This is a genomic window from Roseibium aggregatum IAM 12614, assembly GCF_000168975.1.
Taxonomy (GTDB): Bacteria; Pseudomonadota; Alphaproteobacteria; order Rhizobiales; family Stappiaceae; genus Roseibium; species Roseibium aggregatum.
Genome location: NZ_AAUW01000012.1, coordinates 1 through 211392, shown reverse-complemented (window position 1 = coordinate 211392; position 211392 = coordinate 1). Strand labels below are relative to the sequence as shown.

204 protein-coding genes, 5 tRNA genes, 1 pseudogene and 1 riboswitch are annotated in these 211392 nt (G+C 58.6%); of the genes and pseudogenes, 139 read left to right on the top strand and 71 right to left on the bottom strand.

Going from position 1 to position 211392, the window contains the following annotated elements; all coding sequences use genetic code 11:
- Positions 1-525: hypothetical protein (locus SIAM614_RS17635; RefSeq protein ID WP_006936587.1), on the bottom strand; the 525-nt coding region annotated here is incomplete at its 3' end.
- A 282-nt stretch (positions 526-807) separates the two neighbouring features.
- Here SIAM614_RS17635 and SIAM614_RS17630 point away from each other — a divergent pair.
- Together SIAM614_RS17630 and SIAM614_RS17625 are read left to right on the top strand one after the other, a co-directional pair.
- Positions 808-1134, top strand: a complete 327-nt coding sequence (locus tag SIAM614_RS17630; protein ID WP_006936586.1) for a DUF6949 family protein — start codon at positions 808-810, stop codon at positions 1132-1134.
- Between the two features lie 6 nt (positions 1135-1140).
- Positions 1141-1668, top strand: coding sequence for a gamma carbonic anhydrase family protein (locus tag SIAM614_RS17625; protein ID WP_006936584.1), 528 nt, complete (start codon positions 1141-1143; stop codon positions 1666-1668).
- Between the two features lie 185 nt (positions 1669-1853).
- On the opposite strand, the gene SIAM614_RS17620 is transcribed toward SIAM614_RS17625, so the two are convergent.
- The 3 genes from SIAM614_RS17620 to SIAM614_RS17605 form a co-directional block, all read right to left on the bottom strand.
- Positions 1854-2375 (bottom strand): transglutaminase-like cysteine peptidase, encoded by a 522-nt coding sequence (locus SIAM614_RS17620; RefSeq protein WP_006936583.1) that lies wholly within the window; start codon positions 2373-2375, stop codon positions 1854-1856.
- 533 nt (positions 2376-2908) lie between these two features.
- The gene (locus tag SIAM614_RS17615) at positions 2909-3544 is read right to left on the bottom strand and encodes a PilZ domain-containing protein (RefSeq protein ID WP_040440541.1); all 636 of its coding nucleotides are present in this window, start codon (positions 3542-3544) and stop codon (positions 2909-2911) included.
- A gap of 365 nt (positions 3545-3909) precedes the next feature.
- Positions 3910-4557 (bottom strand): PAS domain-containing protein, encoded by a 648-nt coding sequence (locus tag SIAM614_RS17605; RefSeq protein ID WP_040440502.1) that lies wholly within the window; start codon positions 4555-4557, stop codon positions 3910-3912.
- 556 nt (positions 4558-5113) lie between these two features.
- Here SIAM614_RS17605 and SIAM614_RS17600 point away from each other — a divergent pair.
- Together SIAM614_RS17600 and SIAM614_RS17595 are read left to right on the top strand one after the other, a co-directional pair.
- On the top strand, positions 5114-5902 hold the full coding sequence (locus SIAM614_RS17600) for a rhomboid family intramembrane serine protease (RefSeq protein WP_006936577.1): 789 nt from the start codon (positions 5114-5116) through the stop codon (positions 5900-5902).
- 281 nt (positions 5903-6183) lie between these two features.
- Positions 6184-6615 (top strand): CBS domain-containing protein, encoded by a 432-nt coding sequence (locus tag SIAM614_RS17595; RefSeq protein ID WP_040440501.1) that lies wholly within the window; start codon positions 6184-6186, stop codon positions 6613-6615.
- Positions 6616-6717: 102 nt separating this feature from the next.
- On the opposite strand, the gene hisI is transcribed toward SIAM614_RS17595, so the two are convergent.
- Together hisI and folE are read right to left on the bottom strand one after the other, a co-directional pair.
- Positions 6718-7173, bottom strand: coding sequence for a phosphoribosyl-AMP cyclohydrolase (hisI, locus tag SIAM614_RS17590; protein WP_006936575.1), 456 nt, complete (start codon positions 7171-7173; stop codon positions 6718-6720).
- Between the two features lie 46 nt (positions 7174-7219).
- On the bottom strand, positions 7220-7855 hold the full coding sequence (gene folE / locus SIAM614_RS17585) for a GTP cyclohydrolase I FolE (RefSeq protein WP_006936574.1): 636 nt from the start codon (positions 7853-7855) through the stop codon (positions 7220-7222).
- 288 nt (positions 7856-8143) lie between these two features.
- On the opposite strand from folE, the gene SIAM614_RS17580 reads away from it, so the two are divergent.
- From SIAM614_RS17580 to SIAM614_RS17550, 7 genes are all read left to right on the top strand, one after another.
- Positions 8144-8596, top strand: a complete 453-nt coding sequence (locus SIAM614_RS17580; RefSeq protein ID WP_006936573.1) for an iron-sulfur cluster assembly scaffold protein — start codon at positions 8144-8146, stop codon at positions 8594-8596.
- A gap of 59 nt (positions 8597-8655) precedes the next feature.
- A complete protein-coding gene (gene yidD, locus SIAM614_RS17575; RefSeq protein WP_006936572.1) occupies positions 8656-8964 on the top strand; it encodes a membrane protein insertion efficiency factor YidD in 309 nt (102 codons plus the stop codon).
- 78 nt (positions 8965-9042) lie between these two features.
- Entirely contained in the window at positions 9043-10833 is a 1791-nt protein-coding gene (locus SIAM614_RS17570; RefSeq protein ID WP_006936571.1) for a B12-binding domain-containing radical SAM protein, read from the top strand.
- A gap of 244 nt (positions 10834-11077) precedes the next feature.
- Positions 11078-12262 carry a GNAT family N-acetyltransferase/peptidase C39 family protein gene (locus tag SIAM614_RS17565; protein WP_198137344.1) on the top strand — a complete coding sequence of 395 codons (1185 nt, stop codon included), beginning with the start codon at positions 11078-11080 and terminating at the stop codon, positions 12260-12262.
- A 4-nt stretch (positions 12263-12266) separates the two neighbouring features.
- Complete coding sequence (locus SIAM614_RS17560) at positions 12267-13733, top strand: RimK family alpha-L-glutamate ligase (RefSeq protein WP_006936569.1); 1467 nt, start codon at positions 12267-12269, stop codon at positions 13731-13733.
- A gap of 138 nt (positions 13734-13871) precedes the next feature.
- The gene (gene thrS / locus SIAM614_RS17555) at positions 13872-15842 is read left to right on the top strand and encodes a threonine--tRNA ligase (RefSeq protein ID WP_006936568.1); all 1971 of its coding nucleotides are present in this window, start codon (positions 13872-13874) and stop codon (positions 15840-15842) included.
- Positions 15843-15928: 86 nt separating this feature from the next.
- Positions 15929-16834: a lysophospholipid acyltransferase family protein gene (locus SIAM614_RS17550; RefSeq protein WP_006936567.1), complete on the top strand. Its 906-nt coding sequence runs from the start codon at positions 15929-15931 to the stop codon at positions 16832-16834.
- A 48-nt stretch (positions 16835-16882) separates the two neighbouring features.
- Here SIAM614_RS17550 and SIAM614_RS17545 read toward each other — a convergent pair whose 3' ends face one another.
- Positions 16883-17983, bottom strand: coding sequence for a hypothetical protein (locus SIAM614_RS17545; RefSeq protein WP_208984020.1), 1101 nt, complete (start codon positions 17981-17983; stop codon positions 16883-16885).
- 341 nt (positions 17984-18324) lie between these two features.
- Here SIAM614_RS17545 and SIAM614_RS17540 point away from each other — a divergent pair, with 341 nt between their 5' ends.
- The 4 genes from SIAM614_RS17540 (at position 18325) to SIAM614_RS17525 (ending at position 22417) form a co-directional block, all read left to right on the top strand.
- Positions 18325-18921: a nitroreductase family protein gene (locus SIAM614_RS17540; protein WP_040440537.1), complete on the top strand. Its 597-nt coding sequence runs from the start codon at positions 18325-18327 to the stop codon at positions 18919-18921.
- A gap of 3 nt (positions 18922-18924) precedes the next feature.
- Positions 18925-19527 (top strand): flavin reductase family protein, encoded by a 603-nt coding sequence (locus SIAM614_RS17535; RefSeq protein WP_006936564.1) that lies wholly within the window; start codon positions 18925-18927, stop codon positions 19525-19527.
- A gap of 335 nt (positions 19528-19862) precedes the next feature.
- Positions 19863-21170: a transglycosylase SLT domain-containing protein gene (locus SIAM614_RS17530; protein ID WP_040440499.1), complete on the top strand. Its 1308-nt coding sequence runs from the start codon at positions 19863-19865 to the stop codon at positions 21168-21170.
- 179 nt (positions 21171-21349) lie between these two features.
- A complete protein-coding gene (locus tag SIAM614_RS17525; protein ID WP_208984019.1) occupies positions 21350-22417 on the top strand; it encodes a DUF2336 domain-containing protein in 1068 nt (355 codons plus the stop codon).
- Positions 22418-22440: 23 nt separating this feature from the next.
- Here SIAM614_RS17525 and SIAM614_RS30670 read toward each other — a convergent pair whose 3' ends face one another.
- The 16 genes from SIAM614_RS30670 to SIAM614_RS31255 all read right to left on the bottom strand — a co-directional run bounded on the left by SIAM614_RS30670 (position 22441) and on the right by SIAM614_RS31255 (position 41357).
- Positions 22441-24192: a caspase family protein gene (locus SIAM614_RS30670; RefSeq protein ID WP_006936561.1), complete on the bottom strand. Its 1752-nt coding sequence runs from the start codon at positions 24190-24192 to the stop codon at positions 22441-22443.
- Positions 24193-24354: 162 nt separating this feature from the next.
- On the bottom strand, positions 24355-26037 hold the full coding sequence (locus tag SIAM614_RS17515; protein ID WP_006936560.1) for a caspase family protein: 1683 nt from the start codon (positions 26035-26037) through the stop codon (positions 24355-24357).
- A 176-nt stretch (positions 26038-26213) separates the two neighbouring features.
- Entirely contained in the window at positions 26214-26738 is a 525-nt protein-coding gene (locus tag SIAM614_RS17510; protein ID WP_006936558.1) for an Hpt domain-containing protein, read from the bottom strand.
- 144 nt (positions 26739-26882) lie between these two features.
- Entirely contained in the window at positions 26883-27692 is an 810-nt protein-coding gene (locus SIAM614_RS17505; protein WP_006936556.1) for an NAD kinase, read from the bottom strand.
- 167 nt (positions 27693-27859) lie between these two features.
- The gene (locus SIAM614_RS17500; RefSeq protein ID WP_006936554.1) at positions 27860-28687 is read right to left on the bottom strand and encodes a trypsin-like serine peptidase; all 828 of its coding nucleotides are present in this window, start codon (positions 28685-28687) and stop codon (positions 27860-27862) included.
- A gap of 78 nt (positions 28688-28765) precedes the next feature.
- Complete coding sequence (locus tag SIAM614_RS17495) at positions 28766-30262, bottom strand: sulfatase-like hydrolase/transferase (RefSeq protein ID WP_006936552.1); 1497 nt, start codon at positions 30260-30262, stop codon at positions 28766-28768.
- The gene (gene phnX, locus SIAM614_RS17490) at positions 30259-31041 is read right to left on the bottom strand and encodes a phosphonoacetaldehyde hydrolase (protein WP_040440498.1); all 783 of its coding nucleotides are present in this window, start codon (positions 31039-31041) and stop codon (positions 30259-30261) included. Before phnX ends, SIAM614_RS17495 begins: the two co-directional genes overlap by 4 nt.
- Before the next feature lie 9 nt (positions 31042-31050).
- Positions 31051-32178, bottom strand: a complete 1128-nt coding sequence (locus tag SIAM614_RS17485) for a TIGR03364 family FAD-dependent oxidoreductase (protein ID WP_006936548.1) — start codon at positions 32176-32178, stop codon at positions 31051-31053.
- A gap of 12 nt (positions 32179-32190) precedes the next feature.
- Positions 32191-33300 (bottom strand): ABC transporter ATP-binding protein, encoded by a 1110-nt coding sequence (locus SIAM614_RS17480; RefSeq protein WP_006936547.1) that lies wholly within the window; start codon positions 33298-33300, stop codon positions 32191-32193.
- Positions 33297-34304, bottom strand: coding sequence for an ABC transporter ATP-binding protein (locus tag SIAM614_RS17475; RefSeq protein WP_006936544.1), 1008 nt, complete (start codon positions 34302-34304; stop codon positions 33297-33299). Before SIAM614_RS17475 ends, SIAM614_RS17480 begins: the two co-directional genes overlap by 4 nt.
- 10 nt (positions 34305-34314) lie before the next feature.
- Entirely contained in the window at positions 34315-35466 is a 1152-nt protein-coding gene (locus SIAM614_RS17470; protein WP_006936542.1) for an ABC transporter permease, read from the bottom strand.
- A gap of 3 nt (positions 35467-35469) precedes the next feature.
- Positions 35470-36462 carry an ABC transporter permease gene (locus tag SIAM614_RS17465; protein ID WP_040440497.1) on the bottom strand — a complete coding sequence of 331 codons (993 nt, stop codon included), beginning with the start codon at positions 36460-36462 and terminating at the stop codon, positions 35470-35472.
- 231 nt (positions 36463-36693) lie between these two features.
- Positions 36694-38748 (bottom strand): ABC transporter substrate-binding protein, encoded by a 2055-nt coding sequence (locus SIAM614_RS17460; protein ID WP_006936538.1) that lies wholly within the window; start codon positions 38746-38748, stop codon positions 36694-36696.
- A gap of 117 nt (positions 38749-38865) precedes the next feature.
- Positions 38866-39759, bottom strand: coding sequence for a LysR family transcriptional regulator (locus SIAM614_RS17455; protein WP_006936536.1), 894 nt, complete (start codon positions 39757-39759; stop codon positions 38866-38868).
- Between the two features lie 6 nt (positions 39760-39765).
- A complete protein-coding gene (locus tag SIAM614_RS17450; RefSeq protein WP_006936534.1) occupies positions 39766-41175 on the bottom strand; it encodes an AtzE family amidohydrolase in 1410 nt (469 codons plus the stop codon).
- On the bottom strand, positions 41172-41357 hold the full coding sequence (locus SIAM614_RS31255; protein WP_198137343.1) for a DUF4089 domain-containing protein: 186 nt from the start codon (positions 41355-41357) through the stop codon (positions 41172-41174). The genes SIAM614_RS17450 and SIAM614_RS31255 overlap by 4 nt, the downstream gene beginning before the upstream one ends.
- Positions 41358-41562: 205 nt before the next feature.
- Here SIAM614_RS31255 and SIAM614_RS17445 point away from each other — a divergent pair, with 205 nt between their 5' ends.
- From SIAM614_RS17445 to SIAM614_RS17385, 13 genes are all read left to right on the top strand, one after another.
- Positions 41563-42150 (top strand): ANTAR domain-containing response regulator, encoded by a 588-nt coding sequence (locus SIAM614_RS17445; RefSeq protein WP_040440534.1) that lies wholly within the window; start codon positions 41563-41565, stop codon positions 42148-42150.
- 60 nt (positions 42151-42210) lie between these two features.
- Positions 42211-43320, top strand: a complete 1110-nt coding sequence (locus SIAM614_RS17440) for a CmpA/NrtA family ABC transporter substrate-binding protein (RefSeq protein ID WP_006936528.1) — start codon at positions 42211-42213, stop codon at positions 43318-43320.
- A 364-nt stretch (positions 43321-43684) separates the two neighbouring features.
- Positions 43685-45085, top strand: coding sequence for a CmpA/NrtA family ABC transporter substrate-binding protein (locus tag SIAM614_RS17435; protein ID WP_006936526.1), 1401 nt, complete (start codon positions 43685-43687; stop codon positions 45083-45085).
- Positions 45086-45176: 91 nt separating this feature from the next.
- Complete coding sequence (locus SIAM614_RS17430) at positions 45177-46259, top strand: ABC transporter permease (RefSeq protein WP_006936524.1); 1083 nt, start codon at positions 45177-45179, stop codon at positions 46257-46259.
- A 10-nt stretch (positions 46260-46269) separates the two neighbouring features.
- A complete protein-coding gene (locus tag SIAM614_RS17425; protein ID WP_006936522.1) occupies positions 46270-48045 on the top strand; it encodes an ABC transporter ATP-binding protein in 1776 nt (591 codons plus the stop codon).
- A 17-nt stretch (positions 48046-48062) separates the two neighbouring features.
- Positions 48063-50516: a nitrite reductase large subunit NirB gene (gene nirB, locus SIAM614_RS17420; protein WP_040440496.1), complete on the top strand. Its 2454-nt coding sequence runs from the start codon at positions 48063-48065 to the stop codon at positions 50514-50516.
- Positions 50513-50854, top strand: a complete 342-nt coding sequence (gene nirD / locus SIAM614_RS17415) for a nitrite reductase small subunit NirD (RefSeq protein ID WP_006936518.1) — start codon at positions 50513-50515, stop codon at positions 50852-50854. Before nirB ends, nirD begins: the two co-directional genes overlap by 4 nt.
- Positions 50855-50885: 31 nt before the next feature.
- Complete coding sequence (locus tag SIAM614_RS17410; RefSeq protein WP_040440495.1) at positions 50886-51731, top strand: formate/nitrite transporter family protein; 846 nt, start codon at positions 50886-50888, stop codon at positions 51729-51731.
- A gap of 63 nt (positions 51732-51794) precedes the next feature.
- The gene (locus SIAM614_RS17405) at positions 51795-53528 is read left to right on the top strand and encodes a bifunctional protein-serine/threonine kinase/phosphatase (protein WP_040440531.1); all 1734 of its coding nucleotides are present in this window, start codon (positions 51795-51797) and stop codon (positions 53526-53528) included.
- A 9-nt stretch (positions 53529-53537) separates the two neighbouring features.
- Positions 53538-53987 carry a cyanase gene (cynS, locus tag SIAM614_RS17400; protein WP_006936512.1) on the top strand — a complete coding sequence of 150 codons (450 nt, stop codon included), beginning with the start codon at positions 53538-53540 and terminating at the stop codon, positions 53985-53987.
- A 22-nt stretch (positions 53988-54009) separates the two neighbouring features.
- On the top strand, positions 54010-56694 hold the full coding sequence (locus SIAM614_RS17395; protein WP_006936510.1) for a nitrate reductase: 2685 nt from the start codon (positions 54010-54012) through the stop codon (positions 56692-56694).
- On the top strand, positions 56666-58210 hold the full coding sequence (cysG, locus tag SIAM614_RS17390; protein WP_157139921.1) for a siroheme synthase CysG: 1545 nt from the start codon (positions 56666-56668) through the stop codon (positions 58208-58210). The genes SIAM614_RS17395 and cysG overlap by 29 nt, the downstream gene beginning before the upstream one ends.
- Before the next feature lie 102 nt (positions 58211-58312).
- The gene (locus tag SIAM614_RS17385) at positions 58313-59581 is read left to right on the top strand and encodes an amidohydrolase family protein (protein ID WP_006936504.1); all 1269 of its coding nucleotides are present in this window, start codon (positions 58313-58315) and stop codon (positions 59579-59581) included.
- On the opposite strand, the gene SIAM614_RS17380 is transcribed toward SIAM614_RS17385, so the two are convergent.
- The 5 genes from SIAM614_RS17380 to SIAM614_RS17360 form a co-directional block, all read right to left on the bottom strand.
- A complete protein-coding gene (locus tag SIAM614_RS17380) occupies positions 59578-60372 on the bottom strand; it encodes a FadR/GntR family transcriptional regulator (protein WP_006936502.1) in 795 nt (264 codons plus the stop codon). The genes SIAM614_RS17385 and SIAM614_RS17380 overlap by 4 nt on opposite strands.
- A gap of 37 nt (positions 60373-60409) precedes the next feature.
- Positions 60410-61417 (bottom strand): ABC transporter ATP-binding protein, encoded by a 1008-nt coding sequence (locus SIAM614_RS17375; RefSeq protein WP_006936500.1) that lies wholly within the window; start codon positions 61415-61417, stop codon positions 60410-60412.
- Positions 61414-63351, bottom strand: coding sequence for a dipeptide/oligopeptide/nickel ABC transporter permease/ATP-binding protein (locus SIAM614_RS17370; protein WP_006936498.1), 1938 nt, complete (start codon positions 63349-63351; stop codon positions 61414-61416). The genes SIAM614_RS17375 and SIAM614_RS17370 overlap by 4 nt, the downstream gene beginning before the upstream one ends.
- On the bottom strand, positions 63351-64295 hold the full coding sequence (locus tag SIAM614_RS17365) for an ABC transporter permease (RefSeq protein WP_006936496.1): 945 nt from the start codon (positions 64293-64295) through the stop codon (positions 63351-63353). Before SIAM614_RS17365 ends, SIAM614_RS17370 begins: the two co-directional genes overlap by 1 nt.
- A gap of 292 nt (positions 64296-64587) precedes the next feature.
- The gene (locus tag SIAM614_RS17360) at positions 64588-66147 is read right to left on the bottom strand and encodes an ABC transporter substrate-binding protein (protein WP_040440528.1); all 1560 of its coding nucleotides are present in this window, start codon (positions 66145-66147) and stop codon (positions 64588-64590) included.
- Positions 66148-66293: 146 nt separating this feature from the next.
- Between SIAM614_RS17360 and SIAM614_RS17355 the strand changes: the two genes are divergently transcribed.
- The 8 genes from SIAM614_RS17355 (at position 66294) to SIAM614_RS17320 (ending at position 74234) form a co-directional block, all read left to right on the top strand.
- Positions 66294-67535 (top strand): Zn-dependent hydrolase, encoded by a 1242-nt coding sequence (locus tag SIAM614_RS17355; RefSeq protein ID WP_006936492.1) that lies wholly within the window; start codon positions 66294-66296, stop codon positions 67533-67535.
- A gap of 157 nt (positions 67536-67692) precedes the next feature.
- Entirely contained in the window at positions 67693-68625 is a 933-nt protein-coding gene (gene cyoA, locus SIAM614_RS17350) for a ubiquinol oxidase subunit II (RefSeq protein ID WP_006936491.1), read from the top strand.
- Positions 68625-70664 carry a cytochrome o ubiquinol oxidase subunit I gene (cyoB, locus tag SIAM614_RS17345; RefSeq protein ID WP_006936488.1) on the top strand — a complete coding sequence of 680 codons (2040 nt, stop codon included), beginning with the start codon at positions 68625-68627 and terminating at the stop codon, positions 70662-70664. Before cyoA ends, cyoB begins: the two co-directional genes overlap by 1 nt.
- 11 nt (positions 70665-70675) lie before the next feature.
- Positions 70676-71269, top strand: coding sequence for a cytochrome o ubiquinol oxidase subunit III (cyoC, locus tag SIAM614_RS17340; RefSeq protein WP_006936486.1), 594 nt, complete (start codon positions 70676-70678; stop codon positions 71267-71269).
- A gap of 9 nt (positions 71270-71278) precedes the next feature.
- Positions 71279-71584 carry a cytochrome o ubiquinol oxidase subunit IV gene (gene cyoD / locus SIAM614_RS17335; protein WP_006936484.1) on the top strand — a complete coding sequence of 102 codons (306 nt, stop codon included), beginning with the start codon at positions 71279-71281 and terminating at the stop codon, positions 71582-71584.
- A 65-nt stretch (positions 71585-71649) separates the two neighbouring features.
- Complete coding sequence (locus SIAM614_RS17330) at positions 71650-71919, top strand: hypothetical protein (protein WP_040440494.1); 270 nt, start codon at positions 71650-71652, stop codon at positions 71917-71919.
- 102 nt (positions 71920-72021) lie between these two features.
- A complete protein-coding gene (locus SIAM614_RS17325; protein ID WP_006936478.1) occupies positions 72022-73257 on the top strand; it encodes an FAD-dependent oxidoreductase in 1236 nt (411 codons plus the stop codon).
- A 32-nt stretch (positions 73258-73289) separates the two neighbouring features.
- Positions 73290-74234, top strand: a complete 945-nt coding sequence (locus SIAM614_RS17320) for a glycosyltransferase family 2 protein (RefSeq protein WP_006936477.1) — start codon at positions 73290-73292, stop codon at positions 74232-74234.
- A 63-nt stretch (positions 74235-74297) separates the two neighbouring features.
- Here SIAM614_RS17320 and SIAM614_RS17315 read toward each other — a convergent pair.
- From SIAM614_RS17315 to SIAM614_RS17300, 4 genes are all read right to left on the bottom strand, one after another.
- Positions 74298-74373, bottom strand: a tRNA-Thr gene (locus tag SIAM614_RS17315).
- Between the two features lie 568 nt (positions 74374-74941).
- Positions 74942-75757: a TrmH family RNA methyltransferase gene (locus SIAM614_RS17310; RefSeq protein WP_006936474.1), complete on the bottom strand. Its 816-nt coding sequence runs from the start codon at positions 75755-75757 to the stop codon at positions 74942-74944.
- A gap of 72 nt (positions 75758-75829) precedes the next feature.
- A complete protein-coding gene (locus tag SIAM614_RS17305) occupies positions 75830-76333 on the bottom strand; it encodes a PaaI family thioesterase (RefSeq protein ID WP_006936473.1) in 504 nt (167 codons plus the stop codon).
- Between the two features lie 22 nt (positions 76334-76355).
- Positions 76356-76874 carry a MarR family winged helix-turn-helix transcriptional regulator gene (locus tag SIAM614_RS17300; RefSeq protein ID WP_208984018.1) on the bottom strand — a complete coding sequence of 173 codons (519 nt, stop codon included), beginning with the start codon at positions 76872-76874 and terminating at the stop codon, positions 76356-76358.
- Between the two features lie 402 nt (positions 76875-77276).
- Between SIAM614_RS17300 and SIAM614_RS17295 the strand changes: the two genes are divergently transcribed.
- The 48 genes from SIAM614_RS17295 to SIAM614_RS17060 all read left to right on the top strand — a co-directional run bounded on the left by SIAM614_RS17295 (position 77277) and on the right by SIAM614_RS17060 (position 115848).
- A tRNA-Tyr gene (locus SIAM614_RS17295) sits at positions 77277-77361 on the top strand.
- Between the two features lie 22 nt (positions 77362-77383).
- Positions 77384-77457: transfer RNA gene (locus SIAM614_RS17290), tRNA-Gly, on the top strand.
- 170 nt (positions 77458-77627) lie between these two features.
- Positions 77628-78818, top strand: a complete 1191-nt coding sequence (gene tuf, locus SIAM614_RS17285; RefSeq protein WP_006936456.1) for an elongation factor Tu — start codon at positions 77628-77630, stop codon at positions 78816-78818.
- A gap of 108 nt (positions 78819-78926) precedes the next feature.
- Positions 78927-79002 (top strand) — tRNA-Trp (locus tag SIAM614_RS17280).
- Between the two features lie 103 nt (positions 79003-79105).
- Positions 79106-79303: a preprotein translocase subunit SecE gene (gene secE, locus SIAM614_RS17275; RefSeq protein WP_006936470.1), complete on the top strand. Its 198-nt coding sequence runs from the start codon at positions 79106-79108 to the stop codon at positions 79301-79303.
- A gap of 66 nt (positions 79304-79369) precedes the next feature.
- On the top strand, positions 79370-79900 hold the full coding sequence (gene nusG, locus SIAM614_RS17270; protein ID WP_006936469.1) for a transcription termination/antitermination protein NusG: 531 nt from the start codon (positions 79370-79372) through the stop codon (positions 79898-79900).
- Between the two features lie 177 nt (positions 79901-80077).
- Positions 80078-80506 carry a 50S ribosomal protein L11 gene (rplK, locus tag SIAM614_RS17265; protein WP_006936468.1) on the top strand — a complete coding sequence of 143 codons (429 nt, stop codon included), beginning with the start codon at positions 80078-80080 and terminating at the stop codon, positions 80504-80506.
- 4 nt (positions 80507-80510) lie between these two features.
- Positions 80511-81209: a 50S ribosomal protein L1 gene (rplA, locus tag SIAM614_RS17260; RefSeq protein ID WP_006936467.1), complete on the top strand. Its 699-nt coding sequence runs from the start codon at positions 80511-80513 to the stop codon at positions 81207-81209.
- 324 nt (positions 81210-81533) lie between these two features.
- The gene (gene rplJ / locus SIAM614_RS17255) at positions 81534-82052 is read left to right on the top strand and encodes a 50S ribosomal protein L10 (protein WP_006936466.1); all 519 of its coding nucleotides are present in this window, start codon (positions 81534-81536) and stop codon (positions 82050-82052) included.
- A 60-nt stretch (positions 82053-82112) separates the two neighbouring features.
- Positions 82113-82490 (top strand): 50S ribosomal protein L7/L12, encoded by a 378-nt coding sequence (gene rplL, locus SIAM614_RS17250; protein WP_006936464.1) that lies wholly within the window; start codon positions 82113-82115, stop codon positions 82488-82490.
- A 289-nt stretch (positions 82491-82779) separates the two neighbouring features.
- Positions 82780-86919 (top strand): DNA-directed RNA polymerase subunit beta, encoded by a 4140-nt coding sequence (gene rpoB, locus SIAM614_RS17245; protein ID WP_006936463.1) that lies wholly within the window; start codon positions 82780-82782, stop codon positions 86917-86919.
- A gap of 92 nt (positions 86920-87011) precedes the next feature.
- A complete protein-coding gene (gene rpoC, locus SIAM614_RS17240) occupies positions 87012-91211 on the top strand; it encodes a DNA-directed RNA polymerase subunit beta' (RefSeq protein WP_006936462.1) in 4200 nt (1399 codons plus the stop codon).
- A gap of 78 nt (positions 91212-91289) precedes the next feature.
- Positions 91290-91583 (top strand): hypothetical protein, encoded by a 294-nt coding sequence (locus SIAM614_RS17235; RefSeq protein WP_006936461.1) that lies wholly within the window; start codon positions 91290-91292, stop codon positions 91581-91583.
- 687 nt (positions 91584-92270) lie between these two features.
- A complete protein-coding gene (gene rpsL / locus SIAM614_RS17230; protein WP_006936459.1) occupies positions 92271-92642 on the top strand; it encodes a 30S ribosomal protein S12 in 372 nt (123 codons plus the stop codon).
- Positions 92643-92654: 12 nt separating this feature from the next.
- Entirely contained in the window at positions 92655-93125 is a 471-nt protein-coding gene (gene rpsG, locus SIAM614_RS17225) for a 30S ribosomal protein S7 (protein ID WP_006936458.1), read from the top strand.
- A 25-nt stretch (positions 93126-93150) separates the two neighbouring features.
- Positions 93151-95226: an elongation factor G gene (fusA, locus tag SIAM614_RS17220; protein WP_006936457.1), complete on the top strand. Its 2076-nt coding sequence runs from the start codon at positions 93151-93153 to the stop codon at positions 95224-95226.
- Between the two features lie 47 nt (positions 95227-95273).
- Positions 95274-96464, top strand: a complete 1191-nt coding sequence (gene tuf / locus SIAM614_RS17215) for an elongation factor Tu (RefSeq protein WP_006936456.1) — start codon at positions 95274-95276, stop codon at positions 96462-96464.
- Between the two features lie 73 nt (positions 96465-96537).
- On the top strand, positions 96538-96846 hold the full coding sequence (gene rpsJ / locus SIAM614_RS17210) for a 30S ribosomal protein S10 (RefSeq protein ID WP_006936455.1): 309 nt from the start codon (positions 96538-96540) through the stop codon (positions 96844-96846).
- 23 nt (positions 96847-96869) lie between these two features.
- On the top strand, positions 96870-97580 hold the full coding sequence (gene rplC / locus SIAM614_RS17205; RefSeq protein WP_040440492.1) for a 50S ribosomal protein L3: 711 nt from the start codon (positions 96870-96872) through the stop codon (positions 97578-97580).
- Positions 97580-98200: a 50S ribosomal protein L4 gene (gene rplD / locus SIAM614_RS17200; protein ID WP_006936453.1), complete on the top strand. Its 621-nt coding sequence runs from the start codon at positions 97580-97582 to the stop codon at positions 98198-98200. The genes rplC and rplD overlap by 1 nt, the downstream gene beginning before the upstream one ends.
- On the top strand, positions 98197-98490 hold the full coding sequence (locus tag SIAM614_RS17195; RefSeq protein WP_006936452.1) for a 50S ribosomal protein L23: 294 nt from the start codon (positions 98197-98199) through the stop codon (positions 98488-98490). The genes rplD and SIAM614_RS17195 overlap by 4 nt, the downstream gene beginning before the upstream one ends.
- 18 nt (positions 98491-98508) lie before the next feature.
- Entirely contained in the window at positions 98509-99339 is an 831-nt protein-coding gene (gene rplB / locus SIAM614_RS17190; RefSeq protein WP_006936451.1) for a 50S ribosomal protein L2, read from the top strand.
- 12 nt (positions 99340-99351) lie between these two features.
- Positions 99352-99630 (top strand): 30S ribosomal protein S19, encoded by a 279-nt coding sequence (gene rpsS, locus SIAM614_RS17185; protein WP_006936450.1) that lies wholly within the window; start codon positions 99352-99354, stop codon positions 99628-99630.
- A 2-nt stretch (positions 99631-99632) separates the two neighbouring features.
- Positions 99633-100013 carry a 50S ribosomal protein L22 gene (rplV, locus tag SIAM614_RS17180; RefSeq protein ID WP_006936449.1) on the top strand — a complete coding sequence of 127 codons (381 nt, stop codon included), beginning with the start codon at positions 99633-99635 and terminating at the stop codon, positions 100011-100013.
- Positions 100013-100741, top strand: a complete 729-nt coding sequence (rpsC, locus tag SIAM614_RS17175) for a 30S ribosomal protein S3 (RefSeq protein WP_006936448.1) — start codon at positions 100013-100015, stop codon at positions 100739-100741. Before rplV ends, rpsC begins: the two co-directional genes overlap by 1 nt.
- Positions 100742-100788: 47 nt before the next feature.
- Positions 100789-101202, top strand: a complete 414-nt coding sequence (gene rplP / locus SIAM614_RS17170) for a 50S ribosomal protein L16 (protein WP_006936446.1) — start codon at positions 100789-100791, stop codon at positions 101200-101202.
- A gap of 21 nt (positions 101203-101223) precedes the next feature.
- Positions 101224-101424 carry a 50S ribosomal protein L29 gene (gene rpmC / locus SIAM614_RS17165; protein ID WP_006936445.1) on the top strand — a complete coding sequence of 67 codons (201 nt, stop codon included), beginning with the start codon at positions 101224-101226 and terminating at the stop codon, positions 101422-101424.
- A gap of 10 nt (positions 101425-101434) precedes the next feature.
- Positions 101435-101665 (top strand): 30S ribosomal protein S17, encoded by a 231-nt coding sequence (rpsQ, locus tag SIAM614_RS17160; RefSeq protein ID WP_006936444.1) that lies wholly within the window; start codon positions 101435-101437, stop codon positions 101663-101665.
- Between the two features lie 69 nt (positions 101666-101734).
- Entirely contained in the window at positions 101735-102103 is a 369-nt protein-coding gene (rplN, locus tag SIAM614_RS17155) for a 50S ribosomal protein L14 (protein ID WP_006936443.1), read from the top strand.
- Positions 102103-102420: a 50S ribosomal protein L24 gene (gene rplX, locus SIAM614_RS17150; protein WP_006936441.1), complete on the top strand. Its 318-nt coding sequence runs from the start codon at positions 102103-102105 to the stop codon at positions 102418-102420. The genes rplN and rplX overlap by 1 nt, the downstream gene beginning before the upstream one ends.
- Positions 102413-102970: a 50S ribosomal protein L5 gene (rplE, locus tag SIAM614_RS17145; RefSeq protein ID WP_006936440.1), complete on the top strand. Its 558-nt coding sequence runs from the start codon at positions 102413-102415 to the stop codon at positions 102968-102970. Before rplX ends, rplE begins: the two co-directional genes overlap by 8 nt.
- Positions 102971-102991: 21 nt before the next feature.
- Positions 102992-103297 (top strand): 30S ribosomal protein S14, encoded by a 306-nt coding sequence (gene rpsN, locus SIAM614_RS17140; protein ID WP_006936439.1) that lies wholly within the window; start codon positions 102992-102994, stop codon positions 103295-103297.
- Between the two features lie 12 nt (positions 103298-103309).
- Positions 103310-103708, top strand: coding sequence for a 30S ribosomal protein S8 (gene rpsH / locus SIAM614_RS17135; protein ID WP_006936438.1), 399 nt, complete (start codon positions 103310-103312; stop codon positions 103706-103708).
- Between the two features lie 41 nt (positions 103709-103749).
- Positions 103750-104283, top strand: a complete 534-nt coding sequence (gene rplF, locus SIAM614_RS17130) for a 50S ribosomal protein L6 (RefSeq protein ID WP_006936437.1) — start codon at positions 103750-103752, stop codon at positions 104281-104283.
- A 12-nt stretch (positions 104284-104295) separates the two neighbouring features.
- The gene (gene rplR / locus SIAM614_RS17125) at positions 104296-104658 is read left to right on the top strand and encodes a 50S ribosomal protein L18 (RefSeq protein ID WP_006936435.1); all 363 of its coding nucleotides are present in this window, start codon (positions 104296-104298) and stop codon (positions 104656-104658) included.
- 41 nt (positions 104659-104699) lie between these two features.
- Positions 104700-105266, top strand: a complete 567-nt coding sequence (gene rpsE, locus SIAM614_RS17120) for a 30S ribosomal protein S5 (RefSeq protein ID WP_006936434.1) — start codon at positions 104700-104702, stop codon at positions 105264-105266.
- A 41-nt stretch (positions 105267-105307) separates the two neighbouring features.
- Complete coding sequence (gene rpmD, locus SIAM614_RS17115; RefSeq protein ID WP_006936433.1) at positions 105308-105505, top strand: 50S ribosomal protein L30; 198 nt, start codon at positions 105308-105310, stop codon at positions 105503-105505.
- 21 nt (positions 105506-105526) lie between these two features.
- Positions 105527-105994, top strand: a complete 468-nt coding sequence (gene rplO / locus SIAM614_RS17110; protein WP_006936432.1) for a 50S ribosomal protein L15 — start codon at positions 105527-105529, stop codon at positions 105992-105994.
- A gap of 47 nt (positions 105995-106041) precedes the next feature.
- A complete protein-coding gene (secY, locus tag SIAM614_RS17105; protein ID WP_006936431.1) occupies positions 106042-107373 on the top strand; it encodes a preprotein translocase subunit SecY in 1332 nt (443 codons plus the stop codon).
- A complete protein-coding gene (locus SIAM614_RS17100; protein WP_040440491.1) occupies positions 107370-107966 on the top strand; it encodes an adenylate kinase in 597 nt (198 codons plus the stop codon). Before secY ends, SIAM614_RS17100 begins: the two co-directional genes overlap by 4 nt.
- Before the next feature lie 179 nt (positions 107967-108145).
- Positions 108146-108514 (top strand): 30S ribosomal protein S13, encoded by a 369-nt coding sequence (gene rpsM / locus SIAM614_RS17095; RefSeq protein WP_031268319.1) that lies wholly within the window; start codon positions 108146-108148, stop codon positions 108512-108514.
- Positions 108515-108585: 71 nt separating this feature from the next.
- Entirely contained in the window at positions 108586-108975 is a 390-nt protein-coding gene (gene rpsK, locus SIAM614_RS17090) for a 30S ribosomal protein S11 (protein WP_006936427.1), read from the top strand.
- Between the two features lie 90 nt (positions 108976-109065).
- Complete coding sequence (locus SIAM614_RS17085; RefSeq protein ID WP_006936426.1) at positions 109066-110088, top strand: DNA-directed RNA polymerase subunit alpha; 1023 nt, start codon at positions 109066-109068, stop codon at positions 110086-110088.
- 81 nt (positions 110089-110169) lie between these two features.
- Positions 110170-110595, top strand: a complete 426-nt coding sequence (gene rplQ, locus SIAM614_RS17080) for a 50S ribosomal protein L17 (RefSeq protein ID WP_055654713.1) — start codon at positions 110170-110172, stop codon at positions 110593-110595.
- 312 nt (positions 110596-110907) lie between these two features.
- Positions 110908-111645: a cache domain-containing protein gene (locus SIAM614_RS32765; protein WP_006936424.1), complete on the top strand. Its 738-nt coding sequence runs from the start codon at positions 110908-110910 to the stop codon at positions 111643-111645.
- Positions 111646-111795: 150 nt separating this feature from the next.
- Positions 111796-112956, top strand: a complete 1161-nt coding sequence (locus tag SIAM614_RS32760) for a methyl-accepting chemotaxis protein (protein ID WP_006936423.1) — start codon at positions 111796-111798, stop codon at positions 112954-112956.
- 127 nt (positions 112957-113083) lie between these two features.
- Entirely contained in the window at positions 113084-114535 is a 1452-nt protein-coding gene (locus SIAM614_RS17065) for a DegQ family serine endoprotease (protein WP_040440490.1), read from the top strand.
- An 8-nt stretch (positions 114536-114543) separates the two neighbouring features.
- A complete protein-coding gene (locus SIAM614_RS17060) occupies positions 114544-115848 on the top strand; it encodes a replication-associated recombination protein A (protein ID WP_006936421.1) in 1305 nt (434 codons plus the stop codon).
- A 186-nt stretch (positions 115849-116034) separates the two neighbouring features.
- Here SIAM614_RS17060 and SIAM614_RS17055 read toward each other — a convergent pair.
- Positions 116035-116695, bottom strand: a pseudogene (locus SIAM614_RS17055) (adenylate/guanylate cyclase domain-containing protein); the annotation flags it as partial.
- Positions 116696-117184: 489 nt separating this feature from the next.
- Between SIAM614_RS17055 and SIAM614_RS17050 the strand changes: the two are divergent.
- The 6 genes from SIAM614_RS17050 (at position 117185) to SIAM614_RS17025 (ending at position 123760) form a co-directional block, all read left to right on the top strand.
- Entirely contained in the window at positions 117185-119575 is a 2391-nt protein-coding gene (locus SIAM614_RS17050; RefSeq protein ID WP_006936419.1) for a patatin-like protein, read from the top strand.
- Positions 119576-119677: 102 nt separating this feature from the next.
- Positions 119678-120463: a sterol desaturase family protein gene (locus SIAM614_RS17045; RefSeq protein WP_006936418.1), complete on the top strand. Its 786-nt coding sequence runs from the start codon at positions 119678-119680 to the stop codon at positions 120461-120463.
- On the top strand, positions 120460-121242 hold the full coding sequence (locus SIAM614_RS17040) for a sterol desaturase family protein (protein ID WP_157139920.1): 783 nt from the start codon (positions 120460-120462) through the stop codon (positions 121240-121242). The genes SIAM614_RS17045 and SIAM614_RS17040 overlap by 4 nt, the downstream gene beginning before the upstream one ends.
- A 56-nt stretch (positions 121243-121298) precedes the next feature.
- Positions 121299-122087, top strand: a complete 789-nt coding sequence (locus tag SIAM614_RS17035; protein ID WP_006936416.1) for a sterol desaturase family protein — start codon at positions 121299-121301, stop codon at positions 122085-122087.
- Between the two features lie 147 nt (positions 122088-122234).
- A complete protein-coding gene (gene crcB, locus SIAM614_RS17030) occupies positions 122235-122618 on the top strand; it encodes a fluoride efflux transporter CrcB (RefSeq protein WP_006936415.1) in 384 nt (127 codons plus the stop codon).
- A 122-nt stretch (positions 122619-122740) separates the two neighbouring features.
- Complete coding sequence (locus SIAM614_RS17025) at positions 122741-123760, top strand: RluA family pseudouridine synthase (RefSeq protein ID WP_040440524.1); 1020 nt, start codon at positions 122741-122743, stop codon at positions 123758-123760.
- Here SIAM614_RS17025 and SIAM614_RS17020 read toward each other — a convergent pair.
- The 3 genes from SIAM614_RS17020 to SIAM614_RS30660 form a co-directional block, all read right to left on the bottom strand.
- Positions 123757-124290 carry an AAA family ATPase gene (locus SIAM614_RS17020; protein WP_040440489.1) on the bottom strand — a complete coding sequence of 178 codons (534 nt, stop codon included), beginning with the start codon at positions 124288-124290 and terminating at the stop codon, positions 123757-123759. The genes SIAM614_RS17025 and SIAM614_RS17020 overlap by 4 nt on opposite strands.
- Before the next feature lie 47 nt (positions 124291-124337).
- Complete coding sequence (locus tag SIAM614_RS32490) at positions 124338-124508, bottom strand: hypothetical protein (RefSeq protein WP_006936412.1); 171 nt, start codon at positions 124506-124508, stop codon at positions 124338-124340.
- 164 nt (positions 124509-124672) lie between these two features.
- Entirely contained in the window at positions 124673-125965 is a 1293-nt protein-coding gene (locus SIAM614_RS30660; protein WP_006936401.1) for a DUF2778 domain-containing protein, read from the bottom strand.
- A 401-nt stretch (positions 125966-126366) separates the two neighbouring features.
- Between SIAM614_RS30660 and SIAM614_RS17005 the strand changes: the two genes are divergently transcribed.
- Complete coding sequence (locus SIAM614_RS17005) at positions 126367-127047, top strand: HAD-IA family hydrolase (RefSeq protein WP_006936395.1); 681 nt, start codon at positions 126367-126369, stop codon at positions 127045-127047.
- Positions 127047-127820, top strand: a complete 774-nt coding sequence (locus SIAM614_RS17000) for an ATP12 family chaperone protein (RefSeq protein ID WP_006936394.1) — start codon at positions 127047-127049, stop codon at positions 127818-127820. Before SIAM614_RS17005 ends, SIAM614_RS17000 begins: the two co-directional genes overlap by 1 nt.
- A gap of 76 nt (positions 127821-127896) precedes the next feature.
- Here SIAM614_RS17000 and SIAM614_RS16995 read toward each other — a convergent pair whose 3' ends face one another.
- The 7 genes from SIAM614_RS16995 to SIAM614_RS16965 form a co-directional block, all read right to left on the bottom strand.
- Positions 127897-128208, bottom strand: a complete 312-nt coding sequence (locus tag SIAM614_RS16995; protein ID WP_040440488.1) for a GIY-YIG nuclease family protein — start codon at positions 128206-128208, stop codon at positions 127897-127899.
- A 103-nt stretch (positions 128209-128311) separates the two neighbouring features.
- Positions 128312-129736: a magnesium transporter gene (mgtE, locus tag SIAM614_RS16990; RefSeq protein ID WP_006936389.1), complete on the bottom strand. Its 1425-nt coding sequence runs from the start codon at positions 129734-129736 to the stop codon at positions 128312-128314.
- A 77-nt stretch (positions 129737-129813) separates the two neighbouring features.
- Positions 129814-130545 (bottom strand): proteasome-type protease, encoded by a 732-nt coding sequence (locus SIAM614_RS16985; protein ID WP_040440487.1) that lies wholly within the window; start codon positions 130543-130545, stop codon positions 129814-129816.
- A gap of 130 nt (positions 130546-130675) precedes the next feature.
- Positions 130676-131500: a transglutaminase family protein gene (locus tag SIAM614_RS16980; RefSeq protein ID WP_006936386.1), complete on the bottom strand. Its 825-nt coding sequence runs from the start codon at positions 131498-131500 to the stop codon at positions 130676-130678.
- Positions 131501-131528: 28 nt separating this feature from the next.
- Positions 131529-132479: an alpha-E domain-containing protein gene (locus SIAM614_RS16975; RefSeq protein ID WP_006936383.1), complete on the bottom strand. Its 951-nt coding sequence runs from the start codon at positions 132477-132479 to the stop codon at positions 131529-131531.
- Between the two features lie 9 nt (positions 132480-132488).
- Positions 132489-133913 (bottom strand): circularly permuted type 2 ATP-grasp protein, encoded by a 1425-nt coding sequence (locus SIAM614_RS16970; protein ID WP_006936382.1) that lies wholly within the window; start codon positions 133911-133913, stop codon positions 132489-132491.
- Between the two features lie 465 nt (positions 133914-134378).
- Positions 134379-135329, bottom strand: coding sequence for an OmpA family protein (locus SIAM614_RS16965; RefSeq protein WP_006936376.1), 951 nt, complete (start codon positions 135327-135329; stop codon positions 134379-134381).
- A gap of 314 nt (positions 135330-135643) precedes the next feature.
- On the opposite strand from SIAM614_RS16965, the gene SIAM614_RS16960 reads away from it, so the two are divergent.
- Complete coding sequence (locus SIAM614_RS16960) at positions 135644-137176, top strand: acyl-CoA carboxylase subunit beta (protein ID WP_006936374.1); 1533 nt, start codon at positions 135644-135646, stop codon at positions 137174-137176.
- 119 nt (positions 137177-137295) lie between these two features.
- Here SIAM614_RS16960 and SIAM614_RS16955 read toward each other — a convergent pair whose 3' ends face one another.
- From SIAM614_RS16955 to SIAM614_RS16945, 3 genes are all read right to left on the bottom strand, one after another.
- On the bottom strand, positions 137296-137607 hold the full coding sequence (locus tag SIAM614_RS16955) for a hypothetical protein (protein WP_040440522.1): 312 nt from the start codon (positions 137605-137607) through the stop codon (positions 137296-137298).
- A 163-nt stretch (positions 137608-137770) separates the two neighbouring features.
- Positions 137771-138241 carry a hypothetical protein gene (locus SIAM614_RS16950; RefSeq protein ID WP_006936369.1) on the bottom strand — a complete coding sequence of 157 codons (471 nt, stop codon included), beginning with the start codon at positions 138239-138241 and terminating at the stop codon, positions 137771-137773.
- A 122-nt stretch (positions 138242-138363) separates the two neighbouring features.
- Positions 138364-138840, bottom strand: coding sequence for a hypothetical protein (locus SIAM614_RS16945; RefSeq protein WP_006936367.1), 477 nt, complete (start codon positions 138838-138840; stop codon positions 138364-138366).
- Positions 138841-139065: 225 nt separating this feature from the next.
- Between SIAM614_RS16945 and SIAM614_RS16940 the strand changes: the two genes are divergently transcribed.
- The 8 genes from SIAM614_RS16940 to SIAM614_RS16905 all read left to right on the top strand — a co-directional run bounded on the left by SIAM614_RS16940 (position 139066) and on the right by SIAM614_RS16905 (position 147957).
- The gene (locus tag SIAM614_RS16940) at positions 139066-141078 is read left to right on the top strand and encodes an acetyl-CoA carboxylase biotin carboxylase subunit (protein WP_006936365.1); all 2013 of its coding nucleotides are present in this window, start codon (positions 139066-139068) and stop codon (positions 141076-141078) included.
- Between the two features lie 104 nt (positions 141079-141182).
- Positions 141183-141836, top strand: a complete 654-nt coding sequence (locus SIAM614_RS16935; protein WP_006936363.1) for an HAD family hydrolase — start codon at positions 141183-141185, stop codon at positions 141834-141836.
- A gap of 399 nt (positions 141837-142235) precedes the next feature.
- Entirely contained in the window at positions 142236-143243 is a 1008-nt protein-coding gene (locus SIAM614_RS16930) for a sensor domain-containing diguanylate cyclase (protein ID WP_157139919.1), read from the top strand.
- A gap of 76 nt (positions 143244-143319) precedes the next feature.
- Positions 143320-143493, top strand: a riboswitch (FMN riboswitch).
- An 86-nt stretch (positions 143494-143579) separates the two neighbouring features.
- Entirely contained in the window at positions 143580-144470 is an 891-nt protein-coding gene (locus SIAM614_RS16925; protein ID WP_006936361.1) for a DMT family transporter, read from the top strand.
- A gap of 74 nt (positions 144471-144544) precedes the next feature.
- Positions 144545-144832 carry an acylphosphatase gene (locus SIAM614_RS16920; RefSeq protein WP_006936360.1) on the top strand — a complete coding sequence of 96 codons (288 nt, stop codon included), beginning with the start codon at positions 144545-144547 and terminating at the stop codon, positions 144830-144832.
- Positions 144833-144977: 145 nt separating this feature from the next.
- Positions 144978-146198: an NAD-dependent epimerase/dehydratase family protein gene (locus SIAM614_RS16915; protein ID WP_006936356.1), complete on the top strand. Its 1221-nt coding sequence runs from the start codon at positions 144978-144980 to the stop codon at positions 146196-146198.
- A gap of 8 nt (positions 146199-146206) precedes the next feature.
- On the top strand, positions 146207-147073 hold the full coding sequence (locus SIAM614_RS16910) for a glycosyltransferase (protein ID WP_006936352.1): 867 nt from the start codon (positions 146207-146209) through the stop codon (positions 147071-147073).
- On the top strand, positions 147073-147957 hold the full coding sequence (locus SIAM614_RS16905; protein ID WP_040440521.1) for an NAD-dependent epimerase/dehydratase family protein: 885 nt from the start codon (positions 147073-147075) through the stop codon (positions 147955-147957). The genes SIAM614_RS16910 and SIAM614_RS16905 overlap by 1 nt, the downstream gene beginning before the upstream one ends.
- Positions 147958-148079: 122 nt before the next feature.
- Here SIAM614_RS16905 and lipB read toward each other — a convergent pair whose 3' ends face one another.
- Positions 148080-148787 (bottom strand): lipoyl(octanoyl) transferase LipB, encoded by a 708-nt coding sequence (lipB, locus tag SIAM614_RS16900; protein ID WP_040440486.1) that lies wholly within the window; start codon positions 148785-148787, stop codon positions 148080-148082.
- A gap of 98 nt (positions 148788-148885) precedes the next feature.
- Between lipB and SIAM614_RS16895 the strand changes: the two genes are divergently transcribed.
- The 5 genes from SIAM614_RS16895 to mgtE (SIAM614_RS16875) all read left to right on the top strand — a co-directional run bounded on the left by SIAM614_RS16895 (position 148886) and on the right by mgtE (SIAM614_RS16875) (position 152406).
- Positions 148886-149152, top strand: coding sequence for a FliM/FliN family flagellar motor switch protein (locus SIAM614_RS16895; RefSeq protein ID WP_006936349.1), 267 nt, complete (start codon positions 148886-148888; stop codon positions 149150-149152).
- Between the two features lie 132 nt (positions 149153-149284).
- A tRNA-Leu gene (locus SIAM614_RS16890) sits at positions 149285-149371 on the top strand.
- 219 nt (positions 149372-149590) lie between these two features.
- Positions 149591-150193 carry a hypothetical protein gene (locus SIAM614_RS16885; protein WP_050789417.1) on the top strand — a complete coding sequence of 201 codons (603 nt, stop codon included), beginning with the start codon at positions 149591-149593 and terminating at the stop codon, positions 150191-150193.
- Positions 150194-150447: 254 nt separating this feature from the next.
- Complete coding sequence (locus tag SIAM614_RS30655; protein WP_006936347.1) at positions 150448-150816, top strand: hypothetical protein; 369 nt, start codon at positions 150448-150450, stop codon at positions 150814-150816.
- Positions 150817-150990: 174 nt separating this feature from the next.
- A complete protein-coding gene (gene mgtE / locus SIAM614_RS16875; RefSeq protein WP_006936346.1) occupies positions 150991-152406 on the top strand; it encodes a magnesium transporter in 1416 nt (471 codons plus the stop codon).
- Between the two features lie 234 nt (positions 152407-152640).
- Here mgtE (SIAM614_RS16875) and SIAM614_RS32980 read toward each other — a convergent pair whose 3' ends face one another.
- A complete protein-coding gene (locus tag SIAM614_RS32980; protein ID WP_006936343.1) occupies positions 152641-153444 on the bottom strand; it encodes a MarR family winged helix-turn-helix transcriptional regulator in 804 nt (267 codons plus the stop codon).
- 149 nt (positions 153445-153593) lie between these two features.
- On the opposite strand from SIAM614_RS32980, the gene SIAM614_RS16865 reads away from it, so the two are divergent.
- From SIAM614_RS16865 to SIAM614_RS16785, 15 genes are all read left to right on the top strand, one after another.
- Entirely contained in the window at positions 153594-154019 is a 426-nt protein-coding gene (locus SIAM614_RS16865) for an organic hydroperoxide resistance protein (protein WP_006936341.1), read from the top strand.
- A 304-nt stretch (positions 154020-154323) separates the two neighbouring features.
- Positions 154324-154746 (top strand): VOC family protein, encoded by a 423-nt coding sequence (locus SIAM614_RS16855; RefSeq protein ID WP_006936336.1) that lies wholly within the window; start codon positions 154324-154326, stop codon positions 154744-154746.
- Between the two features lie 56 nt (positions 154747-154802).
- Complete coding sequence (locus tag SIAM614_RS16850; RefSeq protein WP_006936334.1) at positions 154803-155513, top strand: glycoside hydrolase family 25 protein; 711 nt, start codon at positions 154803-154805, stop codon at positions 155511-155513.
- A gap of 90 nt (positions 155514-155603) precedes the next feature.
- A complete protein-coding gene (locus SIAM614_RS16845; RefSeq protein WP_006936332.1) occupies positions 155604-156029 on the top strand; it encodes a MerR family transcriptional regulator in 426 nt (141 codons plus the stop codon).
- Positions 156029-156472 (top strand): PaaI family thioesterase, encoded by a 444-nt coding sequence (locus SIAM614_RS16840; protein WP_006936330.1) that lies wholly within the window; start codon positions 156029-156031, stop codon positions 156470-156472. The genes SIAM614_RS16845 and SIAM614_RS16840 overlap by 1 nt, the downstream gene beginning before the upstream one ends.
- A 3-nt stretch (positions 156473-156475) precedes the next feature.
- Positions 156476-156922: a GNAT family N-acetyltransferase gene (locus tag SIAM614_RS16835; RefSeq protein WP_006936328.1), complete on the top strand. Its 447-nt coding sequence runs from the start codon at positions 156476-156478 to the stop codon at positions 156920-156922.
- Between the two features lie 21 nt (positions 156923-156943).
- Positions 156944-158119 (top strand): isovaleryl-CoA dehydrogenase, encoded by a 1176-nt coding sequence (locus SIAM614_RS16830; protein WP_006936326.1) that lies wholly within the window; start codon positions 156944-156946, stop codon positions 158117-158119.
- An 18-nt stretch (positions 158120-158137) separates the two neighbouring features.
- Entirely contained in the window at positions 158138-158530 is a 393-nt protein-coding gene (locus SIAM614_RS16825; RefSeq protein ID WP_006936324.1) for a cupin domain-containing protein, read from the top strand.
- Between the two features lie 70 nt (positions 158531-158600).
- Positions 158601-159290, top strand: a complete 690-nt coding sequence (locus SIAM614_RS16820) for an SDR family oxidoreductase (RefSeq protein ID WP_006936322.1) — start codon at positions 158601-158603, stop codon at positions 159288-159290.
- A 231-nt stretch (positions 159291-159521) separates the two neighbouring features.
- Entirely contained in the window at positions 159522-160139 is a 618-nt protein-coding gene (locus SIAM614_RS16815) for a TetR/AcrR family transcriptional regulator (protein ID WP_006936320.1), read from the top strand.
- 14 nt (positions 160140-160153) lie between these two features.
- Positions 160154-161116, top strand: coding sequence for a VOC family protein (locus SIAM614_RS33450; RefSeq protein ID WP_006936318.1), 963 nt, complete (start codon positions 160154-160156; stop codon positions 161114-161116).
- A gap of 171 nt (positions 161117-161287) precedes the next feature.
- Positions 161288-161878 (top strand): GNAT family N-acetyltransferase, encoded by a 591-nt coding sequence (locus tag SIAM614_RS16800; protein WP_006936316.1) that lies wholly within the window; start codon positions 161288-161290, stop codon positions 161876-161878.
- Between the two features lie 13 nt (positions 161879-161891).
- On the top strand, positions 161892-162296 hold the full coding sequence (locus SIAM614_RS16795) for an ACT domain-containing protein (RefSeq protein ID WP_006936314.1): 405 nt from the start codon (positions 161892-161894) through the stop codon (positions 162294-162296).
- A gap of 115 nt (positions 162297-162411) precedes the next feature.
- Positions 162412-163269: an adenylate/guanylate cyclase domain-containing protein gene (locus SIAM614_RS16790; RefSeq protein ID WP_006936313.1), complete on the top strand. Its 858-nt coding sequence runs from the start codon at positions 162412-162414 to the stop codon at positions 163267-163269.
- A 183-nt stretch (positions 163270-163452) separates the two neighbouring features.
- Positions 163453-164067: an ATP-dependent Clp protease proteolytic subunit gene (locus tag SIAM614_RS16785; RefSeq protein WP_006936312.1), complete on the top strand. Its 615-nt coding sequence runs from the start codon at positions 163453-163455 to the stop codon at positions 164065-164067.
- Positions 164068-164131: 64 nt separating this feature from the next.
- Here SIAM614_RS16785 and SIAM614_RS16780 read toward each other — a convergent pair whose 3' ends face one another.
- Positions 164132-164536, bottom strand: coding sequence for a globin family protein (locus SIAM614_RS16780; protein ID WP_006936311.1), 405 nt, complete (start codon positions 164534-164536; stop codon positions 164132-164134).
- Positions 164537-165086: 550 nt separating this feature from the next.
- On the opposite strand from SIAM614_RS16780, the gene SIAM614_RS16775 reads away from it, so the two are divergent.
- Positions 165087-165884 (top strand): YdcF family protein, encoded by a 798-nt coding sequence (locus SIAM614_RS16775; RefSeq protein WP_006936309.1) that lies wholly within the window; start codon positions 165087-165089, stop codon positions 165882-165884.
- A gap of 112 nt (positions 165885-165996) precedes the next feature.
- Positions 165997-167244, top strand: a complete 1248-nt coding sequence (locus SIAM614_RS16770; RefSeq protein WP_040440515.1) for an adenylate/guanylate cyclase domain-containing protein — start codon at positions 165997-165999, stop codon at positions 167242-167244.
- Here the strand turns inward: SIAM614_RS16770 and SIAM614_RS31240 are convergent.
- The 3 genes from SIAM614_RS31240 to SIAM614_RS16760 all read right to left on the bottom strand — a co-directional run bounded on the left by SIAM614_RS31240 (position 167130) and on the right by SIAM614_RS16760 (position 169945).
- On the bottom strand, positions 167130-167885 hold the full coding sequence (locus SIAM614_RS31240) for a DUF599 domain-containing protein (protein WP_006936305.1): 756 nt from the start codon (positions 167883-167885) through the stop codon (positions 167130-167132). The genes SIAM614_RS16770 and SIAM614_RS31240 overlap by 115 nt on opposite strands.
- 515 nt (positions 167886-168400) lie before the next feature.
- Positions 168401-168949, bottom strand: coding sequence for a hypothetical protein (locus tag SIAM614_RS16765; protein WP_006936297.1), 549 nt, complete (start codon positions 168947-168949; stop codon positions 168401-168403).
- A 111-nt stretch (positions 168950-169060) separates the two neighbouring features.
- Positions 169061-169945, bottom strand: a complete 885-nt coding sequence (locus SIAM614_RS16760; protein ID WP_040440514.1) for an SDR family oxidoreductase — start codon at positions 169943-169945, stop codon at positions 169061-169063.
- Positions 169946-170066: 121 nt separating this feature from the next.
- Between SIAM614_RS16760 and SIAM614_RS16755 the strand changes: the two genes are divergently transcribed.
- Positions 170067-170501 carry a DUF1489 family protein gene (locus SIAM614_RS16755; RefSeq protein ID WP_006936292.1) on the top strand — a complete coding sequence of 145 codons (435 nt, stop codon included), beginning with the start codon at positions 170067-170069 and terminating at the stop codon, positions 170499-170501.
- Positions 170502-170511: 10 nt separating this feature from the next.
- On the opposite strand, the gene SIAM614_RS16750 is transcribed toward SIAM614_RS16755, so the two are convergent.
- Positions 170512-171117, bottom strand: a complete 606-nt coding sequence (locus SIAM614_RS16750; protein ID WP_006936290.1) for a TetR/AcrR family transcriptional regulator — start codon at positions 171115-171117, stop codon at positions 170512-170514.
- 80 nt (positions 171118-171197) lie between these two features.
- Between SIAM614_RS16750 and SIAM614_RS16745 the strand changes: the two genes are divergently transcribed.
- The 3 genes from SIAM614_RS16745 to SIAM614_RS16735 all read left to right on the top strand — a co-directional run bounded on the left by SIAM614_RS16745 (position 171198) and on the right by SIAM614_RS16735 (position 173533).
- Entirely contained in the window at positions 171198-171836 is a 639-nt protein-coding gene (locus tag SIAM614_RS16745; RefSeq protein ID WP_040440484.1) for a DUF2306 domain-containing protein, read from the top strand.
- Positions 171837-171939: 103 nt separating this feature from the next.
- On the top strand, positions 171940-172680 hold the full coding sequence (locus SIAM614_RS16740) for a vWA domain-containing protein (protein WP_006936286.1): 741 nt from the start codon (positions 171940-171942) through the stop codon (positions 172678-172680).
- Positions 172681-172825: 145 nt separating this feature from the next.
- The gene (locus SIAM614_RS16735; protein WP_006936284.1) at positions 172826-173533 is read left to right on the top strand and encodes a DnaJ domain-containing protein; all 708 of its coding nucleotides are present in this window, start codon (positions 172826-172828) and stop codon (positions 173531-173533) included.
- A 17-nt stretch (positions 173534-173550) separates the two neighbouring features.
- Here the strand turns inward: SIAM614_RS16735 and SIAM614_RS16730 are convergent, their stop codons facing one another.
- The gene (locus SIAM614_RS16730; protein WP_006936283.1) at positions 173551-175236 is read right to left on the bottom strand and encodes a D-alanyl-D-alanine carboxypeptidase; all 1686 of its coding nucleotides are present in this window, start codon (positions 175234-175236) and stop codon (positions 173551-173553) included.
- A gap of 606 nt (positions 175237-175842) precedes the next feature.
- Between SIAM614_RS16730 and SIAM614_RS16725 the strand changes: the two genes are divergently transcribed.
- The 4 genes from SIAM614_RS16725 to SIAM614_RS16710 all read left to right on the top strand — a co-directional run bounded on the left by SIAM614_RS16725 (position 175843) and on the right by SIAM614_RS16710 (position 180313).
- Positions 175843-176175, top strand: coding sequence for a phasin family protein (locus SIAM614_RS16725; protein WP_040440483.1), 333 nt, complete (start codon positions 175843-175845; stop codon positions 176173-176175).
- Positions 176176-176573: 398 nt separating this feature from the next.
- Positions 176574-176906 carry an ATP-dependent Clp protease adapter ClpS gene (gene clpS / locus SIAM614_RS16720; protein ID WP_031268357.1) on the top strand — a complete coding sequence of 111 codons (333 nt, stop codon included), beginning with the start codon at positions 176574-176576 and terminating at the stop codon, positions 176904-176906.
- 12 nt (positions 176907-176918) lie between these two features.
- Entirely contained in the window at positions 176919-179366 is a 2448-nt protein-coding gene (gene clpA, locus SIAM614_RS16715) for an ATP-dependent Clp protease ATP-binding subunit ClpA (RefSeq protein ID WP_006936277.1), read from the top strand.
- Positions 179367-179608: 242 nt separating this feature from the next.
- Positions 179609-180313, top strand: coding sequence for an SDR family oxidoreductase (locus tag SIAM614_RS16710; RefSeq protein ID WP_006936275.1), 705 nt, complete (start codon positions 179609-179611; stop codon positions 180311-180313).
- Between the two features lie 13 nt (positions 180314-180326).
- Here the strand turns inward: SIAM614_RS16710 and SIAM614_RS16705 are convergent, their stop codons facing one another.
- Positions 180327-182210, bottom strand: coding sequence for a WG repeat-containing protein (locus SIAM614_RS16705; RefSeq protein ID WP_006936273.1), 1884 nt, complete (start codon positions 182208-182210; stop codon positions 180327-180329).
- 226 nt (positions 182211-182436) lie between these two features.
- Between SIAM614_RS16705 and SIAM614_RS16700 the strand changes: the two genes are divergently transcribed.
- The 4 genes from SIAM614_RS16700 (at position 182437) to SIAM614_RS16685 (ending at position 186258) form a co-directional block, all read left to right on the top strand.
- Positions 182437-183198, top strand: a complete 762-nt coding sequence (locus SIAM614_RS16700; protein ID WP_040440482.1) for an AzlC family ABC transporter permease — start codon at positions 182437-182439, stop codon at positions 183196-183198.
- Entirely contained in the window at positions 183198-183572 is a 375-nt protein-coding gene (locus SIAM614_RS16695; protein ID WP_006936266.1) for an AzlD domain-containing protein, read from the top strand. Before SIAM614_RS16700 ends, SIAM614_RS16695 begins: the two co-directional genes overlap by 1 nt.
- A gap of 85 nt (positions 183573-183657) precedes the next feature.
- Positions 183658-184308 (top strand): glutathione S-transferase family protein, encoded by a 651-nt coding sequence (locus tag SIAM614_RS16690; RefSeq protein ID WP_006936265.1) that lies wholly within the window; start codon positions 183658-183660, stop codon positions 184306-184308.
- A 336-nt stretch (positions 184309-184644) separates the two neighbouring features.
- Positions 184645-186258: an ABC transporter substrate-binding protein gene (locus SIAM614_RS16685; RefSeq protein ID WP_006936264.1), complete on the top strand. Its 1614-nt coding sequence runs from the start codon at positions 184645-184647 to the stop codon at positions 186256-186258.
- Positions 186259-186346: 88 nt separating this feature from the next.
- On the opposite strand, the gene SIAM614_RS16680 is transcribed toward SIAM614_RS16685, so the two are convergent.
- The 6 genes from SIAM614_RS16680 to SIAM614_RS16655 form a co-directional block, all read right to left on the bottom strand.
- Entirely contained in the window at positions 186347-186775 is a 429-nt protein-coding gene (locus tag SIAM614_RS16680; protein WP_006936261.1) for an HIT family protein, read from the bottom strand.
- Between the two features lie 206 nt (positions 186776-186981).
- The gene (locus SIAM614_RS16675) at positions 186982-187737 is read right to left on the bottom strand and encodes a hypothetical protein (protein WP_006936255.1); all 756 of its coding nucleotides are present in this window, start codon (positions 187735-187737) and stop codon (positions 186982-186984) included.
- Between the two features lie 19 nt (positions 187738-187756).
- Positions 187757-188818 (bottom strand): hypothetical protein, encoded by a 1062-nt coding sequence (locus SIAM614_RS16670; RefSeq protein ID WP_040440481.1) that lies wholly within the window; start codon positions 188816-188818, stop codon positions 187757-187759.
- A 229-nt stretch (positions 188819-189047) separates the two neighbouring features.
- Complete coding sequence (locus SIAM614_RS16665; RefSeq protein ID WP_040440480.1) at positions 189048-192467, bottom strand: acyl-[ACP]--phospholipid O-acyltransferase; 3420 nt, start codon at positions 192465-192467, stop codon at positions 189048-189050.
- 101 nt (positions 192468-192568) lie between these two features.
- Complete coding sequence (locus tag SIAM614_RS16660; protein ID WP_006936250.1) at positions 192569-192850, bottom strand: YiaA/YiaB family inner membrane protein; 282 nt, start codon at positions 192848-192850, stop codon at positions 192569-192571.
- Between the two features lie 15 nt (positions 192851-192865).
- On the bottom strand, positions 192866-193549 hold the full coding sequence (locus SIAM614_RS16655) for a PspA/IM30 family protein (RefSeq protein WP_157139918.1): 684 nt from the start codon (positions 193547-193549) through the stop codon (positions 192866-192868).
- Positions 193550-193675: 126 nt separating this feature from the next.
- Here SIAM614_RS16655 and SIAM614_RS16650 point away from each other — a divergent pair, with 126 nt between their 5' ends.
- The gene (locus SIAM614_RS16650; protein WP_006936247.1) at positions 193676-194263 is read left to right on the top strand and encodes a TetR/AcrR family transcriptional regulator; all 588 of its coding nucleotides are present in this window, start codon (positions 193676-193678) and stop codon (positions 194261-194263) included.
- An 80-nt stretch (positions 194264-194343) separates the two neighbouring features.
- Here SIAM614_RS16650 and SIAM614_RS16645 read toward each other — a convergent pair whose 3' ends face one another.
- Positions 194344-195825, bottom strand: coding sequence for a protein adenylyltransferase SelO (locus SIAM614_RS16645; RefSeq protein WP_006936245.1), 1482 nt, complete (start codon positions 195823-195825; stop codon positions 194344-194346).
- Between the two features lie 125 nt (positions 195826-195950).
- Positions 195951-196598 (bottom strand): TetR/AcrR family transcriptional regulator, encoded by a 648-nt coding sequence (locus tag SIAM614_RS16640; RefSeq protein WP_006936243.1) that lies wholly within the window; start codon positions 196596-196598, stop codon positions 195951-195953.
- A 439-nt stretch (positions 196599-197037) separates the two neighbouring features.
- Here SIAM614_RS16640 and SIAM614_RS16635 point away from each other — a divergent pair, with 439 nt between their 5' ends.
- Complete coding sequence (locus SIAM614_RS16635) at positions 197038-198333, top strand: HlyD family secretion protein (protein ID WP_208984017.1); 1296 nt, start codon at positions 197038-197040, stop codon at positions 198331-198333.
- A gap of 215 nt (positions 198334-198548) precedes the next feature.
- Positions 198549-200108, top strand: coding sequence for a DHA2 family efflux MFS transporter permease subunit (locus tag SIAM614_RS16630; RefSeq protein ID WP_006936240.1), 1560 nt, complete (start codon positions 198549-198551; stop codon positions 200106-200108).
- Between the two features lie 61 nt (positions 200109-200169).
- On the opposite strand, the gene SIAM614_RS16625 is transcribed toward SIAM614_RS16630, so the two are convergent.
- Both SIAM614_RS16625 and SIAM614_RS16620 read right to left on the bottom strand, forming a co-directional pair.
- Positions 200170-201030 (bottom strand): hypothetical protein, encoded by an 861-nt coding sequence (locus SIAM614_RS16625; protein WP_006936238.1) that lies wholly within the window; start codon positions 201028-201030, stop codon positions 200170-200172.
- The gene (locus SIAM614_RS16620; protein WP_198137341.1) at positions 201030-202787 is read right to left on the bottom strand and encodes a caspase family protein; all 1758 of its coding nucleotides are present in this window, start codon (positions 202785-202787) and stop codon (positions 201030-201032) included. Before SIAM614_RS16620 ends, SIAM614_RS16625 begins: the two co-directional genes overlap by 1 nt.
- Positions 202788-202827: 40 nt before the next feature.
- Here SIAM614_RS16620 and SIAM614_RS32050 point away from each other — a divergent pair, with 40 nt between their 5' ends.
- Positions 202828-203499, top strand: coding sequence for a hypothetical protein (locus tag SIAM614_RS32050; RefSeq protein ID WP_157139916.1), 672 nt, complete (start codon positions 202828-202830; stop codon positions 203497-203499).
- 373 nt (positions 203500-203872) lie between these two features.
- Here SIAM614_RS32050 and SIAM614_RS16610 read toward each other — a convergent pair whose 3' ends face one another.
- The 6 genes from SIAM614_RS16610 to SIAM614_RS16585 form a co-directional block, all read right to left on the bottom strand.
- Positions 203873-205732, bottom strand: a complete 1860-nt coding sequence (locus SIAM614_RS16610; protein WP_157139915.1) for a TniQ family protein — start codon at positions 205730-205732, stop codon at positions 203873-203875.
- A gap of 2 nt (positions 205733-205734) precedes the next feature.
- Positions 205735-206829: an ATP-binding protein gene (locus SIAM614_RS16605; protein ID WP_006936228.1), complete on the bottom strand. Its 1095-nt coding sequence runs from the start codon at positions 206827-206829 to the stop codon at positions 205735-205737.
- Between the two features lies 1 nt (position 206830).
- Complete coding sequence (locus SIAM614_RS16600) at positions 206831-209014, bottom strand: Mu transposase C-terminal domain-containing protein (protein ID WP_006936227.1); 2184 nt, start codon at positions 209012-209014, stop codon at positions 206831-206833.
- Positions 209015-209079: 65 nt separating this feature from the next.
- On the bottom strand, positions 209080-209676 hold the full coding sequence (locus SIAM614_RS16595) for a hypothetical protein (RefSeq protein WP_006936226.1): 597 nt from the start codon (positions 209674-209676) through the stop codon (positions 209080-209082).
- Positions 209677-209694: 18 nt separating this feature from the next.
- Complete coding sequence (locus SIAM614_RS30650) at positions 209695-210369, bottom strand: hypothetical protein (RefSeq protein ID WP_157139914.1); 675 nt, start codon at positions 210367-210369, stop codon at positions 209695-209697.
- 591 nt (positions 210370-210960) lie between these two features.
- Positions 210961-211392: M41 family metallopeptidase (locus SIAM614_RS16585; protein ID WP_208984016.1), on the bottom strand; the 432-nt coding region annotated here is incomplete at its 5' end.

Sequence of the window (211392 nt, the reverse complement as noted above, 5' to 3'; positions counted from 1 at the left end):
AGCGAAGACGATGGCGCGATGGCAGCGGGCCGTGCCGGAAGAAGGCTCTTTCCGGCAGCGTGCGATAAAGCCGTTCTGAACGGCCGGGTCGTAGACGATGAGATCTGTCGCGGTCGCGCGGCGTGCCGACAGCGTCAGCACCTTCAGGCCTGCGGGGCCTCTCTTCTCGCCACCGCGGGCCAGGCGTCTGTAGAACGGATCGAGCCTTGCCCGCAGGCTTTCCCGGCCGGGGTTGCTCTCAAGTTCGACCTGAATTTCCGCCGGAGTTGTCCAGCCAGTGTCGCCGCCATCGGTTGCACTGGAGGACCATTGCAGGTTCAGCCGAAGGGTTTCGAATTCAGCGTCGCTACCGAGGGCCTGCCGTTTCTGAAAGGCAGTCGCGATCAGGTTGAGCGGCAATTCAAAGCGGGTCGGTCCGATGGCAAAGCGCACTGGCTGATCTTGCCTGACGCCCGCCTCAGCGGGCCAGCCGAACGACCAGGTGTAGACCTTTCCGGCAATATGAGCCGTGCCCAGTACACACATCGCCAAAGCCAGCCAGGTGAAGTGGCGGGGGTCTGTCCTGATCGGCCCTGGCAAGGAGACGGGTATCACGACTTCGGTCTCTTGGTTTGGTGTGCACTGTTCTGGGACAGGCTGTCCTGAAACGGCACAGGTGTCCCGCTGGGGGAAGGTGTCAATGCCGCTCCTGGTGGCTCAAATGAAGGGATTTGGCGCATTTGCCGATCCGGCACAGTCTTTGCTCTTGACCCTTTATGAATTCTTAATCACTTTCTGCGGGAAAGAGTTAACAAGGGGTTAACGGGCGTGCTGTTCAATCTTCTAATCGTTGGATATATCGCATGCGCCGGATTTGTAGCGTCGGGTGTGCTGGGTAGCCTCTATCAGTTGATCACGAAACAACCGCCGAAGTTCGCCTTCGACGGGGAGGGAATCCTGTCTTTCCTCGCAGGCATGTTCCTGTGTGTGTTCGCCGGACCCTTCATCATCATGCGCAATGCCATTCGTGGACGCAGGATCGAAAAGCGGCCGTTGGGCTGGCTGGTCGCATCGTCCACCATTGCCGGTATGTGGAGCATGTGTTCCGGTGTTATGGTGATCAACGTCGCCCTGATCATGGTTGGTTACACCTGAGGTCTCATGCCGGTCTTCGCTCTTGATGGACGTTCACCCGTTTTCCCTGAAAACGGTGAATACTGGATCGCGCCGAATGCAACGCTGATCGGCGATATCATTCTTCACGAAGCTGCAAGTGTCTGGTTCAACGCGGTGCTGCGCGGTGACAACGAGCCGATTACCGTCGGCATGCGTTCGAATGTGCAGGACGGCTGTGTCTTCCACACGGATATGGGTTTTCCGCTGACCATCGGCGCCAATTGCACGATCGGCCACAACGCCATCTTGCACGGCTGCACAATCAAGGACAATTCGCTGGTGGGCATGGGGGCGACGATCCTGAACGGCGCTGTCATCGGCTCCAACTGCATCATCGGGGCAAATGCACTGATCGCCGAAGGCAAGGAAATTCCGGACAATTCACTCGTTGTCGGTGTGCCTGGCAAGGTGGTGAAGACACTGCCGCTGGAAGCGGCGAACGGAATCGCGAATTCCGCTGACGGCTACGTGCGCAACTGGCGCCGTTTCAAGTCAGGATTGCGGGAGCTCTGATCCCTTCTGACCTGTTCCCTTCAACCAACCCCTATGAGCACCCCTTCTGACTGGGTCTGAAAAGGCGGGAACCGGCCTGCGGGGGGCGGGCCGGTTCCCTGGATCCGGTCGTGGTAGGGATGGGGAGGGTGGGGACGCGACCGGATCGTCCTAGAGGCCGGCTTGATGCCGGACCAATCCCAATTCTAGTTGGACACGCTACTGACGGTGGTCACACGCGTGTCGGCGATGCCTGTCCACTGCACGGGCGAGCTGGCGGACTGGCGTTTGATGTAGCGGTAGGGTGTCGAGTACCAGGGCAAGACTGCCTCGATCTGGTTGTCGAGGATCATGTCGCCGTGGTCGGTACGGACCGTCAGAACCGCGTGGCCCGAATTCTGGGTGTCCTTGGCGACTGTGATGAGCAGGGCGCTTTTGGGCCAGCCGGCTTCAATCAGCACTCGCTGTTTCTCAAGGACGTATTCCTCGCAGTCGCCATAACCGTTTACCGGATATGTCCAGTACTCTTCCTTGCCGAAGAGATCCTGATCGGTCATCGGGTGGATCCGGCGGTTGACTTCCTTGTTGATGGCAATGAGTTCGTTCCAGCGGGTTTCATCCAGCTTCACGACAACCGGCTCGTACTTTTCGTTCTGACAAGCCCAGGTGTTGTCGCGACAGAATTGTTCATAGCCGACCGGTGGTTTGACAACCGTTCTCATGTCCATGAAACGACCGGGATCTGCTTGTGCAACCGATCCCAAGACGGTGCACGAAAGCAACATTGCAGATGCGAGTACAGTTCTTTGAAGTAATTTCATCGTAACGCCCTCCCCAAGGCTGACGTAACGATGACGGAATGATTTTTACTTGGAGAAAATCTCCAAAGTAAAACTCTATTTGTATTTTATATGTGTTTGAGTTTGTTTTTATTGTTATTTGAATTTACTTTAATTCAAGTTGGAGGAAAATTTTCATAAAATTTGATCTATCCTTCAGAAGCCCTTGTAATATCGAGATTTTAGCGTTGGTCAGGTGGCTGAAAACAGGCTTTCAATTGCGCGTTGCGGGGCTAAAACAGGCCCTTTTTCAAGCTTCGAGGGCGGGAAAAGAACGCAAAAGTTTTTTGATTTTTTTTGAAAGGCAGCTGCCGGGAAAGGAAAACTTCGGCCTGCATCACCGTCTGAAAACGAAAAGACCCGGCAAAGCCGGGTCCGTCAAAATCTTATACGAGCACTTGCAGCAGGCAGGAAAGGTTCTGTCAACTATCCTTGGGTGCCGAAATATGGTGTTCCAGCAATTCGCGACTCTGTACGGCTGCAAATTCGACGGCGATACCGCCTTCGATGCGGCGAATGACACGCGCATGCATCTTTCCGAGCGTGATAGGGTCGCCCATTTCCGGCAAGATGTCCGTTGCTATAGCGGCACCGGACAGGGACACATCTATGATCCGGCAGACATGCTCCGAGCCATCTGGCAAGATCATCTTTGTCATCGGGTTCTTGGGCACGAAGCGGTCGTGGCGCCGGTCTTCGGGAAGATTGAGTTCGTCCCGGTTTGCGAGCCAGGTGAGAACATTGGCGATCTTGTCGCGTTTGCGCACCGTGTTCCGCAGTTCCACCGCAAAGCCACCATCGATCAGGCGGGAAATCGTGCCTTCAACGCGGCTCAGGTGGTCGAGATAGGCAATCACGCGCTCACCGACCCTGCCGGTGACCGGTGTGATCATGGCCATGCCGCCTGGCGACATGTCGATAACCTGACAGGGATATTCGCGCCGGTCTTCCAGCATGAAGCGGCCCAGAATGTTGACCTGGACACGTTGATGGCGCCGCCGGTCAGTGACTTGAAGCGATCTGCTTCCCTCGGTTGCTGTTGCCACTCCGGCGCTCATGCCCATTCTATCCAAAACGATGCGCAAATCGCATTTTCCCCGGCTGAGATGCGATTCAAAAGACGTCTGCCAAATCACTTTAGGTAGCTGGGGTTAACGATGTGTAAGAGTGTAGCTCAGAAGGGGCTCAGGTCCAGACTTGGGATCGATAAAAATGCGGGCGTCGCCGCTATGCCGGTGTTTCAGGATGTTTCCGGCCTCAATCGAAAAGAAATCGGGAGTAAAAATCCGGAAGGGCCTACTTATTTCAGGCTGAGAGGACCGCAATTTGACTGGGAGCAAAAGATATCGGGCCAGCTGATTCTCAGCCGGCCCGATATCTTTGTGCAAACAGGGAAACCACTGAACCGGATATGTGGTCCGGATCAGGACTTTCCGCCGGAATAGACAGTCAGATGCCCGACCTTGCGCTCCGCACCGTTCGGCAGGGGCGGGGTCGGCATGGCGAGACCCTCGGCCGTGAAGCGCGGCAGGATCGGATTGAGCGTCGCTGCCGGGGAATCCATGAAGTAGGGGCGCTCGTCAGGCCAGACCAGACGAAGGCTGCTGATGGACTGGCTCAAAATGGGATGCAGGCCGATCCAGTAAGGCTTTTCCATCGGGGTGCAACTGCCCAGCACCCGGATCCTGCCTTCGCCGGGAACGTTCAGCGGAACCAGCAACATTTCCATTTGCAGGATCTGTCCCCGTTCCGTGTGGCCATTGATGCCGATCACGGCGGCGGCTGCATCTTCTGTGATGGCGGCCAGCAGGCTTTCCAGCGCCTCACGGTCTTTCACGCTCCAGCCGCGCAGGAAGTTGCGGCCCTTGAGTTCCCGGCAATGGGCGGAACACAGACGCGTGCCGGCAAGACGGTAGCGCACGTCCCTGGGGCCGTTCGTTTCAAGAATGAAGGTGTCACCGAGAAGGCCACGGATTTCACCCGGATCGACTTCGCTGCGGTTCGGCGCGGGGCGTGCGCCGCGAAGATTGTCCCAGTAGTTGTAAAGAGTTTGCGTTACGCCGTGTTTCATCTGGTTCGCCTCTTTGCCATTCTTGCGCCCGGTGTTTCGTCTCAAGACACTGCCTGTTCCAAAACGGGACGAAATTGCTTCCCTGTTGGTTTTTGACCTCTACAAAGCAGGGGGCGTGCCAAGTGTCCGGAGGCTCGAAAGTCCGTAGGTGGCCAGGAATTAAGGTTAATTTTCAGTAAAGCTTGTTTTGCTGCATTTAGGCTGGCAGCTTAATAATCAGTTCACATAGACAGCGGGTGGGAGGAACCTGATGTTGCGGGCCAGGCCGCGGGCCGATAGGTACAGCCGCCAAGAGCTGCCTCGGTAAAACAAGCGCCGGCCGAAGTGAGCAACTGTCCTGAACGGGCGTCGTGGGGACGCGACCGGTTTTCGGGGGGCATCGCAAAGCGCTGGTCACCTTTTCGGGTGGCCGGCGCTTTGTATTTTCAGGTTTCTGGTGGAGGGGAACTGGCAAATCAAATTCACCAAAACCCGGTTTCTCGGCATCGGGCGGTCGAACCGCTCTTGTTTTGTCTTCGATCTGGCTTAGAAGAAAGACACGAAAGGCAGAGGGTCCATGAACGTTTACCGCATCGATGAAGAACGCGCCCGGCGTGAGAAAGCCCAGAAGGAACAACGTCCCCAACGGCCATCCGGTCCTCCTGTCTTCAATCTGCCCAATATCATTGTCTGGCTTGGCGGTATCCTGATTGCAATCCATGTTCTGCGGGAAATGATCCTGCCGGTGAATATTTCCAATCTGATCATCGAACTGTTCGCGTTCTGGCCGGTGAAATACGCCTATTTCAGCAGTCTGCAGCCGCTGGATCTCGTCTCCAGTCTCTGGGCCTTTGTCACTTACAGCCTGCTGCATGGCGGGGCCATGCATATTATTTTCAACCTGCTCTGGATGGCGATTTTCGGCAGTGCTGTCGCCAGACGGTTCGGCGTTGGGCGCTTTCTGGTGTTTTCGGCCGCCTGTTCGGTTGGCGGGGCCCTCGCACACCTGGCCACCCATTGGGGCGAGGGGGCACCCATGATTGGTGCTTCGGCTGCCATATCCGGCCAGATGGCGGCCGCCATCCGCTTCGTGTTCGAGCGCGGGGGACCGCTGGGGGCAATCCGCAGCAACGATCCGACCGCCTATTTCGTTTCCGCTCAGCCCCTGGCGGAATGCCTGCGTAATCAGCAGGTTCTTGTCTTCGTCGCGGTGTGGTTCGGGCTCAACCTGTTCTTCGGCCTGATGAGCGGTCCCGTCGCGGGGCAACCGGCCAGTGTTGCCTGGCAAGCCCATATCGGCGGGTTCGTCGCCGGCCTTGCCCTGTTTCCCTTCTTTGACCCGGTGCCGCAGCGGCGGAATTCCTGAGGTCAGGCGCAACTGGCTTCAAGACGTAACGTCAACAGTTTGCGCGGACTGATTTTTTTGCCATGATACCTTCGAGACTGGAGAGCGACCCGCCGGATTCGGATGGACGTTCAGCCCCAGTCGGTGCGAAAGTGGTCGAGCAGCCGGAACAACGCTTTGCGGAGATCGGCTGGAAGACTGCATTCAGGTCGATCAACTGTAGACGTTTGATCGCTTCCGATTGAGCGTCGGTTGATCTGGTCCGGTAAAACGGACCGATTGATGCCATGGGAGGTGATTGAATGACCGTAGCCGCAATCCTAAGTGGGAAAGGCCACGATATTATCACAGCGCGCAGCGACGCGTTGCTCAGCGAAATTTGTGAAACCCTGGCAAAACACAAGATCGGTGCCGTGGTTGTCTCCGACGATGAAGGTGCCGTGAACGGCATTGTCTCAGAGCGGGACATCGTTCGTGTCATCGGAACACAAGGCGTGTCTGCACTGAAAACGCCGGTCTCCAGTGTCATGACCAAGACCGTTGTCACCTGCACCGAAGAGAACAACATCAACGAAGTGATGGCCCAGATGACGCAGGGCAGATTCCGCCACATGCCCGTTTTGAAAGACGGCAAACTGACCGGCGTGATCTCCATCGGTGATGTCGTGAAATTCAAGATAGCGCAGGTTGAGCTCGAAGCAGAGCAGATGCGCAGCTACATCACGATGGCTTGAGCAAAGCAGCCTGCGAACAATGACATCCCGGCGCGCACGAGACGCCGCCGGGATGATCGCCTGAGAATTTGTTTATGATCACTGGCAGGGGCGGGACCTGTCTCAACTCTTGCCGTAAACCTCGTCGGGATCATAAACCCGTTCGGTTTCAACGCGCTCCAGATGCACGGCGCCGTCGTCACTTTTGACGGTTTTTCTGTAAAAACAGGACCGGTAGCCCACGTGGCAGGTGGCGCCATTTCCGGCAACCGAGACCTTCAGCACAAGGGCATCCTGATCGCAATCGGTCAGGATCTCGTGCACGGTCTGGATCTGGCCGGAGGTCTCGCCCTTTTTCCAGTAACTTTGCCGCGAGCGGCTCCAGTACCAGGCTTCTCCGGTTTCGATTGTGCGCTTCAGGGCTTCGGCGTTCATGTAGCCCACCATCAGCACTTCGCCTGACGCCACATCGGTGACGACAGCCACGATCAGGCCATCCCGGTCGAATTTCGGCATCATCAGATCGCCGTTTTCGACCGTTTCCTTGTCGCCGCGTTCAGTCAGGTGAGTGTTGCACATGGGAGGTAAGCCCTTGCCGTCTTTCGTAAACGCAAGGGCTGGAACGTCAGAGGCCCTTGCCGCGCACCAGAGACATGAATTTCGCCTGCTCGGCAGGATCGTCCTGGAAAACGCCGGTGAACTGGGTGGTGATCGTCGAGACACCTGGTTTCTGAACACCGCGCATGGTCATGCACTGGTGTTCGGCTTCCAGCATCACGGCCAGGCCACGCGGGGCCAGCGCATCGTCAATGACCGATGCGATCTGCGCAGTCAAGTTTTCCTGCGTTTGCAGACGCTTGGCATAGATGTCGACAACGCGTGCCAGTTTGGAAAGACCAACGACGCCTTCTGCCGGATAATAGGCGATATGCGCCTCGCCGATGAAAGGCAACATGTGGTGTTCGCAATGGGAATGGAACGGGATGCCGCGCACAAGGACGATATCCTTGTAGCCGCCAACATCTTCGAACGTCCTTGCAAGATGCTCGGCCGGATCTTCGTAGTAACCGCTGTAAAGCTGGCTCAGTGCCTTGACCACGCGCTTCGGTGTTTCCACCAGACCTTCGCGGTCCGGGTCATCGCCGGTCCAGGCCAGAAGCGTGCGCACGGCAGCTTCAGCTTCTTCACGGCTTGGCCGATGCAACTGATCCGGTGACTTTCTTTCGAAGGTTTTTTCTACCGGCTTGAGGACAGCGTCCATGGGAATCCTCGCAATTTTACCCTTGTCACTCGTCATACGGCGCCCGCTGGTGCACAGATCAGATGGTTCGGGCTTTTCAAGCCGCGGACCCTTATCATACTCCAGGCAAAAAGCGAACGCACAGTTTCTGAGCGGGAGGAGCCGGTTTCTAGCTTGCATACGTCATGCGGAAGACCAACTGCGACCACTCTGCCCCTTGCGAATTTGCCGTGGCGTCTGATGTATATATATGAAAGCAGTGCGCCATCAATGTGTCGCGCATCACAGGCATTCACGAAGAGGCGAGTTATGCTCGACGACATTTATAACGCGAAGATCCTTGAATTCGCCGGAAATATCCCGCGGATCGGCCGTCTCGAGCATCCGGACGCAAGCGCAAAAGCCCATTCCAAACTTTGCGGATCGACCGTTGTTGTCGATCTTTGCATGAAGGACGGCGTCGTCACTGATTTCGCTCATGACGTCAAAGCCTGCGCTCTCGGACAGGCATCCTCCTCGATCATGGCCCGGAATATCATCGGCGCGAGCGCGGACGAATTGCGCGACGTGCAAAAGACCATGCGCGCCATGCTGAAGGAAGGCGGAGAGGCCCCCACGGGCCGCTTCGAAGATCTGAAGTTTCTGGAGCCGGTCCGTGAGTATAAGGCACGCCACGCCTCGACGCTCTTGACTTTTGATGCCGTTGTCGATGCGCTCGACCAGATCGAGGCGAAAGCCAAGGAAGACAGTGCGGTCGCGTGACCGCGGTTCGGCGTTCCATGTGTTCTCTCCATAACGAACCGCGAAAGCCGGATGGCCGCTTGTCACCAATCGGATATGCAGCGATTGGGCTTATCTGGCTTTACCGCCACTCCCTGTCGCTTTTCATGGGGCGGACTTGCCGTTATGCGCCGACCTGCTCGGACTATACCGAGCAGTCCATCCGCCGCTTCGGCTTCTGGGCGGGGGGGTGGATCGGCCTGTCTCGGGTTCTCAGATGCAATCCCTGGGGGGCTTCCGGTTTCGATCCGGTTCCGGACACCTTGCCGCCGGATGCGCGCTGGTTCTTGCCCTGGCGTTACGGTCATTGGACCGGCAGGCACATCCCGCCGGAACATCGTCTGGACTGAGCGGCGGATTAACCAGATGTTGACCTAACGTCAGGTCAATGCGACGCTTGCTTCTCATGCCAGAAGGCGGAGGGAAGAATGAGCGGACGCGACTTCCATTTCGTAATGATCAAGCCAACTCATTACGACGACGATGGTTACCCGATCCAGTGGCTTCGTTCTGCAATCCCCTCAAACACTCTTGCCAGTTTGAATGGACTGGCAGAAGCCGCGCGGAACCGTCAGGTGCTTGGAAAGGATGTCCGCATCCATCTTCACACCTACGATGAAACCAACAATCGGGTTCGTCCGGCAAAGATCGCCCGGGATATCCGAAAAGCAGGAGGATCTGCGCTAATTGCGCTGGTCGGGGTTCAGTCAAACCAGTTTCCGCGTGCCGGCGACCTTGCCCGTATTTTCCTGAAGAAAGGCCTTCCGGTTGCCATCGGCGGGTTTCATGTCTCCGGCTGCATCTCCATGCTCGATGAAATGCCGGATGAGATGGTTCGGTTGCAAAAGGAAGGTGTCGTCTATTTTGCCGGAGAGGCCGAGGATGGGCGATTGGACGATGTTTTCCGCGATGCCTTTTCCGGTGATTTGAAGCCGCTCTACAACTTCATGGCGGACTTGCCCTCGCTTGAGGGAGAGCCGACACCGATCCTTCCTTCCCAGCACATCCGCTTCACGGCCGGATCGCATTCCAGCTTCGATCTCGGCCGTGGCTGCCCCTTCCAGTGTTCCTTCTGCACGATCATCAACGTGCAGGGCCGTAAAAGCCGGTTTCGATCAGCAGACGATCTGGAGCAGATCATTCGCGACAACGTCGCGCAGGGCATCGACCGCTTCTTCATCACCGACGACAATTTTGCCCGAAATCGAGAATGGGAACCGCTGTTCGACCGGCTGATCCAGTTGAGGGAGCAGGAGAACTTCGACATCAAGTTCATCATCCAGGTGGACACGCTCTGCCACCGGATTGACGGTTTCATCGAGAAGGCGACGCGGGCCGGGGTCAACCGGGTCTTCATCGGTCTGGAAAACATCAATCCGGACAACCTGCTGGCCGCAAAGAAACGGCAGAACAAGATTACTGAATACCGGGAGATGCTGCAGAAGTGGCGGGCCCACGGGGCAACCACCTATGCCGGTTACATCATCGGTTTTCCGGCTGATACCAAAGAGTCGGTCCTGCACGATGTCGAGATCATCAAGAAGGAACTTCCGCTCGATCTGCTCGAGTTCTTCTATCTGACGCCGCTTCCCGGGTCTGAAGATCACAAGGTGCTTTTGAGCAAAGGCATCTGGATGGATCCCGATCTCAACAAATACGATCTCAATCACCGTGTGAGCCATCATCCGAAAATGAGCGATGAGGATTGGGAGGAGGCCTACCGGCAAGCCTGGGCAAGTTACTATTCCGATGGTCACATCGAAACGGTACTGCGCCGGGCCGCCGCGCACCGCAAGGGAAGACCGGGCAACAAATTGTTCCTGATGATGTGGTTCAAGCTGATGGTCGAATGCGAGGGCGTTCATCCGCTGGAAGGCGGTTACTTCCGCCTGAAATTCCGCACGGACCGACGCGGGGGCATGCCGCTTGAAAATCCGCTGGTGTTCTATCCGCGCTATCTTGCGGAAATCGTCTCCAAACATTGGGCCTATCTGTCGGCCGTCTGGCGGGTTTACCGGATCTACCGGAAGGTCAAGGCATCGCCCGACAGGCGGACTTATTCCGATCTTGCCATCGCGCCGATGAACAGGAGCGAAGAGGAAGATCTGGCAATGATCCGGGAAACGCGCGGTGGCGCGGAAGCAGTTGCCAAACAGCTCCGCGATGCTGCGCTTTCAAAGGCCGGAAAAGACCGGGCGAAGGCAGCCTCGGCCTTATGATGGGGAGGCGGGGATCTTGCGCCGAAGCAACCGCCAGCCGAAGGTCATGCCCATTGCCGCAAGGATGATTTCTGCAGCGGCCCGCAAGGCGGGCCGAGGCCTGCATTTTCAAGCCGTTATGGCCTGAACGCAAAATGTGTTGCCGCGACGAAAATTCTCAAAGACAGCACCTGCAAATCGGTGTATTCCGCAAAGGCCGCCGACCGGTCCGCGCAGCCTTCAAACTGCCTCAGGACCGTCGCCAATGTTGGATGGAGACCGGGCGCGGCACACCGGCCTTTGGGTCTTTACAGGCGCCATGGACAAGGCTTCGCCCCAGGCCGAAACCGGGGATCTTTTCATTCGCATTGCCGAGCCTGGCGATCTAGCCGAGCTGTTCCGCATTGAAAACGCCGCCTTTGCCGGGGATCGCATTTCCCGGCGAAGCTTCAAACGCTTTCTGGAGAGCACGCGCGCACGCCTTCTGGTGGCAACTGGGCCTAACGGTCTGGTCGGTTACGCCTTGTTGCTCTTGCGACAGGGCACCGCCTTGGCCAGGCTTTATTCGCTTGCTGTCGATCCCGCCTGCCGGGGGCAGGGGCTAGGAGCAAAGCTGCTGGAAGCCTCCGAGGTTGCCGCCTTCGATAGCGAGCGCATTGTGCTGCGGCTTGAAGTGCGCGCGGACAATGAGGCTGCCATCGCGCTTTACCGGCGCAGCGGCTACCGCCTGCTGGGCAGGGTCGAGGCCTACTACGAGGACGGCTGCGCGGCGCTGCGGATGGAAAAGCTGCTGCATGGCCCAGTGCTGGGCACTGGTAACGCGCCTTATTACTCGCAGACGACAGAATTCACCTGCGGTCCGGCCTGTGCGCTGATGGCGGCCCGGCATTTCGATCGATCGGTTCCGGCAGAACCCTTGACCGAGCTTACACTTTGGCGGGAGGCAACGACGATCTATCTCGCCTCGGGTCATGGCGGCTGCGGCCCGTTCGGCCTGGCCAATGCGCTTGCACGGCGCGGGCTTTCGGTCGAGGTCCGGCTGTTTCCCGACGAACTCCTATTTCTCAACTCCGTTCGTAACCCGGAAAAGCGGAAGGTGCTGACGCTGGTTCAGGAAGGATACCGGTCGGAAGCCGAGCAGCTTGGTGTTGCCCGGTCGGAACATCCCCTGGAAGCAACCGCTCTTGCAGCCGAGATTGCTCAGGGAACGCTCGCGATCGTGCTCATCTCCGGCTACCGCATGTTCGGCCAGAAAGTTCCCCACTGGGTGCTTGTACATGACGCGGACGACCGCCACCTGATCATCCATGATCCCTGGCTGGAGCGTGAGCGCCATGAAAGTCCGGCGGATGCCGCCAATCTTCCCATTCCCTTTGCCGAATTCGACCGTATGGCCCGCTGGGGCCGCAGCGCGGTACGTGCCCAAATCCTTATACGAAAGGACGCCTGATCCAATGTCTTCCTGGGTCATTCTGGTCGACAACCTCAAAGACCTCTCCAACACGGAAACGCCGCACAAGGTCATGACCGTCCGGGAGTATCTGACGCACCCGAAACTGTTCACCGGAGCCAAGCCGACCATCCTCAACCTGGCGCGATCCTATGCCTATCAGGGCGCTGGCTATTACGCGTCGCTTCTGGCTGAAGCGCGTCAGCACCGGGTGGTGCCGGTTGTCGAGACCATGATCGAACTGTCCCGCAAGCAGCTCTACCAGCATGCCTTGCCGGAACTTGAAGACCGGCTGAACCGCTGCCTGCGCAAGATGACACCGGAAGCTGCTGGTGCGGTCTCGCGGTTGTTGATCTATCTCGGCCAGGTTGGCGATCCCACGCTTGAACCGTTCGCCCGGCTGCTGTTCGACTGGTTCCGCGCGCCGGTGCTGGAGGTTCTGCTGGAAGAGGGCGAATGGCGCAGCATCAAGCGCATCCGCGTGCTGGCGGTGAACGATCTTGAAGCCGATGAACGCGCGCAGTTTCTGGCAGCGGTCGAAACTTATACGACACGTCCCTGGCGGGCGCCGAAACAGCGTGCCTTGATGAAATATTCGATGGCTGTTCTGTCCGACCCCAAGGAAGAACTGCCGCCGTCTTCCATCGCCTCGCTGAAGCATATGGCCAAGGTGGCCGCGCGCCACGGGGTTGAAGTCGTGCCGATCGGCAAGGGGGATCTCGACAAACTTGCGCAATACGATGCCCTGTTCATTCGCGAGACCACCAACATCGACAATCACACCTACCGTTTTGCCCGGCGCGCCGTGCAGGAAGGCATGCCGGTGATCGATGATCCGGTGTCGATGATCCGTTGTACCAACAAGGTCTATCTGACCGAGCTTCTGGCAAGCCACGGCATCGCGACGCCCAAGACCATCGTGCTGTCGTCTCTGAAAGAGGCCGGCGATCTTGAAGCCAAGCTCGGCTCGCCGATTGTCCTCAAGATCCCTGACGGCTCCTTCAGCCGTGGCGTGTTCCGTGTGACGGGCGCCGAGCCCATCAAGGAGAAGCTGAAAGAGCTTTTCCAGGAAAGCGCCATTTTGCTTGCCCAGGAATATTGCCCGACGGATTTTGACTGGCGCATTGGTGTGCTGGACGGCGAACCGCTGTTTGCCTGCCAGTATCTCATGGCCAAGAAACACTGGCAGATCGTGCGGCACGAGACTGGCAAGAAAGCCGTTGAAGGCGGGTTCAAGACGGTTTCCATGGCCGAAACGCCACCGGCGGTGATCGATATCGCGGTTCGTGCGGCCCGCCTGATCGGTGACGGTCTTTATGGTGTCGACCTGAAGGTGATTGGCGAGCGGGTGGTGGTCATCGAGATCAACGACAATCCCAATCTTGACCACGGGGTCGAGGATCTGGCCGAAAAGGACGCTGTCTGGGATCAGCTTATCCGCTGGTTCGTGCGCCGCCTGGAGGCGCGCTAGGGCAACACCGGGTGCCAATTCAAGGGAAATGCTTCGGAAAAGGTTGCCGGATTAGTTTGAATCCCGTATGCCCGGCCCGTTCCATTTCCTTTGAACAGCTTACCTGCCTTGTCTGCAGGAGTGAGCAGGAGAAAACCGATGATTGAACTTACTTTCCCCGACAATTCCGTGCGCGAATACGAGCCAGGCACCACAGGCCTCGCCGTCGCCGAAGGCATTTCCAAATCGCTGGCAAAAAAGGCCGTGGCGATGGCCCTCGACGGGGAACTGAAAGATCTCACCGACCCGATCAGCGGCAATCACCAGATCGAGATCGTCACCCGCGACGACCCGCGCGCCCTGGAACTGATCCGCCACGATGCGGCCCACGTCATGGCCGAAGCCGTGCAGGAACTGTGGCCCGGTACCCAGGTGACCATCGGTCCGGTGATCGAAAACGGCTTCTACTATGACTTCAAGCGCGTTCACCCGGACACGGGCGCCGACTGGCCGTTCACGCCGGAAGAGCTGCCGGTCATCGAAAAGAAGATGCGCGAGATTATCGGCCGCGGTGCGCAGTTCACCAAGGAAGTGTGGAGCCGCGACGAAGCCAAACGCTATTTCGCAGCCAAGGGCGAAACCTACAAGGTCGAGCTGGTCGACGCCATTCCGGAAGATCAGGAACTGAAGATCTACAAGCAGGGCCAGTGGCTGGACCTGTGCCGGGGCCCGCATATGGTCTCTACCCGGCAGATCGGCGATGCCTTCAAATTGATGAAGGTGGCCGGCGCATACTGGCGCGGCGACAGCAACAACGAAATGCTGACGCGCATCTATGCAACAGCCTGGCACAGCGAGAAGGAGCTCAAGGCCTACCTTCACATGCTGGAAGAGGCCGAGAAGCGCGACCACCGCAAGCTGGGTCGGGAAATGGACCTGTTCCACTTCCAGGAAGAAGGCCCGGGCGTTGTCTTCTGGCACCCGAAGGGCTGGGACATGTTCCAGAGCCTGATCGCCTACAAGCGCCGGGTTCTGAAGGACACCTACAAGGAAGTGAACGCGCCGCAGGTGCTGCACACGTCGCTTTGGGAAACATCCGGTCACTGGACCTGGTACAAGGAGAATATGTTCTCCGTGCAGTGTGCCGATCCGGAAGCCGAGGACGAGCGCGTTTTCGCGTTGAAGCCGATGAACTGCCCCGGCCATGTGCAGATCTTCAAGCATGGCCTGAAGAGCTACCGCGATCTGCCGATGCGCCTTGCCGAGTTCGGCATGGTGCACCGCTACGAACCGTCGGGTGCGCTTCATGGTCTGATGCGCGTGCGCGGCTTTACGCAGGACGATGCCCATGTGTTCTGTACCGAAGAGCAGATGGCGGACGAGTGCCTGAAGATCAACGACCTGATCCTGTCGGTCTATGAAGACTTCGGCTTTGACGAGATCGTGGTGAAACTGTCCACCCGCCCGGAAAAGCGCGTCGGCACCGATGCTGCGTGGGATCATGCCGAAGCGATCATGTCCGACGTTCTGAAGCAGATCGAAGCCCAGTCGGGTGGCCGGGTGAAAACCGACATCCTGCCGGGCGAGGGCGCTTTCTATGGTCCGAAGTTCGAATACACCCTGCGCGATGCCATCGGCCGTGAATGGCAGTGCGGCACGACGCAGGTCGACTTCAACCTGCCGGAACGCTTTGGGGCCTTCTATGTCGACAAGGACGGCGAGAAGAAGACGCCGGTGATGATCCACCGCGCGATCTGCGGTTCCATGGAACGCTTCCTCGGCATCCTGATCGAGAACTTTGCCGGACATTTCCCGCTGTGGTTTGCCCCGCTCCAGATCGTGGTCGCGACGATCACCTCGGAAGCCGATGACTACGGCCAGGAAGTGGCGGATCTGCTCAAGGCAAAAGGTCTCAAGGTCGAGACCGATTTCCGCAACGAGAAGATCAACTACAAGGTCCGCGAACATTCGCTGGCCAAGGTTCCGGTGATCATCGTGTGCGGCATGCGTGAAGCCGAAGAGCGGACCGTGAACGTGCGCCGTCTGGGGTCCAAGGACCAGACCCCGATGGGCCTCGACGAGGCGATTGCAGCGTTCGTCGAAGAAGCGACGCCGCCGGACCTGAAGTAAGGTTTTCCCTGGCCTTAAGGGAAAATCTGACAGCTTGCACATTGCCCTGGCATCAGGGCAATGTGCTGTCACAATCATGAAACAGGATGTCTGGTATTGGGTTCCGGATTTGCTACCGTTTCATCAGGGTCAAGACGACTGCCGTGAACTACGCTGAATTCAGTTACGCCAATCCTCAGCATCCACCGCTGAAGCGCTGGACCATCCGCACCATCGAAGGACTTTCCGGCCGCCGGAAGCTGGTGAGCATCTATGAGGTGTGGAAGGAGACGATGGTCGGGACGTCCGACTACATCTGGAACGACCTTCTTGGCCTGATCAACCTCAACGTTTCGGTCGCCGATGGCGAATGGCCGCCAAAAGACCTCCCCGAAGGTCCTCTGGTTCTTATCGCCAACCATCCCTATGGCATCGGCGACGGACTTGCGATCCTGGCGCTTGCGGAAAAGCTTGGCCGTCCATTCAAGATCCTGATCAACAACGAACTGCTGAAGGTGCCCGAGGTCCGGCCGTTTTCTCTGCCGGTTGATTTCGAGGAAACCAAGGAAGCTCTCAAGACCAATATGGCCACCCGCAAGGAGGCTCTGCGTCTCTTGCAGGAAGGCACGACGATCATCGTGTTTCCGGGTGGGGGGGTGGCAACGGCCGCCAAGCCGTTCGGGCGGGCCGAAGAACTGCCGTGGAAGACCTTCACCGCCAAGATGATCCGCTCTTCAAGAGCAACCGTTCTGCCGCTTTATTTCGACGGACAGAACTCCTGGCTGTTCCACCTGGTCAGCAAATACTCTCTGACCCTTCGCCTGGCGCTGCTTGTGCGCGAATTCCGCCGTATCCTCGGATCCGTGATGACGGCGCGCGCTGGAAGGGCAATCCCGTTTGAAACGCTATCCGGATTTGGGGATCAGAAGGAAATCATGGATTTCCTGCAGACCAAGGTCATGGAAATGGCGCCACCGGCACGCAGCAGGCGTTTGTTGGGCCGGCGCCAGTAATCCTACTCTCAAGATCGGATTTGTGTTGGCCGGAGCGCCCGCTGCCGCTCAGTTGCTGATGCTGGACTGTTGCTGGCTTGCCAGTTCGCTGACGGAGGTGACCACTTCAACTTCGCGGTCTTCTCCCGGCTGCACCTGGAAGGTGTGCAGGTAGGTGCGGCCATTGTTGCGGGCAAGGGCTTCATATTCGCCCTCTGCCAGCACGAAGTCGGGAAATGCGCCTGTTGCTTCCACGACAACATCGCCACCAGGGCTCAGAACGGACCAGGTCGTGTTTGCGATGGCTTCACCGCCGCGTTCATTGACCAGCTTGAGCGTGATGCCGGCGGCCTTGTGGAAGATCGTCGCTTCGGTAAGCTTGCCCGGCAGCACCTGGATGTCTGCGCGGACGACCGCATTCACATCGCCGTATTTGCTGACGACATGATAGGTGTTGGCGCCGAGGCGGAGAATGGAGCCCGGCTTGACGTTGCTGGCAATCAGATTGCGCTCGCCGCGCTGATTGAACTCCATGCCATAGAGATCGAAGGCAACAGCACGTCCGTCGAGGTCTTCACCATCCTTGAGGGCTGCGCCGAACTTGATGCCACCCGCATTGAGCGTCACCATCTTCGACTGAACTTCCTTGCCGATGACGATGCGGTTGGTCGCCTGAGCGTAGCCGTAGGCGGTATGGATCAGGTAAGTGCCCGGGTCGAGACGGAATTCCGCATCACCGCCCTGGGACGTTGCAACCAGTTGCAGGCGCCCGTCCGCATTGGTCGTTTCGGAATAGATCCGCCAGATGAGCCCCTCATTAAGGGGAGGGCTATCGGGCGTCAGCTTTGCCATAAGGTAAAGCGCGCCCTGCCGCAGGCCGCCTTTGACACCAGGTGAGGTCGCGCGGGCGGGGGCATAGGGAACAAGCGTGTCGGAAAAGAGGGGTTCCGGTTCGCGGTCAAGCAGATTGATGATCGGTTCTTCAGAGGGCGTGGAGGGGGCGTTGGGATCCGGTTTTTCCATCGGAGTCGGTGGAACGTCCGATGTCTGTGCCAGCGAGGCAGGGGCCGCGCCCATAGCGATGGCGGCACTCAGCATCAAGGAGACGGCGCTGTTTTTAGCGGCACGCTTCAAAGCTGATCGGCCAGAGAAGGGATCTGAATTCACCATGCCCACGTCGTTATCATTTTGACTCGCAGACTTTTACCAGCCTTTTGAGGCATTCGTCACCCGAAACCGACCCTGGAGATCCGGTCCGCTTTGCCGAGTGCAATTGCACGGGGCCAAGGGTGACGGCTATGTTTCTGTTTTCAGTGCGGTTTTTCGCATTCCCGTCGCGCAAAGGCCATCCGGGAAACAACGACGGCAAAGCCGAGATTCACCGCACTTCGGTATTGTCCTTTAATGCGCCCGGAAATTGGGCAAATTCAAGACGCCGCGATCAAAGTTGACAATTACGGTCAATGAATTACGTGGATCGTACGATTGCAACAGGCGGACAGGATCTATTCATGCCAAGTAACAGCGCCGGATCGTCGGCAACTCTGGAGTTTCTGAGACAGCGGCGCTCACACCCTTGCGTTACCATGACAGTGCCGGGACCGACCGAAGAACAGATCAACGATATTCTGACCATTGCAGCACGTGTGCCTGATCATGGCAAGCTGGCGCCCTGGCGTTTCGTGCTGTACCGGCCGGAACAGGGAAACACGATAGGGACCTGGCTGGCGGACCGATACGAAGCTCTCAGCGGCCCGCTCGACAGCGAGCAGCGGCAAAAGGAATTAACCCGTTTCACCCGCGCTCCGCTGGTGATCGGTGTTCTGAGCCAGGCCGCCCAGCACCCGAAAATTCCGGTCTGGGAACAGGAGCTTTCCGCCGGTGCGGTCTGCATGAACCTCGTCACAGCCGCAGCGGCTTCAGGGTTTGCGTCCCAGTGGCTGTCCGAGTGGTTTGCCTTTGACGAAGAGGCGGCCCGCTATCTTGGCGCGCGCGACGGAGAGCGGTTTGCCGGGTTCATTCATATCGGAACTCCGACACAGCCGCCGTTCGAGCGCCCGCGCCCCAACCTCGCCGACATTGTTTCCACCTGGACAGAGACCAACTGACCCATGTTCTACGAAACGGAAAAAAACGACCACGGCCTGCCGCACAATCCATTCAAGGCGATCGTCGCACCGCGCCCGATCGGCTGGATTTCCTCCTTCGACAAGGACGGCAACGCCAATCTGGCGCCCTACAGCTTTTTCAATGCTGTGTGTGATACCCCGCCAATCGTCATGTTCTCGTCGAGCGGATACAAGGACAGCGTTTCCAACATCGACGCGACCGGCGAGTTCGTCTGCAACATGGCCAGCTTCGGCCTCAAGGATGAGATGAACCAGAGTTCCGCAGCTGTCGCTCACGGGGTCTCCGAGTTTGACCTGGCAGGACTGGAAATGGCCGCCTCGCAACTGGTGAAGGCCCCTCGCGTGGCCAAGGCCGTGACCGCACTGGAGTGCAAGCACCTTCAGACGCAGCGGCTGAAAACCCTGACGGGAGGCGAGACGGACAATTACGTCGTTTTCGGTCAGGTCGTCGGTATCCACATTGACGACAGCATTCTGGTCGACGGCATGGTGGATGTGACGCTTTACAAGCCTTTGTCCAGGCTCGGTTACATGGACTATGCGTCGGTGACCGAGGTGTTCCAGATGGGACGGCCCAAAGCCTGAGGCCTGTTTGCCTGATTGCGGTTTTTAGGGGCGCCGGCCGAGCCGGCGCCTTTTTTCTGACTTGCCGACTCATGAAATTCGGCGTTATTCGAATAATGTAGTCGATATTTTCCTGGTGCGTTTTTCCAAAGGAAATGGCCGGTGGCCTCTTGGCTGTCCACATTACCGGCTTTCGACATAAGTAGATCTGCCCAGGCTCAAAAGAAAAAAGACTCGCCTGTAGTTGCCTAGATCCCTGTCTGTGTGTTGTTAAGGTTTTGTTAACCTTTTGGGCGTGAAAGTTAACGCTGAAAGTTAACGAAGTGATAATTTGGTTCCGTCGAGGAGACAGGGTCATGCGAGTTGCTGACACCGCCTCGATCGCGTCTAGGATCGAGCTTGCGTTTCAGTCTGCGAGTACTTCAACGGGTACGTCATTCGACTACCTGGTCAAGACAGCTGCGCGAGAATCGTCATTCAACCCCACGGCAAAGGCCAGGACATCCAGCGCCACCGGGTTGTTCCAGTTCATTGAATCCACCTGGCTGGAAACGATGAAGGAAGCCGGTCCGAAACACGGTCTTGAAAAATACTCTGATCAGATTCAACGATCCAAGAGCGGCAAGTTCTATGTGAGCGACCCGCAAATGCGGCGGGAGATTCTCGACCTTCGCAAGGATCCGGAAATCTCTTCGATGATGGCAGGGGCGCTTACACAGAAAAATGCGCAGTATCTGGAACGCAGAATCGGTCGTTCCCCGACCGATGGCGAGCTCTATATGGCTCATTTCCTCGGGGCGAATGGTGCCAGCAGGCTGATTGGGGCCGCCGGCGACAGCCCGGACATGCGTGCCGACAAGATTTTTTCCGCTCAAGCCCGTGCCAACAAACCGATCTTCTATCATTCCAATGGCAAGGCCCGGTCGATGCAGGAAGTCTACGAGGTCATCGTTTCCAAACATGACGCCGTGACGATGATTGCTGAAGCCAGCACCAACAAGAACCTGCGGACCTCCGGAGAGCTGAGACAGGTCGCGACGCTTCCCAACGCAAAACCGGCGGAAGGTGCGGCAACGATCAATCAGAAGACCTTCGATCATCTGGCAGGAGACCCGGCAGCGGCGTTCGCCATGCGGTCCAAGCCCGCAGGGCCGGGACAGATTGCGAGAGCCGATACCGGTGGCCCCCAGTTGCCACAGGAAGAGCTGTTTCAGCTTGCGCAGACCAACGTGCCATTGCCTGAGCGGGTTGCGGACCAGGGCGTAACCTCAACGGCGAGCGCAGCCTTCCTGGAAGAGAGTACCGGGGCAGTGACGTCCAATCGTCCGGTTCCGCAGGAAATGCGACAAGCGGCTATCGACGGCGAAGACTTTGATGCGGGCAACAGAGTTCTGTCGGCTTTCCAGGCAACGGAAACAGCCAATCCCTTTGAAGCCCTTTTCCGCAATGATGCGGCTTCGAACCAGGCAGGCGTCAATCCGCGATTCGCATCCGCCTTTGCAGCGGTGGAAGAGGCGGCCCGGTTCAGCGCCCTGTCCGGAGCCTCCAACCAGGTTCAGGCACAGGAACTGGCGCTGGTCAATCAGGGTGGGCCTTTGGATCTGACGCGCTTCCTCCGCCAGAAGGCCGAAGAAGAGCAAAAGGACCTGTTGCCACCGGCCTGAAGCCGGAGAACCTGGCAAAATTATGGTGAACCGATCGTTAAGCCTTTGATGTCAGACTTACAGTCGACACTTGGGAAGATTGTTTTACCGCCATGAATGCACACGACTTTCACCCTCTGAACGAAGTTGACGAGCGCTCCTTGGATATACGGGCCGCGCAAGAATTCGCGGAACGTTATTTGGCAGCCGAACCGGGCAGCCAGGAACAGATCAGCATGGCAGCAGCCCTGACGATACTTCTCGACGATCCCAGCCGCGCCGTCCGCAAGGCGATCGCGAACCTGCTTGCGTCGAGCGCCTACGCTCCCGGTCATGTCGTGCGCTGCCTTGCAAGCGATGTCGACGAAGTGGCTTTGCCTGTTCTGAAACACTCCCCCATTCTGACGGAAGTCGAGCTGGTCGACCTTCTTGCCGAAGGCAGCGACGCCGTTCAATGCGCCATTGCCTCGCGCGAAGGCCTGCCGGCATCGGTGTGCGCCGCCATCTGCGAGGTCGGCTGCGAGCAGGCGTGCAGGCGGCTTCTGGAAAACAGGAGCGCGCGTATTCTGCAGTCTTCGCTTCTGCGTATCGCGCAAAGGTTCGAGGACCGGCCGGATCTGTGCGATCAGCTTCTCAAAACCCGAGATCTGCCGCTGACCACGCGCTACCAGTTGCTGATGCGGCTTGCGCAGAATCTGGACGATCATCCGATCGTGCTGGAGCGGGTTCCGGAAAATCAGCGCCACACTTTCCTGAGCGATGCGGAGGACAAGGTCGTGCTGCGGCTGGCTCTGGAAGCCGGTGTGGACGATCTGCCGGAATTCGTCGAGCATCTGCGGATCAACGGCAAGCTGACCACGCGCTTGTTGCTGCGTGCCGTCTGCTGTGGCCGCCTGCGGTTTTTCGCTGCTGCTCTTGCCAATCTGGGCCAGGTGCCGCTGCCGAGGCTGTGCAAGCTTCTGGTGACGGTTCGCCGGTCGGCGCTGCAAGCCATGCTCCGCAAGGCCGGCCTGCCTCTACGGGCGCACCAGGCCTTCCTGCTGGCCATCGATATTGCCCGGCAGGCGGATGCCGATTTCACCTACGATCTGGCACTGGACGAAGCCCGCATGCTGACGGAAACGCTGCTTTCGGAAATGCAGGACGGTGCCCTGGGCGCCGATGAAGACGTCACCGCGTTCCTGCGCCGCTTCGCCATCGACGTTGCGCGCCTGGAAGCGAGGCTTCTGGTGAAGAACGGCGGACTTCAGGTGACGGCGGCCGCTTAGGCCGCTGTCCACCTCTTAGCGGATTACTTCCAGAAACATTTGAACGGATGAACGTTGCTCTGCGGCTTGTTGCAAACCACCTGTCGCCCGCACGGATGTGTCGCAACAGCGGTTATCTGCCTATAGTTGAAACTGACCAGCCTTCTGGACGAGTCTGTGGGATCGGCCGGGCAAGCGCCGCTTGATTGTGCCGTCTTGCTTGAGGTCGACTTTTCATTTGATTTTGACGGCGTCTCCTGACGCACGGCGATGCACTTGCCGTTCTTCAGTTCCTGGTTTCGGCCGCATGTCAGTGGGCAAACACGGCCTGTCGACTGTTTCAGGCGGTCAAGTATGGTTTCGTCCGGGTCCAGCGACGCAAGTTCGACACCCGCTTCCTTGCCAAATGTTCTCAACGCCTGCCGGCTGCGGTTCCCCCAGTCGCCGTCAACACGTCCAACCGAACACCCGAGGCGGTTCAGTTCCGTCTGCATTGCTGTAGCTAGTTCTTCAGGCGAAAGTGAGCGACTGCTTGAAGGTGCAATTTCCGTTGGCGGGGCGGTTGATACGGTCTCCTGCTGGGTCAGGGCGGCAACCGTTGTCTCCTGCGCAGGGGGCGTGGGGTTGGCGGCTTCCGCGGCCTTGGCTGCCTTTGCCGCAGCGGCGGCAGTAGCTGCCGCTTCCGCCTGCTGTTCAAGCGACGATATCTTCAGCCTTGCAAGTTTGGCGTATATCCCCTCCGGATATTGCTCCAGATAGGTTTCATACATTTCCGGCCGGGTGGCGTTCTGGATCGATTGCCAGAAAGCGATTTCAGCGGAGGTGTCGGGTTTCGCGTTGCGGGCGGCTTCCGCCTCGCCGCGTATCTTGAGCTCATCGATCCGGATCCGGGCGATATCGGCAAACTGGCCGTCCGGGTAGCGGTTAAGGTAGGTCTCGAAATAGGCGATGGATTCGGCAGATTTGATTGAATCCCAGTAGGCCAGTTCGATTTGCGGGTTGATCGCGGGCTTTTCGGGTTCGGCAGGCTGTACCATCTCAAGCTGTTTGAGGATGACTTCGCCTGTCAGCGAGGAATTGTCCCAAGGCACCTGCTGACCCTTGGTTGCCTCCAGCACATCCCGGCGAACCATCACGAGATCTCGGGTAATATCCTGTCCGGGGGTGCCGAGATGTTTTAGCAGGGCCGTGGTGAAGGGGCTGTTCTTGCCTTCGCCATCAAGCGCGACGTTGCCTGGCTGGGTGGCAAAGGAAATCAGAGAGCCGACGCCGGAGCCGATTTTGGCAAGACCCCGGCCAACAGAGCCGGAGCGGGTGCCCATGGATCGTGCCAGATTTTCAGCCAGCGGATTGTTCCGGCAGGCGTCTAGGAATACCAGGTTGACCTTGGTGGAATGCTCCATGGCATTGAGAACAAGATTTGCCGGCATCGCCTCGAATTCAAGATCGACGTAGGAACTCAGTTGGGCGTCGATCGGCACCAGATAGTTCTCGCCATTCACCTGCAGACCATGGCCGGCGTAGAAGAAAAGGGCGAGATCCGCGCCTTCGAGTTTGGCGATGAACTCCCGCACGGTCTTTCGCATGTCCCGAAGCGACAGATCGGTGCCGGTCACGACCTCGAAATCCAGACTTGCCAGTTTTTCGGCCATGCCCTTGGCATCGTTGTCGGGATTGGTGAGCTTGGTGACATGTTCATAACCGGAATTGCCGATCACAAGCGCCACACGGCGTTCGGCATGTGCCGCGCTTGCGGCAAACACAAGAAGCAACAGGCATGCAAGTATCTGCTTCACAGGCGGTTCTCCAGACCTACCGGCTCTCGGGAGTTGGTGAGCAAAACAATGCCATCGACACTCCCTCAGGGCACTTCGGCGAGCCGGGATCGTAATTCAGATCACGCGCTCGCCGGAACATTTCAACTTCGAACGTTTTTCAATCAAGCTTCGACCGATCGGTTAAAGCCAATTGCAGGTCAATATCCAGCTTGCTTTCGAGCCTTTGCAGGCAAGCTTTCTGCCGCATGGGTGCGTCAAGGTCTGTCGTCCGACGCCGGGCACCCTGCCGATGACCTTGTTGCCATAAACAGTCGGGTTGTTCGGGCAACTGTCGGCGGTTTTGGTTTTGGTGCTCGGCTTTGTGCTGTTGTCGGAGGGTTCAGGCTTTCTGGTTGCGACACAGCGGCCGTTCTTGAGTTCCTGGTTCCGTCCACAGGTCAGCGGGCAAACGCGTCCGGTCGATTTCTTGAGCTGATCCAGGATCGCCGGATCCGGGTCGAGCGAGGCCAGATCAATGCCGGCTTCGCGGCCATAGGTTCGTAGTGCCTGACGGCTTCTGTTACCCCAGTCGCCATCAACCCGGCCAACCGAACAGCCGACACGGTTGAGTTCGGTCTGGAGAGCCGTTGCCAGCTCTTCAGGCGACAACAACGTCACCGGGGCTGGCGACGCGGTTGGTAGTTTTTCGTCAGGCGTCAAAGCAGCAACGGTGATTTCGTCATCCAGCTTGGTCGCCGTTCTTTCGGGCGAGGAACTCGCTGCAGACGCGATGGTCTGGGCTTCTGCCTCAACCTGGGCCTTGCGACGCGCTTCAGCTTCCGCCTGACTTTTGATTGACTGGATTTTCAGTTGGGCAAGGTCGGCATAGATGCCGTTCGGGTATCTGCCGAGATAACTCTCGAACATCTCCGTCCGCGTCGAATTCTGGATCGTCTGCCAGTAAGTGATTTCAGCCGTGGTGTCCGGTTTCGCCTGCCTGACCTTGTCGCTTTCAGCCTTTGCCTTGATTTCATCGATCCGGATCCGGGCGATATCAGCGAACTGGCCTTCCGGATAGCGAGACAGATAGGTCTCGAAATAGGCCGCATTCTGCCCGGACTTGATGCTGTCCCAATAGGTCAGCTCGATCTGCGGGTTGATCGTCGGTTTCTTTTCTTCCGGCGGTTCGACTACTTCCATGGCTTTCAGGATGACTTCACCTGTCAGCGAAGAATTGTCCCACGGGACCTGTTGGCCTTTGGTCGCCTCCAGAACATCGCGGCGCACCATCACGAGGTCGCGCGTGATGTCCTGACCGGGGGTGCCGAGATGCTTGATAAGGGCAGAAGTGAAGGGGCTGTTCTTCCCATCGCCGTCAAGCGCGACATTGCCAGGCTGCGTGGCAAAGGAAATGAGGGAGCCGACCCCGGAGCCGATCTTCGCAAGGCCTCTGCCAACAGCGCTTGATCGCGTTCCCATGGACCGGGCAAGGTTCTCTGTGAAGGGATTGTTCCGGCACGCATCCAGAAAGACCAGGTTCACCTTCGTGCTCTGCTCCATGGCATTCAACACGAGGTTTGCGGGCAGCGTTTCGAAGTCCAGGTCGAGATGGGTATCGAGCTGGGCGTCGACGGGGACGAGATAATTCTCGCCATTTACCTGAATGCCGTGGCCTGCATAGAAGAACAGGGCAAGATCCGCGCTGTCGAGCTTCTTGATGAAGGCACGCACCGTCTGGCGCATGTCCCTCAGGCTCAGGTCGAGGCCGGTAACGACATCGAACCCGAGGTCCTCCAGTTTTTCCGACATGCCCTGTGCATCGTTGTAGGGGTTCTTCAACTCTGCGACGTTGGCGTAGCCGGAGTTGCCAATGACAAGTGCCACTCTTCGTTCGGCATGTGCGGAAGTCAAAGACAGCAATAAAAGAAAAAAGAAACAGAATAATTGTTTCACGGCCATTCTCCATGAATAACCGGGATGCTATGCGCGGCTGAATTCTGTGTCAATCAACTCTTTGACCTTGCGGCAGAAATGCCGTTCAAGAACGATCTGGTGGCCGGTCAGGTTTCGTCCTGTTTCGGCGGGAACTGTGCCAGATATTCTTCGGTAACCCCTTGCAGGGTTTTCAGCAGTTCGACACCGGTCTTGTTGGCTTCGTCCTTGGCCCCTTCGGCCACCATGGCGCGAATGGCTTCGACGTAGCGTTCGACAAGAGACAGGGGCAGCTTGTCGGGGGAAGGCACGGTTTCAATCAGATGACAGAAGCTGGCAGCTACCTCGCCGACCAGGGGAAAGCCGAGCGTCAGGGCCTGGCCCTTGATGTTGTGCGCGGCCTGAAAAAGGCCAGCCAGGGTTTCGTCGTTCAGTCCTTCGGCCCGAACGGTTTCCCAGGCGCGAAGCAGGGTGGCGCTTTCGTTGTCCATCCAGGTTCCGAAGTGGGAGGACAAGCGTGCCAGTGCGGCTTCCGCAGCCTTGACCGGATCGAATTTTTTCGCCTCACGGGGTGTCAGCTCCCGAACCTTGCTGCGCAAGTCCGATGGCGGGGACAAGATTTCATATTCCTGGTCCTTGGCAGTGTCGGCCATGACGGCAAATGTCCTCTTTATCCTGGCTTGGTCCGGCCTTGAGAGCGCGCAAGCGGCGTCTCTTGACTACCGTTTGCCGGAGCCTGCGCCCCGCAGTATCGGCAATCATACTTAACAGGGTCTTTCCGCGAGGACGCCTTGAACCTAATAGCGGAACATTTCTGTGAGGATGCGCTCGTCCCAGCCGTGATCGGAATCGAACATGATCACACCTTCCGCCTCTGCCGCCTCACGCACCGCGACATGAGTCACATCACGGATTTCGGTGTGGTCCGCCGACGCGCTGACCGGGCGTTTGAAGGGATCCAGTATCTCGATGTCGACCTTTGCCCCATTGGGCAGAATAGCGCCGCGCCAGCGCCGTGGCCGGAAGGCGCTGATGGGGGTGAGCGCAAGCAATTGGGCGGTGATCGGCAGGATCGGCCCGTGGGCTGAAAGATTGTAGGCGGTGCTTCCGGCCGGGGTGGCGACGATGATGCCGTCGCATACAAGTTCTTCCAGCCGGACACGCCCATCAACGGATATGCGCAGCCGGGCGGCCTGCGACGTCTGGCGCAGCAATGAAACTTCATTGATGGCCAGCGCATGATGAATGCCGTTTGCGGTCGTTGCCGTCATTTCCAGGGGCCGGATCGTCGTGATGTCGGCCAAAGCCAGCCGGTCCTTCAGGTCGAATTCCCGGTATTCGTTCATCAGAAAGCCGACGGAGCCACGATTCATGCCATAGATCGGCTTGCCGCTGCCCATGTGCCTGTGAAGCGTTTGCAGCATCAGGCCATCACCGCCAAGCGCCACGATAACATCGGCCTCAGCCACGGGAACGTTGCCGTATCGGGCGGACAGATCTTCCTGTGCCTTGAGCGCTTCCTCCGTGTCGCTGGCAACAAAGGCAAGCTTGTCGGTGGAAACCGGACGGAAGTGTTCGGCACTGTTAGGAGGCGCGGATTGGTACATGAGCCGGGAAGTCTTTGCGTCTTGCAGTCTGCCGGCCGGAAAACCGCTCGCGTTGCGAAAAGGCTCCTGGCCGAACTTACGGGAGTAGCACCATAACCGGGTGACAGGCAGAGGTGCAGATAAAATTTGTTTTTCGGTCCGGATTATCTCCGCACGCCGGACGGGCGTCAGTCGTCCGCATCCAGAGATGATCTGAGGGCGGGGGCTTCGAGAGCGCTCTGCGCTGGACAGCGTGGGTTGGCCAGAAGTTCCTGCCATGCATGGAAAGGCACAATGGCCGAACGGATATCATCGATCCTGGCAGACATGATACCGGCAACCCGGAGCCCGTTCGGCGTTTCGACCAGAAGCGGCCCACCAGACGCGCCTGCTTCCGACGCGCAATCCGTCACCCAAGTTTCCTCCGTCGTGCCCAGCACGCGGCAGGCAGGCACTACAGTAGGCAGGAAACGGCGGCTGCGGCGATAGCCCGCGGATTGAAATCTTGTCTCCTTGGTCAGTATCGCGGCTTCTTCCGGAGCCAGAACCGGAACGGGCGGCAGTGTGCTTGGTTCTTTGAGCACTATGAGGGCGACATCCTTGTGGAGGTCCCGCAGTTTGGGTTTCGGCGCCGGCTCAAAGCCTTGCGCCGTGATTGCGCAAGCGGGAACCAGGCGGGCAGAGTATTCGTCCCGGCGAACACCGGCGATGAACAGGAGGTCGTCAACCGGCAACGGTCTGCCTGTCGATCTGTTGTAAAGGCAATGGGCGGCGGTGAGCACGAGATCGGGTGCGATCAGCGTTCCGGTGCACATGGCTGTAGACTTGAAACCGGCAAAGTTGACACGGCCGATGGACGTCCAGGGGGCATCTGCCGAGTCGATGACCTTGAGTTCGATTGCGGCGGCAGATGCCGGTTTGAGCCAGAACAGCGCGACGGCAGCAAGGGCGATGGCGCGCAGACATAACCGTCCTGCAAATCTAAACCGTCGATTGCTCCGCATTGTCGTCTGCATGCCTCAACGCCCTCGTGGAGGGCTCATTTTGCTGCTCCCCGCTTAATGCGGCCCTAAGAGGAACGGCGAAAGTTCGCCCTATTCCCGGTAGTAGTCCCAGACTAGGGTGCGGGCCAGCGTTTCGTCGTTGTGGCGCATTCTGGCGCTCAGCAACGCGTCAAGATCGGCAATGACCTTTTCCGGATTCCGGAGCGCCTCGTTGACCGGAACACCCTGCGTGGGCGCCGCCTTCATGAGAATGTTCGGCAACCCGGAAAAATGCACGAACTGCCACTCCGGGCCAAGCCGGCAAAGGGCAGCCGATGAGCCCTCGTGGGCAGATGCCGGAAACTTATCTGGCCATTTTTTCAGAAACTGCCGGTAGTCGAATTCCCACAAGGCGGCATCGCGCCAGGAGAGCGGCGTTTGGCCGGAAAGATACGGTATCAAGCTTGCGCCGTCCGGGGTGTGCTCGGGGGCGATGTCCAGCAGATCCAGCAGGGTGGGAAAAATATCGGTCGAGGAGGTGAAGGCGGAGACCCGGTTCGCGCCGACGCCTCCCGGTGCGCGGATCATCAGGGGGATGTGGTAGCTCTCGCGATAAAACCCGCCTTTGCCGAGCATCCAGTGGTCTCCCATCATTTCCGCATGATCGGAGGTGAAGATGATCAGCGTGTTGTCGAGTTTGTTCAGCGCCCCAAAAATCCGGCCGAGCTGCGCGTCAACTTCGGTGATCATGCCGTAGTAAAGCGCACGAAGCCGCTTCAGGTCGCGCCGGGTCAGATCGCGGACGAAGGCCGAAGTGCCCGGCATGTGCGTGCCAAGCTGCTGATAATCCTGCAGGGCCGCCACCAAGGGGTGGAATGAAGCTTCGTCGGCAGCGGTCGGCGCGCCTGAAAAGTCGCGGCTGTCCTCGGGATCGTAGAGAGCGTTATAGGGGGCGGGGACGGCAATTGGCGGGTGTGGGCGGAGAAAGGAGACGTGGGCCATCCACGGCCGGTCTTCGTCCTGCTCGCCGAGCCAGGTGAGGAAGGCATCCGTCAGGAAGGCAGTCTGGGTTTCGTCTTTGGCGTATCGGGCCGGTCGGAGGCTGACCTTTTCCCCGTCTTCCGGTTCCACGTGATGGATGGTCGAAAAACCAGCCGGATCGTGACCGCGTGCGGCCATCCAGGACAGCCAGGGCTTGTCGTCCTCAGCCAGGGGCTGACGCACCCAGAAGCCGGGCAGAACACCTTCGTAGGTTGACAGTACGGGGTCGTTCGGATGATGCAGGCGCGGGTCCGGCGAGGTGTCGGTATAGCCGAACAGTGTCGGCGTATATCCGGCCCGGCGGGCGGCACGGGCGATGTTATCGAACCGGTCGTCCAGTGGCGCCCCGTTCCAGACGACCCGGTGGTTCATCTGGTAGAGCCCTGTGTAGAGCGATGCTCGAGCGGGGGAGCAGGGAGCCGTTGCCGCATAGTGCTGCTCGAAGACGGTTGCCGTTTCGGCGAAGGCATCAAGGTTCGGCGTCTGGACAACCGGGTGACCAACGGTACCGAGGCAATCGCCCCGCCACTGGTCCGCGGTGATCAACAGGATGTTGGGACGGGTCATGCCGCTTCCAGTTGCTCGATCAGGGTCGGCAAATCCGCGACCGTATCGATCACGTAATCCGCACCGGCTTTCTTGAGCTGTTCCGTTGCATGCTGGCGCAGGGCGTCAACCTCATTCTCCGAAAGTGCGGCGAGCTCTTGCGGTGTCTTGCCGGCGTAGTTGCCGGACAGGGCAAGGCCCACCGTCAGGCAGCCGGCCGCGACACCTTCTGCGATGCCGGGTTCGGTATCGTCCACCTTGATGACCGCGCTTGGCGGATAGGCCACCAGATCGACAAAGCACTGATACATGCCGAGCGGGCCGGGACGGCCTTCCGGCAAGTCGTCGGCACAGATGAGATTGTCGGGTTCATAGCCCTGTTCGGCAGCTTTCGGCAGGACGCGCTCCATGATCGAGCGGGTGTAGCCGGTGGTCGAGCCGATTTTCATGCCCCTTGCGCGCAGGGTTCTGACCACATCGGCGGCTCCCGGTACCAGGTCGGCGAAATCGGCGACGACTTCCTCGTTCATCGGCACGAAGATCTTGTAGACCTTGTCGACATCGGCATCCGTCGGCGTATGGCCGTATTTGGCGGTCCATTGGGCGCTTATGTCCGGATCGTCCATCATGGAGCGGATATGGTCCCATTTGGGTTTGCCCATGGGGCCTCGGGCCTGGTCAATAGTTGCGGTAATACCGAATGTCTCGAAGGCCTTTACGAAGACACCCATTGGGGCGAAGGAACCGAAATCGATCATGGTGCCGGCCCAATCGAAGACCACGGCTTTGAACTTGCTCATTTTCATTCCTCACGCGTAGAGATCGGCAATGGTTTCCTCGCCAATGGCGAAGGCGGTTGAAGCGCCGCAACCTGCCGTGACCACGACAATGCGGGTGGCATCGTCCGGCGCATCGGTGAAGCGCCAGCGGTCGGGGGCAGAGGCATAGGTGCCGATCCAGGTTTCAGAGATGTCGTAAGGGCCAAGATCGAGGATCGTCTCCATCTCGCCCAGGATCAGGTCGTTCACGGTCTTGTCGATGAACGGATCTGGGGTCGCGCTGTAATGATGGCTGTCGCCGACAACCAGGCTGCCGTCTTCGGACTGGACGACAATCAGATGAATGCCATTGTCTCGCTGATCGGTCATCTCCCGGTCCAGCCGGGCTTTCAAGGGAGCAGCCTCTGGGAGTTCGGCATAGCCAAGGTACCGGGCAAGGCCGAGATCGGACATGACGGCGGTGCCAAGGTCGAGGCGTTGGCGAGGGGCGACGCGCAACATCTGCAGTTTGCAGCGTGTTACTTCATAGGCAGCGATCCGGTCAGAAAAAAGCGTCGTGCCATCGTCGCCGGGGCAGACGATCACTGTCTGCGCGTGCACCGTTCCGCGTGAGGTTTCCAGTTTAGGCGTTTCGACGGAATTGACGCTTGTCTGCCAGAGAAAGTCGACCGCATGTACCTCTTCCAGCCAATTGGCGATCCGGGGCAGGGCATCCCTGGATTCCACTCTGATTTCGAAAGGCGAATAGAGCGCGCAGGTGATTTTGTCCTGTCTCAGCCGGGGAACCTTGAGGGCGGCTTCAGAGGGCGTCAGGCGCTGGCAGTCCGCACCCATTTCGGTTTTCAGAAACGCGTCGATGACAGCTTCGGATTCCGGCAGGTGGGCCGTCATGGTCAGACCTTCGTGCAGGAGCGGTATGCGGGCGGCATCCGCCACTTCCGCCCAAACCTGACGGCTGCGCAACGCCTTCTGCCAGCAGTCGCCTGCCTGTTGGCCAGTCACTGTCACGAAGCCGAAATTGCGGATGGAAGCGCCGTTGGCGTAACTATCTCGGTCGATGACGATGACGCTCTTGCCGCGCCTGGAAGCTGCGAGGGCATGCGCAAGTCCGACGATCCCTGCGCCGACGATCGCAAGGTCATACGATTTTTGTCTCATTCCGGGCAGCTCTCAGTTTTTTGTGTTTCTGTTTGGTCTTGAGAATTCGAACTCTTCGGTGAAATGGCAAGCCACGAAATGCTCTGATGCGACCTCGCGCCATTCGGGAACCTCGCTGGCACAGCGCTCCCTGGCAAAGGGGCAGCGACTGTGGAAGCGACAGCCGGAGGGGGCGTCGAGCGGGTTCGGGATTTCGCCCTCCAGCCTGATCGGATTGAAGTCCGCATCCGGGTCGGCCTGAGGGATCGCGGACAGAAGCGCGTGCGTATAGGGATGTTTCGGCTCGAAGAAGAGTTTTTCGGTTGGGGCGTATTCCACGAACTTGCCGACATACATGACAGCCACCCGGTGACTCATCTGCGCAACGACCGAAAGATCGTGCGCGATGAACAGAAAGGCGACGCCCATCTCTTCCTGAAGATCTTTCAACAGGTTGACTATTTCTGCCTGGATTGAAACATCAAGCGCGGACACGCTTTCATCGCAAACGACAAAATCGGGCCTGGAGACGAGCGCGCGGGCAATGCAGATGCGCTGACGCTGACCGCCGGAAAAGGCGTGTGGAAACCGGCGCAGGTGTTCCAGGTTCAGTTTGCAGCGTCCTGCGATCTCACGCACCCGGGCGTCGATGGCGTCGCGGTCCTTCATCATGCCGGAGGCGATCAGCGGCTCGGCGATGATATCGCGAACGGTCATGCGCGGATTGAGGGAAGAATAGGGGTCCTGAAACACCAGGCTCATCTTGGAGCGGAACAGGCGCAGGCGGTCGGCCGCAAGTGTCGACAGTTGAACGGGGCCTTCCGAAAAGACCATATTCATGTGCTGGCGGAACTTGCGGAGTTCTTCGCCTTCCACCCGGGCCAGATCGACATCGTTGCCATTGGTGTGAAAGACCACGTCGCCGCCGGTCGGGTCGATGGCGCGCAGGATCGCGCGGCCGACAGTGGTCTTGCCGGAACCGGATTCGCCGACAAGGCCGACAGTCTCGCCGCGCTTGATATCGAAGGAAACGCCGTCAACGGCGCGTAACTGCCGAACCTCGGAGGAAAACAGCTTCTTCTTCCGGATCGGGAAGAGAACCTCAAGGTTCTTCACTTCAATCAGGATATCGCTCGTGCTCATGCAGCGCTCCTTCCACCCTGCACGTCGCTGTGCAGCCAGCAGCGGACAGAGCGTCCGGCAACCGGAGAGACTTCAAACGGTGTGTTGATGTCGCAGATGCCGCTGATGAAGTCCGGGCAGCGCGTGTGGAACGGGCAGCCGGTCGGCCGTTCCGTCGGGCTCGGGATGTCGCCCGGTACGGGCGACAGTCGGTCGTGCAACGTGTCGAGGCTCGGGATCGCCTTCAAAAGGCCCTGGGTATAGGGGTGTTTGGGAGAGCGGATCACGTCGCGGGTCGCACCGCGCTCGACAATCGTGCCGAGATACATCACCGCGACCTCGTCGGCTATCTGGGCGATGACGCCAAGGTCGTGGGTGATGAAGATCATGCCCATGCCGAGATCGCGCTGCAGGTCGCGCATCAGGTCCAGCACCTGGGCTTGAATGGTGACGTCCAGGGCGGTGGTCGGCTCGTCGGCAATCAGGAGTGCGGGACCGGCGGAGAGCGCCAGTGCGATCATCGCCCGCTGACGCATACCGCCGGACATTTCGTGCGGATATTGATCGATGCGTTCAGACGGATTGGAGATGCCGACCTTCTCCAGCATTTCGACGGCGAGTTCCCGGGCTTCGCGCTTGCCGCAGCCGCGGTGCAGGCGGATCGTCTCCATCATCTGGTTGCCGATGGTGTAGACCGGCGAGAAACTTGCCATCGGCTCCTGGAAGATCATGCCGATTTCGCCGCCGCGGAGCTGGCGCAGGGATCTGGCGTTCGGCTTGATCTTGTGGATCTCGACCTCGTTGCCGTCCTTGGCACTGTAGGTGATGCGGGTTTCGCCGGAGAGTGACGCATTGCCGGGCAGTAGCCGCATCAACGCCTTGGTGGTGATCGACTTGCCGGAGCCGCTTTCGCCGACAAGGCCGAGGGTCTTGCCGGGCTCGACCTTGAAGCTCACACCCTGGACCGGCGTGATCAGGCCTTCGTCGGTCCGGAAGGAGATGGAGAGGTTTTCAACGTTCAGCATTGGGGCTTTCCTACCGGGCTTCGCTATAGGGATCGGCAGCGTCACGCAGGCCGTCGCCGATGATTGTGAAGGCCAGAACGGCAACCACCACGAAGACGGCGGGGATGAACAGCCAGGGGGTCTGCTCGATCACGCGCACGGACTGGGCCTGCTGCAACAGGACGCCCCAGGAAACGGTCGGTGGCCGCAGGCCGAGGCCGACGAAGGAAAGCGCGGTTTCGGACAGGATCATGTAGGGGAAGGAAATCACCAGATCGACGATGATGAAGCTGGTGAAGCTTGGCAGCATGTGCTGGCCGATGATGCGACCCGGGCGCGCGCCTGCCAGCCTGGCTGCGATCACATAGTCCTCGCCGCGGATCGACAGAAGCTGGGATCTGATCCTGCGGGCAAGTGTCGGCCAGCCGAAGAGCCCCAGGATCAGCGTCATTGCGAAATAGACCTGCGTGGTCGACCATTCCTTCGGCATGGCCGCCGCCAGGCCCATATAGAGCGGGATGATCGGCACCACACGCACCACTTCCGTGACACGCTGGATGACATTGTCGGTCATGCCACCGGCGTAACCGGCAATGCCACCTATCACGAGCGCCAGAACGAACGAGATCAGCACGCCGAGGACACCGATGGAGAGCGAGGTGCGGGTCGCATACATGGTGCGGGAGAAGACATCCCGGCCGAGGTCGTCCGTGCCCCACAAATGCAGTTTTGCATCCGGTTCAGACAGGCCGAAAAGATGAATGCTGGTGGGAATGACACCCAGGATCCGGGTGGCTTCGCCGGTGGCAAAAAAGGTGACATAGACCCGTTTGTCCGGATCGGGCACCGAAATGGCGCGCAAGGTCACCGGGTCGCGCCTGGTGCTGACACTGTGGATGAAGGGCCGGGCGGAGCAGCCGTTCTGGTCGCAGAACATCGGTATCTGCGGTGCGCCGTCGATATACATGGTGTCGCGGGTCGTCGGGCCGTAAGGGGCGACAAATTCAGCGAAGAGGCCAAGGAAGGCCATCAGGCCCAGGATCAGGCTGGCCACCATGGCGGCCCGGTGGCGGCGGAAGCGCCACCAGATCAGGGTCCATTGCGAGGCTGAATAATATTTCAGCCGCTTCTGGCGGTCCTTTTCTTCCTGTTTGGCGAGAGCGCCTGCGGTTGCGTCCGTCATGGCTCAGGCCCCCAGCTTGATGCGCGGGTCGAGCCACGCCAGAAGAAGATCGGAAACGAAGTTCATGAAGACGATGATGAAGGTCAGCAGCAGCAGGATGGCGCCGGCCACATACATGTCGAGGTCTAGATAGGCCTTCAGCAACAGCTCGCCGAGCTCGGTCAGGCCCAGCACGGCAGCGACGATCGGCAGCTCGGAAAAGATCCGGTTGACGTCAAAGCCGATGGTAGAAACGATCGGGTTGATCGCGAGCCGCGCCGGGTATTTCAGCAGCAGCTTGCCTTCCGGCACACCGCGGGCACGGGCCGCCGTTACGGACAGGCGGTTGAGCTCGTCCGACATGGTCGCGCGCATGGTCTGGATCTGGTAGGCGACTGCGGACCAGGCCAGCACGACCGCCGGCAGCCACAGGTGCTTGATCAGGTCCCACACTTTCGCAAGCGACCAGGGCGCGTCCTGATAGCGGGCGGACAACAGCCCGCCGATATCGGCACCGAACCATTTGTTGGCGAAATAGAGCATGATCAGTGCCAGGAGAAAGTTCGGCAGGGCGAGCCCGAGATAGGAAAAGATGGTGAGCCCGTAGTCGAGCGATGAACCGCGCTTGACGGCAGCATAGATGCCAACCGGGATCGAGATCGCGTAAGTGAGGATCAGCGTTGTGAGCATGATGCCAAGTGTCAGCCACGCCTTGTCGCCAATCACTTTCACCACGGAGGTTTCAAAGGCGAAGGCCTGACCGAAATCGCCGTGAAGGACAATGCCGCCGATCCAGTCGAAATAGCGCAGCACCATGGGCTTATCGAGACCCAGATCTGAACGGATCGCCTCGATATCGGCTTCCGTGACGCTGACGCCGGTGCCGGAGAACTTGCGAAAGGCATAGCGGTCCGCATAGTCGCCGGGCGGGATTTCCATGATGATGAAGACCATGACGGAAACAAGGGCCATGGTGATCACCATGCCTACAAAGCGCTCAAGCGTGAACCGAAGCATCGAACCTCTCCATCGTCCCGGATTACCGGTTCCCACTCATCGCACCGTTATCCATCTTCCCGAGACCCCATCCTCCGAGGCGCGCGCAAACGCGCTCTCAAGGATGAGAAAGCCGGGGGCGTCGTCCCGGGATGTCGCCCCGGGGTGTGGTCATCCCTGCAAGCGCAGGGATGACAGGTGTTGGAAATGTGTGCCGGGGTGGCAGGCCGCTCCGGCAACTGCATCAGGGACTTACTGTTCCAGCGACCACTGCTGCGGACGGTAGGGATAGGTCCAGTAGAAGTCGTAGGTCTTGGCCTTGATCGGCTTCACGTTCTTCAGGTCATTGCGGTACAGGAAGGGAGCGACGATGTTGCCGACCGTGCCGATCTTCAGCAGGTTGTCGACATGGATCCGCGCGATTTCGGCACCCAGTCTGTTGCTTTCCCCGGACCCCATCTCAACCTGGATGAACTTCTCGGACAGGTCCCAGAGTTTCTGGATGTCTGCCGGAGGTTCGGTGCCTTCCTTGCCGCCGCTTTCCTTCCAGGCAGCCCATTCAAAGCCGGTGCCCGGGTTGAAATAGTCGCCGAAGGGCGGGATGAAGGCGGTAACGTCCTGGGAAATGGTCGGGCCGGCATTGCCGTCGTATTTCCAGGTGGTTACGTCCAGTTCGTTGTTGTTGCCGGCAGAGCGGTATTCGTCGGACGTGACTTCCTTCAGGTCGACGCGGACACCGACCGCAGACCAGTAGTCACGGACAAGTTCCATCATCTTCACCGGAACGCCCTGGGTCGAATAGACCATGCGGACCACCAGCGGCTTGCCGTCCGCCCGTTCCAGGGTGCCGTCGCCGTCGGTATCTTTCAGGCCGATTTCAGCCAGCAGCGCCTTGGCGCCTTCAACGTCGTAGGAAATGTCCTTGTTGAGCAGTTCGTCGGAGATGAAGGACACGGTCTTCGGTTCAGCCGGAACACCCTGCATCGGCGTGCCCTGGCCGAGATAGACGATTTCGTTGATCTCGTCGCGGTTGAGGGCGTGGGACATGGCGCGGTTGAAGCGGACGTCCGAGAAGAGTTCCGCGAGAACCGGATCCTTGTGAGTGCGGTTGAAGGAGAAGAAGACGTTCTCGCCGAAGGTCGGGGCGAAGGAGACGGTGTAGTTGCCCTTGCCTTCGTTTTCCTTCAGCAGCGGGAAGTCTTCCAGGAAGACGGCCTGCTGTTTCCAGACCACTTCGCCGTTCATGATCTTCAGGTTCTGCACTTCCTTGTCGCCGATATAGGTCTCGGAGATTTCGGAGATGTAGGGAAGCTGGTTGCCGGCGGTGTCGACCATGTGGAAATAGGGGTTGGCGACCAGCTTGCGGCCTTCGGAGCTTTCTTCGACCACGATGTGGCTTTCCAGCGTCGGCACGACGGCGCGGCCGATCTTGGTGGCCTTGTCGCTATCCTTCAGCAGCGGGGAGGGAACGTCCTTCCAGTCTGAACCACCGTAATAGAAGTCGACCGCTTCCCTGGCGCTTTCAAAGCCGTATTCCTTGGCGAGTTCTTCTGCCTGTTCGTTGTATTTCGGCATGAACTGGCTGAGGAAATGCTTCGGCTGGAACGGCTGGCCGTAATCGACGGCGAAGCGGTTCAGGATGCCCGGGGTAGGAACCGGGAAGGTGAACCTGACGGTGACCGGGTCGATGGCTTCGACCTTGACCGGCTCGCCAGCGAACAGCCAGCGGCCCGGGGTCTTTTCATAGACATCCGGGTTCAGGATGATGTCGTTATACCAGAAGGCAACGTCTTCTGCGGTGAACGGCTCGCCGTCGGACCACTTGTGGCCTTCTCGCAGGTTGATGGTCAGTTCGGTGTATTCGTCATTCCAGGCCCAGCCCTTGGCGACGTTCGGCACGACGGTCTGAAGGTCGTCGGCGTACCGCACGAAGTTGACGTGGCGCACGGACAGGAGATCGGACGTGCCGGACTCTGTGCCTTTGGAAATGCCGGTCAGGACACCGCCATAGGTACCGATCTTTTCATAAGGTGCAACAACCAGCGGCTCTTTCGGCAGTCGGGCAGCGACGTCGGCCAGTTCGCCATTGCCGAGGATCTTGCTGTTGAGATCCCTGATGGCCGGGTTCTCTACGAAAGCCAGGCCACAAGCGGCCTTTTCTTCGAATTCTGCGAGTTCGAACTGCTGTGGGTAGTCAGAGTTGAGGCCTTGCTTGTCGGCGACAGTGACGGCCGGGCAGTTGGCCAGGGCAGGGGTGGCCAGAACGGCCAGCGCTGCGCCGGACAGGAGAAGAGATTTGACGGTCATTGCGGGCTCCTGGAAGGGAAAATGTGCGAGGCCCTAACAACGCTTCAATCATAACAGTTTGATGAAATTTTTATATGTATAGCTTTTTGTTATAAAGTGATCCCTGACATGGAAGTGTCAAAGATCGTGCAGGCTCTTTCTGAAGGCTTCGACGGCCGCCACTTTCGACATGTCCTTTTGCCAGACAACATAATGGTTGGCGACCAGTGAGGGATCGTCGATCTGTATGGCAACGCAGCCGTCGCGGTCGGTGATCTCGGCCTCCATGGCGATGCCGACACCGACCCCGGAACGGATCAGGGTGGCGATAGAGCCCCAGGAGCCGAGCGCCAGCACTGTGTGCGGCCGGATGCCGGCGATCGTTGCCGCTGCCTCGAAGATCTTGCGCGTTCCGGAAGATCCTTCCCGCTGCAGCAGATGCAGAGACGCGACCTCGTCCCAGCTCACCGTCGCTTTTTTCGCCAGCGGATGATCGTGCGGTGCGGCAATCACGATGCGGGTCTTGACCAGCAACTCGCCGTCCAGGCCGGAAGGGATCTCTCTGCCGGTGACGAAACCGATATCGATCTCGCCATCTTCGAACAGGTGGAGAATGTCCTGCGTCGCCAGAGCCCTGGCCTCGATCGAGATATCCGGGTGGCTGGACATGAAGGTGGAGATCTTCGGAATCGCAAGCTGATAGGTGGAATAACCGATCCTGAGTTCACCGGAGGCGAGCGTCCGCTGATGGGTGAGCTCCGTCTCCAGATCCCCCACCAGAGCCAGAACGGCCCTGATGCGCGGCAGGAGACCTTCCAGGGCGGGGGTCGCTGAAACCGAATAGCCGGATTTCGCCAGGAGCCTTGTCTTGAAACGGCTCTCCAGGCTCTGGACATGGTTGGATATGGACGGCTGGGAAACGCCAATTTCCTTTGCCGCGGCTGAAAAACTGCCCGTACGGACCACGGCTTCCAGCGCGCGCAACTGCACGAGGCTGAGGGTGCTTTTGGAGCGAGCAGGCGTTTTTTCCATGACCGTTCAGGAAAGCTTTGCAACAGGAGCGCGGGCTACGCCGGACAGCTCAAGTTGATGAGCGACGCGGAGTGCCAGATCCTCGCGCCAGGCCGGTGCGATCACCTGAACCCCGATGGGCAACTTAGCTCCTTCCAGCCAGATCGGCACTGTCACCGCGGGAAGCCCGATGAAGGAGATAGGCTGTGTGAACAGGCCGATGTTGGGCCGGGCCGGCATGGTCTCGCCGCCGATGGTGAAGGTCTTCGTGCCGGAGGCAAGGGCAGGGAAGGGCGTTGCCGGAGCCAGAAGAACGTCGACGTTTTCGAAGATCTTGCGGAAGAGATCGCGAAACCAGCTCCGGAAGCGCTGGGCCTGCTGAACCCAGATGGCCGGCACCATGGTTCCCGCCAGGAAGCGATCACGCGTTTCCGGGTCGAAATCCCGGGGCCGTTGCAGGATGCGGTTCAGATGCAGGGTGGAGCCTTCGGCCGCGGTGATGACATAGGCAGCGGCGCGGGCCCGGGCAGCTTCCGGAATATCGATCTCAAGGCTTGCGCCAAGCGCCTTTGCGACAAGATCGACGGCATTGAGGGCATCAGGCAGGGCTTTTTCTCGAAAGTATCCGCCGGCAACGGCAATGCGCAGCGGACCGATGTCTTCTGCAAGCCGGGTATGGGTTTCAATTTCCGGATGGTTCGTCTGGGCCGGATCCGCCGGGTCGTGCCCCTGCAAGACGTCAAATATCAGGGCCAGGTCTTCGGCCGAGCGGGTCAGCGGACCGAGATGGTCCAGGCTGCCAACAAATGGGTAGGTTCCCGCGCGGCTGAGGCGTCCGTAGGTCGGCTTCAGGCCGAACAAGCCGCAGAAGGAGGCAGGGACACGAATGGAGCCGTTGGTGTCGGACCCCATGGCAAGCGGCACCATGCCGGCAGCGGTTGCCGCGGCAGATCCGGAGGATGAGCCGCCGGTCATGTAATCCGTATCGTGAGGATTGCGGCAAATGCCGTCGTGTGCGCTTTCGCCAGTGAAATCATAGGCGTATTCGCCCATGTGAGTCGCCCCGACCAGAACCGCTCCAGCCTCTTTAAGCTTGCGCACCAGTATTGCGTCTGCGGTGGCAGGCGGGTTTTCGCGGTTGATCTTTGCACCGGCGCGGGTGGTCAGGCCTTCGACATCGTAAAGGTTCTTGACGGCATAGGGCACGCCGGCCAGCGGCAAGGTCTGGCCGTCTTGAATGGCGTCATCGACGGCGCGTGCTTCAAGGAGTGCGCGCTCGCCCAGGACGTCGGTAAAGGCGTTGACCTTGGGATTGAGACTTTCAATCGCCTCGAGAGACGCATAGGCAACTTCCAGAGCCCTGATATCACCGCTGTTGACGGCTGTGACCGTCTGAGCCGCTGTCCGAGCGTTCAATTCCTTGCTCTCAGGGCTCATGGGACAAAGACCGGTGCAGCTTCGGCGTGATCCTCCAACGGGAAATCCAGCACCGCTTCGGCAGCTTTTTCGATCGCGGCAATATGCATTTCCACGACAGGGCGCCAGTCTTCCTCGATTGTCAGACCCAACATCTTTTCCATGTGGGCCACATGCGCCCTGGGTTCAAACGTGTCCGCCATCCCGCTGTCCTTCATCCAGAATTTTCTGGAGGCATCTTTCAAAGGCTGCGGGGCCCTGTCCAGAGAAGATTTTGCCTTTTGTGATTTGAGCTTCCTTCGGTTCTGTTTCGGCAAGCCGGAGGTTCAGTGGATGGCGGGTTATGACCTGGTTGTTGCGACGCAGCATTTCTGTTGCATAAAAATTAGCCCTGCGCATAATGGCGGCATGAGCGGCGGGCTTTCCATTCTGGTTATTGATGACAACAAGATCCGTGCCTCGATCATCGAGCAGGGATTGCACGATGCCGGGCACGACAAGGTTATTGTCGTGCACCAGATGGAAGGGCTGGTTCGCCAGATCTCGGACATCAATCCGGATGTGATCGTGATCGATCTGGAGAACCCGAATCGAGACCAATTGGAACACATGTTTCAGGTGTCGCGGGCGGTGCGCCGGCCGATTGCGATGTTCGTCGACAAGTCGGACAGCCACTCCATCGAGGCGGCCGTCGACGCGGGCGTATCGGCTTACATCGTCGACGGGCTGAAGCGGGAACGTGTCAAACCGATCCTGGACATGGCGATCAGCCGTTTCCGAGCGTTTTCCAGGCTGACAGAGGAGCTGGAGGAAGTGCGCTCTGAACTTGCAGACCGGAAAACCATCGACCGGGCCAAAGGCATTCTCATGAAATCGAAGGGGCTCAGCGAGCAGGAGGCTTATGACCTCTTGCGCCGAACGGCCATGAACCAGAGTCGTAAAATCATCGATGTGGCCCAGAGCCTGGTGATCGCCAGCGGATTGCTGGGAGACTGACGCGATGACAACAAGAGCGACCGGACGGGGAGAGACGGCCAACCAGAGGACTGTAGGATCATGAACACGAACCTGAAGCCTGTCATTGCAGGATTTATTCCGCTTCTGGACAGTGCCGTCATCGTGGCTGCTGCCGAGTTAGGCTTTGCCGAACGGGAAGGCATAGCGCTCAAACTGATCCGGGAAACCTCCTGGGCCAACATCCGCGACCGGATATCCGTTGGCCATTTCGATGTCGCCCATATGCTGGCCCCGATGCCGATTGCCGCCAGCCTCAACCTGACCAGTCTTGCCGTGCCCATGCTGGCCCCCATGCTGCTCGGGCTGGGTGGCAACGCGATTACGGTCTCCAATGCCCTCTGGGCGGATATGGCCGCTGCCGGAGCCGACCCGGAAGGCGATCCGGCCTCCACGGGGGCTGCGCTTGCGCGTGTGATCGCCAGCAGGCAGAAGAGCGGCCTGCCGATGCTTCATTTCGGTGTCGTGCACCCTTTTTCCGGACATGCCTATGAATTGCGCTATTGGCTCGCCGCCGCCGGGATCGATCCGGACCAGGATGTGGAGATCACGGTGCTGGCGCCACAGGTCATGGCGGATGCTCTGGCTGAAGGTCAGCTTGACGGTTATTGCGTCGGTGAACCCTGGAACACGGCGGCAGTCGAAGCCGGAACGGGCCGCATTGCCACCTACAAGCAGGCTATCTGGCCGGACAGTCCGGAAAAAGTGCTGGGCGTCACGCGTAAATGGGCCGACGCCAACCCGGACACGCTGGCGGCGCTGATGCGGGCCTTTTCGGCGGCGGCCAACTGGTGCGCCGATCCGAAGAACAATGTGGAGCTGGCAGGCGTGCTCGCACGGCCCGACCTTCTGGCCTGTCCCGCAGAAATCTGCCTTGCGGCACTCTCGGGCCGGATCCGGCTGGACCAGGCGTCGGTGAAGGACGTTCCGGACTTTCTCACCTTCTCAGGCGGCATCAAGGCAGCACCGATGCCGGTTTACGGCAAATGGTTCTACGAGCAGATGGTGCGTTGGGGGCAGGTGCAGCCCTCGAAAGAGGCGGAACAGGAAGTCGAAAAGGTGTTCTCGCCGACCGTCTATCTGGAAGCGATGGGATTGAGCGGTGTGGCAACAGACGCGACCATAGAGATGTTTGACGACGCGCGTTCCTGAGCGCCGAAACAGCCAGGTAGAAGCAGTTCAAATCAGGTTGCGATGCACAAAAATCATTCAGTTGCCTGCATGCTTAGCTGACCAAATATGCAGGTTGTGCAGGTGGTCAAAATTTTCTGGAAAGCTAAGTCTCTGTAAATAAACAGAAACGCCGAATTTCTGCAATTGGCACAGTTCGTGCTTTTAGGTGGGTAGGGCCAACGTTGGCCTACCAGATATCGCACCCACCGCCGGGTGCACAGGCAAAGCCGCCGATCTGAACCGCATGGGACCTCCTCCCATCATGCGGTTCGGTCGGCGGCTTTTTTTTGGTCCTGTGCCCGGCTGAAGACGGTGCAGGACGAACGAGGGACAGGACGCGACAATGAAGAAGACCCTGAATATCACCCGCCGGACCGCACTTGGCGCCCTGATGGCTGCCACGGCTCTTGTGTCCGCTTCCAGCGCCTATGCCGAGATGCTGGATGTCGAAAAGGACGAACTCACCTTCGGCTTCATCAAGCTGACGGATATGGCGCCACTCGCCGTTGCCTATGAACTTGGCTATTTCGAAGAAGAAGGCCTCTTTGTCACGCTGGAGCCTCAGGCCAACTGGAAGGTTCTGCTCGACCGGGTCATCACCGGCGAACTGGACGGTGCTCACATGCTGGCTGGTCAGCCGCTGGCGGCCACCATCGGCTTCGGCACCAAGGCACATATCGTGACGCCGTTCTCCATGGACCTCAACGGCAACGGCATCACCGTTTCAAACGAAGTCTTCGAAATGATGAAGCCGCACCTGGAAATGCAGGACGACGGCAAGCCGGTTCACCCGATCAAGGCTTCGGCCCTGAAGCCGGTGGTCGACAAGTTCAAGTCCGAAGGCAAGCCGTTCAACATGGGCATGGTCTTCCCGGTTTCCACCCATAACTACGAGCTGCGCTACTGGCTGGCATCCGGCGATATCAATCCGGGCTTTTATTCCAAATCCGATATTTCCGGCCAGATCCAGGCGGATGCGCTTTTGTCCGTGACACCGCCTCCGCAGATGCCGTCGACGCTCGAAGCCGGCACCATCTACGGCTATTGCGTCGGCGAACCCTGGAACCAGCAGGCCGTCTTCAAGGGCATCGGTGTCCCGGTCATCACCGACTACGAGATCTGGAAGAACAATCCGGAGAAGGTGTTCGGCCTGACGCAGGAATTCACCGAAGAATACCCGAACACCACGCTAGCCCTCACCAAGGCGCTGATCCGCGCGGCCAAGTGGCTGGATGAGAACGACAACGCCAACCGTATGGAAGCCGTCGAGATCCTGGCCCGACCGGAATATGTCGGCGCGGACGCCGAGGTGATCGCCAACTCCATGACCGGCACCTTCGAGTATGAGAAGGGCGACAAGCGCGACGTTCCGGACTTCAACGTCTTCTACCGCTACTACGCCACCTATCCCTACTATTCCGATGCCGTCTGGTACCTGACCCAGATGCGCCGTTGGGGCCAGATTGCCGAGTACAAGCCGGATAGCTGGTACGACGAAGTCGCGCGGTCGGTCTATCGCCCTGACATCTATCTGAAAGCCGCAGAAATGCTGGTTGAGGACGGGCATGTGGCCAAGGAAGACTTCCCCTGGGAAACGGACGGTTACCGCGCTCCGACCCCAGCAGCGGACATCATCGACGGCATTCCCTACGACGGCAAACAGCCGAACGCCTACATCGACAGCCTTCCGATTGGCCTGAAGGGCAAGCAGGTGGTCGATGGCAATCAGGTCGTGGGCGGCTGATCTCCCCAGAACTTGAGCGGCGGCCCGCAGCCCCGCCGCTCGTCTTTCTCATTCGGAACGAACCGACAGAAATCGAACAAGGATCGCCATCATGGCCAATGCCGATACCGCAGGCAGTCAGGACCTTGCCCGTGCCGCGCGCCGGGAGAAGCTCTTCACACGGATCAACAAGGCCGCCGGCTGGCTGGATGCACTCGGCCTGTCCTGGACCGTGCCGCTGCTGAAAATTGCCGCTGGAGACAGCCTGAAGGAACAGTTGGGCGAGCTGAAACGCGTCCTCGTGATCCCGCTTCTGGGGATCGCTGCCTTTCTCGTGCTGTGGGGTGCTCTGGCGCCGCAGGTGCAGACGTCCCTTGGAGCCGTTCCGGGACCTGCAGCGGTCTGGTCCCAGGCGGTCAACCTCTGGGACGACCATGTGCGCGAACGTGAAAAGGCGGATGCCTTTTATGAGCGCCAGGAACAGCGCAACGCCAAATACGAAGCCGAAGGCAAGACCGACAAGATCAAGTGGCGCGACTATACCGGCAAGCCGACCTACATCGACCAGATCGGCACTTCGCTGAAAACCGTCGGCCTCGGCTTCCTGATCGCAACGCTGATCGCCGTGCCGCTCGGCATTGCCTCGGGCCTGTCGCGCTCCTTCAATGGGGCGATCAACCCGCTCATTCAGATCTTCAAGCCGGTGTCACCGCTCGCTTGGCTGCCGATCGTTACCATGATCGTGTCGGCGACCTACGCCGATCCGGTCGACTGGCTATCGAAATCCCTCCTGATTTCCGCCGTCACTGTGACCCTCTGCTCCATGTGGCCGACCCTGATCAATACCGCGCTGGGTGTGGCCTCGGTCGACAAGGATCTGATGAATGTTGGCCGCGTTCTGCAGCTACCCACCTGGAAGACTGTTACCAAGCTGGTGCTTCCTTCCTCCCTGCCGCTGATCTTCACCGGGCTGCGCCTGTCGCTGGGTGTGGGCTGGATGGTGCTGATTGCCGCGGAAATGCTGGCGCAGAACCCGGGTCTTGGAAAATTCGTCTGGGACGAATTCCAGAACGGTTCTTCCCAGTCGCTCGCCAAGATCATGGTCGCTGTTCTGACGATCGGCATCATCGGCTTCATGCTCGACAGGCTGATGTTCGCCCTGCAGCGCGCCTTCACATTCTCGGCCAATCGTTAAGGAGACGGATATGTCCTTTCTGGAAATCTCCGGTGTCTCCAAAAGCTATGGCGAAGGCGCTGCCCGCACCGAGGTGCTGGACGACATCAACCTGAAAGTGGAAGAGGGGGAGTTCATTGCCATTGTCGGCTTTTCCGGCACGGGCAAGACAACCCTGATCTCCCTGCTGGCCGGCCTTATCGAGCCGGACAAGGGGGGCATCATCTTCAAGAACAAGGAAATTGACGGGCCGCACCCGGACCGGGGTGTCGTGTTCCAATCCTATTCGCTGATGCCGTGGCTGTCGGTTTACGGCAATGTGGCGCTGGCCGTTGACAGCGTTTTCAAGAAGAAGAGCTCGGCTGAGCGCAAGGCAATCTGCGACAAATACATCGAGATGGTCGGTCTGGGGCATGCCCGGGAGCGCAAGCCGTCGGAACTTTCAGGCGGCATGCGCCAGAGGGTGGCCGTGGCGCGGGCCCTTGCCATGCAGCCGGAACTGCTGCTGCTGGACGAGCCGCTCTCGGCGCTCGATGCCCTGACCCGCGCAAAGCTTCAGGACGAATTCGCAGCAATCTGCGAGGAAGAGAAGAAGACCATCGTCCTCATCACCAACGATGTCGATGAGGCGATCCTTCTGGCGGATCGGATCATTCCGCTGAAGCCGGGCACACCGGCAACGCTTGGTCCGGAGTTCAAGGTGCCGTTTCAGCGGCCGCGCGATCGCGGTGAACTCAATCACGACGACGACTTCATTCGCCTGCGGGCTGAAGTCACCGAGTACCTGATGGAAGCAGGTGCCGAGCGCGGGGCGGATCTGGAAAGGGACATTGTCCTGCCGGACATCGTTCCGATCACCCAGCGTCCCGGAAAATCCTCGGGCAAGGCCGCAGACAAGCTGCCGTTGGCCTATGAGCGCGCGGCAGGGTCGGCAATAGAAGAACGCTATCTCGACTTTTCCCAGCTCAAGAAGGTCTATCCGACGCCGAAAGGACCTCTGACGGTGGTCGATGGGTTCGACCTGAAAATGAAAAAAGGCGAGTTCATCACCCTGATCGGCCATTCGGGCTGCGGCAAGTCGACGGTCCTGTCCATGGTGGCAGGGCTCAACAAGATCACCGAAGGTGCCATCGTTCTCGATGGCACCCACGTGACCCAGGCAGGTCCCGACCGTGCCGTCGTCTTCCAGGCGCCGAGCCTGATGCCCTGGCTGACCGCCTACGAGAATGTCGAGCTGGGTGTCGACAAGGTCTATCCTGATGCATCCCGCCAGGAAAAGCGGGACGTGATCGAATATTACCTCGCCAAGGTCGGTCTGTCGGATGCGATGCATAAGGCGGCATCCGAGCTTTCCAACGGCATGAAACAGCGTGTCGGCATTGCGCGGGCCTTTGCCCTATCGCCGAAACTGCTGCTTCTGGATGAGCCCTTCGGCATGCTTGACAGCCTGACGCGCTGGGAACTGCAGGATGTCCTGATGGACGTCTGGAAGCGCACCCAGGTGACGGCCGTCTGCGTCACACACGATGTCGATGAGGCCATCCTGCTAGCCGACCGCGTGGTGATGATGTCGAACGGACCGAACGCCCGTATCGGCAACATCATGGAAGTGGACCTGCCGCGGCCGCGGTCGCGCAAGGAGCTGCTCGCCCACCCGGATTACTACGCCTACCGCGAGGAGCTTCTGGACTTCCTGGAAGCCTATGAGGGCGGCGCGAACCCCAGCGAAGATCAGTTGAAATCCATTCAGGAAAAACGGGCCGCACGGATGGCCCGTCAAACCGCGGCGGCCGAAGCGGCCGAATGAAAGTCTGGAGAAAAGCCATGACAAAACAGAAGCTTGTCATCGTCGGCAACGGCATGGCGCCCGGGCGGATGCTCGAAAACCTGTTCGAAAAAGACCGGGACGCTTGTGAGGTCACCATTTTCAATGCAGAGCCTCGGGTGAACTACAACCGGTTGATGCTGTCGCCGGTTCTGTCGGGTGAAAAGACCTATGAAGACATCATCACCCACGGCGACGACTGGTATGCCGAACATGGCGTGACCCTGCACAAGGGCGCGCGTATTTCCGGGATCGACCGGCAAGCCAAGACCGTCACCTCGGAAACCGGCATCACCGCCACTTACGACAAGCTGGTGATCGCCACAGGATCGTCTCCCTTCATCATTCCGCTACCGGGCAAGGATCTCGACGGCGTTCTGACCTATCGCGATCTGGACGACGTGGAAAAGATGCTGGACGCCGCCAAACGCGGCGGACGTGCTGTCGTTATTGGAGGCGGTCTGCTGGGCCTTGAAGCGGCGGCCGGCCTCAAGATGCAGGGCATGGACGTTACCGTTCTGCACCTGATGCCGACCCTGATGGAGCGCCAGCTCGACCCGGCCGCCGGGTTTCTGCTCGAAGCGGAATTCAAACGCCGCGGCATCGACGTGCGCACCAAGGCAAACAGCCATGAAATCCTGGGGGATGACGCGGGCCGGGTGCGGGGTATTCGCCTTGACGACGGAACCGAGATCGAAGCCTCGATCATTGTCATGGCCGTCGGCATCCGCCCGTCGGCGGACCTTGCCAGGGCGGTTGGCCTGGACGTCAATCGCGGTGTTCTGGTCGGCGACGACATGCGCACAAGCGATCCGGACATCTTCTCGCTCGGCGAATGCGTTGAACACCGGGGCATGTGTTACGGCCTCGTTGCGCCGCTCTATGAAATGGCGGGGGTGATTGCCGACAATCTGCTCGGCGGGTCATCCGAATATACGGGTTCCGTTACCGCGACAAAGCTGAAGGTGACCGGTGTCGATCTTTATTCGGCGGGCGATTTTTCCGAAGGAGACGATCGGGAAGAGATCGTGCTGCGCGATGCGTCGGCCGGTGTCTACAAGCGCATCGTCCTGAAAGACAACAAGATCGTCGGTGCTGTGCTTTACGGCGAAACTTCCGACGGCCCGTGGTTCTTCGACCTTTTGAAAAAAGGCACCGACGTCTCGGACATGCGCGAGACGCTGATCTTTGGCCAGGCCTATCAGGGAGGGGCCCCGCTGGACCCTACGGCGGCCGTTGCAGCCTTGCCGGATGATGCGGAAATCTGCGGCTGCAACGGCGTATGCAAGGGCAAGATCGTTACGACGATCAAGGAGAAGGGCCTGACGTCCCTGGACGGCGTCCGGGCGCACACCAAGGCGTCAAACTCCTGCGGCACCTGCACGGGGCTGGTTGAGCAGCTGATGCAGGTGACCCTGGGCGATGCCTATAATCCGGCGGCCGTCACGCCGATGTGCGGCTGCACGCATCTTGGCCATGACGACGTCCGCCGTCTGATCAAGTCCAAGGAGCTGAAATCCATCCCGGCCGTGATGCAGGAGCTGGAATGGACCACGTCGGGCGGCTGCGCCAAGTGCCGGCCGGCGCTCAACTACTATCTCGTTTCCGACTGGCCGGATGAATATGCGGACGACTACCAGTCCCGCTTCATCAATGAACGTGTTCACGCCAACATCCAGAAGGACGGTACCTATTCGGTCGTCCCGCGCATGTGGGGCGGCATGACGTCGTCCAAGGAACTGAGGGCGATTGCCGATGTCGTCGACAAGTTCAACATCCCGGCAGTGAAATGTACCGGCGGCCAGCGCATCGACATGCTGGGCGTCAAGAAGGAAGACCTTCCCGCGGTCTGGGCAGACCTTGGCAAGGCCGGTTTCGTTTCCGGGCAGGCCTATGCCAAGGGCCTCAGGACTGTGAAGACGTGTGTCGGCACGGACTGGTGCCGGTTCGGTACGCAGGATTCCACCGGTCTCGGCATCAAGCTGGAAAAGTTCATGTGGGGCTCCTGGACCCCGGCGAAGCTGAAGATGGCGGTCTCCGGATGTCCGCGAAATTGCGCGGAAGCGACCTGCAAGGACATCGGCATCATCTGCGTCGACAGCGGTTACGAGATCCATTTCGCAGGGGCTGCCGGCCTCGACATCAAGGGCACGGAAGTGCTCGGCCTGGTGAAGACCGAGGATGAGGCAATCGAGCATGTTGCCGCGCTTGCCCAGATGTACCGCGAACAGGGCCATTACCTGGAACGCATCTACAAGTGGGCGAAGCGTATCGGGCTGGACGAGATCCGGCGCCAGATCATGGACGATGAGGCGATGCGCAAGGCGTATTTCGACCGTTTCGTCTTCTCCCAGAAATACGCCCAGGTCGATCCGTGGTCGGAGCGTGTCTCCGGCAGGGACAAGCATGAGTTCAAGCCGATGGCTGTTCTGACAAAGGAGGCTGCCGAATGACCGCCGACATCCGCAATTGGGTCCATATCGGCACCCTTGAAGACATTCCTAGGGAGGGAGCCCGGTGCGTGAAGAACGGCGAGATGACCATCGCCGTCTTCCGCACCGCCAAGGACGACGTCTTCGCCTTGGAAGACAAGTGCCCGCACAAGAACGGGCCTCTCAGTCAGGGGATCGTGCATGACGGCTGTGTGACCTGTCCGTTGCACAACTGGGTGATTTCCCTGGAGACCGGAGCTGCGCAAGGGGCTGATGAAGGCCGCACGGCGGCTTTTCCCGTCCGTCTGGAAGACGGCCGGATACTCATTGACCTTTCCTATTCACACGAAGCCGTCTGACCGGCCGAGCACTCTCGCGAAAGGAATTCAGATGTCATACGTAACGCCACAGGAATTTGCCTCGAAAATGATCGACGCGGGCGAAGCGAAAATTTTCATGTCCACCAAGGACACGCTTATCCGCGCCTATATGGCTGGTGCCATCCTTGCCCTTGCCGCCGCCTTCGCGGTGACAATCGCCGTCAACACCGGCAACTTCCTGGTTGCCTCGATCCTGTTTCCTGTCGGCTTCTGCATGCTCTATCTGCTGGGCTTCGACCTTCTGACCGGCGTGTTTACGCTGGCGCCGCTGGCTGTGATCGCAAAACGTCCGGGCTGTACCTGGGGCGGTGTTTTCCGCAACTGGGGCCTGGTCTTTACCGGCAACTTCGCCGGTGCCCTGACGACCGCCGTTTTCATGGCGATCATCTTCACCATGGGCTTCAGTCAGGAGCCGAACGATGTCGGTCAGAAAATTGGCAAGATCGGCGAAGCACGAACCCTCGGCTATGCCGCCGCCGGCTGGGCGGGTCTGCTGACAGTCTTCATCCGCGCCGTGATGTGCAACTGGATGGTGTCGACCGGTGTCGTCGCCGCGATGATGTCCAACTCGGTCTCCGGCAAGATCATGGCCATGTGGATGCCGATCCTGGTGTTCTTCTATCTCGGCTTCGAGCACTCCATCGTGAACATGTTCCTGTTCCCGTCCGGCATCATGCTCGGCGGCAACTTCACCTGGTTCGACTACTTTGCCTACAACGAAATTCCGGTCGTGGTCGGCAACCTTGTCGGCGGGCTGACCTTCGTCGGCGGCATGATCTATGCCACCCACTACAAGACCTCGCCTTCGCGCAACGCCGGCTACGAAAAAGCGCCGGTCGCAGCGCCTGCCGAATAAGTGTGACGCTCCGCCGCCACGGGCGGCGGAGCGCTTCTTCCGGAGGATCCTTTTCCCGTGCTGATGCAAGTCCGCCATACCACTTTGAGCGTCGAGACCGGCCAGTCTTCTTCTGCCGGACGGAAAGCCCTGAACCAGGACTTCCACGGCGCCATGGTGTCGGACGGTTCGGCACTGGTGCACAAGGGCGTTGCGCTTGCCATCGCGGACGGCATTTCCTCCAGTCCGGTTGCACATGTCGCTGCCGAGACAGCCGTCAAATCCTTCCTCTCCGACTACTTTTGCACCTCGGAAGCCTGGTCGGTGAAGACTTCGGCGAGCCGGGTAATCCTGGCCGCCAATTCGTGGCTTTTCAGCCAGACAAAACAGGCCGCCGAACTGGACAGAGGCCATGTCTGCACCTTTTCCGCCCTGGTTCTGAAAGGACGCAAGGCGCATCTCTTTCATGTCGGTGACAGCCGTATCTGGCGTCTCTCCGGACAAAGCCTGGAACAACTGACGGAAGATCACACTGTCCGGATCTCGGAAACGGAAAGCTATCTCGGCCGGGCACTCGGCGTCGGGCACTCTGTCGATATCGATTATGCCGTGTTCGACCTTCGTCCGGGCGATGTATTTATTCTGACCACGGATGGTGTTCACGGCTTCTTGCGGCCAAAGGATATGGCCGATGTCGTGCTGGCCGGTCAGGATCTCGACGTGGCAGCCGCGGCGCTTGTCGATCAGGCGCTGGCTGCGGGCAGCGATGACAATCTGACCGTCCAGATCGTCCGGGTGACGGGCATCTCGGAACCGGGCGCTGAAGACCTCCTGAGCGGAGAGGGCACTTTGCCACCGGCACCGCTGCCGAAGGTGCCGGGCAGATATGAAGGCTTCCGGCTGTTGCGCGGCCTGCATGCCACCAGCCGCAGCCACATCTACCTGGCAGAAAACGAGAAGACGGGCGAACCTGTCGTCCTCAAGTTTCCGTCGCTCGATTTGCGCGGCGAGGAAGACTATCTGCGCCGGTTCGCGCTGGAGGAATGGGTCGCCCGACGGATTACCTCTCCGCATGTCCTAAAGGCGGCCTCCTATCCCGAGGGCCGGAAGACGCTGTTTCTGGCGAGCGAATTCGTCGACGGACAGACGCTTCGCCAGTGGATGACAGACAATCCGCATCCGAGCCTTGAAATGGTGCGCGGCATCCTGGAGCAGGTTGCGAGGGGTCTGATGGCATTTCACCGCAAGGAGATGGTTCATCAGGATCTGCGGCCGGAAAACATCATGATCGATGCGTCCGGCACGGTGAAGATCATCGATTTCGGTTCCGTGCGAATTGCCGGTGTCATGGAGGCGGTGCCGTCTCTCGACAAGGGCGAGATCCTGGGCACCCACCAATACACTGCCCCGGAAGTGTTCCTGGGGTATCTCGGCACGGAATACAGCGACCAGTTCTCGCTTGGCGTCATCGCCTACGAAATGCTGACCGGCCGCTTGCCTTATGGCGCTGCCGTTGCCAGGGCGACTAGCGAGCGGGCTCAGGCTGCCCTGCGTTATCGCAGTGCCACGTCTGTCACGGAGCGTGTGCCGGACTGGGTCGACGGCGCCCTTTGCCGTGCGGTTCATCCGGTGCCGGGGAAACGCTACGAGGCCCTGAGTGCCTTTCTTGAAGATCTGCGCCGCCCGAACCCTTCCTTCAGTCCAGATCGTTTTGTCCCTCTGGCGGAACGCGATCCTGTCCGCTTCTGGCAGATCGTGTCTGCTGCTCTCGCGGTGCTTTGCGCCATCCTTTTCTTTCAACTCTTCGGCAATCCATAGGAGATTTTCATGTCCGCTCTCACCCGTGAAGACGTTACCAGCATGATCCTGTCGGCCAAGCGGCAGGCCGGGCTTACCTGGGAAGGCATTGCCGAGGCCATCGGCATGTCGCCGGTCTGGACCCATTCGGCGGCCATGGGCATGAACGCCATGCCGGAAGACAAGGCGCAGGCGATCACCACAACGCTGGGCCTGCCGCAGGAAGCCGCTCTTGTGCTGCAGGAAAGCCCGACTAAGATCTGGTCGCAGACCGTGCCGACGGACCCCTGCATCTACCGTCTTTATGAAATCGTCGGCGTTTACGGGCCGACCATCAAGGCCCTGATCCACGAGAAGTTCGGCGACGGCATCATGTCTGCCATTGATTTCGACATGTCGGTCACTCGCGTCGAAAACCCCAAGGGTGACCGGGTGAAGATCGAGATGTCCGGCAAATACCTTGGTTACAACGCCTGGTAAGCCAGGAACCGGGAAAGATGGAATGACCGACAACAACAACAAAACCATCCGGACCACCTGTCCCTATTGCGGTGTCGGCTGCGGCGTTCTCGCCACCCGGCACCCGGACGGGACCGTGAGCGTTGCAGGCGACCCCGACCACCCATCGAACTTTGGACGGCTGTGTTCCAAGGGCTCCGCGCTCGGCGAAACACTGTCGCTCGACGACAGGCTGCCCTATCCGGAAATTGCCGGCGAACGCGCTTCCTGGAATGACGCGCTCGATCTTGTCGCGCGCAACTTTCAGGAGGCCGTTCGCGATCACGGGCCAGACAGCGTTGCGTTTTATGTCTCCGGGCAGATCCTGACCGAGGACTATTACGTCGCCAACAAGCTGATGAAAGGCTTCATCGGGTCAGCGAATATCGACACGAACTCTCGCCTTTGCATGGCGTCTTCCGTTGCCGGTCACCGCAGGGCGTTTGGCTCGGACACGGTGCCGGGCACCTATGAAGACCTTGAACTGGCGGATCTTGTCGTTCTGGTCGGTTCCAATCTGGCGTGGTGCCACCCGGTGCTGTTTCAGCGGCTTGAAGCGGCGAAAGCGGCCAACCCAGGCATGCGTATCGTCGTTATCGATCCCCGCAAGACGGCGACCTGCGCCATCGCGGATCTTCATCTGCAGTTGAAGCCTGATACGGACGTTGCCCTGTTCAATGGGCTGCTGTCCTTTCTGGCAGAAGCACTCGTCGTAAATGATAGTTATGTCAAACGGTTCACGGAAGGGCTTGAGGCCGCTGTAGAGGCTGCAGGTCCGTGTGAAATTGGCCAGATTGCCGAAAAGACAGGGCTGAAGCGGCAGGACATTGCGCTCTTCTACAAGATGATCGCGCGTACGGAAAAGACGGTCACTGTCTACAGTCAGGGTGTCAATCAGTCGGTCGTCGGCACGGACAAGGTCAATGCCATCGTCAACACGCATCTGGCGACCGGCCGGATCGGCAAACCCGGCATGGGGCCGTTCTCGGTCACGGGCCAGCCAAACGCCATGGGCGGTCGGGAAGTCGGCGGGCTGGCAAACATGCTGGCAAGCCATATGGTGCTGGAAAATGCCGAACACCGGCGGATCGTTCAGGACTTCTGGAAGAGCCCGGCCATTGCCGACAGGCCCGGGTTGAAGGCGGTCGAATTATTCGAGGCCGTGCGCGAGGGCCGCATCAAGGCCCTGTGGATCATGGCGACCAGTCCGGTGGACAGTCTGCCCGACGCCGACGGCGTGGCGGAAGCGCTGAAGACCTGTCCTTTCGTGGTCGTTTCGGAGGTCACTCGGGCAGCCGATACGGTTCCCTATGCGAACGTCTTGCTGCCGGCAGCCGCCTGGGGCGAAAAGGATGGCACGGTTACCAACTCCGAGCGCCGGATCTCAAGACAGCGCGCCTTTCTGGAGCTTCCCGGAGAAGCCCGCCCCGACTGGTGGCAATTGAGTGAAGTCGCATCCCGCATGGGTTATGCCGAGGCGTTTTCCTTTCCGGGCCCTGCAGCGATTTTTCGCGAACACGCGGGGCTCTCCGGATATTGCAACGACGGCAACCGGGATTTCGATATCAGCGCCTATCAGGATGTGCCCGATGCCGGTTTCGATGCCATGACGCCTTTCCAGTGGCCGCAGAGCGCTCTTGCACAATCGGCCGAGACGAGGTTTTTCGCCGAGGGAGGGTTCTATACGGAGACCGGCAAGGGACGTTTCGTTCCGGTGGTTTTCAAGGCGCCACGTCAGACGGAGAGGCGGTATCCTTTCGTTCTGAACACGGGCCGGGTCCGCGACCAGTGGCACACGATGACGCGCACCGGCAAGACGCCGCGCCTCACGGCCCATTTCGCGGAGCCCTTTGCCGAAATTCATCCCCAGGATGCCGAACGGCTCAAAATTGCACCGGCTGATGTCGTGAAGGTACGAAGCCCTCACGGATCCGTACTCGTGAGGGCACTGATTACGGACAGGGTTGGCGAGGGGCAAGTGTTCGTGCCGATGCACTGGACCGATCAACTCGCGTCCAATGCGAGGGTCGATACGGTCGTTGCCCCGGCAACCGATCCGCACTCGGGCCAGCCAGGCTCCAAATTCACTCCGGTGGCCGTGACACGGGCCGCGATGGCCTGGTTCGGGTTTGCCGTCTTGCGCCGTCGGCCGGAAAAGATTGCGGCGGACTATTGGGCCTTGGCTCCCATCCCGGGAGGTTTCAGGCTGGAATGTGCGGGCCGCGACAAGGCCGATATTGCCGGACTTGCAGCCTCGCTCGGTGAGGTTGATTGCGAAACCGTCGAGATTTCCGATGTTTCTGGTGGTTGGCATCGGCAGGCTCAGTGGAAAGAGGACGTCCTGCAGACAGCCTTCTATTTCTCGGCTGCTCCGGTGGAGGTCTCCCGCCAATGGGCGTGCAGCCTGCTGAGCGGAGATGCCATTGCGCGGCAAGATCGCGCAAGTGTTCTTGCCGGACGGGTGCCTGCCGACAGGCCCGACCCGGGCGCGCTTGTTTGCTCCTGCTTCCAGGTTGGCTGCAACCAGATTGCCGAAGCCGCGCGCTGCGGTGCGGCGAGTGTCAGCGCGATTGGGGAAACGCTGAAAGCGGGCACGAATTGCGGCTCCTGCCGCTCGGAAATCCAGACGCTCCTGGATGACATCGCAAAGGAAAGCCTCAATGACGCCGACATTGCGCAAGCCAGCTGAGGTAAAGAGCCGGAAACGTTCGGCGCGCGTTGGAGCTTTGGCAAGCCTGCCACTGTTCTTCCCGCTGGAGGGCCGAAAAGTGCTGCTTGCGGGCGGTAGCGATGCGGCTGCCTGGAAAGCGGAGTTGCTGGCCGCTGCCGGTGCTGAGGTTCACATTTATGCCGAGAACCTGGCTCCCGCATTCGACGGGCTGATTGCCTCCGAAAACAGTCGGGGCAGAATTGTCCATCATCAGAGGCGCTGGTCGGTTGACAGTTTTGAAGGTGCTGTTCTGGCTGTTGCCGATGCGATCAGCGACGGTGAGGCGCAGGCCTTTGCCTGCGCAGCTCGCGCAATGGGGCTTCCGGTAAACGTGATCGACAAGCCGGCCTTTTGCGACTTCCAGTTCGGCTCCATCGTCAACCGGTCGCCCGTCGTCATCGGCATCTCGACGAATGGAGTTGCGCCTATCCTCGGGCAGGCGATCCGCCGTCGGATCGAAACGCTGATGCCGGAAAGCCTGCAAGGATGGGCACAACTGGCAAGCCGGCTGCGCGAGAAGACACTGTCGCTGCTGGAGGCAGGGGCACAGCGACGGCGGTTCTGGGAGCGGATCTCCGATCTTGCCTTCTCCGGAAAGTCCGCCCCAGAAGAAGAGGATCTCGCCGAAGCGCTTCTGGAGGATGCAAGGTCGTCTGCGGCAGGCAAAGTCACCCTTGTCGGGGCCGGGCCGGGCGATGCCGAATACCTCACGCTGAAGGCGGTGCGTGCGCTGCAATCGGCCGATGTCATCCTGTTTGACGATCTTGTGGATGATGCGGTTCTGGAACTGGCCCGCCGTGAAGCCAAGCGGATGCTGGTCGGCAAGCGGGGCGGCCGGGAAAGTTGCCGCCAGGAAGACATCAACGACATGATGGTTTCGCTCGCCCAACAGGGCAAACACGTGGTGCGGCTCAAATGCGGAGACCCGATGATCTTCGGCCGGGGCGGGGAGGAACTCGAAAGGCTTGCCGCAGAAGGTATTCCGGCGTCCGTGGTTCCAGGCATTACGGCGGCCTCCGCCATGGCAGCACGCCTCGGCATTTCACTGACGCATCGCGATCATGCCCAGTCGGTTCGGTTCGTCACCGGCCATTCTCGCCACGGCGAGTTGCCGCAAACGGTTGACTGGCACGGGCTGACCGATCCGGCAACCACCACTGTCTTCTACATGGGAGCGAGAATGGCCGGCAGGATCAGGGATCGGCTCGTTCAGGAGGGCCTTTCGCCAGCTACACCTGTCGTTGCCGTCTCGGGGATTTCCCGCAGCGATGAACAGCGCTGGTCAGGGGCTCTGCACGAACTTGAGCAGGGTGTCACGTCGCTGGGGCTGGAGGGGCCGATGCTGATTGGCGTTGGGCAGGTTTTCCAGGCAGCGAACCGTCAGACCGGGCAGAGGGTAATGTCTGAATTCCGTCAGCGCCATCCGCTGGAGTTGGAAACAGCAGGCGGTGAAAATCCAGGCAGTCGGACGCTTGGCAAAGCGGCTGCCATTTGATTTGTTCGAGCAGCTGGCAGCGGAGCATGCCTCCAGCCCGCGCGTGATGGCGACCTGTCCCGGCGCCGGCACGGAGCAGGAAACTCCCATGGAGGCGAAGGTTTGAGCGGGCTTGTGATCCGGAGCGTTCTGGTCGACGGTGCCAAAACGGCTGTCGATGTTGCCGTAGAGAGTGGAAAGATTTCCGCGATCGGAGTGGACCTTCCGGAGAGCCCGGAAGAGGTGGATGGCAAAGGTGTTCTGCTGGTGCCCGGATTTGTCGAGAGCCATCTTCACCTCGACAAGGCCTGCATTCTCGACCGCTGCCGGAACGAGACCGGCACGCTGGAAGGGGCGATTTCCTCTGTTGCGGAGGCGAAGAAAGGGTTTTCGGAAGAGGATGTCTACGACCGGGGGCGGAAGGTCCTGGAAAAGGCCATCGTCCAGGGCACCAATGCCATCCGCACACATGTGGAGATAGATCCAGGGATCGGCCTTACGGGGTTTCACGCCATTCAGCGGTTGAAGCAGGATTTTTCCTGGGCACTCGACTTGCAGATATGCGTCTTTCCGCAAGAAGGACTTCTCAACAATCCGGGCACTGCCGAGTTGCTGGAGCAGGCGCTTACTGAGGGTGCTGATTTACTGGGTGGGTGCCCCTATACGGACAGCGATCCGAAGGGTCAGATTGCCTGCCTGTTTGACATGGCTCAGCGGCACGATGTCGATCTCGATTTTCATCTGGATTTCGATCTCGACCCTTCCTGGCGCCACCTTGACGAAATCGCCCGGCAGACAGTGGCCTACGGCTGGCAGGGCCGGGTTGCGATCGGCCACGTCACCAAGCTGTCGGCCCTTTCCCGAGAGGATCTTCTGGAGGCGGTGCAAATTCTGAAGACCGCTGACATCGCACTCACCGTTCTGCCGTCTACGGATCTGTTTCTGATGGGACGCGGGAGCGAAAACCTGGTGCCGCGTGGGGTCGCACCTGCGCATATCTTCCACGAACACGGCGTCTGCTGCACGGTCGCGACAAACAACGTGCTCAATCCGTTCACGCCTTATGGCGACTGCTCACTGCCGCGCATGGCCAATCTCTATGCCAACGTCCACCAGCTCGGCTCCGAGTCAGAGCTGGAAGCCTGTTTCGAGATGGTGACGGCCGCACCGCGGCGGCTGATCAACAAGGCCTACCGTATCGAGGCGGGGCAAGACGCCACGTTCGTCGCTTTGCCGGCATCGAGCGGCAACCAGATCGTGTCGGAGATCATTCGCCCGGTCTGGGGCATGAAGAACGGCAAATTCACGTTCGAACAGGCTTCAGCAAGGTTGCTCGAACCTTCTGGAACGCTGGACATACCTTCGCAACGCGGGGCGGTTCGGGTTTCCTAGCTGCTGCTGGTCGTGGCGGCCTTCGCCGTGCTGCTGCCACGCGCGCGCAGTTCGGCACGCTCCTGCATGTATTTTTCCGCCTCGATCATGTGGCCGCGCATGATCATCCGGCACAGCTCGGCGTCGCCTGATTTGATCGCCCGCAGCAACTTGACCTGATAGTGCAGTCCGGTTTCACGAAGGGCGGGGTTCGGTTCCTTGTAGATGGACCGGCAGACCGTCATGTCGCGCAGGAGGCTGAGCAGGAACGAACAGGTGAAGGCCAGGATCGGGTTGCTGCAATGGCGTGCCAGCTCTTCATGAAAATCAAGTTCCGCAAGTCGCTGGGCGTATTCTTCCTCAGCTGTCTTGGGCTCGTCCTCGTAAAGCCGGATGCAGCCCTGCAGGGCCTTGAAGGCGTCGTCGGTCAGCGTTCCGGCGACCGAGGCGGCAAGCTCCGGCTCGAGCTGTTTTCTGAGTGCGTAGATGTCTGCAATTGTCGGCTGGTCGAACAGGAACAGATTGTCCAGCATGCGGATGGCTTCGCCCGGTTCAACGGAGGCGACGAAGACACCACCGCCCGGACCGCTGCGGGTTGAGATGAGACCCTGGAATTCCAGCACCTTCAGGGCTTCGCGCAGAGACCCCCGGGAGACCTTGACCGTCTCGGGCAGGAGCCAGTCGGCGGGGACCCGGTCACCGGGCCGCAGTCCTGCCTCGACGATCTGTTCACGGATCTGCTGGGCAACCATGTCCGGCCGCCGCAGGCGTTTCCGTGTCTTGGGATCTGTCGCTCCTTCGGGAATTCTCATAGCCGGTTAATCTGCAATGCCTTGTTTTTCGGGATGCCTATGCCTTCCCGAGGGGGTGATAGCAAGCTGCAATGTGGTCGTTGCCGCCGGTGGCCTCGTCCGGTGCCGGTTTGCCGGCAACGCAGATATCGGTGCGGTGGGCACAGCGAGCGGCAAAGGCGCAGCCTTTGGGCGGATTGTAGGGATCCGGCAGTTCGGCCGAAGCGTCTTCGGACATCAGGTCGTGCCGCCCAGGTGCGGGGGCGGAGCGCATCAGCAGATCCGTATAGGGATGGAGCGGATGGCGAAAGATCTCCCTGGCGGGGCCAAGCTCGGCCATCCGGCCGAAGTACATCACCGCCACCCGGTCGCTGACACTTTCCACCACCGAAAGATCGTGGCTGATGAAGATGTAGGTGAGGCCGAAGTCGTCCTTCAACTTGTCCAGAAGGTTCAAGACCTGGGCCTGCACGGACACATCGAGCGCGGACACCGGTTCGTCGAGCACGATCAGCTCCGGACCTGCCGCAAGTGCCCGCGCAATGCCGATCCGCTGCGCCTGACCGCCGGAAAATTCATGCGGATAGCGCTCCAGGAACTCCGGCGCCAGATTGACCGCCTGCAGAAGTTCGGCAAGACGCGCCTCGCGGCGGTCCGCATTCAGGTCGGTCAGGTGCTTGAGCGGCGCTTCCAGGATGGTGCGTATGGTCTTGCGCGGATTGAGCGAGGCAACCGGGTCCTGGAAGACATATTGAACCTTGCGAGACAGCGCGTTCCGGTCCTTTTTCGCAAGCGCGGCCAGATCCTCACCGTTGAAAGTGATCGAGCCTGAGGTGGGCAGGTCGAGACCGACGACGAGACGGGCGAGGGTGGACTTGCCGCAGCCGGATTCTCCGACAACACCAAGGGTCTCGCCTTTCTTCACGTCGAGGCTGAGCCCCTGGACCGCGTGGACGGCCGGCAGATGCCCACCAAAGAGCTTCCGGCCACCGCCGAAAATGCGTTCGACATCCCGAATGGTCAAAAGGGCTTCGCGGTCCATCGGCTTCTGACTGATCTCGTTCATACAGCCGCTCCGGAGTTCAACGGAAAGAGACACCGGACACCTCGGGTATCCGACGACATTTCAAGCTCAATCTCTCCTGCGCGGCAGGCGGCCTGTGCGTGCGGGCACCGGGCCGCAAAGGCGCAGCCTTCCGGCAGATTGTTGACCACGGGCGGACGGCCTTCGATTGCATCCAGACGCCGCTCGGGTTCGCCCAGAACCGGGACGCATTCGATCAGCTTGGCGGTGTAGGGGTGGCGCGGATTGGCCAGGACCTCTTCCGTCGTTCCCGTTTCGACGATCCGTCCCGCATACATGACCGCAACCCGGTCACACAGAGCGGAGACGACGCCGAAGTCATGCGTTATGAACAAGATCGCGGCGTTGCGCTCCCGGCGCAGACCGTTCATCAGTGTGAGGATCTGCGACTGCACGGTCACGTCGAGCGCGGTGGTCGGTTCGTCCGCAATCAGCACCTTGGCATCATTGGCCAGCGCCATGGCGATACAGACCCTCTGGCGCATACCGCCGGAAAGTTCATGCGGGTAGGCGGACAGTCGTTCCTTCGCGTTCGGAATGCGGACAAGCGACAGCAGTTCGATCGCCTTTTCGCGCGCCTTCGAGCCGGATAGGGGCCGGTGCGTTGTGATGGCTTCCGTCAACTGGTCGCCAACGGTGAAAAGCGGATGCAGCGTTGACAGCGGATCCTGGAAGACATAGGCGACCGATCCGCCTCTCAGATCCCGGATGCGCCGGTCGCTCGCGGCAAAGAGATCCTCACCATCGAGATAGGCCGCACCACCGGCAATCCGGCCGGGAGGTGTCGGCACCAGACCCATGATCGACATGGCAGTGACTGATTTGCCGGAACCGGATTCACCGACGATACCCAGGCATTCGCCCTCTTTCAGGTTCAGATCGACCCCGCCGACAGCCTTGTAGACGGAACTGCCGATCTCGAATTCGGTGCGCATCTGGCGGACGTCGAGAACGCCGCCCTTTTCGGACGGTGAGGGAATGTCGTCAGCCTTCCTGTGAACGGCCGTGCGAGAGACCGGCCGGGTCAGCGATCCGGCGCGCAGGCGCGGGTCGAGAATATCGCGCACGCCATCGCCAAAGAGGTTGATGCTCATGACCAGCGCGAAGATCATCAGGCCGGGGATGATCGACACGTGCGGGGCCGTGAACAGGATCTTGCGGCCTTCGCCCAGCATGGAGCCGAGGTCTGCCTGGGGTGGCTGCGCGCCAAGGCCGAGGAAGGAGAGGCCTGCAGTTTCCAGGATCATCCAGCCGACGGTCGTCGACATGGTGATGACGATGACAGGCAGAACATTGGGCAGAATTTCCAGGAACAGGATCTGCACCGGCGATTTACCGGAGAGCCTTGCCGCGTCGACGAATTCCCGTCGGGACAGGCCAAGCGTGATGCCGCGGATGTTGCGGGCAAAGAACGGGATGTTGACGAGGGCGATGGCGTAAAGCGCGTTGAGCAGGCCCGGGCCAAGTACGGCGACGATGGCCAGTGCCAGCAGGATATAGGGAAACGCCATCACCATATCGATGCCGCGCATGATCAGCGTATCCGTTCGCCCGCCCGCGTAACCGGCAACCAGCCCCAGAAGAGACCCGAAGAAGGCGGCGATGATCGTCGCGGAAAGACCGACGGCGAGTGACACCCGCGTGCCCCAGATCAGCCGCGACAGGATATCTCGGCCCAGATGATCAGTGCCAAGCAGATGCCCTTCGGCAAAGACCGGCAGCAGGCGGTTTGCCGGGGCTGTGACGTCCGGATCCTCCAGCGGCAGGATTGGTGCTGCCAGCGCGATGAGGCAGATCAGCACCAGAACGACAAGGCCGCTGGTTGCCAGCGTATTGTTGAGGAGGAGCGCAAGTGTCCCTGGACGCGAGGACTTGGACGCCGGTCTGGACGGGGCGCTCATGGTCGTGTCAGTCATCAGCGCAACCTCGGATCTAGAATGGTCTGCACCACGTCCGCGAGCAGATTGAAAAGCACATAGGCTGCCGCCACCACCAGAACGCCCCCCTGGACCAGCAGCAGGTCGCGGGTGGAAATCGCGGTCACCAGCATGGAGCCGATGCCGGGCCACTGGAACACGGTTTCGATATAGACCGCACCACCGATGACAAAGCCTGCCTGGATGCCGATGACCGGCACCACGCCAACCAGTGCGGACTTGAAGGCGTGCTTGTAGATGACCTTGCGTTCCGACAGACCTTTGGCGCGGGCCGTGCGGATATAGTCCTGCCGCAAGACCTCCAGCATGGCGGTTCGTGTCAGACGGGCGATGACGCCGGTTGCGACGACCGAAAGTGTCAGCGCGGGCAGGGTGAGGTGATGGATCAGGTCCGCCAGGTCACCGCCGCCATAGATCGCATACATGCCGGACGCCGGGAACAGGCGCAGGTTGACGGCAAAGACCAGGATCAGCAGCAGGCCGAGCCAGAAGGACGGCGTGGAAATACCGATAAGCACCAGCAGCGTGATGATCTTGTCCGCCCAGCCGTATTGGCGGACAGCGGAAACGATGCCGGCGAGAAGGCCGAAAATCGAGCACAGGACCAGCGATGTGCCGGCCAGGATGAGCGTTGCCGAAAAACGCTCCATCACTTCATCCAGCACCGGGCGGTTGAGCGTGTAGGACCGACCGAGATCGCCCTGGAACAGATTGCCGATCCAGATGACGTATTGTTCGAACAAGGTCTTGTCGAGGCCGAGGTCGCGGTTGAGTTTGGCAACGTTCTCCGGCGTCGCATAGGAGCCCAGAATGGCTGTGGCCGGATCCCCCGGGATCATGGCCATGATCAGGAAGACGATGATCGTCAACCCGAACAGGACGGGGATGGCAGCCAGCAGACGCTTGGCAATATAGGCAGCCAATGGTCTCTCCCTCTTTCTGAGTGCTCAACCGTCCGATCCGGATTTCATCCAGAACGTCAGGCTTTGCCAATCATTGGACCCTCATCCTGAGGAAGCGCGAAGCGCTGTCTCGAAGGATGGGCCGCTTGCTCCTGAGTATGCCGCCCATCCTTCGAGACGCGCGAAATCGCGCTCCTCAGGATGAGGTCTTCTGGTGGGGTATGCTTGCCCCGGCAACTCAAGAAATTCCGGAAAGGTCCGAATACGAAAATCCCGGCAGACCGTTTCACGGTCCGCCGGGAAGGTTTTTTTGTTACTGAGGCTTCTTCACATCCTGAAGCATCAGGAAGAAGGACGGCTGCAGCTTGAAGTCTTCGACCGATGCCTTGGTGACGGCATTCTGTTTCCAGTTGGCGACGAAGACCCAGGGAGCGTCTTCATGGACGATGTCCTGCATTTCCTTGTAGAGCTTGGCGCGTTCAGCCTGATCGGTTTCCTCACGGGCCTTCTCCAGCAGTTCGTCCACCTTGGCGTTGGAATAGTAGCCGGAGTTGAAACCGCCCTGTTCCGGCATGGCTTCCGTGCGCAGCGCCAGGAACGGCAGCGTGTCCGGATCGTTCGTCATCCAGGCCATTTCCGCCATGGCAGCCTTGCCCTGAAGTCCCGGGTTTACCTTGCCGAGGAAGGTGTTCCACTCGTAGGTTTCGATCTTGACCTTCATGCCGACGGCCTGGAGATCAGCCTGAATGGCCGTGCCCATTGCGATCGGATCGAGCATGCCGGAGCCGCCTTCAGTGACATAGAAGGTGATTTCCTCGCCGTTGTATTCGGCTTCCTTCAGAAGCTCCTTGGCCTTTTCCGGATCATACGGATAGGGCTCCAGGCTTTCGTTGTAGGCCCAGGCGAACGCGGGCGGTGTCGGGCCGGCGGCAACCTCGGCGGTGCCTTGCAGGATGTTTTCCACCAGCGCCTTCTTGTTGATGGCATAGTTGGCGGCCTGACGTGCAGCCTTGATATCAAACGGTGCTTCGCGAGCGTTCAGGATCAGGAACCAGACGTGAGGACCAGCCTGTTCCAGCACCTGGAAGGTCGAATCGTCCTTGAACTGCTGCAGGCTGTCGGGCGGCACTTCAACCATCACATCCAGCCCACCGGAGAGCATTTCGGCGATGCGGGTGTTGGCGTCGGTGATTGGGCGGTAGATCACCGCTTCCAGCTCAGGCGCGCCATCCCAATAGTCGTCGTTGCGCACGGCAACCACCTTGGCGTTGGCTTGCCACTCGGCAAACTTGTAGGCGCCCGTTCCGGACGGATGACGACCGAAATCCTTGCCGTATTGCTTGACGGCTTCGGGCGAGACGATCAGCCCGGTCGGATAGGCAAGGTTCGACAGGAACGGCGCATATGGGGCGCTGAGGTTGAAGGTGACGGTGTTCTCGTCGTCGACAACAACTTCCTCAACGGTGGAGAAGAAGAACGCCAGCGGGAAGGGTCCCGTGTCGTGATAGGGGTTTTCCTCGTTCAACATGCGATCGAAGTTGAACTTCACGGCTTCGGCGTTGAACGGCGAGCCGTCATGGAACTTCACGCCTTCCCGCAGCTTGAAGGTGTAGGTCTTGCCGTCTTCCGAAATGGTCCAGCTTTCGGCCAGGGACGGTTCGACTTCCAGCGTGCCGTCCTTGTACCGCACAAGGCCGTCATAGATGTTCACCAGGATGCGGAAGTCGTTGACCGCCGTGACAGCGTGCGGGTCAAGTGACTTGGGTTCCGCGATCTGGCCGACGACCAGAATATTCGGTGGAGTTTGCGCCTGCACCTGGGGTGCAAAGGCGAGGAAGGCCGAGGCGAATGCCGCGGCTAGGAATCTTTTCATGACCATTCCCCTCGTTGTTTCTGACGAATAATTAATCATGATAAATTGCAATGCTGCAATAATTATTTCATATTTATTTTCATTCGAGGGTTGTGCCTTCGACACAGAAAAAACGCTTAACCGCTGATAAATAGAGGAAAACAAGAATGCCGCAGCATGATATCCGTATCGATCCGGAGCGCCTTAAAACGCTTCTCAACGGAGTGAATCGCTTCGGCTATGTTCCCGAAACCGGTGGTTACACACGGCCGGGCTTCACCCGTGTCGACCTGGAGTGCCGGGACTGGTTCGAGGCTCAGATGAAGGCCGACGGGTTGCAGGTCTGGCGAGACGGGGCACTCAATCTGTTCGGGCGGTACGGACCTGAAGAAGGGCCGTGCGTCATGGCCGGGTCGCATCTCGACACCGTGGTCAATGGTGGCGCATTCGACGGCTCGCTTGGGGCCTGCGTCGCGCTGGAATGCGTGCGCACGATGAAGGATGCCGGTATTACGCCGCAAACGGCGATTGAAGTTGCCGCCACTTCCGAGGAGGAGGGGCGCTTCGGCGGCATGCTCGGCTCTCAGGCCATTGCCGGTGCCATTACGCCGGCCTGGATCGAACAGGCTGTCGATGCCGACGGGATCCAGCTTCGCGATGCCATGACCGGTCTCGGCCTCGAGCCGATGGATATCCTGAAAGCAGCGCGGTCGGCCGGGTCGATCAAGGCCTTTCTGGAACTTCACATCGAGCAGGGACCTGTGCTGGAAGACGAGGGCCTGCCGATTGGTATCGCCGAGGAGGTTTCCGGCGTCTGCTACATGGAACTGGAGCTGACCGGCATTGCCAACCATTCGGGCACGACGCCCATGCATTTGCGGTCGGATGCCTTTGCAGGCCTTTCAGAGCTTGCCGGAACGATTCCGGACCTCATCCATATGCACGGAACCGACCAGACCCGCTTTACCATCGGCCATGTCGAACTTTTCCCGAACCATCCGCACACCATACCGGGTCGTGCGGTCTTTTCGGTGATTCTGCGCGATACCTCTGAAGAGATCATGGTCGGACTGAAATCTCGGTTCCTGGAAAGTGCAGATATCGTTGCCAACCGGCACAGTCTGACATTACGCAAGAGCGAGCGGAGCTGGCTGTCGCCGGTCGCCCTTGATGCAGACCTTGCCGACACGCTGGTCAGCCTGGCCGAACGGGATGGATTGCCGGTGCGGCGCATGCCCTCCGGGGCCGGGCACGATGCCCAGACAATGCAGTCTTTCTGCCCTTCCGGGCTGATCTTCGTCCCCAGCCGGGCCGGCATCAGTCATGCCCCGGAAGAGCACAGCGAGTGGTCCGATATCGAGCAGGGGGCCAACCTCATGTTGCAGGCGTTGATCGACCTGTCCGGCTGACCCGTCTGCTGGTGCCTGCCGGCATCTGCAACTTTCGCTCTTTCATTGCCGGGCGGGCTCGGCTAGGCTTTTCAAAAGTAAAGCATATCGTTCGCGGCGGCATGCCGTTGAAAGTCGTGGAAACTGACAATCCCGTCCATTTGCCAAAGGGGGTGCCATGGAAGCTCGGATTGCCGGACAAAGGGTCCGCGCTGCCTTGAGGTCTGCCGCGACGGCCGGTCTGATATGCAGTGTTCCGGTGTTGCAAGGATGTGCACTGTCCGATGCTCCGGTCCTCTTCCCCAAGGGACCGATCGCGCTGGCGGAGCGGGATCTGCTTTTCACGGCATTCGGCATCATGATGATCGTGGCGATACCCGCCATTCTCCTGACGCTCCTGTTTGCCTGGCGCTATCGCAAGCGCACCCGCAACACTGCCGACTACGCCCCCGAATGGGACGGCTCCTGGGGCATCGAAGCCGTGGTCTGGCTGGTTCCTGCCGCGATCGTGGTGGTCATCGGAACCATCGTCTGGGACGCAACCCACCGGCTCGATCCTTACAAGCCTCTGGCAGCCGACAAGCCGGCCTTCAAGGTGCAGGCCGTGGCGCTCGACTGGAAATGGCTGTTCCTTTATCCGGAACTCGGCACGGCAAGCGTCAATGAACTTGCCTTTCCGGCAGACCGTCCGCTGACCATCGAGATCACCTCCGACACCGTCATGAATTCGCTTATGATTCCCGCACTTGGCGGCCAGATCTACGCCATGGCGGGCATGAGATCCGAAATGAACCTGATCGCGGATGGTCCTGGGACCTTCAACGGTCGCAACACCATGTATTCCGGTGACGGCTTTTCCGACCAGCATTTCAAGGCCCACGCCATGAGTGAAGCGGATTTCGCCGCCTGGAAAGAAAAGGTGACGGGCGCCGCGGATGTCCTGGACGCCAAGGCTTACGTGGACCTGCACAAACAGAGCGTTGCCGATCCCGTACGTTACTATTCGTCTTTCGAGACGGATCTCTTTTCAATCATCCTGCGCAAATACGCGCCGATTGTCGGCCCTTACGAAAGCAAGGCCGCCGAACTCATCTGCCGGGGGGCTGTTTGATGCTGGGACGTCTGACTGTAGAGGCCCTGCCGTTCTATTCCTGGGTGGCCATGGGCGGAGCGGCGGTGACCGTCGGCGGCGGCATTGCCGTCTTCCTGCTGATCACCTGGCTGCGGGCCTGGAAGGTGCTCTGGACCGACTGGCTGACCAGCGTCGACCACAAGAAGATCGGCATCATGTATGTGGTGCTGGCTTTGGTGATGCTGGTCCGCGGTTTTGTCGATGCCTTGATGATGCGGGCGCAGCAGGCGTTTTCGCTGAATTCGGAAGGCTACCTGCCGCCAGAGCATTTCGAACAGATCTTTTCCTCTCACGGCACCATCATGATCTTTTTCGTGGCGATGCCGTTCCTGACCGGGCTGATCAACATCATCGTGCCGCAACAGATCGGTGCGCGCGATGTGGCCTTTCCGTTCCTGAATTCCGTCAGCCTCTGGATGACGGCCGCCGGTGCGGCTCTGGTGCTGATATCGCTTGTGGTCGGCAAGTTCTCTCAAGCCGGCTGGACGGGATATCCGCCGTATTCGGGAGTTGAATACAGTCCGGGTGTCGGGGTCGACTACTGGCTGTGGGCGCTGATCACCAGCGGGGTGGGCAGTACGCTTTCCGGCATCAATTTCATCGTCACAATCGTCAAGAACCGCTGTCCGGGCATGACCTTCATGCGCATGCCGATGTTCACCTGGACGACACTGTGCATTTCCATCCTGATTGCCTTTTCCTTTCCGGCATTGACGGTGGTTGCAGGGCAGTTGACGCTCGACCGGACGCTCGGGTTCCATTTCTTCACCAACGGCGATGGCGGCAACATGATGATGTTTGCCAACCTGTTGTGGATCTGGGGCCATCCGGAGGTTTACATCCTGATCCTGCCGGCCTTCGGCATCTTTTCCGAAGTGGTGGCCACCTTCTCGCGCAAGCGGCTGTTCGGCTACACATCGCTGGTCTATGCGACTGCCTGTATCGCGCTTCTGTCCTTCACGGTCTGGCTGCACCACTTCTTCACGATGGGATCGTCGGCCAACGTCAACGCAATCTTCGGGATTGCGACGATGATCATCGCGGTGCCGACAGGCGTGAAGATCTTCGACTGGCTGTTCACCATGTACAAGGGCCGGATCGAGTTCCACCCGTCCATGGTCTACACGATCGGCTTCATGGTGACTTTCGTCATCGGTGGTGTGACCGGGGTTCTGCTAGCGCTGCCGCCGGCCGATTACCTGATGCACAATTCCACCTTCCTGGTGGCGCACTTCCATAACATGCTGATCCCAGGTGCCCTGTTCGGCTACTTCGCCGGGCTTAACTACTGGTTCCCGAAAGCCTTCGGTTTCAAGCTCGACACCAAGTGGGGTATCAGGTCTTTCTGGTGCTGGATCATCGGTTTCTATCTCGCCTTCATGCCACTCTATGTGCTCGGCTTCAAAGGCATGAGCCGACGGATGGAGCATTATGCCGATCCCACCTGGCAGCCTTATCTCATCGTGGCAGCGATTGGTGCGTTGTTCGTTCTGTGCGGCATCGCCTGCATTGCCATCCAGCTCTACGTGTCGGCGAGGAAATGGGGTTCCGCCCGGGATATTACGGGTGACCCGTGGAACGGACGTACCCTGGAGTGGGCGACGTCATCCCCACCCGCACCCTATAATTTCGCGGTTCTGCCGGAGGTGACCGACATCGATGCCTTCCACGACATGAAGATCCTGGGGCAGGCCTATCAGCCGCCGCAGCATTACGAAGACATCGTCATGCCGAAAAACACCTGGATCGGCCCGGCGCTCGGCGCGCTGGCCTTCGCTCTCGGCTTCGCGTTCGTCTGGTATATCTGGTGGCTGGTGGCCCTGTGCTTCGTGCTCTCGCTCGTATGTGTCGGCATCCGCGCCTCGGATGACAACAGCGAGTTCGTGCTGCCGGCCGCGGAAGTCGCGCGGATCGAGCGCGAACGCCTTGCACAGATTTCACCGGCCGACATGCATGACATGCACGATTATGTGCCGCGCGGTGCCGCCTCCGGCGCACCGTTGACCGGAACGGTTTAGGGGAAGGGCCGATGTCTGCTGCTACCATTCTGGAAGAAGAACAGAAGCACGCCCTCCATTCGCGGGAGTTCGGCTTCTGGATCTATCTGATGACCGATGCGGTCATTTTCGCATTGCTGTTTGCTTCCTATGCGGTCCTTGCGGAAAATTCCGCGGCGGGGCCGACTTCAAATGACCTCTTCGACCTCAGCAGGACTGCAATTGAAACCGGTTTGCTGCTTGTCTCCAGCCTGACCTTCGGGATGGCGAGCATCGCCCTGATGCACGATCAGAAGGGCCGGGTGGTCCAGTGGCTTTTCGTGACCTTGCTGCTCGGTCTTGCCTTTCTGGCGATGGAGATGGGCGAATTTGGTGGCATGATCGAAAAAGGTGCAGGGCCGGAAGTCAGCGGCTTTCTGTCTGCTTTCTTTACGCTCGTGGGAACCCACGGCCTGCATGTGGCTTTCGGGTCGCTCGGCATCGTGGTGATGATCGGTCAGGTGCTGGTCAAGGGATTGACAGCGCCGGTGCGCTCCCGGCTGATGCGGCTCGGGCTTTTCTGGCATTTTCTCGACATCGTCTGGATCGGGATCTTTTCGGCGGTGTATCTGCCGGGCGTTCTATAGGGGGCACATATGAACCATTCCGCTGAACGCAGCCTGTCCACCTATCTTACAGGGTTCGTCCTTGCTGTCCTGCTGACAGCCATTCCCTTCGCTCTCGTCTGGGGCGGACTGCTTGCCGGCAGTGCGGTCTACGCCGTCATCGCCGTTGCTGCCGTGCTGCAGGTGATTGTGCATCTGGTGTTTTTCCTGCACATCGATCTGAAATCGACACCGGCAGAAAACCTGTTTTTCCTGGCCTTTGCCGCAGTGCTCATCTTCATCATGGTTGGCGGAAGCCTCTGGATCATGATGGATCTCCATCACCGGATGCAGTGAAGGTCAAAAGGGGTGAGCGGCAGCTCAGGCCGTTCGGCACCCGATCAGACTGGAAGGAGAAGGACATGACAGGTACTCGCACCTTGCTGGCTGGAAGCATTCTTGCCGCCGGGTTCATGCTGACAGGCATGACCGCTGCATCGGCTGACTGTCAGGCCGACATCGACAAGGTCGAAAACGCCGTTGTCCACTCCGAGCGCGAGGGCATCGACATTACCGTTGCGGAGAAGATGCGCGCACTGCTCGAAGAAGCAAACAAGGAACGGCGCGCGGGCAACGAGGCGAAATGCCAGGAACTGATCAATCAGGCTAAATACATCGGCGACGTGGAATGACGGCTGATATTGTGCCTCTTCATCTGGTCGGCCGGCTGAGCCTGGGGTAAGAGAACCCATTCCGGAACTGGTGTGGGGAAACATGATTTCGGTCGTTCTTGAATGAAATCCTGCCGCGACATTGCGATTGTGGGGGCTGGCATCGCTGGCTCGATCGCAGCTCTGGAACTTGCGGATCGCGGTAGCCGCATCGTGCTTTACGACGCCGGGGCAGAACCGCTTGCCGCGGCTTCGCTGGTCAACGAAGGCAAGATACACCTCGGGTTCGTTTATGGTGGTGACACGTCGGGACTGACTGCCCGGCGCATGATTGACGGCGCGCTTCTATTCCGGTCCATCGTGTGCCGGTGGATGTCGGAAGACCATTTCGCCTCTTCCGTAACGCAGCCATTCGATTATGCCGTTCCTGAAGGGTCACAGCTTTCCGCAAGTGCTGTGGAACAGCACTTCAAACAGGTTCAGGAAATCCTCCGAGAGCGTCTAGCCGCACCAAATGCCGACTATCTCGGCGAGGTGGATCTGCCTGCCTTCCGTCGCATGACGTCACATCCTTATGGATCAGAGACCGGCAAGATCGAAGCTGCCTTCGTGACACCGGAACGATCCGTTGACACCCACATCATTGCTGCAGCACTTCGCGCAGCGGTGCTGTCACACCCGCGGATCGACTTCCGGGCAAACCACAGGGTGACCCGTTTCAATGCAAGCCGGTCCGGTTGGCAGGTGGTTGGTGAACATGGCGCTGACGGCCCGTTCGACCGAGTGCTTAACGCCGCCTGGGAACAGCGCCGCTTTCTGGATCATGCCAGCGGTTTTGCCGATGATGCCTCCTGGTTCTTGCGCTACAAGATGGCGGTGCTGTTGCCGGATGTTGTCGAAGGTCTTGCGAATGTCACGCTCATGTTGGGGCGATACGGAGACGTGGTGCATTATGGCAGTGGCCGGGTCTATCTGTCCTGGTATCCAACGATGATGCTTGCCAGCACGCCCGACCTGTTGCTGACAACCCCGGAGCTTACGTCATCCCGAAAGGCAGAGATCGTTCGCAGTTCTGTTGCGGCACTTGCAGCCTACTATCCGAAGATCGGACAGTTCCTGCAGGTCCCTGCGACAGATAATGCGTCGCTGATTGGCGGAACTATTGATGCGAGAGGCGCAAGCGACATCGATGATCGCGTCAGCGATCTGCATAAGCGGAGCAGGATTGGCCCGTGTCATTTGGCCGAAGGATATTGCAGCCTCGATACCGGCAAATACACGACCGCGCCAATGTTCGCTCTCGAAGCGGCGAACGCTCTGGCGCCTGCCAGCCGGGTTAATCAAGTCATCGCCTCATGAAGTTTTCTACGATCTGGCCAGGCAAACGGTCAATGCTGACGATCTGCATACCGGCTTATCGCCCGCAGAACTTTCTGGAGCGCGTGCCTGTGTCGGTCCAGGCCCAGACATTTCGCGATTTTCGAGTTGTCATCTCCAATGACGGCGGATTCGAGCGGGAAAGCTTCGAGCCGTTTCGTCGTATGGCCAATGTCCGTATCCACCATCAGCCGACTCGCCTCGGTTGGGTGGAAAACGCCAACTGGCTGATCAGAAGGGTGAAGACGCCATATTTTGCCATCCTGCCGCAGGACGACACGATTGAGCCGGACTATTACGCCGCACTTGTGGATCTTCTGGAAAAGACACCTGCGGCTGGAAGCGCCTGTACCGCAATCCAGACCGTTGGCAGGCCGGATGAACACATCATCTGCAGCAAAAACGTAAGCGGAGACCTGGAAGAACGGATCAGCCAGGTGTTCAGGATGAGCTATGCGGGCGTCAGTTTTCGTGCGGTCAACCGGACACCGGCAAACCTTCGTGATCTGACCGTTCCCGGAAACCGGTTCGACAATATGTTCGCCGACAGTACCTGGATCATGCGACAGGCGATCCAGGGAGAAATGCTATATCTCGACCGGCCGCTCTACAGGAAACTCTACCACAGCGGCAACACCCACATGGGCTGGCTGGAAACCCCTGCCAGAACCCTTGCGCTGGCCTGGTTGCGCTATTGCCAACAGATGGCAATATATGCGGCATGGTCCATGGTTGATGAGACACTGCGCGAAGTCATAGGCGACCTTGCCTGCGAGCGGGCATTTTCCAGAGATAATGGATTGAGACCATTAGCCGTCAGCAGGGCGTTCGACGCGATCTGGAGCCAGAGTGAACAAGATCTGCGGCAAGAACGGATGAAGACAGCGCTATGGCGTTCACTGCAGCAAGGGCAGGGCGGCTGCTACACGTGGCGCAAATACATGCACCGCTTGGTCTGAAGCACCCGACGGGCTGAGGCTGCAGCAAGCTACGCAGTAAAATACAAACTGGCTTGGGAAAAATGGTGCCGGCAGCAGGATTCGAACCCGCGACCCCGAGATTACAAATCACGTGCTCTACCAGCTGAGCTATACCGGCGCCGGGAATGGCTTCTACCAGATTGGGCGCACTTGTCCATGCCCTGATCTGCATTTTTCGATTCTGATTCCGGAAAATCCCCTAAACCTCTCAATTTATTTCGAAAACCCGGTGGCTGCTGTGGATAGAGTGGCTCCAAGTGCGTGATTTGCATTCTCACTCCCTAGCACCGTGGGGGCTCGAATCCGCGTGCCGTTCTGCATTTTCCAGAAGCAGGGATGCAAAAGACAAACGCTTCACTTCAGTCCGGGGCGCTATTGGCCGTATTTTTTGAAGGTTGGAGTCTTTTCCGGGTCTTCTGGCAAAGCGCTGGTATGGTGCTTTAGAAGCTGAATGCAGTTTTATGCCCTTGGAAGGGGTGCGGCCGGGCTGATTGCCGGTTCCGCTGGCAGTCGCTGCGCTCTTTCGAGGGAACATGTTGTCCGCCTGAGCTCGGAAGGCTAGCTTCCATTTCTGATCGTTTGCGGCCTCCGATTCAGCGAGGCACGGGCCAGAAAGACTGTCGATGGCCCAGCAAACGCTGCGCGGGGCGAGCTCATCAGACACACAGCAGGAAAGGAGAGGGGGCTTACAACCCCATCTTCATCCGCGCCACATAGAGTGAGAGAACAGCGGCGTTGGAAACATTGAGCGAGCGAATCTCGCCGGGCATGTCGAGGCGGGCCGTCAGCCCGCAGGCTTCGCGCACACCCTGACGCACACCTTTGCCTTCCGACCCAAGCACCAGAACGGTCTTGTCGCTGAACGGTGTCTCTTCAAGACTTGCCGGGCCATCGCTGTCGAGGGCAATGCAGGAAAAGCCTTCGTCCTTCATCTCGGCAATGAAGCGGGCCATGTTCTTCACCCGGACATGTTTGATCATGTCGAGTGCACCGGAAGCGGATTTCGCCAGAACAGAGCCTTCTTCCGGCGCATGGCGTTCGGTTGTTACCACCGCATCGGCATCGAGCGCGACAGCCGAGCGCAGGATTGCGCCGACATTGTGCGGATCCGTGACCTGGTCAAGTGCGAGAACGAGCCGCGCACCTTTCAGATGCTCCGCGCCATAAGCGGGCAGAGGATCGGCTTCCAGGATCATGCCCTGATGAACGGCATCCTTGGTCACCATCCTGTCCAGGGCACGGGGCATCATGGATTCGACAGGGACGTCGATCTTCACACCGCGCTCTTCGAGGCGGCGAAGAGCGTTGTCCGTCGCGAACAGTTTCAGCCGCTTGCGATCCTTGTTGGCAAAGGCCGCTTCCACCGTGTGCAGACCATAAAGCAGCACCGGGCCTTCCGGCGGCAGACCCGGCCGGCGTGGCGCCGGTTTGCCGCCGAATTTCTTGTTGCCGCGAAAGCCCGGCTTGCCGGCTGGGCGCGAAGGTTTCTTGTCGTCACTCATGGCGCAGCTCTACCGGGATTTCCCCCTCAGGAAAAGAGGGAAAGACAGCGCGGCTGTTCCTTCTCCCTTGGATCAGGAGGGCTTCAGGATCATGCAGCTTACGGTGCCGTGGGCGATCAGCTTGCCGTTCGCGTCCCGCAGTTCGCCCTCGGTGGTTGCCAGGCGGGACCCGCGATGAACGATCCTGCCTTCGCAGATCACTTCGCCGCTCGTTTCAAGCAGCGGGCGGACCATGTTCACGTTAAGCGTCGTGGTCGTGTAGAATTCGCCCGGTTGCAGAGTGGTGTGAACCGCGCAGCTCAATGCCGTATCGATCAGCGTCGATATCCAGCCACCATGCACTGTCCCGAGCGGGTTCAGGAATTCGCGCGCCGGCAGACCTGTGAAGACGGCCCGGCCTTCGGAAAATTCCTTCATTCTTATATTGGAGTGAACCATGATCGGCGGGGCGGGCAATTCGCCTGCCATCATCCTCTCGAAGATGTCCAGACCGGACAAGGTGGCAAAGGCTGCTTTGGGCAATGCACCAAGAGAAAGTGTGTTGCCGTTCTCGGTGTGGGTCGGGATTTCGCTCATGAGAGGTGTCCTGGGTGGGGGATCAGTTGGATGAGGATGGAGGGACAGCGTCAGCGGCCTCTTTGTCCTGGCTTTCGAGAATGTGGACCGCCTTGCGCAACGTGGACATCTGTGCGCGCACGGCATCTGCGCCGTCGGGGCCGAGCAGTGTGCTGAGCTCCTCCTGTGCTTTGAGCCACGTGCTGTGGATTTCGATCACCTTTGCTTCGCCAAGCGGCGTCAGAACGGGAAGCACCTTCTTTCCGCCTGTGCCTTGGCGGGCAATCAGACCGGCTGACTCGAGCGGCTTTAGGTTTCGGGCCAGAGTGGATCGGTCAATGCCGAGAAAACGGGCGATCTCTGCCGCCGAACTTGCAGACCCGTCGGCTATGGCAGCCAAAAGCTGGGCCTGGGTCAGTTCAAGGCCAAGCGCTGCCATATGCCTATTATAATGACGGGTCAGAAGATTGGCGGTGCGCCGGGCAGCGTGACCGAGGCAGATTCGGCCCATGTGCTGGAAGTCGATATCTTTGAGAGAAGATGACATTTGTTGTAGATACAACAAAAGAAGAATCTCCTCAAGCTGCGGCGTGCGTCGGCCAGGATTTCAGGGGGCTGCCAGCCCCATCAGACATTGCAAAAGGGCGCTTCGCCGGATCATGCCCCGCGGCGAAAGTTGTCCACAGGCTGGAGCCGAGTGAACCCGGTTTTTGAGGAAAACGCAGGGGAACCGTGACATCGCGGCCATGCTGCGGCAATCTGGGGAAGCTGTCAGCCTTGGCAATCGCTCACGTTCGAAGCGTCTGTTTCGCGCGTCCTGCTGATTTTGTTCATTTCTTTGCAAAATCGGCGTTGACAGGGCGGGGCCCTATCTGCATAACACGCGCCACGGGATTGCTCGCCCCTTCCGGGCGGGCTCTTCGGTAAGCCATCCTGATCGCTTCGGCGTGAAGCAGGACGAGATGGAGGAGTGCCCGAGTGGCTAAAGGGGACGGACTGTAAATCCGTTGGCTATGCCTACGTTGGTTCGAATCCAACCTCCTCCACCATCGTTCCTGGTTCTCTCGTTGTGCGGGTGTAGCTCAATGGTAGAGCAGCAGCCTTCCAAGCTGACGACGAGGGTTCGATTCCCTTCACCCGCTCCATCATGGGTGCTGATCGGAGTGTCCGGAACGGAAGGCTCTTTCGCCCGGATATCCTGACAAGAAGTTCAACGGGAAGCAATTCGTCGCTCGTGGATCTGTCCAAGGCGCCGGAACGCGTCCCGCCTCGACCTAATTCGACCGAACCGAGTATTGGACAGAGAGCGACGCCGATGGCGAAGGAAAAATTTGAGCGCAACAAGCCGCACGTTAACATTGGCACGATTGGCCACGTTGACCACGGCAAGACGACGCTGACCGCAGCAATCACCATGACGCTGGCTGAAACCGGCGGTGCGACTGCAAAAGCTTACGACGAAATCGACGGCGCGCCTGAAGAAAAGGCTCGCGGCATCACCATCTCCACGGCCCACGTTGAGTATGAGACGGAAAACCGTCACTACGCTCACGTCGACTGCCCTGGTCACGCCGACTACGTCAAGAACATGATCACCGGTGCAGCGCAGATGGACGGCGCGATCCTGGTGTGTTCTGCCGCTGACGGCCCGATGCCGCAGACCCGTGAACACATCCTCCTGGCTCGCCAGGTTGGTGTTCCGGCTCTGGTCGTGTTCATGAACAAGGTTGACCAGGTCGACGACGAAGAGCTTCTCGAGCTCGTCGAAATGGAAATCCGCGAACTGCTGTCTTCCTACGAATTCCCGGGCGACGACATTCCGATCGTCAAGGGTTCTGCGCTGGCAGCCGTTGAAAACCGCGATCCGGCCATCGGCCGCGATGCGATCCGCGAGCTGATGGCTCAGGTCGACGCCTACATCCCGACCCCGGAGCGTCCGAAGGACCTTCCGTTCCTGATGCCGATCGAAGACGTCTTCTCGATCTCCGGCCGTGGTACGGTTGTGACCGGTCGTGTTGAACGCGGCATCGTCAAGGTTGGCGAAGAAGTCGAAATCGTCGGCATCAAGGACACGCAGAAGACCACGGTCACCGGCGTTGAAATGTTCCGCAAGCTGCTGGACAGCGGCGAAGCAGGCGACAACATCGGCGCTCTGATCCGCGGTATCGCACGTGAAGACGTTGAGCGTGGCCAGGTTCTTTGCAAGCCGGGTACTGTTACCCCGCACACGAAGTTCAAGGCCGAGGCTTACATCCTCACGAAAGAAGAAGGTGGTCGTCACACCCCGTTCTTCACCAACTACCGCCCGCAGTTCTACTTCCGTACGACGGACGTGACCGGTGTGGTGTCCCTGCCGGAAGGCACGGAAATGGTGATGCCGGGCGACAACGTCTCCGTCGAGGTTGAGCTGATCGTGCCGATCGCCATGGAAGAAGGCCTGCGCTTCGCTATCCGCGAAGGTGGCCGTACCGTCGGCGCCGGCGTCGTCGCATCCATCATCGAATAAGATGAAATCGGCCTGCCGGGCCTTGTGCCCGGCAGGACCACCTCTTAAGTCTTGCGATGTGCGGCTTCAGAGGGTATCAGGAGCAAGTTCGTTCAGGCGGACTTCTGAAGGGGTATAGCTCAGCTGGTAGAGCGACGGTCTCCAAAACCGTAGGTCGCGGGTTCGAACCCTGCTGCCCCTGCCAATTTGCTCTTGATTAATCAGCCTCGAGGGCTTAAAGAGTTTCCTCGAGTGAGGCGCGCGAAGTTTTTCGCGCGCCCACTCGTATTTAACAGACCGGAATCGGAATGGCGAAGACCAATCCCTTTAAATTCATCCAGGAAGTACGTGCGGAAACGTCCAAGGTCACTTGGCCGACGCGCAAGGAAACGGCGGTAACCACCGTGATGGTCTTCATCATGGTCGTGATCGCTGCGATCTTTTTTCTCGTGGCAGATCAGTTGATGGGCTTCGGGATCGGCTATCTTCTGGGTGTCGGCGGTTAATTTCAGGCAGCCGCCCGGGCGATTGTCCGGTTTGAAGACAAAGAACAAGAAACGGAACTGAGATCCATGGCCAAGCGCTGGTACATTGTGCACGCCTACTCCAATTTCGAGAAGAAGGTCGCCGAGTCCATTCGCGAAAAGGCCGAGCAGAAGGGTTTGTCCGATCTGTTCGAGGAAATTCTCGTTCCGATGGAAAAGGTCGTTGAAGTGCGCCGTGGCCGCAAGGTTGACGCCGAGCGCAAGTTCTTCCCGGGTTATGTCCTGGTGAAGATGGAAATGACCAACGAGGCGTTTCACCTGATCAAGGATACGCCGAAGGTAACCGGGTTCCTGGGCGCGGATCAAAAGCCGATGCCGATCCCGGAAAAAGAAGCAATGCGCATCATCAACCAGGTTCAGGAAGGCGTTGACCGGCCGAAGCCGTCCGTGACTTTCGAGGTTGGCGAGCAGGTGCGTGTTTCCGATGGCCCGTTTGCGTCCTTCTCCGGCCTTGTCGAGGAAGTCGACGACGAGCGTGCACGTCTCAAGGTGGCTGTGTCCATCTTCGGCCGCGCGACGCCGGTGGAACTGGAATTCGGTCAGGTCGACAAGCTCTGATCGTTTGCTGCCCCGAGGGGTGGCTTGAGAGCCCGGTTGCGGTGTCCGGTGGGATGCGGTTTCCGGGATGAAAGGGTGGAAGGTTCTGGAGCTCTTCGCCGGGTTCCGCAAAAGGACCGGACCACCAACTCCCAAGCAGCCGGAGAGCCATCCGGCTGTATATGACTGGAGAGAAACATGGCGAAAAAAATTGAAGGTTTCCTGAAGCTTCAGGTACCGGCAGGTTCCGCTACCCCGTCGCCGCCCATTGGTCCGGCGCTCGGTCAGCGTGGTCTGAACATCATGGAATTCTGCAAAGCGTTCAATGCCGCTACGCAGGATGCTGAAAAGGGCGCTCCGTGCCCGACCGTGATTACTTACTACTCCGACAAGTCCTTCACGTTCGAAGTGAAGACGGCTCCGGTCAGCTTCTTCCTGAAGAAAGCTGCGAAGCTGCAGAAGGGCTCCCAGACCCCGGGCCGTGGCACGGTCGGTTCTGTGACCAAGGCTCAGGTGAAGGAAATCGCCGAAGCCAAGATGAAGGACCTGAATGCCAACGACGTCGAAGCAGCGATGCTGATGGTCGAAGGCTCCGCCCGGTCCATGGGCCTCGAGGTAACGGAGTAAGATCATGGCGAAGGTTGGAAAGCGTATCAAGTCAGCGCGTGAAGGTATCGACCGCAACAAGCTGTATTCCCTGAACGAAGCCATCGGTCTCGTGAAGGACCGTTCCAAGACCAAGTTCGACGAAACCGTTGAAGTTGCGATCAATCTCGGTGTTGACCCGCGCCATGCAGACCAGATGGTCCGCGGCGTGTGCATCCTGCCGAACGGCACCGGCAAGACCGTTCGTGTTGCCGTGTTCGCACGTGGCGACAAGGCCGAGGAAGCCAAGGCAGCCGGCGCAGACATCGTCGGTGCGGAAGAGCTGGTCCAGGAAGTTCAGGGCGGCAAGATCGACTTCGATCGCTGCATTGCAACTCCGGACATGATGCCGCTCGTCGGCCGTCTCGGTAAGGTTCTCGGCCCGCGCGGCCTGATGCCGAACCCGAAAGTCGGCACCGTGACCCCGGACGTGAAGTCCGCCGTCAACGACGCCAAGGGTGGTGCTGTTCAGTTCCGCGTCGAAAAGGCCGGTATCGTTCATGCCGGCGTCGGCAAGGTGTCCTTCTCCGAAGAAGCGATCACCGAGAACGTCAGGGCTCTTCTGGACGCTGTCCAGAAAGCCAAGCCGTCCGGCGCAAAAGGCACCTACCTGAAGCGCATTGCCGTGTCCTCCACGATGGGCCCGGGCGTAAAGGTCGACCTCGCCACTGTTGCTGGCGAATAATCCGGGCTTTCCGGATTGATACGAGATTTCGGCTGAAAGGCCGAATAGACCCGGCGGCTTGCTGCCGGGTTGCCCTGTCCGAGACTGCAGGTGCCGGGAAACCGGCTTAAGCCGAACAAGGCCTGCATAGATGGGTGAGAACCGATTTTACCACCGATCCGGTGGAAAACTTGGTTCGAACCAGACCTTGCCGGGCGCCTGAGGGCGCGCAGGTGAGGGGACAGGACCCTGAGCGTCGCCAGGAGAGGCGGTTCCGGGTTCGGGACCAACCGCCAGGCGGCAAGGTAAACCGGCGGCGTCACAGCCGCCAAATGGAGAAGGCAAGTGGAAAGAGCGGAAAAGCACGAGTTCGTGTCGGCCCTCAACGCCGAGCTGGGTAACACCGGTGTTGTCGTCGTCGCGCACTATGCAGGCCTTTCGGTAGCTCAGATGACCGCATTGCGGGCATCCGTGCGCGAAGCCGGCGGCACTGTAAAAGTCGCAAAAAACCGCCTTGTCAAACTCGCCCTTCAAGGCACCGACCTTGAGCACATCTCCGACCTGTTTCAGGGCCCGACCGTTATCGTCCATTCCGACGATCCGGTAGCCGCTCCGAAAGCAGCCGTCGATTTCGCCAAGGCAAACGATAAGTTTGAAATCCTTGGTGGTGCTCTTGGCTCGACCAACCTGAACCCGGATGGGGTCAAGTCTCTGGCAACCATGCCGTCGCTCGATGAGCTGCGTGCGAAACTGGTTGGCATGATCCAGACTCCGGCTTCCCGGATTGCACAGGTTGTCAACGCTCCGGCCGGGCAGCTTGCCCGCGTCTTCGGCGCTTACGCCAAGAAGGACGAGGCCGCATAAGGCGTCCAAAACACACTGTCTCACGTAACCAAAACTGGTTCGAACTTAAGGTACTGAAAAATGGCTGATCTCGAAAAGCTCGTTGACGAACTGTCCGCACTGACCGTTATGGAAGCTGCTGAACTCAGCAAGCTTCTGGAAGAAAAGTGGGGCGTTTCTGCTGCTGCTCCGGTCGCAGTTGCTGCCGTTGCTGCTGGTGGTGGCGATGCGGCTGCTGCTGAAGAAAAGACCGAATTTGACGTGATCCTGGCTTCTGCCGGCGACAAGAAAATCAACGTCATCAAGGAAGTCCGCGCAATCACCGGTCTTGGCCTGAAAGAAGCTAAGGAGCTCGTCGAAGGCGCTCCGAAGCCGGTCAAGGAAGGCGTTGGCAAAGACGAAGCAGAAGAGCTGAAGAAGAAGCTCGAAGAAGCTGGCGCATCTGTCGAGCTGAAGTAATAAAGGCCTTACGGCCTTTCGAACGGTCCCGGGTAACCGGGACCGTTACTAGCCCCGGCGGGATTTTCCCGTTTCCGGGGCAAACGTACCACTAGGGCATCCTGCTTTCGCAAGACGGCAGACCAAGATGTTCTAGGCCCCTAAGACCGGTCAACTTGTCTGGTTTCAGGTGAGGGCACCTGAAGCAGGTTGATCCAGGGGGGACGGTTTTCCGAAGCGCCCGGGCGCTCGCCCGATTGGAAAAGGGGCGTTTCGGGAAGCCGTTACCCGGCCGATACGAGGAGCGACAATGACCCAAACGTTCAACGGTCGCAAAAAGGTCCGTAAATATTTCGGATCGATCCGCGATGTCGCGGCTATGCCTAATCTCATCGAGGTTCAAAAAGCATCCTATGACCAGTTTCTGCAGGTCGATGAGATGCCGGGCGGTGGCCGCAAGAATGAAGGCCTTGAAGCGGTCTTCCAGTCCGTATTTCCGATCTCCGATTTTGCGGGCACTTCCCTTCTGGAATTTGTTTCCTACGAATTTGAAGCTCCAAAATACGACGTCGACGAGTGCCGCCAGCGCGACATGACCTTTGCAGCACCGCTGAAGGTCACCCTGCGCCTGATCGTATTCGACGTTGATGAAGACACCGGTGCGAAGTCCGTCAAAGACATCAAGGAACAGGATGTCTACATGGGCGACATGCCGTTCATGACCGACAACGGCACCTTCATCGTCAACGGCACCGAGCGCGTCATCGTTTCCCAGATGCACCGTTCTCCCGGTGTGTTCTTCGACCATGACAAGGGCAAGACCCATTCTTCCGGCAAGCTGCTGTTCGCAGCACGTGTGATCCCGTATCGCGGTTCCTGGCTCGACATCGAGTTCGACGCCAAGGACATCGTGCATGCGCGTATCGACCGTCGCCGCAAGATCCCGGTTACGTCCCTGCTGATGGCGCTTGGCCTCGATGGCGAGGAAATCCTCAACACGTTCTACAAACGCATCGATTACACCCGTCAGAAGGATGGCTCCTGGCGCATGCCGTTCGATGGCGCCCGGCTGAAGGGCACCAAGGCGTCCTACGACCTGATCGACGCCGACAGCGGTGAAGTGGTGATCGAAGGTGGTCGCAAGATCACCCAGCGCACCATCAAGCAGCTCGAGGAAAAGGGCGTCACTGCTCTGAAAGTGACCGACGAAGACCTTCACGGCCAGTATCTGGCAGAAGACATCGTCGACATGAAGAGCGGCGAGATCTACGCCGAGGCAGGCGACGAGATTTCCGGCAAGCTGCTGGAAGAGCTGGTCGACCGCGGGTACCACGACCTGACGATGCTCGACATCGACCACGTCAACACCGGTCCGTACATCCGTAACACGCTGTCGGTCGACAAGAACGAATCCCGTGAGGATGCGCTGTTCGACATCTACCGCGTGATGCGTCCGGGCGAGCCGCCCACCATCGACACTGCCGAAGCGATGTTCCAGTCGCTGTTCTTCGATGAAGAACGCTACGATCTGTCCGCCGTTGGCCGCGTGAAGATGAACATGCGTCTCGACGTGGAGTGTGCCGACACAGTCCGCACGCTGCGCAAGGACGACATTCTTGAAGTCATCCGGGTTCTTCTGGAACTGCGTGACGGCAAGGGCGAAATCGACGACATCGACAACCTCGGCAACCGCCGTGTTCGTTCTGTCGGCGAGCTGATGGAAAATCAGTACCGCGTCGGTCTTCTGCGTATGGAACGCGCGATCAAGGAACGCATGAGCTCCGTCGAAATCGACACGGTCATGCCGCAGGATCTGATCAACGCGAAGCCGGCTGCCGCTGCCGTTCGTGAGTTCTTCGGTTCCTCGCAGCTCTCGCAGTTCATGGACCAGACCAACCCGCTGTCGGAAGTCACCCACAAGCGCCGCCTGTCGGCTCTTGGACCGGGCGGTCTGACCCGTGAACGCGCAGGCTTCGAAGTCCGCGACGTTCACCCGACGCACTATGGCCGTATCTGCCCGATTGAAACGCCGGAAGGCCCGAACATCGGTCTGATCAACTCCCTGGCGACCTTCGCCCGTGTGAACAAGTACGGCTTCATCGAAAGCCCGTACCGCAAGGTGAAAGACGGCACCGTTACCAACGAAGTCGTCTATCTTTCCGCCATGGAAGAAGCCAAGCACTACGTGGCCCAGTCAAACGCCGTCTATGACGACGAAGGCCGGTTCACGGAAGAGCTGATCACCTGCCGTCACGCCGGTGAAAACATGATGGTTCCGTCCGACAAGGTCGACCTCATGGACGTGTCGCCGAAGCAGCTCGTGTCCGTCGCGGCCGCGCTCATTCCGTTCCTTGAGAACGATGACGCCAACCGCGCTCTGATGGGCTCGAACATGCAGCGTCAGGCTGTTCCGCTGGTTCGTGCCGAGGCACCGTTCGTCGGTACCGGCATGGAGCCGATCGTGGCCCGCGATTCCGGCGCTGCCATCGGTGCCCGCCGCGCAGGCATCGTCGATCAGGTGGATGCGACCCGTATCGTTATCCGCGCGACCGAAGACCTCGATCCGGGCAAGTCCGGCGTCGACATCTACCGTCTGCAGAAGTTCCAGCGGTCCAACCAGAACACCTGCATCAACCAGCGTCCGCTGGTGCGTGTCGGTGACCGGATCCACAAGGGCGACATCATTGCCGACGGTCCGTCGACCGATCTTGGCGATCTGGCGCTTGGCCGGAACGTGCTCGTCGCGTTCATGCCCTGGAACGGCTACAACTTCGAGGATTCCATCCTCCTGTCTGAACGGATCGTCTCCGACGACGTGTTCACCTCCATTCACCTCGAGGAATTCGAAGTGATGGCCCGTGACACCAAGCTTGGACCGGAAGAAATCACGCGCGACATTCCGAACGTTTCGGAAGAAGCTCTGAAGAACCTCGATGAAGCCGGTATCGTCTACATCGGTGCCGAACTGAACCCGGGCGATATTCTGGTCGGCAAGATCACGCCGAAGGGCGAAAGCCCGATGACGCCGGAAGAAAAGCTTCTGCGCGCCATCTTCGGCGAAAAGGCGTCCGACGTTCGCGACACCTCCCTGCGCCTGCCGCCGGGGGTTTCGGGTACCGTTGTCGAAGTGCGCGTCTTCAACCGCCACGGTGTTGAAAAAGACGAACGCGCGATGGCGATCGAGCGTGAGGAAATCGAGCGTCTTGCAAAAGACCGCGATGACGAACAGGCGATCCTCGACCGCAACGTCTATGGCCGTCTGGCCGAGATGCTGATGGACAAGACCGCCATTGCCGGCCCGAAGGGCTTCAAGAAGGACACGGTACTGACCGGGGACGTACTCAACGACTTCCCGCGCTCGCAGTGGTGGCAGTTTGCCACCGAAGACGAGAAGTTCATGTCCGAGATCGAAGCTCTGCGCGGTCAGTATGACGACAGCCGCAAGCGTCTCGAGCAGCGTTTCATCGACAAGGTCGAGAAACTGCAGCGCGGTGACGAACTGCCGCCGGGCGTCATGAAGATGGTCAAGGTCTTCGTTGCCGTGAAACGCAAGCTTCAGCCGGGCGACAAGATGGCCGGCCGTCACGGCAACAAGGGCGTGGTCTCCAAGATCAACCCGTGCGAAGACATGCCGTTCCTGGAAGACGGCACGCATGTCGATATCGTGCTCAACCCGCTCGGCGTTCCGTCGCGCATGAACGTCGGTCAGATCCTTGAAACCCACCTGGGTTGGGCCTGCCGCGGCATGGGTAACCGGATCGGCGAAATGTACGATGAGTACAGGAAGTCGGGCGAGATCGAGCAGCTGCGCGGCAAGATTGTCGAGATCTACGGCGACAACATGAAGGGCGACAACGTCAAGGAATACGATGACGAAGGTATCGTACGCCTGGCAGAGCAGCTGAAGAAAGGCGTCAGCATCGCGACGCCGGTCTTCGACGGTGCTCGTGAACCCGATGTCGTCGAGGCGCTCAACATCGCCGGCTACGATCCGAGCGGCCAGTCCGTTCTGTACGATGGCCGGACCGGTGAAGAGTTCGACCGCAAGGTGACCGTGGGCTACATCTACATGCTGAAGCTCCACCACCTGGTCGACGACAAGATCCATGCCCGTTCGATTGGCCCGTACTCGCTCGTCACCCAGCAGCCGCTCGGTGGCAAGGCACAGTTCGGTGGCCAGCGCTTCGGGGAAATGGAGGTCTGGGCGCTTGAAGCTTACGGTGCGGCCTACACGCTGCAGGAAATGCTCACCGTCAAGTCGGATGACGTTGCCGGCCGTACGAAGGTCTATGAGGCCATCGTTCGTGGCGACGACACCTTCGAGGCAGGCATTCCGGAAAGCTTCAACGTGCTTGTGAAGGAAATGCGGTCCCTGGGTCTCAACGTTGAACTGCAACGAACCGATGTCCCCGTGATCGGCGAGGAAGAAACTGCGGACGCCGCAGAATAACCCCGCCAACGGACCACAAATGACTTGGAATGCCGGTTGCGGGGAGGGGCGCAAGAGCTCGCTCCCCCACCGCGCATCGAAGGAGATGGATCATGAATCATGAGGTCATGAACCTGTTCAATCAGCAGGCTCCCGCACAGACCTTCGACAATATCCGGATTTCGCTTGCGAGCCCGGAAAAGATCTTGTCCTGGTCTTTCGGCGAAATCAAAAAGCCGGAGACCATCAACTACCGTACGTTCAAGCCTGAACGCGACGGTCTGTTCTGCGCGCGTATCTTTGGCCCGATCAAGGACTACGAATGTCTTTGCGGCAAATACAAGCGCATGAAATACAAAGGCGTCATCTGCGAAAAGTGTGGCGTTGAAGTCACCCTGTCGCGGGTTCGCCGTGAACGCATGGGCCACATCGAACTGGCTGCGCCGGTTGCGCACATCTGGTTCCTGAAGTCCCTGCCGAGCCGTATCGGCCTTCTGCTCGACATGACGCTGAAGGATCTGGAACGGGTTCTGTATTTCGAGAACTACGTGGTTCTCGAGCCGGGTCTGACCCCGCTCAAGCAACACCAGCTTCTGTCTGAAGAAGACTTCATCGCTGCTCAGGACGAGTATGGCGAAGATGCATTCACCGCGATGATCGGTGCTGAAGCGATCCGCGAGATCCTGATGAGCATGGATCTGGTGCGCGAGAGCGAGAAGCTGCGTCAGGAGATCGCCGAGGCGACCACCGAACTGAAGCCGAAGAAGCTTGCCAAGCGTCTGAAGGTCATTGAAGCATTCATGGAGTCGGGCAACCGCCCGGAATGGATGATCATGACCGTCGTTCCGGTGATCCCGCCGGATCTGCGTCCGCTGGTTCCGCTCGACGGCGGCCGGTTCGCGACGTCAGATCTGAACGATCTCTATCGCCGCGTGATCAACCGTAACAACCGCCTGCGCCGCCTGATGGAACTGCGTGCTCCGGATATCATCATCCGGAACGAAAAGCGCATGCTTCAGGAATCCGTTGACGCCCTGTTCGACAACGGCCGCCGCGGCCGCGTCATCACCGGCGCCAACAAGCGTCCGCTGAAGTCGCTGTCCGACATGCTGAAGGGCAAGCAGGGCCGGTTCCGTCAGAACCTGCTCGGCAAGCGCGTCGACTATTCCGGCCGTTCGGTTATTACCGTGGGTCCGGAACTGAAGCTGCACCAGTGCGGCTTGCCGAAGAAGATGGCGCTTGAGCTGTTCAAGCCGTTCATCTATTCGCGCCTCGACGCCAAGGGCTTCTCGTCCACCGTGAAGCAGGCCAAGAAGCTGGTTGAAAAGGAACGTCCGGAAGTCTGGGACATCCTCGACGAAGTCATTCGTGAGCACCCGGTTCTGCTGAACCGCGCGCCGACGCTGCACCGTCTTGGTATCCAGGCGTTCGAACCGACCCTGATCGAAGGCAAGGCCATCCAGCTTCACCCGCTCGTCTGCTCGGCCTTCAATGCCGACTTCGACGGTGACCAGATGGCTGTTCACGTACCGCTGTCGCTGGAAGCCCAGCTCGAAGCACGTACGCTGATGATGTCGACCAACAACATTCTGCACCCGGCAAACGGTGGCCCGATCATCGTTCCGTCGCAGGATATCGTTCTGGGTCTCTACTATCTGTCCATCATGGCAGAAGGTGAGCCGGGCGAAGGCATGGTCTTCGGCAACACCGGCGAGATCCACCACGCGCTGGCCAACAAGGTCATCACGCTGCACACGAAGATCAAGGGCCGTTTCCGCTCCATCGACGCCGATGGAAACGAGACTTCCGAGATCAACGAGACCACTCCGGGCCGCATGCTTATCGCGGAGCTTCTGCCGAAGCACCACGAAGTGCCGTTCGAGGTCTGCAACAAGCTGATGACCAAGAAGGACATCTCCAAGATGATCGACACGGTTTACCGTGCCTGCGGTCAGAAGGAGACGGTTATCTTCTGTGACCGGATCATGCAGCTTGGCTTCAAGAACGCCTGTAACGCCGGCATCTCCTTCGGCATGGATGACATGGTCATTCCGGACACCAAGCAGAAGCTGGTGGCCGAGACCTCGTCGCTCGCAACCGAATACGAGCAGCAGTACAACGACGGTCTGATCACCCAGGGCGAGAAGTACAACAAGGTCGTTGACGCCTGGGCGAAATGTACCGACAAGATTGCTGACGAGATGATGGCCCGCATTAAGGCGGTCCAGATCGATGAAGAGACCGGACGCCAGAAGCCGATGAACTCGGTTTACATGATGTCCCACTCAGGTGCCCGTGGTTCGCCCCAGCAGATGAAGCAGCTGGCCGGCATGCGTGGCCTCATGGCCAAGCCGGACGGTTCCATCATCGAGAACCCGATCATCTCGAACTTCAAGGAAGGCCTGTCGGTTCTGGAGTACTTCAACTCCACCCACGGTGCCCGTAAGGGTCTGGCCGATACCGCACTGAAGACCGCGAACTCCGGTTACCTGACCCGCCGTCTGGTGGACGTTGCCCAGGACTCCATTATCCTGGAACCGGATTGCGGATCCACGCGCGGCATCACCGTTGCACCGATCGTCGATGCCGGTAACGTCATCGCCTCGCTCGGCATGCGCGTTCTGGGCCGGACGACTGCGGAAGATGTCTACAACAACCAGACCGGCGAACTGCTTGTCCCCAAGGGCACGCTGATCGACGAGAAGGACGTTGATGCCATAGAGGCCGCCAAGGTTCAGCAGATCAAGATCCGTTCGGTTCTGACCTGTGAAACCGAGACCGGCGTGTGCGCAACCTGCTACGGCCGTGACCTTGCTCGCGGTACGCCCGTGAACATGGGTGAAGCTGTCGGCGTCATCGCCGCACAGTCCATCGGTGAGCCGGGCACGCAGCTGACCATGCGTACCTTCCACATCGGTGGTACCGCACAGGTTGTCGACAGCTCGTTCATCGAGTCCAACGTCGACGGCACGGTGAAGATCCGGAACCGTTCGGTCAATCGCGACAGCGACGGCAACCTGATTGCCATGGTCCGCAACATGTCCATCGTTGTCATCGACAGCGACGGCAACGAGCGTGCCGTGCATCGTGTGGCCTACGGCTCCAAGCTGCATGTCGATGAAGGCGATGCGGTCAAGCGCGGTCAGCGGATTGCCGAGTGGGATCCCTATACCCGTCCGATGCTTGCAGAAGTCGACGGTATCGTGGACTTCGAGGATCTGGTCGATGGTGCGTCCGTTCAGGAAACGGCCGACGAGGCAACCGGTATCACCAAGCGTGTCGTCATCGACTGGCGCTCTTCGCAGCGTGGTCAGGATCTGAAGCCGGCTATCGTCGTGAAGGACGAAAAAGGCATCATTTCCAAGACCGACCGTGGGTCCGATGCCCGCCTGATGCTTTCCGTGGACGCGATTCTCTCCGTCCAGCCGGGAGCTTCGGTCAAGGCAGGTGACGTTCTGGCCCGTATCCCGCTGGAAAGCGCCAAGACCAAGGACATCACCGGTGGTCTGCCGCGTGTTGCGGAACTGTTCGAGGCTCGTCGTCCGAAGGATCATGCGATCATCGCCGAAATCGATGGTACGATCCGCTTCGGCCGCGACTACAAGAACAAGCGCCGCGTCATCATCGAGCCGGCGGAAGAAGGTGTCGAGCCCGTCGAATACCTCATCCCGAAAGGCAAGCACTTCCATCTTCAGGAAGGCGATGCCATCGAAAAGGGTGAGTACATTCTCGACGGTAACCCGGCTCCGCACGACATCCTGGCCGTTAAAGGCGTGGAGGCCCTGGCGGCTTACCTCGTCAACGAAATCCAGGAAGTCTACCGCCTGCAGGGCGTGACCATCAACGACAAGCACATTGAAGTGATTGTCCGCCAGATGCTGCAGAAGGTCGAAATCACCGATCCGGGCGACACGGAGTTCTTCGCAGGCGAACAGATCGACAAGATCGACTTCGAGGAAGCCAACCGCCGGGCGATCGACAATGCACGCGATCCTGCAAAGGGGACGCCGGTTCTGCTCGGCATCACCAAGGCGTCGCTGCAGACGCGGTCGTTCTTCTCCGCCGCCTCCTTCCAGGAGACGACGCGCGTTCTTACCGACGCGGCCGTCAACGGCAAGACCGACCCGCTGGTCGGCCTCAAGGAGAACGTCATCGTGGGGCGTCTGATCCCGGCCGGTACCGGTGGGGTGATGAAGCGGATCCGTCAGATCGCGACCCATCGCGACGACCTGATCCAGGAAGCACAGCGTCAGCAGTCCTCGGACAGCGCTGCGGAAGGCCTTCTGGAAGATATGACCGGCGCAGCCGAATAATCGGTTTGCCGAATAGCTATCGAAAGGCCGCCCTCGGGCGGCCTTTCTTGTATAATGAGGCAAAAGAGGCCTGATCTTATGAACGACAATGAACTTGAACTGGATCCGGTGGTCTACATCGTCATTGGCAGGGTCTGGGAAAACGAAGAGGCTTTGCCGGACGATGCCATCACCATTCACGCGCTGCTGACCGCGCCGGATGATGACGATGCGGTACGCAAGACGCTGGAGGCTCTGTCGGCCCAGGGATTTGCGGAAGCCGAACTCGATCAGATCGGGGTGATGGATGGTGAACCGGACGACCCGGTGTACGAGGGCGCTTATCAGGATGCTCTTTCCGGCAATGTTGCCATCGTGACCTTCACGGCCTGACCGGCTTGAAAGGGCCAGGTCTTGAAGCTGCCCGCCAAATACCTGCCGTGCGTCTGGCGCATAGCGAAGGCGAGGGCGGCGGCGGCTAGCGAATCCAGGCAGCCTTCCTCAACGACATGTCTGGAATCAGCCGGTGAATCAACGGGCTAAAGTGCCAGGCAAAACGGGAGCGCGGGATCGAGTGACCCGATTTGACTCATTCCGGTCAGACTTGATTCAGAATTCCGCCGGCTTGCGGAATCGCGCCACGCAATAAAATTACCGAAAAGCGGTAGAAACCTATTGAATGGCGCCGATAAGTGGCGGGATTCGTTTCGGAAATTCAGATGGCTAAGCTGTAACCCGCACAAACGCTGTTTTTTCGACAAAGCACTTGACGCAATGGGTGCATATGAGTAGTTTCCGCGCATCCCAAGGGCAGGCGGTAAGTGCGAACCCGTCCAGCGCCACCAAGGCGCAGGACCCAGTCCTCTTAAACGCTGCCGGGTTATATAGGCGAATACGCGTCGATTGCATGACCGCGGGGCAACTCGTGGTCCTCTGGTTTTTCGCAGCGCCTGCCGCTCTTCACTGAGCGCGCGGGCGCGATTTTGCATGTCTTTACGGGTCAAACCGGAAAGAGATCAAAATCAGCGGAGGACTGCAGTTGCATACGAATTTTTGGATGGACAAGGTAAAGGGCAAAGAATGCCGACCATCAACCAGTTGATCCGCAAGCCGCGGAAAGATCCGCCGAAGCGGAACAAGGTGCCGGCCATGGAGGCCTGCCCCCAGAAGCGTGGTGTTTGCACCCGCGTTTACACGACGACGCCGAAGAAGCCGAACTCGGCTCTGCGTAAGGTGGCCAAGATCCGCCTGACCAACGGCTTCGAAGTCATTGGCTACATCCCGGGTGAAGGTCACAACCTTCAGGAACACTCGGTGGTGATGATCCGCGGCGGCCGCGTGAAGGATTTGCCGGGTGTGCGCTACCACATCATCCGTGGTGTGCTCGATACCCAGGGCGTCAAGGATCGTAAGCAACGCCGTTCGAAGTACGGCGCGAAGCGGCCGAAGTAAGGAGCACATAAGATGTCCCGTCGTCACCGCGCAGAAAAACGCGAAATCAACCCGGATCCGAAATTCGGGGATACCGTCGTCACGAAGTTCATGAACTCCATCATGTACGACGGTAAGAAGTCGACTGCCGAGCGCATCGTTTACGGTGCTTTCGACGTCGTCGAAAACAAGACCCGCGAGAACCCGATCGAAGTGTTCCACGCTGCTCTTGAGAATGTCATGCCGCAAGTGGAAGTTCGTTCCCGCCGTGTTGGTGGTGCGACCTACCAGGTTCCGGTTGAGGTTCGTACCGATCGCCGTCAGGCGCTGGCAATTCGCTGGCTGATCACTGCGGCTCGCAATCGTAACGAAACCACGATGGTTGATCGTCTTTCCGGCGAGCTGCTCGACGCGGCTAACAACCGTGGTACCGCAGTCAAGAAGCGCGAAGACACGCACCGGATGGCAGATGCCAACCGCGCATTCTCGCACTATCGCTGGTAATCTGTGACTTCGAAGGGCTGACGCTATGGCGCGCACGCATAAAATCGAGGACTACCGCAACTTCGGCATCATGGCTCACATCGATGCTGGCAAGACCACCACGACCGAGCGGATCCTCTTCTACACTGGTAAGAGCCACAAGATCGGCGAAGTTCATGACGGCGCAGCCACCATGGACTGGATGGAGCAGGAGCAGGAGCGTGGCATCACGATCACCTCTGCTGCAACCACCGCTTTCTGGAAAGAAAAGCGCCTGAACATCATCGACACCCCGGGTCACGTTGACTTCACCATTGAAGTTGAACGTTCCCTGCGCGTGCTCGACGGTGCCGTCGCCCTTCTGGACGCAAACGCTGGCGTTGAGCCGCAGACTGAAACTGTTTGGCGTCAGGCCGACAAGTATCACGTCCCGCGGATGATCTTCGTCAACAAGATGGACAAGCTGGGCGCCGATTTCGATCGTTGCGTCAAGATGATCAAGGAACGCCTCGGCGCTACTCCGCTGGTCATGCAGCTTCCGGTTGGCGCAGAAAACGACTTCGCTGGCTGTATCGACCTTCTGGAAATGAAGGCTCTGATCTGGCAGTCGGAAAACCTCGGCGCTGCCTGGGACGTTGTCGACATCCCGGCTGATCTCGCAGACCGCGCTCAGGAAGCTCGCGATGCTCTGATCGAGACCGTTGTCGAAGTCGATGAAGCTGTCATGGAAGCTTATCTGGAAGGCGAAGAGCCCTCCATCGAGACGATCAAGAAGCTTGTCCGCAAGGGTACGATCAGCACCGAATTCGTTCCGGTGTTCTGTGGTTCCGCGTTCAAGAACAAGGGCGTTCAGCCGCTTCTCGATGCTGTTGTCGATTACCTGCCGAGCCCGGTTGAAGTGCCGGACATCAAGGGTATCGATCCGAAGACCGAAGCTGAAATCATCCGCAAGTCTTCAGACGAAGAGCCTCTTGGTCTGCTGGCGTTCAAGATCGCCAACGACCCGTTTGTCGGCTCCCTGACGTTCTGCCGCATCTATTCCGGCGTTCTGAACAAGGGCGTGTCCCTGCTGAATACCGTGAAAGACAAGCGTGAGCGCGTCGGCCGTATGATGCAGATGCACTCCAACTCCCGCGAAGACATCGATGTGGCCTATGCAGGCGATATCGTTGCCATCGCAGGCCTGAAGGACACCACGACCGGCGACACCCTGTGTGATCCGCTGAAGCCGGTGATCCTGGAGCGCATGGAATTCCCGGAACCGGTCATCGAGATCGCTGTCGAGCCGAAGACCAAGGGCGACCAGGAAAAGATGGGCCTCGCGCTCAATCGCCTGGCAGCTGAGGATCCGTCCTTCCGCGTCAAAACCGACGAAGAATCCGGTCAGACCATCATCGCCGGCATGGGCGAGCTGCACCTGGACATCATCGTCGACCGCATGAAGCGCGAGTTCAAGGTCGAAGCCAACATCGGTGCGCCGCAGGTGGCTTACCGCGAAACCATCACCAAGGTTTCTGAAGTGGATTACACCCACAAGAAGCAGTCTGGTGGTTCCGGTCAGTTCGCTCGTATCAAGCTGATCATCGAGCCGGCCGAGCCGAACGAAGGCTACGTCTTCGAAAGCAAGATCGTCGGCGGTTCCATTCCGAAGGAATACATCCCGGGTGTTACCAAAGGTATCGAAAGCGTCATGTCCTCCGGTCCGCTGGCAGGCTTCCCGATGCTCGATATCAAGGCAACCCTGATCGATGGTGCCTACCACGACGTTGACTCTTCGGTTCTTGCCTTCGAAATCGCCGGCCGTGCCGGTTTCCGCGAAGGTATTGCCAAGGCCGGCCCGAAACTGCTCGAGCCGATCATGAAGGTCGAGGTTGTCACACCGGAAGACTACATGGGTGACGTGATTGGTGACCTGAATTCCCGCCGCGGCCAGATCGCGGGTACGGAGAACCGGGGCGTCGTTACTGTCATCACCGCAATGGTCCCGCTGGCCAACATGTTTGGTTACGTGAACAACCTGCGTTCCATGTCACAGGGCCGCGCACAGTACTCGATGGTGTTCGATCACTACGAGCAGGTGCCGCAGGCTGTCGCCGAAGAGGTTCAGGCGAAATACGCCTGAGCCCATCCTCTTAACGTCAAGAAGAACTAGAGAAACGGAGTAATCCGATGGCGAAAGAAAAATTTGAGCGCAACAAGCCGCACGTTAACATTGGCACGATTGGCCACGTTGACCACGGCAAGACGACGCTGACCGCAGCAATCACCATGACGCTGGCTGAAACCGGCGGTGCGACTGCAAAAGCTTACGACGAAATCGACGGCGCGCCTGAAGAAAAGGCTCGCGGCATCACCATCTCCACGGCCCACGTTGAGTATGAGACGGAAAACCGTCACTACGCTCACGTCGACTGCCCTGGTCACGCCGACTACGTCAAGAACATGATCACCGGTGCAGCGCAGATGGACGGCGCGATCCTGGTGTGTTCTGCCGCTGACGGCCCGATGCCGCAGACCCGCGAACACATCCTCCTGGCTCGCCAGGTTGGTGTTCCGGCTCTGGTCGTGTTCATGAACAAGGTTGACCAGGTCGACGACGAAGAGCTTCTCGAGCTCGTCGAAATGGAAATCCGCGAACTGCTGTCTTCCTACGAATTCCCGGGCGACGACATTCCGATCGTCAAGGGTTCTGCGCTGGCAGCCGTTGAAAACCGCGATCCGGCCATCGGCCGCGATGCGATCCGCGAGCTGATGGCTCAGGTCGACGCCTACATCCCGACCCCGGAGCGTCCGAAGGATCTTCCGTTCCTGATGCCGATCGAAGACGTCTTCTCGATCTCCGGCCGTGGTACGGTTGTGACCGGTCGTGTTGAGCGCGGCATCGTCAAGGTTGGCGAAGAAGTCGAAATCGTCGGCATCAAGGACACGCAGAAGACCACGGTCACCGGCGTTGAAATGTTCCGCAAGCTGCTGGACAGCGGCGAAGCAGGCGACAACATCGGCGCTCTGATCCGCGGTATCGCACGTGAAGACGTTGAGCGTGGCCAGGTTCTTTGCAAGCCGGGTACTGTTACCCCGCACACGAAGTTCAAGGCCGAGGCTTACATCCTCACGAAAGAAGAAGGTGGTCGTCACACCCCGTTCTTCACCAACTACCGCCCGCAGTTCTACTTCCGTACGACGGACGTGACCGGTGTGGTGTCCCTGCCGGAAGGTACGGAAATGGTGATGCCGGGCGACAACGTCTCCGTCGAGGTTGAGCTGATCGTGCCGATCGCCATGGAAGAAGGCCTCCGCTTCGCTATCCGCGAAGGTGGCCGTACCGTCGGCGCCGGCGTCGTCGCATCCATCATCGAATAATCGACAGCCGGGCCTGCCGGTGATCTTGAAATGAAGCGCGGGCAGGCCCGCAGTCTTATTGGGAACAACAACAATGAACGGTCAGAATATCCGGATCCGCCTGAAGGCGTTTGACCACCGTATTCTCGACGCCTCCACCAAGGAGATCGTCAATACGGCCAAGCGGACCGGTGCTCAGGTACGGGGTCCCGTGCCGCTGCCGACGCGGATTGAGAAGTACACGGTGCTTCGCGGACCGCATATCGATAAGAAAAGCCGCGATCAGTTCGAGATGCGCACGCATAAGCGTCTTCTCGATATCGTTGATCCGACACCGCAGACGGTGGACGCGCTCATGAAGCTCGACCTCGCCGCTGGTGTCGACGTCGAGATCAAGCTCTAAGCCGGGTCGAAGGGGACACATCCATGCGTTCTGGAGTGATCGCTCAGAAAGTGGGCATGACCCGCATCTATAACGATGCAGGCGAGCATGTTCCGGTCACCGTTCTGCGGCTGGAAAATTGCCAGGTGGTAGCCCACCGGACTGACGAAAAAAATGGTTACACTGCACTGCAGCTCGGTGCGGGTACCCGTAAAGTAAAGAATACGCCGAAGGCACTGCGCGGCCACTTTGCTGTTGCAAAGGTCGAGCCGAAGCGGACCGTGGCCGAATTCCGCGTTTCCGCGGAAAACCTGATCGACGTTGGCGCGGAATTGACCGCTGACCACTACGTCGAAGGCCAGTTTGTCGACGTGACCGGCACTTCTATCGGTAAGGGTTTTGCCGGTGCCATGAAGCGTCACAACTTCGGTGGTGGCCGTGCTTCGCACGGTAACTCAGTCTCGCACCGTTCGCACGGTTCTACCGGTCAGTGTCAGGACCCGGGCCGCGTGTTCAAGGGCAAGAAGATGGCCGGTCACATGGGCGATGCCCGCGTGACCACGCAGAACCTGAAGGTTGTGCGCACTGATGTTGAGCGTGGCCTGATCATGGTCGAGGGCTCTGTTCCGGGCGCCAAGGGCGGCTGGATCCTGGTCCGCGACGCGATCAAAAAGGCGCTGCCGGAAAACGTTCCGGTTCCGGGTGCTTTCAAAGCAACCGAAGCGACTGCGGCCGCCGGGAAGGAGAGTGAGTGATGGAACTCCAGGTCAAGACCCTCGAAGGCGGGGCGGCCGGTTCGATCACGGTGTCTGACGAGATCTTCGGTCTCGAGCCGCGCACCGATTTGATCCACCGTGTGGTGCGTTGGCAGCTCGCCAAGCGCCAGGCAGGTACCCACAAGGCACTGGGCCGTTCGGAAGTTTCCGGCACGACGAAGAAATTCGTTCGCCAGAAAGGTTCCGGCGGTGCACGTCACGGCAACAAGAAGGCCCCGCAGTTCCGCGGTGGTGGTAAGGCATTCGGCCCGATCGTTCGCGATCACAGCCATGACCTGCCGAAGAAGGTTCGCGCCCTCGGCCTGAAGCATGCTCTGTCGGCGAAAGCCATGACAGACAGCATCGTTGTGGTCGAAGACGCAAAGGCAGCCGAAGCGAAGACCAAGGCACTCAAGGCACAGCTTTCCAAGCTTGGCCTGACCAGCGCCCTGATCATTGACGGTGCTGAAGTCGACGCAAACTTCGCTCTGGCGTCCCGCAACATTCCGCATCTGGATGTGCTGCCGGTTCAGGGTATCAACGTTTACGACATCCTGCGCGCCAACACCCTGGTGTTGACGAAGGCTGCGGTGTCCGCACTTGAGGAGCGCTTGAAATGAGCAAACTTCCTCACTACGACAAAATCGTTGGCCCGGTGATCACCGAAAAGTCGACGATGGCTTCCGAAGAGAACAAGGTTGTCTTCAAAGTTGCCAATGACGCAACGAAGCCGGAAATCAAGGCCGCAGTCGAAGCTCTGTTCGGTGTGAAGGTCACGGCAGTGAACACCCTGGTCCGCAAGGGCAAGGTCAAGCGCTTCCGCGGTCGCATCGGCCGGCAGTCCGACTACAAAAAGGCCGTCGTAACGCTGCAGGAAGGTCACGCAATCGACGTGACCACCGGGCTCTAAGACGGGGACTTAAGAAAAATGGCACTTAAGACATTCAACCCGACGTCCCCAGGCCGCCGTCAGCTGGTTCAAGTTGATCGCTCTGGTCTGTGGAAAGGCAAGCCGGTCAAGACCCTGACCGAAGGCCTGTCCAAGTCCGGTGGCCGCAACAACGCTGGCCGCCTGACGTCTCCGAACCGCGGTGGCGGTCACAAGCGGTCTTACCGTCTTGTCGACTTCAAGCGCCGCAAATGGGACGTTCCGGCTACGGTCGAGCGCCTTGAATACGATCCGAACCGGACCGCATTCATTGCTCTCATCCGTTACGAAGACGGTGAACTGAGCTACATCCTGGCGCCGCAGCGCCTGGCTGCTGGCGACACCGTCGTCGCCGGTGAATCCGTCGACGTGAAACCGGGCAATGCCGCGCCTCTGGCTCGCATTCCGGTTGGCACGATCGTGCACAATGTCGAGCTGAAGCCGGGCAAAGGCGCCCAGATCGCTCGTTCGGCAGGCGCGTTCGTTCAGATCGTCGGCCGCGACCAGGGCTACACCACGCTGCGCCTGATGTCTGGCGAGCAGCGCCGTGTGCTCGGAACCTGCATGGCTTCCATTGGCGCCGTGTCCAACCCGGACCACGCCAACGTTAACCTGGGTAAAGCAGGCCGTTCCCGCTGGCTTGGCATTCGTCCGCATACTCGCGGTGTTGCCATGAACCCGATCGACCACCCGCACGGTGGTGGTGAAGGCAGGACCTCCGGCGGTCGTCATCCGGTTACCCCTTGGGGTAAACCGACCAAAGGTAAGCGTACGCGGCGCAATAAGCAGACTGATAAGTTTATCGTCCGCAGCCGTCACGCGAAGAAGTAAAGGGCAAGGATCGTGGCACGTTCGATCTGGAAAGGTCCGTTTGTCGACGGGTATCTGCTGAAGAAAGCGGACAAGGTCCGTGAGTCCGGCCGGAGCGAGGTCATCAAGACCTGGAGCCGCCGCTCTACCATCCTGCCGCAGTTCGTCGGTTTGACCTTCGGCGTCTACAACGGTCAAAAGCACGTTCCGGTGCTGGTGTCTGAAGAAATGATCGGTCACAAGTTTGGCGAGTTCTCGCCGAGCCGGACCTATTATGGACACGGCGCCGACAAGAAGGCGAAGAGGAAGTAACGATGGGCAAGCCGAAGCGTGAGCGGACGCTCGCTGACAACGAGGCCCGGGCAATGACCCGCATGCTGCGCGTTTCCCCGCGCAAGCTGAACCTCGTTGCGGCTTCGATCCGTGGTAAAAAAGTTGGTTCCGCGATTGCGGATCTGACATTCTCCCGCAAGCGCATTGCGCAGGACGTCAAGAAAACCTTGATGTCCGCGATTGCCAACGCGGAAAACAACCATGATCTGGACATCGACAACCTGGTGGTTGCTGAAGCACATGTCGGCAAGGCATTTGTGATCAAGCGGTTCCAGGCCCGTGCACGCGGCCGTGTTGGCCGGATCGAGAAGCCGTTCTCGAACCTGACCATCGTCGTGCGCGAAGTTGAGGAGACTGCCTGATGGGACATAAGACAAACCCGATCGGCATGCGCCTCGGGATCAACCGCACCTGGGATAGCCGCTGGTACGCGAACAAGAACGAATACGGCGATCTTCTGCACGAAGATTTCCGCATCCGTGAACTCCTGCTGAAAGAACTGAAGCAGGCTGCAGTATCCAAGGTTGTCATCGAACGCCCGCACAAGAAGTGCCGCGTGTCCATTCATTCGGGTCGTCCGGGTGTGGTCATTGGTAAAAAGGGCGCCGATATCGAACGTCTTCGCAAGAAGATCGCCGACATCACCAATTCCGAAGTGCACCTCAACATTGTTGAAGTGCGCAAGCCGGAAATCGACGCGACCCTGGTCGCCCAGTCGATTGCCCAGCAGCTGGAACGCCGTGTTGCATTCCGTCGCGCCATGAAACGGGCTGTTCAGTCCGCCATGCGTCTCGGTGCCCAGGGCATTCGTATCAACTGCGGTGGCCGTCTCGGCGGTGCGGAAATTGCGCGTATCGAATGGTACCGCGAAGGCCGCGTGCCGCTTCACACTCTGCGTGCAGACATCGACTACGGTGTTGCAAGCGCTCACACGGCTTACGGCGTGTGCGGTGTGAAGGTCTGGATCTTCAAGGGTGAAATTCTGGAACACGATCCGATGGCGTCTGAACGCCGTGCGACCGCTGCTTCCGAAGGCAACCAGGGTGATCGCGGCGGACGCCGGGATCGGGGCCGCGAGCGCGCAGCTTAATTCAAGCTGCCTGCCGCTCGTAACTTAAGAAAGACGAGAGAAGAACGATGCTGCAACCGAAGCGCACAAAGTTCCGCAAGCAGCACAAGGGCCGCATCCACGGCTTGTCGAAGGGGGGCACTGACCTCAACTTCGGCGCATTCGGTCTGAAGGCTATGGAGCCGGAGCGTGTTACGGCACGTCAGATCGAAGCGGCCCGCCGTGCTATGACCCGCCACATGAAGCGTGCGGGTCGTGTTTGGATCCGCATCTTCCCGGACGTCCCGGTTTCCTCGAAACCTGCTGAAGTCCGCATGGGTAAAGGTAAGGGTTCTCCGGATTACTGGGCTTGCCGTGTCAAGCCGGGCCGGATCATGTTCGAAATCGATGGTGTGCCGGAAGACATTGCGCGTGAAGCTATGCGTCTTGCTGCAGCCAAGCTGCCGATCAAGTGCCGTTTCGTTCAGCGTATCGGCGAGTAAGGCAGGCGAGGAGTTAGAGCCATGAAGGCTACCGATGTACGGGCTAAGACCCTCGACGAGCTCCGCAGTGAGCTTGAAGGCCTGAAGAAAGAGCAGTTCAACCTGCGCTTCCAGCGGGCTACGGGTCAGCTTGAAAACACTGCGCGTGTCCGGCAGATCCGCCGCGACATCGCACGTATCCAGACGATCATGCGCGAGAAGCGCGTGTCGGCGAACGCGTAAGGAGACGGCCATGCCGAAGCGTATCCTGCAGGGCACCGTTGTCAGCGACGCCAATGACAAGACGGTGACGGTGAATGTGGAGCGCCGCTTCACTCACCCGCTGCTGAAGAAGACTGTGCGCCGGACCAAGAAGTACCGCGCACACGATGAAAACAACCAGTACAAGGTTGGCGACATTGTTCAGATCGAAGAATGCGCGCCGATCTCGAAAAACAAACGTTGGACCGTGGTCGCTCAGTGACCGCGCTCCATTCAGTGAGCATCAGGCGCCCGTGACCCGAGCGCCATCAGAAGAACAAGGCAGCCAGTCATGATTCAGATGCAAACAAACCTCGACGTCGCCGATAATTCCGGCGCTCGTCGTGTCATGTGCATCAAAGTGCTCGGCGGCTCCAAGCGTAAATATGCCCAGGTTGGCGACATCATCGTCGTCTCCGTCAAAGAGGCAATTCCGCGGGGCCGCGTTAAGAAGGGCGACGTGATGAAGGCTGTCGTCGTGCGCACGGCAAAGGATATCCGCCGTCCCGATGGCAGCGTGATCCGGTTCGACCGCAATGCGGCCGTGCTGGTCAACAACAACAAGGAGCCGATCGGCACCCGTATCTTCGGACCGGTACCGCGCGAACTCCGTGCAAAGAACCATATGAAAATCATTTCGCTCGCGCCGGAGGTGCTCTGATGGCTGCGAAAATTAAAAAAGGCGACACGGTGGTTGTGCTGACCGGCCGTGACAAGGGTAAGTCCGGCGAAGTCATCCAGATGCTGCCGGCTGACAACAAGGCCCTGGTCCGCGGCATCAACATGGTTCGCCGCCACCAGAAGCAGACCCAGACGCAGGAAGCAGGCATCGTGGCCAAGGAAGCCCCGATTCACCTTTCCAACGTCGCACTGGCCGATCCGAAGGACGGCAAGGCGACTCGCGTCGGCTTCAAAGTGCAGGACGATGGCACCAAGGTCCGTGTGGCCAAGCGTTCGGGAGACCTGATCGATGGCTGAGACCACTAACGTGCCGCGTCTGAAGACGCACTATGACGAAGTCGTGCGCAAGCAGCTTTTGGAAAAGTTCCAGTACAAGAACGTCATGCAGGTTCCGCAGCTGGAAAAAATCGTTCTCAACGTCGGTGTCGGCGAAGCGGTGAGCGATTCCAAGAAAGCGCGCATTGCTGCTGACGATCTGGCACTGATTGCCGGTCAGAAGCCGGTCATCACCAAAGCGAAAAAATCCATCGCGACCTTCAAGGTCCGCGAGGGCATGCCGCTTGGCGCAAAGGTTACCCTGCGCCGCCAGCAGATGTTCGAATTCCTGGACCGCATGATCACCATCGCGCTGCCGCGCGTTCGTGACTTCCGCGGCCTGAACCCGAAGAGCTTCGACGGTCGCGGCAACTACGCCATGGGCATCAAAGAACACATCGTGTTCCCGGAAATCGAGTACGACAAGGTCGACCAGATCTGGGGCATGGACGTGATCATCTGCACCACGGCGCCGAATGACGACGAAGCACGCGAGCTTCTGCGCGCGTTCAACTTCCCGTTCACGAAGTAACGGGCAAGGAAGGGATCGACGATGGCGAAGAAAAGCGCAATCGAGAAAAACAAGCGCCGCGAGAAGCTTGTCAAGAAATACGCTGAGAAGCGCGCTGCCCTGAAGGCACTGGCTAAAGATGAAAGCCTGTCCCTGGAAGAGCGGTACAACGCACGCCTGAAGCTGGCGAAACTGCCGCGGAACTCCGCGCCGAACCGCGTTCGCAACCGTTGCGAAGTGTCCGGCCGTCCGCGCGGTTTTTACCGCAAGCTGAAGATGTCGCGTATTGCGCTTCGTGAACTGGGTTCCCTGGGCAAGATCCCGGGCCTGGTCAAGTCGAGCTGGTAAGGAGAAACTCCGATGGCAATTTCTGATCCGTTGGGGGATATGCTGACCCGCATTCGCAACGCGCAGATGCGTCGCAAGAACAAGGTCAGTTCACCAAATTCCAAATTGCGTGCACATGTACTTGATGTGCTCGCAAAAGAGGGGTACATCCGTGGCTACACCACGGTTGAATACGAGGGCGGTAAGTCCGAGTTGGAAATCGAACTGAAGTATTTCGACGGTGAACCGGTTATCCGCACGATTGAACGTGTGTCCAAGCCGGGCCGCCGCGTTTACTCGTCGGTGAAAAATATCCCGCATGTCTCTAATGGCCTGGGCGTGTCGATCATTTCGACTCCGCGTGGCGTCATGAGCGACCATCAGGCGCGGGACGAAAACGTAGGTGGTGAGGTTCTGTGCCGCGTCTTCTGATGCGGCATCCTCACTTTTAAAACAACGACAAGGTTGGTCATATGTCTCGTATTGGCAAAAAGCCAGTCCCCGTGCCAAGCGGGGTAACGGCATCGATCGACGGTCAGACGGTTACGATCAAGGGCCCGAAAGGCGAAAAATCTTTCGTGCTCAATGATCTTGTTCTGGCCGAAATGACGGATGATGGGATCAAAATCGATCCGTGCAACAGCACCAAGCCGGCTCGCTCCATGTGGGGCATGAGCCGCACCATGGTCGCGAACCTGATCACCGGTGTGACCGAGGGCTTCAAGAAAGACCTCGCTATCACCGGTGTCGGTTACCGCGCTCAGGTCCAGGGTAAGAACCTTCAGCTGGCGCTCGGTTTCTCTCATGACGTCGTCTATCCGATTCCGGATGGTATCGATATTGTGTGCCCGAAGCCGACGGAAATCAGCATCACCGGTACCGACAAACAGCGCGTCGGTCAGGTTGCCGCTGAAATTCGTGAATTCCGCCCGCCGGAGCCCTACAAGGGCAAAGGCGTTCGTTATGCAGGCGAGTTCATCGTCCGCAAAGAAGGCAAGAAGAAGTAACGGACCCAGATCATGGCGAACAGCAAACAAGCTTTCGAGCGCCGCCGCGATCGCGTGCGCCGTTCGATTCAGAAAGCCGCGAACGGTCGTCCGCGCCTTTCTGTCTTCCGCTCGTCGAAGCAGATCTACGCCCAGATCATCGACGATGCGAAGGGACATACGATTGTCTCTGCTTCAACGATCGAAAAAGATCTCAAGGGCAGCCTGAAAACGGGCGCCGACGTCGCTGCAGCCGCAGCCGTTGGCAAGCTTGTCGCCGAGCGTGCTGCGGCCGCTGGCGTAAAGCAGGTCGTGTTCGACCGTGGCGGGTACCAGTATCATGGGCGCGTAAAAGCGCTTGCTGATGCAGCCCGTGAAGGTGGACTTGAATTCTGACCAGCGCCCGTTGGCGCTCTTAAGAACGGAAGACGTATAATATGGCGAGACAAGAAAATCGCGATCGCGACGAGCGAGACAGCGAATTCGTCGACAAGCTCGTTCACATCAACCGCGTTGCTAAAGTGGTCAAGGGTGGCCGTCGTTTCGGCTTCGCAGCACTTGTAGTGGTTGGTGACCAGAAGGGCCGCGTCGGCTTCGGTCATGGCAAGGCACGTGAAGTGCCGGAAGCCATCCGTAAGGCAACTGAAGCAGCAAAACGCACGATGATCCGCGTGCCGCTTCGCGAAGGCCGGACCCTCCACCACGATGTGGAAGGCCGTCACGGCGCTGGTAAGGTTCTGCTTCGCGCAGCTCCGGCCGGTACCGGTATCATCGCAGGCGGTCCGATGCGTGCCGTTTTCGAAACGCTCGGCGTCCAGGACGTTGTGGCCAAGTCTCTGGGGACTTCCAACCCCTACAACATGGTTCGTGCAACTTTTGCTGCGCTGACCAAGGAAGACAGCCCGCGTTCCGTCGCTGCCCGCCGTGGCCTCAAGGTCTCTGTGCTGCAGTCCCGCCGTCGTGACAACAACGATGAGGCGGCTTCGGCTGCCGCTGAGGCTTGACCTTAGCGGCTCCGGTCCCCAGCTGAGAGAGGGTACGTTCCATGGCGAACACCGAAAAGACTGTCACGGTCGAACAGATCGGCAGCCCGCTGCGCCGTCCTAAGGACCAGCGCGCGACGCTCGTCGGTCTCGGCCTGAACAAGATGCACCGCCGTTCCACACTGAAGGACACTCCTGAAGTGCGCGGCATGATCAATAAGGTCCAGCATCTCGTTCGCGTCGTCGAAGACAACGCGTAAACGGGGTGAGGAGATACGAACATGAAGCTCAATGAACTTCGTGACAACGAAGGTGCCGTAAAAGACCGCATGCGTGTGGCTCGCGGCATCGGGTCCGGCAAGGGCAAGACCGGTGGCCGTGGTGTCAAAGGTCAGAAATCCCGTTCCGGCGTTGCCATCAAAGGCTTTGAAGGCGGTCAGATGCCGCTTCACCGCCGTCTGCCGAAGCGCGGCTTCACGAACATTTTTGCCAAGGACTACAATACTGTGTCCATCGGCCGTGTTCAGAAGGCGATTGATGCAGGCAAGCTGAATGCGTCCGAGACGGTCACCGTCGAAGCGCTGAAGGCAGCAGGCGTTGTCAAACGGGTCCGTGACGGTGTGCGCATCGTCGCCAACGGTGAACTCACCGCTGCAGTGACCTTTGAAGTTGCCGGTGCCTCCAAGGGCGCTGTTGCAGCGATTGAAAAAGCAGGCGGCAAGGTTGCCGTCCAGGGAGCTCAGGCTTAACAGCCTGGGCTTCACCCATTTCCTGGGCAAGCATTCCGGAGTAGGGCATGGCATCGGCCGCCGAGCAACTGGCGTCAAATCTCAATTTCTCAGCTTTCGCCAAGGCTGAAGAACTCAAAAAGCGCATCTGGTTCACACTGGGGGCGCTTTTGGTTTATCGACTGGGCACTTACATTCCCTTGCCCGGCATCAATCCGGACGCCTTTGCGCAGGCCTTTAACCAGGCCCAGTCCGGCATCATCGGCATGTTCAACATGTTTGCCGGCGGTGCTGTCGAGCGCATGGCGATCTTCGCTCTCGGCATCATGCCGTATATTTCCGCCTCCATTATCATGCAGCTCATGACGACCGTCGTGCCGTCACTCGAGCAGCTCAAGAAGGAAGGCGAGCAGGGCCGCAAAGTCATCAACCAGTACACGCGCTACGGCACTGTTATCCTGGCTGCTTTCCAGGCTTACGGTATTGCAGTCGGTCTGGAGGGAGCCGCCAATGTGGTTGCCGATCCGGGCTGGTTCTTCCGCGCATCAACTGTTCTGACGCTGGTTGGCGGTACCATGTTCCTGATGTGGCTCGGTGAGCAGATCACATCGCGCGGTATCGGTAACGGTATTTCGCTGATCATCTTTGCCGGAATTGTCGCCGGTCTGCCGGTCGCGCTGGTCAACGTGCTTGAACTCGGCCGCCAGGGTTCGATGTCGACCGTTCTGATTCTCGGTATCCTGATTCTGGCTGTCGTTGTGATCGCACTGATCGTGTTCATGGAACGGGCTCAGCGCAGGCTGCTGATTCAGTATCCGAAGCGCCAGATGGGCAACCGCATGTTCGAAGGCAACACCTCGTTCTTGCCGCTCAAGCTCAACACTGCCGGTGTGATTCCGCCGATCTTCGCGTCCTCCCTGCTGCTGGTTCCTGCCACCATCGGCGGCTTCAGCCAGGGTTCGGGGAACGAATGGCTGACGTATATCACTGCGGCGCTTGGTCACGGCCAGCCGCTGTTCATGGTGTTCTACGCAGCGATGATCGTGTTCTTCTGCTTCTTCTACACCGCGATCGTGTTCAACCCGAGCGATACGGCTGACAACCTGAAGAAACATGGCGGGTTCATCCCGGGTATTCGTCCCGGCGAGCGCACCGCGCAGTATATCGACTACGTTCTGACGCGCATTACGGTGGTCGGTGCCATCTACATCACCGTCGTTTGTCTATTACCCGAATTCCTTATTTCGGCGACTGGCGTTCCGTTCTATTTCGGTGGCACCTCTTTGTTGATTGTCGTAAGCGTGACGATGGATACCGTGTCACAGATCCAGGGGCACTTGCTTGCGCATCAATATGAGGGTCTGGTGAAAAAAGCGAAATTGAGTGGGAGGCGTCGATGAGGCTTATTCTGGTTGGACCGCCAGGAGCGGGGAAGGGGACACAAGCCGCACATCTCGTTGCAAAATACGAGATACCGCAACTCTCCACCGGAGACATGTTGCGGGCTGCAGTGGCCGCCAAGACCCCGGTAGGCCTCAAAGCCAAGGAAGTGATGGACGCTGGCGGACTTGTCTCTGACGAGATCGTCGTCGGTATTATTCGCGACCGTATCGCCGAAGAAGATGCCAAGAACGGTTTCATTCTCGACGGTTTTCCGCGCACGCTGGCGCAGGCCGAAGCGCTTGATGAGATGCTGGAAGCAAACAGCCTCAAACTGAACGCTGTGCTGGAACTGCGTGTCGACCAGTCCAAATTGGTCGACCGGATCATCAAACGTGCCGCGGATGCACAGGCTGCCGGCCAGCCGGTGCGCAAGGACGATGACCCGGAAGTCTTCAAGCAACGTCTTGAAGCCTATAACCGCGATACCGCAGTTGTTGTGCCGTATTACGAGAAGACAGGTCTTCTTTCCGTGATCGACGGCATGCAGTCCATTGATGAAGTAACGGCTTCAATAGATTCCGTACTTCAAGGACTTGACGAAAAGGTTTAGAGCCGTTAAACGACCCGCTCTACCTTACAGTTAAGCCGGTTCCATGTAAGTGGGGCCGGCATTCTCTGTGCCGGGGCTACCCCGGCATTTTCGTACCCGCAAGGGCCGGACTCCACCGGACGCGGGCATTATAACCTGCGGCAAGACCATGGTCTCGTCGCGTAATCATGGAGACGAACGTGGCACGTATTGCTGGCGTTAACATCCCGACGAACAAGCGCGTAGTCATTGCGCTTCAGTATATTCACGGCATTGGCGCGAAATTCGCCCAGGAAATCATCGAGAAGAACAACATCGATGCTGCCCGCCGTGTGAACGAGCTTTCTGACGCAGAAGTCCTGTCCATCCGCGAAACCATCGACCGGGATTACCTCGTTGAAGGTGACCTGCGTCGTGAGACCGCAATGAACATCAAGCGTCTGATGGACCTTGGCTGCTACCGCGGCCTGCGTCACCGTCGCGGCCTGCCGGTTCGCGGTCAGCGGACGCACACGAACGCACGTACCCGCAAGGGTCCGGCTAAACCGATCGCAGGTAAGAAGAAATAATTACCCTGCCTGGATTGGTGGTGGAGCTGCCGGCATTACGGCAGTGACGAGATCAAAACAAGGATAAGAGAATGGCTAAAGACACGACGCGCGTGCGTCGCCGCGAACGCAAGAACATCTCTTCTGGCGTTGCGCATGTGAACTCCACGTTCAATAACACCATGATCACGATCACCGACGCACAGGGCAACGCGATCTCCTGGTCGTCCGCTGGTGCTCTCGGTTTCAAAGGTTCCCGTAAGTCCACTCCGTATGCTGCCCAGGTTGCTGCGGAAGACGCTGCGAAAAAAGCTGCCGAGCACGGCATGCGCACCCTCGAAGTGGAAGTGCGCGGTCCGGGTTCCGGTCGTGAATCTGCTTTGCGCGCCCTGCAGGCTGCCGGTTTCCTGATCACGTCCATCCGTGACGTGACGCCGATTCCGCACAACGGCTGCCGTCCGCGCAAGCGTCGCCGCGTCTAAGGCTTCCCAGCTTTAGGTACTTGTTTCTCCAAATGGCAAAGAATGGCCTGGCGTTGATCCGCCGGGCGGGATAGCCGAAGGGACGAAAACGTGACCATTCAAAAAAACTGGCAAGAACTGATCAAGCCGACCAAACTCGAGATCAAGCCGGGTGAAGATCCGCGCTTCTTGGCAACTGTCGTTGCCGAGCCGCTCGAGCGTGGCTACGGTCTGACCCTTGGCAACGCGCTGCGCCGTATCCTGCTGTCTTCTCTGCAGGGTGCCGCCGTGACCGCCGTTCAGATCGATGGCGTTCTGCATGAGTTCTCGTCGATCCCGGGTGTCCGGGAAGATGTCACCGACATCGTGCTGAATATCAAGGAAATCGCCATCCGTATGGAAGGCGAAGGCCCCAAGCGCATGGTTGTGCGTAAGCAGGGACCTGGTGTTGTCACCGCCGGCGACATCCAGACTGTTGGCGATGTCGAGGTTCTCAATCCGGAACTGGTGCTCTGCACGCTGGATGAAGGCGCTGAAATCCGCATGGAATTCACCGTCAACACCGGCAAGGGCTATCATTCTTCGGATCGGAATCGTCCGGAAGATGCGCCGATTGGCCTGATCCCGGTCGACAGCCTCTACTCTCCGGTCAAGAAGGTCTCCTACAAGGTGGAAAACACCCGTGAAGGCCAGGTTCTTGACTATGACAAGCTGACCCTGACTGTCGAAACCGATGGTTCCGTCAAGCCGGAAGACGCCGTGGCATTCGCTGCACGCATTCTGCAGGATCAGCTCTCCATCTTCGTCAACTTCGAAGAGCCGCAGCGTGAAGTCGCCGAGGACAGTGTCCCGGAACTGGCTTTCAACCCTGCGCTTCTGAAGAAGGTCGACGAGCTGGAACTGTCTGTGCGGTCTGCAAACTGCCTGAAGAACGACAATATCGTGTATATTGGCGATCTCATTCAGAAGACCGAAGCGGAAATGCTGCGGACTCCGAATTTCGGCCGCAAGTCGCTGAACGAAATCAAGGAAGTTCTCGCCCAGATGGGTCTCCATCTCGGCATGGAAGTCGCCAACTGGCCGCCTGAGAACATCGATGATCTCGCCAAGCGCTACGAAGACCATCAGTACTAAGGGCGCACGCGTCCTGTGAGGATCAACCGGGCAAGAGTTCAACCAGAAGAACTGACTGCCTGAAAGAAAAAGGAGAGGGCCATGCGCCACGGTAAATCCGGCCGCAAGCTCAACCGGACCTCTAGCCACCGTAAGGCTATGTTCGCGAACATGGCAGCGTCGCTGATCAAGCACGAACAGATCGTGACGACCCTGCCGAAGGCTAAAGAAATGAAGCCGATCATCGACAAGCTCATCACCCTGGGCAAGCGCGGTGACCTGCATGCACGCCGCCAGGCCATTTCGCAGATTCGCGATGCGGCAATGGTTGCCAAGCTGTTCGAAACGCTCGGCGAGCGTTACAAGGACCGCAGCGGCGGCTATTCCCGCGTTCTGAAAGCCGGTTTCCGCTATGGCGACAACGCTCCGATGGCTGTCATCGAGCTGGTCGACCGTGACCCGGAAGCACGCGGTGCTGAAGACCGCGCTCGCGTGGAAGCTGAAGAAGCGGCTGAAAACGCAGCGTAAAAAGTTGCCTGTTCGGCAAATCACGAAGGCGGGCAGAAATGCCCGCCTTTTTTGTTGGTCAAACGATTGTCAAAATTGACGATTTCATTTCGAATAATGAGATCGCGATTATCAATGATTTAAGGAAAACTGCCTAGGCTCCCCCCATGACTCCTGGACTAGTGGGAGTGGCTGGGGAGAACTACTGTGACAGCGAACACGAATTCCGTTTCTAAGAAAAGGTCGCCTTCTCTTAGACTTTCTTTTGTTATTCCGGCTCTGATGATCGTGATTACAGTAGCAGCTTGTGCTGCTGTGGGCGTTATTGGTTACATGACCGGTCGTGATGGATTGCAGCAAGCGGCGGAAGCCGAACTCGGCATGGTCATTACAGCACGCAATGCGCTCCTGCAGTCCCGTTTGCACGCCGCTGAATCCCAGATCGTCAATTTGGCCTCCAGCGTCTCCGATCCGTTGAGCAATCTTGGCAATGCGACGATGAACCTTGCCAAGGAAAAGGAAGAAATTCTCGCGCTGTTCCAGGCGCCGCAGACACCTGAAGAGCGTGCCTCGGTGACAGGCAAGGAACAGAAGACGATGTACGCCTGGCGCCACACTGAAGCGCACCCGGCCTTCTACAATGTCTGGAAGAACGGCGGCTTTGCCGATCTCTATCTGATCGATAACGCCGGTCTCGTTCTTTATTCCGTGACCAAGGGCGACGAGTTCCTGTCCAAGATCGGCGAAGGCAGTGTTGCTGAAGGCACCGGGCTTGAGACTGTTTTCAACGCCGCCAAGAACCTGGGTGAAGGCGAGATCGCGGCCAGTGTGTTTGCACCCTATGCGCCAGCGGGCGGAGATGGCTCCCTGTTCCTGGCTTCGCCTGTTTTCATGAATTCCTTCGGGACCATCAGCCTGAGCGGTATTGCCGTCATGCGGATCGATTCCGATTTCCTGAGCGAAGTCGTGGCGAACCGGGACGATCTGGGTGAAACCGGCCAGGTCTATGTGATCAACCAGGACGGCGTCGTGCTGAGCGACATGCGCTTGCCGGTGCGCCCACGGCACTGAGCACACAGTTTCGACTGGGCCGGCGATTGAAGCTGCGGCCGGCACGGAAGCCGCCGGCATCGTGCAGGGTGCTGACGGAGTTGACGATCTGGTCGTTGCCGTCCGCTTGCTTTCCAGGGGCAGAACTGGGCGATCGTTGCGGAAAAGAGCGTGGAAGAAACGCTGTCTGCCGTCACCCGCATGCGGGACCAGATGTTCCTCTGGTCGCTGGCAACGATTGCCGTTGCTGCCGTCATCGCGCTGTTCTTCTCCCAGTCGATCACCCGTCCGCTGACCACGCTCGTTGGAGCACTCAACGAGATTGCTTCGGGGAACCTCGGTGCGGAGATCAAGGCTGCGAACCGCAAGGACGAAATCGGCGACATCGGCCGGGCCGTACTGCAGATCCGTCAGAATGCGGCTGAGGAGAACGAACGCCGTGCTGCAGAGGAAGCCGACGATGCGCGGCGTCAGGCCGAACAGCGTCAGGAGATGCTGGCAAGCCTTGCCGGTGACTTCGAAGCGACCGTGGGCACTGTTGTCGACAAGGTTGCGCACACGGCTGCAAGCCTGCGTGAATCCGCCAACAAGATGCGGAACATGACCGATATTGCCGGCGAGACTTCCGCCAATGCGGCAACCATGTCCGAGGAAACCCTGGCGGAAGTGGAATCGATTGCAGCCGCCTCCGATCAGTTGTCCAGCTCGATCCAGGAAATCTCGACCCTGATCGAGCGATCCTCCAGCGTTGCCGCCGAAGCGACCAAGCGCGCGGAAACGACCAACGACACTGTCCGCTCCCTTGCGGAGGCTGCCAACCGGATTGGCGAAGTCGTAACACTGATTTCCGACATTGCCGACCAGACCAACCTTCTGGCGCTCAATGCCACGATCGAAGCCGCACGTGCGGGTGAGGCGGGCAAGGGCTTTGCGGTGGTTGCCTCCGAGGTCAAGGACCTTGCGTCCCAGACCGGCAAGGCGACCGGTGAAATCCAGCAGCAAATCGATGCCATCCGTGGCGCGACCGACGATGCGGTCGATGCTATCGGTGACATTCAGAAAACGATCGACGAGATCACCAAATCGGTGAGCGAAGTCGCCGCTGCTGTCACCGAGCAGAGCTACGCGACGCAGGGCATCGCGGAAAACACCCAGCGGGCGGCCGGTGGAACCTCCAAGGTGACCGAGGACATCCGCAATGTTTCCTCGCTGTCCAACGACACCAACATGGCTGCACAGACCTTCTCCGAAGAAGCTGCGGACATGGCGTCGAAGGCAGAAGAACTCGATCACGAGGTGCGCAGCTTCCTCGCGCAGGTCCGTTCGGCTTAAAGCAAGCTTTACCGACTGAAAAAGGGGCCGCCGGAAATCCGGCGGCCCTTTTGTATTTGCCTCTTTTCCTCCCTATCTGCCATGTATCGCGATGGGTATCAGAAGATTCGAAAAAGAGGCTCCCGCCATGCGCCTGGTTCTGACCAGCATTACGCGTCCCGTAGTCCTTGCCGCTCTGGCCGGCCTGATTGGTATGTCTGCCGCGCTTGCCCAGTCCGTGCAGCCGTCTCCGGCCGATCTGCGTCTGGTTCCGCAAAGCGATGCGCAGATCAAACTGTCCTTTGCACCCATCGTGAAAAAGGTCGCGCCGGCGGTGGTCAACGTTTACGCCAGCCGGAAGGTGGTGCAGCGACGGCAGGTGTCGCCTTTCATGGACGATCCGTTCTTCCGCAGGTTCTTCGGTCAGCCAGGCGGCAACGACAGGCCGCGCCAGCGGGTGGAATCCTCCCTCGGATCCGGTGTCATCATTTCTTCTGACGGCACGGTCATCACCAACCACCATGTGATCAAGGATGCGGATGACGTTCGTGTTGCCTTGAACGACAGGCGCGAATTCGACGCCGACATCGTCCTCATGGATGAGCGGACAGACCTGGCGGTTCTGAAGATCCGCGGGGACGGTCCTTTCGAGAGCATCGACTTTGCGGATTCCGACAGTCTGGAAGTGGGCGACATCGTGCTTGCCATCGGCAACCCGTTCGGTGTCGGCCAGACGGTGACTCAGGGCATCGTCTCCGCCACGGCCCGAACCCAGGTCGGTGTCACGGACTTTCAGTTCTTCATCCAGACCGATGCGGCGATCAACCCGGGCAACTCCGGCGGAGCGCTCGTCGACATGACCGGCAAGCTGGTTGGCATCAACTCGGCCATCTATTCACGCTCCGGCGGGTCCAACGGCATCGGCTTTGCCATCCCGGCCCATATGGCGCGCTTTGTTGCTCAGGCCGCTGACCATGGCGGCAAGGTTCAGCGGCCCTGGCTGGGCGCGACCGTGCAGTTGGTGAATGCCGAAATCGCCGAAGCACTGTCTCTCAAGCGGCCACAAGGTGTGCTGGTGACAGCCGTTTTCGAAGGCTCACCCGCCTATGAGGCAGGGCTTCGCGTCAGCGATCTGGTGATTGCTGTCGACGGAAAGGAAGTGACTGATCCCAATTCCTTCGGCTATCGGTTCGCGACAAAGATGATCGGGGAAGAGACCGACTTCGTGGTCCTTCGGAGTGGCGAGGAAAAACATCTGACAGTCGCCCTGAAACCCGCGCCGGAAACCGTTCCGCGGGACACGCGTGAACTTGTCGAATATTCGCCTTTCGAAGGGGCGACGGTGATGAACCTTTCGCCGGCCGTTTCGGAAGAACTCGGCCTTGAAGGCCTTTTCGACGGTGTTGCGATCGCCGACGTGAAACGCGGCAGCACGGCGGACCGTGTGGGGCTTCGTCCAGGCGACATCATCCGCGGTATCAACCAGAAGGCAATCGAGAGCACACAGATGCTGGAGGACGTCACCCGGAAGCCGCCGCGTTTGTGGCAGATCGATATCGAGCGGGACGGCAAGGTCTCGCAGATCATTCTGCGCGGTTAGGTGTCGGTGTGAGCGATCTGTTTGAAGCTTCCGGATTGAGCCAGTCCGGTCCGCGGCCGCTGGCGGACCGGATGCGCCCGACCAGATTGGCCGATGTGGTGGGGCAGGATCACCTGCTCGGACCGGAGGGCACGCTGTCGCGGATGCTCAAGACGCGGACGCTCGGCTCATTGATCTTCTGGGGTCCTCCCGGCACCGGCAAGACGACCATTGCGCGGTTGCTTGCCAACGAAACGGACCTCGCGTTCGAGCAGATCTCCGCGATCTTTTCCGGCGTTGCGGATCTGAAGAAGGTGTTTGAAGCGGCGCGGGCCCGTCGCATGAGCGGCCGGGCAACGCTGCTCTTCGTCGACGAGATTCATCGGTTCAACCGGGCGCAGCAGGACAGCTTTCTGCCTGTGATGGAGGACGGCACGATCACGCTGGTCGGTGCGACCACGGAAAATCCGTCTTTCGAACTCAACGCGGCGCTCTTGTCCCGATCGCACGTGATGACGTTTCACTCGCTATCGGCTGAGGCAATCGAAAAACTTCTGGCCAGGGCAGAGGAACTGGAAGAGCGCAAATTGCCGCTCGATGAGGACGCGCGCCGGGTGCTGATCCGCATGGCCGATGGCGACGGCCGCTCTTCATTGACCCTGGCTGAGGATGTCTGGCGCGCTGCTGGCCAGGACGAAGTCTTCGATGCCGAACGCCTTCAGGAAATCGTCCAGAGGCGGGCGCCGATTTACGACAAGAGTGCCGACGGGCACTACAATCTGATCTCCGCGCTGCACAAGTCCGTCCGCGGTTCGGATCCCGATGCCGCGCTCTATTGGTTCTGCCGGATGCTGGACGGCGGAGAAGATCCGCTCTATCTGGCGCGCCGTCTGATCCGCATGGCTGTCGAGGATATCGGTCTTGCCGATCCCAATGCGCTTGTACAGGCCAATGCGGCCCGCGATGCCTATCAGATGCTCGGGTCTCCGGAAGGAGAGCTGGCGCTTGCGCAGTCGGTGATTTATCTCGCAACCGCCCCGAAATCGAACGGCGCCTATGTGGCCTACAAGGCTGCGATGCGGGACGCAAAATCCAGCGGTTCACTGTTGCCGCCCAAGCATATCCTCAACGCACCCACCAAGCTGATGAAGCAGGAAGGTTACGGCGACGGCTATCAATATGATCACGACGCGCCCGATGGCTTTTCCGGGCAGGACTATTTCCCGGAGCAGATGGGCCGAAAGACTTATTACGATCCGCCGCAGAGAGGCTTTGAGCGGGAATTGAGAAAGCGTCTGGAGTTCTGGGACAAGCGGCGCAAGGAACGCGGCTGAGGCTGCCGGCCGGGAGAGCGAAGCCTCAGGCGGTTTCGATGGATGTCAGGCGGTCGAGCGCGCTCTTCAAGGCGGCAATCAGTTTTTCCCGGTCTTCCGGCGCCATCGTGTCGGAAATCTTCTCCAACTGGCGTGACACCTGATCCAGCTCCAGCTCACCCTTGATGTGCGCGGGTTCCTTCAGGCCGATCACTTCGTAGGTGGTGACCGGATAGGCGATGCCCTTGACGTTTACTTCGCCGTTTTCCGCACATTTGATCTGATCCTTCACCTGGGAATAGGTTTCGAAGGAGATCAGGATCGAGCCTGGCGTGGCAAGGCTTTCCAGTCGGGACGCCGTGTTCACACCGCGGCCGATGATGGTGTAGTCCAGCCGGTCTTCGCTGCCGAAGTTGCCCACGGTGCAATAGTCCGTGTGGATGCCCATTCGGCACTTCATGGGTTTGGAAATGCCGGCCTCCTGCCAGGCGCCCTGCAGAGCCTTCATCCGCTCCTGCATGTCGATGGCCATGCGCACACAGGCAAGCGCATCCTCGGTGACGCCGCGTGTTTCCGGATCGCCGAAAAAGATCAGGATGGCGTCGCCGACGTATTTGTCGATGGTTGCCCCGTAGCGCAGGGCGATATTCGACATCTCCGTCAGATACTGGTTCAGGATTGCCGTGAGTTCTTCCGACTCAAGCCGGTCCGCCGTTTCGGTGAAATCGGCAATATCGGAGAAGAAAACCGTCAGCTTTTTGCGCGTGGACGCAATCTTGACTTCCTGACGTCCATCGAAAATCGACTGGTATACCTGTGGAGACAGGTATTTGGCGAGCTGACGGGACAGAGCTTCAAGCTTGTTGGACTGGTCCGCGAGCTGGTCCTCGACCGCTTCGCCATGCTCGATGGTGGCCTCATAGAGCAATCGAAGATCTTCCAGTTCGGAGCGCAGATAGTCGTTTTCTTCCTGCAGGGATTGCAGGGAGGCTGTCTTGTCGGCTTGCCCGGAATCATCGGAGTTTTGGGCAGTTTTATCTACACTCTTGGCCATTTTATTCCGCGTCGAAAGATCGGGTCAGATTGACAGGTTTATAGCGCTGATCTTTTGAGAATCACACTCGGATCCGTGGACTATCTTAGCGGAATATAAAGGGCGGGCAGGGGAAAAGTGTTGCCGGTTGCACAGCGCAAGCTTCCCGGGAGGCTTGCGTGTCAAATTATGTTTGCACAGAAGTGATCGGGCCGGAGCATAGTTTCGCCATGTCTTGATTGGCGTATGGAAAGCACGGCCGCATAAAGGATGTAGCCATTCTTTTCTGCTAGGTCTTTTTCAGATGATCCCCGCGGTGACCTCATGAAGGAAATCGAACTCAGATTGGCGCTGGTGTTTTATGGCGGCGTTTCGCTTGCCATCTATATGCATGGTGTCAGCCGGGAGATCCTCAATCTCGTACGGGCGTCAAGCTGCCGCCTCGACCGTAAATCGAATGGGTCGACACAGGACGCGCTGGATCAGGAACTGCCTCCGGTTCAAAGCGCCTACAAGGATCTGCTCGATCTGTTGTCGTCCGTTGCCGATATCCGCGTGGTGGTTGATGCAATTGCAGGGGCGTCTGCTGGCGGCGTCAACGGCATCATGCTGGCGCGGGCCATCACCCACGATCTGCCGCTCGACAGCCACAGCGAGATGTGGCTGGAAAATGCCGACGTCACGCGCCTGGCCCGGCCGCAGGTGGGCCTGTCCCGCTATCTGAAGATTTCCATTTCACCCGTTTTGGACCAGCTTATATCCACCCGGTTGATGAAGCAGATCGAAAGCGCGGAAACGCGCGAAAAGCTGCGGATCTTCATGCAGGCGCGATGGTTCACACCGCCTTTTTCAGGCGAACGTTTCATTAGCTGGATGCTGGATGCCTGCAAGAAGATGGAGGATGGGGCGGTGCCGGGCCGCAGCCTCATCCCGCGCGGGCAGACGCTGGATCTGTTTGTCACCATCACCGATTACAACGGCATCAAGCGGCGCATTCATCTCGATGATCCGGACTATGTCGAGGAGTGGGATCATCGGCGGATCCTGAACTTCCACGCAGCTCACAGGATGCCCGGACATATCGAGAGCCAGTTCGACGCCAACAGCATTCCCGAGATTGTTTTCGCGGCCCGCGCGACCTCCTCCTTTCCGGGAGCGTTTCCGCCTGCGACGGTTGCAGAAATGGAGCGGGTGCTGGCAGACCACGACATGACGTGGGCCAACCGCGATCCGTTTCTCGCAAGAGGGCTCAATCTGACCGCCGAGACGGCCGGTCAGCATTGTTTTGTCGACGGCAGCGTTGTGATGAACAAGCCGTTTGCGCCCGTGATCAACGTTATTCAGGATCGGCCGGCGGTGCGTGAAGTCGCCCGGCGGCTGATCTACGTGGATCCTTCTCCCGTTGTTCCGGTGGAAACGGACAGTACCATTTCGGAACTACCCGGGTTCTTCCGGGTGATCCTGGCTTCGCTCGCCCATATTCCGCGTAATGAGCCCATCGGCGACGATCTGAAAGAGCTCGAACAGAACAACCGGCGCAGCCGCTGGCTGTCGCAACTGATCGATGACGCGGTTCCGATGGTCGAAAAGGCGGTGTCCCGCATCCTGCCCAGGCGGCGGCGCGTAACGCCGGACATTCTGTCAAACTGCCGGAAGCAGGCAACCGTCGCCGCCTTCGAACAGGCTGGGTTCGCCTTTCTCAACTATCAGTCCCTGAAGCTGCATTCCCTGGCTGAGCGGCTGGCCGGTCTGACGGCGCGGCTCAGCGGACTGGAGTGCGCGCGGGACCATGAAGAGGCAATTTTAGGGCTCATCTTTCGTCACACCGGCCGTTTGACAGCCGAGAGCAAGGATGCTCTGGGCCGCTCCGATCCTCACGTGATTGCCTTGCTGCGCGGACTTGATGTCGATTACCGGATACGCCGACTGCGCTTTGCGGTCCGCAAACTCAACGGGTTTTATCACTACCGTTCCAGCTCTGGTCTGCCGCCACCCGATTTCGAGGCGCTCGATCAGATGAAGGGAATGCTCTACGAGCAGATCGACCACCTGGGGTGGCGCTGGAATGACCGGTTCTTCGGTGGCCGCAGCAGGGACCAGGCCGAGGCTTTCGTGCGTGCGGTCGAGGCCGACAGTCCGGAAGCTGCCGAACATGTCCAGCCCATGCTGACATCGCTGACGCAAATGATGGGGCTTGCCGACCTGGACCGGTTGCACGACGAGCTTTTGCCGACAGGGCCCGCAATCTCCTCGACAAAAGCCGCCATATCTCCTGATGGGTACCTATATCGGGTTCGGGTTTTTCGATCTGATAACCTTTCCGGTGTGCAGCGGAACGACTTTTCCGAGGTGACGGAAATCCTGGTCGACCGGATCAGCCCAACGGACGCTGCCAGCCTTTACACGGAGGGGTTCGACCTCAAGGGCAAGTCTCTGAATACCTTTGGGGCCTTCTTCAACCGGGGTTGGCGGGAACATGACTATCTGTGGGGCCGCCTCAATGCTGCCGACAGGCTGGTCAGCATCGTGCTGTCGGCGGCGGGCGAGGGCACTTTGCCGCAGATGCAGGTCAATCAGGCGCGAGCGCGGATCTTTCTGGCGGTTCTGGAAGAAGAGCGCGGCAAACTTTCTGAAATACCTGAGGAAATAGAGCGGATCGATAACTTGATCCGGTCGATCTATCCCGACTTCGCCCATGTGGCGGCAAGGGTTTGACCGGCTGACGGTCATTATTTGGCAAGTCATTCCTTGACGTGAGGTCTGCTCTTTCGCTACGCACAAAAGTGGCCAGGGAATTGCGTGTGGAATTTTGACTTGATGACTTTCATTGCCGAACGATTTGGAACCGGTCCAGAGGTATTTCTGGGTTTCTTTCTGGTGCTTTATGCCGCCAGCTTGATCGTGCTGTTCACGACCGGTCTGATCATGACGGCAATGAATCGGCGTCATCCGGACCGCAAGATCCAGAAGCGTCAGCCGACGCATGACGCCCTGCGCGATATCAAGTCCTCCATGCGCCAGCTTTCGATCACGAGCTGCTGCCTTTCCATCGGCCTCTATGCCCAGCTGCGTGGCTGGACGCTGTTCGATCCTGTCGCCTTGTCCTGGTGGTCTGTGCCTCTGTTCTTCGTGATCTCCCTGGTCCTGCATGATACCTGGTTCTATTGGGGACACCGGATCCTGCACACCAGGATGTTCTACCGGTTCCACAAACCGCACCACATGACGGTGACGCCGACAGTCTGGTCCAACGATGCGGGCTCCAGCGTCGATACGCTGTTTGCCCACTCCTACTATGCGCTGGTGCTGTTTTTCGTGCCCATTCCTCCGCTGGTATTCCTGGGCCACCGGCTGTTCGATCAGGTGTCCGCGGCAATTGGCCATTGCGGCTATGAGCATTTCGCGAGCCCGAGCGCACGCAAGCCCTGGCCCTTGCTGTGCACGCTCTATCACGACCAGCATCACCAGTATTTCGTCTACAATTACGCCAACTACTTTTCATTCTGGGACCGGTTCTGCGGCACCATCCATCCGACATATGACGAGCGGGTAGAGGGCTTTGAGGCGATTTATGCCGGCACCGGCAAGCAGGAAAAGTCATGATGGGGCTTCTAGCCGACTATCTCATCGTTCTGGCGCTGACCTATGCAGCGATGGTGTCGGTTTATTTCGCGACCGGCTTCACCATGATCGCGATCAATTCCCGCCATCCTGATCGGCGGATCCAGAAACACCGCGACGGCATGAAGCGTCAGGCAGAGGAAATCCGGGCCTCCATGAAGGCGCTGGCGACATCTTCCGTCTTGCTGTCGTCGGGTTATTTCGCACAGACCCAGGGCTGGACGCTGGTCGCACCGCTGGACCTGAGCTGGTGGTCTTTCCCGCTGATGTTCGCCGTCTGCTTCGTCTTGTTCGATGCCTGGTTTTATTGGGGGCACCGGGTCCTGCACTGGCCGTCGCTCTACAGGTTCCACGTACCGCATCACCGCTCGATCGCTCCGACGGTCTGGAGCAACGACAGCTCGACAACGGTGGACACGCTGATTGAGCATTTCTTCTATTTACTGGTCTGGTTCGTGCTGCCGGTGCCTGCCCTGAGTGTGTTTGCGCTGCGGCTTTTCGACCAGATTTCAGGCATGGTCGGCCATTCGGGCTTTGAATATTTTGCTTCGAAATCGTCGCGATTCCCGTCGCCGCTGATTTGCACGACGTTCCATGATCTGCATCATTCGCAGTTTCACTACAATTACGGTAACTTCTTCTCGTTCTGGGACCGGATCTGCGGAACGGTGCATCCGAAGTATGATGTGCTGGTGCGTTCCATGGAAGAGACCGGCGAAATTCCGGATTCGGAAGAAACGAAAGTCAAGGCAACCGGGTAAGCCCGCACAGTACTGACGTGTGTCAGCCAACCGACCAACTGGATATATGAAGAGATATGCTCGATCAGGCGCTGACGATATTGCTCGAATTCCTGCCGATTTACGCAGCTTGCTACGCTGTGAACGTGTTCCTGTATTTTGCCACGGGCTGGGTGCTGGTGAAGATACAGGACCGTCATCCGGAGCGGCGGATCCAGCAGAACCGGCGCGGTGAAAAGCGCATGTGGAAGGAAATCCGGGCCAGCGTCTATTCGTTGACCGTGACCGCAGGCTGTCTTGCCGGTGGCATTTTCCTGTCGATGAAGGGCTGGACGCTGGTTGCTCCGCTGGAACTGACCTGGTGGTCGGCAATCCTGATGTTCGTCGTTTCCATCCTGGCCTTCGACACCTGGTTCTACTGGGGCCACCGGTTCATGCACACCAAGGCGATGTACCGCTTTCATGCGGAGCATCACCGCTCCGTCGCGCCAACGGTCTGGAGCACCTATTCCGACGACCTGGTCGATGCCTTTGTCATGCAGAGCTATTACCTGTGGGCGGTGATCTTTCTGCCGATCCCGATCCCGGTGCTGATCGTTCACAGGCTTTGGGACCATTTCAACGGCACCATCGGCCACTCCGGGTTCGAGTTCTGGGCATCGCCCATGTCTCGCATGCCCTCGCCAATGGTCTGCGTAACCTTTCACGACCAGCATCACTCGCGGTTCCGCTATAACTTCGCCAATTTCTTCTCGTTCTGGGATCGTGTCTGCGGCACCATCGATCCGAAATATGACGAGCAGGTCAAGGTGTTCGAACAAATGGGTGAGAAAACGGCCGTAAAGCCGGCAGCTCCTGGCGAATAAGATGTTTTCAGGTCCCGCCGGACGCGCAGTGGTGTAAGTGCGGGGTCATATGATTCAGGCATTTGTGCTGGTCCCGGGGGGAGGCCGCAACAACCGGTACCCGCCTTTAGATGACATGCCGGGAAGAATGAGTAACGGGGCTTTGGATTGAAACATCTTCTTCTGGTGATGCTGGGCGGCGGTCTGGGCGCGGGGGGACGGCACCTCGTGTCTCTGGTGACACTCAGGCTCTTTGGTCCCGGTTTTCCGGTCGGTACCCTGACGGTGAATGTTGTCGGATCGCTGATCATGGGGCTTTTCATCGGCTGGCTGGTGCGCAACGAGACCGCCGACCTGCAGACGTTGCGCTACTTCGTGGCGACCGGGTTTCTTGGCGGCTTTACGACGTTCTCCGCGTTTTCGCTGGACACCTCCGTTTTGTGGGAGCGTGGCGATACGCATCTTGCGCTGATTTACGTGGTCGTCTCTGTCGTCTTGTCCATTCTTGCGGTTTTTGCCGGTCTGATGCTGATGCGTCAGGTCGCTGCCTAAGAATTCCTTCCCTTTCCGGCCGATTCCGCCTATACGCAGCGGAACGAATTTCCCCCCGCCTTGATGCAGGGGCGATGGATGCGCGTCTCGGCGGCAGGCCGGATGCCCAATTTGAGAAAAACATGTCCGCGATTGAACAGAAACAAGTGACCGCCGATGAGGCGGGCATGCGCCTCGACCGTTGGTTCAAGTCCCATTACCCGGGTCTTGGCTTCGGCCATCTGCAGAAACTCCTGCGCACCGGGCAGGTCCGTGTCGATGGCAAGCGCGCCGAGACCAATACCCGTATCGCCAAGGGGCAGATGATCCGTATCCCGCCGCTCGGGGTGGAGCTGCCGGCAGACGACAAGAAGAACGCCAAGCCGAAGTCCACCAAGCTGATTGCCGATGATCGCAAGGCCATCGAAGACATGCTGCTGTTTGAGGACAGCCAGGTGATGGTGCTGAACAAGCCGGCCGGTCTCGCTGTTCAGGGCGGATCAGGCCTGAAGCGCCATCTGGACGGCATGCTGGACGCCTACACGGACAGGAAGGGCAACAAGCCGCGTCTGGTGCACCGTCTCGACCGTGAGACCTCCGGCATCATTCTGGTGGCGCGCACGCGGCAGGCCGCGCAGGAGCTCACCAAGGCCTTCCGCCATCGCAATACCCGCAAGATCTACTGGGCAATCCTTGCAGGCGTTCCCAAGCCCTTCCAGGGCCGCATTTCCACGTTCCTTGCGCGGAACGATGGCGAAGAGCGCATGCAGGTCGTCCGCCAGGGCGAAGACGAGGCGCAGCACGCGGTCTCGCTCTATTCCGTCTTCGAAAAATCCGGTCAGAAGCTTTCCTGGGTCACGATGAAGCCGGTAACGGGCCGGACGCATCAGCTTCGCGCCCATGCCGCCCATATCGGCCATCCGATCATCGGCGACGACAAGTATTTCAACATCGAGAACTGGGAACTGCCGGGCGGCATCCAGAACCGCCTGCATCTGCTGGCACGCCGCATCGTTATCCCGCATCCTTCGGGTCACGGCACGATTGATGTATCGGCGCCGCTTCCGCCGCACATGCAGCAGACCTGGAACCTGCTTGGGTTTGACGCAACGGATTATGATCCGGAAGTGGATGATCCGGACGACGCGCTCAACAAGCGCTAAAAGCGGCCTTCATTTTTGCCAGAAGCCTGATCGCCTGCGGTATGGAGCTTCAGATTGAGGGGTTCATCTTCCGCAGGCGGCTGAAAATGGCTCGCGATCCGGTCGAACTCGGCTTCGGATACCGAGAACTCGTGCTTGCCGGAAAGATTACGCTGGTGAAGCCTCGCCTTGCAGACCTCATCCGGTACGTCAAAATAATGAAGTTGGTGGCCGCATTGCGCCTTTTCGGCAATGGCCAGCATCCATTGCCGGCTTTCCTTCGTATTGGCGTGAAAGTCCAGCACGACGGACAGGCCACTTTGAAGCAGCGCCACGGCATGTGGCGTTATCGTTTTTCTCAACAGTGAAGAGCAGCGGACGAAATCGGCGAGGGTGGACATCTGGTCGCCATAGAGACCGGACAGCCAGAGGTCTTCGCGCAGGAGAATGCTGCCCGGACGCTCGGCGTAGCGGTCTGCCAGGGTCGACTTGCCTGAGGCGGGCTTGCCGCAGAACAGATGCAAAGTGGGGGCGGTGTCTGGTGGCAACATTCGAAGGGAGGCTCGCTGTCAGATGTTTGCTGTCTTGGGGGAGTTTCTCAAACGCCCTGAAACAGCGCGCTCAGGATCACCGAGACAAATGTGACGCATAAGACGCCTGCTACCAGCTTCCAGGCATCCGAGCGCTTCCTGAGGCCCGGCCAGCCAAGCGGCTTGATCACCTGGATCGCGGCAATCAGAAACAGGAGCAGAAGGATGATCTTGGTCAAGAAAAGCTCCGGACGGGCAGGGCGCGCTATGCTGGTTCGGCAGGTGCCTGGCTGGCACCGTCAGACACGATTGTACAAGCGGTTCCAAAACGAAGAGACATCCCGCTTTCGGCTGAAAACGGAATGTCTCAAGGGCATAGCCAATCCAGCGGATGCCTGCAAGGTCAGGCGCCGGTGCTTCGCTGAAGTTTTGCCATGTAGGTCGGCAGCTTTTCCATCGACGGCACGACGATCAGCGTCTTGATGTGGCCGCGTTTGAACGCATTCAGGAACTTGTTGTAGTCCTTGAAAGCCACGCAGCCATGGGAACCGATGGACCGGCGCAGCAGGCGCGTGTGGGTCAACATGCCGTCCCGGCCTTTCATGGCTGCGCGGTCTTGCGGCAGCATGCGGATGGCCTCCACACCATGGAAACGCCGTTCGCGCATTCTCAAGGTATAGATGTTGGGTGGCGTCGGGCCGAGCATCTTCACGTGAGAAAACTTCGGATTGTCCATCCGGTGGCCGATGCCGGAATGAGCCTCCAGCTTGGTGCCGTCCGGCATGTGAACAGTTGCGGCGCTGATATCATAGACGGCGATCTTGCTGCCTGCTCCGGGAAGCCCCGGCTTTGCGCTGCCGAACAACTTGCCCAACCCGCCGAACACACCGTTTTCATCTTCTTCGGGGGTGCCCGGTGTGGCATAGGCCAGAACGGGCGATGACTGTTCAGGCTTGTCCCTGCCTTCAGGGCGGTTTTCGGCGACCGCGGGCGCGCTGCGGCGCGGCGGTTCGGGTTTCATGTCCGGAGTTGGTGGCAGAATGGCGCCCGGCTTGGCCGGATTGCCGGCTGCAAGGGCAACAGTCACGGCTGTCTGTTCGGGTTTCGCCTCGACATTCGTTTCTGCCTGAGCGGCGGTGCCGACGCCCTGCAAGGCTGCGACCGCGACATTGGGGGCAGCGTCCTGAGGTGCCGTTTCATCAATCGCCGCGACGTTCGTCGGTTCGTTGGCGGCTACCTGGCGGGCCAGCAGCGTTTGGGTGAGCTTCAGCCGAGCGAGCTTGGCAGCAAGGGCAACCTTGGCTGCCTTCTTTGCTTCGGCTTCAAGACCTGCAGCTTCTGCCTTCAGGGCGGCCTCTGCCTTTTCGGCAATTGCCGCGGCCTCTGAGGCAGCCTTTTCCGCTGCCAGAGCGGTCACCGCTTTGAAGGTTTCTTGCTTTTTCGGCGTCAACGCAGTCGGTGCCAGACCTAAAGAAGCTGCGGCAGGGGCTGCCTGCGCAAGCGTCATTTTATCTGTTGGCACCGTGCTGTTCGCGGCAAAATGGGATGGGGCGATCGAGCTTCCGAGATAGGTGGCGCTTCCGGCCAGGCCGGATATCACCAGAGTTGCCCCCGCGAGGATCGTGTAAAAAGTCCGGCTGGTCTTCCGGGGTGCTGTTTGACCCTTCAGGCCGGCCTTTTGTTTCTTCTGAAGCATTCAGACAAAACCACTCTTTTACGCCGGCCATATTCGACCGCGTTCCAAATCCGTATCCTTTGGTGACAAACTTGCCCCAAACGTTCATGCCCACCCGCCAGCTACAGTATCGTCGATCATGGTAACCAAGATCTTTACGATGAATGAGCAAACGGCCATGAGACCGCTAATCACTTTAAAGAGGCATTTTTCGGGCAGTTTTCCAAATTGAACGATATCCAAAGATTGAACGTCAATTTGCCGCAGAGTGTGGAATTCTTTGCCGGGTGTTGAAATTACCAATCCTTGACGTAGATGAAGCCAGATCTTGCAAATTGGCGCGTTGCCAAATGTGCTCTTGACCCCCGGGCGAAAACCCGGCACATGCGGGCGGACTTCCGTTCGCTTGGCACAGGATGCCCATGTATCTGATCATCTTCGACGTCGACGGCACGCTGGTCGACAGTCAGCAGACCATCTTGCAGGGGCTTCAAGTCGGCTTCGATGCCGTGGGCCTGCCCATGCCGGACCGCGAAACGGCCCTGTCGATCGTCGGGCGGTCGCTGGACGAGGCCTTTCTGGATCTCGTGGGACCGGAGCACAGCGACAAGATATCGGTCATGTCGGGTGCTTATAAAGAGGCGAAGGTCTCCCGCAGGAGAGAAGGGCTGGACCTGGACCCGCTTTACCCGGGAGCGCGCGAGGCAATCGACAGACTGCATGCGCGTGACGACGTCCTGCTTGGAATTGCCACCGGCAAGGCGATGCGTGGCGTCAGGCACATGCTGGATACCCAGGATCTGCACGGTCGCTTCGTAACCATTCAGACGGCTGACACATCGCCTTCCAAGCCGCATCCGGACATGGTGCTGCGGGCAATGGCAGAGACGGGAGCGGACAGGTCCCGCACGATCATGATCGGCGATACGGGCTTCGACATGGCGATGGCCAAGGCTGCCGGGGCGCATGCCCTGGGCGTTTCCTGGGGCTACCATGACCAGGATCGGCTGACGTCCGATGGTGCGGACAGGATCATTCAGACCTATGCCGAGCTGGATAACGCGCTCGGCGAATTGCTGGATTTCGACAAGGAAACAATGTGATGCGCGATTTTCTTGAAACCTTGCAGGAAGATGCGGACAAGGATCCGGAACAGCGGGCACGCGAGCTTTCGCGCCGTGAGTTGCCGAAGCGTTTCTACAAGGACGTTACTCACGTTCCCGCGGACGGCGGATTTGCAATCCACCTGGACGGCAGGCCGGTCAAGACCCCCGGCAAGGCGCCCTTGCTGCTGCCGAGCGAAGCTCTGGCGAAAGCTGTTGCAGCCGAGTGGCAGGCGCAGGAAAAGGAAATCAACCCGGCCAGCATGCCGCTGACGCGGATTTCCAATTCGGCGCTCGATGCGGTGAGTGTGCGGTTCGACGAAGTGGCCGACGATATCACCCGGTTTGCCGGTAACGATGCACTGTGTTACCGGGCAGACACCCCTCAGAGCCTGGTCGACACGCAAAATCGCCTTTGGGACCCGGTGGTGGATTGGGCCGGCGGGCTGCTCGGCGGCCGTTTTGTGCTGATCGAAGGTGTCATGCACGCGGCCCAGCCGGAGCCGTTGCTTGTCGCTTACCGGGCGAGGCTTTCAAACCTGACCCCGATGCGCCTTGCTGCGTTCCACACGATCACCAGCCTGACAGGGTCCGCCCTTCTGGCGCTTGGTCTCATGGAAGACTACCTCGACGCTGATGCCGCCTGGACGGCGGCGCATGTCGAAGAAGACTTCAACATCGAACGCTGGGGCGAAGACGCGGAAGCCGCCCTCGTCAGAGCCTACAAGCGCAAGGAATTCGACGCAGCGGTGCTGATCCTGATGGAAGGGTAACGTTTTCGCTGTGAAGCGTTTTGAAATTGTCGAGCGATGAGGTGTCCTGGGTCCCCGCTTTCGCGGGGATGACACACTAGTTCTGGTTTTCTGCGGTCAAGAGCCCCGGGAGCAGATCGTGCCAGTCGGGGCTGAACTTCGAGATCAGTTCAATTTTCCAGGCTCTGTTCCACTTCTTCAAGTTCTTTTCCCTTCTGATCGCAATTTCCACATCGGTATTGGCTTCGAAATAGACCAGACGGTGCACCTTGTATTTGCGCGTGAAGTTGCTTGCCACACCTTCCCGGTGCTGCATTGTTCTGCGAACAAGATCGTTGGTGACACCGACATAAAGTGTTCCGCCAGGACCGCTCGCAAGGATGTAGGTGAAATAAGAGTGTCTTCGGATTCATCAATCCGGAACTGAATGCGCTAGGCTAATATAGGTGTCATCCCCGCGAAAGCGGGGACCCAGGAAACCGCATAGTCGCTTGCGAACAACCTTCCCCGTCTCACCCCAGATAAAACGTCGTTGCCATCAGGAAGAAGATGAGCACGCCGAGGACGTCGTTGGAGGAGGTGATGAAGACGCCGATGGCCATGGCGGGGTCGATGCCGATCTTGTCGAGAAGGATGGGCACGGTGGCGCCTACCATGGCGGCGAGCGTGGTGACGCAGAGCAGTGACAGCGAGGTGGCAATTGCGAGGTGGACGGGGTCTTCCAGAGGTACGACCAGGGATGCCACCAGCACGAGACAGCCGAGAATGGTACCGGCGATAGCGCCGTTGAAGAGCGCCGCCAGCAATTCCTTCAGCAGGCGATAGAAGATGTCGCCAGACCACAAGGCTCCGGTCGCAATGCCCTGAACGGCCACGGCCGAGGCCTGCAGACCGGCGTTTCCGGCCATGGACATGGTGACAGGAATGAAAGCGGCCAGAATGGCGGCTTCGGCAAGCTGATCCTCGTAAGAGCCGACCACAGTTGCAGCGACGCTGGCGCCCAGCAGACCGGCCAGAAGCCAGGGCAGGCGGCCGCGCACAATACGCAGCACCGTGTCGTCCGAGCGGGATTCGCCCGATACGCCGCTCATCAGCAACATGTCCTCGTTGGCCTCGTCCGACGCAATACGCGTCAGTTGCTTCGGGGTGATCCGGCCGATCAGATGACCGTCGCCACTGACGACCGGCACCGTGCGCATGTCACGTTTTCTGGCGAGCCGCAGCACTTCTTCCTGATCGGTGTCGGTGGAGACGGCAATCACGTCCCGGTTCATGAAACTGGACAAGGGGGCATCTGCCGGGGCGAGCAGAAGTTTGCCCACTTCCACCGTACCGGTCAGCTTGCCGTCGGCATCGGTCACATAAACGGTAAAGACCTTGCGGATGCGGCTGGCTTCCGCACGCATCTGTGCGACGGCCTCGCCGGCGGTGCAGGTTTCGGGCAGGGCAACGAACTTGCGCGCCATGACGCGGCCTGCGGTGTCGTCCGCGTAGGAACCGCGCGTGGCAATGTCTTCCACGTCCGGCAGGCGCGCGATCAGTTCGTCGGCGACATCGTCGGGAAACTCGTTGAGAATTTCAGTGGCGTCTTCCGGATCGAGACCGGCGAGAATATCGCGGAACTGCTCCAGCGTGGATTCTTCCATCAGGATGGACCGGTATTCCGGGCGCAGCTCGGCAATCACCTTGATCGACGGGTTGGCGGGCAGCCATTGAAACAGCTTGCGCGCTTGTTTCAGCCTTAGCCGCGTCAGCAACTGCATGACGTCGACAGGGTCCCAGCGCTTGAGCAGCTCAACCAGTTGCGTGCGCTGCCCCGCCTTGATCATGTCGCGGACGGCCCTCAGCGCATCGTCATTGGCTTCCAGCGGTTCGTTGGCCGGCTCCCGGGTCCATACGGTGGGGTCAAGCTCGGCGGCATCGCTGGAATTGCTCATGGATACTCACTTTCCGGAAAGGTCCGGACCGCTTCTACTGATGCTTTGTGACGTCAGGCTGACAGTTGCCTGCCGGTTCAGACCTCAAATTCCTCAATATCGGCAAAGGCCTGCCGCAACTTGTCGGACCAGCCCCGCGACAGTTTCTGGAAATACGCGTCATCCTGCTGAATGCGCACCTGGCGATCGGTCGAAAAACTGTCGGTGTTGTAGAGCAGCATGTCGATGGGCATGCCGACGGACAGGTTTGACCTCAATGTGCTGTCGAACGACAGAAGCACCAGCTTGGCTGCTTCCCCGAGGCGCATGTCCGCCCGTGTGACCCGGTCGAGGATCGGTTTGCCGTATTTGTGTTCACCGATCTGCAGATAGGGCGTGTCTTCACCGACCTCGATGAAGTTGCCGGCGGCATAGATCTGGAACATGCGCGGCTCTTCGCCCTTGATCTGGCCGCCCAGAATGAAGGTGACGAAGAAATTTTCCGCGCTGGTTGCGAGCGCTTCGCCGTCGATTGCCTTGACTTCACGAACCGCGCTGCCCACGAGCCGGGCGACCTGGAACATGGTCCTTGCCGTCATCAGCGTCGCCCGGTCGTTTTCCGCGGACATGATGTGTTCGCTCAGCAGGGAGACGACAGCCTGGGTAACGGCAAGGTTGCCGGCCGACAGCAGGGTGATCACCCGCTCGCCAGGCTCTTCCCAGACGTGAAGTTTTTTAAACGTGGCAATGTTGTCGACACCAGCGTTGGTGCGCGTGTCCGCGGCAAACACCAGTCCGCGATCCAGTTTCAAACCAACGCAATAAGTCATTCCCAAGCCCTCAGACTGCACCTTGACCTGTCACCGGTGCCCTCGGGGTGAAGGCATCTATCGGCAGGGCGCAGGTTGCCCTTAAACGTCTTTGTCCTGGGTGAGCCGCTCGGGAGCCTGGAGAGGACTGCTACTGCTGCTGTTGTTGCTGAAGCGCAGCCTGCGCCACGTCGACCTCAACATGCAGATTCTCCTCCAGCCCGCCAAACCGGATTCCCCTGATAGGGGCAGCTGAACGGGAATCCAGGCCCACCGTCAAGCGGATATAGCGATCGGTTGGGCACATTGCGTTGGATATGTCGAATCCGGTCCAGCCGAGACCGTTAATCATCACTTCGGCCCAGGCATGATGCGCTTCGGAGGCCTGTTCGTCTTCCAGCAGCAGATAGCCCGAAACGTATCGTGCCGGAACGCCGATGGAGCGCGCGGCGGCTATGAAGATATGCGCGTGATCCTGGCAGACACCTTCTCCGGCGGCCAGAACCGCCGTGGCCGGTGCGTGGGTTTCGGTGACGCCGACCTTGTAGTCGACCTTGTCCCGGATGGCATGCATCAGGGCGTGAAAGCCGGCGATCTTGTCATGGCCTTCCGCATTGGCTGCCAGTCTGCGGATGGCCTGGTTCGACTGGGTAAGCGGCGTGACCCGGGTGTAAATGCGCGGAGGGATGCCGGCATCGGGTTCGTGGCCGAGAATTCCGTTGGTGTCGGTCGTCTCGACAACGCCGCTGGCCGTGATCTCGACATCCTCGATCGGCTCGCTGCGCGAGACCATGTGCACCTGGTTGCCGAAAGCGTCCTTGTAGGTCGTTGCCCGTTCGATGCCGGGGGCATCAATGGACCATTCGACAACTCTCTGGCTCGGGCCGTCCTCGGGTGTCAGGCGCAGCTGCTGCATGGCATTGGCAAGCGGCGCCTCATAGCGGTATCGGGTCGTGTGTCTGACTGTCAGTCGCATGCTGCACCGATTCTGCGGGGTTCCAGGGTCAGGCGAAATTGTAGTCTTCGCAAAGCTGATGGGCGAACTGGTTGTTCTTGTTGATGAAATCAGAGAGGAAGTCATGTAGCCCCTGCTGATAGATCTCGTGCATCTGTTTTTCGGCCAGGTCTCTTGCCATGTCCGCAGCCATGTCCAGGCTCGGTTCGCGCGAGCCATAGAACTGGGCCAGATCTTCAGCGGTATCGGCCATCCAGTCGTAGCAATGGGCGAGGGACCGGGGCATTTCCGTCCTCAAGATCAGGAATTCAGCAATGTTGAAGGCCTTCAGCCGCGCATTCGGATACGCAAACCGGTAGCTTCGTCGTCCTGACAGCGCCCTGAGGATTGCGGACCACTGATAGTGTTCCAGAGAACCGTCGTCGATGATGTCGCTGTCCGGCAGCAAGGTCCAGTAATAGGTATCGAGGATACGGGCCGTGTTGTCCGACCGTTCTACAAAATTGCCCATCTGGCTGAAGAAATAGCCATCGTCGCGGAGTATTGTGTTCAGCAAGGCACCACGGAAGAGATGTGCGCGCTGATTAATCCAGGACAGAAAATCAGGCAGTTTTTCCTGGGTGATGGATTGCGGGCTCACATCCGTGAACTCGATCCAGGTCGTGTTGATGGCTTCCCAGAGTTCCGCCGTGATGCCGGTGCGAACGGCACGCGCATTGTTTCTGGCAAGCTCCAGAGAACTGCGGACACTCGAGGGGTTATCCTTGGAGAAGATCATATGAGACGCCATGTTGCGGGCGTTCAGTTCCTCGTATTTCTGCTTGAACCCGGTTTCACAGTCCGAACAGGCGAGGGCAAAGGTCCAGTGGGTCCCGTCCTCCTGCCCGGAATGGGAGATAATGGCGCCGCGGCAGGCGACCTCCAGGAGACGGGAAACATTCTGGGCACGCTCGTGGTAGCGCGACATCCAAAACAGCGAAGAGGCGGTTCTTCCGAGCATCTGGTTCTCTCAGTCCTCAAGTACCCAGGTGTCTTTTGTGCCGCCACCCTGGCTGGAGTTGACGACAAGCGAGCCTTTCTTGAGGGCAACCCGTGTCAGGCCACCGGGAGTGATGCGGACCTGGTCACCGATCAGCACATAGGGGCGCAGATCGACGTGGCGCGGGGCAACACCCGAGGCGACATGCGTCGGGCAGGCCGATAGCGCCAGGGTCGGCTGGGCAATATAGTTCGAAGGATTGGTTTCCAGCACCTTGCGGAATTCGGCGATCTCGCGCTTGGAGGCGGTCGGTCCGATCAGCATGCCGTAGCCACCCGAGCCGTGGACTTCCTTGACGACGATTTCCTCAAGATTGTCCAGCACATAGGCAAGGTCATCCGGCCGTGAGCAGTTCCAGGTGGGAACGTTGTTCAAGATCGGCTTCTGGCCGGTATAGAACTCGATGATGTCAGGGACATAGGCATAGATCGCCTTGTCGTCGGCGATACCCGTGCCCGGTGCATTGCAGATCGTGACGTTGCCGGCGCGATAGGCATCGAACAGGCCCGGAACCCCGAGCATGCTGCCGGGATTGAACGTGAGCGGATCCAGGAAAGCATCATCGATCCGCCGGTAAATGACGTCGACCTGCTTCGGTTCACGCGTGGTGCGCATGAAGACATGGCCGGCATCGACGAACAGGTCGCGGCCTTCCACAAGTTCGACGCCCATGGAGTCTGCCAGGAAGGCGTGTTCGAAGTAGGCGGAATTGTAGATGCCGGGGGTCAGGACGACGATTGTCTGGGATGACTTGGAGGGATCCGGTGCGACGCTTTCCAGCGTTTGCAGCAGGTTCTCGGGGTATTGCTCCACGGCGGCGACCCGGTGGCTCTGGAAGAGCTCGGGGAAGAGACGCATCATGGTCTCCCGGTTCTCCATCATGTAGGAGACGCCAGAAGGGGTGCGGGTGTTGTCTTCCAGAACGTAGAATTCGTTTTCCGACACCCTCACCAGATCGGTGCCGATGATATGGGCATAGACCTTGCGGGCGGGTGTGAACCCGGCCATTTCCGGTAGAAACGCTTCATTCTGCAACACGAGATCAGCGGGTATCCTGCCTGCGCGGAGGATTTCCTGGCGATGGTAGATGTCGTGAAGGAAGGCATTCAGGGCGCGCACACGCTGGTCGATGCCGGCGGACAGGTGTCGCCATTCCGAAGCAGAGATGATGCGCGGGATGGGGTCGAACGGTATCAGCCGTTCGGTTGATTCTTCAGTACCGTAGACGGCGAATGTGATGCCAAGTCTGCGGAAGATCGTTTCGGCGTCGCGGCCCTTCTTGGTCAGAAAGTTGGCTGGCTTGTCTTCCAGCCATTTGGCGAGCCGGGCATATGGCTGTCGTGGCTTGTTAGCCTCGTCGAGCATTTCATTGAAGAAAGTGCGTTCGTCCGACATTGCCTCCCCTTTTGCCGATGCTTCGTTCTTGGGCAATCATGGCAAAATTCTGAAAGGTGTCAAAGTTCAATGTCGCGGCGCTACTGCTTACAAATTAGGCAGGAAGCTGAAATCCGTCGAAATATCCTAAGGTTCCCTCAAGTTGAGTATATTTTTTTCGACTACCCGAATGCGCAGTATTGGTGGTGTTTGGCGACGTTTGAGACGGTAATCTTCTTCGAAATGACGGGCTGAAATGTCCGGTCCCCTCTCCGAAATTCCTGCCGGATCTGGGGCTCGTTACACTGGTTCGGCGCTTTTCCCCTCCTGCAATCCAACCATGCGGAGCGTCGATGTCGCTCCGCATGGTCCGATTTACGAGGTGCATCCGTCCGGAACGCACAGTTCGTGTGCAGTTAACCCACCGTGCCGGAGACGTGATTTGCGAGCCGGCAATGGCACGCTTCGGAGGCCGGGTAGCGTGCGTTACCGCATCAAGGTTCTGCCGACCGACATCACCGATACGTCGCCGTATTTTCGTCCTGTCCACACGTGCAGACCCGCACCGACGCCGAGCATCGGAATAGTGTAGAGGCCTTTCTTGACGAACCCCTTGTTTTTGGTGAGTTCGATCGCGGCATGGCTGAGTTCCTCGTATTTCTCCATCGTATTGATGATCTTGCCGATGCCCTTGATCCCTTTGAGGACGTCGCCCAGCTTGCCTGCAATCGCCAGATCGAGATCCCAATCGGACCATTCGCCCTTCTTGTTGAGTTCGCTCGCCGTTTTGACGCCATGGGCCACGATGACGATGCCGCCGACGCTACCGCCCAGGCCCCCGCCGATTTTCCAGCCATCGGCCATCAGGTCTACATAGTCCACATAGCCGTTGTCGTCGGCGCTGGCACGGTAAAGGCGTCCATTCCAGTTGTATCGTCCAAGGGCAACCAGATCGCCCGAATGGCTTTCGCCGATGCCAACCCACAAGGTGGAAGCTGCCTTCGGTTTGGGTTTCATCTTCTTGGGCGTTTTGATGACCTTCGGGTTGGGCGGTGTCGGCAGGGAATGCACGTAAATCATGACAGCGCGGAACTGTCCGTCTTCAACACCGTCTTCCTGGCCCATTTCTTCAGCCAGGGATTCGCCAAGCCCATCGACCAGATCGAACGGGAAACAGGACAGAAGGCATTCTTCCAGGAACGACTTCACGGCATTTGCCCGCTTCATCGACAGGGCCTTGTTGAAAGCTGCCTTGCCGCTGCGGCTGGAAAGCCCGACGATACTGATGCTGCCATTGCCCTTCAGCAACGGGACTACGTTCCGCCGCAGCCAGTTCTTGTGCTCTTCCTTGAGGTTCGCCTGGCTGACATCAAAATACTGCAGGCGGGCGAGCGTGATGACGCCATCACGGTGATCAACGACGAAATTTCCTGACATCAATAGACTCCATTATAAAAGCGTTCTGAAACCTCGTGTCATGCCGATGCTTTGGGGGCTTCAGCAAAAGGCAATGGTTGAGGCGGTCTTGACCTATTCCGTCTTGCGGTGACGCTAGGGAAAAGGGGGCGGCGGGTAAAGCGGGTTGCTGCAGGCCTGCCTGTCATTTTTGCGACGGGCTGAATCTGGTCTGCCGACACGATTTGCCGGGAAGGTTGACGGAGCGTAGTTTCCCCATAAGCCCATGTGCTGACTCGGCTCTGTTGGGGGATCATGCTACGGCGTGATCCAAGCTCAAGTTTTGGGAGGACCGGATGAAAGAAGTTCTGGCCGAATTGGAACAACGCCGCGAAACGGCGCGGCTCGGCGGCGGACAACGCCGGATCGATGCGCAGCATGCCAAGGGCAAACTCACTGCACGCGAACGGATCGAAATTCTGCTGGACGAAGGGTCGTTCGAAGAGTTCGACATGTTCAAGCAGCATCGTTGCACCGACTTCGGCATGGAAGAGCAGCATATCCCAGGCGATGGCGTGATCACCGGCTGGGGAACGGTCAACGGACGGACCGTTTACGTGTTCTCCAAGGATTTCACGGTCTTCGGTGGGTCTCTTTCGGAAACGCATGCGGAAAAGATCACCAAGCTTCAGGACATGGCCCTGCAGAACCGCGCACCGATCATCGGTCTGTTCGATGCGGGTGGTGCCCGTATTCAGGAAGGGGTCGCGGCGCTTGGCGGTTACGGCGAAGTGTTCCAGCGCAACGTTCTGGCATCGGGCGTCGTTCCGCAGATATCGCTGATCATGGGACCTTGCGCGGGCGGTGACGTTTACTCGCCGGCCATGACGGACTTCATTTTCATGGTGCGTGACACGTCGTACATGTTCGTGACCGGACCGGACGTGGTGAAGACGGTGACCAATGAAACGGTCACGGCCGAGGAACTTGGCGGGGCATCGATCCACACCACCAAATCTTCCATTGCCGACGGGGCCTTCGACAATGACGTCGAAGCCTTGCAGGAAATGCGAAGGCTGATCGATTACCTGCCGATGAACAATCGCGCGGATTTGCCGGAGCTGACGAACTACGACGATCCGGAGCGGATCGACACCAGTCTGGATACGCTTATTCCGGACAATCCGAACAAGCCCTACGACATGAAGGAACTTGTTCTGAAGACGGTGGACGAGGGCGACTTCTTCGAGATCCAGGGCAGTTTCGCTGGCAATATCATCACCGGTTTTGGCCGGATCGAAGGCCGGACCGTCGGTATCGTTGCCAACCAGCCGATGGTGCTGGCGGGCGTGCTCGATTCCGATGCAAGCCGCAAGGCCGCACGGTTTGTCCGCTTCTGCGATTGCTTTGGCATTCCCATCGTGACCTTTGTCGATGTTCCAGGCTTCCTGCCTGGCACGTCGCAGGAATACGGCGGCCTGATCAAGCATGGGGCCAAGCTCCTGTTTGCCTACGCGGAAGCGACCGTGCCGAAGATTACAGTGATCACGCGCAAGGCCTATGGCGGTGCCTATGACGTGATGAGCTCGAAACATATTCGCGGCGACATCAACTACGCGTGGCCGTCCGCGGAAATCGCGGTCATGGGCGCCAAGGGAGCGGTCGAAATCCTCTACAGGTCGGAACTTGCCGACAAGGACAAGATCGCCAAGCGGACGAAGGATTACGAAGACCGGTTCGCCAATCCGTTCGTTGCGGCGGAACGTGGGTATATCGACGATGTCATTCGCCCGCATTCCACCCGCAGGCGCGTGTCGAAGGCCCTGGCTCTGCTCAGATCGAAGCAGGCCGACATGCCGTGGAAAAAACATGACAATATTCCGCTCTAGCAAATAGAGCCGGTTTGTATTCATTCGCTTGGGTTCCGGAAGACTGAACGCTGGGACGATGCAATGACATGAGAGCGTGTACCAGGCCGGATTTTCCGGCCTGTGTCATGTCTCCAGGGTCAATCCCAGCGGGACAAACCGCGCGGGAACAACGGTTCCTTGCATTCGAACGCAACCGGACAGCGTGGCGTGTCGCGCGTCTGGCCATACTGCGTGAACAGCACCTGGTTGCGATCGCAGTAACTGAGGTTCGAAACGAACATCGAATAGGTGTACTGGCCCGTGGTGAAGACCACGGCACCGTGCTGACGCACCATGTTCTGAGCCTGGGCGCAGGTCATCTTGCGAAGATCCGGACGAGCCTCGGCTGCGGTCGAGACGACCAGGCCGGGGAGGGCGAGCGCTGCTGCGCAAAGAAACAGTTTCCGCATGAAGGTCTCCTGACGTGCCATCGCCTCCGGGACGGGACGCTTTGCTTCGTCAGCTTAGCAGAACCGTCCGGAAGTTGGTTGATGGCAAGAGTGTGCACCATTCAGCGGCGCGCAATTGTGATTGCGAGCACATAAATTCCATCAGTCGCGCTTTCGCGGACCCTTACCGGATGTTCTGGGCAATCTGTTTGGAGCAGACGGACCCTGCCATGGTTTCCCGAACACCGTTCAGCGAGAAGCCGGAGTAGCGTCTGTCTTCCAGTTGCACGGCGAATTTGACCGCGGAGCGCAGCCGGTGCCAGAAATAGGTCATGTTGTCGGAACAGGCTGGGCAGTCGTTGTAGATGAAGCCGTCGTCTCCGGCTCTGAATTTTATCAGCTTGTGATCCAGCTCTACCAGAACCGTGGTGCCGGGATCTGGTCTGCGGCCCTTGATGCGTATGCCGATAAGGGTGTTCTTGATGGCGTGATTGGGCGGGCACCAGATGGTGAACCGTGCTCCAGTCGAGCTTTCTGTCCAGTAACGTTCGTAACCGTGGGCGGTGTCCGTGTGCCATTTGCCGTGATCGGCGGCTGTTGCCTGAAATGGCGCGGCCAGGGTCAGGAATACGAATGAAAGTAGAGCAATCCGCATCGAGCCGTTTCCGTAATTCGTCACCGACGAAAACTACAGGTTTCAGTTAAAATCCGTCAAATCAGGAGTGTGTCTGGGGTCCGGCAAGCCGGGACGGGGCCGTCCCGGCCCGGCAGCTTGCATCAGGACCTTGGGTGCTGTTTCTGCCAGTCCGTGGGGCAGACATCGCCAGGCATCACTTTCTGTGCGCCGCGCAGGGAAAAACCTGCGTAGCTGTCGTTCTGGAATTTTACCGCCAGGGAATGGGAAGACCGCAATCTGTGCCAGACATAGCCGAAACTGTCGGAACAGGCTGCGCAGCTTGTCTCGACATATCCCTGCTCGTTGATCGGCAGTTCCAGAACCTCCCGGTCCATGATCAATTTGATCCTGCTATTGGGCGGGGGCATTTTTCCGCCGATGTCTACATGAAGCAAGGTGCCGTTGATGCTGCGTTTCGGGTGACACCAGACGACGAAATTCGCGCCATCGTTGTTCGTGGTCCAGTAACGTGTAAATCCGTTGATTTCACCGCTTTTCCATTTTCCGGCTGTGTCTGCCAGTACGGAAGTTGGCAGTAAAGCACTTGCGATCAATGCCGCTGAAAGGATGCGTTGCATTTATTTATTTCCCCATTGCCTAAGTATTTTCTGCAAGAATTTTCTTAAAATTCGGATAAATGGCTGCGCTTCCACCGCCGCAAAGCCTGCCGCATCGTGACAAAAGTGCCGGTTTTGGCTGCTGGCGCACCTATCCGCAAAATCACGTCTCGCCCTTTGGATAAGTTGCGTGCCAATGTGGTGCGGCCTACAAAATGGAAAAATCGTCCAGCTGGGTGGAAATTCATGTTCTCCAAGATACTAGTCGCCAACCGTGGTGAGATCGCCTGTCGTGTCATCAAGACGGCCCGCCGCATGGGCATCAAGACAGTTGCGGTTTACTCCGATGCCGATCGCGATGCCTTGCATGTGGAAATGGCAGACGAGGCTGTTCACATCGGCCCGGCGGCCGCATCGGAATCCTATCTTATTGCCGACAAGATCATCGCGGCCTGCAAGGAGACCGGTGCCGAAGCCGTGCACCCGGGCTATGGCTTCCTCTCCGAACGCGCCAGCTTCCCTGAGGCACTGGCAAAGGAGGGCATTGTCTGGATCGGACCGAACCCGCGCGCGATTATGGCGATGGGTGACAAGATCGAGTCCAAGAAGTTTGCCAACGAAGCCAAGGTCAGCACGGTACCGGGCTATCTCGGCGTTATCGAAAGTCCGGAGCAGGCGGTCGAGATCGCGCAAGACATCGGCTATCCGGTCATGATCAAGGCCTCTGCCGGCGGTGGCGGCAAGGGCATGCGTATTGCGTGGAATGCGGACGAAGTGCGGGACGGGTACATCCGCTCCAAATCCGAAGCGGCGTCTTCCTTCGGGGATGACCGGGTCTTTATCGAGAAGTTCATCGAAAACCCACGCCATATCGAAATTCAGGTCCTGGGGGACAAGCACGGCAACGCGATTTATCTGGGCGAACGTGAATGTTCGATCCAGCGGCGGAACCAGAAGGTCATTGAGGAAGCGCCGTCGCCGCTGCTCGATGAGGAAACGCGCCGCAAGATGGGCGAGCAGGCCGTCGCGCTTGCCAAGGCCGTCGACTACGACAGCGCCGGGACAGTCGAATTCGTTGCCGGGCAGGACAAGAGCTTCTTCTTTCTTGAGATGAACACCCGTCTGCAGGTGGAACATCCGGTGACCGAACTCATCACTGGTGTCGACCTGGTGGAGCAGATGATCCGCGTTGCGGCCGGTGAGAAGCTGGAACTTGCCCAGGAAGACGTCAAGCTGAACGGCTGGGCAGTCGAAAGCCGCATTTATGCAGAAGATCCCTACCGCAACTTCCTGCCGTCCATCGGCCGGCTTGTGCGCTACCGGCCACCTCAGGAGTCGATCAGCAACGGGGTTACCGTGCGCAACGACACCGGTGTTGTCGAGGGGGCGGAAATCTCGATGTTCTACGATCCGATGATCGCAAAGCTGATCACCCATGCGCCGACCCGCGCAGAAGCGATCGATGCGATGAGTTCGGCGCTGGATGCTTTTTACGTCGACGGGATCCAGCACAATGTGCCGTTCCTGACCGCGCTGATGAACCATCCGCGCTGGCGCTCCGGCGAGTTGGCAACCAGTTTCATCGCCGATGAATATCCAGATGGCTTCGAACCGGCGGTTCCCGATGACCACGCCTATTCGGTTCTCGCTGCCGTTGCTCTGTCGATGGGTGCGCTGCAGCGTGAGCGTCTGGATCATCTGCCGGGCCGGCTCAGGGCCCATTCCGGTGCCATTCGCGAAGACTGGGTGATCAAGCTCGACAAGACCTATGTTCCGATCCGCCTCGTCGCGGGGTTCCCGGGCACGCCCGTCGAGATTGACGTAGCGTTAGGCGACGGTCCGGTGGTCAACGTGGAATCCGATTGGGCTCCAGGCGATCCGCTTTGGTCCGGCAAGGTCGGCGACCAGGAGGTGACCGTACAGGTACGGACCCTGCGCGGCGGATACCGTCTTGACTGGCAAGGCTATTCGGTGACCGCCAAGGTGATGACGCCGCGGATAGCCGAACTGGATGCCCTGATGCCGGAGAAGCTGCCGCCGGATACATCCAAGATGCTGCTGTGCCCGATGCCGGGTCTTGTGGTGTCCATCGCAGTGGCTGAGGGACAGGAAGTCAAGGCAGGCGAGCAGCTTGCTGTTGTTGAAGCCATGAAGATGGAAAACGTGCTGAGGGCGGAGCGCGACTGTGTCGTGACCGCAATCAAGGCAACTCCGGGCGACAGCCTCGCTGTCGATGCCGTGATCATGGAGTTTTCCTGATCTCCGGCAATGCCTGATTGACAGTCATCGAAGACTACCGATATTCAGCGGCCTGCGACCATACGGTCCGGGCCGCTTTCTTTTTCAATGCTTTACGGGGCAGTATGACAATTTCCACCATCCTTTTCGATCTGGACGGAACCCTGACGGATCCCTTCGAAGGTATTACGCGTTCGATCCAACATGCGGTTGAAAAGATGGGTGGGCAGGCACCGGATACGGAAGACCTGCGCTGGTGTATCGGGCCGCCCCTCTGGGATAGCTTCAAGGTGCTGCTGGGGACTGAAGACAAGGCGGAGCTGGACCGCGCCGTGGCCTTTTACCGGGAACGCTATACGGTTACGGGGCTCTTCGAAAATTCGTTGATCGAAGGCATTCCCGAACTTCTGAAGGCGCTTCGCAAGGGCGGGATGGTTCTGCATGTTTGCACGTCCAAGCCCCACAGCTACGCGGGCCGGATCGTTGAGCACTTTGGCCTGAGTGAGTTTTTCGGCAAGGTCTACGGCTCGGAGCTGGACGGCACGCGATCCGCGAAGGCGGAGCTGATTGCCCATATTCTCGGCGTGGAAAACATTGCGTCTTCGGAAACTGTCATGGTGGGCGACCGCAAGCATGACCTTGTCGGGGCCAACGCCAATGACGTTGCGGGAATTGGTGTCCTGTGGGGCTATGGCAGCCGGGAGGAGCTAGCCGCCGAGCATCCGGTTCTGATCGCCGAGACCCCTGGGGACATAGCCGCGCATTTTGGCGTCCGGTAACAAGGTTTTGCAGGCCGAAGCCAGGTGCGCGAATGGCTTGTTGCAGGCGCCAAAATATTTTTTAACTCGGAATTTATCGATTTTCCCGTAGGTTAGGTTCAAGAGGAGCGGGCCTTGGCAAAACGGATGCATGCAACGGATACCAATAGTACGGCGGTACCGTCTGAAACTGTGGTTGACGTCGGGTATTATTCGCCTGCTCAAAGACCACCTCCATCGCTCCCTGCCCGATACGTGCTGCATCAGGTAACGGTCCAGCCTCTGACCAATCGTCCGTTTCAGATTTGTCTTCTGGATGTGGGGTCGACAGGCAAATTACCTGACTGCGATCTTCGCAGAATTAGCGAGTCCACCTTCATCATTGCCTGCGCGGACCGGAAACTGCCCGTAGTCGATCAATTGAGCTTGATTGACGGCGGCGTGGACGACGTGGTCAACGGTGATGATGAGGACCTTTTGTTGCTTGCGCTCAGACGGGCCGAGCTCATGATCGCCCGGCAAGGGGTCCTGTTCCGCAAGTGCCGGGATCTCGCGACTGAAAGGGACAATCTTCAATCCGCGATCGACAACCTGCCGTCGCCGATCTTCTTCAAAGACCGGGCCGGCATCTACAGCGGCTGCAACAAGGCCTTCGAGTCGTTCATTGGCTTGCCGGCCAACAAGGTGCGCGGGGCCAGCGTTTACGATGTGGCCCCGGAAGAATTGGCAAAGGTGTATGAAGCGGCCGACGAAGAGCTGATGCAACGGGGCGGTGTTCAGATATACGAAGCGGAAGTGTGCTACGCCGATGGTAAATACCGAACGGTGACCTTTCATAAGGCGGTGACGCGGGATCCGGTTTCCGGTGAGGTGAATGGTCTTGCCGGTTCCATGCTCGATATCACCGAGCGCAAGCGCCTGGAAGAGCAGCTCAAACGGGCCGCGGAACGCGACGCTCTGACCGACGCCTATAACCGTCGGCGTTTTTTCGAACTGGCAGATTCCGCCGAGGACCGGGCGAAAAAGACGTCGGCAAGCCTCTCTATACTCGTGCTGGACGTCGACCATTTCAAGCAGATCAACGACCGGTTTGGGCACGCCTGCGGCGATGCCGCACTCAATCATATTGTCGGTCTGCTGAAAAACGTGCTTCAAGCACCTCACATTTTTGCAAGAGCGGGCGGCGAGGAGTTCTACTGCCTCCTGGAAGAGTGCGGCCTTGATGACGCCTTCACAATTGCAGAGCGTATTCGAGGGGCCGTCGAAACCACACCCCACATGCACGGGGAACAGGTCATCCCGATGCGTGTCAGCATAGGGGTCGCAAGCGTTGCTGACGGCGAGAAAGTCAGCCAGACCATTGCAAGGGCTGATGATGCGCTCTATTGCGCCAAGCAAGCTGGTAGAAACCGGGTCTGCATGGCCTGATGGGCCTTCGCCGTAACGAACGACCTTCTTCCTCTATTGCATCCGGACCATTTCAGGGATACTGAAACCCCTAGAGAGCAGTTCTCGGGGCGGGGTGAAATTCCCCACCGGCGGTATCGGGGAAACCCGGAGCCCGCGAGCGCTCCGGACAAAATGTCCGGAGGTCAGCAGATCCGGTGAGAGGCCGGAGCCGACGGTTGAGGTGGCGTCAAATGAGGCCACCCGAAAGTCCGGATGAGAGAGAACTTGACCGCCGCCATCAGAGGAAGGCCGGTGGGCGTGTGTCTTTTGAGACTGTTCTGAAAGTTGACAGAACGGATCGCGGATAGGACGCCCATGCTAACCACCACCAAGAAACCCATTTTCGCCGCGCTTGCCATGATCGGAGCAGGGGCCTGCTTTGCTCTTGTGAACGGCGCTCTTCAGGCATCGACCATGCGGCTGGGCGTGCCGTCGACGTCCGCCGCCTTCTGGCAGTATGCGCTGGGCCTGCTCGTTGCTCTGCCATTCGTCCTGCGGCGCGGTCTGTCGGCGTTGAAGACCAGGCAGATCGGCTGGCATCTTGTCCGCGGCGGTCTGGCGGTCATCGGCATTCAGATGTGGGTTGCCGGTCTTGCGCGGGTCGAGATCTGGCAGGCAATTGCGTTGGTGATGACCTCGCCGTTTTTCGTTATCGTTGGTGCCAAGGTCTTCTTCAGGGAACGGGTGGGTATCGTCCGATGGCTTGCGACGCTGGCCGGGTTTTCCGGAGGCATGGTGATTCTGGAACCCTGGACGGAGGCTTTCAGCCTTGCCGCGCTTCTGCCGGTCGGAGCCGCGGCTTTCTGGGCCGGAACCTCGCTCGTCACCAAGAAACTGACTGCAACCGAAAACGCCGATTCAATAACCGTTTATCTGCTCCTTCTTCTGACGCCGGTAAATGCAGTGCTCGCCCTGGGCGAGGGCGGTATCGTGCCAACGGGACCGGCGCTCTGGCTGCTTGTGGGGGCAGGGGTCTTGACGGTGCTGGCGAATTATCTCCTGACCCTTGCCTACCAAAAGGCCGATGCCGCCTTTGTCCAGCCATTCGACCATCTGAAGCTGCCGCTGAATATTGCGGTCGGCTTCCTAGCTTTCGGTTTTGCCCCGAACGGTGCGTTCTGGCCGGGTGCGCTGGTGATTGTCGGCGCTTCGCTGCTTGTCATGCTGGACGAGCAGAAGCGCGGCACGCAGGTGTCCACAGCCTGAAACGCGCGCAAGCATTTGCGAACAGACAGGTTTGCTCTAAGCTTTTTGCAGCGCCGCGACCCTCGGAGACCTGAATGACCACAGATCCATTGACCGTTCATGTGCTGATTGAGGGCCGCGTCCAGGGCGTTGGCTACCGGGCATGGTGCGCGGGTGAAGCTGAAGACAGGGTGCTGGCCGGCTGGGTGCGCAATCTCAAGTCCGGTGGGGTTGAGGCCGTGTTTTCCGGCCCCTCCGATACTGTCGTCGACATGCTTGATGCCCTTTGGCATGGCCCATCGCTTGCAAGGGTGAACCTGGTGAAAGACCTGGAGCCGGTAGAGCCCTGCTCGGGTATCTTTGAAGTGCGCGATACGGCTTAACCGGCTGTGGCCAATCGTCTTTTCTATATCAATCGTGACATTCGAAGTTGAGTTGTCACGGAATTATCGCAATGATCTGATCTTTCACATGCAGCAATCGGCGCTGCGCAGGCGGGGCCGAAAAGTGTAACCGGGGAGATTTTCAGTGAAGATTGCGATACTTGGCGGTGATGGTTTTGTCGGCTGGCCCACATCCTTGCATCTTTCGGATCAGGGCCATGAAGTTCATATCATCGACAATCTGAGCCGCCGCTGGATCGATGCAGAGCTGGGCGTGCAATCGCTGACACCCATGGATTCGATCCAGGAACGCACCCGGATCTGGAAGCAGGAAACCGGCAACACCATTCGCTTCCACCTGATCGACATTGCTCGCGACTACGAAGTGTTCAAAGCCTGGCTTGCCGACAACCGGCCGGACGCAATCATCCATTTCGCCGAACAACGGGCAGCGCCCTATTCGATGAAATCGGATCAGCACAAGAATTACACGGTCAACAACAACGTCAATGCGACGCACCATCTGCTCAACGCAATGGTGGAACTCGATCTGGATGCGCATCTCGTCCACCTCGGCACCATGGGCGTCTACGGCTATTCGAGCGTTGGTGCGGCAATTCCGGAAGGCTATCTTTCGGTTGATGTCGAGACCCTCAGCGGCTCCAAGGCATCTCAGGAAATTCTTTATCCGGCCAATCCCGGTTCGATCTACCATATGACCAAGTGCCTGGATCAGCTCCTGTTCCAGTTCTACGCCAAGAACGACGGGCTCCGGGTCACCGATCTGCACCAGGGGATCGTGTGGGGCACGCACACGGAACAGACCCTGCGCCACAAACAGCTCATCAACCGGTTCGACTATGATGGCGACTATGGCACGGTTCTGAACCGCTTCCTGATCCAGGCGGCCATCGGTTATCCGCTGACGGTGCATGGCACCGGCGGGCAGACACGTGCCTTCATTCACATTCAGGATTCGGTCCGCTGCATTGAACTTGCGCTGAAGAACCCGCCCCAGAAAGGCGACCGGGTGAAGGTGTTCAACCAGATGACCGAGACCCACCGCGTGCGGGATCTGGCGGAGCTGATCTCACGCCTGACCGGTGCCAAGGTTGCCTATCTGCCGAACCCGCGCAAGGAAGCGGCTGAAAACGACCTGGTTGTCGAAAACAAGCAGTTCCTGGAACTCGGCCTCAATCCCATAACGCTGGAAGATGGTCTGCTGAGTGAAGTGGTCGATGTCGCCAAGAACTACGCTTACAGGGTCGACCGCAGCCGTGTGCCGGCGGTATCCGCCTGGACCAAGGAAATCGCGGATGGGATCGAACGGGATCCGGAACATCCGCGCCTGAAATCCGTCTCCTGAGGCCGGTGATGCAAGAGGCTCCCCAGTTCGACCGGGCTCCAGGCAGCTCATGCGCCTATGTCACGCTGGTGACCAACCGGGACTATGTGCTCGGGGCGACGGCGCTGCTGCGCTCGCTCCGGCATTCGGGAACCGATGCCGATCTCGTGGTCCTCTATACGCCTGGGGTCAGCGAGGAGGATCTCGCTTCCCTCTCGGTTTTCAGCCCGCGGCTTGGCCGGTGTGAGCGCCTGCCGACGAGCGAGGCCTTCAATGAACGCCATGAGCGCGGCCGCCTGCACAAGGCGGCACCGTTCACGAAAGGCGGCAAACCGGTCTTCCACACGCCGCTGGACAATTTCGTCAAGCTGCGGCTTTGGCAGCTCACGGAGTATGAGCGGGTCGTCTTCATCGATGCCGATGCGCTTGTGCTTCAGAACTGCGACAAGCTGTTCGGCTACCCGGAGTTCTGCGCAGCGCCCAATGTGTACGAGAGCCTGCAGGATTTTCACCGGCTGAACAGCGGTGTCTTTACCGCCCACCCTGATGGCGGGACCTTCCAGGCCATGATGACGCGCCTTGATCAGCCTGATGCGTTCTGGCGGCGCACGGACCAGACATTTCTGGAACAGTATTTCCCCGATTGGCACGGCTTGCCGGTGGTCTTCAACACCCTCCAGTACGTCTGGTTCAACCTGCCGGACCTCTGGAACTGGAAGCAGATCCATGTGCTGCACTACCAGTATGAAAAGCCCTGGCAGACGGGGCATGAGAAGACTGCCAGGTTACGTCCTCTCATCGACCTCTGGCAGGCCTTCGCGACCGGTGACGGCATGCCTGCCGATATTACCGGTCTTCCGGGTCCTCAGGAGTGGGCCGCAAAGCAGGCGTCCTGATGCACGTTCTTTTGACAGGCGCCAGCGGTGCAGTTGGCCGGTTCGTTCTCAAGCGGCTACTTGACGATGGTTACAAGGTCACGGTTCTGGGCAGGCGTCCGGTTGAGAGCTTTGAGACAGGCTTCTGCGCGTATGATCTGGCAGACCGGGATCCTCAGCTTCCGCCCGCCGACGCCCTTGTTCACTGTGCGCTGGTCCATGCGCCCGGCAAATTCCGAGGCGGTGAAGGCGATGACCCGGAGCGGTTCACGAGATTGAATGTCGATGGAACCCGGCGTCTCTTTGAAGCCGCTGGGAAAGCCGGGTGCCGTGCCATCGTCTTCCTGTCCAGCCGGGCCGTTTATGGCGATCATCGGCGAGGCGAGACGTTGACCGAAGCGGATGTGCCGACACCGGACACGCTGTATGGCGAAGTGAAACTGGCAGGGGAGCAGGCGCTTGAGGCGCTGTGTGGTCAGGATATCACTGGTATCGTTTTGCGGGCGACCGGTGTTTATGGCCTTAGCCCAGGTCTGGCAGACCACAAATGGTCCGGCCTCTTTCAGGAATTTGCGGCGGGCGTTCCGATTGGACCGCGCAAGGCTACGGAAGTTCATGGCGAAGATCTCGCCGCTGCGGTGGCCCTGGTTCTGGAGAAAAGAGGCGCTTTGGGGGCGGCGTTCCAAGTCTATAACGTCTCCGATCTCCTGCTCGACCGGCGAGAGCTGCTGTCGCTCTATGCAGGGGAAGTCGGCTTGAGCCTCAACGCGCCAGAAGCATCAGGTAAAATACCCGGCGAAATGACAACTGACAGGCTGCGTGCGCTTGGCTGGGCACCCGGTGGCAGGGAAAGGCTGAAGGCTTTTGTGCAATCGCTCGCAAGGCTGAATGAAGCTGGGAACTGACCTTCGGCACTTGCTGGTCAGGCTAGATGCCGTACCGGGGGAGCCGTCCACCGATTCTGCTTCCCTCACGCCTTCTTCCCGAAGGCAACGCAAACGCCTCGGATCATCTCGGCAGGGTGGCCTCAGACCGACACCGTCGGACCGAATATCTTCTCGAATTCCGCGCGCAGAACACTGTCATTTTCGGCCATGGTGACGGGCAGGCCCAGGTCGACGAGGCTGGTCACGCCATGCTCGGTGATGCCGCAAGGCACGATACCGTCAAAATGATCCAGTTCCGGTTCCACGTTGAAGCTGATGCCGTGGAAGGTGACCCATTTGCGCAGTCGGATGCCTATTGCGGCGATCTTGTCCTCGACCGTGGCGCCGCGGTCCGACCGGCGCACCCAGACGCCGACGCGGTCCTCCCGGCGTTCTCCACGGATGTGATAGTGCCAGAGCGTGCTGATGAGCCAGGCTTCAAGAGCGGAAACAAAGGCACGCACATCCTGCTGACGGCGCTTCAGGTCGAGCATGACATAGGCAACACGCTGCCCGGGACCGTGATAGGTGTGCTGTCCTCCGCGCCCGGTCCGGTACACTGGAAACCGGTCGGGAGCGACCAGATCGCTGTCCTTGGCGCTGGTGCCGGCGGTATAAAGCGGGGGGTGTTCCAGCAGCCAGACCTGCTCGTCCGCTTCGCCTGCAATGATTCTCTGGACCCTTTCATCCATTTCCCGAAGAGCGGTCTCGTAATCGACCGGTTCGTCGGAAATCCGCCATTCGACCGGTCGGGAGCCGGAAACTGGCAGAAAACTAAGGGAAAGAGCGTCTCTATCTGCGGGTGACATGTGGATGACACTTCATTGTTTTTTGAGCTGGCTTGCCATGCCGTGGTATGGTTAAGCGCTGGCGGGTCAGTTGCCCTATTTAAGGATCAAGGCGTCCGATGACTACCTTCGATGAAATCAAAGTCGATATTTCCGTCGTTCTCGGCGAGAACGAGATGCCTGTCCACCAGTTGCTCCGCATGGGACGCGGCGCCGTGATCGACCTGGATGTGGCCGAAGACGAGGACGTGAAGATCTATGCCAACAATACCCTTGTCGCCAAGGGGCAGGTGGTTCTGCTGGGAGAACGCATCGGCATTTCAATCACGGAAGTTCTGATGCGTCCGCCGGACATTCGCCCCATGCGCACCGATGGCCCTCTGTGAGCGGCTAAAACATTTCTGCATAAGAAAAATCGCGTGCCTGTGAATTATTGCAAAAAGGCCTCTTGCGCCCCCAAAATCCTTTTGCTACATGGAGCGCCTCGACGCTGACAGGCGCCGGGAACAATCGAATATGCGGTCGTGGCGGAATTGGTAGACGCGCAGCGTTGAGGTCGCTGTGGGGTAAAACCCGTGGAAGTTCGAGTCTTCTCGACCGCACCATATTCGAAGCATTCCTACCGATGCTTCCTCAAAAGGCTGCCCCTCAGGGCGGCCTTTTTGCTTTTGGGCGCGTGCCTGCAAAATACCTGATTGATCTGGGAAAATTCAGATACCGGCTTTTGGGAGATCCTGCGATGTGCTTTTCTGCCCGGAACAGGCCTCAGGGGTCGCTGGCGAAAATATGCCGGCACATTGATGCGAAATCGAAGGAAGCCGTACGTGTCCAATTTCCGTTCCCTCACAAGCCTTGCCAGTGCCGTGGTGCTGTCCTCGATTGTCCTGTCCGTGCCGGTTCAGGCCCAGGAACAGGAGCAGCCGCAGCAGGAGGCGATGGTTCCGGCCGGCGCGATTGCCGGGGCTGTGACGTCTCCCGTCGATGGCGACATAAATCGCTTCCGTGCAGTCCTCGTTGAAACGGAAGGGGGTGGGGATCTCTATGTCTTCACGGACGCGGGAGAGGGCTGGAAACAGGTTGCCCATGCAAGGGACATGGTATGGCGCGGTGGCATGTATGGCCAGGAACCGTGGATGGAGGCGACCGAACATGGTTCGCTGAAAATCTATTCGGAAAATTCGGCTGTCGGACGCAACCGATGGGATCAGGTCCTGACCATCGCCTATCGCAATGGCGTCTTCCGGGTCGCCGGCTACACCTATTCCTACTACGATACGCTGGACCCGAATGCGAACGGGCAATGCGACGTCAACCTTCTGACGGGCAAGGGTGTCTTGAACGGAAAGACCTTCAAGACTTCTCTGAAAGCGTTGCCTGTCCAGGACTGGACGATGGACACCAGACCACCGGAGTGCGAGGTCGAATGATCCTGGTGCCGCGACAGGAGCCAGTATCCATCGAGATACCGGTCGCGACCTTGTCTTGAGGCCACGTTTGCCTGCCGGGGTCCGCCCACGAGAAAAAAGAGGCAATGGCTTGACCGCAACTGCAAAGCCGGTGGGGGCAGCGCCCATGGTCCAGATCGGCAGTCTTTACTCGTGGGTTCGCCATGGTGTCGCGCTGATACCGCTCACTGCACTCTTTCTGATGGACGCCCCTTTTTCGAGGAAATGTTTCACCGATGCATGAGACCCTGAAGCAAGGCTCCGACGGAAAGCCATGGGTACACCTGTGCCGGGTTGGATTTGCGGTGATGGCCCTTGTGTGCCTGCCGGCTGCGGCGCTGGCGCAATCGCTTTTTGTCAATCCGGCCGTTGATCCGGGGCGGTTCGGTGCGATGACGTGCCAGCAGCTCTGGTACGTCGAACAGGAAGTTCTGGCAGCGGGCAGGGTCTGCCTTTCCAGCGAGCGGGCTCGCCGGGCCTTTCGGCGTGCGGAGCGGTGTATTTCCAGCGACGAGGCGATACTCCCGCCGGACACCCGTGACTATCTCGACCACTTGCGAAGCGTCGCAAAAGACAAAGGTTGTGAAGGCCCCAGGCTGCGTTGAAGGGCCACGTGGCGCACTTGCTGATGCCGTGAGCAATTTCACATTGCCGGGTTAAGTCTGTGGACCGGTTTTGTTTTTCCGGTGGCGCTTTGCTACGGCAAACGCTAGATCTGGTGGTGAGTGTCCGGTGCGTTTTGCCGGAAAGTTTCTGCGCGTTGTGAGGGGAGGCGCCTGATGAGTGAAGCATCCGAGCTTGATGTTGCCGCCTCTCCGGTCCCGGTTATTCCGGTGCGCGACGAGGATGAGCATCTCAATCGCGACTTCATTGCAGCCGTTGAAGCGGCGATCGAGACAAACGATCAGGATGGCCTGAGGCACCTTGCCGCCGATCTTCACGAAGCGGACACGGGTGATCTTCTCGAGACACTGCAACCCGAGGATCGGGCGTCGTTCATTCGGCTTCTGGGCGAGGATTTCGACTATACCGCCCTGACCGAGATCGACGAGGCGGTGCGTCTGCAGGTTCTGGAAGATCTGCCGACGGAGGTCATCGCCGAGGGGCTTGGCGAACTCGATTCGGATGATGCGGTCTACATTCTGGAAGACCTCGACGAGGACGACCAGGCCGCGATTCTGGAAGAATTGCCCTATGCGGACAGGGCGCAGCTACAGAAGGCGCTGGACTATCCGGAAGAAAGCGCCGGCCGGCGTATGCAGACCGAGTTCATCGCGGTCGCACCGTTCTGGACCATCGGCCAGACCATCGACTACATGCGCGAGGCGCGCGATCTTCCGGACAGTTTCTACGAAATCTATGTTGTCGATCCGACCTTCAAGCTGCTGGGCTCCGTGCACCTGGACAAGATCCTGCGCACCAAGCGGGACGAGAAGGTCACTTCCATCATGGAAGAAACCCGCCAGGCAGTGCTTGCAACGGAAGATCAGGAAGAGGTCGCCCGCCGGTTCGAGCGCTACAACCTCGTCTCCTCGGCCGTTGTCGATGAGAACGACCGGCTTGTCGGTGTTCTGACGGTTGATGACATCGTCGACGTCATTCAGGAAGAGGCGGAAGAAGACCTGCGCGCGCTCGCCGGTGTCGGTGACGAAGAGATTTCCGATAACGTCATGACCATTGCACGCTCGCGCCTGACCTGGCTGGTGGTCAATCTCGGCACTGCCGTGCTTGCCTCCGTGGTGATTGCGCTGTTCGAGGACACGATCGAAGCCATGGTGGCGCTTGCGGTGCTGATGCCGATCGTTGCTTCCATGGGTGGCAATGCCGGCACTCAGACCATGACAGTTGCCGTGCGAGGTATTGCCACCCAGGAATTGGGCGCACGCAATCTTTTGCGCATTCTCAACCGCGAAATCCTGGTGAGTGTATTCAACGGCATAGCCCTGGCAATCCTCATCGGCGTGACCGCCTGGCTGTGGTTTGGCAGTCCCGGGCTCGGCGTGGTGATTGGCGGTGCAATCGTGATCAATCTTCTGTTCGCGGGGCTTTCCGGCCTTTTGATCCCGATTGCGCTCGACAAGATCAACGTCGATCCGGCCATCGCCTCCAGCGTTTTCGTGACGACGGTGACCGATGTGGTCGGGTTCTTCGCTTTTCTCGGCATCGCGGCGCTTTGGTTCGGCCTGCCGTTTTAACCGCTAATCTTTCGTCGCGATCTCATTGCCCTTGTGCGTCTTTCTGTCCGAATGCGAACAGCCGGACAGGAAAAGGCAATTGCCAGCCGAGAAACACTGGCAGATGCAACACCAAAAATCACGCAAATGCCCTGGAGATGGTCAGAATGATCGGGTTCGAGAGGTGCGCTGACACAGCGACTTCCCGAAGCCCGTCACATGGCAATTCATTTATCCCGGCGCCAATACAAGGCGTCACTCCAGGCCAGCTTCACGCAGATTGTCGCGCAGGCGCATGACCTTTTGCTGAAGGTCCATGACCTCTTCCAATTGCAGGCCCGTGGACGACAGAATGCAGGAGCTGAAATGTTCCGTTTTCTTCTGAAGCGCGCGGCCCTTACGGGTCAGTTTCAGGATCACCTGGCGCTCGTCCTTGATATTGCGTGTACGCGTGACCAGCCCCATGGCTTCTAGCCGCTTCAAGAGCGGTGTCAGCGTGTTGGTGTCGAGCTGCAGTTTGGACGTGATTGCACCGACCGGAATGTTGTTTGTCTCCCAGAGCACGGTCATCGCCAGGAACTGCGGATAAGTCAGGCCGACTTCCTTGAGCAAGGCCTTGTAGACGCCGTGCATCGCATGGTTGGCGGAATAAAGCGCAAAGCAGAGGAAGCGATCGAGCGTGAGGGCGCCCTCCAAAGCCGGCGGGATTTCGTCATCCAGGTCTTTTTCAACTGAAACGGAGGCGGACTGCCCGGTGCCGGGAGCTTCTGCCGCTTCGGCTTCCGGAGCCACGTCCGGGGTGTCCCTGGTGTCGGGCTCTTCTAGGGGGATCGGCGTTTCGGCGACAGCAGCAACAATTTCTGCTTCGCGCGCATCATCGCCTTCAGCGCCAGAGGCCGTTTCTGCTTCTGCCTCAGGCTTGGCAGCAGCCTTCTTGCGCTGTTTCTTCTCAGACTTTCCGGTTTTTGCCGGCTTGTCTTTTTTCTGTTTTTCGGTCGCTTCCGGCGCGGAAAATCCAATCGCGTCCAGCAGGGACATCTGGTCAGTGGTCTCGCTCATTCGCCCCTTATAAATCGCGCGCGATATGGTCGCAACATGTTGACGATTTGCCGGTGTGCGTATATGTGGGTAATTTATATCGTGCGCGATAAAACGCGACGCGATATAAAAGGATGAAATGATCTTACAGGTAGAGAAGGAGCCTTCAGATGGCTGTCGACGTGAAATATGAAACCAGTGCAAAGGCAACCGGTGGCCGCGACGGTGCGGCAGAAACCCTGAGCGGGTCCTTCAAGGTGAAGCTGGCGACGCCCAAGGAGCTCGGTGGTGCAGGCGGCGAAGGCAATAACCCGGAAGAACTGTTCGCAGCCGGTTATGCGGCCTGCTTTATCGGTGCGATGAAATTCGTCGGTGGACAGGAGAAAATCTCGGTCCCGGCAGATACGTCCATCACCTCGACGGTTGGCATCGGACCGCGCTCCGAGGGCGGTTTCGGTCTCACAGTTGCGCTGGAAGTTTCTCTTCCTGGCATGGACAAGGCTGTGGCTGAAGACCTTGTTGCCAAGGCCCACCAGGTTTGCCCCTATTCCAACGCGACCCGGAACAATATCGACGTCAAATTGACGGTCGCCTGATGCTGAAAGTCCGGTTCTGTCGCTTGCGGCAGAACCGGACTTCCTTTTTCAGGGTTCAATTTTTCAAGGCGGCCGATTTGAATGGCCTTCCTTTTGTTTTTCGCCGGCCCGCCGGGATCGAAAAGCTATTTGGCCTCGGCTCCGACTGCGCATGCTTTCCGATATTTTTTTTTCGCGACGGGAGCTTCTTGAAAGTTTCCCCCCACGAGCTGATGCTCAACAGGAAACGTTGCCGCATGCCCTGCAATCCATCTCAGTTGGGTGATAAGAAGGGCGAGGGGTTTCAAACGGAGTAAAAAAGAATATGCGGCCGAAGCTTGATGGCATTCTGGAAACCGCTGTTTATGTCGATGACATGCAGGCGGCGCATTCGTTTTATACAGACATTTTGGGGTTGAAGTGCATGGTCGCCGGCGAAAGGCTCTCTGCCTATGATGCCGGTCCCGCCCAGACTCTCCTGGTGTTTCATCGCGGCCATACCAGAGAAGACGTCGAAACGCCTGGCGGCGTCGTGCCGGGGCACGATACGACCGGGCACAGTCATTTTGCATTTCGCATCAGCTCGGATCAGTTATCTCCCTGGAGAGACTACCTGAACGAAATGAAGGTGGAGATTATCAGCGAGGTCACATGGCCAGCAGGTGGCCAGAGCCTTTATCTCAACGATCCGGACGGCAATGTTCTGGAGCTGGTAACTGCGCCGCTTTGGCCAAATTATCAGTCGTAAACTTTAAAGGTTTTGCGGCAGGGTGACGGTGTTTGAAGGTCATATCGGGTGGCGCAATGAATTTCTTGCAAGCGGTCCTGCGGACATTGTTCTACGTTGCCGTCGGCGGGGTGATTTCGATTGTCGGAGCGGCGTTTTTCTTCATGAATTGGGAGCCTGACCGGAACCACTACACGATCCGCGGCATCGATATTTCGCACCATCAGGGGGACATCGACTGGGCGCAGGTGGCGGCGGATGATGTTGCCTTCGTCTACATGAAGGCCACTGAAGGGGGCGACTTCAAGGACCGCGCCTTTGCCCGAAATTGGGCCGGGGCCGGTGGCGCCGGTCTGGCGCGGGGGGCCTATCATTTCTTCAGCCTGTGCAAATCAGGCCGTGAGCAGGCCGAAAACTTCCTGTCCGTCCTGCCTCAGGACAGCGATATGCTGGCCCCGGTGGTGGATCTGGAATACACCGGAAACTGTGCCCGCCGTCCGCCGGCCGAGGAAGTGCTGCAGGAGATCAGTGACTTTGCGGCGCTGGTCGAACAGGGGCGGGGTAAACAGGTCATCCTCTATGTGCCGGAGAACTTCTATCTGGACTATCTGAAGGGAAGGGGTCTGAACCGCAGGCTCTGGACCCAGTCGATCTGGCATTCGCCCGGTTATGTGTCAGACTGGACGCTCTGGCAGTACCACGACAGGGGAACGATCAAAGGCGTTTCAGGTGACGTGGACCTGAATGTTCTGCACCCGGACAAGAGCCTGGATAACCTCAAGTCCTGATCAGGCAAGCTTATGAAATATAAGCTTTAAAATTGACGTGTTGACTTTAACGTAAAAAGACGGAACTGTGCGCTCCAACAAGGAGCGGGCATGCAGCGTTATTTCACCATTACCCAGCTGACGCAGGAGTTCGACATAACGACCAGAACGCTGCGATTCTATGAAGCGCAGGGGCTGGTGTCACCGACACGCCGTGGCCGCCAACGCCTTTACACGCCAGGCGACCGGACCCGCATCAAGTTGATCCTGCGCGGCAAGCGTCTCGGATTTTCCCTGAACGAAATCAAGGAAATGATCGAGATGTACGGCAGTGCGCCGGGCGAGGCAGGCCAGTTGCGGCTGCTGCTGGACAGGATTGCCGCCCGCCGGGCGGAACTTCTCGAAAAACAGCGCGATATCGAATTGACGCTTGTGGAGCTCGATGATGTCGAGGCTGGCGCGAAAGCGCGTATGGCCGTGCTGGAAACAGGTCCGGGCAAAATGTCCGGCGCAGATGCTGCATCGGAGAAAAGCTGATGGATCTTTCTCCTCGTGACGAGAACTGGGAAGCGCGTGTGCGAGCAAGTTTTGCCGCGCAGAAATTCATGACCCATCTGGGCGCGCAGATGGTTCACGTCTCGCCAGGCGCTATCGATCTGGAACTGACGATGCGGCCCGAACTGACACAGCAGCATGGTTTTTTCCATGCGGGCGCGACCTCGTCCATTGCAGACAGTGCGGTGGGATATGCGGCTTTGACGCTGTTTGCCGCAGGCTTCGGCGTGCTGACGAGCGAGTACAAGATCAACCTGCTGAACCCGGCAAGGCAGCCTGTGCTTCTTGCACGGGGGCGTGTGGTCAAACCCGGCCGCACGCTGACAATTGCCAAGGCAGATGTTTATGGACTGGACGACGGCACACAGGTGCATGTCGCAACGGGCCTGTTCACGCTCATGAGCGTCGCAGGCGTCAAGGACTGAAGAATGACGGATATCACCACCAGGCCTCTCAAGCGGTCAGACAAGCCTGCTTGGCTTGAGCTGTGGGCAGCCTATCTTGCGTTTTACGAGCAGGAACTGGCGCCGGAGGTCACGGAGACCCTGTTTGAGCGTCTGCTGTCCGATGCAGGCCACAGCGCATGCGTGGCGGTGCAGGGAGATAAGCTTGTCGGGCTGGTTCATTACCTGTTTCACGACAGCACCTGGTCCACGTCATCGACCTGTTATCTGGAAGATCTTTTCGTGAGCGAAAACCTGCGCGGTGGAGGGGCTGGCCGCAAGTTGATCGAGGCAGTCCATCAGGCCGCAACGGATGAGCCGTCCGCCAGCGGCAAGGTCTACTGGCACACCCATGATCACAATACGCGCGCCCGGCAGCTTTACGACCGGATCGGCGTGTTGAGCGATTTTGTCCGATACGACAGGCCTTAAGAACTCTGGGAGGTAATCAACATGATCCGTAACGATTTTCCGGGTTTCAATTTCGATCTCGGCGAAACCGCCGACATGCTGCGCGATACCGTCCGCTCCTACAGTCAGGACCGGATCGCGCCTTTGGCGGAAAAGATCGACCGGGAAGACTGGTTCCCGCGTGAGCTCTGGCCGGAAATGGGAGAGCTCGGTCTTCACGGGATCACAGTAGAGGAAGAATGGGGCGGTTCGGGGCTCGGGTATCTGGAGCACTGCATTGCCATGGAAGAGGTCAGCCGGGCGTCTGCCTCCATCGGCCTCAGCTATGGTGCCCATTCCAACCTTTGCGTCAACCAGTTGCGACGCTGGGGAAGTGACGAGCAGAAGAAGCGCTATCTGAACAAGCTGGTGACCGGTGAACACCTGGGAGCATTGGCCATGTCGGAACCGGGCGCCGGATCTGACGTCGTGTCCATGAAGCTGCGGGCAGAAAAGAAGGGCGACCGTTACGTCCTCAATGGATCCAAGATGTGGATCACCAACGGCCCGTCTGCCGATACGATGATCATCTACGCCAAGACCGATCCGGAAGCCGGGCCGAAGGGCATCACGGCCTTTCTGGTCGAAAAGAGCTTTCCGGGCTTTTCCGTGGCGCAGAAACTGGACAAGCTTGGCATGCGCGGGTCCGAAACCGGCGAACTGGTGTTCCAGGATTGCGAAGTGCCGGAGGAAAACGTCCTTGGCCAGGTTGGCAAGGGCGTCAACGTTCTGATGTCGGGTCTCGACTACGAGCGCGCCGTTCTTGCAGCAGGTGCCGTCGGCATCATGCAGGCGGCCATGGATGTAGTCATCCCCTATATCCACGAGCGCGAGCAGTTCGGCCAGCCCATCGGCACGTTCCAGCTTGTGCAGGGCAAGGTGGCCGACATGTATGTGACCATGAATGCCACCAAGTCCTACGTCTATGCGGTTGCCAAGGCCTGTGACAGAGGCGAGACAACCCGTGAAGACGCGGCTGGTGCGATCCTCTATGCGGCTGAAAACGCAACCAAGCTGGCTCTCGATGCAATCCAGCTGCTTGGTGGCAACGGCTATATCAACGAATATCCGACCGGCCGTCTGCTGCGTGACGCAAAGCTATACGAGATTGGTGCCGGAACTTCGGAAATTCGCCGGATGCTGATTGGGCGGGAGATCTTCAACAAGACGGCCAGATGACGGAATACTGAGGATGGCATGAAACAGACGCGGCTTCCCGACAAACCTGATGCGAAATCTCCAGCGGGGGCCGATATCCGTTTCATCATGGATGGCCCGACAGGAAACATGATCCATTCGACTGTTCCTGTCGGCCAGACGAACCGTGCGACACGGCACAAGACCGTGCATGAATTCTGGTACGTGCTTGCCGGCAGCGGACAGATCTGGAGGTCCGACCATGCCTGCCAGACCGTTGTCGACCTGGAGACCGGTGTCTCCATTGATATCCCGGCCGGCACCGCTTTCCAGTATCGGAACACCGGTGACAGCGTGCTTCAGTTCATTTGTATCTCCATGCCTCCCTGGCCTGGAGATGAAGAAGCCGACTTTGTCGATGGCCCCTGGGAGGCAACGGTCGGCGGAAACTAGGGCCGATCCTGTTACCGAACCGATCCGGCTTTTCCTGCGTATCGCTGTCATCAGGAAAGAGAGGCAGTGAATGACGACAGTAGCGGTGATCTTTGGTGCCAGCGGCGGAATTGGTTCAGCCGTGAAGGCGCGTCTTGAAAGTGACGGTGGCTATGACAGGGTCATCGCGCTTCATCGCAAGTCTTCACCACCTCTCGATTTGCTCGATAAATGCAAGATCCAGGCCTGTGCCGAAGAGGTTCGGCAGGCTGAAGGTGAAGTGCGTTTGCTCTTCGACGCGACCGGTGCACTCACTCTGGGGACAGCACGTCCCGAAAAGAGCCTGCGGGAACTCGATCCTGAAGTCCTTGCCCGTTCGTTTGCAATCAATGCCATCGGCCCGGCACTGTTGATGAAACACTTCTTGCCGCTGCTGCCGAGAGAGGGACGGAGTGTTTTTGCAACCCTTTCCGCAAGAGTCGGTTCAATCGGCGATAACAGCCTTGGTGGATGGTATGGGTACCGGGCCTCGAAGGCCGCGCTCAACCAATTGGTCCGCACTGCATCGATTGAGCTCGCGCGCAAGAATCCCGAAGCAATCTGTGTTGCGCTTCATCCCGGTACGGTGAGAACCTCCCTGACCGAGAATTTTGCAAAGACCGGGCTCGACGTTCAGGAACCAGCGATCGCGGCAGAACGCCTTGTCGACTTTGTGGTCAGTCTCACGCCCGCACAGTCCGGAGGTTTTTTCGATCAGCTCGGCAGGCCCATTCCCTGGTAAGCGAAGCCAAGCGGCGACGCCGGGTAACTTGCAGGTACTATTCGATTTTCTTCCGTGAACACAGGATGTTGGCGAGACGTCGTTTCGATTCTCCTGGGCGCTCAATTCCTGAAATTCTGCCCGTCTCATTAGGCGGTTACTCCAATGCGTGCCATTGGCGGCAAGGCAGTTGCTGTGCGTCCGCCATCTAAGCAGATTGACAACATACCAACTGGTCGGTATGTATGGGGCATGGTAGAGAAAACTCAAAAGACAAAACGGCCAGACGCGCGGATAAAGCTGCTGGATTCTGCGCTGCGTGTGATCCGTATGAAAGGCTACACGGCCACCACCGTGGATGACCTGTGCCGCGAAGCGGGTGTGACGAAGGGAGCCTTCTTCCATCACTTTCGTTCGAAAGACGATCTGGCGGTGGCTGCGGCGGATTACTGGTCCGAAACGACCGGGGCGCTTTTCGAACAGGCGGCGTATCACGATCCTGAAGACCCGCTTGACCGGGTGATCGGCTATCTCGATTTCCGCAAGGCCTTGGTGCAGGGCGATGTGCCGGAGTTCACCTGTCTGGTCGGGACCATGGTGCAGGAGGTCTATGACACGATTCCTGCCATCCGCGATGCCTGCAACCGAAGCATCACCGGGCACGCGGCAACGCTGGTTTCCGATATCGCAGAAGCGGCCAAGGCCCGGGGTATTGAGGTTCCTGGAGGAGCGGAAAGCCTGGCACTGCACACACAGGCCGTCATTCAGGGGGCTTTCGTGCTGGCAAAGGCAGGCAATGCGCCATCGATAGCGACGGACAGCATCGAGCATCTGAAACGTTACGTCGAACTGCTGTTCGGCCGGTCATGACAAGGGAGAGTGCAATGAGTGAAGTTGAAATTCGCAAGGAAGATCTGACACTGGAACTCAGCCGGGTCATTGCCGCGCCGCGTGAAGCCGTGTGGCAATGCTGGACCAATACCGAATTGCTGAAACAGTGGTTCTGCCCGAAGCCCTGGTTTGTGCAGCAGGCCGATATGGACGTTCGTCCGGGTGGCCGTTTCAACACCGTGATGGCCGGTCCGCAAGGAGAGCAGTTCGAGAATGTGGGCATGTTCCTGGAGGTTGTGGATGGCGAGAGGCTGATGTTCACGGATGCCTTCTCCGAAGGCTATGTGCCGCGGGAGACGCCGTTCATGACAGGCTACGTCCAACTTGCCGATGTCCCGGGCGTCGGCACGCGCCTGACGTGGGGTGCGCGCCACGCGACCGAAGCAGACAGGAACAAGCATCTTGAGATGGGCTTTGAGGAGGGCTGGAAAGCAGCCTCCGCTCAGCTTGATGCACTTGCAAGGTCGATTGCTGTCGAGGGGCTGCGAACCGAACCCGCGTTTGCCGCCAAGGTGCGCACCTGTCTGTTCTTCCGTGAAAAGGGAGAGGAAGCAGCCAGCTTCTACACGTCCCTTTTGCCGAATAGCGAGATTGAGTCGATCTTCCGGCCGGATCCAGACGGGCCGGTGCTGGTTGCCGAGTTCACCCTGGCGGGGTCCCCCTTCATGATACTGAACGGCAACCCGGATATGCAGTCAAGCTATCTGACCTCGATTTCCATACTGACCGAAGATCAGGCGGAAACAGATCAGTTATGGCAGGCGCTTCTTGCCGATGGCGGGGAAGAGGGCCAGTGCGGCTGGCTGAAAGACCGCTACGGTGTTTATTGGCAGATTGTTCCCAAGGCATTGCCCCGGCTGATGCATGGCAACGATCCGGAAAGCGCCGGACGTGTCAGTGCCGCCCTGATGAAGATGAAGAAGATAGACATTGCCGGCTTGGAAGCTGCTGCCTGAACAGCAGCATTCGCATGGTTCGTTGTCTGGTTCGGCTTGCAAGGCCTGAGTGAAGAACAAAAATTCAAACGCCGCCTGATCCGCGGCGTTTTGCTTTTGTGGAACAGACACTTTCACCGGGATTGCCGTCCCCGTTCTTTCCGTGCAACTTTGCAATCGGAAGGAGTGGATATGACTCATAACGATCTCGTCCACATTCAAGTTGCGACACCGGAGCGCTGGGCCGATCTGGTGGATCTGTTCGGACCGGAACGAGGTGCGTCCGGCGGTTGCTGGTGCATGTGGCCTTTCTTGCGGGGCAAGGACTGGAAAGCGATGACCCGTGAGGAACGGCGCGATGCTTTTCAGCAGAAGGTAGACGCTGGCCCGGCCCCCGGGCTCCTGGCGTATCGAGGCAGCCTCGCGGTCGGCTGGATCGCGCTCGGACCGCGCAGTCAGTATCTACGCTTCCTGCTTGGCAAAACCAGCCAACCCCTGCCGGAAGACAGTGAACAGGCGATAGAGACAACACATGCGGTCACCTGTTTCTATATCCGGAAAGGGCATCGCGGCACCGGTTTGATGTCCCTTCTGCTGGATGCGGCCATTGCCCATGCGCGGGAAGAAGGGGCTCGACAAATGGATGCATGTCCCATGGAGACGGACAAGCCTCTGCAATGGGGCGAAGGCTTCGTGGGCATTGCTGACGTCTTCCGCCGCGCAGGCTTTGTCGAAATCGCACGCAGAAGCCCCAAGCGGCCACTCATGCGCAAGACACTATGAACGGAAATTCCAGATGACCGGCGAAACAGACCTTGCCACCCTGATCTCGCAGATGCGCCCGATGCTGGATCCGCAGCCTTATGTATTCTGCACATTTGTATCGAAATCGATGACGGATCTGGCAGAGTACGATCCGATCGGCCTGTTTGCGGAAACCGAAGGGCTGACAGCCATTCTGCCGGTTGAGCGGGCGCGTGAACTGGGATTGGCAGAGGCCGAGTGGTTCCGGCGGATAACGCTGACTGTGCATTCCTCGCTGGAGGCCGTTGGACTGACGGCATCCATTTCCGCGGCTCTGGCAGCCGAAGGAATTTCGGCGAATGTGGTTGCAGCCTTTTTTCACGATCATGTTTTTGTGCCCGAAGAACGCGCGGAAGATGCTCTGGCGGCACTGCGCAATCTCGCCGGAGACATTTGATCCCGTTTTTTCCAGGTGTGCCGAACATGCGTCACAACGGTGAATTCGGTGGATTTTCCCTTGCAATTTCCGGTGTGCCTTCCCATTCCTAAGCGGGAGCAAGCGGGGTAAGAGCATGCAACGGGTCAAGCGGCGTCTGGCGGCAGTTATGTGCGCGGACGTTGCGCAATATTCCAAGCTCATGGAGCGGGATGAAGACGGAACTCTGGACCGGCTCAAAGCCTACCGGTTGGTGATGTCGGCGCTGACGGAGCGTCATAACGGACGCATCGTGAACACCTGGGGTGATGCAGTCATCATCGAGTTCGCGTCGGTCATGGAAGCCGTGCAATGTGCCGTTGACATCCAGAACGAGCTTTCGGTTCGCAACGCGGACCTGCCGGACATGAACCGGATGGAGTTTCGCATCGGCATCAACCTCGGCGACATCATGGTCGAAGGCGAGGACATCTATGGCGACGGCGTGAATGTGGCCGCCCGATTGCAGGAACTCGCACCGCGGGGCGGCATCATGTTGTCTCAGTCGGTCTATGATCAGGTAAAATCGAAAATGGCGCTGGGCTTCGATCCACTTGGACCCCAGCACGTCAAGAATGTCACCGAGCCCGTCGAAACATACTCGGTACGGATCGGGGGCCGAAATTCACCTGCAGACACCAGTGCCAGCCAAAAGACACACCACACAGGGACACCGCGCCAGGACGGTATTCCAAGGCCGGAATGGGAACGGGATACCCAGGCTGTCGCCTCAGGGTTCGAACAGGCACGCCGCTGGTTGAGAGCCCAGCCGAAACGGGTCCGAGGCTGCGTCTTCATGATAAGCCTCTTTTTCCTGCTCAATCTCCTGACCTCCGGTTTGTCCACTTTGTGGTTTGTCTGGCCTTCGCTGCCTTTTGCGGCCATGCTGTTCTGGCACCTGCTCGTTGGCCGTCAGGAAAAACGCCTCGGCAGGCCGACAGGAACAGGCGATTGAGGGCGTGGGGCCTGGCCTGTTGCCGATCTGATAACTCTTTTCACGCTAATCAGGGTCTGATGATTTGCGAGTGCAACTGACTTCGCTTACACATGGACCAACGCAGGGCGGTGGAACCTTCCGTCAGCCCATCGAAAATGCCGGTCCGGCCGGCCCAACAGCAAAGGGAGCTTAATCCTGCGCATGAAAAACTATTCGACCACGGTGCCTGCACGCCTCGACGATGAAGACGAGGACAAGCCCAAGAGCCAGCCGTCGATCCAGGTCGACAAGCATCTGTTCGAAGCGCGTACAGTTCTGATCACCGGTCCGGTGACACAGGAGATGGCCCGCGACGTTTGCGCCCGGCTTCTGGCGCTGGCGCAGGTTTCCAACGACCCGATCACGGTCATCGTTTCGTCTCCGGGCGGTCATGTCGAATCCGGCGACATGATTCACGACACCATCAAATTCATCGCACCTGAGGTTCGTATCCTCGGCATGGGCTGGGTCGCCAGCGCCGGAGCTTTGATTTACGTGTCGGTTCCCAAGGACAAGCGGTTCTGCACTCCGAACACGCGCTTCCTGCTTCACCAACCGTCCGGCGGCGCCGGCGGCATGGCTACGGACATCGAAATCCAGGCCAGGGAAATCATCAAGATGCGCGATCGTCTGAACAAGATTTTCGCGGACGCAACCGGTCAGCCGATTGCGCGTATCGAAAAAGACACCGACCGCGACTACTGGATGAGCCCGGAAGAAGGGATCGACTACGGTCTGGTCGGCAAGATCGTCACCACTGTCGACGAATTGGGCTGATCTTTAACGATCTTCACAAAAAAGCAGAAACGCCGGCTTCGCCGGCGTTTTTTTCTGAGAACGGTCAGATGCAGACCGCTTCGGGTTGAATGGAATAGTCTCGTGCGCGAGCGACCGGTTTGCGGGCGAGCACATGCGGACGAAGCCGGTCCATGAGGTCCCGCAGGTCTGCTTCGTCTCCGGGAGCGGGAGCTCCGTTGAAGATGACCGCGACCAGGTGGTCGACGAACCGTTCATAGATGCTGTTGCAGGTGCAGATCGGCGCCAGCAGGTCGCTGACTGGCTTTCCGTCGTAAATCGGAGCTCCGCCTGCAAGAAAGATCAGGAACTCTGTCAGATCGTCCGAGTGTTCGAATTCCGGCAGAAAGCTGGACACATCGAAACAGGGATCCTGTTCCAGCCTGGCCTTCAGGTGTGGCATTGCCTGCATGATCGCTTCGCGACCGCCGAGTTTCATATAGAGTGTCATCTGGTTTCCCTCGATTGAGCCTTCAATACGATGGCAACAAGATGACTCGAAAGGCGTGCCAGCCCTGTGACTCTGATCACGGATAATGCCTTTGTTAAAATCACCAGTGCCTGCAGATGGCCAAGGTCAGCCGCAAATTCACTCTTTTGGCCGCGCAAAGGGCTAGAAAGGGCCGAAAAAGGCCAGCATCGGGCCGTAAGTGAAGCCGGCTTATCTTGTCACGGTCAAGTGACGTAAGGGCATCGCACCAAGGGTGCGTAGACCGTGATTCCGCTGGATACCTATCGTTGCGCGCCGCAATCGGCGTCACGCCGGATCTGAGCAAATTCCTCATTGCTTACGGCCGAGACGAGATTTTGGACAGAAAACAAGGGATTCGCTTTCCCGCAAAGTGGTTGGGGATTCCTGCAATACGGCGATGAGTATGCAGATCGTTTGCCTGTTTGATGGGATTGTTCGGTCAGGCAGACGCAAAAGGCATGGCTGTCGCGGGCGGAACGGATGTATTGCTTGTCACGGGCAGGGGCCGAAACGACTCGGATAATTTCATATGTATGTTTTCTTCTCGAAGATCGGCGGTTTTCTGATCCTGCCGTCGAACTTTCTCATTGTTTTAATGGCTGCCGGCCTGTTGCTCAGCCTGTCGGCCAGGTGGCGACGGCGCGGCCGCCTCTTGACCTTCGCCGGGTTTGCCGGGCTGGTGGTTTGTGCTTTCTCACCTGCGGCAAACTGGCTGATCGTGCCGCTTGAGGACCGCTTTCAGCGTCCCGCCACTTTGGAAAACTATGACGGCATCATCATTTTGGGCGGTGCCGTGGACACGGTCGTCACCGGTGTCCGGGGCGATACGGCGCTGACCATGTCCGCGGAACGGGTCACCATCACCGCGCGTCTTGCCAAAGCGCTGCCGGCAGCGAAGATCATCCATACCGGAGGGCAGGGCATGATTGTGTCGTCGCAGGCAACAGAGGCGGAGGGAGCCGCGAGACTGTTCCGGGACTTCGGTATTGCGCCTGAGCGCATCATTCTTGAAGACCAATCCCAGAACACATGGCAGAACGCGGTCTACGCCAAGAAGATCGTGCAGCCGCAGCCCGGCCAGCGCTGGTTGCTCGTCACGTCGGCCTATCATATGCCGCGTTCGATGGGCGTCTTCGAGAAGGCCGGCTGGACAGGCGTGACAGCTTATCCGGTGGATTTCCGAACACGGGGACCGCAGGACAGCATGCTCGGCTTTGACGGTGCCTCCAAGGGCCTCAGGCGCTTTGATATCGCCTTCCGGGAGTGGGTCGGTCTTGCGGTCTACAAACTGCTCGGACGGAGCACGGCATTCTTCCCCGGTCCTTAAGCTTGCAAAACACGTTCGGCTGACGCCGACTTTTGAAATCAAACCTCTTTTACTGCAAAGAGCCTGTTCCCATATAATGGGCTCATTCAGGGATTCGAAAGGACGTGGGCTGATGGTCCTCGAAGCGCCTATCGTTGCGGCAGACGTCGTACAATGGCTGTATAGCGATGCGCCCCGACTGAAGGGGACACTCGAAATCGTCACTGAGATGGCGAAACGTTTGCGCGCCGGAAAAGTTCCGGTCGACCGTGTCACCACCGGCATCTGGGTGGTGCATCCGAACGTGCGCGCGGAAAGCTCGATCTGGATCAACGGAGAGGCGCCGGAATTGCGCCTACATACTGCGGACAACACTTCGCAGGACGAATATCAGAAGAGCCCCATCAAACGCGTGCACGAAGACGAGACACCAGTTCGTGTCGAGATCGGCAAGACGCCGGGTGCAGCCGACGAATTTCCGATTACCGCCGAGCTGGCCCGGGAAGGTTATACGGACTATATCGCTCTGCCCATGCGGTTTTCAGACGGGACGGTGAAGGTTGCCAGTTTCGCGACCAAGGCGCCGGGCGGTTTTACAGGCTCGCACATCGGTGTGTTCGACTCGCTGATCCAGCCGCTTGCGCTGGTATGTGAATTGAAGACGCTGCGCCGTACCGCCGAAACGGTGCTGGACACCTATGTCGGCCCGCGGGCAGGACTGAAGGTTCTGGACGGCACAACCCGGCGAGGAGAAGGCGAGTGGATCAAGGCGGTTGTCAGCTTTGCCGACATCCGTGGCTTCACGCGCCTGTCCAATACGCTTCCTGCAGACAAGATCGTCTTGTTCCTGAACAAGTATTTCGGAGCGATGACGGCAGCCGTCGAAGCCCATGGCGGCGAAGTGCTGAAGTTCATCGGCGATGAAGTGATGGCGATCTTTCCCTACGAGACCGCAGAGGAAGCCAGGGACGCCTCCATGCGCGCCCTGATGGCTGCACGTGAGACGCTGACGCGGATCGAGGCGATCAACACGGCCCGAACCTGCGCGGTCACACCTGATCTGAGTGTCGGAATAGCCCTTCACGCAGGCGATGTCTTTTATGGCAACGTCGGCAGCGAAACCCGGCTGGACTTCACCGTCGTCGGCCCTGTGGTCAATCTTGCGGCCCGTATTGCCGAGCTTGCAAAGGACCTGCAGCGCCAGCTTCTGGTGTCGGACGCTCTGGCGGAGGTCATGGGGTGCAGATCGGGACTTTATGGTCGCTATCAGGTGAAGGGGTTTGATGAACCCGTGTCGGTGTATTCGCCGGACTTGTCAGCCGACCCCAAGTTTGGATATTGCCCCAAGAGTACCGCATCTCTGGCCTTGGAAACGAACTGACGGCGTAGCAGGACCAAGAGAACGGCGAGGGTGGTTGCGGCAAATACATACGGGCCGGCGAACCACCCAAGAAAGCCGATTGAAAAAAACAGGGCACGCTGGCCGCGATTGAAGTGGCGGCCGGCGAGAACACCCAGTTCCCCGGCTTGTGCAGCCATCTTTGTGATGACCTCATCGGGTGCCTGGCCTCTGTGGGGGACCGCGCCCATGATGATGCTGGCATAATTGAAAAGCCGATACGCCCAGCCGAACTTGAAGAAACCATAGGCAAAGATCAGCATCAGGCCGAGCACCTTGATCTCCCAGAGTGCCCGGTTGTCGGCTACCGGAATGGACAGGTCTCCAGCAATCTGAACGATGCGCTCCGTTGCATCAAGAAGCGCAAAGCCACCACCGATGGCCAGAAGGGATGTCGATGCGAAAAAGGCTGTGCCCTGCTGCAACCCGGACATGATCGAGGTGTCCATGATGCGAACCTCGCGCAGGCTCATGACATGCATCCAGTTGCGCCGGTAGCTTTCCATCGCGCTGGACAAGGTCTTTTTACGCAGTGGGCTGAGATCGATCAGAACATTAAAACCGAGCCAGGCGAGCAGAAACCAGGCCGCGGCTGCCAGGTCCAGAGTCGAGAGCGCGTGCATCGTGATCCCTTCTGATTCTCTTGCGGCCGAATCCGACCATCACCTGTCTTAGCAGACTTTTCAGTGTCCCTGACAGACAGACTTGTGGACCCTAAGTAGCTGAAATTCCAGTAGCTGTAGGAGGTTTGCAAAAATGCGGGATCTGCTGCTCTCTTTTTGCGCTTGCGAAATGGTAAGGGATCGTTTACCTCGTCGCCTCAATGGCGCCATATTTAGAGGTCGGTGGGACCTGGTGCCACACAACAATATGTAGGGTTTTTATGGACGAAAACGTGCAGAAATCTTGTTGGAGCGTCACTCTCTGGACTGTCGCTGCAGTGGGCCTAGCATTGACGATGGTTCTTCTGTTCAACGATGTTGAAAGTGCACAACAAGCCGTCGCCGCCGCCAAATAAGCCAGCGGGACGCAAGGAACACAAAGGCGCAGCGTGAGGCTGCGCCTTTTGTCGTTTGAGGGGCTCTTTTTTGCTCTTTGGCAACTTTCCCAAGAGGCCTTCGCCGGATCCTGTCCACACCTAGTTGGCGGGGGTCAGGCTGGACGAAAAGGAAATTTCAGGCCTGTCCGACGGTCCGTAGAACTGCCTGAATTCCATTTGCCGCACCACTGTCTTGTCGCGGGGGTGGCTGATGAGAAACGCCGTATAGGCGCGGTCGCCCAGAGGCAGGAGCACGAGTTGGACAGTGCCGGATCCGGGCCACTCAAGTTCCGCGCCCCAGGCCGGAACATCTTCCGGATCGTCTTTTCCGAAAAGCGCACGGACGTCGATGTCGTGGAGCAGGGCGGTGCCATTGGCATCCCAGGTGAGCGCGGCAAGACCCCGGTCCAGAGGAAACAGATTGAGCTGTGCTCCGTTGATCTCGACATTCAGGCGGTTCGCAGCGTCCCTTTCGATCAGCGCGGTGCCTTCACTCATGTCCGTTTCTAGTGCAACGCGCTCACCGTTGCTCTGGACGAAGCCTTCCGTGTTGACCACCTTGAAGATGCCAACGGGAACGGCGACTTCCGCCTGCAGTGGCACGACGGAAGCGAGAAAGACCAGCAACGAAATGAGTGTACGAAACACGCCCGGACCCTGTTTTGGAATTTGGCCCGACCATACATCTTCAAAACTTTAGAAAGTCTTTGTCCAATACCGGAGTCGCCGCGTTTTGCTGCGAAAACTCAAGGTCATCGTCTATTTTGACAGGGACACCACCAGATCTTCTATTGTAGAATGTTCCGGCTGCCAGCCAGTTGCTCTTTGGGCGTGGCTGACGTCAACGGATTGCGACAGGGCATAGCCGGCAGCCCAATCGGTGAGCGGTTCGGCAGCCTCAGGTGCGGGAACCGTCTCGATTTCCAGCGGCAATCCGTGTCGGGCTGAAATATGCGAAGCCAGGTGACCGACGGAAATACCTTCAATACAGCTTGCAATCAGCGACATCCGGAACCGGGCGTTCTTGAGGGCGAGCGTATAAAGCGCGGCAAGGTCGTTTATTTCTACCAACGGCCACCTTGTTTGGGCTGTTGCACGGGTCTGGAACGGCCTGCCTTCCTTGAGCGCTGCCGTCATCAGGGCAATTGGTCCGGTTGTCTGACTGCAGGCGAGCGCCGGGTGAATGACCGTCAGATTGAGATCCGTTCCATGCGACAGGGTCCTGATCGTTTCGGTCATGAAGCGAAACGCGGGCAGGGGAGCGAACTGGGTTTTCTCGCTCAGCAGCTGGTTTCCTGTCGTTGCAGGGAAAAGCCAGATGCCTCCGGTGTAGATGATCTTGAGCGGCTGTTTGCGGTGTTTGGCTGCCTGCTTCAGGGCGAGCATGCTCTGCCGGTCGACCCGTCCCATATCTTCAGAAAAAGTCGCGCCAAGGTGGATGACGGCATCGCATGAAGCTGCCCTCGATACCCAGCTTTCCGGTGCGCGCAGATCTCCGGGATAGGCACTTGCGCCAGACGCACGCAGCTTGGCTGAAGACGCGTCTGAGCGGGCCAGACCGATTACCCTGGCACCGTCCTGAACCAGCCGCTTTACCACGGCAGAACCGATCTCGCCGGTTCCACCCGTTACAAATACTTCCATGCGCAAAGAGAACCCCGTTCTGGCCAGCGGCGCAAGCTGAAGCTGCCCGGGACGGGCGACAATCCACCGCCGTTTTCTGCCACAATCTTGACCTTGGCCGGAAGCCTGATAGGTGAGAAGCATGACCTTGCATCTGGTAAAACTGTGCGTCGGCGCGGACAGCGTCGAGTCCCTTCAGGCCTGGATCGATTTTCGCATGGACAATGCCCGCAAAACCGGGCTTCCAGCAGAAACGATCCATACGACGCGCATGGTGCCAACCCGCAAGGACGAGCTTCTGGATGGCGGGTCTCTCTACTGGGTGATCAAGGGTAAGATCCAGGTGCGCCAGCACCTTATCGATATCCGGCCGTTCACGGACCAGGCGGGCGTCAAACGCTGCGATCTGGTTATGGAGCCAAGACTGATCCTGACTCAGTTCCAGCCCAAGCGTCCGTTTCAGGGCTGGCGCTATCTGAAGGCGCAGGACGCTCCGGCAGACCTGAAGGCCGGCGGAGCGGCCCAGGCCATGCCGGAGGATATGCGGCGAGATCTTACTGAGCTCTGCCTGCTTTGATCTGCCGGCATCAGCCGGAAACCGGCAACGCCTTGTGAAGATGTCCGATGATCGTGCTGAAGTCCGGCCAGCCTGGCCCAAGGCCGGGATTTTCCTTCTTGCGCGTCATGGCAAGATGCGCGTAGCCATGCACCAGCGACCAGACGAGGATCTCGATTTCCTCCGGATCGGTCCCTTCAGGGATCAGCGGTGCGCATGTTTCGCGCAAGATCGCATAGGATCTTGAGGCGTGAAGAGCAAATTCCTCATCGTTCTCGTTGAATTTCTGTCCTGAAAAAATGAACAGGAACAGCTCCGGGTGTCCGGTCGCAAAATCCAGGTATCCCTGACAGATGGCGCTCAGCCGTTCGGCAGCGGCAGGAGCGCAGGTCTCGAGCCGTTTTTCCATAGCCTCACAAAACAGGGCAAACCCACGCGCGGCAATTGCTGTCGACAGGCCCGTGATATTCTTGAAGTGATAGCCAGGGGCCGCGTGTGAAACACCTGCCTTGGCAGCGCATTCGCGCAGGGAGAGCTTGTCCGGACCACGTTCGCGCAACAGCGCCACACCAGCATCGACCAGAGCCCTTCTCAGACTGCCGTCTCGTTTGCGGCGGGAGGGGGGAGAAACTGTCATGCGATCTTCATCGGCGATATGCTTGACAGTGTCAAGTTTCGCTTTATCTTGACACTGTCAAGTTAACCTGGAGAGGCGGAATGTCGATGGTTTCAAGGTTTGCAGCAAGTGTAGCCTTCTGGACAGCGGCGGTTAGCGCTGTCCTGGTTGCGGTGGCTTCGTTGAGATTTTTGGCGCTGGGGGTATCCGCGTCGATGGACTTCGTGGCGCATAATCTCGACGGGAATGCGCTGATGCTTTACGCACACATCGGTGTTGCGCCGATTGCGCTTGCATTGATGCCGTTTCAGTTCATGACCCGGCTGCGAGCGCGCCGGCCGAAACTGCACCGCTGGTTGGGCCGCGGTTACGTCGCTGCAGTCCTGGTTTCCGGTCTTGCGGGGCTGCAGCTCGCCTTTCACACAACAGCAGGGATTTTCGCTGCAACAGGCTTTGCGCTGCTGGCGGTCCTGTGGATGATAACTACCGGTATCGCGCTGGTCTTTGCCTTGCAGCGGAACATCCCGCGTCACCGCGCCTGGATGCTGCGTTCGGCCGCCCTTACCTTTGCTGCTGTAACGTTGCGTGTCTATCTGGGAAGCAGCATGGCGGCAGGTCTCGACTTTCAAACTGCCTATCCTCTCATTGCCTGGCTGTGCTGGCTCCCGAATGCGGTTTTCATGGAAGTGTATCTTCTTGTTCGTCCCAAAAGCTCACGCCTGGTCTCGGCTGCTGCCTGAGGGCAGGAGGGGCTAACCCGTGTCGCATCCCATGGACTGAGACTTGCCAAAACGGGTTTCCGGACCCAATTTGACTGTCATAAACAGGCACAAGGAGGCGGCCGTGAACGTGAAGACCGGCAAAGGCACGGTAGACCCGATGGTCCGGAAGGAAGCCGGAGTGCCTTCAGCCGCTTCCGAGGTTGCCTCCTTTCTCCGCAAGGCCGAGGAAATCGCACCGCAACCTGGCAGTGGAGGGCGTCTTGTGTTCGCCCTCGACGCGACGATGAGCCGCCAGCCGACGTGGGACCAGGCCTGCCAGATCCAGGCCGAGATGTTTCGGGAAGCGGGCAAGATTTCGGGTCTCAGTATCAAACTCGTCTATTTTCGCGGATTTGGAGAGTGCCGGGCCTCCCGCTGGCTTAACAGTGGAGCCGAGCTTGCAAACGCCATGAGCCGCATTGCCTGCCAGGGTGGGCGTACACAAATCCGCAAGGTGCTTTCGGCCGCGCTGTCAGCCGCCAATACCGAAAAGATCGCCGCCCTGGTTTACGTGGGCGACTGCATGGAAGAGGACGTCGATGCCTTGTGTGACAAGGCTGGCCAGCTGGGCCTGCTCGGCGTGCCGATGTTCCTGTTTCAGGAAGGTCGGGACGCGGTGGCAGAGCGTGCGTTTCGTGAAATGGCCAGGCTTACCAACGGCGTGTTTTGCCGTTTTGATTCCGGCTCGGCTCAGCAGCTGTCAGATCTCCTGAAAGCCGTTGCCGTTTACGCCAGCGGCGGCCGAACGGCGTTGCAGAAGCTGGAAAAGCAAGGCGGCAAGGGCGCAACGCTTTTGCTGCAGCAGTTGCCCTCCGTCCGTTAGGCTTGGGAGGGAAGGGACCGCTCTTCCTTGCTGTTGCCTCTGCCACAGGTTTACATAACCGGAAACATTCAACACGTGACTGGAATAGGGCCGCTGCATCCATAGGGTACGGGCCCGGGCCGGCGAACGGGGACCCCACCGCCACATGATTTATCTGATTATCGGCTTGATAGCGCTGACCGCCCTATTGACCCTCGGCAACACGTTCGTGAACGCCAACCCGGCGAAGCTTGCCAGAGGATTACGCCTGTTCGCGGGTGGTCTTCTTATGGTGGTGGCGCTGATCTTTGCGCTGACAGGCCGGTTCCTGTTTGCCATCCCCCTGTTCGGGCTTGGTTTATCCGTTCTGGGGATGTCCGGTCTCCCTTGGCTTTCGTCTGGCTACAAGCCTCAGAAAACCTCAGGGCAACGCTCGCGTGTGCGAACTGCCATGGTAGAGATGGAACTTGATCACGATACCGGTGCCATGACCGGAACCGTGCTTGCGGGCACCTTTCAGGGGCGCGAGCTGGATGAACTGACCGAACCGGACCTTGAAGCCTTTTGGCAGGAAACGGCCCAGGACGGTCAGAGCCAGAAGCTAGTCGAAGCTTATCTCGACCGCAGGCTTCCCGGATGGCGTGAACACTTCCAGGCGGATGGAGCAGAGCGGCAGGGAAGCCCGGCGAGCTCGGGCCCCATGACAGATGAGGAGGCCTACCAGATCCTGGGGCTTTCGCCCGATGCCGGGGACGCGGAAATTCGAGCTGCGCACCGCAGGCTTATGATGCGAGTCCACCCCGACCAGGGAGGCTCCGGTTTCCTCGCGGCGAAAATCAACGAGGCTAAAGACACGCTTCTCAGAAGACATTGACGGCATCCGTTACGCGGTTACTGGTAGATGGCGAAGCATGCGTATTTTGCCTTTTTCAAGCTTTTGCAGGCATTCCACGCAGCTGTTTTGGTGTCGAAGCCGACGAACCGGGCGCGGTAGAGCGTCTGTCCGTTGGTGTCGACGGGTTCGGTGTAGGGGACCCGGCCCCGCAGGGCGGCTCCGGTTCTGGCCTTGGCATCCTTCAGCATGGTGATGGCCTGGCTTTCGGATTCGGTCGCAGCGATCTGGACCTGCCAGCCCGGCTCGACATCGCGGGTATCGCTTGTCGCAACCGTGACGCTGTCATCGTCGCTGCTGTTGTCGGCAGATGCGGTTTCCGGTGCTGCCACGGTCTCAACCGGTGTGGTGTTGATCGCGATGGTCTGAACAGAGACCGTTTTGACCGGCTGCGCGGAACCAACGGCGCGCTGTGCGCCACCTGCTTTCGCACCTTCGGACTTTGCGGCTTCGAGCAGAGCAGCTCTGGAAATCGAATTGGTGTTCAGCGGCTCGTCCGGGCTTGACGGCGGGATCGGCGGGAGGGCGGTTGCAACCGCAAACGTGCTGTCGAACCGTTGTTTCACAAGCTTCGGCGGCAGAGGTACGTCGTTGCCGAAGCCCGGAACCGGAGCGGGCGTCTGGACCGATGCCGTGACGGGCGCATTGGAGGCGGTCACCAGGACAGGAGCGGGAGCCGGTGTCGGAATCGCTGAAGCTTTGGTCGGCGCGGTAAAGGCCAGCACCATCGGCTCACCCGCAGCCGGCGCCGGTTCGCTACCGGGTTTGGTGTTCGGCAAGGGCGGGTTCTTGAGCGCAACGGCAACGAACGTCGGTTCAGAGGTGTTCTGGACGATCAGCGGCGCTGTTTTCGGACCACGGCTTGCCTTGGGCAGGTAGGCGTTGATGAGCTTCGTCATCTGGGCATTGCGCGATGCGCCGGTTTTGCCGCCCATGACAACAGCAACAATGTGCCTGCCGTCCCGATTGACCGAGGTAACAAGGTTGAAGCCGGAGGCGCGGATATAACCGGTCTTGATCCCGTCAACACCCTTCACGCGGCCGAGCAGCTTGTTGTGGTTGCCGTAGGTGCGGCCCTTGTATTTGTAGGCCCGGGTTTTGAAGTAACCGTAATACTGCGGAAACCGTTCCTGAATGGCGCGGCCGAGCGTTGCCATGTCCCGGGCAGTGGTGCGCTGTCCGTTGTCCGGCAGACCATGCGGATTGCGGAAAGTGGTCTTCGACATGCCGATCTGACGCGCTGTGCGGGTCATGCGTTCGGCGAATTTCTTTTCAGAGCCGCCAAGGTTCTCCGCAATGACGGAAGCAACGTCGTTGGCTGACTTGGTGACCAGCGCAAGGATCGCATCCTTGACCTTGATGGTGCCACCGGGCTTGAGGCCCAGCTTGGAGGGCGGCCGCGCGGATGCGTAGCTGGAAACACTCAGGTTGGAGTCCAGCGACAGTCGTCCGGCTTCCAGCTCTTCAAACACCAGATACAGGGTCATGATCTTGGTGAGAGAGGCGGGATACCTGTAGGAATCTGCCGATGAGGAGTAAAGTGTCTTGCCGGTTTTGGCGTCGACGACGATCCCTGCATATTTCGGGTTTGCCATCGCCGTTGCAGGCAGCCCCAAAAGCACAAGGCCGAGGGTCAAGAACTTTGCAGTGCGGACGAGAACCCGTCCCTTGCGAAAAATACGCATCCCAAACACAATTACTATCCCATTCCGGGTCACGTGGTTTGTCTCTGGAGCGGCGCGTTTTGGATCTTAACCCCCTGAGATTCAGAACCGCTGCTCCGTCGTTCTCCATGTCATTTGATGGAATTACGGTTACGAATGGGTAAATGAATGATCGAAAAACCACTTAAAAAAATAGTTTTTTGTTAGAGTTAATCGTTGGTTAAAGTCACATTCTTTCGTATTTGCAAGTATTGTTTTCGTAAAACCTTCTTCTTGCTTGATTTTCTGGTTAAGGTTCCGTTTATTTTTGGCTTTTTTTGTTCCGGATTTGGTCACGCGCAAGCATCTTCCCGCTTTGTTGGTTTGGGGTGTGTGTCGCCTTCTTCTGGTTGCTGTTGCCTGTCCACGTCAAGGGTGCTGTTTTTCGGACATTGGCGCGGCAGCTTACGTTATGAAAGGAGCGTTAAATTCGCGTAATGGTTGTTTTTGCAATGCAAAATCACCTTGACACTTATTGTGCAGTGCATTACGACAAAGTCTCGTTAGGTAACGCGATACGCGCGCCGGACCGCCCCATATGGCCGATGCTTGGGATTGGTAACCGGTTCGCCGGAAAAGGGCAGAAAAATGATGAACAATTTTGATGAACTGCAGAAGATGAGCAAAGACAACATGGACATGGCCATGGCGTCTTTCGGTTCTGTCAGCAAGGGTTTCCAGGCCATCGCCGCTGAAATGGCCGACTACCAGAAGAAGTCTTTCGAGGAAAGTTCCGCAGCTGTTGAGAAGCTCGTTTCCTCCAAGTCCCTCGACAAGGCTTTCGAAGCGCAGGCCGACTACGTCAAAACCGCTTACGAAGGTTTTGTCGGCGAAATGACGAAGATCGGTGAAATGGTCACCGATATGTCCAAAGATGCCTACAAGCCTTACGAAGGCGTGATGGGCAAGCTTGCGAAATAAAGTTCCCTTTTAGCCGTCTCACAACGGTTTGAAGTTTGAAACCCGGCTCGTTCGAGCCGGGTTTTTTCGTGTATGCACAGGTTTACCGGCGACGCGCGGGGCAGGGTGCCATTTTGGAACGCATTTTGAAATGCGTTCTCTTGCCACCTTTTATTCATTGTCAGGCAACCTACATTCCTCTTGACTGGCAGCGCAGGGACTACAAATGCGCTGTTGACCTTTATGTTGATGAAATCGACCATTGCGCGAGAGCGGCTTGCGCGGCAGGATTACCACTGAGAATGCGTATTCGCGGCGCAGTCCGTGCTGCGGAAAGCTCTGGACCAGCTGCGCAGGGCAGAGTGTTCAGGATTCGAAATTTGGTGATGGCCGGAGTGATAGAGGCAAAAGAAACGGCAATGTCGGCGGGCTCTGATTATGACAATGACGGTGGCGACGCCGGAACGGTTACAGTCACCCGTACCAAAACAGTAACCAAGCGGCCAAATCTCTATCGAGTGCTGCTGTTGAACGATGACTACACTCCGATGGAGTTCGTTATTCACGTTGTGGAGAACTTCTTCCAAAAAAACCGCGAAGAGGCGACCCGCATTATGCTGCATGTTCACCATCACGGCGTCGGGGAATGTGGAATCTATTCCTACGAAGTCGCGGAGACGAAAGTCACCCAGGTGATGGATTTCGCGCGCAAGCATCAGCATCCGTTGCAATGCGTCATGGAAAAAAAGTGAGGACAAACGCACGTGCCTTCCTTCTCACGCAGTCTAGAAAAAGCACTCCACCAGGCTCTGGCCTTCGCCAATGAGCGGCAGCAGGAATATGCAACGCTAGAGCATCTTCTGCTGGCCTTGCTTGACGACCAGGACGCGGCTGCGGTCATGCGCGCTTGCAATGTGGATCTGGATACGATCCGCCGCAACCTGGTTGAATATATCGAAACCGAGCTGGACAACCTTGTCACCGACAGTGACGAGGATTCCAAGCCGACCGCCGGCTTCCAGCGCGTCATTCAACGGGCGGTTATCCACGTCCAGTCGTCCGGCCGGGAGGAAGTGACCGGCGCCAACGTGCTCGTTGCGATCTTCGCCGAGCGCGAAAGCCATGCAGCCTACTTCCTGCAGGACCAGGACATGACCCGTTACGACGCGGTCAATTATATCTCCCACGGCATCGCCAAACGTCCCGGCATGTCCGAGGCTCGTCCTGTCGAAGGGGCGGATGAAGAAGATGTGATGCCCGGAGCTGAAACCGAGAAGAAGTCCAGTCAGAAGACGGACGCTCTTGAAGCTTACTGTGTCAATCTCAACACCAAGGCCACCAATGGCAAGATTGACCCGCTGATCGGGCGCGACAGCGAAATTTCGCGCACGATCCAGATCCTGTGCCGCAGGTCGAAGAACAATCCGCTCTTCGTCGGCGACCCGGGTGTTGGCAAGACCGCCATCGCGGAAGGTCTGGCGCATCGCATCGTCAATGGCGATGTGCCGGATGTGCTGAAGGATGCCACCATCTTTTCGCTCGATATGGGCTCGTTGCTGGCGGGTACCCGCTATCGCGGCGATTTCGAGGAGCGGCTGAAGCAGGTGGTCAAGGAAATCGAGGACTATCCGGGCGCGGTAATGTTCATCGACGAGATCCATACGGTGATCGGCGCCGGTGCAACGTCGGGCGGGGCGATGGATGCATCCAACCTCCTGAAGCCGGCACTTGCTTCCGGTGCGATCCGCTGCATCGGTTCGACCACCTACAAGGAATACCGCCAGTTCTTCGAGAAGGACCGGGCGCTGGTCCGCCGCTTCCAGAAGATCGACGTCAACGAGCCGTCGATCCCGGACGCGATCGACATCCTGAAAGGTCTGAAGCCCTATTTCGAGGACTTCCACAAGGTTCGGTATACCAACGATGCCATCAAGGTGGCTGTGGAGCTGTCGGCGAAATACATTTCCGACCGCAAGCTGCCGGACAAGGCGATCGACGTACTGGATGAAACCGGTGCCTCGCAGATGCTGGTTCCCGAAGCCCGCCGCCGCAAGACCATCGGTGTGAAGGAAATCGAGAACACGATTGCCACCATGGCCAGGATCCCGCCGAAGTCCGTTTCCAAGGACGATGCGGAAGTTCTGGAGAACCTCGGCAAGGATCTGAAGCGGGTCGTCTATGGTCAGGATGAGGCCATCGGAACGCTGGCGTCGGCCATCAAGCTGGCGCGTGCCGGCCTGCGTGAACCGGACAAGCCGATCGGCAGCTATCTGTTCTCCGGCCCGACAGGCGTCGGCAAGACGGAAGTTGCACGGCAGCTCGCGTCTTCGCTGGGTGTCGAGCTGATCCGGTTCGATATGTCCGAATATATGGAACGGCACACCGTGTCGCGCCTGATCGGTGCACCTCCGGGTTATGTCGGCTTCGACCAGGGCGGTCTGTTGACCGACGGTGTCGACCAGCATCCGCACTGCGTGCTGCTGCTGGACGAGATCGAAAAGGCCCATCCGGACCTGTTCAACATCCTGTTGCAGGTGATGGACCACGGCAAGCTGACCGACCACAACGGCAAGCAGGTCGACTTCCGCAATGTCATCCTGATCATGACCACCAACGCCGGTGCTGCGGACATGGCCAAGATGCCCGTTGGCTTCAACCGCATTAAGCGGGAAGGCGACGACGCGGAAGCGATCAACAAGCTGTTCACGCCTGAATTCCGCAACCGTCTCGATGCGATCATTCCGTTCGGCAATCTGCCGATGGAAGTCGTCTACAAGGTGGTCGAGAAGTTCGTCATGCAGCTGGAAGTCCAGCTGGCTGACCGCGGCGTAACCTTCGAGCTGACAGAGGATGCCGTCAAATGGCTTGCCGACAAGGGCTATGACAGTCAGATGGGGGCTCGCCCGCTTGGGCGGATCATCCAGGAGCACATCAAGCGGCCATTGGCCGACGAGGTGCTGTTCGGCAAGCTGAAGAAAGGCGGGATGGTCAAGGTCACCGTGTCCGAGGACGGCAAGGGTCTGCTTCTGGAAAGCATCGAGGAGCGGGCGACGCCGCCCAAAGCCAAGGCAAAGACCGAAGCCAAGGCCAAGCCGAAGCGCCGTCGCAAGCCCGCTGCCAAGGCTGCGAGCGCCAAGGATACCAAGCCGCCGGCAGGCAAGAGCGGTCCATCCAAGAAAAGCCTTGTCCCCAAGGTTCCCCTGGCTGACTGAGGCCGGGCAAAATCAGATCGTAAAGGCCCCGGAGAGATCCGGGGCCTTTTTTTGTTTTGGCCAGCGAAGACGATTGATGACGCTTGAAGTGGGCAGGGGATCCCGTGCCTTGAGCTCACTGTTGGTGAGGCGAGTGGCGGTTAGTCTCATTCATGTTTGGAATTGAAGCCATTCAGGAAAATCATTTGCAGCAACCCGGTCTCCCGCCTAGCTAAGAAGCAGACACTTTCGGGAGAACGGATATGAGCGATAACAAGGTTGCCATGATCACCGCAGGCGGGTCCGGCATGGGCGCCGACGCGGCAAGACGGCTGGCCGCGGATGGGTTCCAGGTCGCAATCCTGTCTTCATCCGGCAAGGGCGAGGCGCTTGCGGAAGAGCTGGGCGGGGTCGGTTTCACCGGTTCCAACCTTGTTGCGGACGACCTGACTTCTTTTGTCAAAAAGACCCTGGACTCCCTTGGCCGGATTGATGTTCTGGTCAATTCGTCCGGACACGGTCCGAAAGGCGGCATTCTGGAAATCTCCGACGAGGACTGGCACCTCGGTATGGACTATTACCTGATGAACGTCATTCGCCCGGCGCGCCTCGTCGCTCCGGTCATGGCGGAACAGGGTGGGGGAACGGTGATCAACATCTCCACCTTCGCCACCTTCGAACCAGACCCGCTGTTTCCGACATCCGGTGTGTTCCGGGCAGGACTTGCCAGCTTCACCAAGCTCTTTGCAGATAAATTCGCGGCCGAAAACGTGCGCATGAACAACATCCTGCCCGGTTTCATCGACAGCCTGCCGGAGAAGGAAGACCACCTCGCCCGGATCCCCATGGGCCGCTATGGCCGCGCCGACGAGATTTCCGGTCTGGTTTCCTATCTTGCCAGCGAGGCGGCGGCCTATATCACGGGACAGAACATCCGCATTGATGGTGGTCTGACGCGGTCGGTGTGAGGGAATTCGAGAGTTAGAAGGTCATTCCTCGCAAGCCCGGCGGCTCTGGCCGTTTTCCTTGGGCGTAGTCCAGCAATGCACGAAGCCAGAGAACGCTGCTTTCGTGGGGATCCTGGGACAGTTCCTCGGGGCGAGTGTCAGTAAGCCCCACAACGTCGATAGATTTCCTGCAAGAGAAAGCAGCCTTCTGCCGACCATCTGAATCGATTGGGCACCAGAGTTTTTTCTGTTTGAGTGCGCCCCAAGCGATGCCCCGTCTGAAACACGTCAGCGCCCGATAATCTGGGTCGATAATCACTCTACCGCTTGGGCCCATCATACCCCAGAGCCCATTTTCTTCGAAGCGCGTCAGCATGCCACCGCAGGCCAGTATTGCTTCGCTCTCTTCTTTGGTTGGGCCTGTGGGCTTTACGACTTCATTGTTGTGGGTGTCGATCCAGAATTCTCTTCCATTCTGTTCGACCTTTAAGACAACCGGTTCTTTTTTGAGGCCTGTCTGAGACCGAACGGCAAACCATGTTTTGTTGTGTCTGTGTATTTGGAGCTTGTCGTAAAGTGGCGGAACCAAAAATTGTCCGTCGTCGTCAATCACACCCCACTTTCCAGCGGAGGAAACCGCAGACAATCCTTCGTTGACGTAGAGAACGTTGTCATACCAGCCTTTGGACGGCAGTGTTCGACCGTCTTGCGTGACAAACTTATACCGTTTGTCGCCGATCGAGGCCAAGTAGGGCGACAAGCAGAAGTCGTCTGAAAACCGCGTGTTTATTGCGCTAACTTTTGTCTTTACTAAGGTGTCAAGCTTGGGATGGCGGATCGCGTAGAACCCGTTCAGTTCGATTACCTGAAGTCCTTTGGGGCAAGAAACATGCACGTGACCGTTGCGTTGATCAGGCACCAGGTCTCCTTCAGGCGTAACGCTGCGCCATAGCCCATTTTCCAGAACTCGCGGCCAGCGGCCATCCGTTGGTCGGTCAACATTTTCATAATAACGGCCGGTCAATAGCTCGCCGTGTCGGGTTACCAAACCCAGTTGTGAAAGATTGTCATATTTGCGCGCCAACCCATACCCACCCATCCAGTAACTGAGACCTTCAAACTTGAGCGGAATGACGAGCTTGCCGTTTCTATCAACTGCACCTGACATTATCTTCTTAGACTGAGGTGACTTTGGCTCGGCCACGTCAGGAGTGCCTTGCACGGTCGCAAAGTCGCCAATGAGCCTATACGCGCTTGTGTAGCGCGGTGTAACTTGCCACGAGCCATCAGCTCTCAGAAGGCCGAAGAGCGGCTCTTTACCCTTTGCGTCAGACGCCCAAATCAGGCCGCGACTCAGCTTGTCAAAATAGGCAATCTTGTACTGTTTTTTTGAAATCCAACCCTGATCGATCCGATACAGACCCAATCGTTTTTTGATGAAGATGCTGCTGAGTTCGTCTAAAGGGGCAAGTCTGAACCCGTCTTCGAGGCGACGTTGTCCTTCTGCCACAAGAACAACGTCTTCAGTAAACGGAATTGCACGGGCGAACTGTGTCTCAACAACGACTTTTCCGTTTCGGTCAATGACGCGTGCCTGATTATCGATAACGACTTCTGCATGGCCGGATGTAAAAGTGCCTGCAAGGTCGAAGCGCGGTTCGATAACGATAGAGCCGAGGCTATCGATATATCCCCATTTGCCATCTCTCTTAACTGCGGCCAGTCCTTCGCTAAAAGGTAGTGCGTCCTCAAACTTGAAGGGGATCAGAGATTGTCCCGACTTTCTGTCGACATAGCCGCAGAGATCGAACGGCCCGCCGCATCCGAACGAAATGTCTGAGACGTCAGCGATGCCCGGGGAGTTTGAAAACAGAAACACGAAGAGGCATGTCGGAAGGAAAATTAGCTTGTGAAACATTCAGGCCGCTCTGAAACAAAAATGGTCTGACCCTGATCGTCCTCAATTGTGGCGTAAATGCAGTCGTGGGTTGTATTGATTGGTGACTTCGTCTCGTTGCCACTGACGATGAGTAGGCTAGGCGGTTCGGTTCTCCGGCGTACCAATCCACGTTTAAGCGCTCTGGACAGAAAATCTTCAAAAAGGTAAGGCTACCTTACTAACTGCCCAGAGATGAGTCAGCTTGATGACGGCTCCTGATCAGCCAGAAACCACCCAGAACCTGCAAGTCCCGCCGGAACATGCTCGGGTCTGGATGGCGCGTGGGGCGCGGGCGGCGGTGTCTATTCCTGCGTTTATTCTGACCGCGGCGTTTGTCGGCTATGCAGGGCTTGCCCGGGAGAGCGGACTGACGCTTGTCGAGACCCTGGCGATGACCGGGCTCGTCTGGGCGCTGCCTTCCATCGTGGTTCTGACCGGGGCGATTTCTTCCGGAATGGGGATGATTCCGGCGGGCATTGCCGTGGCTCTTGCCTCTGTCCGTCTGATGCCGATGACAATGGCCTTGATGCCGCTGATCAAGGTGCCTGGCAAGACCAGGACATGGCAGTTGCTGATCGCGTCTCATTTCGTGGCGGTGACCGCCTGGGTGTTCGCGATGAAGCACCTGCCGGATATGCCAAGGGAAGGTCGATTGCCGTTTTTCATCGGTTTCGGTGGAGCGGTGACCAGTTTCGTTTTCTGCATGACCGGTGTCTCCTATCTGCTGGTGGAAAGCATGCCGGGCATGGTGGCGGGCGCCTTGTTCCTGCTGACGCCGGTCTATTTCCTGTGTTCGCTCTGGGGAGCGGCGCGGCTCAATGCGGACCGGGCGGCGATGGTCGCGGGGCTGCTGCTCGGGCCGGTTTTCTTCATCTATCTGCCCGGGCTTGATCTTCTTTGGACCGGCCTTGTCGGCGGGACGATAGCCTATATCGGAACGCGGATCGTGCGCAGGGGGCTGTCGTGATGGACGGATCGACCGCAGGCGGATTGCTTTCCGAAACCTGGTGGCCCTTGGCGATGATCATAGTCGCCGGCTGGTTTGCAACCGACGTCTGGCGCTGGCTGGGGGTCTTTGCCGGTGGCAGGCTGCGTGAAGATGGCGAACTGCTGATCTGGGTGCGCTGTGTCGCGACCGCCCTGGTCGCCGGGGTGATTTCAAAGCTGATCCTGTTTCCGCAAGGCGTGCTGGCCGAGACGCCACTCTGGCTGCGCCTGGCTGCTGCCAGTTTCGGTTTCGCCTCGTTTTTTGCCGCCCGTCAACGTGTCTTTGTGGGCGTGCTTGCCGCCGAAGTTTTCCTTGTTGCCGGCTGGCTCCTCCTCGACGCAATGGCTTCCTGATCCAGATCGAATTCCCGTGTTCACTTGCCCGCCAGATGGGGTAGGTTGAAGAGAACGGTGATTGCACTCGGTCAGGGAGAGCGAAATGACGGATCAGGTCGAACTCTTTTACGCACCGCAGACACGTGCCACTGGTGTGCGCATTCTCCTGGAAGAGCTGGCAGCGCCTTACAAGCTGAACGTGCTCAACCTGAAACTGGGTGAAAACCGGACGCCCCAATATCTTCAGGTAAACCCGGCAGGGAAAGTTCCGGCGCTGCGTGTCGGCGAGGCCGTGATTACCGAACAGGTCGCGATCTATCTCTATCTGGCAGATCTTTTTCCCGAAAAAGGGCTGACACCCGCGCTGGACGATCCGCTGCGAGGGCCTTACCTGCGCTGGTTTGTCCACATGGCCTCCTGTTTCGAGCCAGCCCTGATCGACCGTGCGCTGAAACGTGAAGAACCGCCGCATTCGATGTCGGCCTACGGGTCCTTCGACACGGTTATGGGGAATATGCGTATCCAGCTTTCCAAGGGCCCGTTCGTTCTTGGAGAGCGGATGACGGCTGTCGACATCCTTTGGGGCGTCGGGATAAGGTGGGGCATGATGTTCGGCATCGTGCCGGAATTCGAAGAATTCACGAGATATGTCGAGTGGTTCTCCGAGAGGCCTTCGGTGGTGAAGGTGCTTCAGGAGGACCAGAACATGGCCAGGGAACAAGAAGACGCTGCTGTTCAAGCCGGCGTAGCCTAGGCTAGTCGTCGAGCCAGCGTTCTTTCCACGATATCCCGGATACCGGGTCAGCCTGCCAGAATCCGGTCTGCCGACGTGCAGCCAAATTCAACGACTACCGCAATTTGCCTTGCCGCGATGTTTGCCGTCGTGCGCTCCTCGTCAGCAGTTGCCACTAAAACTATCCGTAATCCTGACCGGACAAACCATTGCTGCGCACTATCTAAGGAAACGTCGTTTTTGCGTTACTAAACTTCGAATGGCGGATGATCGGATCAAACGTGACCGACCTAAAGTTAACGATTGAAAGCGGGTCGAAGCCGAATGGATGATGATAAACTTGGAGGTAATCTGACGATGAAGGACAAGTTCAAAGATACGGAAATGCTGGAAAGACTGGCAGACGCTGCAAAGTCCGGCCGCATTTCCCGCCGCGATTTCCTGAACTATTCCATGGCTGCCGGTGTTGCAGCTTCCGCCGCAACGGGACTTTGGACCACCAGCGCCAGGGCGCAACCGAAGCCGGGCGGGACCTTCCGGGTCGGCATTCATGACGGCAACACATCAGACACCCACGATCCGGGCACCTATCTCACCATCGCCATGATTGTTCTGGCGCATACTCACCGCAGTTACCTGACCCTGATCGAGCCGGACGGCTCTCTGGGGCCGGATATTGCCACCGAATGGTCGGCGAACGAGGATGCGACGGAATGGACCTTCAAGCTCAACGAGAACGTCACCTTTCATTCCGGCCGCAAGATGACCGCAGATGACGTCATTGCGTCGATCAACCATCACCGCGGCGAAAGCACGACCTCGGCAGCCAAGGCGCTGCTGACCGATGTCACGGATATCGTCAAGGACGGCGACAACGCAATTGTCTTCAAGCTGTCCTTGGGCAATGCCGATCTGCCGTGGCTGATGACCGATTACCATCTCGTGATCTGCCCTGCCAACGAGGACGGTACCATCGATTGGGCCTCGGGTGACGGCACAGGTCCCTACAAGATCGAGAACGGTGATTTCGGGGTGAGGTTCTCGCTGACGCGTCATGACGGCTGGCATCTGGATGGGGCGCATTTCGATGGTGTGGAACTGATCGTTCTGACCGATCCGAACGCCCGCCAGACGGCCCTTGTCACTGGGGACGTGGATGCGGTTTCGCTGATCGATCTGAAGACCATGGGGCTGCTTGCGCGGAATCCGAACCTGGAGATCGACAACGTGCCGTCTGCCTCGACGCTCACGATGCCGATGTTCTGCGATACGGCTCCGTTCGACAACAAGGATGTGCGTAACGCGCTCAAGCTTGCGATGAACCGCGACGAGATCATCGAAAAAATCGCCTTCGGGGCGGCGACCAAAGCGAATGATTTCCACCATTCGCCGGCCATGCCCTATTGGCCGGACGACATTCCGCAGCACGACTACGATCCGGATCAGGCTAAATCGCTGTTGAAGAAGGCCGGGGCCGAAGGATTGTCCATCAGCATTTCCTCGGCGGAATCCATCTATTCCGGAGCGGTCGATCTCTGCGTTCTTTATGCCGAACATGCCAAGGCTGCGGGCATAGACATCAAGGTCGTGCGCGAACCCAACGACGGATATTATTCGGATGTCTGGCTGAAGAAACCATTCTGTGTGGTGGCCTGGGGTGCGCGGCCGACGCCGGATGTGATGTATTCGCTGGCCTACAAGTCTGACGCCGCCTGGAACGAAAGCCATTGGCAGAACGAACGCTTCAACGAGTTGCTGTTGATGGCCAAGGCCGAGCTGGACGACGCCAAGCGGGCGGAGATGTACCGGGAAATGGCACTGCTGGCACATGACGACGGCGGCACGATCATCCCGTTCTTCCGCAACTTCGTTTATGCCCGCCGAAGCAACGTCCAGCATGGCGAGCAACTGGCATCGAGCTGGGAGCTCGATGGGGCCAGAGCCTGTAGCCGCTGGTGGTTCGACAGCTGATCGAAGGTCGATGAAGAACGCCCGCCCGGTCTCAAGCCGGGTGGGCGTTTTTTGTTGTGTTTTGGCCTGTCTGTGGGGCGAACCCGGTTCAGGCCAGCGCTGCCCGGATCTTTTCAGCTTGAGACGCCAGAAGGTCGTTGTCGGCCATCGCGCCGGTATGGGGTTTCAGCGATACGCCCTCGAAGCGCGGAATGACATGGACGTGCGTGTGGAACACCACCTGGCCACCGGCCGGTTCCGAAAATTGCTGGATGGTCGTGCCGTCGGCATCAAAGGCCTTGATCACCGCTCTGGCCATGGTCTGGACCGTTGCCATCACCGCGTTGAGATCGTCCTGGGCGATGTCCAGAATGTTGCGGGAAGGGGCTTTGGGGATCACCAGAACATGACCGTCGCCGCGTGGCATGATGTCCATGATCACCAGTGTCTTGTCGTCTTCGTAAACCTTGTGGCTCGGCAGTTCGCCGCGCAGGATCTTGGCGAAGACATTCTGGTCGTCATAAGCGGGTGCGGACATGGTTCAATTCCTGTCTGATAGGCAAAAGATTTCGCGAAACGATGTTACTGGGCAAGTTGCCTCGACACTTCAGGGGTGATCAAAGGACCATCAATCGATTCCGATCAAGAGTTACTCTTGATCTAGCCCGAGATTGTTTGCAGCTACAAGCCGCGACATGCCACAGAACAGCTCGGATGAGTCTGCTGCGGAAGACGCGACCCTGGTCAGGTTCGTTCGGGCCACAGATATGACAGGGTCGCGTTCGAGCGTATGACCACGAATTCCTCGCGTTTTTCCCATCGTCCCAAAACGTTGATTTCAGTCACCGAACAATTGCCGTGCTGACGCCGCAAGGGATCGCAGGCGCGGGCTGCCGTAGTATAGAGTTTCGCCCGTCGGCTCTTGAATTCGTTCAGCCAGGCTTCGGCGTAGATACCGGCACTATCCACCAGATCGACGTCCACTTCCTGGTAGTTGAGAGGTTTCTCTGTCTTGAAGGTACCGGGAACTTGCTTCTCTACGAACTCAAGCTGCATCCTGATCTCGGCAAATTTCGGATCATCCTTGAATTGCTTGGCTTTTGTCAGCTTTACCCGGCAATTCGATGCAATTGTCTTCACCAGGAGCTTGCATTCGGCTTCCGCGATCCTGGGGGCCTGTCCGGAGATGAAGACCTCGATCATGTCCATGTCGGCAGGAGCTCCTGTTTCCTTCAAGAGCTCTTTCACCGATACGGGCATGACGATATTGACCACCCGTCCGGCATCAAGGTTCTTGAAGTCCGTGAGGGCGACGTAGCCATCTTTCAGGGAACCGTTCGAGCCGTGCCTGGCGTTGTGGACCGTCGCTTGTCCTTTCAGCGGGTCGTTCTTGAAGCCGAAGACAGTGTTCGCGACGTTGGCAGCACTGAACATGATGTAGCCGTAGTAGAGCGTCACTGCGAAAAAGATCACTCCGCAGGCGATTTGAAGGATACGCATCAAGACTGTTCCCTGTTGCTTATGAACCGGAATTGGTATTGGCGGTGCTGTCACGTCCGAGAGCCTTGTCGACCAACGGCCTGATCTGCGCCATCGCCTTGTCCTCGTAGCCGGACTTGCCAGCTACTGCGATGTTCTCGACCGGCGTCATGATGACGAGTGATCCCCCCAATGGCCGGAAAGGAACCCGGTCATCAAGAGTTTCCGGGAGCGGCCCAACGAGCACGTGAGTTGACCGTTCCACGCCAGCGAGATTTTGCTCGCTTCTTATGCCAAAGGCGCTCTTGAACCAGCTGTCGTACTTGCGATAAGCCGCCTTGTTCTTGGCGACGGGCTCTTCATGAAGGCTCGGATTTTCCTTGGCGTTTCTTACGAAAAGCCAGTGATCTTGCATCTGTCGCCAAGGCTGAACACCGCAGGAACGAAGGGTTCTTGCCCCGACCATTTCAACAGGCACGTCAGGATCAAGATTGGCGAAAGCGATATCGCCGACACCGAGTGCCACCACGTGCGAGATGCGGGCGCCCGGTGCCAGATGGATGTTCCACAGGATCTTGCCGAATTCGTTTTGCAGGATCAGGTAGACAGGCTTTTCGGTTTCAGTAACGACGACATCGACAACAGGAAAACTGTCGTCCTTTGCACTGAGTACCATGGTGTCGTCTCGAATCTTTCTGGGGTCGTCGGCTGGTTTCTGGGCGTTTTCAGCCAGCTTTTGTGCCCGTTCCCGAATTTTCGTTTTCGACCAGGTGTAGATCGGCGCATGCATGTTGCCTGTGCCGACATGCACATTGCCGATATATTCCCCGAGGTTTGGTTTGCGGAAGCGGCAGAATGCAGTGGGTTGCTGCATGACAACCTTCGCAGGAAGGTCGGTGTCCAAGGTCGTTTCCTTGTACCCAGTCACCGCGGACTGGATCCAATGAGGTGTCCCATCTTCTGCTACGAGGACGCCGGGTGATGCCTTGTAGCCTCGCATGTCGCGCTTCAGACCGGACTGCGGGTCTCCGGATGGAACGTTATCCGAGCAAGCGAGCAGACCGAAGCACAAGGCCACGGCAAATCCTTTTTTAAAACGCATCCGTAAGTTCCGGAGATCTCTGGCGTTGGGTATGCGTTTACAGGTTGTATCATTCGTCTTAAGGTTTAGTTTCTCCGGGAGGGCAATTCCTGCGTTTCCGGCGGTTTAAGTCGGAAAAAATTCTTCTGATGTCTTGTTGTTGATGCCGAAAAACCTCTTTAGATAAGATAAAGAGGTGTAGTGATCAGTATTCGCCCCGACCCGGCTTGCGCGAGGTCGGGGCGTAATGTCAGGCAGCTTCGCCCAGTTCGGATCCGTCCTTGACCAGTTTCGCAACCGCTGCGAAGTCCAGCTTGCCAGAGCCCAGGACCGGGACCTTGGACACGACACGAACTTCTGCCGGTATCATCAGGTCCTGCGCGCCGCGGGCTTTTGCGCCTTCAATGAAGGCGGCACGATCCGCGTTCGGATTTTCCGTCACAAGCACCAGCTTCTCGCCCTTGCGCGCATCCTTGACGGCAGCGACAGCTGACAGGTGCTGCGGCCAGATCTGGCCTGCCAAGGCTTCCACGGCGGAGAGCGACACCATCTCACCGGCAATCTTGGCAAAGCGCTTGGCGCGGCCCTTGATGATGATGTAGCCGTCGGCGTCGATCTCGACGATGTCGCCGGTATCGTGCCAGCCATCGACCAGCGGCTCGACGACGCCCGGATTGTCTGCCTTCAGATAGCCGACCATGACGTTCGGCCCCGAAACATGCAGTCTGCCGCCTTCTTCCACACCAGGCACAGGTTCAAGGCGGGCCTTCATTCCCGGCATCAGTTTGCCGACCGTGCCCGGGCGGTTGTACATCGGCGTGTTGAGCGCGATGACCGGCGCGGTTTCGGTCACGCCATAACCTTCCAGAACCCGCAGGCCGAAGCGTTCCTGATAGATCTGACGCGTTGACGGTTTGACGGGCTCCGCACCGGCAAAACAGTAGCGCAGGGAGCGGAAGTCATAGGCATGGGCGACACGGGCATAGCCGTTCAGGAAGGTGTCGGTGCCGAACAGGATCGTTGCGTTGGAGGTGTAGATCAGCTCCGGAACGATCCGGTAGTGCAGGGGCGAGGGATAGAGATAGACCGGCACGCCGGAAATCAGCGGCAGGATGGTGCCTGCCGTCAGGCCGAAGGAGTGGAACATCGGCAGGACGTTGAACACCTTGTCGTTCGGCGTGAAATCGACCCGTGCTGCTGCCTGTGTGGCATTCGACAGAATATTCCTGTGTGTCAGAACAACGCCCTTGGGTGTTCCCTCCGATCCCGAGGTGAAAAGGATCACTGCCGTATCGTCGGCGTGCCGTTGCACCAGAGGACGGCTTTTGGTCAGGAGGCCGCGGATCTTGTCAGCAAATCCGATTTCAGCGCGCAGGTCCTCCATCCAGATGATGCGAACGTGGTCCTCAAGGTTTGAGGCCAGTTGCTCCAGGCGCGCCTGCTTGACGAAGGCACGGGACGACAACAGCGTGCGAACCTCGGCCGCACGGCATGCGGCGAGAATGTTTTCCTGTCCGGCCGTGAAATTGATCATGGCAGGCACCTTGCCGGCGGACATGGTCGCCAGAACGGTCACGGCAGCGCCATTGGCATTGGGCAGCATGATCCCGAGGGTTTCTTCGCCGCTGGTATGTTGCATCAGCTTGCGGCCAAGCACGGAAACGCCTGTCAGCAGTTTGCCTGCACTCAGCTTGCCGGATACCGGATCTTCCAGCGCCAGTTTGCCGTGGCCGTGTTCTGCCGCTGTGGCGATTACCTTTTCCAGAATGGTGACGTCTTCCGTCAGGCTGGTTTCAAACATCAGTTCCGACATGACGCCATAGAGCTTGGCACCGGCTGCCGCGCGGCGTTGACGGCCCCTCAGGTCGTCATTGAGGTCCAGGCGGGTCGGTTCCATGATCGTTACCTTCACTTTGGGGAACAGACGTTTGCGGATCTGGCTGGGGTTCAGATAGGAGAACGGCGTTTTCTCAAGGCCGTCGATACGGATCGGGACGATCATGGCACCGGTCTTGTCGGCCACCATGGCCGCGCCGTCGTAGACTTTCATCAAGCTGCCGGTCACCGTCAGCCGGCCTTCCGGGAAGATCACCATCGGTTCGCCGGAGTTCACGACCTTGATCAGTGCGCGTGTGGCCATGGGTTTTGTCGGGTTGATCGGCAAAGCGTTTGCCAGGTGCAGGAAGGGTTTAACCCACCAGCGCTGCGCGATGTCATAATCGATGGCAAAAGACGGCTTCTTGTCTGTCAGGGTCAGGGCCAGGCCTGCGTCCAGCAAGCTGACATGGTTCAAGGCCAGGATCGGTGCTTCGCCGGCTTTTTCCAGATTCTCCATTCCCTTGACTTCCATCCGGAAGATGGCGCGATAGAGGATCGAAATCGCATCGCGCAGCGGATTGGTCGGCAGGACCTTCAACATGACCAGTGCTGTGACGAGGTTCAGTCCGGCCAGCGCCAGAAAAATCGCGGGAACGGAAAATCCGAGTTTCTGAGCCCCTGCCAGCAGAATTCCGCCAACCGTCATCAGGGCTGCGCCAAGAGCGTTGGAGGCTGCAATCCGGCGGGCCCGCACCTCTGGTTTTGCCCAGGTCTGGAGCGCGGTGAAGGTGGGGACAACCAGCAGGGCACCGGAAATGGCAAGTCCTGCCATATCGATGCTGAGACGTATCACACCCTCATGTGTGAGGAATACCCGCAGGCTTGACGCGGTTGTTGTGACCGGCAGGCCGGCCAGGGTCAGCGAGGCGTCGAGGCAGAAGAGCGCCAGCAGGAACGTTCCGACCGGGGCCGGCAGAAGAACAACACGGCCAGCCAGAAGCCAGGCGGCAATCGCCGACCCGATGCCGATCGATACGGCGAAGACCGTCAGGAAATAGGTGACGGCGATTTCCTCACCGCCCAGGAACGTTTTGACCATCAACGGCAGAAGTGCGAGCACCATGGCGCCGATGAGCCAGAACCAGGCATTCATCAAGGCAGCCAGAAAGAGGCGGCGGTCGGACGCCAGATCCCGCACCACGCGCCATGTGGAGGTGGCAAGGTTCCAGTCAACCGTCAGATCGGGAGCTGCGGCCGGTGCGGAGGGGATCTGACGGCTCAGCCCGTAACAGCCAAGCGCCAGCACTATCATCACCGGAGCGAAGATCAGGGTAGGAGCGCCGGTGCTGAACAAAAGCCCGGCGGAAATCGTGCCGCCCAGGATCGCCAGGAACGTGCCGGCCTCGATCCAGGCATTGGCGCGCGGCAGGCTGGCGGCCGGCAGATGATCCGGCAGCAGCCCGTATTTGACCGGGCTGAACAGGGCTGACATGGCGCCGAATACGAACAATGCGGCAAAGAGGACGGGCAGGGAGGAGAGGGCCATGCCGGCAACCGCCAGGCCGGCTCCGGCAACTTCGGCCAGTTTGGTCGCCCGCGCGATCCGTCTCTTGTCGAACTTGTCGGCAAGCTCGCCCCCAAGCGCGGACAGAAACAGGAAGGGAGCGATGAAAACTGCTCCGGCCAGTGAGATCAGAACGCCGGTGTTACCACCGTCCGCAGCCTGTCCCCCGACCTGGAACAAAATCAGGAACACCAGGGCGTTTTTCAGGAAATTGTCGTTGAACGCGGAGAAGAACTGCGTCCAGAAGAGCGGAGCGAAACGCCGGGATGTCATCAGTGGAGCGCTCATAAGGTCCTCCTTCGTAGCTGCCGATGTTTCGGCGGCTTTATAACCTTCGGTATAAAAACCCGGACGGAGCTAAAAGGTCTCCGTCCGGTTTGAAATTGGGATCAGGCGTGTTCCGGTTTGCTGATGTCCATCAGCAGTTTTTCTGTTTTTGCGTCTTCCAGACGGTTGTAAAACTTGCTGGCTTCCTCGCGGTCACGCAGCGTCTTGGTCAATGTTACCGCAGTATGGACAAGCATGATCGCGGCCATGGTGTAGAAACCCTTGGCGGAGAAACTCGCCTCAAGGTTCCAGATACCGAGGGCCATCATGATAGCGGCAATGGCAAAGCTGCCAGCGGTAAAAATGGTCCAGTTGTTGGAATGTTTGATTGTTGCTTCCTGCATGGTCTTGTCCTCGTGTTAGCTGCTTTTTTCCAGAAGAAGGGGTAGGTCGGATCTCAGGCGGGCGAGCACGTCGTCCGCTCTGGTTTTCACAGGCGCGCCGCATCCGGCGTCGCCCAGCTTTTCGATAACCGCGCTCGGATTATCTGCTGCCGACAGGGCCTTGAATTCCCGATCGGCTATGTGATCGCGCTCCTGACGCCGGCGGATCTCCTCCAGCTTTTCTTCGGCAACTGCGAGGGCCGACTGGCCGGTCGTTGTGCCGAAAGACTGTGCTTTCTGGATCTGGTCTCGAACTTCCACCGTGCGTTCGCCGCGCTTCAGGGCGCGCAGACGGCTCTGGGCGCGGTGCAGGGTTTCGGTGAGACTTGAAAGCTCGCCGTCGAAGGAGTGGATTGCTTCTTCGAGAGCCGTCTTTTCGTCTTCCAGCAGCGCAATGGCTTCCGCTGCTTCTCGAGCAAGGGGCTCAAGACCTTTAAGCAGGGCGTTGCGAGCCCGGTTTTCAAGATCTTCAAGGGATGCATTGATTTGCCACAGCCGCTTGCGGTCCTGCTGCTGTTCTGCCTTTGCGCGGGCAAGAGCAACCTGGGCAGTGCGGACGGATGCCGCGGCTGTGCGGGTGTTGATCGACAGGAGAGCAAGGGACTGGCTGTCCCGGCTTTCCTCTGCGCTGGCTAGAAACAGCGCCTTCAGTTGGTTCATGAATGGCTCAAACATCGTGCCTCTCTCAAAAGGTGAACGTTGTTCACTATTTGACAAAGCCACATCATTTTGATTAGGTCAAGAAGAAAAATGAACAATGTTCACTTTTGAGGTGCGATACGGTTAATGGCCGGAGTTCAAAAAGCTAAAAGCGAAGAAACCCATCGGCGCGTTCTGGAAGCGGCGATCGCCGCCGTGGAAGCGGGGGGCATGGAAGCGGTCAACATCAGAAAAATCGCAGCCGATGCCGGCTATTCCGTCGGGTCGGTCTACAAGCATTTCGAGGATCAGGATGCGTTGCTGCTTGCGGTCAACTCGGTGACCCTCGGGCGCATCAAGGAGCTGATGGCATCGAAAGTCGAAACCGTGGACGAGCCATTGGCGCGCCTGAAAGTGCTGGCTCTGGCCTATCTGGGGTTTGCGCGTGACAACCGTAATCTCTGGATGACCCTGTTCAGCCACCAATTGCCTGAAGGCAAGGCGGTGCCTGAGTGGCATATACAGGAAAACATCGCGCTCCTCGGCTTTATTGCAGCGCCCCTGCGCGAGCTCGATCCCACTATGCAGGATGAAGACCTAGCCGCGCGCACACGCACTGCCTTCGCCGCCGTGCATGGTCTCGTCACGATCAGCCTGGAAGCGCGCTTCGTTGGCCTGTCTGGCGAAAAGCTGGAAGAGGAAATGAACTTTCTGGTCGAGCGCCTGGCCGGCTAGAAAGACATTGCCAGCTTATCGCGCCAAACGTCGCCTGAGCTTCAAGCCCCGGAAAACGTCCGTTAGCGGAAAATCTCTGGTCACGTGCCGCAAAAAGTCTGGTAGGGGCCAAATGCAGCAGGTGCGGGGAGTGCGTAGGCCTCAAAGCCGGATTTTTCTTCGTATGGAGATTGAAGAACATCCAGTAACTTATTGACCAAATGATACTCTCCGACCTCTGCGCTTTGGAGGGCCTCTTCCACGAGATGGTTTCTTGGAATGTAGACGGGATTGACGCTGTCCATTCCTGCCTTGATCTCAGCCACGGCTTTGCCTTCCCTTTCAAGGCGTTGCCTCCAGCGCTCCAGCCAGCCATCAATCTGTACCGGGCTCATGAAAAGATCACGCAGCTTTTGTGGGGTGCCGACAGCAGCGTCTGCGAGATGCCGGAAGAACAGCGTGTAATCGACCGATTGCTCCTGCAGCGCTGAAAGCATGGCCTCGAAGAGATCCTGATCGTCTTCCGCTTCGCTCTGCAAGCCGGTTTTCGAGCGCATGCCGCTTAGCCACGCAGAGCGGTAGAGGTTAGGGAAGCGGGCGAGTTCGGTGCTTGCCAGATCGACTGCCTTGTCCTGATCGTCGGGCTGGATCAGAGGCAACAGCGTTTCGGCAAGGCGGGCAAGGTTCCATTGCATGATGACGGGCTGCCGACCGAACGCATAGCGCCCACCATGGTCGATGGAACTGAACACGGCGGCCGGGTCGTATGCGTCTATGAAGGCGCAGGGTCCGTAGTCGATTGTCTCGCCGGAGATCGTGGTGTTGTCGGTGTTCATCACACCGTGAACGAAGCCAACCAGGACCCATTTGGCCATGAGTGCAGCCTGTCGCTCGACAACACCCCGGAACAGTCGGAGGTAGTTGTCTGATTGTCCGGCGAGATTCGGGGCATGGCGGGCTATGGCATAATCTGCAAGCTGGCGCAGTTTGTCCGTTTCACCACGCGCCGCGAAATACTGGAATGTTCCGACGCGCAAATGGCTTGCCGCCACGCGCGTCAGCACAGCGCCGGGTTTCGGACCGTCCCGGTAGATGGTTTCTCCCGTTGTGACCGCTGCCAGCGCCCGCGTTGTAGGGATGCCCAACGCATGCATGGCCTCGCCGAGGATGTATTCGCGCAGAACAGGTCCTACGACCGCCTTGCCATCGCCACCGCGGGAGAAAGGGGTCGGGCCCGACCCTTTCAACTGAATGTCCTTGCGATTGCCGGCGCTATCGATGATCTCGCCGAGAAGAAGCGCGCGACCGTCCCCGAGTTGCGGCGAGAAGCCGCCGAACTGGTGGCCGGCATAGACCTGAGCGAGAGGTGAGGCACCGTCAGGCTGTCTGACACCGGCAAAGATCTCGGCGCCTTCCGGCGTTTCCAGAAGGTCAGCATCCAGGTTGAGTTCCGTCGCGAGATCCCGGTTGAACAGCACGAGTTCGGGAGCAGGCACTTTAGCACCTTCCCAGGCCACGTAAAAACCGGGCAGATCCCGGGCATAGGAATTGTCGAACTGGAAAATGGGCGGTCGGGCAGTCATGGAACCTGCTGTGATCTATGGGATTGGTTTCTACCGCCTAATATAGGAGCTGCAGACAGTCTGTCCGCCCCGCCGGACTGGATTTTTGATCGAAGGGGCAGCAACGACGGCCAAAGCGTCGCCTGTTACACTGCGTAGGCTGCCATGAACACCTTCACCGCAGCATCGATGTTGTTCTCGATTTCCTCCTGGCTCGGCTTGGGACTGGCGTTTAGAAGCATGCGTCTCAGCACGCCCGCCACGCACAGGTCAAAAAACTGGCCGGCCGCCAGTTCAGCGTCGCAAGCCTTCAACTCACCGCGATTGATCCGTTCCTGGATGAAAGCGCCGAGGTCTCGCCGGCCCTGGCAGGGCCCGGCTTCATATAGAAGCATGCCGAATTGCGGGAACTTTTCGGCGGCACCGATCACCATGCGAAGGGTCGACAATTTGTCCGGCTTGGACATTTTCTGCAGGTAGCTGCGGCCGATCCGGCGCAGATCGGTTTCGACATCCGCCTTGCTCACAAGAGCTTCTCGCAGGATTTCCGCCTGGCTGTAGCGGTCTTGCAGGATCAGAGCTTCAAACAGCGCTTCCTTGCTGTTGAAGTAGACGTAGAGCGTGCCTTTCGAGACGCCAGCTTCCTTGGCGATCACCTCCATACTGGCACCGTCGAAGCCCTTCGCCCGAAAGACTTTTCGCGCCCCGGCTAGAATCTGCTGGTATTTGGCGTTGTCAGTTTTCTGGGCCGGATCTTCGGAAAGCGCCGGTAGTTCCTGTGTGTCGGTGGTCATCGCAATCTCGAATTTCTGCCGTTTTTCAGTCAGTTATAACAAGTTATTTCGTCAAATATATGCAGTGTTGCAGAATTTGTCTTATCGGTTCTGAAGTCAACTGTCCGCCAGGTGATTCATCATTCTCATTACTATCGGCCATTAGTCCGAACCGTTCAATCTTTCCTGCTCGAACCTGCAACAGCAAGCTGGTTGTAAAGCCACGAGGGACCGGCCAGCATAATCCATTCTCCCGGGTGGCGATCATGAAAGGCCACTGCCGTTTATTCCTTTCTCCTTGTCAGTCTATCGCGGTTGCTCAATGGGTTTGAGCTTGTGTGCGCCGCAAAAAATTTGCCGCAACCCTTGCACTGACTGGGATATTGAACATATAAATGCCATTGACCGAACCGTTCAGTCAATGATTGAGCGGTCAAGAATTTGGGCAAAGGATACCATCGTGGCACTCAGAGAAGGCCGCAACGAGAGCGGTGCGATCGGTGGCGGGCCGCAGACCGCGAGCCCCCAGAAGGATGACGGAAAGACTGCCGACAGCGCAGAAAGCAAGCAGGCAACACCGTCCGATACCAAAGACGCGAGCGAGGCCAAGGGCGGGCAGGTGGCTGTGCCGTCGAAGGCCCAGGTGTCGATTTCAACAGCGTCTGAGCAAACACCTCCGCCCAAAAAGAAGGGCAAGGCCAAGCGGGTCTTTACGCTGATCCTGCTCGCGGGCCTCGGTTTCGGTGGTTATGAAGCCTATCACTGGTGGACCGAAGGCAGATTTATCGCCAGCACGGACGACGCCTATGTGACTGCCGACATAACCGTGATCCTGTCCAAGGTTTCCGGTTATGTTGCATCGGTTGCCGTTGGCGACAACCAGCGTGTGAAGGCTGGCGACGTCCTTTTGAAGATCGATGACGGGGACTACAAGCTGGCCGTTCAGTCGGCCAAGGACTCCATCGACAGCGCCCGGGCGACGGTCAATCGCATCGCAACCCAGATCACGGCTGCCAAGGCCTCCGTTCAACAGGCTGAAGCGTCTGTTGCGGCAGCCACGGCAAAAAAAGACGAAGCTTCCGCCAATTTTGACCGCCAGAAGAAGCTGGCGGACAACAAGTTTGCCAGCCAGGCAACACTCGATACCGCAGACGCTGCGCTGAAAGGGGCTCAGGCGGATCTTGAAAATGCCCAGGCAGCGGTAACGCTTGCCAAAGCCAACATCGATGTGCTGAACGGGCAACAGAAGGAAGCCGAGCAGGCGGTGGTTGCTGCCAAAACCGCGCTTGAAAAGGCCGAACGCGATCTTGCCTTCACGGTCATTCGGGCACCTGTCGACGGGATTGTCGGCAACAGGGCCGCCCAGGTGGGTTCCCTGCTGCAGCCGGGCAGCCGGATTGCGGCAATCGTGCCGCTGGCCGACACGCATATCGACGCGAATTTCAAGGAAACCCAGCTTGAGGGCATTCAGCCCGGGGCAGAGGTAGAAATTTCCGTCGACGCCTATCCGGACCAGCCGATCCGCGGAACTGTCGAAAGCATTGCCCCTGCCACCGGTTCGGTGTTTAGCCTGCTGCCGGCGGAAAATGCGACCGGCAACTTCACCAAGGTGGTTCAGCGCGTCCCGGTGAAGATCAAGGTTCCGGAAGAGGAAATCACGAGCGGCCATCTGCGGGCGGGCATGTCGGTGGTGGTCGCGGTCGACACCAGGACAGGCGGCCAAAAGGCCGATGTCACCGTTTCAGCGCTTCACTAGGTTTGCGGTGCAGGACAAGGATCCGCACCAGATCAAGTCTTCCCCGCGGCCTCCAACCGCACACGCCCGGTATCCGCCACTGGCGGATACCGCCCCTTTGAAGAGTAACCTTGGTCGGCAGCATGCCGTAGGGGGCTCCAACTTTTTCGACTGACCGGCCAAGAGTTTTTTCTGCCGCTTTCGACAGAATGCCAGCCGGTCCAAGGCTACGTCACATGAGCGAGACGGCACAAAGCGAATCCATCGACGGACGCAAGCTGTTCACCTTTCTTTGCATGGTGTTTGGCATGTTCATGGCGATCCTGGATATCCAGATCGTGTCCGCATCCCTGTCTGAAATTCAGGCAGGCCTAGGCGCTTCCCAGGACGATATTCCCTGGGTGCAGACAAGTTACCTGATCGCGGAGGTCATCATGATCCCGCTGTCCGGATATCTCTCGCGCATGTTGTCCACCCGCTGGATGTTCGCTTTGTCGGCTGCCGGGTTCACCATAATGAGCCTGATGTGCGCCACGGCCTCCACCATCGAGGAGATGATCATCTACCGCGCCTTGCAGGGATTTCTCGGCGGCGGCATGATCCCGACGGTTTTTGCGACCGCCTATCTGATTTTTCCGCGCGAGAAATTCAACGTCATCTCTCCGGTCATCGGTCTGGTGGCCACGCTTGCGCCGACCATCGGCCCGACCCTTGGTGGCTATCTCACCGAATTCGGGTCCTGGCACTGGCTGTTTCTTATCAACGTGGTGCCGGGCATCTTCGTAACGCTTGCCGCGGTCACCCTGATCGATTTCGACGAGCCGGATCTGTCGCTGCTCGACCATTTCGACTGGTACGGCTTCGCGGCCATGGCGATTTTTCTCGGGTCGCTGGAGTTCGTTCTGGAAGAAGGCTCAGGTGAAGACTGGTTCCAGAGTGGCGAGATCGTCCTGTTTTCCGCGGTGACCGCTCTGGGGGCCGCCATCTTCTTCTGGCGGGCGTTTACCGCACGCGAACCCATCGTCGATCTCAGGGCGTTCACCGACAAGAACTTCGCGATGGGCAGTCTGTTCAGCTTTGTCATGGGCGTTGGTCTTTACGGCCTGACGTATCTTTATCCGGTCTATCTCAGCGGCGTCCGCGACTATACGTCGTTGCAGATCGGCGAAACCATGTTCGTAAGCGGTCTTGCCATGTTTCTGACGGCGCCGATTGCGGGCCGACTGATGTCCTTGCTCGATCCGCGTGTGATGATGGCAATCGGGTTTTCCGGCTTCGCCATTGGCACTTACATGGTAACAGGTATCACCCATGACTGGGATTTCTGGGAACTGTTGGTGCCGCAGATCCTGCGCGGCTGCTCGCTCATGCTGTGCATGGTGCCGATCAACAACATCGCACTTGGAATGCTGCCGCCGCAAATGATCAAGAACGCTTCGGGCTTGTTCAACCTGACGCGGAACCTGGGCGGAGCAGTAGGCCTTGCGGTGATCAACACGCTGCTGACCAATCGACAGGATTTCCATTACGAGCGAATTTCCGAAACGGTCAACTGGTCACGTCCCGTCGTCAACGAGACCTTGACCAACATGACACATGCCTTTTCGGAGCTTGGTCAGAGCGCGGAAACCGCCGCCTTGAAAACCCTGTCGGGCATCGTCAGCCGGGAAGCGTTTCTGCTGTCTTTCTCGGATGTTTTCCTGATCCTGACAGGCATGTTCGTCGCCCTTGTCGCCGCGCTTTATTTCGTGGAACGGCCGAAACCGGTACCTGCCGGCGGTGGTGGTGGGCACTAAAAAGGTCCGATTGGAAACGTAGCCGGACATGGTTTGGTTGGTGGATGACGTTGTTTTGTGATCAAAGTACGGCTTTTAACGCCTGCACCACACCCTGATGCGGCAGATAACCGATGATGCCATGGGCATTATCGGTGAAGTTGTCGACCGTGCCATCGTCCTCGATGCCTGTTGCAAATTCCTTATGTAAAGCTTTGCCGAGTGAGACGAAGTCCGACGGATCGTAGAAATTCATCCATCTTTTTACGGACTGCGGCTTCAACCGGGGCGGACCGAGTTTCTTCTTGAATGCCTCCAAGCCTAGCGGTGATCCCATTGTTATCAGGAGCGGGATCTCGATGTCCGTGCCACTCTTTTGTATTTCTCGCAACAGTTTGAACGCGACCACCGTTCCCAGCGAATGTGTGATGACAACTTGCGGGCTTTCTTTCAGGTAAGGCCTGACAAGATTGTCGACCGCCGTGCCGGCTCCAGGCGAGGACAGGTAGGTGTGTCCCTGTTTTACGACGCGGAGCAACAAGGAGCCCTTCAGCGGAGAAATCTTTTCCAGTGCGCGCACAAGGCCGACAAGAAACCGGCCCGTCATGCTGTCCATTGCAACGGCCTCAGCAGCGTCTTGTTCCGCCGAGGCAATGTCTGCATCCGTCAGATTTTGAACTTCTGCCGCTTCTCGAAGTGCGGATGTAAGAAAGGCAACCTCGTCTGCGTCGCCGATGTTCACATCGGTTGCACCTGTCCCCATTCCCACGGCCGTATCACCATTGGCCCAGTTCGCCAGTGTCGTGCCGTAGTAGGCCATCCGTGTTTCTGCATTCGCAAGAAGCCCGGGCGAAACCTTGTGAAGGCTCTCAGTCCACTTTTCGAGAAGCTCTTTTTGGGTTGAACTTTCCTGCCCAATGCCGTGTATCATCAAGACCTTCATCAGTTTCCCTCCATATGAAACTTTCGGATCAAAATTTCCGCGCCATCTCGGCTAAAGGACGTGAACTGGGATGGGAGCAGATAAGGAATGGCGTCTCGAATGTGTTCCGCAGGAATAGCTTCCTCATTTTCCGGCTCTTCGACAAACTCCCAGCCCTGGCGCAGCCAAGGCCAAAGGCCTGCAACGAAACCGGAAATCGGGTCGGTGCGTCTCGTGACCCATTCAGGCAATCTATCGTTTTCCGGAGTGGCGTTACGCGCGGCTATTGGAGGGACATCGGTCGCGTAGACTGGTGCGTTCCTGTGGAAGGGCAACAGTCCCATATAGGCAATATCGAAAGGGATGCCCTGACCGTAGAGGCAATAGAAGTAAGCCATCCGACGAATGCTGTCGATGTCGCCGCTATAGTCGTAAAGATAGCTCGATATCGCCCCTAACGTTGGGTTTACGTGCTTCATCTCTCTAAGTTGGGCGGCGATGTTATCGACCTGGTCGGCGGAAAGGCTTCCCGCCTGAAGGTTGGAAATGGCGTCAATTGAGGAGTTGATCTGGGGCTGCGCCTCGGTCCAACGACTGGCGCAAGCCCAACCGATCACCCCATGTTCATCACGGCTCAGGACGGTGAGAAGCTGATCGTAGACAACAGCCGATGCAAAGATACCGTCGTTGAACTCGACCAGGATCTGGGTCGTGCTTTGAGGTGAAACTTCAACCTTATACTCGCTTGAGCGTACCTTATTTCCGGTGTCGGCTGCGTGTTCTGTTGTCCAGATTCTTGTCGGCGTCGGCCCAAGGATGACGAGATTAACATCGTCATTTGTATATTCTCTTCCAAGACGGAAGCTCTGTCGGATGTCTTGAGGCTGCCTCTCGTTGGGTGGAGCCGGCGCTAATTCAAAGAGCGCTTCATCTTTCAGAGGCGGCGCATGCTTCAAGATTTCGGCCCCGGCACTTGGTGCCGATGGCGTTTCCGGCGGTGCGGGCCACCGCAATGTCGCGGCATCGCCGTTTCCGGGATTGTCGCGGCGGAAATAGATGAAATGATCCCTTGGGGTGCCGACTGTATTTTCGGGAGCGCACTTGAGACGATAAAGTTCGCTAATCTCTTTCATTCTCGTTTTGCTGAAAAGATCCAGTGACTCGGAGGTAACGCAGTCACTGACGTATTTGTCGAACGCTTCATCGTGATGGCCAGAGAGGCCTTCGAGCAAAACGGAAGAAAAGATACACCGGGCAGGGGCGTTTTCATCGCCCGGCAACATATACGCCTCTCTACCGTCCGTGACGGCGTTGAAGCGGTCGATGATCGGAAAACTAGGGTCGTATGGCCCCCGTGGCAGAACCGAATCCTGACTGAGATCAGCGATATCCACGCTGGATGGAAGCGAACGGCAAGCGTCACTCAATATGGTCAGGTTCTCGATGCCATGGCCATAGAGGCGCTTTTTCAAACCTTCTACCGATATTGCACGTAATTCGGTGTTCCAGTCGCTTGGGAGCCACATGTTCTGTTCTGCTCCGGCGCGGTAGCCATGGCCGGCAAAATGCAAAACGAACGCATTCACGATGTCGTTTTCCGGAAGGAGCTCCAGAAGCGCGGTGCGAATGCGGGAGACTGTAACGGATACTTTCCCGTCATCCGTGAGGATCGTCGTCCTATAACCCGACCGCTCAGCCCATTCCTTCATTTCCTTCGCTGCTGTAATAGCGCCAGGCAAATAGGAGAGCGGTGGGGCTCTGGACACACCGATGGTCAAGCAAAGTTTCACCAACTGGGGCCTCCTCCTCCAGTTTTGATTGGGCATTGTTCATCCTGCATTCATTGGTTGCAAGCTCAATTTCAAGACGCCTGACAAGGAGTCGGATGACAATCGGCCGATTCGAGGAGATGGGAACGAGGTGATGGCGTTGACTGGCGGGCAACCCGACACGCTATTGAGAGAAAAAAGTTTTGCTGACCGAACGCAGGAACTTGTCTTTTTGGGGTTGCCGGAACCGATGGTTCCAGATCCGACGGCCCGGAAGATCATAACTGGGACTTTAGGAATAACCGGTTGTGGACGGCTGAGTTTATTGAGGCGGCGAAGCGGCACTCATGATCCGGGTCGACATATCGTCATCCGAAGCGGAGAAACTTGCGGTACGGGGCGGATGTTCTTCGAAGGAGGCAACGAACTTGCTCACCAGGCGAAGAGCCGGGCCGATTGCCCAGGACCTGTTTTCCGGCCATTCGTCAAACCCTCGGGAGCGGGCTACAATTTCCAGCTCGGGCAGAGGCCTGTCTCGACACGCGTCAAGGTTTGCCGCGAATTTGCTGCCGAAAACCATCTGGAGGGGACGTCGGCCTATATGACCCAGACGATCCCGCTGGGCGTGAAACAATTGAACGGGCAGTGCCCGTTCAATTGGTGGTCAATGCGAAGTGGCAGCTTGGAAGAAGTCTTGCCACTTGTAAGGAAGACTCGCTGAACAACAAAACCCGCCCGATCGTTTCCGACGGGCGGGTTTTTTCGTCTGGGCGCCGGGAGCCGCGCTGTGGCTGGTGGACACCGGCCTGGGCGAACTCCCGGCTAAGCTTTGAAAGCAATCAAATCCAAACCTCCGGCCGGTGCTGGCCGTGTACGTGAATGCATAGTATGGCTCATGGAGAAAATAAGTCATTGAAATTAAACAGCTTTATTTTCAATTTTGGCTCAGTCATTCCCGGGTTTCGGCCAAAGTCGTACTCAAATACATGAATAATCTGGCTCAATAGAAGCCTAAGTCCTTGAAATCTGGACGGCAGGCACAAAAAAAGCCTCCCGGAGTGGGAGGCGTCATCGACGGTCGCGAGGCTGCCGGTTCAGGGCGCCGGAATGAGATCCGGATCGGCTAACCGGACCTGGTCCAACGCATAGAAGGTTGCCGGGATCTGGTCCTTGGGAAAGGCGGGGCCGACGCCCAAACCATCAAGGCGTTTCATCATGGTCTGGAGATGAGACCCCGATCTGCGGGCAAGGGAACTGGCGGTCTCGAACTTGTCCATAAAGGCGGTCAGGACGTCTCGCTTCACGATGGTCTGCGGGCAGCGGTTGATCGGGTTGACCGCGATTTCAGCCTCAAGGTGATTTTGCTCGATGAGCGCCTTGATCACCCATGTCGTGGTCTTCAGCTTCTGCTCGACTTCGCGAAGCGAATATCCGCCGTGGTCCTCCCGACGGACAAGTGACTTCACTTCCTCCGGATCGACGAGTACGGCAAGAAAGCCAGTCAGGTCCGGATCCGTTCGGATCGTGCCCAGGCGATTGTCCAGGATCAGTTGCACGACTTCCAGTGTGGAGCAGTTCGCCATCTTCGCTGCACGCAGGATTGGCTCCAAGGACTTTTCTTCATCCGTTACTGGCGCTGTTCCAGCAGCCAACGCTGACAGGAATTCGTCGAGATCGCGTTTTGCGAAGGCATGGTTCTTGAAGACATCTGTTCCGCCTTGGAGCCAGGGCTTCAGAATACCTGCCTCGAACAGTCGCCGGTCAACGGGACGAGGCGCGTTGATGTAGGCCCGGGCCTGCTTGAGGGACATGCTCTCTTCGATCCGGTCCAGATAGAACTTGGCGTCGTCGGCACGGAACAGGGTTCGTTCGTTTGACAGGGCAATCTGTTCATCAGCAATCAAACCGACCGCATGGAGAACCTTTCGAAGCCGCTTTGGATGGGCGCCGGTTTCAAGGTGGGCGGAGTGGATGGAGTGAATGATCCGTTTGACCGGTCGTTTGCCGAAGATTTCGTCGTCAGGTCCCATGGGCAGCGTGTTGAAAGCATGCTCGGTGATGATCTCGCGGAGAGCGTCGTAAGCGGTGTCGCCGGTTTCATGCGCCAACCATTCATAGAGACGTCCATAGATCTGCTTGGGGCCCCACGCGTGTCGCGTCTGCATGAATGCCCGCTGCATGTCGTTGAGGTGCACCCGGATGCTCTCGGGGCCATGTGCGGCAATCTCAAAGCCGGCCTGGCCGGCGTCGTACCATTGGTCCTCCGACAGGCTCTCCGCCATCACCTGGGCGCCATGGATCTTGGTGGCTCCGATGATTTCGCAGAACCGGGCGGCGGCGTAGGCGGGGAGGGACGAGAGCCAGAACTTGGACGGTTGGCCTTTGATGCGGCTTTGGACATAGGTCTCGAAGTCCGACGGCATCCGGTCACGTGCCTCGGCAACATGCCGGTCGATCTCCTCCGCAAAGGGTTGAAGATGCTGCGAGAAGTCGTGCAGCATCTGAGGGTTATCGTCGTTCGCGGCCACGATCAGAGGCGTATTGTGTTTCGAGCAGGTCCGGACGGATGCAATCATCCAGGACCAGCGGCCATATGGCCGAACCCTCTCATGGTCAGCGCTGCACTCCAGATCTGCCTTGATGCAGTGAGGACAGACGCGAACCGTCGAGCGGCGAAGCGACGCCCTGGGAAGGGGTTCGGCGTTCATCTTGAAAGAACGGTCGCCGGTGCGCTCAAGAATGGCGCCCGGGAAACTTCCGTTATCGAAGCCGGCAAGCTCGGCGAAGGCGCCAACCGCGTTCTGGTCGCCATCGCACAGGGACTGGAAGTTCAGGCCCATGTCGAGGCAGAAGTCGCGGGCACTGCGAGATGCCATGGCGGCGACGCGCGACACGAAGCTCGTGAGGGTTTCTTCCGGGTGACAGGTGGGGACGTAGAAGGGATCGAGTTTCATGCTCATGCGCCTCGCACGGCGTTACGACGTCGATTGCCGGGGTTCGGTTTTTCCTCGATGTCCTGGTCGGGAAAGAGCGTGTTGCGGACGTCAACGTTCTGCCACTCGACGCCGTCGGCGAAGACGTTGTGCTCCGGGCGGCAACCGGTCTTGGCCTCATAGGCTCGCTCGAAATCACCCATGAGGGGGGTCTTCCGCCCCTCTTGCAGCGTCAGGGAAAAAGCTTCCTGGACGACCTCAATGAGATATCCCAGGCGACCCTCAGTGCCATGGAGCAGACGGCTGGCGAGTTCCTGAATTGGAAGGTCGTCGAGGGTCAATTCCGCTTTTTGACCAATATTGCCGAGAACGTTTCGGATTTCCTTCAGGTCTTCCTTGCAGGTGGTTAGCTGGTCAAGGCGAACAAAGGTGCTGCGGCGGCGCAGCTGGAAGTCACTCTCGATGATGTGCGCGAGTTTGGGCATGCCGGACAGGATCAGCCACATCGGCCAATCCGAATTCTGCATCAGGCCCTTGAGGGTATCGCACACCTTGAGGGCTTCGGCCGGGTTGTTCAGCTGTGTCAGATGCTGCAATTCATCAATGTGCAGGAAGCTGATCTTACGCATGGCAAGCTGTTCCCGGACCAGGCGCCAAACGACGTTTTCCCGAAGGTCACGTTCAACCGGATAGCGCAGGCCATCCAGGATCTCGATGCCAAGCTGCTTGAGGTTGCACGGAGAGGGAGCCCGGACGGAGACGACAAAGGTCTTGTCCGATCGGTCGGTCATCCCGAGTTTGGCAAAGGCGCGCTCCAGAGAGCGGGACTTGCCGGCACCGGATTCGCCAACGACGACGACGGCCCGGCCTTCGTTCAGCCGACCAACGCGGCTGAGACCCGCCTGGTCGGCAATTTCATCAAAATCCTCGAAATCGTCCAAGAGCTTGTTGAGCTGGTCGAGAAGCGCACGGTCACGGGCGTGCGGGTAGTACGTGTGCTTCAGCTGCGCCTGAAGGACCGCGACTTCCGAATTGCGCTTTCGTCGATGGTGGGTTCCTTCATTTTGTGCCGGCGCTTCAGCCGCGGCAGTTTCATCGTGGGTCATTTCAGTCTGCATCTCAGTCCTCCAGAACATATTCGAAGTCATCGTCATCATCGTCGTCGCCCAGGAACGGCATGGAGTCCCTGACCAGTGACGCGGTGGTCTCACCGGCAGCTCCCGGATCACCTGCCACTCCGGCGTCATCGGGTTCATCGAGCCCCAGGATGTCGCCGTCGAACGCCTCATCGACCCGCACACGGTCGTCAGAGAAATGGGCTTCGAGATGGGCGAGGTTGGTGGCGGTGAAGACCGGCGATGCGATGCCGCGGCGGGCGCGGGATTCATCTGCAAGACGACGAAGGTCGGCGAGGGCCTTTTTGACAATCGGGGCAGAGCGGGCGGCTTCTTCACCGTATCTTGCCAGCATGCGCTGCCGGTTTTCGACATGCGCTTCCAGCGGAATTCCATGCATCTCCGGCGTGGTGCACGGGACCTTGAGCCAGCCCTTGGGCGTTTCGACGGAGATGTGTCCGATATCGTCCGGATCGAAGCGAACCCTCAACTTCTTCCGGAGACGAAACTCCCGACGAATGCGTTGAAGCTCCGTGGACTGGTACTTGTTGCAGTAAAGCTGGATACCTTCACTGCGGAGATCGCGCTCAACGGTGATCCCGAAGCAGGCACGCATTTCGTCCTCCCGGGGCGACAGAGGGACACCGACCTTGTTTTTGAGTTCAAGCCAGACCTCCCTTGGCGAGCGGCCGCCCAGGCCGCCATGGGGAGTATTGTGGTAGACATCGACGACCCACCGCACGAGCGCCTCACTGAGCTTATCAATCGTGAGAGTCGCTCGAGCCTCTGCCTGGTACTCTCCCCTGTCCACGACATTGGTGAAGGTGCGTCCTTCAAAGAGCGAAATGACACCGGTGTGGAAGCTGCTGAACACACGCTCGATTGAGCCGCGTAGATGGGGCGCGCCGGCAACGGCGTAGTCGACGGCAATCCCGGCATTGATCGCTGAGGTGCTGAATGCATCGGCAAGATAAGCCGAACCGTTGTCCACGCGGACCATTTGGATGCGACCGGCCATATCCCAGGGGGTGTCGCAACCTGAGGCCATAGCGATATCGCCTTTGTCGGTCATTGCCATTTTCAAAGTGGCGATGGCGAGATCAGCAGTCGCCGTACGAGCCAGCTGCATCGCCAGGATGCACTTGGTTCGAACATCGATGGCCGCTGAGAGCTGCATGCGCCCGACTTCTTCGTCCAATTCCTTCTTTGCAGTGATGCCCAACCCTTCCCAAACGGGATCGCCCTGGAGCAGCGCTTGAAGCGAGACCTGCCACTCGTCCATCTCGACGAGCTGCAAGGGCCATTCCGGGTCATGCTTGCCCTGAATGTAGGCGTATTTCTTCTTCGCAAACGGGACGCCATGCCGACCGGCATCGACGTGATAGGGCGCCAGCTTGCGAATTTCCGCACGCATTGCCGCCTTGCTCGGCAGCGGCAGGGCCGGCAGCCCTTTTTCGGCGCGGGCTTCATTCAGCCCGTCGAAATGTTCGACAAATTTGTCATAGACCTTCTCCATGGTCGGCTTCAGGAGGCTGGCATATTCCAAAGCGCCATTGCGCAGAAGCGCCCGGACGTCCGGATGAAGGCGATCCGACCGGTTGCCGCACTTGTGCTTCATGGGACATAGCGCCATCACATTGAAGTTTGCCGCTTCGTACTTCTGAAGCCACCGGCGGACGGTGCTGGGTCTCGGAATCCCGAAAGATCCCTTCGTCTGCTGGCTGCTGAACCGGGTCCCAGGAGCACGCTGCGCAAGCAGAGTGCTCCACTTGCCATGGAGGATCGCGATCGCCAGCTCCAGCGCTGCGTCACTGCGCGACGCCTCACTGGCCGCTTCCATCTTGAGAAATTCATCGCAGATGAACTGGCGGAAATGAACGAGTTCCGCGACTTCCGGCTTCAGGTCGGAAAGCCTGACGTTGGGACCGATCTTGAGAGCCTGCTTGGAGAGGTCAAATGCGCCTCGTTCCTCAGTAAGGAGTCCCTGCGCGACAAGGTCGTTCAGCTCAACGTAAGTGAACTTCTTGTGGACGTCCGGGTTGTCGACGCGCCGCAGAACGCAGAACTCTTTATCAGAGAGAACTTCGGTATACGAAACTCCCTTGATGATGACTTCGGAATGGGGAGCGAAGCGGATCCGCGAGGCGGACGTGGAGGCGACGATCTGGTTCGTGTTGAGTTCAAGCATGTTCAAATTCCTTTCCTGTTGGGATGCATTCCGGATATCGGGGAGAGTTCGTGAGGGGCGGCGCGTCACCGGCTCCAGATGATGCGCTTGTGTTGCTGCGGGCAGAGCGCCATGGGCTCAAAGTCACTGGCTTCGAATTTCCGAAGCCAATCCCGGACGGTTCTAGGTTTCGGACATTTGTTGGTGGGGAGACGCCGGCAGGAACCTTCCCACTTTGAAATCCGGCGCATCCAGCGTTCGTAGATTTGGCTGATCGCGACTTCCATGGAGGCATCGCCTCGCGGGAGCTTCCCCTTCCGGTCCAGTTCAAGAAGCCCAAAGCAGAAGTACATCCGGAAAATCACGCTATCGGCAACATCCGGGTCCAGGTGCCAGAACGTAACTTCCGGATTGTACCGGAGGCTACGCTCGAACGGGGAAAGCGCTCCGTAGTCCTGGATCAAGCGACCTCGGGCAATCAGCTTCCTGAGGTCGGCGTCGGTGAAACGCGCGAAGACGCGAGGGAGGTCCACACGCCGCAGCACGTTGGTCGTTTCATCCAACGTCACCACGACGTACGGGCGTCCATTGATCCAGATCCTTGCTTCGGGATCGAGCCGGATCCGAGTATCGGATCCGGAGGCCACATCTGCGATCTGGTTGTTGCCGGTGAGTTCAGTCATGTTCCAATTCCTTTCCTGTTAAGCGGCCTTGCAGATCTCAAGCTCGGTGTTGTCGTTGATCCGACCGCGGGTCACCGGCTTCAGCTCCTGGGCGTCGATGAGGTTGAGGACGGCGTTGAAACCGGCGGCTTCGCTGTCGAAGAGGGCGACGAGAGAAGCCAACCGGAAAACCCCGTGCATCGAGGCGAGGTGCCGGCGCAGCTCTTCGATGGCTTCCTCATCCCAGAGGGTGCGTGCCCGCAGGATCAGCTCTGCGTTCCGGACACCGTCGCGAGAGATCTCGCGATCGGTGCGGACAATGAACTTGTCCGCATAGCCGGGGTGCTGCTCCTGGATGAGCCGGTGAACCTCATCGATCCCGCTCTTCAAGCGCCGGCTGTCAGCCTTGACGTCGACAACGATCGTCCGGCCGTCGCAGAGACGGATCCGAAAGTCGAACGTATGCGTCCGCTCCTTGCCGTCGTCGTCGATGTAGGTGACAGCCTCAGGCTGTTCCTGAACCCCGACGACGCTGGGGTGCACAAGCACGATGGTCAGGAGTTCTCGCTCCAAGGTGCTTTCGCAGAAGGCCCAGCTGTCCAGGGTGTCGTTCGGGTAAAAGCTCCGGGACGAGGCAGAGGACTTCAGGGTTCCCCTGCGAGAACGCTTGGACGGCTTGCGAGACTTGAAGAAATTAAAGTTGTCGTTGGACATGGTGGTTTCCTTTCCTACTTGGTCCTGACGTGACTGTTCACGGCAGCAATTCAGCAGGCGGAACCACCGGCATCGGCAGAGCCCGGACTGGGCAAGCGAGCAGATACGGTTCAATGCATTCCACATGGCACAATTCTCCTGTTCCCGCGCAGTGGCGGGTTCGAAACTCGAACACTTGAGGGGAGAGTTGCTGTGCCGGTTAAAACGACAATCAGTGGGTATCGTTTCCCGACATCAGCAACAGAAACTGCGCGCCATGACCGGTGAGGTCACGACGAGACAGCAGAAGGGAACCAACTCCGGCGGATGTCGAATGTCAGACATCACGCAGGCGGTCGGTTACCCAACTCAAGCGTTGTGTATCGGGAGATCTTGTGCGGCTTCGCGGAGAGCCGAATTGTTGTGCATGAAAGTCATGGTCGGCTACCTCCTATTTCCTGCCAGACTGAGCTGGTGGGTGAAGCCGAAGTCGAAACACGCATCGCAACCCATTTGCGACCGGCGTTTCGGGGAGAGAGCTACTACCAGGTTTTTTCGAACTAGGGGAGCCCTGGGGAAGAGTGAACCGAGATTAACGATAAGAAGCAGCATTTAGGTTCTCGCCAATTTTATGATTGTTGAATCTACGGATGGCGAAATCTCTGTATTTTTACCCAAATGCTCTGAAAGCTGATGCCGTTCGAGCTTCGCTGATTTTTTCAGATCCACTGCAATTGATTGAATAGTCGGCTTGTTCGCTTCCAGGATTTCTCGTACCCGCTGCATCTGTGTTTTCAAGATCAGATCGCACTCTCTGGAAAACCTGTCATTGTCCCGAACCATTCTCTTGAGCTCTGCTCCTGTCAAATTGGCCTTGAAAACCAGATTGCTCGACAGGCCTGAGCAGGCCACCAGCTGGGCAGCAACCATCGTTGCCTGCTCCAGATCTGAGCCTGCAACCAAACCGGCTCCGTCTGACGCCTCATCGAAAAAAGTTCTTCTGCCGCGTGTCCGGCCAGAAGGACAGCGATCTTGTCGAGGTAG

Bases quoted from the DNA above. Each gene is read 5' to 3' on its own strand.
- SIAM614_RS17625 (WP_006936584.1), top strand. From the start codon at position 1,141: ATGCCGGTCTTCGCTCTTGATGGACGTTCACCCGTTTTCCCTGAAAAC.
- SIAM614_RS17620 (WP_006936583.1), bottom strand. From the start codon at position 2,375: ATGGACATGAGAACGGTTGTCAAACCACCGGTCGGCTATGAACAATTC.
- SIAM614_RS17615 (WP_040440541.1), bottom strand. From the start codon at position 3,544: ATGAGCGCCGGAGTGGCAACAGCAACCGAGGGAAGCAGATCGCTTCAA.
- SIAM614_RS17605 (WP_040440502.1), bottom strand. From the start codon at position 4,557: ATGAAACACGGCGTAACGCAAACTCTTTACAACTACTGGGACAATCTT.
- SIAM614_RS17600 (WP_006936577.1), top strand. From the start codon at position 5,114: ATGAACGTTTACCGCATCGATGAAGAACGCGCCCGGCGTGAGAAAGCC.
- SIAM614_RS17595 (WP_040440501.1), top strand. From the start codon at position 6,184: ATGACCGTAGCCGCAATCCTAAGTGGGAAAGGCCACGATATTATCACA.
- hisI (WP_006936575.1), bottom strand. From the start codon at position 7,173: ATGTGCAACACTCACCTGACTGAACGCGGCGACAAGGAAACGGTCGAA.
- folE (WP_006936574.1), bottom strand. From the start codon at position 7,855: ATGGACGCTGTCCTCAAGCCGGTAGAAAAAACCTTCGAAAGAAAGTCA.
- SIAM614_RS17580 (WP_006936573.1), top strand. From the start codon at position 8,144: ATGCTCGACGACATTTATAACGCGAAGATCCTTGAATTCGCCGGAAAT.
- SIAM614_RS17570 (WP_006936571.1), top strand. From the start codon at position 9,043: ATGAGCGGACGCGACTTCCATTTCGTAATGATCAAGCCAACTCATTAC.
- SIAM614_RS17565 (WP_198137344.1), top strand. From the start codon at position 11,078: ATGTTGGATGGAGACCGGGCGCGGCACACCGGCCTTTGGGTCTTTACA.
- SIAM614_RS17560 (WP_006936569.1), top strand. From the start codon at position 12,267: ATGTCTTCCTGGGTCATTCTGGTCGACAACCTCAAAGACCTCTCCAAC.
- thrS (WP_006936568.1), top strand. From the start codon at position 13,872: ATGATTGAACTTACTTTCCCCGACAATTCCGTGCGCGAATACGAGCCA.
- SIAM614_RS17550 (WP_006936567.1), top strand. From the start codon at position 15,929: ATGTCTGGTATTGGGTTCCGGATTTGCTACCGTTTCATCAGGGTCAAG.
- SIAM614_RS17545 (WP_208984020.1), bottom strand. From the start codon at position 17,983: ATGGTGAATTCAGATCCCTTCTCTGGCCGATCAGCTTTGAAGCGTGCC.
- SIAM614_RS17540 (WP_040440537.1), top strand. From the start codon at position 18,325: ATGCCAAGTAACAGCGCCGGATCGTCGGCAACTCTGGAGTTTCTGAGA.
- SIAM614_RS17535 (WP_006936564.1), top strand. From the start codon at position 18,925: ATGTTCTACGAAACGGAAAAAAACGACCACGGCCTGCCGCACAATCCA.
- SIAM614_RS17530 (WP_040440499.1), top strand. From the start codon at position 19,863: ATGCGAGTTGCTGACACCGCCTCGATCGCGTCTAGGATCGAGCTTGCG.
- SIAM614_RS17510 (WP_006936558.1), bottom strand. From the start codon at position 26,738: ATGGCCGACACTGCCAAGGACCAGGAATATGAAATCTTGTCCCCGCCA.
- SIAM614_RS17505 (WP_006936556.1), bottom strand. From the start codon at position 27,692: ATGTACCAATCCGCGCCTCCTAACAGTGCCGAACACTTCCGTCCGGTT.
- SIAM614_RS17500 (WP_006936554.1), bottom strand. From the start codon at position 28,687: ATGCAGACGACAATGCGGAGCAATCGACGGTTTAGATTTGCAGGACGG.
- SIAM614_RS17495 (WP_006936552.1), bottom strand. From the start codon at position 30,262: ATGACCCGTCCCAACATCCTGTTGATCACCGCGGACCAGTGGCGGGGC.
- phnX (WP_040440498.1), bottom strand. From the start codon at position 31,041: ATGAGCAAGTTCAAAGCCGTGGTCTTCGATTGGGCCGGCACCATGATC.
- SIAM614_RS17485 (WP_006936548.1), bottom strand. From the start codon at position 32,178: ATGAGACAAAAATCGTATGACCTTGCGATCGTCGGCGCAGGGATCGTC.
- SIAM614_RS17480 (WP_006936547.1), bottom strand. From the start codon at position 33,300: ATGAGCACGAGCGATATCCTGATTGAAGTGAAGAACCTTGAGGTTCTC.
- SIAM614_RS17475 (WP_006936544.1), bottom strand. From the start codon at position 34,304: ATGCTGAACGTTGAAAACCTCTCCATCTCCTTCCGGACCGACGAAGGC.
- SIAM614_RS17470 (WP_006936542.1), bottom strand. From the start codon at position 35,466: ATGACGGACGCAACCGCAGGCGCTCTCGCCAAACAGGAAGAAAAGGAC.
- SIAM614_RS17465 (WP_040440497.1), bottom strand. From the start codon at position 36,462: ATGCTTCGGTTCACGCTTGAGCGCTTTGTAGGCATGGTGATCACCATG.
- SIAM614_RS17460 (WP_006936538.1), bottom strand. From the start codon at position 38,748: ATGACCGTCAAATCTCTTCTCCTGTCCGGCGCAGCGCTGGCCGTTCTG.
- SIAM614_RS17455 (WP_006936536.1), bottom strand. From the start codon at position 39,759: ATGGAAAAAACGCCTGCTCGCTCCAAAAGCACCCTCAGCCTCGTGCAG.
- SIAM614_RS17450 (WP_006936534.1), bottom strand. From the start codon at position 41,175: ATGAGCCCTGAGAGCAAGGAATTGAACGCTCGGACAGCGGCTCAGACG.
- SIAM614_RS31255 (WP_198137343.1), bottom strand. From the start codon at position 41,357: ATGGCGGACACGTTTGAACCCAGGGCGCATGTGGCCCACATGGAAAAG.
- SIAM614_RS17445 (WP_040440534.1), top strand. From the start codon at position 41,563: ATGAGCGGCGGGCTTTCCATTCTGGTTATTGATGACAACAAGATCCGT.
- SIAM614_RS17440 (WP_006936528.1), top strand. From the start codon at position 42,211: ATGAACACGAACCTGAAGCCTGTCATTGCAGGATTTATTCCGCTTCTG.
- SIAM614_RS17435 (WP_006936526.1), top strand. From the start codon at position 43,685: ATGAAGAAGACCCTGAATATCACCCGCCGGACCGCACTTGGCGCCCTG.
- SIAM614_RS17430 (WP_006936524.1), top strand. From the start codon at position 45,177: ATGGCCAATGCCGATACCGCAGGCAGTCAGGACCTTGCCCGTGCCGCG.
- SIAM614_RS17425 (WP_006936522.1), top strand. From the start codon at position 46,270: ATGTCCTTTCTGGAAATCTCCGGTGTCTCCAAAAGCTATGGCGAAGGC.
- nirB (WP_040440496.1), top strand. From the start codon at position 48,063: ATGACAAAACAGAAGCTTGTCATCGTCGGCAACGGCATGGCGCCCGGG.
- nirD (WP_006936518.1), top strand. From the start codon at position 50,513: ATGACCGCCGACATCCGCAATTGGGTCCATATCGGCACCCTTGAAGAC.
- SIAM614_RS17410 (WP_040440495.1), top strand. From the start codon at position 50,886: ATGTCATACGTAACGCCACAGGAATTTGCCTCGAAAATGATCGACGCG.
- SIAM614_RS17405 (WP_040440531.1), top strand. From the start codon at position 51,795: ATGCAAGTCCGCCATACCACTTTGAGCGTCGAGACCGGCCAGTCTTCT.
- cynS (WP_006936512.1), top strand. From the start codon at position 53,538: ATGTCCGCTCTCACCCGTGAAGACGTTACCAGCATGATCCTGTCGGCC.
- SIAM614_RS17395 (WP_006936510.1), top strand. From the start codon at position 54,010: ATGACCGACAACAACAACAAAACCATCCGGACCACCTGTCCCTATTGC.
- cysG (WP_157139921.1), top strand. From the start codon at position 56,666: ATGACGCCGACATTGCGCAAGCCAGCTGAGGTAAAGAGCCGGAAACGT.
- SIAM614_RS17380 (WP_006936502.1), bottom strand. From the start codon at position 60,372: ATGAGAATTCCCGAAGGAGCGACAGATCCCAAGACACGGAAACGCCTG.
- SIAM614_RS17375 (WP_006936500.1), bottom strand. From the start codon at position 61,417: ATGAACGAGATCAGTCAGAAGCCGATGGACCGCGAAGCCCTTTTGACC.
- SIAM614_RS17370 (WP_006936498.1), bottom strand. From the start codon at position 63,351: ATGACTGACACGACCATGAGCGCCCCGTCCAGACCGGCGTCCAAGTCC.
- SIAM614_RS17360 (WP_040440528.1), bottom strand. From the start codon at position 66,147: ATGAAAAGATTCCTAGCCGCGGCATTCGCCTCGGCCTTCCTCGCCTTT.
- SIAM614_RS17355 (WP_006936492.1), top strand. From the start codon at position 66,294: ATGCCGCAGCATGATATCCGTATCGATCCGGAGCGCCTTAAAACGCTT.
- cyoA (WP_006936491.1), top strand. From the start codon at position 67,693: ATGGAAGCTCGGATTGCCGGACAAAGGGTCCGCGCTGCCTTGAGGTCT.
- cyoB (WP_006936488.1), top strand. From the start codon at position 68,625: ATGCTGGGACGTCTGACTGTAGAGGCCCTGCCGTTCTATTCCTGGGTG.
- cyoC (WP_006936486.1), top strand. From the start codon at position 70,676: ATGTCTGCTGCTACCATTCTGGAAGAAGAACAGAAGCACGCCCTCCAT.
- cyoD (WP_006936484.1), top strand. From the start codon at position 71,279: ATGAACCATTCCGCTGAACGCAGCCTGTCCACCTATCTTACAGGGTTC.
- SIAM614_RS17330 (WP_040440494.1), top strand. From the start codon at position 71,650: ATGACAGGTACTCGCACCTTGCTGGCTGGAAGCATTCTTGCCGCCGGG.
- SIAM614_RS17325 (WP_006936478.1), top strand. From the start codon at position 72,022: ATGAAATCCTGCCGCGACATTGCGATTGTGGGGGCTGGCATCGCTGGC.
- SIAM614_RS17320 (WP_006936477.1), top strand. From the start codon at position 73,290: ATGCTGACGATCTGCATACCGGCTTATCGCCCGCAGAACTTTCTGGAG.
- SIAM614_RS17310 (WP_006936474.1), bottom strand. From the start codon at position 75,757: ATGAGTGACGACAAGAAACCTTCGCGCCCAGCCGGCAAGCCGGGCTTT.
- SIAM614_RS17305 (WP_006936473.1), bottom strand. From the start codon at position 76,333: ATGAGCGAAATCCCGACCCACACCGAGAACGGCAACACACTTTCTCTT.
- tuf (WP_006936456.1), top strand. From the start codon at position 77,628: ATGGCGAAGGAAAAATTTGAGCGCAACAAGCCGCACGTTAACATTGGC.
- secE (WP_006936470.1), top strand. From the start codon at position 79,106: ATGGCGAAGACCAATCCCTTTAAATTCATCCAGGAAGTACGTGCGGAA.
- nusG (WP_006936469.1), top strand. From the start codon at position 79,370: ATGGCCAAGCGCTGGTACATTGTGCACGCCTACTCCAATTTCGAGAAG.
- rplK (WP_006936468.1), top strand. From the start codon at position 80,078: ATGGCGAAAAAAATTGAAGGTTTCCTGAAGCTTCAGGTACCGGCAGGT.
- rplA (WP_006936467.1), top strand. From the start codon at position 80,511: ATGGCGAAGGTTGGAAAGCGTATCAAGTCAGCGCGTGAAGGTATCGAC.
- rplL (WP_006936464.1), top strand. From the start codon at position 82,113: ATGGCTGATCTCGAAAAGCTCGTTGACGAACTGTCCGCACTGACCGTT.
- rpoB (WP_006936463.1), top strand. From the start codon at position 82,780: ATGACCCAAACGTTCAACGGTCGCAAAAAGGTCCGTAAATATTTCGGA.
- rpoC (WP_006936462.1), top strand. From the start codon at position 87,012: ATGAATCATGAGGTCATGAACCTGTTCAATCAGCAGGCTCCCGCACAG.
- SIAM614_RS17235 (WP_006936461.1), top strand. From the start codon at position 91,290: ATGAACGACAATGAACTTGAACTGGATCCGGTGGTCTACATCGTCATT.
- rpsL (WP_006936459.1), top strand. From the start codon at position 92,271: ATGCCGACCATCAACCAGTTGATCCGCAAGCCGCGGAAAGATCCGCCG.
- rpsG (WP_006936458.1), top strand. From the start codon at position 92,655: ATGTCCCGTCGTCACCGCGCAGAAAAACGCGAAATCAACCCGGATCCG.
- fusA (WP_006936457.1), top strand. From the start codon at position 93,151: ATGGCGCGCACGCATAAAATCGAGGACTACCGCAACTTCGGCATCATG.
- tuf (WP_006936456.1), top strand. From the start codon at position 95,274: ATGGCGAAAGAAAAATTTGAGCGCAACAAGCCGCACGTTAACATTGGC.
- rpsJ (WP_006936455.1), top strand. From the start codon at position 96,538: ATGAACGGTCAGAATATCCGGATCCGCCTGAAGGCGTTTGACCACCGT.
- rplC (WP_040440492.1), top strand. From the start codon at position 96,870: ATGCGTTCTGGAGTGATCGCTCAGAAAGTGGGCATGACCCGCATCTAT.
- rplD (WP_006936453.1), top strand. From the start codon at position 97,580: ATGGAACTCCAGGTCAAGACCCTCGAAGGCGGGGCGGCCGGTTCGATC.
- SIAM614_RS17195 (WP_006936452.1), top strand. From the start codon at position 98,197: ATGAGCAAACTTCCTCACTACGACAAAATCGTTGGCCCGGTGATCACC.
- rplB (WP_006936451.1), top strand. From the start codon at position 98,509: ATGGCACTTAAGACATTCAACCCGACGTCCCCAGGCCGCCGTCAGCTG.
- rplV (WP_006936449.1), top strand. From the start codon at position 99,633: ATGGGCAAGCCGAAGCGTGAGCGGACGCTCGCTGACAACGAGGCCCGG.
- rpsC (WP_006936448.1), top strand. From the start codon at position 100,013: ATGGGACATAAGACAAACCCGATCGGCATGCGCCTCGGGATCAACCGC.
- rplP (WP_006936446.1), top strand. From the start codon at position 100,789: ATGCTGCAACCGAAGCGCACAAAGTTCCGCAAGCAGCACAAGGGCCGC.
- rpmC (WP_006936445.1), top strand. From the start codon at position 101,224: ATGAAGGCTACCGATGTACGGGCTAAGACCCTCGACGAGCTCCGCAGT.
- rpsQ (WP_006936444.1), top strand. From the start codon at position 101,435: ATGCCGAAGCGTATCCTGCAGGGCACCGTTGTCAGCGACGCCAATGAC.
- rplN (WP_006936443.1), top strand. From the start codon at position 101,735: ATGATTCAGATGCAAACAAACCTCGACGTCGCCGATAATTCCGGCGCT.
- rplX (WP_006936441.1), top strand. From the start codon at position 102,103: ATGGCTGCGAAAATTAAAAAAGGCGACACGGTGGTTGTGCTGACCGGC.
- rplE (WP_006936440.1), top strand. From the start codon at position 102,413: ATGGCTGAGACCACTAACGTGCCGCGTCTGAAGACGCACTATGACGAA.
- rpsN (WP_006936439.1), top strand. From the start codon at position 102,992: ATGGCGAAGAAAAGCGCAATCGAGAAAAACAAGCGCCGCGAGAAGCTT.
- rpsH (WP_006936438.1), top strand. From the start codon at position 103,310: ATGGCAATTTCTGATCCGTTGGGGGATATGCTGACCCGCATTCGCAAC.
- rplF (WP_006936437.1), top strand. From the start codon at position 103,750: ATGTCTCGTATTGGCAAAAAGCCAGTCCCCGTGCCAAGCGGGGTAACG.
- rplR (WP_006936435.1), top strand. From the start codon at position 104,296: ATGGCGAACAGCAAACAAGCTTTCGAGCGCCGCCGCGATCGCGTGCGC.
- rpsE (WP_006936434.1), top strand. From the start codon at position 104,700: ATGGCGAGACAAGAAAATCGCGATCGCGACGAGCGAGACAGCGAATTC.
- rpmD (WP_006936433.1), top strand. From the start codon at position 105,308: ATGGCGAACACCGAAAAGACTGTCACGGTCGAACAGATCGGCAGCCCG.
- rplO (WP_006936432.1), top strand. From the start codon at position 105,527: ATGAAGCTCAATGAACTTCGTGACAACGAAGGTGCCGTAAAAGACCGC.
- secY (WP_006936431.1), top strand. From the start codon at position 106,042: ATGGCATCGGCCGCCGAGCAACTGGCGTCAAATCTCAATTTCTCAGCT.
- SIAM614_RS17100 (WP_040440491.1), top strand. From the start codon at position 107,370: ATGAGGCTTATTCTGGTTGGACCGCCAGGAGCGGGGAAGGGGACACAA.
- rpsK (WP_006936427.1), top strand. From the start codon at position 108,586: ATGGCTAAAGACACGACGCGCGTGCGTCGCCGCGAACGCAAGAACATC.
- rplQ (WP_055654713.1), top strand. From the start codon at position 110,170: ATGCGCCACGGTAAATCCGGCCGCAAGCTCAACCGGACCTCTAGCCAC.
- SIAM614_RS32765 (WP_006936424.1), top strand. From the start codon at position 110,908: ATGACCGGTCGTGATGGATTGCAGCAAGCGGCGGAAGCCGAACTCGGC.
- SIAM614_RS17065 (WP_040440490.1), top strand. From the start codon at position 113,084: ATGCGCCTGGTTCTGACCAGCATTACGCGTCCCGTAGTCCTTGCCGCT.
- SIAM614_RS17050 (WP_006936419.1), top strand. From the start codon at position 117,185: ATGAAGGAAATCGAACTCAGATTGGCGCTGGTGTTTTATGGCGGCGTT.
- SIAM614_RS17045 (WP_006936418.1), top strand. From the start codon at position 119,678: ATGACTTTCATTGCCGAACGATTTGGAACCGGTCCAGAGGTATTTCTG.
- SIAM614_RS17040 (WP_157139920.1), top strand. From the start codon at position 120,460: ATGATGGGGCTTCTAGCCGACTATCTCATCGTTCTGGCGCTGACCTAT.
- SIAM614_RS17035 (WP_006936416.1), top strand. From the start codon at position 121,299: ATGCTCGATCAGGCGCTGACGATATTGCTCGAATTCCTGCCGATTTAC.
- SIAM614_RS17025 (WP_040440524.1), top strand. From the start codon at position 122,741: ATGTCCGCGATTGAACAGAAACAAGTGACCGCCGATGAGGCGGGCATG.
- SIAM614_RS17020 (WP_040440489.1), bottom strand. From the start codon at position 124,290: ATGTTGCCACCAGACACCGCCCCCACTTTGCATCTGTTCTGCGGCAAG.
- SIAM614_RS30660 (WP_006936401.1), bottom strand. From the start codon at position 125,965: ATGCTTCAGAAGAAACAAAAGGCCGGCCTGAAGGGTCAAACAGCACCC.
- SIAM614_RS17005 (WP_006936395.1), top strand. From the start codon at position 126,367: ATGTATCTGATCATCTTCGACGTCGACGGCACGCTGGTCGACAGTCAG.
- SIAM614_RS17000 (WP_006936394.1), top strand. From the start codon at position 127,047: ATGCGCGATTTTCTTGAAACCTTGCAGGAAGATGCGGACAAGGATCCG.
- mgtE (WP_006936389.1), bottom strand. From the start codon at position 129,736: ATGAGCAATTCCAGCGATGCCGCCGAGCTTGACCCCACCGTATGGACC.
- SIAM614_RS16985 (WP_040440487.1), bottom strand. From the start codon at position 130,545: ATGACTTATTGCGTTGGTTTGAAACTGGATCGCGGACTGGTGTTTGCC.
- SIAM614_RS16980 (WP_006936386.1), bottom strand. From the start codon at position 131,500: ATGCGACTGACAGTCAGACACACGACCCGATACCGCTATGAGGCGCCG.
- SIAM614_RS16975 (WP_006936383.1), bottom strand. From the start codon at position 132,479: ATGCTCGGAAGAACCGCCTCTTCGCTGTTTTGGATGTCGCGCTACCAC.
- SIAM614_RS16970 (WP_006936382.1), bottom strand. From the start codon at position 133,913: ATGTCGGACGAACGCACTTTCTTCAATGAAATGCTCGACGAGGCTAAC.
- SIAM614_RS16965 (WP_006936376.1), bottom strand. From the start codon at position 135,329: ATGTCAGGAAATTTCGTCGTTGATCACCGTGATGGCGTCATCACGCTC.
- SIAM614_RS16960 (WP_006936374.1), top strand. From the start codon at position 135,644: ATGAAAGAAGTTCTGGCCGAATTGGAACAACGCCGCGAAACGGCGCGG.
- SIAM614_RS16955 (WP_040440522.1), bottom strand. From the start codon at position 137,607: ATGCGGAAACTGTTTCTTTGCGCAGCAGCGCTCGCCCTCCCCGGCCTG.
- SIAM614_RS16950 (WP_006936369.1), bottom strand. From the start codon at position 138,241: ATGCGGATTGCTCTACTTTCATTCGTATTCCTGACCCTGGCCGCGCCA.
- SIAM614_RS16945 (WP_006936367.1), bottom strand. From the start codon at position 138,840: ATGCAACGCATCCTTTCAGCGGCATTGATCGCAAGTGCTTTACTGCCA.
- SIAM614_RS16940 (WP_006936365.1), top strand. From the start codon at position 139,066: ATGTTCTCCAAGATACTAGTCGCCAACCGTGGTGAGATCGCCTGTCGT.
- SIAM614_RS16935 (WP_006936363.1), top strand. From the start codon at position 141,183: ATGACAATTTCCACCATCCTTTTCGATCTGGACGGAACCCTGACGGAT.
- SIAM614_RS16925 (WP_006936361.1), top strand. From the start codon at position 143,580: ATGCTAACCACCACCAAGAAACCCATTTTCGCCGCGCTTGCCATGATC.
- SIAM614_RS16920 (WP_006936360.1), top strand. From the start codon at position 144,545: ATGACCACAGATCCATTGACCGTTCATGTGCTGATTGAGGGCCGCGTC.
- SIAM614_RS16910 (WP_006936352.1), top strand. From the start codon at position 146,207: ATGCAAGAGGCTCCCCAGTTCGACCGGGCTCCAGGCAGCTCATGCGCC.
- SIAM614_RS16905 (WP_040440521.1), top strand. From the start codon at position 147,073: ATGCACGTTCTTTTGACAGGCGCCAGCGGTGCAGTTGGCCGGTTCGTT.
- lipB (WP_040440486.1), bottom strand. From the start codon at position 148,787: ATGTCACCCGCAGATAGAGACGCTCTTTCCCTTAGTTTTCTGCCAGTT.
- SIAM614_RS16895 (WP_006936349.1), top strand. From the start codon at position 148,886: ATGACTACCTTCGATGAAATCAAAGTCGATATTTCCGTCGTTCTCGGC.
- SIAM614_RS30655 (WP_006936347.1), top strand. From the start codon at position 150,448: ATGCATGAGACCCTGAAGCAAGGCTCCGACGGAAAGCCATGGGTACAC.
- mgtE (WP_006936346.1), top strand. From the start codon at position 150,991: ATGAGTGAAGCATCCGAGCTTGATGTTGCCGCCTCTCCGGTCCCGGTT.
- SIAM614_RS32980 (WP_006936343.1), bottom strand. From the start codon at position 153,444: ATGAGCGAGACCACTGACCAGATGTCCCTGCTGGACGCGATTGGATTT.
- SIAM614_RS16865 (WP_006936341.1), top strand. From the start codon at position 153,594: ATGGCTGTCGACGTGAAATATGAAACCAGTGCAAAGGCAACCGGTGGC.
- SIAM614_RS16855 (WP_006936336.1), top strand. From the start codon at position 154,324: ATGCGGCCGAAGCTTGATGGCATTCTGGAAACCGCTGTTTATGTCGAT.
- SIAM614_RS16850 (WP_006936334.1), top strand. From the start codon at position 154,803: ATGAATTTCTTGCAAGCGGTCCTGCGGACATTGTTCTACGTTGCCGTC.
- SIAM614_RS16845 (WP_006936332.1), top strand. From the start codon at position 155,604: ATGCAGCGTTATTTCACCATTACCCAGCTGACGCAGGAGTTCGACATA.
- SIAM614_RS16840 (WP_006936330.1), top strand. From the start codon at position 156,029: ATGGATCTTTCTCCTCGTGACGAGAACTGGGAAGCGCGTGTGCGAGCA.
- SIAM614_RS16835 (WP_006936328.1), top strand. From the start codon at position 156,476: ATGACGGATATCACCACCAGGCCTCTCAAGCGGTCAGACAAGCCTGCT.
- SIAM614_RS16830 (WP_006936326.1), top strand. From the start codon at position 156,944: ATGATCCGTAACGATTTTCCGGGTTTCAATTTCGATCTCGGCGAAACC.
- SIAM614_RS16825 (WP_006936324.1), top strand. From the start codon at position 158,138: ATGAAACAGACGCGGCTTCCCGACAAACCTGATGCGAAATCTCCAGCG.
- SIAM614_RS16820 (WP_006936322.1), top strand. From the start codon at position 158,601: ATGACGACAGTAGCGGTGATCTTTGGTGCCAGCGGCGGAATTGGTTCA.
- SIAM614_RS16815 (WP_006936320.1), top strand. From the start codon at position 159,522: ATGGTAGAGAAAACTCAAAAGACAAAACGGCCAGACGCGCGGATAAAG.
- SIAM614_RS33450 (WP_006936318.1), top strand. From the start codon at position 160,154: ATGAGTGAAGTTGAAATTCGCAAGGAAGATCTGACACTGGAACTCAGC.
- SIAM614_RS16800 (WP_006936316.1), top strand. From the start codon at position 161,288: ATGACTCATAACGATCTCGTCCACATTCAAGTTGCGACACCGGAGCGC.
- SIAM614_RS16795 (WP_006936314.1), top strand. From the start codon at position 161,892: ATGACCGGCGAAACAGACCTTGCCACCCTGATCTCGCAGATGCGCCCG.
- SIAM614_RS16790 (WP_006936313.1), top strand. From the start codon at position 162,412: ATGCAACGGGTCAAGCGGCGTCTGGCGGCAGTTATGTGCGCGGACGTT.
- SIAM614_RS16785 (WP_006936312.1), top strand. From the start codon at position 163,453: ATGAAAAACTATTCGACCACGGTGCCTGCACGCCTCGACGATGAAGAC.
- SIAM614_RS16780 (WP_006936311.1), bottom strand. From the start codon at position 164,536: ATGACACTCTATATGAAACTCGGCGGTCGCGAAGCGATCATGCAGGCA.
- SIAM614_RS16775 (WP_006936309.1), top strand. From the start codon at position 165,087: ATGTATGTTTTCTTCTCGAAGATCGGCGGTTTTCTGATCCTGCCGTCG.
- SIAM614_RS16770 (WP_040440515.1), top strand. From the start codon at position 165,997: ATGGTCCTCGAAGCGCCTATCGTTGCGGCAGACGTCGTACAATGGCTG.
- SIAM614_RS31240 (WP_006936305.1), bottom strand. From the start codon at position 167,885: ATGCACGCGCTCTCGACTCTGGACCTGGCAGCCGCGGCCTGGTTTCTG.
- SIAM614_RS16760 (WP_040440514.1), bottom strand. From the start codon at position 169,945: ATGGAAGTATTTGTAACGGGTGGAACCGGCGAGATCGGTTCTGCCGTG.
- SIAM614_RS16755 (WP_006936292.1), top strand. From the start codon at position 170,067: ATGACCTTGCATCTGGTAAAACTGTGCGTCGGCGCGGACAGCGTCGAG.
- SIAM614_RS16750 (WP_006936290.1), bottom strand. From the start codon at position 171,117: ATGACAGTTTCTCCCCCCTCCCGCCGCAAACGAGACGGCAGTCTGAGA.
- SIAM614_RS16745 (WP_040440484.1), top strand. From the start codon at position 171,198: ATGTCGATGGTTTCAAGGTTTGCAGCAAGTGTAGCCTTCTGGACAGCG.
- SIAM614_RS16735 (WP_006936284.1), top strand. From the start codon at position 172,826: ATGATTTATCTGATTATCGGCTTGATAGCGCTGACCGCCCTATTGACC.
- SIAM614_RS16730 (WP_006936283.1), bottom strand. From the start codon at position 175,236: ATGCGTATTTTTCGCAAGGGACGGGTTCTCGTCCGCACTGCAAAGTTC.
- SIAM614_RS16725 (WP_040440483.1), top strand. From the start codon at position 175,843: ATGATGAACAATTTTGATGAACTGCAGAAGATGAGCAAAGACAACATG.
- clpS (WP_031268357.1), top strand. From the start codon at position 176,574: ATGTCGGCGGGCTCTGATTATGACAATGACGGTGGCGACGCCGGAACG.
- SIAM614_RS16710 (WP_006936275.1), top strand. From the start codon at position 179,609: ATGAGCGATAACAAGGTTGCCATGATCACCGCAGGCGGGTCCGGCATG.
- SIAM614_RS16705 (WP_006936273.1), bottom strand. From the start codon at position 182,210: ATGTTTCACAAGCTAATTTTCCTTCCGACATGCCTCTTCGTGTTTCTG.
- SIAM614_RS16700 (WP_040440482.1), top strand. From the start codon at position 182,437: ATGACGGCTCCTGATCAGCCAGAAACCACCCAGAACCTGCAAGTCCCG.
- SIAM614_RS16695 (WP_006936266.1), top strand. From the start codon at position 183,198: ATGGACGGATCGACCGCAGGCGGATTGCTTTCCGAAACCTGGTGGCCC.
- SIAM614_RS16690 (WP_006936265.1), top strand. From the start codon at position 183,658: ATGACGGATCAGGTCGAACTCTTTTACGCACCGCAGACACGTGCCACT.
- SIAM614_RS16685 (WP_006936264.1), top strand. From the start codon at position 184,645: ATGAAGGACAAGTTCAAAGATACGGAAATGCTGGAAAGACTGGCAGAC.
- SIAM614_RS16680 (WP_006936261.1), bottom strand. From the start codon at position 186,775: ATGTCCGCACCCGCTTATGACGACCAGAATGTCTTCGCCAAGATCCTG.
- SIAM614_RS16675 (WP_006936255.1), bottom strand. From the start codon at position 187,737: ATGCGTATCCTTCAAATCGCCTGCGGAGTGATCTTTTTCGCAGTGACG.
- SIAM614_RS16670 (WP_040440481.1), bottom strand. From the start codon at position 188,818: ATGCGTTTTAAAAAAGGATTTGCCGTGGCCTTGTGCTTCGGTCTGCTC.
- SIAM614_RS16665 (WP_040440480.1), bottom strand. From the start codon at position 192,467: ATGAGCGCTCCACTGATGACATCCCGGCGTTTCGCTCCGCTCTTCTGG.
- SIAM614_RS16660 (WP_006936250.1), bottom strand. From the start codon at position 192,850: ATGCAGGAAGCAACAATCAAACATTCCAACAACTGGACCATTTTTACC.
- SIAM614_RS16655 (WP_157139918.1), bottom strand. From the start codon at position 193,549: ATGAACCAACTGAAGGCGCTGTTTCTAGCCAGCGCAGAGGAAAGCCGG.
- SIAM614_RS16650 (WP_006936247.1), top strand. From the start codon at position 193,676: ATGGCCGGAGTTCAAAAAGCTAAAAGCGAAGAAACCCATCGGCGCGTT.
- SIAM614_RS16645 (WP_006936245.1), bottom strand. From the start codon at position 195,825: ATGACTGCCCGACCGCCCATTTTCCAGTTCGACAATTCCTATGCCCGG.
- SIAM614_RS16640 (WP_006936243.1), bottom strand. From the start codon at position 196,598: ATGACCACCGACACACAGGAACTACCGGCGCTTTCCGAAGATCCGGCC.
- SIAM614_RS16630 (WP_006936240.1), top strand. From the start codon at position 198,549: ATGAGCGAGACGGCACAAAGCGAATCCATCGACGGACGCAAGCTGTTC.
- SIAM614_RS16625 (WP_006936238.1), bottom strand. From the start codon at position 201,030: ATGAAGGTCTTGATGATACACGGCATTGGGCAGGAAAGTTCAACCCAA.
- SIAM614_RS16610 (WP_157139915.1), bottom strand. From the start codon at position 205,732: ATGAAACTCGATCCCTTCTACGTCCCCACCTGTCACCCGGAAGAAACC.
- SIAM614_RS16605 (WP_006936228.1), bottom strand. From the start codon at position 206,829: ATGCAGACTGAAATGACCCACGATGAAACTGCCGCGGCTGAAGCGCCG.
- SIAM614_RS16600 (WP_006936227.1), bottom strand. From the start codon at position 209,014: ATGCTTGAACTCAACACGAACCAGATCGTCGCCTCCACGTCCGCCTCG.
- SIAM614_RS16595 (WP_006936226.1), bottom strand. From the start codon at position 209,676: ATGACTGAACTCACCGGCAACAACCAGATCGCAGATGTGGCCTCCGGA.
- SIAM614_RS30650 (WP_157139914.1), bottom strand. From the start codon at position 210,369: ATGTCCAACGACAACTTTAATTTCTTCAAGTCTCGCAAGCCGTCCAAG.